The 228,216-nt window shown below is 67.4% G+C and carries 218 protein-coding genes, 1 tRNA gene, 1 other RNA gene and 4 pseudogenes (1 of these 224 running past the window's edge); 75 read left to right on the top strand and 149 right to left on the bottom strand.

Going from position 1 to position 228,216, the window contains the following annotated elements:
- The first annotated feature begins 252 nt into the window (after positions 1-252).
- Positions 253-972, top strand: coding sequence for a phosphatase PAP2 family protein (locus PW843_13525; GenBank protein ID MDE1147617.1), 720 nt, complete (start codon positions 253-255; stop codon positions 970-972).
- Complete coding sequence (locus PW843_13520; GenBank protein MDE1147616.1) at positions 969-2,240, top strand: FAD-binding oxidoreductase; 1,272 nt, start codon at positions 969-971, stop codon at positions 2,238-2,240. Before PW843_13525 ends, PW843_13520 begins: the two co-directional genes overlap by 4 nt.
- Positions 2,241-2,366: 126 nt before the next feature.
- Here PW843_13520 and PW843_13515 read toward each other — a convergent pair whose 3' ends face one another.
- Complete coding sequence (locus PW843_13515; GenBank protein MDE1147615.1) at positions 2,367-3,170, bottom strand: BglII/BstYI family type II restriction endonuclease; 804 nt, start codon at positions 3,168-3,170, stop codon at positions 2,367-2,369.
- Between the two features lie 1,119 nt (positions 3,171-4,289).
- Here PW843_13515 and PW843_13510 point away from each other — a divergent pair.
- Together PW843_13510 and PW843_13505 are read left to right on the top strand one after the other, a co-directional pair.
- Entirely contained in the window at positions 4,290-6,194 is a 1,905-nt protein-coding gene (locus PW843_13510; GenBank protein MDE1147614.1) for a nucleoside-diphosphate sugar epimerase/dehydratase, read from the top strand.
- Between the two features lie 235 nt (positions 6,195-6,429).
- Positions 6,430-7,485 (top strand): MBL fold metallo-hydrolase, encoded by a 1,056-nt coding sequence (locus tag PW843_13505; GenBank protein ID MDE1147613.1) that lies wholly within the window; start codon positions 6,430-6,432, stop codon positions 7,483-7,485.
- Between the two features lie 34 nt (positions 7,486-7,519).
- On the opposite strand, the gene PW843_13500 is transcribed toward PW843_13505, so the two are convergent.
- The 4 genes from PW843_13500 to PW843_13485 all read right to left on the bottom strand — a co-directional run bounded on the left by PW843_13500 (position 7,520) and on the right by PW843_13485 (position 11,560).
- Positions 7,520-8,023 carry a hypothetical protein gene (locus PW843_13500; protein ID MDE1147612.1) on the bottom strand — a complete coding sequence of 168 codons (504 nt, stop codon included), beginning with the start codon at positions 8,021-8,023 and terminating at the stop codon, positions 7,520-7,522.
- 35 nt (positions 8,024-8,058) lie between these two features.
- Positions 8,059-9,237, bottom strand: a complete 1,179-nt coding sequence (locus tag PW843_13495) for a M20 family metallopeptidase (GenBank protein MDE1147611.1) — start codon at positions 9,235-9,237, stop codon at positions 8,059-8,061.
- 284 nt (positions 9,238-9,521) lie between these two features.
- On the bottom strand, positions 9,522-10,847 hold the full coding sequence (locus PW843_13490) for an ATP-binding protein (protein MDE1147610.1): 1,326 nt from the start codon (positions 10,845-10,847) through the stop codon (positions 9,522-9,524).
- Complete coding sequence (locus tag PW843_13485; GenBank protein MDE1147609.1) at positions 10,844-11,560, bottom strand: response regulator; 717 nt, start codon at positions 11,558-11,560, stop codon at positions 10,844-10,846. Before PW843_13485 ends, PW843_13490 begins: the two co-directional genes overlap by 4 nt.
- Before the next feature lie 308 nt (positions 11,561-11,868).
- On the opposite strand from PW843_13485, the gene PW843_13480 reads away from it, so the two are divergent.
- Both PW843_13480 and PW843_13475 read left to right on the top strand, forming a co-directional pair.
- Positions 11,869-12,138: a hypothetical protein gene (locus PW843_13480; protein MDE1147608.1), complete on the top strand. Its 270-nt coding sequence runs from the start codon at positions 11,869-11,871 to the stop codon at positions 12,136-12,138.
- 207 nt (positions 12,139-12,345) lie between these two features.
- Positions 12,346-13,878, top strand: coding sequence for a PLP-dependent aminotransferase family protein (locus tag PW843_13475; GenBank protein MDE1147607.1), 1,533 nt, complete (start codon positions 12,346-12,348; stop codon positions 13,876-13,878).
- Between the two features lie 34 nt (positions 13,879-13,912).
- Here the strand turns inward: PW843_13475 and PW843_13470 are convergent, their stop codons facing one another.
- Entirely contained in the window at positions 13,913-14,083 is a 171-nt protein-coding gene (locus PW843_13470; GenBank protein MDE1147606.1) for a hypothetical protein, read from the bottom strand.
- Positions 14,084-14,250: 167 nt separating this feature from the next.
- Between PW843_13470 and hemA the strand changes: the two genes are divergently transcribed.
- Both hemA and PW843_13460 read left to right on the top strand, forming a co-directional pair.
- Entirely contained in the window at positions 14,251-15,468 is a 1,218-nt protein-coding gene (gene hemA, locus PW843_13465) for a 5-aminolevulinate synthase (protein MDE1147605.1), read from the top strand.
- A gap of 115 nt (positions 15,469-15,583) precedes the next feature.
- On the top strand, positions 15,584-16,354 hold the full coding sequence (locus tag PW843_13460; protein MDE1147604.1) for an Hpt domain-containing protein: 771 nt from the start codon (positions 15,584-15,586) through the stop codon (positions 16,352-16,354).
- Positions 16,355-16,470: 116 nt separating this feature from the next.
- Here PW843_13460 and PW843_13455 read toward each other — a convergent pair whose 3' ends face one another.
- From PW843_13455 to fusA (PW843_13440), 4 genes are all read right to left on the bottom strand, one after another.
- Complete coding sequence (locus PW843_13455) at positions 16,471-16,659, bottom strand: hypothetical protein (GenBank protein MDE1147603.1); 189 nt, start codon at positions 16,657-16,659, stop codon at positions 16,471-16,473.
- A gap of 40 nt (positions 16,660-16,699) precedes the next feature.
- Entirely contained in the window at positions 16,700-17,251 is a 552-nt protein-coding gene (locus tag PW843_13450; GenBank protein MDE1147602.1) for a gamma carbonic anhydrase family protein, read from the bottom strand.
- Positions 17,252-17,332: 81 nt separating this feature from the next.
- Positions 17,333-18,376 carry an N-acetyl-gamma-glutamyl-phosphate reductase gene (argC, locus tag PW843_13445; protein MDE1147601.1) on the bottom strand — a complete coding sequence of 348 codons (1,044 nt, stop codon included), beginning with the start codon at positions 18,374-18,376 and terminating at the stop codon, positions 17,333-17,335.
- Positions 18,377-18,619: 243 nt separating this feature from the next.
- Entirely contained in the window at positions 18,620-20,761 is a 2,142-nt protein-coding gene (gene fusA / locus PW843_13440) for an elongation factor G (protein ID MDE1147600.1), read from the bottom strand.
- A gap of 499 nt (positions 20,762-21,260) precedes the next feature.
- Between fusA (PW843_13440) and PW843_13435 the strand changes: the two genes are divergently transcribed.
- From PW843_13435 to PW843_13425, 3 genes are all read left to right on the top strand, one after another.
- Entirely contained in the window at positions 21,261-23,390 is a 2,130-nt protein-coding gene (locus tag PW843_13435) for a CHASE3 domain-containing protein (protein ID MDE1147599.1), read from the top strand.
- A gap of 157 nt (positions 23,391-23,547) precedes the next feature.
- Positions 23,548-23,934 (top strand): response regulator, encoded by a 387-nt coding sequence (locus tag PW843_13430; GenBank protein MDE1147598.1) that lies wholly within the window; start codon positions 23,548-23,550, stop codon positions 23,932-23,934.
- A gap of 5 nt (positions 23,935-23,939) precedes the next feature.
- Positions 23,940-25,607 carry a diguanylate cyclase gene (locus PW843_13425; protein MDE1147597.1) on the top strand — a complete coding sequence of 556 codons (1,668 nt, stop codon included), beginning with the start codon at positions 23,940-23,942 and terminating at the stop codon, positions 25,605-25,607.
- A 162-nt stretch (positions 25,608-25,769) separates the two neighbouring features.
- On the opposite strand, the gene PW843_13420 is transcribed toward PW843_13425, so the two are convergent.
- Both PW843_13420 and surE read right to left on the bottom strand, forming a co-directional pair.
- Entirely contained in the window at positions 25,770-25,964 is a 195-nt protein-coding gene (locus tag PW843_13420; GenBank protein MDE1147596.1) for a hypothetical protein, read from the bottom strand.
- Positions 25,965-26,054: 90 nt separating this feature from the next.
- Positions 26,055-26,822, bottom strand: a complete 768-nt coding sequence (surE, locus tag PW843_13415) for a 5'/3'-nucleotidase SurE (protein MDE1147595.1) — start codon at positions 26,820-26,822, stop codon at positions 26,055-26,057.
- A gap of 128 nt (positions 26,823-26,950) precedes the next feature.
- Between surE and PW843_13410 the strand changes: the two genes are divergently transcribed.
- Positions 26,951-27,289: a DUF1491 family protein gene (locus tag PW843_13410; GenBank protein ID MDE1147594.1), complete on the top strand. Its 339-nt coding sequence runs from the start codon at positions 26,951-26,953 to the stop codon at positions 27,287-27,289.
- A gap of 127 nt (positions 27,290-27,416) precedes the next feature.
- Here PW843_13410 and PW843_13405 read toward each other — a convergent pair whose 3' ends face one another.
- Entirely contained in the window at positions 27,417-30,557 is a 3,141-nt protein-coding gene (locus PW843_13405; protein MDE1147593.1) for an efflux RND transporter permease subunit, read from the bottom strand.
- The gene (locus PW843_13400; protein ID MDE1147592.1) at positions 30,554-31,777 is read right to left on the bottom strand and encodes an efflux RND transporter periplasmic adaptor subunit; all 1,224 of its coding nucleotides are present in this window, start codon (positions 31,775-31,777) and stop codon (positions 30,554-30,556) included. The genes PW843_13405 and PW843_13400 overlap by 4 nt, the downstream gene beginning before the upstream one ends.
- A gap of 490 nt (positions 31,778-32,267) precedes the next feature.
- Here PW843_13400 and PW843_13395 point away from each other — a divergent pair, with 490 nt between their 5' ends.
- From PW843_13395 to PW843_13385, 3 genes are all read left to right on the top strand, one after another.
- Positions 32,268-32,567: a hypothetical protein gene (locus tag PW843_13395; protein ID MDE1147591.1), complete on the top strand. Its 300-nt coding sequence runs from the start codon at positions 32,268-32,270 to the stop codon at positions 32,565-32,567.
- A complete protein-coding gene (locus PW843_13390; protein ID MDE1147590.1) occupies positions 32,521-34,515 on the top strand; it encodes a TonB-dependent receptor in 1,995 nt (664 codons plus the stop codon). Before PW843_13395 ends, PW843_13390 begins: the two co-directional genes overlap by 47 nt.
- A 360-nt stretch (positions 34,516-34,875) precedes the next feature.
- Entirely contained in the window at positions 34,876-35,307 is a 432-nt protein-coding gene (locus tag PW843_13385; protein ID MDE1147589.1) for an MAPEG family protein, read from the top strand.
- On the opposite strand, the gene PW843_13380 is transcribed toward PW843_13385, so the two are convergent.
- Both PW843_13380 and PW843_13375 read right to left on the bottom strand, forming a co-directional pair.
- On the bottom strand, positions 35,304-35,960 hold the full coding sequence (locus tag PW843_13380) for an SdpI family protein (GenBank protein MDE1147588.1): 657 nt from the start codon (positions 35,958-35,960) through the stop codon (positions 35,304-35,306). The genes PW843_13385 and PW843_13380 overlap by 4 nt on opposite strands.
- Before the next feature lie 4 nt (positions 35,961-35,964).
- Positions 35,965-36,270 (bottom strand): autorepressor SdpR family transcription factor, encoded by a 306-nt coding sequence (locus PW843_13375; GenBank protein ID MDE1147587.1) that lies wholly within the window; start codon positions 36,268-36,270, stop codon positions 35,965-35,967.
- A gap of 289 nt (positions 36,271-36,559) precedes the next feature.
- Here PW843_13375 and fliF point away from each other — a divergent pair, with 289 nt between their 5' ends.
- The 10 genes from fliF (at position 36,560) to PW843_13325 (ending at position 49,924) form a co-directional block, all read left to right on the top strand.
- On the top strand, positions 36,560-38,224 hold the full coding sequence (gene fliF / locus PW843_13370; GenBank protein MDE1147586.1) for a flagellar basal-body MS-ring/collar protein FliF: 1,665 nt from the start codon (positions 36,560-36,562) through the stop codon (positions 38,222-38,224).
- A 16-nt stretch (positions 38,225-38,240) separates the two neighbouring features.
- Positions 38,241-38,951, top strand: a complete 711-nt coding sequence (locus PW843_13365; protein MDE1147585.1) for a FliH/SctL family protein — start codon at positions 38,241-38,243, stop codon at positions 38,949-38,951.
- Between the two features lie 140 nt (positions 38,952-39,091).
- The gene (gene fliN / locus PW843_13360; protein ID MDE1147584.1) at positions 39,092-39,391 is read left to right on the top strand and encodes a flagellar motor switch protein FliN; all 300 of its coding nucleotides are present in this window, start codon (positions 39,092-39,094) and stop codon (positions 39,389-39,391) included.
- Positions 39,392-39,413: 22 nt separating this feature from the next.
- Positions 39,414-40,364 (top strand): MotA/TolQ/ExbB proton channel family protein, encoded by a 951-nt coding sequence (locus PW843_13355; protein MDE1147583.1) that lies wholly within the window; start codon positions 39,414-39,416, stop codon positions 40,362-40,364.
- A gap of 57 nt (positions 40,365-40,421) precedes the next feature.
- Positions 40,422-41,837, top strand: coding sequence for a sigma-54 dependent transcriptional regulator (locus tag PW843_13350; GenBank protein ID MDE1147582.1), 1,416 nt, complete (start codon positions 40,422-40,424; stop codon positions 41,835-41,837).
- A 44-nt stretch (positions 41,838-41,881) separates the two neighbouring features.
- Entirely contained in the window at positions 41,882-44,029 is a 2,148-nt protein-coding gene (gene flhA / locus PW843_13345; protein MDE1147581.1) for a flagellar biosynthesis protein FlhA, read from the top strand.
- Positions 44,030-44,442: 413 nt separating this feature from the next.
- Positions 44,443-45,435 carry a GTPase gene (locus tag PW843_13340; GenBank protein ID MDE1147580.1) on the top strand — a complete coding sequence of 331 codons (993 nt, stop codon included), beginning with the start codon at positions 44,443-44,445 and terminating at the stop codon, positions 45,433-45,435.
- Positions 45,432-46,244 carry a MinD/ParA family protein gene (locus PW843_13335; GenBank protein ID MDE1147579.1) on the top strand — a complete coding sequence of 271 codons (813 nt, stop codon included), beginning with the start codon at positions 45,432-45,434 and terminating at the stop codon, positions 46,242-46,244. The genes PW843_13340 and PW843_13335 overlap by 4 nt, the downstream gene beginning before the upstream one ends.
- Positions 46,245-46,276: 32 nt before the next feature.
- Entirely contained in the window at positions 46,277-49,030 is a 2,754-nt protein-coding gene (locus tag PW843_13330; protein MDE1147578.1) for a hypothetical protein, read from the top strand.
- A 66-nt stretch (positions 49,031-49,096) separates the two neighbouring features.
- Positions 49,097-49,924 (top strand): aldo/keto reductase, encoded by an 828-nt coding sequence (locus tag PW843_13325; GenBank protein ID MDE1147577.1) that lies wholly within the window; start codon positions 49,097-49,099, stop codon positions 49,922-49,924.
- Here the strand turns inward: PW843_13325 and PW843_13320 are convergent.
- The 4 genes from PW843_13320 to fliI form a co-directional block, all read right to left on the bottom strand.
- On the bottom strand, positions 49,921-50,310 hold the full coding sequence (locus PW843_13320; GenBank protein MDE1147576.1) for a hypothetical protein: 390 nt from the start codon (positions 50,308-50,310) through the stop codon (positions 49,921-49,923). The two genes, PW843_13325 and PW843_13320, sit on opposite strands and share 4 nt — an antisense overlap.
- Before the next feature lie 101 nt (positions 50,311-50,411).
- Complete coding sequence (locus PW843_13315) at positions 50,412-50,597, bottom strand: hypothetical protein (GenBank protein MDE1147575.1); 186 nt, start codon at positions 50,595-50,597, stop codon at positions 50,412-50,414.
- Positions 50,598-50,832: 235 nt separating this feature from the next.
- Complete coding sequence (locus PW843_13310; GenBank protein ID MDE1147574.1) at positions 50,833-51,267, bottom strand: flagellar FliJ family protein; 435 nt, start codon at positions 51,265-51,267, stop codon at positions 50,833-50,835.
- Between the two features lie 11 nt (positions 51,268-51,278).
- On the bottom strand, positions 51,279-52,625 hold the full coding sequence (fliI, locus tag PW843_13305; GenBank protein MDE1147573.1) for a flagellar protein export ATPase FliI: 1,347 nt from the start codon (positions 52,623-52,625) through the stop codon (positions 51,279-51,281).
- A gap of 209 nt (positions 52,626-52,834) precedes the next feature.
- Between fliI and PW843_13300 the strand changes: the two genes are divergently transcribed.
- The gene (locus PW843_13300) at positions 52,835-53,536 is read left to right on the top strand and encodes a response regulator transcription factor (GenBank protein MDE1147572.1); all 702 of its coding nucleotides are present in this window, start codon (positions 52,835-52,837) and stop codon (positions 53,534-53,536) included.
- A 66-nt stretch (positions 53,537-53,602) separates the two neighbouring features.
- Here the strand turns inward: PW843_13300 and PW843_13295 are convergent, their stop codons facing one another.
- Positions 53,603-53,932, bottom strand: a complete 330-nt coding sequence (locus PW843_13295; GenBank protein MDE1147571.1) for an acylphosphatase — start codon at positions 53,930-53,932, stop codon at positions 53,603-53,605.
- 205 nt (positions 53,933-54,137) lie between these two features.
- On the opposite strand from PW843_13295, the gene lepB reads away from it, so the two are divergent.
- From lepB to PW843_13280, 3 genes are all read left to right on the top strand, one after another.
- Positions 54,138-54,884 carry a signal peptidase I gene (lepB, locus tag PW843_13290; protein MDE1147570.1) on the top strand — a complete coding sequence of 249 codons (747 nt, stop codon included), beginning with the start codon at positions 54,138-54,140 and terminating at the stop codon, positions 54,882-54,884.
- Between the two features lie 3 nt (positions 54,885-54,887).
- Positions 54,888-56,267 carry a tetratricopeptide repeat protein gene (locus tag PW843_13285; protein ID MDE1147569.1) on the top strand — a complete coding sequence of 460 codons (1,380 nt, stop codon included), beginning with the start codon at positions 54,888-54,890 and terminating at the stop codon, positions 56,265-56,267.
- 82 nt (positions 56,268-56,349) lie between these two features.
- A complete protein-coding gene (locus PW843_13280; protein MDE1147568.1) occupies positions 56,350-57,876 on the top strand; it encodes an FAD-binding oxidoreductase in 1,527 nt (508 codons plus the stop codon).
- 6 nt (positions 57,877-57,882) lie between these two features.
- On the opposite strand, the gene PW843_13275 is transcribed toward PW843_13280, so the two are convergent.
- The 6 genes from PW843_13275 to PW843_13250 all read right to left on the bottom strand — a co-directional run bounded on the left by PW843_13275 (position 57,883) and on the right by PW843_13250 (position 61,999).
- Complete coding sequence (locus tag PW843_13275) at positions 57,883-58,182, bottom strand: SCP2 sterol-binding domain-containing protein (GenBank protein MDE1147567.1); 300 nt, start codon at positions 58,180-58,182, stop codon at positions 57,883-57,885.
- A 101-nt stretch (positions 58,183-58,283) separates the two neighbouring features.
- The gene (locus PW843_13270) at positions 58,284-58,982 is read right to left on the bottom strand and encodes an ATPase (protein ID MDE1147566.1); all 699 of its coding nucleotides are present in this window, start codon (positions 58,980-58,982) and stop codon (positions 58,284-58,286) included.
- A 14-nt stretch (positions 58,983-58,996) separates the two neighbouring features.
- Complete coding sequence (locus PW843_13265) at positions 58,997-59,671, bottom strand: HAD-IA family hydrolase (GenBank protein ID MDE1147565.1); 675 nt, start codon at positions 59,669-59,671, stop codon at positions 58,997-58,999.
- Between the two features lie 11 nt (positions 59,672-59,682).
- Positions 59,683-60,696, bottom strand: a complete 1,014-nt coding sequence (locus PW843_13260; protein ID MDE1147564.1) for an RluA family pseudouridine synthase — start codon at positions 60,694-60,696, stop codon at positions 59,683-59,685.
- A complete protein-coding gene (crcB, locus tag PW843_13255; GenBank protein MDE1147563.1) occupies positions 60,693-61,073 on the bottom strand; it encodes a fluoride efflux transporter CrcB in 381 nt (126 codons plus the stop codon). The genes PW843_13260 and crcB overlap by 4 nt, the downstream gene beginning before the upstream one ends.
- Positions 61,070-61,999 (bottom strand): hypothetical protein, encoded by a 930-nt coding sequence (locus tag PW843_13250; GenBank protein ID MDE1147562.1) that lies wholly within the window; start codon positions 61,997-61,999, stop codon positions 61,070-61,072. The genes crcB and PW843_13250 overlap by 4 nt, the downstream gene beginning before the upstream one ends.
- 177 nt (positions 62,000-62,176) lie before the next feature.
- On the opposite strand from PW843_13250, the gene PW843_13245 reads away from it, so the two are divergent.
- Entirely contained in the window at positions 62,177-62,686 is a 510-nt protein-coding gene (locus tag PW843_13245) for a hypothetical protein (protein MDE1147561.1), read from the top strand.
- An 18-nt stretch (positions 62,687-62,704) separates the two neighbouring features.
- Here PW843_13245 and PW843_13240 read toward each other — a convergent pair whose 3' ends face one another.
- Positions 62,705-63,238, bottom strand: a complete 534-nt coding sequence (locus PW843_13240; protein ID MDE1147560.1) for a heme-degrading domain-containing protein — start codon at positions 63,236-63,238, stop codon at positions 62,705-62,707.
- Between the two features lie 36 nt (positions 63,239-63,274).
- Entirely contained in the window at positions 63,275-63,553 is a 279-nt protein-coding gene (locus tag PW843_13235) for a type II toxin-antitoxin system ParD family antitoxin (GenBank protein ID MDE1147559.1), read from the bottom strand.
- Between the two features lie 194 nt (positions 63,554-63,747).
- Between PW843_13235 and PW843_13230 the strand changes: the two genes are divergently transcribed.
- Complete coding sequence (locus PW843_13230) at positions 63,748-65,538, top strand: tetratricopeptide repeat protein (protein MDE1147558.1); 1,791 nt, start codon at positions 63,748-63,750, stop codon at positions 65,536-65,538.
- A 148-nt stretch (positions 65,539-65,686) separates the two neighbouring features.
- Positions 65,687-67,813, top strand: a complete 2,127-nt coding sequence (locus PW843_13225; protein ID MDE1147557.1) for an FUSC family protein — start codon at positions 65,687-65,689, stop codon at positions 67,811-67,813.
- On the opposite strand, the gene PW843_13220 is transcribed toward PW843_13225, so the two are convergent.
- Positions 67,810-69,141 carry a replication-associated recombination protein A gene (locus tag PW843_13220; GenBank protein MDE1147556.1) on the bottom strand — a complete coding sequence of 444 codons (1,332 nt, stop codon included), beginning with the start codon at positions 69,139-69,141 and terminating at the stop codon, positions 67,810-67,812. The two genes, PW843_13225 and PW843_13220, sit on opposite strands and share 4 nt — an antisense overlap.
- Positions 69,142-69,347: 206 nt before the next feature.
- Here PW843_13220 and PW843_13215 point away from each other — a divergent pair, with 206 nt between their 5' ends.
- Positions 69,348-70,043 (top strand): TlpA disulfide reductase family protein, encoded by a 696-nt coding sequence (locus tag PW843_13215; GenBank protein ID MDE1147555.1) that lies wholly within the window; start codon positions 69,348-69,350, stop codon positions 70,041-70,043.
- A gap of 11 nt (positions 70,044-70,054) precedes the next feature.
- Here PW843_13215 and PW843_13210 read toward each other — a convergent pair whose 3' ends face one another.
- From PW843_13210 to rpsL, 34 genes and pseudogenes are all read right to left on the bottom strand, one after another.
- The gene (locus tag PW843_13210; protein MDE1147554.1) at positions 70,055-71,482 is read right to left on the bottom strand and encodes a DegQ family serine endoprotease; all 1,428 of its coding nucleotides are present in this window, start codon (positions 71,480-71,482) and stop codon (positions 70,055-70,057) included.
- Between the two features lie 58 nt (positions 71,483-71,540).
- The gene (locus PW843_13205) at positions 71,541-71,786 is read right to left on the bottom strand and encodes a hypothetical protein (protein ID MDE1147553.1); all 246 of its coding nucleotides are present in this window, start codon (positions 71,784-71,786) and stop codon (positions 71,541-71,543) included.
- A gap of 161 nt (positions 71,787-71,947) precedes the next feature.
- Positions 71,948-73,420 carry a hypothetical protein gene (locus tag PW843_13200; protein MDE1147552.1) on the bottom strand — a complete coding sequence of 491 codons (1,473 nt, stop codon included), beginning with the start codon at positions 73,418-73,420 and terminating at the stop codon, positions 71,948-71,950.
- Between the two features lie 282 nt (positions 73,421-73,702).
- Positions 73,703-74,125 (bottom strand): 50S ribosomal protein L17, encoded by a 423-nt coding sequence (gene rplQ / locus PW843_13195; protein MDE1147551.1) that lies wholly within the window; start codon positions 74,123-74,125, stop codon positions 73,703-73,705.
- 162 nt (positions 74,126-74,287) lie between these two features.
- Positions 74,288-75,304 (bottom strand): DNA-directed RNA polymerase subunit alpha, encoded by a 1,017-nt coding sequence (locus PW843_13190; protein MDE1147550.1) that lies wholly within the window; start codon positions 75,302-75,304, stop codon positions 74,288-74,290.
- A 233-nt stretch (positions 75,305-75,537) separates the two neighbouring features.
- Positions 75,538-75,936, bottom strand: coding sequence for a 30S ribosomal protein S11 (gene rpsK, locus PW843_13185; protein ID MDE1147549.1), 399 nt, complete (start codon positions 75,934-75,936; stop codon positions 75,538-75,540).
- 19 nt (positions 75,937-75,955) lie between these two features.
- Positions 75,956-76,324, bottom strand: a complete 369-nt coding sequence (gene rpsM / locus PW843_13180) for a 30S ribosomal protein S13 (protein MDE1147548.1) — start codon at positions 76,322-76,324, stop codon at positions 75,956-75,958.
- 412 nt (positions 76,325-76,736) lie between these two features.
- Entirely contained in the window at positions 76,737-77,384 is a 648-nt protein-coding gene (locus tag PW843_13175; GenBank protein ID MDE1147547.1) for an adenylate kinase, read from the bottom strand.
- Complete coding sequence (gene secY, locus PW843_13170) at positions 77,381-78,712, bottom strand: preprotein translocase subunit SecY (GenBank protein MDE1147546.1); 1,332 nt, start codon at positions 78,710-78,712, stop codon at positions 77,381-77,383. Before secY ends, PW843_13175 begins: the two co-directional genes overlap by 4 nt.
- A gap of 180 nt (positions 78,713-78,892) precedes the next feature.
- A complete protein-coding gene (gene rplO / locus PW843_13165; GenBank protein MDE1147545.1) occupies positions 78,893-79,369 on the bottom strand; it encodes a 50S ribosomal protein L15 in 477 nt (158 codons plus the stop codon).
- A gap of 33 nt (positions 79,370-79,402) precedes the next feature.
- A complete protein-coding gene (gene rpmD / locus PW843_13160) occupies positions 79,403-79,594 on the bottom strand; it encodes a 50S ribosomal protein L30 (protein ID MDE1147544.1) in 192 nt (63 codons plus the stop codon).
- Complete coding sequence (gene rpsE / locus PW843_13155) at positions 79,594-80,196, bottom strand: 30S ribosomal protein S5 (protein MDE1147543.1); 603 nt, start codon at positions 80,194-80,196, stop codon at positions 79,594-79,596. The genes rpmD and rpsE overlap by 1 nt, the downstream gene beginning before the upstream one ends.
- Before the next feature lie 12 nt (positions 80,197-80,208).
- Positions 80,209-80,571 carry a 50S ribosomal protein L18 gene (gene rplR, locus PW843_13150; protein MDE1147542.1) on the bottom strand — a complete coding sequence of 121 codons (363 nt, stop codon included), beginning with the start codon at positions 80,569-80,571 and terminating at the stop codon, positions 80,209-80,211.
- An 11-nt stretch (positions 80,572-80,582) separates the two neighbouring features.
- Complete coding sequence (gene rplF / locus PW843_13145; protein MDE1147541.1) at positions 80,583-81,116, bottom strand: 50S ribosomal protein L6; 534 nt, start codon at positions 81,114-81,116, stop codon at positions 80,583-80,585.
- Between the two features lie 12 nt (positions 81,117-81,128).
- A complete protein-coding gene (rpsH, locus tag PW843_13140; GenBank protein MDE1147540.1) occupies positions 81,129-81,527 on the bottom strand; it encodes a 30S ribosomal protein S8 in 399 nt (132 codons plus the stop codon).
- Positions 81,528-81,543: 16 nt separating this feature from the next.
- Positions 81,544-81,849: a 30S ribosomal protein S14 gene (rpsN, locus tag PW843_13135; protein MDE1147539.1), complete on the bottom strand. Its 306-nt coding sequence runs from the start codon at positions 81,847-81,849 to the stop codon at positions 81,544-81,546.
- Between the two features lie 16 nt (positions 81,850-81,865).
- Positions 81,866-82,408 (bottom strand): 50S ribosomal protein L5, encoded by a 543-nt coding sequence (gene rplE / locus PW843_13130; protein ID MDE1147538.1) that lies wholly within the window; start codon positions 82,406-82,408, stop codon positions 81,866-81,868.
- An 8-nt stretch (positions 82,409-82,416) separates the two neighbouring features.
- Complete coding sequence (gene rplX / locus PW843_13125) at positions 82,417-82,731, bottom strand: 50S ribosomal protein L24 (GenBank protein ID MDE1147537.1); 315 nt, start codon at positions 82,729-82,731, stop codon at positions 82,417-82,419.
- On the bottom strand, positions 82,732-83,100 hold the full coding sequence (gene rplN / locus PW843_13120; GenBank protein MDE1147536.1) for a 50S ribosomal protein L14: 369 nt from the start codon (positions 83,098-83,100) through the stop codon (positions 82,732-82,734).
- 25 nt (positions 83,101-83,125) lie between these two features.
- Positions 83,126-83,383 (bottom strand): 30S ribosomal protein S17, encoded by a 258-nt coding sequence (rpsQ, locus tag PW843_13115; protein ID MDE1147535.1) that lies wholly within the window; start codon positions 83,381-83,383, stop codon positions 83,126-83,128.
- 14 nt (positions 83,384-83,397) lie between these two features.
- Positions 83,398-83,604 (bottom strand): 50S ribosomal protein L29, encoded by a 207-nt coding sequence (rpmC, locus tag PW843_13110; GenBank protein MDE1147534.1) that lies wholly within the window; start codon positions 83,602-83,604, stop codon positions 83,398-83,400.
- Positions 83,601-84,026, bottom strand: coding sequence for a 50S ribosomal protein L16 (gene rplP, locus PW843_13105; protein ID MDE1147533.1), 426 nt, complete (start codon positions 84,024-84,026; stop codon positions 83,601-83,603). The genes rpmC and rplP overlap by 4 nt, the downstream gene beginning before the upstream one ends.
- A 30-nt stretch (positions 84,027-84,056) precedes the next feature.
- The gene (rpsC, locus tag PW843_13100; GenBank protein MDE1147532.1) at positions 84,057-84,737 is read right to left on the bottom strand and encodes a 30S ribosomal protein S3; all 681 of its coding nucleotides are present in this window, start codon (positions 84,735-84,737) and stop codon (positions 84,057-84,059) included.
- 1 nt (position 84,738) lies between these two features.
- A complete protein-coding gene (rplV, locus tag PW843_13095; GenBank protein MDE1147531.1) occupies positions 84,739-85,134 on the bottom strand; it encodes a 50S ribosomal protein L22 in 396 nt (131 codons plus the stop codon).
- Position 85,135: 1 nt separating this feature from the next.
- Positions 85,136-85,414, bottom strand: coding sequence for a 30S ribosomal protein S19 (gene rpsS, locus PW843_13090; protein MDE1147530.1), 279 nt, complete (start codon positions 85,412-85,414; stop codon positions 85,136-85,138).
- Between the two features lie 12 nt (positions 85,415-85,426).
- Positions 85,427-86,255 (bottom strand): annotated as a pseudogene (gene rplB / locus PW843_13085) (50S ribosomal protein L2).
- An 11-nt stretch (positions 86,256-86,266) separates the two neighbouring features.
- Positions 86,267-86,584: a 50S ribosomal protein L23 gene (locus PW843_13080; GenBank protein MDE1147529.1), complete on the bottom strand. Its 318-nt coding sequence runs from the start codon at positions 86,582-86,584 to the stop codon at positions 86,267-86,269.
- On the bottom strand, positions 86,581-87,201 hold the full coding sequence (gene rplD / locus PW843_13075; GenBank protein MDE1147528.1) for a 50S ribosomal protein L4: 621 nt from the start codon (positions 87,199-87,201) through the stop codon (positions 86,581-86,583). Before rplD ends, PW843_13080 begins: the two co-directional genes overlap by 4 nt.
- A gap of 5 nt (positions 87,202-87,206) precedes the next feature.
- On the bottom strand, positions 87,207-87,914 hold the full coding sequence (rplC, locus tag PW843_13070) for a 50S ribosomal protein L3 (GenBank protein MDE1147527.1): 708 nt from the start codon (positions 87,912-87,914) through the stop codon (positions 87,207-87,209).
- A gap of 58 nt (positions 87,915-87,972) precedes the next feature.
- Entirely contained in the window at positions 87,973-88,281 is a 309-nt protein-coding gene (gene rpsJ / locus PW843_13065) for a 30S ribosomal protein S10 (GenBank protein ID MDE1147526.1), read from the bottom strand.
- A gap of 76 nt (positions 88,282-88,357) precedes the next feature.
- Positions 88,358-89,548: an elongation factor Tu gene (tuf, locus tag PW843_13060; protein ID MDE1147525.1), complete on the bottom strand. Its 1,191-nt coding sequence runs from the start codon at positions 89,546-89,548 to the stop codon at positions 88,358-88,360.
- Positions 89,549-89,580: 32 nt separating this feature from the next.
- Complete coding sequence (gene fusA / locus PW843_13055; GenBank protein MDE1147524.1) at positions 89,581-91,650, bottom strand: elongation factor G; 2,070 nt, start codon at positions 91,648-91,650, stop codon at positions 89,581-89,583.
- A gap of 30 nt (positions 91,651-91,680) precedes the next feature.
- A complete protein-coding gene (rpsG, locus tag PW843_13050; protein ID MDE1147523.1) occupies positions 91,681-92,151 on the bottom strand; it encodes a 30S ribosomal protein S7 in 471 nt (156 codons plus the stop codon).
- Positions 92,152-92,162: 11 nt separating this feature from the next.
- On the bottom strand, positions 92,163-92,534 hold the full coding sequence (rpsL, locus tag PW843_13045) for a 30S ribosomal protein S12 (GenBank protein ID MDE1147522.1): 372 nt from the start codon (positions 92,532-92,534) through the stop codon (positions 92,163-92,165).
- 527 nt (positions 92,535-93,061) lie between these two features.
- Between rpsL and rimO the strand changes: the two genes are divergently transcribed.
- The 5 genes from rimO (at position 93,062) to PW843_13020 (ending at position 99,928) form a co-directional block, all read left to right on the top strand.
- On the top strand, positions 93,062-94,414 hold the full coding sequence (gene rimO, locus PW843_13040; protein MDE1147521.1) for a 30S ribosomal protein S12 methylthiotransferase RimO: 1,353 nt from the start codon (positions 93,062-93,064) through the stop codon (positions 94,412-94,414).
- A gap of 495 nt (positions 94,415-94,909) precedes the next feature.
- Positions 94,910-95,746 carry a hypothetical protein gene (locus PW843_13035; GenBank protein ID MDE1147520.1) on the top strand — a complete coding sequence of 279 codons (837 nt, stop codon included), beginning with the start codon at positions 94,910-94,912 and terminating at the stop codon, positions 95,744-95,746.
- A complete protein-coding gene (locus tag PW843_13030; protein ID MDE1147519.1) occupies positions 95,661-96,455 on the top strand; it encodes a M28 family peptidase in 795 nt (264 codons plus the stop codon). The genes PW843_13035 and PW843_13030 overlap by 86 nt, the downstream gene beginning before the upstream one ends.
- Positions 96,456-96,534: 79 nt before the next feature.
- Positions 96,535-98,211: a M28 family peptidase gene (locus PW843_13025; protein ID MDE1147518.1), complete on the top strand. Its 1,677-nt coding sequence runs from the start codon at positions 96,535-96,537 to the stop codon at positions 98,209-98,211.
- Positions 98,212-98,278: 67 nt separating this feature from the next.
- Entirely contained in the window at positions 98,279-99,928 is a 1,650-nt protein-coding gene (locus PW843_13020; protein MDE1147517.1) for a M28 family metallopeptidase, read from the top strand.
- A 10-nt stretch (positions 99,929-99,938) separates the two neighbouring features.
- Here the strand turns inward: PW843_13020 and PW843_13015 are convergent, their stop codons facing one another.
- From PW843_13015 to PW843_12990, 6 genes are all read right to left on the bottom strand, one after another.
- Positions 99,939-100,940, bottom strand: coding sequence for an LLM class flavin-dependent oxidoreductase (locus tag PW843_13015; protein ID MDE1147516.1), 1,002 nt, complete (start codon positions 100,938-100,940; stop codon positions 99,939-99,941).
- 89 nt (positions 100,941-101,029) lie between these two features.
- A complete protein-coding gene (locus PW843_13010) occupies positions 101,030-102,505 on the bottom strand; it encodes a DUF2142 domain-containing protein (protein MDE1147515.1) in 1,476 nt (491 codons plus the stop codon).
- Positions 102,506-102,551: 46 nt separating this feature from the next.
- The gene (locus PW843_13005) at positions 102,552-104,063 is read right to left on the bottom strand and encodes a DUF2142 domain-containing protein (protein ID MDE1147514.1); all 1,512 of its coding nucleotides are present in this window, start codon (positions 104,061-104,063) and stop codon (positions 102,552-102,554) included.
- A 112-nt stretch (positions 104,064-104,175) separates the two neighbouring features.
- Positions 104,176-105,045 carry a hypothetical protein gene (locus tag PW843_13000; protein MDE1147513.1) on the bottom strand — a complete coding sequence of 290 codons (870 nt, stop codon included), beginning with the start codon at positions 105,043-105,045 and terminating at the stop codon, positions 104,176-104,178.
- Positions 105,046-105,196: 151 nt separating this feature from the next.
- Positions 105,197-105,967, bottom strand: a complete 771-nt coding sequence (locus tag PW843_12995; protein ID MDE1147512.1) for a methyltransferase — start codon at positions 105,965-105,967, stop codon at positions 105,197-105,199.
- 130 nt (positions 105,968-106,097) lie between these two features.
- On the bottom strand, positions 106,098-107,321 hold the full coding sequence (locus PW843_12990; protein MDE1147511.1) for an MFS transporter: 1,224 nt from the start codon (positions 107,319-107,321) through the stop codon (positions 106,098-106,100).
- Positions 107,322-107,417: 96 nt separating this feature from the next.
- Between PW843_12990 and PW843_12985 the strand changes: the two genes are divergently transcribed.
- The gene (locus tag PW843_12985) at positions 107,418-108,338 is read left to right on the top strand and encodes a LysR family transcriptional regulator (protein MDE1147510.1); all 921 of its coding nucleotides are present in this window, start codon (positions 107,418-107,420) and stop codon (positions 108,336-108,338) included.
- Positions 108,339-108,341: 3 nt separating this feature from the next.
- Here PW843_12985 and PW843_12980 read toward each other — a convergent pair whose 3' ends face one another.
- Positions 108,342-109,538, bottom strand: a complete 1,197-nt coding sequence (locus tag PW843_12980; GenBank protein MDE1147509.1) for an FAD-dependent oxidoreductase — start codon at positions 109,536-109,538, stop codon at positions 108,342-108,344.
- A 167-nt stretch (positions 109,539-109,705) separates the two neighbouring features.
- On the opposite strand from PW843_12980, the gene PW843_12975 reads away from it, so the two are divergent.
- Entirely contained in the window at positions 109,706-110,407 is a 702-nt protein-coding gene (locus tag PW843_12975; GenBank protein ID MDE1147508.1) for a hypothetical protein, read from the top strand.
- Positions 110,408-110,416: 9 nt separating this feature from the next.
- On the opposite strand, the gene mdcH is transcribed toward PW843_12975, so the two are convergent.
- From mdcH to mdcA, 8 genes are all read right to left on the bottom strand, one after another.
- Positions 110,417-111,346: a malonate decarboxylase subunit epsilon gene (mdcH, locus tag PW843_12970; protein ID MDE1147507.1), complete on the bottom strand. Its 930-nt coding sequence runs from the start codon at positions 111,344-111,346 to the stop codon at positions 110,417-110,419.
- On the bottom strand, positions 111,343-111,987 hold the full coding sequence (locus tag PW843_12965) for a malonate decarboxylase holo-ACP synthase (GenBank protein MDE1147506.1): 645 nt from the start codon (positions 111,985-111,987) through the stop codon (positions 111,343-111,345). Before PW843_12965 ends, mdcH begins: the two co-directional genes overlap by 4 nt.
- 124 nt (positions 111,988-112,111) lie before the next feature.
- Positions 112,112-113,056, bottom strand: coding sequence for an AEC family transporter (locus PW843_12960; GenBank protein MDE1147505.1), 945 nt, complete (start codon positions 113,054-113,056; stop codon positions 112,112-112,114).
- A 204-nt stretch (positions 113,057-113,260) separates the two neighbouring features.
- Entirely contained in the window at positions 113,261-114,088 is an 828-nt protein-coding gene (mdcE, locus tag PW843_12955; GenBank protein ID MDE1147504.1) for a biotin-independent malonate decarboxylase subunit gamma, read from the bottom strand.
- The gene (locus PW843_12950; GenBank protein ID MDE1147503.1) at positions 114,085-114,969 is read right to left on the bottom strand and encodes a biotin-independent malonate decarboxylase subunit beta; all 885 of its coding nucleotides are present in this window, start codon (positions 114,967-114,969) and stop codon (positions 114,085-114,087) included. Before PW843_12950 ends, mdcE begins: the two co-directional genes overlap by 4 nt.
- Positions 114,966-115,262 carry a malonate decarboxylase subunit delta gene (locus PW843_12945; protein MDE1147502.1) on the bottom strand — a complete coding sequence of 99 codons (297 nt, stop codon included), beginning with the start codon at positions 115,260-115,262 and terminating at the stop codon, positions 114,966-114,968. Before PW843_12945 ends, PW843_12950 begins: the two co-directional genes overlap by 4 nt.
- Positions 115,259-116,137: a triphosphoribosyl-dephospho-CoA synthase gene (locus PW843_12940; protein ID MDE1147501.1), complete on the bottom strand. Its 879-nt coding sequence runs from the start codon at positions 116,135-116,137 to the stop codon at positions 115,259-115,261. Before PW843_12940 ends, PW843_12945 begins: the two co-directional genes overlap by 4 nt.
- 12 nt (positions 116,138-116,149) lie before the next feature.
- Positions 116,150-117,805, bottom strand: a complete 1,656-nt coding sequence (gene mdcA / locus PW843_12935; GenBank protein ID MDE1147500.1) for a malonate decarboxylase subunit alpha — start codon at positions 117,803-117,805, stop codon at positions 116,150-116,152.
- A gap of 333 nt (positions 117,806-118,138) precedes the next feature.
- Between mdcA and PW843_12930 the strand changes: the two genes are divergently transcribed.
- Positions 118,139-118,837, top strand: coding sequence for a GntR family transcriptional regulator (locus PW843_12930; GenBank protein ID MDE1147499.1), 699 nt, complete (start codon positions 118,139-118,141; stop codon positions 118,835-118,837).
- A 17-nt stretch (positions 118,838-118,854) separates the two neighbouring features.
- On the opposite strand, the gene PW843_12925 is transcribed toward PW843_12930, so the two are convergent.
- Positions 118,855-118,930: transfer RNA gene (locus PW843_12925), tRNA-Ile, on the bottom strand.
- Between the two features lie 556 nt (positions 118,931-119,486).
- Here PW843_12925 and PW843_12920 point away from each other — a divergent pair.
- Positions 119,487-121,157 carry an MFS transporter gene (locus PW843_12920; GenBank protein ID MDE1147498.1) on the top strand — a complete coding sequence of 557 codons (1,671 nt, stop codon included), beginning with the start codon at positions 119,487-119,489 and terminating at the stop codon, positions 121,155-121,157.
- 114 nt (positions 121,158-121,271) lie between these two features.
- On the opposite strand, the gene ltrA is transcribed toward PW843_12920, so the two are convergent.
- The 3 genes from ltrA to def all read right to left on the bottom strand — a co-directional run bounded on the left by ltrA (position 121,272) and on the right by def (position 124,593).
- Complete coding sequence (gene ltrA / locus PW843_12915; protein ID MDE1147497.1) at positions 121,272-122,522, bottom strand: group II intron reverse transcriptase/maturase; 1,251 nt, start codon at positions 122,520-122,522, stop codon at positions 121,272-121,274.
- A 679-nt stretch (positions 122,523-123,201) separates the two neighbouring features.
- On the bottom strand, positions 123,202-123,948 hold the full coding sequence (locus PW843_12910; GenBank protein MDE1147496.1) for a COQ9 family protein: 747 nt from the start codon (positions 123,946-123,948) through the stop codon (positions 123,202-123,204).
- Between the two features lie 105 nt (positions 123,949-124,053).
- Positions 124,054-124,593, bottom strand: a complete 540-nt coding sequence (def, locus tag PW843_12905) for a peptide deformylase (protein MDE1147495.1) — start codon at positions 124,591-124,593, stop codon at positions 124,054-124,056.
- A 312-nt stretch (positions 124,594-124,905) separates the two neighbouring features.
- On the opposite strand from def, the gene rpsU reads away from it, so the two are divergent.
- Entirely contained in the window at positions 124,906-125,109 is a 204-nt protein-coding gene (gene rpsU, locus PW843_12900; GenBank protein ID MDE1147494.1) for a 30S ribosomal protein S21, read from the top strand.
- Between the two features lie 309 nt (positions 125,110-125,418).
- Here the strand turns inward: rpsU and PW843_12895 are convergent, their stop codons facing one another.
- The 4 genes from PW843_12895 to PW843_12880 all read right to left on the bottom strand — a co-directional run bounded on the left by PW843_12895 (position 125,419) and on the right by PW843_12880 (position 129,523).
- Complete coding sequence (locus PW843_12895; protein ID MDE1147493.1) at positions 125,419-126,825, bottom strand: IS1182 family transposase; 1,407 nt, start codon at positions 126,823-126,825, stop codon at positions 125,419-125,421.
- A gap of 177 nt (positions 126,826-127,002) precedes the next feature.
- The gene (locus PW843_12890; protein ID MDE1147492.1) at positions 127,003-128,712 is read right to left on the bottom strand and encodes a HAMP domain-containing methyl-accepting chemotaxis protein; all 1,710 of its coding nucleotides are present in this window, start codon (positions 128,710-128,712) and stop codon (positions 127,003-127,005) included.
- Between the two features lie 190 nt (positions 128,713-128,902).
- Positions 128,903-129,163, bottom strand: a complete 261-nt coding sequence (locus tag PW843_12885; protein MDE1147491.1) for an HNH endonuclease signature motif containing protein — start codon at positions 129,161-129,163, stop codon at positions 128,903-128,905.
- Between the two features lie 159 nt (positions 129,164-129,322).
- Positions 129,323-129,523, bottom strand: a complete 201-nt coding sequence (locus tag PW843_12880; GenBank protein ID MDE1147490.1) for a hypothetical protein — start codon at positions 129,521-129,523, stop codon at positions 129,323-129,325.
- Positions 129,524-130,010: 487 nt separating this feature from the next.
- On the opposite strand from PW843_12880, the gene PW843_12875 reads away from it, so the two are divergent.
- The 3 genes from PW843_12875 to PW843_12865 are packed head-to-tail and all read left to right on the top strand — an operon-like array spanning position 130,011 to position 133,067.
- Positions 130,011-131,207 (top strand): Re/Si-specific NAD(P)(+) transhydrogenase subunit alpha, encoded by a 1,197-nt coding sequence (locus tag PW843_12875; protein MDE1147489.1) that lies wholly within the window; start codon positions 130,011-130,013, stop codon positions 131,205-131,207.
- A gap of 6 nt (positions 131,208-131,213) precedes the next feature.
- The gene (locus PW843_12870) at positions 131,214-131,642 is read left to right on the top strand and encodes an NAD(P) transhydrogenase subunit alpha (GenBank protein ID MDE1147488.1); all 429 of its coding nucleotides are present in this window, start codon (positions 131,214-131,216) and stop codon (positions 131,640-131,642) included.
- 15 nt (positions 131,643-131,657) lie between these two features.
- Positions 131,658-133,067, top strand: coding sequence for an NAD(P)(+) transhydrogenase (Re/Si-specific) subunit beta (locus PW843_12865; GenBank protein MDE1147487.1), 1,410 nt, complete (start codon positions 131,658-131,660; stop codon positions 133,065-133,067).
- A gap of 78 nt (positions 133,068-133,145) precedes the next feature.
- Here PW843_12865 and PW843_12860 read toward each other — a convergent pair whose 3' ends face one another.
- Together PW843_12860 and PW843_12855 are read right to left on the bottom strand one after the other, a co-directional pair.
- Complete coding sequence (locus tag PW843_12860; protein MDE1147486.1) at positions 133,146-134,045, bottom strand: TonB-dependent receptor; 900 nt, start codon at positions 134,043-134,045, stop codon at positions 133,146-133,148.
- Between the two features lie 28 nt (positions 134,046-134,073).
- Positions 134,074-134,580 (bottom strand): hypothetical protein, encoded by a 507-nt coding sequence (locus PW843_12855; GenBank protein MDE1147485.1) that lies wholly within the window; start codon positions 134,578-134,580, stop codon positions 134,074-134,076.
- 79 nt (positions 134,581-134,659) lie between these two features.
- On the opposite strand from PW843_12855, the gene PW843_12850 reads away from it, so the two are divergent.
- Complete coding sequence (locus PW843_12850) at positions 134,660-136,066, top strand: IS1182 family transposase (GenBank protein MDE1147484.1); 1,407 nt, start codon at positions 134,660-134,662, stop codon at positions 136,064-136,066.
- Positions 136,067-136,095: 29 nt separating this feature from the next.
- Here the strand turns inward: PW843_12850 and PW843_12845 are convergent, their stop codons facing one another.
- The 6 genes from PW843_12845 to PW843_12820 form a co-directional block, all read right to left on the bottom strand.
- A complete protein-coding gene (locus PW843_12845; protein ID MDE1147483.1) occupies positions 136,096-136,788 on the bottom strand; it encodes a TonB-dependent receptor plug domain-containing protein in 693 nt (230 codons plus the stop codon).
- Between the two features lie 528 nt (positions 136,789-137,316).
- On the bottom strand, positions 137,317-139,359 hold the full coding sequence (locus PW843_12840) for an aminopeptidase P family protein (protein ID MDE1147482.1): 2,043 nt from the start codon (positions 139,357-139,359) through the stop codon (positions 137,317-137,319).
- Positions 139,360-139,746: 387 nt separating this feature from the next.
- Positions 139,747-140,616 carry a 50S ribosomal protein L11 methyltransferase gene (locus PW843_12835; GenBank protein ID MDE1147481.1) on the bottom strand — a complete coding sequence of 290 codons (870 nt, stop codon included), beginning with the start codon at positions 140,614-140,616 and terminating at the stop codon, positions 139,747-139,749.
- A 146-nt stretch (positions 140,617-140,762) separates the two neighbouring features.
- Complete coding sequence (gene pepF / locus PW843_12830; protein MDE1147480.1) at positions 140,763-142,655, bottom strand: oligoendopeptidase F; 1,893 nt, start codon at positions 142,653-142,655, stop codon at positions 140,763-140,765.
- Between the two features lie 121 nt (positions 142,656-142,776).
- Positions 142,777-143,904, bottom strand: coding sequence for a 2OG-Fe(II) oxygenase (locus PW843_12825; protein MDE1147479.1), 1,128 nt, complete (start codon positions 143,902-143,904; stop codon positions 142,777-142,779).
- 80 nt (positions 143,905-143,984) lie between these two features.
- Positions 143,985-144,662, bottom strand: a complete 678-nt coding sequence (locus PW843_12820) for a helix-turn-helix domain containing protein (protein MDE1147478.1) — start codon at positions 144,660-144,662, stop codon at positions 143,985-143,987.
- Positions 144,663-144,791: 129 nt separating this feature from the next.
- On the opposite strand from PW843_12820, the gene PW843_12815 reads away from it, so the two are divergent.
- Together PW843_12815 and PW843_12810 are read left to right on the top strand one after the other, a co-directional pair.
- A complete protein-coding gene (locus PW843_12815; GenBank protein ID MDE1147477.1) occupies positions 144,792-145,865 on the top strand; it encodes an AbrB family transcriptional regulator in 1,074 nt (357 codons plus the stop codon).
- A complete protein-coding gene (locus PW843_12810) occupies positions 145,862-146,506 on the top strand; it encodes a YbhB/YbcL family Raf kinase inhibitor-like protein (GenBank protein ID MDE1147476.1) in 645 nt (214 codons plus the stop codon). The genes PW843_12815 and PW843_12810 overlap by 4 nt, the downstream gene beginning before the upstream one ends.
- On the opposite strand, the pseudogene PW843_12805 reads toward PW843_12810, so the two are convergent.
- Positions 146,503-148,900, bottom strand: a pseudogene (locus PW843_12805) (UvrD-helicase domain-containing protein). The gene PW843_12810 and the pseudogene PW843_12805 sit on opposite strands and share 4 nt — an antisense overlap.
- Positions 148,901-149,115: 215 nt before the next feature.
- Between PW843_12805 and PW843_12800 the strand changes: the two are divergent.
- Positions 149,116-149,454 carry a hypothetical protein gene (locus PW843_12800; protein MDE1147475.1) on the top strand — a complete coding sequence of 113 codons (339 nt, stop codon included), beginning with the start codon at positions 149,116-149,118 and terminating at the stop codon, positions 149,452-149,454.
- Positions 149,455-149,596: 142 nt separating this feature from the next.
- On the opposite strand, the gene PW843_12795 is transcribed toward PW843_12800, so the two are convergent.
- The 6 genes and pseudogenes from PW843_12795 to PW843_12770 form a co-directional block, all read right to left on the bottom strand.
- A complete protein-coding gene (locus PW843_12795; GenBank protein ID MDE1147474.1) occupies positions 149,597-150,634 on the bottom strand; it encodes a GGDEF domain-containing protein in 1,038 nt (345 codons plus the stop codon).
- 330 nt (positions 150,635-150,964) lie between these two features.
- Positions 150,965-151,147 (bottom strand): annotated as a pseudogene (locus PW843_12790) (methyl-accepting chemotaxis protein).
- Positions 151,148-151,488: 341 nt separating this feature from the next.
- Complete coding sequence (gene serA / locus PW843_12785) at positions 151,489-153,072, bottom strand: phosphoglycerate dehydrogenase (protein ID MDE1147473.1); 1,584 nt, start codon at positions 153,070-153,072, stop codon at positions 151,489-151,491.
- 116 nt (positions 153,073-153,188) lie between these two features.
- Entirely contained in the window at positions 153,189-154,358 is a 1,170-nt protein-coding gene (locus PW843_12780; GenBank protein ID MDE1147472.1) for a phosphoserine transaminase, read from the bottom strand.
- A 285-nt stretch (positions 154,359-154,643) separates the two neighbouring features.
- Entirely contained in the window at positions 154,644-156,371 is a 1,728-nt protein-coding gene (locus PW843_12775) for a hypothetical protein (protein ID MDE1147471.1), read from the bottom strand.
- Between the two features lie 339 nt (positions 156,372-156,710).
- Positions 156,711-157,526 (bottom strand): PhzF family phenazine biosynthesis protein, encoded by an 816-nt coding sequence (locus tag PW843_12770; protein ID MDE1147470.1) that lies wholly within the window; start codon positions 157,524-157,526, stop codon positions 156,711-156,713.
- 98 nt (positions 157,527-157,624) lie between these two features.
- Between PW843_12770 and PW843_12765 the strand changes: the two genes are divergently transcribed.
- Entirely contained in the window at positions 157,625-159,034 is a 1,410-nt protein-coding gene (locus PW843_12765; protein ID MDE1147469.1) for a PLP-dependent aminotransferase family protein, read from the top strand.
- A 263-nt stretch (positions 159,035-159,297) separates the two neighbouring features.
- On the opposite strand, the gene thiD is transcribed toward PW843_12765, so the two are convergent.
- From thiD to PW843_12655, 22 genes are all read right to left on the bottom strand, one after another.
- Positions 159,298-160,095, bottom strand: coding sequence for a bifunctional hydroxymethylpyrimidine kinase/phosphomethylpyrimidine kinase (gene thiD / locus PW843_12760; protein MDE1147468.1), 798 nt, complete (start codon positions 160,093-160,095; stop codon positions 159,298-159,300).
- A 4-nt stretch (positions 160,096-160,099) separates the two neighbouring features.
- On the bottom strand, positions 160,100-161,479 hold the full coding sequence (gene glmM, locus PW843_12755) for a phosphoglucosamine mutase (protein MDE1147467.1): 1,380 nt from the start codon (positions 161,477-161,479) through the stop codon (positions 160,100-160,102).
- A gap of 60 nt (positions 161,480-161,539) precedes the next feature.
- Positions 161,540-162,673, bottom strand: a complete 1,134-nt coding sequence (folP, locus tag PW843_12750) for a dihydropteroate synthase (GenBank protein MDE1147466.1) — start codon at positions 162,671-162,673, stop codon at positions 161,540-161,542.
- A 164-nt stretch (positions 162,674-162,837) separates the two neighbouring features.
- Positions 162,838-164,778, bottom strand: a complete 1,941-nt coding sequence (gene ftsH / locus PW843_12745) for an ATP-dependent zinc metalloprotease FtsH (protein MDE1147465.1) — start codon at positions 164,776-164,778, stop codon at positions 162,838-162,840.
- A gap of 120 nt (positions 164,779-164,898) precedes the next feature.
- On the bottom strand, positions 164,899-166,317 hold the full coding sequence (tilS, locus tag PW843_12740; protein ID MDE1147464.1) for a tRNA lysidine(34) synthetase TilS: 1,419 nt from the start codon (positions 166,315-166,317) through the stop codon (positions 164,899-164,901).
- Between the two features lie 17 nt (positions 166,318-166,334).
- Positions 166,335-166,994 (bottom strand): tol-pal system protein YbgF, encoded by a 660-nt coding sequence (gene ybgF / locus PW843_12735; GenBank protein MDE1147463.1) that lies wholly within the window; start codon positions 166,992-166,994, stop codon positions 166,335-166,337.
- Between the two features lie 4 nt (positions 166,995-166,998).
- On the bottom strand, positions 166,999-167,355 hold the full coding sequence (locus PW843_12730) for a hypothetical protein (protein MDE1147462.1): 357 nt from the start codon (positions 167,353-167,355) through the stop codon (positions 166,999-167,001).
- A 245-nt stretch (positions 167,356-167,600) separates the two neighbouring features.
- Positions 167,601-168,104, bottom strand: coding sequence for a peptidoglycan-associated lipoprotein Pal (pal, locus tag PW843_12725; protein ID MDE1147461.1), 504 nt, complete (start codon positions 168,102-168,104; stop codon positions 167,601-167,603).
- A 174-nt stretch (positions 168,105-168,278) separates the two neighbouring features.
- The gene (gene tolB / locus PW843_12720; GenBank protein MDE1147460.1) at positions 168,279-169,613 is read right to left on the bottom strand and encodes a Tol-Pal system beta propeller repeat protein TolB; all 1,335 of its coding nucleotides are present in this window, start codon (positions 169,611-169,613) and stop codon (positions 168,279-168,281) included.
- A complete protein-coding gene (locus PW843_12715; GenBank protein ID MDE1147459.1) occupies positions 169,613-170,581 on the bottom strand; it encodes a hypothetical protein in 969 nt (322 codons plus the stop codon). Before PW843_12715 ends, tolB begins: the two co-directional genes overlap by 1 nt.
- Before the next feature lie 18 nt (positions 170,582-170,599).
- A complete protein-coding gene (gene tolR, locus PW843_12710; protein MDE1147458.1) occupies positions 170,600-171,049 on the bottom strand; it encodes a protein TolR in 450 nt (149 codons plus the stop codon).
- A gap of 1 nt (position 171,050) precedes the next feature.
- Positions 171,051-171,779, bottom strand: coding sequence for a protein TolQ (gene tolQ / locus PW843_12705; protein ID MDE1147457.1), 729 nt, complete (start codon positions 171,777-171,779; stop codon positions 171,051-171,053).
- A gap of 8 nt (positions 171,780-171,787) precedes the next feature.
- Positions 171,788-172,366, bottom strand: coding sequence for a YbgC/FadM family acyl-CoA thioesterase (locus tag PW843_12700; protein ID MDE1147456.1), 579 nt, complete (start codon positions 172,364-172,366; stop codon positions 171,788-171,790).
- Complete coding sequence (gene ruvB, locus PW843_12695) at positions 172,359-173,435, bottom strand: Holliday junction branch migration DNA helicase RuvB (protein ID MDE1147455.1); 1,077 nt, start codon at positions 173,433-173,435, stop codon at positions 172,359-172,361. The genes PW843_12700 and ruvB overlap by 8 nt, the downstream gene beginning before the upstream one ends.
- Positions 173,432-174,055, bottom strand: a complete 624-nt coding sequence (gene ruvA / locus PW843_12690) for a Holliday junction branch migration protein RuvA (GenBank protein ID MDE1147454.1) — start codon at positions 174,053-174,055, stop codon at positions 173,432-173,434. The genes ruvB and ruvA overlap by 4 nt, the downstream gene beginning before the upstream one ends.
- Positions 174,052-174,576, bottom strand: a complete 525-nt coding sequence (gene ruvC / locus PW843_12685; GenBank protein MDE1147453.1) for a crossover junction endodeoxyribonuclease RuvC — start codon at positions 174,574-174,576, stop codon at positions 174,052-174,054. The genes ruvA and ruvC overlap by 4 nt, the downstream gene beginning before the upstream one ends.
- A gap of 57 nt (positions 174,577-174,633) precedes the next feature.
- On the bottom strand, positions 174,634-175,386 hold the full coding sequence (locus PW843_12680) for a YebC/PmpR family DNA-binding transcriptional regulator (GenBank protein MDE1147452.1): 753 nt from the start codon (positions 175,384-175,386) through the stop codon (positions 174,634-174,636).
- A 384-nt stretch (positions 175,387-175,770) separates the two neighbouring features.
- A complete protein-coding gene (locus PW843_12675; protein MDE1147451.1) occupies positions 175,771-176,601 on the bottom strand; it encodes a TIGR00282 family metallophosphoesterase in 831 nt (276 codons plus the stop codon).
- 24 nt (positions 176,602-176,625) lie between these two features.
- Positions 176,626-177,318: a 5-formyltetrahydrofolate cyclo-ligase gene (locus tag PW843_12670; GenBank protein ID MDE1147450.1), complete on the bottom strand. Its 693-nt coding sequence runs from the start codon at positions 177,316-177,318 to the stop codon at positions 176,626-176,628.
- A 122-nt stretch (positions 177,319-177,440) separates the two neighbouring features.
- Positions 177,441-177,598, bottom strand: a non-coding RNA gene (gene ssrS / locus PW843_12665) — 6S RNA.
- A gap of 14 nt (positions 177,599-177,612) precedes the next feature.
- On the bottom strand, positions 177,613-177,960 hold the full coding sequence (locus PW843_12660; protein MDE1147449.1) for a cell division protein ZapA: 348 nt from the start codon (positions 177,958-177,960) through the stop codon (positions 177,613-177,615).
- 6 nt (positions 177,961-177,966) lie between these two features.
- Complete coding sequence (locus tag PW843_12655; protein ID MDE1147448.1) at positions 177,967-178,227, bottom strand: hypothetical protein; 261 nt, start codon at positions 178,225-178,227, stop codon at positions 177,967-177,969.
- Between the two features lie 455 nt (positions 178,228-178,682).
- Between PW843_12655 and tkt the strand changes: the two genes are divergently transcribed.
- The 6 genes from tkt to thiE all read left to right on the top strand — a co-directional run bounded on the left by tkt (position 178,683) and on the right by thiE (position 187,475).
- On the top strand, positions 178,683-180,698 hold the full coding sequence (gene tkt / locus PW843_12650; GenBank protein MDE1147447.1) for a transketolase: 2,016 nt from the start codon (positions 178,683-178,685) through the stop codon (positions 180,696-180,698).
- 198 nt (positions 180,699-180,896) lie between these two features.
- On the top strand, positions 180,897-181,904 hold the full coding sequence (gene gap, locus PW843_12645; GenBank protein MDE1147446.1) for a type I glyceraldehyde-3-phosphate dehydrogenase: 1,008 nt from the start codon (positions 180,897-180,899) through the stop codon (positions 181,902-181,904).
- A gap of 74 nt (positions 181,905-181,978) precedes the next feature.
- On the top strand, positions 181,979-182,422 hold the full coding sequence (locus PW843_12640) for a hypothetical protein (protein ID MDE1147445.1): 444 nt from the start codon (positions 181,979-181,981) through the stop codon (positions 182,420-182,422).
- Positions 182,423-182,591: 169 nt separating this feature from the next.
- On the top strand, positions 182,592-185,729 hold the full coding sequence (locus PW843_12635) for a diguanylate cyclase (GenBank protein ID MDE1147444.1): 3,138 nt from the start codon (positions 182,592-182,594) through the stop codon (positions 185,727-185,729).
- A 182-nt stretch (positions 185,730-185,911) separates the two neighbouring features.
- Positions 185,912-186,841: a class I fructose-bisphosphate aldolase gene (locus PW843_12630; protein MDE1147443.1), complete on the top strand. Its 930-nt coding sequence runs from the start codon at positions 185,912-185,914 to the stop codon at positions 186,839-186,841.
- Positions 186,842-186,845: 4 nt separating this feature from the next.
- Entirely contained in the window at positions 186,846-187,475 is a 630-nt protein-coding gene (gene thiE / locus PW843_12625; GenBank protein ID MDE1147442.1) for a thiamine phosphate synthase, read from the top strand.
- A 3-nt stretch (positions 187,476-187,478) separates the two neighbouring features.
- Here thiE and PW843_12620 read toward each other — a convergent pair whose 3' ends face one another.
- From PW843_12620 to epmA, 3 genes and pseudogenes are all read right to left on the bottom strand, one after another.
- Positions 187,479-187,868, bottom strand: coding sequence for a type II toxin-antitoxin system VapC family toxin (locus tag PW843_12620; GenBank protein MDE1147441.1), 390 nt, complete (start codon positions 187,866-187,868; stop codon positions 187,479-187,481).
- Positions 187,865-188,257 carry a ribbon-helix-helix domain-containing protein gene (locus tag PW843_12615; protein MDE1147440.1) on the bottom strand — a complete coding sequence of 131 codons (393 nt, stop codon included), beginning with the start codon at positions 188,255-188,257 and terminating at the stop codon, positions 187,865-187,867. Before PW843_12615 ends, PW843_12620 begins: the two co-directional genes overlap by 4 nt.
- 368 nt (positions 188,258-188,625) lie before the next feature.
- A pseudogene (epmA, locus tag PW843_12610) lies at positions 188,626-189,682 on the bottom strand (EF-P lysine aminoacylase EpmA).
- A gap of 133 nt (positions 189,683-189,815) precedes the next feature.
- Here epmA and PW843_12605 point away from each other — a divergent pair.
- Entirely contained in the window at positions 189,816-190,856 is a 1,041-nt protein-coding gene (locus PW843_12605; GenBank protein MDE1147439.1) for a GNAT family N-acetyltransferase, read from the top strand.
- Between the two features lie 131 nt (positions 190,857-190,987).
- Here PW843_12605 and PW843_12600 read toward each other — a convergent pair whose 3' ends face one another.
- The 3 genes from PW843_12600 to PW843_12590 are packed head-to-tail and all read right to left on the bottom strand — an operon-like array spanning position 190,988 to position 193,936.
- Positions 190,988-192,016 (bottom strand): peptidoglycan -binding protein, encoded by a 1,029-nt coding sequence (locus PW843_12600; protein MDE1147438.1) that lies wholly within the window; start codon positions 192,014-192,016, stop codon positions 190,988-190,990.
- A 3-nt stretch (positions 192,017-192,019) separates the two neighbouring features.
- Complete coding sequence (locus PW843_12595) at positions 192,020-193,186, bottom strand: flagellar motor protein MotA (protein MDE1147437.1); 1,167 nt, start codon at positions 193,184-193,186, stop codon at positions 192,020-192,022.
- 48 nt (positions 193,187-193,234) lie between these two features.
- Positions 193,235-193,936, bottom strand: coding sequence for an OmpA family protein (locus tag PW843_12590; protein ID MDE1147436.1), 702 nt, complete (start codon positions 193,934-193,936; stop codon positions 193,235-193,237).
- 211 nt (positions 193,937-194,147) lie between these two features.
- Between PW843_12590 and PW843_12585 the strand changes: the two genes are divergently transcribed.
- Complete coding sequence (locus PW843_12585) at positions 194,148-194,660, top strand: glutathione peroxidase (GenBank protein MDE1147435.1); 513 nt, start codon at positions 194,148-194,150, stop codon at positions 194,658-194,660.
- Between the two features lie 168 nt (positions 194,661-194,828).
- On the opposite strand, the gene PW843_12580 is transcribed toward PW843_12585, so the two are convergent.
- The gene (locus PW843_12580) at positions 194,829-195,629 is read right to left on the bottom strand and encodes a MipA/OmpV family protein (GenBank protein ID MDE1147434.1); all 801 of its coding nucleotides are present in this window, start codon (positions 195,627-195,629) and stop codon (positions 194,829-194,831) included.
- Positions 195,630-195,880: 251 nt separating this feature from the next.
- On the opposite strand from PW843_12580, the gene PW843_12575 reads away from it, so the two are divergent.
- Positions 195,881-196,603: a response regulator gene (locus tag PW843_12575; GenBank protein MDE1147433.1), complete on the top strand. Its 723-nt coding sequence runs from the start codon at positions 195,881-195,883 to the stop codon at positions 196,601-196,603.
- On the top strand, positions 196,600-197,958 hold the full coding sequence (locus PW843_12570; GenBank protein MDE1147432.1) for an ATP-binding protein: 1,359 nt from the start codon (positions 196,600-196,602) through the stop codon (positions 197,956-197,958). The genes PW843_12575 and PW843_12570 overlap by 4 nt, the downstream gene beginning before the upstream one ends.
- A 65-nt stretch (positions 197,959-198,023) precedes the next feature.
- Here the strand turns inward: PW843_12570 and PW843_12565 are convergent, their stop codons facing one another.
- From PW843_12565 to ggt, 5 genes are all read right to left on the bottom strand, one after another.
- Complete coding sequence (locus PW843_12565; protein ID MDE1147431.1) at positions 198,024-198,839, bottom strand: inositol monophosphatase family protein; 816 nt, start codon at positions 198,837-198,839, stop codon at positions 198,024-198,026.
- A 142-nt stretch (positions 198,840-198,981) separates the two neighbouring features.
- Entirely contained in the window at positions 198,982-199,548 is a 567-nt protein-coding gene (gene efp / locus PW843_12560; GenBank protein ID MDE1147430.1) for an elongation factor P, read from the bottom strand.
- A 231-nt stretch (positions 199,549-199,779) separates the two neighbouring features.
- Positions 199,780-199,992 (bottom strand): hypothetical protein, encoded by a 213-nt coding sequence (locus tag PW843_12555; protein MDE1147429.1) that lies wholly within the window; start codon positions 199,990-199,992, stop codon positions 199,780-199,782.
- A 113-nt stretch (positions 199,993-200,105) separates the two neighbouring features.
- Entirely contained in the window at positions 200,106-200,426 is a 321-nt protein-coding gene (locus PW843_12550; GenBank protein MDE1147428.1) for a hypothetical protein, read from the bottom strand.
- 191 nt (positions 200,427-200,617) lie between these two features.
- Positions 200,618-202,372, bottom strand: coding sequence for a gamma-glutamyltransferase (gene ggt / locus PW843_12545; GenBank protein MDE1147427.1), 1,755 nt, complete (start codon positions 202,370-202,372; stop codon positions 200,618-200,620).
- Positions 202,373-202,513: 141 nt separating this feature from the next.
- Here ggt and PW843_12540 point away from each other — a divergent pair, with 141 nt between their 5' ends.
- The 6 genes from PW843_12540 (at position 202,514) to PW843_12515 (ending at position 208,051) form a co-directional block, all read left to right on the top strand.
- Complete coding sequence (locus tag PW843_12540) at positions 202,514-203,098, top strand: XRE family transcriptional regulator (GenBank protein ID MDE1147426.1); 585 nt, start codon at positions 202,514-202,516, stop codon at positions 203,096-203,098.
- 6 nt (positions 203,099-203,104) lie between these two features.
- Positions 203,105-204,154 carry a GNAT family N-acetyltransferase gene (locus PW843_12535; protein ID MDE1147425.1) on the top strand — a complete coding sequence of 350 codons (1,050 nt, stop codon included), beginning with the start codon at positions 203,105-203,107 and terminating at the stop codon, positions 204,152-204,154.
- 94 nt (positions 204,155-204,248) lie between these two features.
- Positions 204,249-205,181: a branched-chain amino acid ABC transporter permease LivH gene (locus PW843_12530; GenBank protein ID MDE1147424.1), complete on the top strand. Its 933-nt coding sequence runs from the start codon at positions 204,249-204,251 to the stop codon at positions 205,179-205,181.
- 10 nt (positions 205,182-205,191) lie between these two features.
- Entirely contained in the window at positions 205,192-206,487 is a 1,296-nt protein-coding gene (livM, locus tag PW843_12525) for a high-affinity branched-chain amino acid ABC transporter permease LivM (GenBank protein ID MDE1147423.1), read from the top strand.
- A complete protein-coding gene (livG, locus tag PW843_12520) occupies positions 206,487-207,323 on the top strand; it encodes a high-affinity branched-chain amino acid ABC transporter ATP-binding protein LivG (GenBank protein ID MDE1147422.1) in 837 nt (278 codons plus the stop codon). The genes livM and livG overlap by 1 nt, the downstream gene beginning before the upstream one ends.
- 14 nt (positions 207,324-207,337) lie before the next feature.
- Positions 207,338-208,051, top strand: a complete 714-nt coding sequence (locus PW843_12515; protein ID MDE1147421.1) for an ABC transporter ATP-binding protein — start codon at positions 207,338-207,340, stop codon at positions 208,049-208,051.
- Positions 208,052-208,053: 2 nt separating this feature from the next.
- On the opposite strand, the gene PW843_12510 is transcribed toward PW843_12515, so the two are convergent.
- From PW843_12510 to bdcA, 6 genes are all read right to left on the bottom strand, one after another.
- Positions 208,054-208,407 carry a helix-turn-helix domain-containing protein gene (locus tag PW843_12510; GenBank protein ID MDE1147420.1) on the bottom strand — a complete coding sequence of 118 codons (354 nt, stop codon included), beginning with the start codon at positions 208,405-208,407 and terminating at the stop codon, positions 208,054-208,056.
- Complete coding sequence (locus PW843_12505) at positions 208,373-208,645, bottom strand: BrnT family toxin (protein ID MDE1147419.1); 273 nt, start codon at positions 208,643-208,645, stop codon at positions 208,373-208,375. Before PW843_12505 ends, PW843_12510 begins: the two co-directional genes overlap by 35 nt.
- A 78-nt stretch (positions 208,646-208,723) precedes the next feature.
- Positions 208,724-209,581 (bottom strand): NAD(P)-dependent oxidoreductase, encoded by an 858-nt coding sequence (locus PW843_12500; protein MDE1147418.1) that lies wholly within the window; start codon positions 209,579-209,581, stop codon positions 208,724-208,726.
- On the bottom strand, positions 209,581-210,609 hold the full coding sequence (locus PW843_12495; protein MDE1147417.1) for an alpha/beta hydrolase: 1,029 nt from the start codon (positions 210,607-210,609) through the stop codon (positions 209,581-209,583). The genes PW843_12500 and PW843_12495 overlap by 1 nt, the downstream gene beginning before the upstream one ends.
- Positions 210,606-210,923, bottom strand: a complete 318-nt coding sequence (locus PW843_12490; GenBank protein ID MDE1147416.1) for an EthD family reductase — start codon at positions 210,921-210,923, stop codon at positions 210,606-210,608. The genes PW843_12495 and PW843_12490 overlap by 4 nt, the downstream gene beginning before the upstream one ends.
- A 16-nt stretch (positions 210,924-210,939) precedes the next feature.
- Entirely contained in the window at positions 210,940-211,653 is a 714-nt protein-coding gene (bdcA, locus tag PW843_12485; protein ID MDE1147415.1) for an SDR family oxidoreductase, read from the bottom strand.
- A 74-nt stretch (positions 211,654-211,727) separates the two neighbouring features.
- Between bdcA and PW843_12480 the strand changes: the two genes are divergently transcribed.
- Positions 211,728-212,330, top strand: a complete 603-nt coding sequence (locus PW843_12480; GenBank protein MDE1147414.1) for a TetR/AcrR family transcriptional regulator — start codon at positions 211,728-211,730, stop codon at positions 212,328-212,330.
- A gap of 141 nt (positions 212,331-212,471) precedes the next feature.
- On the opposite strand, the gene PW843_12475 is transcribed toward PW843_12480, so the two are convergent.
- Positions 212,472-214,277 carry an ABC transporter transmembrane domain-containing protein gene (locus PW843_12475; GenBank protein MDE1147413.1) on the bottom strand — a complete coding sequence of 602 codons (1,806 nt, stop codon included), beginning with the start codon at positions 214,275-214,277 and terminating at the stop codon, positions 212,472-212,474.
- A 274-nt stretch (positions 214,278-214,551) separates the two neighbouring features.
- Between PW843_12475 and rpmE the strand changes: the two genes are divergently transcribed.
- Positions 214,552-214,773, top strand: coding sequence for a 50S ribosomal protein L31 (gene rpmE / locus PW843_12470; GenBank protein MDE1147412.1), 222 nt, complete (start codon positions 214,552-214,554; stop codon positions 214,771-214,773).
- Positions 214,774-215,041: 268 nt separating this feature from the next.
- Here the strand turns inward: rpmE and PW843_12465 are convergent, their stop codons facing one another.
- Entirely contained in the window at positions 215,042-215,443 is a 402-nt protein-coding gene (locus PW843_12465) for a DUF1465 family protein (protein ID MDE1147411.1), read from the bottom strand.
- A 376-nt stretch (positions 215,444-215,819) separates the two neighbouring features.
- Here PW843_12465 and PW843_12460 point away from each other — a divergent pair, with 376 nt between their 5' ends.
- Positions 215,820-216,299, top strand: a complete 480-nt coding sequence (locus PW843_12460; protein ID MDE1147410.1) for an Hsp20 family protein — start codon at positions 215,820-215,822, stop codon at positions 216,297-216,299.
- A gap of 271 nt (positions 216,300-216,570) precedes the next feature.
- Here the strand turns inward: PW843_12460 and PW843_12455 are convergent, their stop codons facing one another.
- Together PW843_12455 and PW843_12450 are read right to left on the bottom strand one after the other, a co-directional pair.
- Positions 216,571-218,508 (bottom strand): propionyl-CoA synthetase, encoded by a 1,938-nt coding sequence (locus PW843_12455; protein ID MDE1147409.1) that lies wholly within the window; start codon positions 218,506-218,508, stop codon positions 216,571-216,573.
- 340 nt (positions 218,509-218,848) lie between these two features.
- On the bottom strand, positions 218,849-219,895 hold the full coding sequence (locus PW843_12450) for a patatin-like phospholipase family protein (GenBank protein ID MDE1147408.1): 1,047 nt from the start codon (positions 219,893-219,895) through the stop codon (positions 218,849-218,851).
- Between the two features lie 334 nt (positions 219,896-220,229).
- Here PW843_12450 and PW843_12445 point away from each other — a divergent pair, with 334 nt between their 5' ends.
- Positions 220,230-220,418 carry a DUF4169 family protein gene (locus PW843_12445; protein ID MDE1147407.1) on the top strand — a complete coding sequence of 63 codons (189 nt, stop codon included), beginning with the start codon at positions 220,230-220,232 and terminating at the stop codon, positions 220,416-220,418.
- Between the two features lie 182 nt (positions 220,419-220,600).
- Here the strand turns inward: PW843_12445 and PW843_12440 are convergent, their stop codons facing one another.
- The 3 genes from PW843_12440 to PW843_12430 all read right to left on the bottom strand — a co-directional run bounded on the left by PW843_12440 (position 220,601) and on the right by PW843_12430 (position 222,509).
- Positions 220,601-221,680 carry a 5-(carboxyamino)imidazole ribonucleotide synthase gene (locus tag PW843_12440; protein ID MDE1147406.1) on the bottom strand — a complete coding sequence of 360 codons (1,080 nt, stop codon included), beginning with the start codon at positions 221,678-221,680 and terminating at the stop codon, positions 220,601-220,603.
- Entirely contained in the window at positions 221,677-222,141 is a 465-nt protein-coding gene (gene purE, locus PW843_12435) for a 5-(carboxyamino)imidazole ribonucleotide mutase (GenBank protein ID MDE1147405.1), read from the bottom strand. Before purE ends, PW843_12440 begins: the two co-directional genes overlap by 4 nt.
- Positions 222,142-222,308: 167 nt before the next feature.
- Positions 222,309-222,509, bottom strand: a complete 201-nt coding sequence (locus PW843_12430; protein MDE1147404.1) for a DUF465 domain-containing protein — start codon at positions 222,507-222,509, stop codon at positions 222,309-222,311.
- A 169-nt stretch (positions 222,510-222,678) separates the two neighbouring features.
- Here PW843_12430 and PW843_12425 point away from each other — a divergent pair, with 169 nt between their 5' ends.
- The 4 genes from PW843_12425 to PW843_12410 all read left to right on the top strand — a co-directional run.
- Entirely contained in the window at positions 222,679-223,773 is a 1,095-nt protein-coding gene (locus PW843_12425) for an ATP-dependent 6-phosphofructokinase (GenBank protein ID MDE1147403.1), read from the top strand.
- On the top strand, positions 223,751-224,233 hold the full coding sequence (locus tag PW843_12420; protein MDE1147402.1) for a TIGR02444 family protein: 483 nt from the start codon (positions 223,751-223,753) through the stop codon (positions 224,231-224,233). The genes PW843_12425 and PW843_12420 overlap by 23 nt, the downstream gene beginning before the upstream one ends.
- A gap of 174 nt (positions 224,234-224,407) precedes the next feature.
- Positions 224,408-226,492: a M13 family metallopeptidase gene (locus tag PW843_12415; protein MDE1147401.1), complete on the top strand. Its 2,085-nt coding sequence runs from the start codon at positions 224,408-224,410 to the stop codon at positions 226,490-226,492.
- A 192-nt stretch (positions 226,493-226,684) separates the two neighbouring features.
- Positions 226,685-228,216 carry the 5' portion of a M13 family metallopeptidase gene (locus tag PW843_12410; GenBank protein ID MDE1147400.1) on the top strand. The gene runs 511 nt beyond the window's last position, so 1,532 of the gene's 2,043 nt are visible here — the first part of the coding sequence; it begins with the start codon at positions 226,685-226,687; its stop codon lies beyond the right edge, outside the window.

Raw genomic sequence — 228,216 nt, 5'->3', positions numbered from 1 at the left:
CGCAGTTGGGAAACACACGGCGGCGGGGCTTAAGGTCCGATAAACGGACGGAAATCCAAGGGACCGTCCCATCATAAAGGGGCGGCATTGGGGCGGGCCAGGGCCCAAACCCGGGCGGAGCGCTAGCGCTTGCGGCCTAGGCCCCGCCAGGCATCCACCCCCTCAAAAGGTGAGGCGAAGGGTGCCAGCGGGATGACACCGCGCCAGCCCGGTGCTATCTGCGGACGGGTCACCTGCATTGGAACGCCCCTCATGATCCCCCCGACCCGTGCCCCCCTCTGGCGCGCCCTCACCTGGCTGGCGGCCGGCGGCCTTTTGGCCCTGCTGGCCTGGATGGTGGTGTCGCCCGGCCTGGACCTGGCCATATCCGGCTGGTTCTGGACGGCGGCGAACGGGTTCGCCTGGCGCGCCGATCCCGTCGCCAACGTCCTGCACGAGGCGGTGCAGGTGGGGGCGCGGGTGATGGCCGGGGCGCTGGTGCTGGGCACGGCCTGGACCGCCTGGCGCCATCGCCCGCTGTTCGGGGCCGACGCCCGCGCCTGGACCTTCCTGCTGCTGTCGCTGGCCATCGGCCCCGGCCTGATCGGCAACAGCATCCTGAAGGACCATTGGCATCGCGCCCGGCCCGTCCAGGTGGTGGCGTTTGGCGGCACGGCACCCTACACCCCGCCCCTGCTGCCGGCGCCCAAGGCCAACTGCGGCCGCAACTGCTCCTTCGTGGCGGGGGATCCGGTGCTGGCCTTCTTCCTGCACAGCTTCGCCTATACCGGCCGGCGCCGGCGCACCCTGTTCTGGGGTGGGTTGGCCGTGGGGGCCGGCGTGGGACTGTTGCGCATCGGCATGGGCGGGCACTTCTTCAGCGACGTGATGTACGCCGGCGTCCTGGCGGTGCTGACCAGCGCCGTGCTGCATGCGGCGCTCTACGGGCGCCAGGCGACGGCGGCGCTGTGGCGCGAATGGCTGCCTGGATGACGGGCTTCCCGGACAGCTGGTACGTCCAATCATCCCCGCCCGGCCCCCCGGCCCCGACGCTGCGGGGCGACATCCGTTGCGACGTCTGCGTCGTCGGTGCCGGTTATACCGGCCTGTCCACCGCCCTGACCTTGGCGGAGCGCGGCTACGGCGTGGTCGTTCTGGAAGCGGAACGGGTGGGCTGGGGCGCGTCGGGCCGCAATGGCGGCCAGATGATCAGCGGCTTCAACAAGTCGGTCGGCACCATCGCCCGGCTGGTGGGACGCGACGACGCCCGCCGCCTGTGGCACCTGGCGGAAGAGGCCAAGGCCCTGCTGGTGGACCGGGTACAGCGGCACGCCATCGCCTGCGACCTGCGCTGGGGCTATATCAACGCCACCGCCAAGCCCCGTCACCGTGCCGGCCTGCAGGCCCAGATCGACGAGGCGCGCGCCGTCGGCTACGACCGGATGCGCCTGGTGGAGGGGGCCGCCCTGCGCGCCCTGGTGGCCAGCCCACGCTATGACAGCGGGGTGGAGGATAGCGGCAGCGGCCATCTGCACCCGCTGGCCTATGCCCAGGGGCTGGCGCGCGCGGCCGGGGGCGCTGGCGCCCGCCTGTTCGAGGGCACGCCGGCGCTTGGCATCACCACCGGCGCCACCCCGACGGTGATGACCCCGCACGGCACGGTGCGGGCGAACTTCCTGGTGCTGGCCGGCAACGCCTACCTGGGCGAAGGCTTGGCGCCCCCGCTTGCCCGCACGCTGGTGCCATTGATCACCTATATGCTGGCGACCGAACCGCTGGGCCCGGCGCAAGCCGAGGCGCTGCTGCCCGGCGACCACGCGGTGTCCGACACCAATTACGGCCTGAACTATTTCCGCCGCACCGGCGACCACCGCCTGCTGTTCGGTGGCGGCGCCAGCTTCACCGGCCGGCCGTCGCCGCATGCCCGGGCCAAGCTGGCCGGCGCCATGCATCACTGTTTCCCCCAGTTGGGGAAGGTAGGGATCAGCCATTTCTGGCAGGGCACGGTGGGCATGACGGTCAACCGCCTGCCCCAGGTGGGACGGCTGTCGCCCACCACATATTTCGCGCAAGGCTACAGCGGCCACGGCGTGGCCCTGACCGGCATCTGCGGACGGGTGGTGGCGGAGGCCGTCATGGGCCAGGCGGAACGCTACGACGTCTTCAACCGGATCCCGCGCGACACGTTCGTCGGCCCGCCCTGGCGCGTGCCGGCCCTGGTGCTGGCCAGCCTCTGGTACCGCCTGCGCGACCTGCTTTGACATAAGCGCGACGGAAGCTGAATAGCCCGCGACCGCGAGCGCCGGAGTTTTGCGGGGAGCCGCAGGCGGACTGCAAAACGAGGATGAGGCAAGGCCACGGACGTGGCCGCCCGCCACCTGAGGGCATTAAAAGAAAGGCAGCTCCGCCTCGATTGGCTCCGGTATCGGCGCCTTGGGCATTTCCGACAGTGGGACGTCGAAGGTGACGACGTCGGCCGGAATGCCGATCAGCAGCAGCGGGCACGGGTTGCCCACGCCCCGGTGCACCCGGTCCTCCAGCTTGCGCCAATGGGTGGTGGCCGCCCCGTACTTGTCCTGGCAGAAGGACGCGGCCCAGGCCTCCGCGAAGGACGGCGCGCCACCGGCCAGGCGGCGGCTGACGTCGTCCTGCTGGCGGGTGGTGGGCCGCAGGCCCAGGGCCTGGATGTCGGCATCGGAGGCCAGCCCGCGGCTGTGGGCGAAGCGGCGCACCATGGGCACCATCTCGTCCTGCAGGCTGCGCCCGCGCGTGACGATGACGCCGACGGAAATGACGCCCTCCGCATGCAGGCGCTTGAAGTTCTCAAGGTCGCGATCGAAGAACGGGTCCTTGTTGTTCCATTCGATCTCCAGCGCGATCACGCCCACGCCGGGGACGTCACGCACGTGGTCGACCTCATGGCTGATGGACTCGCGGCGCTTGCCGTTCACCCGCTTCTCGATGGTGAAATGCGCCTTGGCCCAGCCATGATCCGACAGGGCGTGACGCAGGCGCTGCGTGATCTTGGCCTCCCCCCCGCCCGACCCGACGATTTCCGCAATGGGAATCGCCAGGGCACCGATGACCATGTCCAGTTCGGCGATGGCATCGGGGAAATCCACCCCCAGGATGGCCCGCGCATGGGAATGGAATTCCACCTGGAAACCGCGTTCTAGCAGGGTCGGGAACATGACGGATAACGCCGTTAGGTGTGACTTGGGGGAACGGCGCTTGGCACCGCCCCGCCGGGGAGGGCAGACCCTAACCGATCCGGTGCCCATGGCGATACCGGATCAACCGCCACGGCCCCTTCACCGGCCCTATCCCTAAAGATCGTGTCCTTTTTTCCAGGGAATCTGACCGGGAGACGCGTGGCACACGCCTGGGCAAGGCGCGCATACAGGACCAGGAGATGCCCAACCGCCGCCTTTTCCCAATCCGCGTTCAAGCCCAAACCGCGTTCAGGGACGAATCGGCCGCCCCGAGCGGGTTCCCAAGAAAGGTCATTGATGGTGCCAACGTATATGTCGTCCACAAGATGAACCACCTGGGCCCATCAGGGTTATCAACAATTATGCAAGTAAATGCCGCCGTAAACGCGGCACGGCGGAGATCGGCGCGTGACAGTATTCGCGAGAAATGGACATGCAAATCCAAGATGATAGAGAAAAGCCGCCGATCCTGGCCAATCCTTGGAGCCCATGTCTCGGAGCGACTTGCCACGCCCCAGGACATGGGTGCGCATGCGCAGTACAAACGTGACAAACCAGCCGGTCCCGCGGCCTTGCGATCAAAGGCGGCCAAGGTCGCCGGTGCAGGACGGCGAGCGTCTTCAAAGCCTTGCCGACGCGCCCCGCTCATACCAGCCGAGCGGCCCGCAATCCCAGGTATCCCTTCCCTTCTAGCCGGAAAGGACTACCCTCCCGGCGGTGTCGCTACCAAGATTCCCAATAGGTTCATGGCGTTGATCCGACTATCCTGGACAAGTCCCACGGTCCGACACGCGCGGCCCCAGAACGTCGCCGGCGCGCGACGGACGGCGCATTGAAAAGAAGCGCGACTAACGGGGTAGGCATAGGCCAACTCAACTCTTTTTCGCACTTGCAGCAGAGTATCGGATGGTGTCAGGATCGCGTCAGGAGCCTAGAATTACCATGGCGTCATCCGCGAAATTCAGCGGCTGAAAGCTGGAATGTTAATTGAATATAAACAATCAACCGCAGGCTGGAGCCATGCGTAAGATAAAAGAATCACTCGACCTGCCGCTTTTTTTCGATCGGCGGTTCCTTGCATATTTTCATGACATTTTAGTGGCCGGCGTTTCGTTCATCGTCTCGCTGTATCTGCGTGTCGGTGACGGTATCTCTCATTATATCCAGGCGATGGTGCCGGGGGTGGTCGTCTTCACGGTCATCGCCGCCGTCGCTTATCGCGTTTTCGGAATGAACTCCGGGGTCTGGCGTTACGCCTCGCTGCGCGACCTCATGGCCATCGCGCGGGCCGTCACCACCACCATCCTGGTCTTCCTGCTGCTGATGTTCCTGGTGACGCGGCTGGAGGCCCTGCCCCGCTCCGTCCCGCTGATCAACTGGTTCGTGCTGGTGGTCCTGCTGGGGGGGCCGCGTTTGCTGTACCGCCTGGCCAAGGACCGTCGCCTGGCCGGCATCCTGGAAAGCAACGCCCGCGACCGCATCCCCGTGCTGCTGGTCGGCGCCGGGGACGAAGCGGAGATTTTCATCCGCGCCATGGCCACAGACCGTGACGCCGCCTATCGCGTCGTCGGCATCCTGGATGACAAGGGCGGTCGCATCGGCCGCGAGATCCATGGCGTGAAGGTGCTGGGCCGCCTGGCCGAGCTGTCGTCCGTGGTGGGCGAACTGGCCGCCGGCGGCCAATGCCCCCGCCGCCTGATCCTGACCCGCCCCCGCGCCCGCCTATCCGGCACCCGCCTGGGCGCCCTGGTGGAAAAGTGCGAGGCCCTGAACCTGGTCCTGGCCCGCCTGCCCGACCTGACGGACTTCCGCGACGCAGTGAGCGACGGCCCCATGACCGTGCGCCCCATCGTCATTGAGGATCTGCTGGGCCGCCCGCAGGTGGCGCTGGACAAGCGCGCCATCGACGGCCTGGTGGCCGGCCGCACCGTGCTGGTCACCGGTGCCGGCGGGACCATCGGTTCAGAACTGACCCGCCAGATCGCGCAGTTGAAGCCGCGCCGCCTGATCCTGCTGGATCACGGGGAATTCAACCTGTACTCCATCGAGATGGAGATGCGGGAGAATTGCCCGGACCTGGATTGCCGCGCCGTGCTGGCCAATGTGCGCGACCGCAACCGCATCCTGGAAATCTTCCGCGAGGAAACGCCGGAACTGGTGTTCCACGCCGCCGCGCTGAAGCATGTTCCCATGGTGGAACTGAACCCGGTGGAAGGCGTGCTGACCAACGTGCTGGGCACCCGCAACGTGGCCGACGCCGCCATAGCCGCCGGTTCCGCCGCCATGGTGCTGATCTCCACCGACAAGGCGGTCCGTTCCACCAACGTGATGGGCGCCACCAAGCGCATCGCCGAATGTTACTGCCAGGCCCTGGACATCGTCGCCTCCAGCGGTGCCAAGGGTTGGCAGACCCGGTTCATGACCGTGCGCTTCGGCAACGTGTTGGGCTCCACCGGTTCGGTGGTGCCGCTGTTCAGCCGCCAGCTACGCGCCGGCGGCCCGCTGACGGTCACCCACCCGGAGGTGTGCCGTTATTTCATGACGGTGCGCGAGGCGGTGGAACTGGTGCTGCAGGCCTCCGCCTACGGCATGAACGCCGGCCTGGACGACCGTGGCCGCATCTTCGTGCTGGACATGGGCCAGCCGGTGAAGATCGTGGACCTGGCGCGGCAGATGATCCGTCTGGCCGGCCTGCGCCCCGACAAGGACATCAAGATCACCTTCACCGGCCTGCGCCCCGGCGAGAAGCTGTACGAAGAGATGTTCGCCGCCGCCGAGCCGCCGGAACAGACGGCCGCCGAGGGTGTGCTGGTCGCCTCACCGCGTGCCGTCGATCTGGCCATCCTGCGCCGGTCGCTGGATGAACTGGACGCCGTGTGCACCACGGGCGACGCCAGCCGCCTGCAGGCGCTGCTTCACCATATCGTCCCCGATTATCGCCAGTTGGACCCGGTGCCGGTCCCCTCCCCGGCGGAGGAAGGCCCCTTGCCCCATCAGGCGTGACATTCCACGCGCAGAGACGCCAAGCCCGGAGCCCGATGGTTCCGGGCTTTTTCTTTGGAATTCGACCCCGGCGCACCGGTTGGGGTGGATGCGCCTCTGATCACCGTATCTGACCCTAACCGCCACGATTGGACGCATTCCCCTGGGCTGGCGAAACGCTACCCTGTGTCCAAACAGCGGTTGCATATCAGCGACGGACAGGGGCGGCACGCCACCGGACAGGGAGATTGGCTCAGTGATCACAAACGCCTGGAAACGAACGCGCCCGGCCCTGGCCCTGCTGGCCAGCCTGATACCGGCGCTGGCCCTGGCCCAGTCGGCGGCGCCGGCGAACCAGCCCCCGGGCGGCCAGACCACCCAAGGCATGCCCGACGGCGTTCCGGCCAGCCGCATCGTCCTGCTGGGCACGGCGGCGGGCCCCATTCCCCGCCCTGACCGGGCACAGCCGGCGAACCTGCTGCAGGTCGGGGCCAAGACCTATGTCATCGACGTCGGCGACAATGCCGCCCAGCAGATGACCCGGGCGGGCGCGATGGTGGCGCATGTCACCGCCGTGTTCCTGACCCACCTGCACTATGACCATACGCTGGGCCTGGGCGCCCTGATGGCGTTCGGATGGATGAACGGGCGCAACGCCGCGCTGCCGATCTGGGGCCCGCCGGGCACCATCGAACTGGTCAGCCGCACCGCCGCCGCCCTGGACATCTCCGCCAATATCTTCAAGCCTGAGTTGCCGCCACGGCCGGCGCTGGCCTCCCTCTACCCCGCACACGACATCACCCTGGACGGCGACACACCGGTGGAGGTCTACCGCGACGACCAGGTGCGGGTCACGGCCGTGCCCAACACGCATTACGCCACCATGGACCTGCCCGGCCGCTCCTACGGCACCGACCAGTCCTACGCCTACCGCTTCGACACACCGCAGGGATCGGTGGTCTTCACCGGCGACACGGGGCCGTCGGATGCGGTGACCGAACTGGCGAAGGGCGCCGACGTGCTGGTAACGGAAATCATGGATTTGGCCAGCGTGTCCGCCGCCATCACCCAGAGGCTGGGCGCCCGGCAGCTGGACGGCATGCTGAACCACATGCGCAAGGAACATCTGACGGCGGAGGATGTGGGCCGGATGGCCCAGAAAGCGGGCGTGAAGAAGGTGATCCTGACCCATTTCAGCGTGGGCGACGCTTTCCAGCCGGCTGACTTCATCCCCCAGGTCAGGCAGTACTACCCGATGGGCGACATCGTGGCCGGCACCGACCTGGGCGCCTATCCCTTGAGGGGCGACTGAACGGGCAGGACGCGTCACGCGCTCAGGACAAGCTTCAGGGCACCTTGGCGAACCGCACCGGCGCGTCCGTCCAATCGACCAGCACGATGGCATAGGGGCTGGTCAGGCTGCCGTTCGGCATATGGGCCGCCTGGTCGAATTCGCGGAATTCCACCACCAGCAGGTCGCGCATGCCGTCGCGATGCTCCACCCGGGTATTGACGATCTCCACGCCGGCGCCTGAGGAATTGCGGGAACCGGAAAAAACACCCAGCGCCATCAGACGGTCCGGCAGGGTGCCAGGCTCGCGCGTGCCCACCAGATCCCACAGCGATTGCCATTCAGAGGCATTGCGGGCCACCAGGTATGTCGTGCTTTGCGCCCGGCTGAGCGTCCCACGCCATTCCCCCCGGCCGACCAGGCTGGGCGAGGCGGCGGCCGGCACGGAATTGTCGTCCGGCGGCGGATCACCGCCCAGCCAGGCCATGCTGCTGGAGCAGCCGGTGAGCAACAGCGCGGCGGCGACGGCCCCCGCCCGCATCCATGGCGACAGCGTCATGGCCGCCCTCGCCCGTCCAGAGAACCCGGCCCCGGTCATGCCACACGGGGCAGAACGGTTTCGACAAGCGTGGCCCAATAGCTGGCACCCAAGGGCAGAACCTCATCATTGAAGTCGTATCGGGGATTGTGCAGCGTACAGCCCAGGGCGCTGCCGCCCTGGCCCAGCCAGACATAACTGCCCGGCCGAACGTTCAGCATGTAGGAGAAATCCTCTGCCCCCATGCTGGGCCCCAAATCTTCCAGGACGTTATCGGCCCCCACCACCTTGGCCGCCACCTTGGCGGCGATGGCCGAGGGGTCGGCATGATTGATGGTGGGCGGATAGCCGACATAATAGGTCAACGCCCCCTTGGCACCGAACGCCGGCGGCAAGGTGGCGACCAGGTTGCGCAGGCCGTCCTCCAACTGCTGGCGGATTTCAGGGGTCAGCGACCGGATCGTACCGGCCAACTTCACCTCGTTGGGGATGATGTTGTAGGCCGTGCCGGCGTGGATGCGGGTGAAGCTGACGACGCCGCATTCGACCGGGGAGATGTTGCGGCTGACCAGGGTTTGCGCCGCCAATATCAGCTGCGACGCCACCACCACGGGGTCCACCGCCAGATGGGGCTGCGCCGCATGGCCGCCGCGCCCCTGGATGGTGATCTCGAACCGGTCGGCGCCGGCCATCACCGGGCCGCTGCGCACGCCCATCTTGCCGGGCGGCAGTTCCGGCCAGTTGTGCATGCCAAAGACGCTGTCGCAGGGGAAGCGATCGAACAGCCCCTCCTCCACCATGCGCTTGCCGCCACCGGCCCCTTCTTCCGCCGGCTGGAAGATGAAGTTCACCGTGCCGGAGAAGTTACGCGTTTCCGCCAGATAGCGGGCCGCCCCCAGCAGCATGGTGGTATGGCCGTCATGGCCGCAGCCGTGCATCTTGCCCGCCACCTTGGAGGCATGGGCGAAGGTATTCTCCTCCTGCATGGGCAGGGCGTCCATGTCGGCGCGCAAGCCGATGGTCTTGCCGGTGGCCCGGCCCTCGCCCTGCAGCACGCCCACCAGGCCGGTGCCGGCCAGGCCGCGATGCACCTCGATCCCGAATTCACTCAGCTTCGCAGCCACGAAGTCAGAGGTCTGCACCTCCTCGAACGCCACTTCGGGGTTCTCGTGGATGTGGTGCCGCCAGGCCGTCATGTCGGCGTGGAAATCGGCGATGCGGTTCTGGATGGCCATAACGGGATCTCGGGGAAACGGGTGCGCAGCAACGGGTGCACGAATGGGGCTTGGGAAAACGGTCCGGGCCGGCGATGCCCCACCCTTGAGGCGCCGGTCCCGGATCGCAATTGACTGGAACATCATAGCCATGGGCCGGGGACGACTGCCAGTGCGTTCACCCGATCCATTGACCCGAATAAGGATATGGTCGCGGAACCGGTTCGTGGCCAGCCCTCTCCACAGGTGTACCTCGGCCGCGGATCGCCTGGGCTTGGCGGCCCGCGCGGCGCGCCAATTGCGGCCTAAGGGCGCACGATATCCAACGGCAGGTGCATGATGACGCGCAATCCCCCCTCGACCCGGTTTTCCAGTTGGATCTCGCCGCCATGGGCACGGATCACGTCGTTGGTGACCGACAGGCCCAAGCCTGTGCCACCGGTATCGCGCGAGCGCGACGCCTCCAGCCGGTAAAAGGGGCGGAAGACGTTCTCCCATTCGATTTCCGGGATGCCGGGCCCCTGGTCGGTGACGGTGATGGCCACCGTTTCACCCTGGATCGCCACCGTCACCTCGGCGGTGGCGCCATACTTCAGGGCGTTCTCCATCACGTTGGTGAAGGCGCGCTTCAACGCCGTGCGCCGCCCCACCACGCGGACGGGCCCCGATGCCGGGCTGAAGCCCACCGGCTTGCCGGCATCGCGGTAATCCTCCGCCGCGCGGGCCAGCAGCAGGTTCAGGTCCAGCGGCTCCAAGGTTTCCTGCGCCGCCTCGTCCCGGGCGAAGGCCAGGGTGGCGCCGATCATGGATTCCATCTCCCCCAGATCTTCCAGCATCTTCTCGCGCACGCCGTCGTCGTCCACGAATTCGGCGCGCAGGCGCATGCGGGTCAAGGGCGTGCGCAGATCGTGCGACACCGCCGCCAGCATGCGGGTGCGGTCCTCCACGAAGGCGCGCAGGCGGCGTTGCATCTTGTTGAAGGCGGCCGCGGCCAGCCGCACCTCGCGCGGGCCCGACTCATCCAGCGAGGGGGCGTTCATGTCCACGCCCAGCCGGTCGGCGGCGGCGGCGAAACGGCGAAGCGGCCGGGTGGTGAAACCCAGCACCCAGGCGGACAGCAGGATGGCAACGGCGGCACTGCCGGCCAATGAGGCCAGGAAGCCCGGTTCGGACAGGGCGTCGGCCCCCGCCATGGGGATGTGCACGTTCAGCCAGCTGCCGTCGGCCAGCTGATGGCTGGCCATGACGTACTTGGGTTCCGGCGGCGGCGTGGTGATGGTGCCGAACGGCGGCAGGGAGATCATATCGGTGTGGTGGTTGCTCAAGACCGCCGCCGCCGGCGGCTTCTCATAGACATCCAGCGACACGTCCTGGGTGGTGCCGGCGACATTGACCTTGAAGTTGCCGTCCCGCAAACCGGTCAACATCTTGTCGCGAACATCCGTCGGCTGGTGGTCCAGCACGCCGGCGATGCTGGCGAGGCAACCGGCCAGTTGCCCGCTCTGCGCCGCGGCCACCGCCTCCGCCCGATCGGTGCGGTAGAGCCCCAGCGCGATGGCCTGGCTCAACAGGATGCCCCCCACCAGAACCGCGAAGATGGAATAGGACATGCGGTCCGTGACTGCCCTCATGGCGTGGCCACCTCGGCGGAGAAGATGTAACCGCCGGAGCGCACCGTCTTGATGATGGCGGGATCGGCGGGATCGACCTCGATCTTGCGGCGCAGGCGGCTGATCTGCACGTCGATGGACCGATCAAAGGGGCCGGCGGCGCGGCCGCGGGTGATTTCCAGGAGATCATCACGCGACAGCACACGGCGGGGCCGCTGCACCAGGGCCAGCAGCAGCTCATACTCCCCGGCGGTCAGCGCGATTTCCTCCCCCGACGCGGCACTCAGGCGCCGCTGGGCCGGGTCCAGCATGTATCCGGCGAAGCTGAAGGCGCCGGCGGCCGGTGCCGCCCCGTTGGTCGATCCTTGCGACCGGCGCAGCACGGCCTTGATGCGGGCCACCAGTTCACGGGGGTTGAAGGGCTTGGGCAGGTAATCGTCGGCCCCGATCTCCAGCCCCAGGATGCGGTCCGCATCCTCGCCCATCGCCGACAGCATGACGACCGGCGGGCCGGATTCCGCCCGGATGGCGCGGCACAGGGCCAGGCCGTCCTCACCCGGCAGCATCAGGTCCAGGACGATCAAATCGATGTTCCGGTCGGCCAGGAACTTGCGCATCTCCTGCCCGTCGCGGGCGGCGGTCACGCGATAGCCGTGGCGCGTCAAGTAACGGGTCAGAAGATCGCGGATTTCACGGTCGTCGTCGACCACCAGCAAATGAATGTTCTCAGACATCGTCAGTCCCATGTGCGGGCCCGCCAGGCACCGGCACCCCTGTTGAAATCCAGAAAGCCCCGAACCCGGCACGGACAACTGTACCGGCATTCCACGGCGCGTCCGACGCCGATGTTGTAACGACACTGTAAATGCCCGCAAGGGCGGTTACGCACTGTTTCATTCGATGGGCTTCAACGACATCACCTCGAAACAGGCGAATGGTGGGATGGGATGGCCAAAGAACAACGGACAAACACCAGGGCCCCCCAGAACACACGGGGACAAATCACAGGCCCAGGTCCGGCCCCACCCCGAGGAGAACCACCATGAACCGCTTCACCAGCCATTTCGCCGCCTTCGCGACCGCCGCCGTGCTGGCCGGTGCCGCCGCCCCGGCCTTCGCCGACGAGGTCAGCAGCGCCGACGCCCGCAAGGCCGTGCAGGCCTATCTGCAGGACCATGACAAGGCCAATCTGCGCGTCGGCAGCGCCACCCGCAAGGATGAGTATTACACGGTGGACGTCGCCACCGCCGAGGGCATCCACCTGAAGCCGTTCCGCGTCGATGCCGCCACCGGCAAGGTCCTGGACCGCTGAACCGCCGCCGCTGATCCCCCTTCGCGGCCGCCCCAAAGCGGCCGCCTGCCCCGCGAGACCGGTGGTGGTGGCGCCCCTTCCCCGCCGCCGGTTTGAAACGGGATGGCCCGATGGTCGTGTGGCCATCCCTTCGCACCCGGCGGACGGCCCGCAACGCCGTCCGCCGGTTCCCTCCCACGCCTCCCCCACCCCAACCGGAGACGCCCCATGAAAAGCCGACGCGGGCCCCTGCTCACGCTGACGGACGGTGGTGAGGGCGGCTCCCTGCAACAACGCCTGTTCGACCGCCTGCGCCATGCCATCGCCACCGGTGTGGTGGCGCCGGGCGAACGCCTGCCCTCCACCCGCACCCTGGCCCGCGACATGGGCCTGTCGCGCAACACCGCCGTCGCCGCCATCGAGCGCCTGACGGCCGAGGGCTATCTGGAATCCCGCGTCGGGTCGGGCACCTTCGTGGTGGAGAACCTGCCACCCGACTACGCCCCGGCCGAGGCGCGCGCGCCGGCGCCGCGTCCCCGGGCCCAGGGCGGCGCCGACCCGGCGTCGAACGCGTCCGGCCCCGCCGGTCCCACCCTGCCGTTCCGCCCCGGCATCGCCGCCGGCGACCAACTGGATATCGAGGCCTGGCGCCGCGTGCTCAGCCGATCCTGGCGCAGCCTGTCGGCCCGCGCCCTGGAACGGGACTGCGCGCCCGGCTGGCGCCCCCTGCGCGTGGCGTTGGCCGGCTTCCTGGAGGCCAGCCGCGGCCTACGCTGCCACCCCGACCAGATCCTGATCCTGCCCGGCCGCGCCGCCGCCCTGGATCTGGCCGTGGGTCTGGCGGCCGGTCCCGGCGACCGGGTATGGACGGAAGACCCCGGCTGTCCCCTGACCCAGGCCCTGGTCCGCCGGCTGGGCATGGCGCCCGTGCCGGTGCCGGCCGACGCCGACGGCCTGGACCCCAGGATGGGCCAGGCCCTGGCCCCGGACGCGCGCCTGGCCATCGTCACCGCCAATTGCCAGATCCCCCTGGGCACGGTCATGAGCCTGGAACGCCGGCAGGCCCTGCTGGACTGGGCCGCCCGCGCCGACGCCCGCATCATCGAGGATGACGGCGACGGCGGCTTCACCTATGAGACGCGCCCGCCCGCCACGCTGATGAGCCTGGACGGTCCCACGGCCCAGCGCCGCGGCAGCCGCGTCCTGCATATCGGCGGGTTCGAGCGCATCCTCTATCCCGGCCTGCGCATCGCCTATCTGGTGGTGCCGGAAGACCTGCTGGACCGGGCGCTGGAGATGCGCGCCCTGTTCGAGCTGCATGCCCCGGTGGTGGAACAGAGCGCCCTGGCCGAATTCATCGACGAGGGCCACCTGGCCTCGCACCTGCGCCGGTCCCGTCTGACCTATCAGGAACGGCGGGAGACGCTGATCGACGCCGCCAAGCGGCTGTGGAGCGGCGCGCTGACCCTGAGCCCCGGTGCGGCCGGCCTGCAGATGGCGGCGCGGCTGGCCGACGGGCTGGCGCTGAAGACCGCCCCCGGCCTATCGCCGGACATGGCGCTGCGCCAGGCCGCCCGCGCCCGGTCCATCGACGTGACGCCGCTCAGCGGCTTCCACGCGCACGCCGGCCATGGCGCCCAAATGGGCGTCCCCCAAGGCCTGGTGCTGGGGTACGCGGCCTTCACCCCGCCGCTGATCCTGCGGGCGGCCCAGCGCCTGGCCGAAACCCTGGACGCCCACGCGCGCGGCTACGCCTGCTGACGACAGCCGGCGCCGCATGGCCGGACCGTCCCGGTTACGGCGAAATATCGTTGCGGAACATGTTCCGGCGCGCCGCAATTCGACCAAAGACGGGGGCCTTGGGCAATTTGTCCAGTGCTTCTGGGCTTTCCACCCCGGGGGTTTCGGGGTTAAGGTCCATTTGCCCGCCGAATTGATCGATATCAAAGCTGATGGCACGTTCCACTGGCATGGTTCATCTGCTCGGTCGCGGCCCGTCGGCACTTGCCAGCGGGGGCTCGGCTGCCCACTATGAGCACGGAGCCCACGGTGGGTGGTGGTTGTGTCGACCGGTAGCTTGCCGCCGGTCCTTCTATGGCTAGAGGACCGCTCCACGAAGGAGCCATCGGACAGATGGATTACGAAGCCTTTTTCCGCTCCCAGATCGATGGCCTTCGCCGAGAGGGCCGCTATCGCGTGTTCGCGGATCTGGAACGCCGCGTGGGTGAGTTTCCGATCGCCTCCTACTATCCTTCCCCGGATGAGCCGCCGCGCGACGTGACCGTGTGGTGCAGCAACGACTATCTGGGCCAGGGGCAGAACCCGGTGGTGCTGGACGCGATGCGTGAGGCGCTGGCCAAGTCCGGCGCCGGTGCCGGCGGCACCCGCAACATCTCCGGCACCAACCACTATCACGTCCTGCTGGAACGTGAGCTGGCCGACCTACACCACAAGGAAGCGGCCCTGCTGTTCACCTCGGGCTACATCTCGAACGAGGCGTCGCTGTCGACGCTGCCGAAGCTGCTGCCCAACTGCGTGGTGTTCTCCGACTCGCTGAACCATGCCTCGATGATCGAGGGCATCCGTCACAGCGGCGCCGAAAAGCACATCTTTCGCCACAACGATCCGGAACATCTGGACCAGTTGCTGAGCCGCTATCCCGCCAACCGGCCCAAGCTGGTGGCGTTCGAGAGCGTCTATTCCATGGACGGCGACATCGCCCCCATCGATGAGATCTGCGACGTGGCCGACAAGCACGGCGCCATGACCTACCTGGACGAGGTGCACGCCGTCGGCATGTACGGCGCCCGCGGCGCCGGCGTGGCGGAGCGTGACGGCGTGCTGGATCGCCTGACCGTCATTGAGGGCACGCTGGGCAAGGCCTTCGGCCTGATGGGCGGCTACATCACCGGTTCGGCCGCCTTGGTCGACTGCGTGCGCAGCTTTGCCTCCAGCTTCATCTTCACCACCTCCATCGCCCCGGTCATCGCCGCCGGTGCCGCCGCCTCGGTACGCTACCTGAAGGAGCATAACGAGCTGCGGGTGTTGCACCAGGAGCGGGCGGCCACCCTGAAGCGCCTGCTGACGGAAGCCGGCCTGCCGGTCATGCCGTCAGTCAGCCACATCGTGCCCGTGCTGGTGGGCGATCCCCGCCTGTGCAAGCAGGCCAGCGATGATTTGCTGACCAAGCACGACATTTATGTCCAGCCCATCAACTACCCCACCGTCCCCCGCGGGACGGAGCGGCTGCGCATCACCCCCACGCCTTTCCATGGCGACGACCACATGGAACGGCTGGTGGACGCGCTGCTGGACGTGTGGAGCCGGCTGGAACTGCGGAAGGCCGCCTGACGGCAATTTCCTTTGTTGTTCAACCGATACCAATGCACCAACGCGCAGGACGGTCCCCGTCTTGCGCGTTCGCGTATCGGCGGGCTAGATGCCGATAGGGACGCTGAGGAACACGATGGTTGAACAGACTGATTTCGACGACCTTATCGAACAGCTCAAGGTCGAATTCCGCGACGACGTTCATGATCGCCTGGGCGCCCTGTACGAAACGCTGAAGGCCGTCTCCCTGGGACGCACGCCCACCAGCGACGGCCTGCTGGCCATCCGGCGCGACGCCCACAGCCTGCGCGGCTCCGGCACCTCCTTCGGCTTTCCCCTGGTCAGCCTGATCGCCCAGCGTCTGGAAGCCTATCTGAACGGCCTGAAGGACCTCAGCGAGCATCAGGTCGTCGATCTGCACACCTTCGCCGACCGCATCGCCGAGGCGGCCGACCGCGACGACACGCCGGACCTAGCGGCCACCAACGCCGTCATCCGCGCCCTGCCCTCGCGTTACGAATTCGACATCGCCGACATCGAAATCCACGACGTCGACATCATGCTGGTCAGCCCGAACAAGATCGTGGCGCGGCGGGTGGCGGCGGAACTGGCGGCCTGCGGCTTCAAGGTCAACGCCCTGACCGATCCCATCGAGGCCCTGGCCCTGGCCGTGCGCGTGCCGCCCGACATGATCATCGCGTCGGCCGTCATGGACGGGTTGGGCGGCGTCGACCTGATCCGCGCGCTCCGCGCCATCTCCCTGACCGAGGCGGTGCCCATGGCGCTGCTGACCAGCCTGGACGCCGCCAGCCTGAAGGGCATTCCGCCCGAGGTCGCGATGATCCACCTCGGCCCCGACTTCGGCAACGATATCGCCGCCGCCATCACCCGGTTCAATCTGGGGTAAGACCCCAAGCTGTAAGGCCCGGTCAGCGGGCTTTACGGCTGTTCCTGCGCCCCATGCCAAACGCGCAGAATGTAAACGTCGGAATCAGCGGCGATTTCATACACGCCAAATGACGCTCACAGATTCCGCGCCTTTGGCGGCGGTGCGTCAAATCGGCCTTCCGCCAATTCGAGCAGCCATTCCCGCATTTCCGAATGGGGAACGCCCCGCTTGTTCTGCCGCGCCTTTTCCACGGCAGCCGTGAGCGCCACCAATTCAGCGGCGGCTTCATCTTCAAGGCCGGGCGTGGGAAGGGTTTTGCTCATGTCAGAAGGGTGGCACCGTCCATCGGGATTGTCGAGCCCCTCACCCCATCTCACTCATATACTGCCGCGACAGGCGGACGTAGTGCGGCACGGTCAGGGGCAGCGTGGCCTTGTCCTGGTCGGTCAGGGGGCGCAGCAGGCGGGCGGGGCTGCCGCCCCACAGTTCGCCGGCCTTCACCCGCTTGCCGGGCGTGACCAGGGCGCCGGCGGCCACCATGGCGCCGCTTTCCACCACGGCGCCGTCCATGACGCAGGCCTTCATGCCAATGAAGGCGCCGTCCTCGATGACGCAGCCATGCAGCAGGGCCATGTGCCCCACCGTCACATCATCGCCGATGACCGTGGTGAAGCGCAGGTGGGTGCAGTGGACGGTGGTGCCATCCTGGATGTTGGTGCGTTTGCCGATGCGGATCTGGTTCACGTCGCCACGGACGGTGACGTTGAACCACAGGCTGGCCTCCTCCCCGATCTCCACGTCGCCGATGACCACGGCGTTGGCCAGGAAGGCGCTGTCATGGATGCGGGGCAGCACGCCCTTGTAGGGCAGCACGGTGGGCCGGACGGTGGTGAGGGCTTGTTTCACATCGGTCATCGTCGCCTCCGGTTTTTATGCTTCAAAGAAAAAGGCCCGGGTGTCGCGGCCCGGGCCTTTGAACATCGGACCCCGTACTGATTACGGGAACATGGGCGCCTGTTCCAGCCCGCGCTGCTCGGGATAACCCATCATCAGGTTCATGTTCTGGACGGCCTGGCCCGAGGCGCCCTTCACCAGGTTGTCGATGACCGACAGCAGGATGGCGCGGCCGGGCACCCGGTCGGCGAAGACGCCGATCAGGCAATGGTTGCTGCCCCGCACGTGGCGGGTCTGCGGCGCCTGGCCGGCGGGCAGGACACGCACGAAGGTCTCGCCCTGGTAAGCGGCAACCAGGGCGGCACGCAGGTCGTCGGCGGTCACGCCGGGCGCCAGCTTCACATAGATGCTGGACAGGATGCCCCGGCTCATGGGCATCAGGTGGGGGGTGAAGTTCACCACCACCGGCTTGCCCGCCGCCTCGCTCACCCCCTGCTCGATCTCCGGGGCGTGGCGATGGCTGGCGACGCCATAGGCATGGATGCCTTCCGCCACTTCGCCATAGAGGTTGGCCTGCTTGGCATCGCGGCCGGCGCCGGAAACCCCGGACTTGGCGTCGATGATGATGTCGTCAGCCAGGATCAGGCCCTGGCGCAGCAGTGGCAGCAGCGGCAGCTGCGAGGCCGTGGGATAGCAGCCGGGGTTGGCCACCAGGCGGGCACCCTTCACCGCCTCACGGTTGGCCTCCACCAGGCCGTAGACGGCCTCGGCCTGCAAATCCACCGCCTGGTGGGCATGGCCGTACCAGGTGGCATAGGTCTCGACATCGTGCAGGCGGAAGTCCGCCGACAAATCCACCACCTTCAGCCGCCGGGGCAGGCCGGCGATCACTTCCTGCGTCGTGCCATGCGGCAGGGCGCAGAAGACGAAGTCCACGCCGTCCCAGTCCACCTGGTCGATCTTCACCAGGTCCGGCAGATCGTAGCCGCCCAGATGCGGGAAGACCTCGCCCAGTGGCTTGCCGGCCTGTCGCTCCGCCGTCAGGGCCACCAGGCGCACGTCCGCATGACGGACCAGCAGGCGGACCAGTTCCGCGCCGGTATAGCCGGAAGCACCGAGGATGGCGACGCGCAAGGCGGTGGACATGGGATGGATACTCCTTCCGAGGCTACGATGCGAAAAACCGCCAACCGTTGACGGGGCAGATAATCAATCGCGGGCGATAGTGCAACCGGTGGACGCCGGAGGCCAAGGACACCTCGTCCCCCCTGCCATGCGATAATGCGCATGCGCGCCCGATGGCAGCCGTAACGAAAGCCACATACGGAAACGGCCGCCCCAAGAAGGGGCGGCCGCAACCTTGTACTCAAATGTCCGGGAAACCGGGACTTAGGCGGCCTTGCCGCTCTTCGCCACGATTTCGTCGGCCACGTTCTTCGGCACCGGCTCGTAGTGCGAGAACTCCATGGTGTAGGAGCCACGACCCGAGGTCATGCCGCGCAGCTGACCGATGTAACCGAACATTTCGGACAGCGGCACGTGGGATTCCACGGCGATGTTGTGGCCACGCTCAAGCTGGCCCAGCACCGTGCCACGGCGACGGTTGATGTCGCCGATCACGTCGCCCAGGTAGTCGTCGGGAACCACCACTTCGACCTTCATCACCGGCTCCAGCAGGATCGGACCGGCGGTCCGGATGCCTTCGCGGAAGCAGGCCTTGGCGGCGATTTCGAACGTCAGGGCGTTCGAGTCCACTTCGTGGTACTTGCCGTCCAGCAGGGTGGCTTCGAAATCGACCGTCGGGTAGCCGGCGAGGACGCCGTCTTCCTTCTGGACGGTCAGGCCCTTGTCCACCGACGGGACGTATTCGCGCGGCACGGTGCCGCCGACGACCTTATCGGTGAACTTGAAGCCCTCACCGCGCGCCTTCGGCTCGAAGCGGATCTTCACTTCGGCGAACTGGCCCGAACCACCGGTCTGCTTCTTGTGGGTATAGGTGTATTCGACGGTCTTGGTGATCGTCTCACGATAGGCGACCTGCGGCCGGCCCATCACACCTTCCACGCCGAACTCGGTGCGCATACGGTCGAGCGTCACTTCCAAGTGCAGCTCGCCCATGCCGCGCAGCAGGGTCTGGCCGGTGTCGCGGTCCGTTTCCAGACGCAGCGACGGATCCGCGCGGACCATCTTGCCCAGGGCGGCGCCGAACTTGTCCTGGTCGATACGGTTCTTCGGCTCCACCGACACGCTGATGACGGGGTCGGGGAAACGCATGCGCTCCAGCACCACCGGGGCGCTGGCGTCGCACAGGGTGTCACCGGTATCCGTCTCGGCCAGCGAGACGAAGGCCACGATGTCGCCAGCGCGCGCTTCTTCCAGGTCGTTGGCTTCCTTGGCGAACATTTCCACGATACGGCCGATGCGCTCACGCTTGCCGCGGGTGGTGTTCAGCAGGGACGTGCCCTTGGACACAACGCCGGAGTAGACGCGCACGAAGGTCAGCGCGCCGTACTTGTCGTTGATGACCTTGAAGGCCAGGCCGGAGAAGGGCTCGTCGTCCGACGACTTGCGCTCGCCGTTCGGGTTGCCGTCCGGATCCACGGTCTTGATGGCCTCGACTTCCGTCGGGGACGGCAGGTACCAGATCACCGCGTCCAGCAGCTGCTGCACGCCCTTGTTCTTGTACGAGGAACCGCACAGGACGGGGGTGAAGACGCCGCTCAGGGTGCCCTTGCGCAGGCATTCCTTCAGCACGTCGACCGCCGGCTCCTCGCCGCTGTCCAGGTACTGCTCCATGGCCGCGTCGTCCAGCATCAAGCAGGTGTCGATCAGCTCGGCGCGGTACTCGGCGACCTTGCCCAGCAGTTCGCGGTCATAGGCGTTGGTGATCTTCAGCTTGTCGGCCAGGTCGTCGGTGACGTCCCAGATTTCCCACTGGCTGTCCTTTTCCTCGGAGAACCAGACGTAGGCCTTCATCTCCACGAGGTCGATCATGCCGCGGAAGTTGTCTTCCGAGCCTAGCGGCAGCTGGATGATGGCCGGGGTGGCACCCAGGCGCTTGCGGATCATGTCCACGCAGCGGCCGAAGCTGGCGCCCGAACGGTCCATCTTGTTGACGTAGCACATGCGCGGAACGTTGTAGTTGTCCGCCAGACGCCAGTTGGTCTCGGTCTGCGGTTCCACACCGGCCACGCCGTCGAACACCACCACGGCACCGTCGAGCACGCGCAGGGAGCGGTTCACCTCAATGGTGAAGTCCACGTGGCCTGGGGTGTCGATCAGGTTGATCTTCTTGTTCTTCCAGAAGCAGGACACGGCAGCGGACTGAATGGTGATGCCGCGCTTCTGTTCCTGTTCCAGATAGTCGGTCGTCGTCGACGACTTCAGATCCTTGGTGTCATGGATGTCGACGATCGTGTGCTTGCGACCCGTATAGTACAGGATGCGCTCGGTGGTCGTCGTCTTGCCGGCATCGACGTGGGCGATGATGCCGATGTTGCGAATATCGTCCAGCGGTGTGCTGCGGGGCATTAGGGGGCTCCGTCGTCCAACGTCCGGTGCAATGATATGAAGCCGGCGCGGGGGAAGTTCAAAAACGAGCGCGGGCCCCAAAAGGACCCGCACGAAAAAATCCGGGGGGTCGACGGCACGCCGCATTACCTCCCGGGCGGGCGGATATCTAGCGCGTTCCGCCGCCTTTTCCAAGGGCCTCATGCGGCATGTCCCCCCTGACCAGGGGCGATTAACGCGCATGGCAGCCGTACAACCGGGGGCATAGCGCTAAAGTTGCCCGCCAAGGGGCTTTTTCTCACCAAATGCCCCCTTGGCGATTGACGTGAATGGGCGCGGAATCGAGCCTGGATAAGTGGACATCCCTATCCAAAAGGGTTGCCCCGATAGGCAAATATTAACGTTCTGGGGTTAAACTCCTCTCCCAGTCGCCCCCCGGCCGCCCTTGCCCGCCGACGGGGCACCGGGCGGCGATGGAATTAAGACGGCGACCAACACGGCGACACGGCAAGACGGACGGATGACTCAAGATCCCACCACCTGGGTGCGCGAGGAAACGCATCAAAGTCCGTCCCACCCGGCGCCCCACCCGGGTGCACCCTTCCCCGACGCGGCAAGCAACATCCCCATTCCGCCGGACGAGTCCGGCCCGGAGACCGGCCGCCGCGGCCTATCGATTCCCAACCGCCTGTTCCTGGCCTTCGCCACCCTGTTCGTCCTGGTCGCCGCCGTTTCCCTGTGGGGCCTGCGCAAGATTGACGTCATCGTCACCACCACCGGTGCCAGCCAGCAGGCCCTGACCATCATCCAGGCGGCGGAGGCGGTGCGCGCCGCCATGATCGACCAGGAAACGGGCCTGCGCGGCTATATCGTCGCGGGCGACCCCACCTTCCTGGAACCATTGCGGCAGGGATCGCAGGCGGTGGAGAACCGCCTGGCCCGGCTGGAGGCCCTGACCCAGGGCGACAGTGACCAGCAACGGCGCATGGACGAACTGCGCGCCGAGGTCCGCGATTGGCAGAACGGCTACGCCACCCCCACCCTGGCCTTGGCCAGCGCCCCCACGACCCGCGTGACAGCCCGCGACCCCACCCGCGCCCTGAACGGCAAACGCGCCATGGACGCGGTGCGCGCCACCCTGGACGTGATCACCACCGCCCAGAAGACGGCGCTGGATGACGCCCTGATTCGCCAGCGCGACGCGCAAGCCGACGGCCTGTGGGGCATCCTGGCCGGCGGCGGGCTGGTGCTGGCCGCCGCCCTGGGTATCTGGCTGCTGCTGTCGCGCAGCCTGGTGCTGCCCATCGTCGCCCTGACGCGATCGCTGCGGCGCCTGGCGCGGGGACATACCGACGTGGCCATCGCCGGCGCCGGCCGGCGGGATGAACTGGGCACCATGGCGCGCGCCCTGCAGGCGCTGAAGGAACAGGGACAGGAGCGGGAACGCCGGCGGGAGGAGCGCCAGGCCCTGGAACGACGCATGCTGTCCACCGTGCATGAAAGCCGGGAGCGGCTGGACGTCATCCTGAACAGCCTGGCAGACGGCGTCCTGACCATCACCGACAGCGGCGTCATCCTGTCCGCCAACCGCGCCGCCGCCGAGATGCTGGGCCGGGACGTGCGCCAGCTGCTGGGCACCGATGTTGACCTTTTCCTGACCCTGCCCGGCCTGAAGACCGGCGCGGCAGCCGAAGACGGGCGGGAAATGCCGGTGGCGGACGGCGACGCACCGCAAGAGGCCGTGGAAATCATCCCCGGCCGCGCGGCCGGTGCCCTGTGGCTGCCCCTGGCGCTGGAGGGCAACGGCCCGCGTGAGGTCGAGGTGCGCGGCGAGGAGCGGCGCTTCCCGGCGGAGCTGACGGTCACCGTCAGCCAGACGGAGGAACGGCCGCTCTATACACTGGTGCTGCGCGACATCACCCACCGCAAGGAGGTAGAGCGCATGAAGGATGCCTTCATCTCCACCGTCAGCCATGAATTGCGCACGCCGCTGACCTCCATCCACGGCTCCATCCGCCTGGCGCTGGGCCTGCCTGACGCCCTGCCGACGCAGACGCAGAACCTGCTGCGCATCGCCGACCGCAACGCCGAGCGGCTGATCGCCATCGTCAACGACCTGCTGGACATCGAACGCATCGAATCCGGCACCCTGGACCTGAAGTCGGAAAAGCTGGACCTGTCGGAACTGGCGGCGGAGGCGGTGGAAAATCTGCGTCCCCTGGCGGAGGAGCGCACGGTCACCCTGCGCTACAGCGACGGCGGCCCGCTGCCGGTGGTGGGCGACCCGCGCCGCCTGCGCCAGGTGCTGGGCAACCTGATTTCCAACGCCATCAAATATTCCAACCTGGGCGGCATCGTCACCGTCATGGGCGGGGCGGCGGAGGGGCGCATCCGCCTGTCGGTGCACGACACCGGCCCCGGCGTGCCCGACTGGTTCCGGCCGCGCCTGTTCCAGAAGTTCGCCCAGGCCGATTCATCCGACAGCCGGCAGAAGGGCGGCAATGGCCTGGGGCTGTCGATCGTCAAGGCCATCGTGGAACGCCACGGCGGTCATGTCACCCTGAACAGCCACCCCGGCGACACCGAATTCGTCCTCACCCTGCCGCCCGCCCGATCCGAGCCCGGATTCGCGGCCGGACTACCGCACTGACGCTAAAGAATAGCTTCCCTCCCCGTCCGGCGCGGCAGGCGGGACTCCATTTGCGTGGGTTGTATGGGGCAGCTACCCTAGCGACTTCTAGGACCGCCTGGGGAAAGCGGCCCACCCCCGTGGGGATGGCCGTTTTCCGCAAAGAACGCGAGGCAGTATGGCCGAGGCACTGAACCGTATCCTCTACGTCGATGACGAGCCCGATATCCGCGCCATCGTCGAACTCAGCCTGAAACATGTCGGCGGGTTCGACATCCAGATGGCCGAGTCCGGTGCCCGCGCGCTGGAGATATTGGACGGCTGGACACCGCAGTTGATCCTGCTGGACGCCATGATGCCGGAGATGGACGGCCCCAGCACCCTGGCCGCCATCCGCGGACGCCCCAGCCTGGCCGGCGTCCCCATCGCCTTCATGACCGCCAAGGTCCAGCCGTCGGAGGTGGAACGGTTCAAGGCGCTGGGCGCCATCGGCGTGATCGCCAAGCCCTTCGACCCCATGGCCCTGCCCACCACCGTCCGCGACCTGTGGGGCAGCGTCGGGTAGACGACATGAACAGCGACGCGCCCTCCCCCTCCAATATCGCGGCGTCCGGCCTGGGTTCCTCCACCCTGCCAGCAGAGCTGGCGGCGCGGGTCCAGAAGATCCGGGAGGACTTCATGTCCAGCCTGCCGGACCGGCTGGAGCAGATCCGGCAGGCGGCGACGGCCCTGGTGACCCAGAGCGGCAGTGAGGCGGAGGCGGTCAGGGGCGACCTGGCGCGCTACACCCATTCGCTGGCGGGATCGGGCGCCACCTTCGGCCTGCCCGACCTGACCATCGCCGCCCGCACGCTGGAGGGCGTGATCAAGCGGCCGGGGGATGTGCAGGCGACCTCGCTGTGGAACGCCATCGCGGCCTTGGGCCACGCCATGGCGCCGGCGGCATCCGGAACCACGCCGGATCCCGCCTTCGAAGAACAGGGACAGGCGCACGACGGCCCGTCACGGCCCGTCTATCTGCTGCATCATGACGGCACGGACGTGCGGGAACTGACGGAGCTTCTGGCGACCTACAGTTATGAACTGACCGCCTTTACCGATGAGGCCGCCCTGACGGCGGCCGTCGCCCAGTCGAAACCGGCGGCGATCCTTCTGGATATCAGCACGGAAACGCTGCGGCCCGCGCAGATGGATGCCACCGACAGCCGGGGGCGCAAGATACCGGTCATCGCACTGTCGTCGGCCACCGGTTTCGCGGCGCGCCTGGCCGCCGCCCGGGCCGGGTGCGACGCCTATGTGGTGCGGCCGCTGGACACCCACGTGCTGATCGACCAGTTGGACCGCCTGACGGAACGGGATCCGGACCAGCCCCTGCGCGTGGTGATCGTGGAGGATGACGCCACGCTGGGCCGGTATTACGAGATGGCGCTGCAATCGGCCGGCATGCAGACCAGCCTGGTGACCGATCCCTTGCAGACGGTGGAGGCGCTGTACGACAACAACGCCGACCTGATGGTCACCGACCTGATCATGCCCCAATGCACTGGGTTCGAGCTGGCCTCCGTCCTGCGCCAGTACGACGCCTTCCTGGCCCTGCCCATCGTCTTCCTGACGGCGGACCAGGATACCGAGACCCACCGGTCGGCGATCCGCACCGGCATCGACGCCTATTTGACCAAGCCGGTGGATCTGGGCGACCTGACGGAAACGGTCCGTGCCCGCGCGCGGCGCGCGCGGCAGCTCAAGGCCTTGATGGTGCGCGACGGCCTGACCGGCGCCTTCAACAACCCCATGATCATGGATTTGCTGGCGACCGAGGTGGCGCGGTCACAGCGCGACGGCAACGACCTGGCCTTCGCCATGCTGGACATCGACCATTTCAAGGCGGTGAATGATCGCTACGGCCACAGCGCCGGCGACCGGGTGATCAAGGCCCTGGCCCGGCTGCTGCAACAGCGCATGCGGCGCGGCGACATGGTCGGCCGTTATGGCGGTGAGGAATTCGCCATCATCATGCCGCAGACCTCGGCCGACGACGCGGCCGAACGGCTGGAGGTGCTGCGCCAGCAGTTCAGCGAGATCCGCCACATCCACGGCAACACGGAATTCCAGGTCACCTTCTCCGCCGGCATCATGAGCCTGGCGCCCGGCCTGGACGCCAAGACCATCAGCATGGCGGCGGACGCCGCCCTCTACCGCGCCAAGGAAGCCGGCCGCAACCGCATTGAGCTGGGTTGATTTTTTTGGCCCTCAGACGGCGGGCGGGCGCATCCGCGCCCTTGCCTTCCTCGATTTCCAGTCCGCTGACGCTCCCCGGAAATCTCCGGCGGACGCAGTCGCGTCCTACATGGGCATAAGGCTGGACCTCATGCCCATGGTACCGAGCCATCGGGTGGTGGATCAGCGGACCGGTGCCGTGACCACCTTGGCGGTCGTGCCCACCGCCGTGCCGGCGACATCCGCGGCACCACCCACGACACTGCCGGCCGCACCGACCACCGAACAACCGGCCAGCGCGCCCAGCACCAGGCCGGCGGTCAGCACGATCTTGCCCACCCGGCAGACATTGCCCACGGAAAACGACGTCCCCATCATCGCGAAACCCTTTTGCCGTCTAGCATCAAGGCCGGCACCCGGCCCTTTCGGGTTTATACGAAAGCAAGGGCCGGGCCAGTGCGATCTCGGTCAGGCTATGCCGTCGGTAGCGGTCAGGTCGAACCCCACCGGCGTGATGGAAACCAGGCCATGCTTCAGGGCGCCGGCATCGGTGTCCGGCCCCAGGATGGGCATGTGCCGACGGAACGCCATCCAGTAATACTCGCCGCCGCGCAGGTCGGACCTGGCCTCGACATCGATGCGGTCCAGGGTGCCCCGGCTTTGCGTCGTCACCACGATGTCGCCCACGTCGGCCGCGTCCAGGCCGGGGAAGTTGATGTTCAGCACGGCGTTGGCCGCCACGCGCAGGCCCAGCGCATGGTCCAGAACCCGGGGCAGCAGCGTCCGCGCCGTGTCCCAGCGCACATGCGTCCGGTCAGTGAACTGCTGGCTGAAGGCGATGGCCGGCACGCCCAGCAGCCGGGCGGTCAGGGCCGCCGCCACCGTGCCCGAGTACGGCACCTCATCACCAACGTTGGCGCCGCGGTTGATGCCGGACAGCACCAGGTCCGGCGGATTGTCGCGCAGCACGTGGCGGAGGCCGAAGATGGCGCAATCGCTGGGCGTGCCGGTGACGGCGAAGTGCCGTTCCCCCCGCTGTTCCGCCCGCAAGGGGGTGGTCAGGGTGACGGCGCGGGACATGCCGCTCTGATCCTTTTCCGGTGCCACCACCCAGACCTCGTCCGCGACCTCCGCCACCACCTCAGCCAGCAGGGCCAGGCCGGGGGCATTGATGCCGTCGTCGTTGGTCAGTAGGACGCGGCCCAGGCGGCGGGTGGGCGGGGTGGAAAGCGGCATGAAGCTGGCCTCGCGGATGGTTGGACCCTATAGATACCAACCGAACATCCATGGGGTGGGCCCCTGCTGGCAAGCCGCAAGGACGCCGCCCTGCCCTGTCTTCGCCCCTCATTCAGGAATCCAGGCCCATGGCCGACGACCGGCTGTCCACCGCCCTCTGGGTGCAACTGCACCTGCGCCGCTGTGCCGCCGACAGCATCCCCGTCTACGTCCTGCGCAAGGGCGAGGCGGAAAGCGGCCTGATCCTGCTGAAGGTCGTCATCCCCTTCCAGGGTGCCAAGGTCTACACCCAAAGCCGCGACATGAACGGCAATCTCGGCTGGTTCCCCGGCCTGAACGGCGACCAGGTGCCGGAGTCGGAGGCCGACGCCTTCATCGAGCGCGCCACCCGCCGCGACCCCGACCTGTGGGTGATCGAGGTGGAGAGTCGCGACGGGTCGCATCCCTTTGAGGGAAAGGTGATTTGACGGAGCGAAGTGACTAGGACGCGACGGCGTCCGCCGGAGATTTCCGGGAAGCGTCAGCGGACTGGAATGCGAGGAAGCCAAGGCTGCGGACGCAGCCGCCGGCGCTTGAGGAACACATGAAAAGCCCTCACTCCGCCGCGTCCGCCCGGCCATCGGTGTTGGCGGGCGGCTGCAAGTGGAGGCCGCGCCGCGCCTTATGATGGTGCAGCTGGCGGTCGATCCAGCGGCTGAACCCTTCCATGTAGAGGTACAGCACCGGGGTGATGTAGAGGGTCAGCAGCTGTGACACCACCAGGCCGCCGACCACGGCCACGCCCAGGGGCTGGCGCAGTTCGGCGCTGGCGCCGGACGCCAGGGCGATGGGCAGGGTGCCCATCAGGGCGGCCATGGTGGTCATCATGATGGGGCGGAAGCGCAGCAGGCAGGCGCGGTAGATGGCGTCGTGCGGTGTTGCCCCCTCGCGCCGGGCCTCCAGCGCGAAGTCGATCATCATGATGGCGTTCTTCTTCACGATGCCGATCAGCATCAGCACGCCGATGATGGCGATGACGCTGAGGTCGAAGCCGAACAGCATGAGGGAGCCCACCGCCCCCACCGCCGCCGACGGCAGGCCGGACAGGATGGTCAGCGGGTGGATGAAGCTTTCGTACAGCACGCCCAGCACGATGTAGATCACCACCACCGCCGCCAGCAGCAGCATGCCCTGGTTGGCCAGCGCCTGCTGGAACACCTGGGCAGTGCCCTGGAAGCTGCCGGAGATGCTGTCGGGCATGCCGATGTCGCGCTGCACGCCCTCGATGGCCTTGACCGCCGCCCCCAGCGACACGCCGGGCGCCAGGTTGAAGGACAGGGTGACGGCCGGCAACTGGCCCTGGTGGTTCACGCTGATGGGGCCGGAGGTGCGGTCGATGCGGGCGACGGAGCCCAGGGGGATCAGCCGGCCGCTGTCGGCGCGGATGTAGATGCGGTTCAGCACGTCGGCCGACTTCTGCGCCTCCGGCGACAGTTCCAGGATCACCTCATAATCGTTGGTCGGCGTGTATATGGTGGAGATCTGGCGGGTGCCGAAGGCGCTGTAGAGGCTGGAGCGCAGGTTTTCCGCCGTGATGCCCAGCAGGGAGGCCTTGTCCAGATCCACATGGATGGAGGCGTTCTGGCCGGACAGCTGCAAATCGCTGCTCACGTCCTGAAGCTCCGGCATCTGCGCCATCTTCTGCATCAGCCGGTCCGACCAGCGGTACAGGGTCGGCTGGTCCAGGCCCAGCAGCGTGTACTGGTAGAGGCTTTTGGAGGACCGGCCGGAGACGTTCAGGTTCTGCACCGGCTGGAAAAAGACGTTGAGGCCGGCGATGCCGGCCACGTCCTGCCGCAGGCTTTGCAGCACCGCCTCCATGTTCGGGCGGTGGGCGCGGTCCTTCAGCGAGATGAAGATGCGGCCGGCGTTGGTGACGTTGCCGTTGCCGCCGACCGAGGAGATGTGGGTTTCAACATAGGGGTTCTTGGCCACGGCCGCGGCCGCCTGCTGCTGCAAGGCGATCATGGCGTCGAAGGAGATGTCCTGGCGCCCCTCGGTCTGGGCGAAGACCTGGCCGTTGTCCTCCGTCGGGAAGAAACCCTTCTGCACCTGTTGGAACAGCACGACGGTGCCGACCAGGGTGGCGAAGAACACGCCCACCACCACGCGGCGGTGCGCCAGGCACCACACCAGCGTGCGGTCATAGCCGCGCAGCCAGGCATCGAACGCCGCCTCGGTCACGCGCTCGAACCGGTTGGGCGGCTTGTCATGGGCGTCATGCCGGATGAAGCGGCTGCACAGCATGGGCGTCAGGGTCAGCGAGGTGATGGCCGAGGCCGCGATGGCCAGGGTCACCGTCACCGCGAACTCATGGAACAGGCGCCCGACCACGCCGCCCATCATGAAGATGGGGATGAACACCGCCACCAGCGACAGGGTGATGGAGACGATGGTGAATCCGATCTCGCGGCTGCCTTTCAGCGCCGCCTCGAACGGGCTCATCCCCTCCTCAATGTAGCGGACGATGTTTTCCAGCATGACGATGGCATCGTCCACCACCAGGCCCACCGACAGGGTCAATGCCAGCAGCGAGATGTTATCGATGGAAAAGCCGAAGGCCTTCATGGCGCCGGCGGCCCCGATGAGGGAGATGGGCACGGCGATACCGGGAATGATGGTGGCGCTGACCTTGCGCAGGAACAGGAAGATGACCATCACCACCAGGCCGATGGTCAGCAGCAGGGTGAACTGCACATCCTCCACCGCCGAGCGGATGGAGATGGAACGGTCGATCAGCACGTTGATGTCGATGGACGGCGGCAGCGTGGCCTTGAAGGTGGGGATCACCCGCTTCACCGCGTCCACCACCGCCACCGTGTTGGCGTCAGGCTGGCGCTGAACGGCCAGCACGATGGTGCGGTTGCCGTTGAACCAGCTGGCGGTCTTGTCGTTCTCCACCCCGTCGATGACGCTGGCGATGTCGCCCAGACGCACCGGGGCGCCGTTGCGCTGGGCGATCACCATCTGGGCGAAGCCGTGGGCGTCGAACAGCTGGGTGTTGGTCTCCAGGATCAACTGCTGGGCGGAACCGGAGACCACGCCCACCGGCGTGCTGGAATTGGCGGCGGCGATGGCGTTCATCACCTCATCCACGCCCAGGCCGCGCGCCGTCAGCGCCTCCGGGTTCAGGCGGATGCGCACGGCGTATTTCTGCGCCCCCCAGACCTGCACCTGCGCCACGCCGCTGAGGGTGGAGAGGGCGGGGCTCAGCAGCGTCTCGGCGTATTCGTCCACCTGGCTCAGCGGCAGGGTGGAGCTGCTGAGCGCCAGCAGCAGCACCGGCTGGTCGGCCGGGTTGACCTTGCGATAGCTGGGCGGGGTCGTCATCTCGATGGGCAGGCGGCGCTGCACCCGCGACAAGGCGGCCTGCACGTCCAAGGCGGCGCTGTCGATGTCGCGGTCCAGTTCGAACTGGATGTTGACCGTGGTGCTGCCCTGCACGCTGCTGGAGGTGATACTGTCGATGCCGGCGATGGTGGAGAATTCACGCTCCAGCTGGATGGCGACGGATGAGGCCATGGTGTCCGGGCTGGCGCCGGGCAGGCTGGCGTTCACGCTGATGACGGGGAAGTCCACGCGGGGCAATGCCGCCACCGGCAGGTACCTGTAGGCCAGGATGCCGCCAAAGATCAGGGCCGCCGTCAGCAGGACGGTCATCACCGGCCGGCGGATGCAAAGCTCGGAAATGGTCACGTCCGCGCCTTTCCGTTGGCCTGGATCGCCCCCACGGTACCGCCGGGCGCCGCACCGTCGGCCTCCACCCCGCCCTGGCTGCCGCCGCTAGCCGGCTGCTCAATGATCTTGGCGCCGGGGACCAGGCGCAACTGGCCCTCAATCACCACCCGCTCACCGGCACTGACGCCGCCGGATATCACCGCCCCCTGCTCGGCGAAGCGCGCGACGGTCACGGGGCGCATGTCCACCGTGTCGTCCACCTTGACGATGAAGACATAGGCGCCGGCCTGGCCGCGCTGCACCGCCACCGCCGGCACGGACAGCACGTCGGCCTCGGCGCCCAGGTTCAGGCTGACGTCCACGAACTGGCCGGGCCACAGGGCGCGGTCCTTGTTGTCGTACAGGGCCTTCAGCTGGATGGTGCCGGACTGCTGGTCCACCGTGTTGTCGATGAAGACCAGGCGGCCGGTGGCGCTGACCAGGCCATCCGTCGTCTTGGCGTTGACCAGGGGCGGATGGGCGGCGCGCAGGGCGTGGCGCACCGCCGTCACGTTGCGTTCCGGCACCGTGAAGGCGACATTGATGGGCGCCACCTGCACCAGGGTGGTCAGGGTCGACCCGCTGTCGCTGCCCTTCACCAGGTTGCCGGGGCGCAGCAGGATGCTGCCCACCACGCCATCGATGGGGGACCGGATCTCGGTGAAGGCCAGGGTCAGCTTCGCCTGGTCCACCATCGCCTGGTCGGCCAGCACCGTGGCCTCCTGCGCCTTGGCGGTGGCGGCCATCTGCTCATTCTGCTGCAGCGAGACGGCACCGCGCGCGAACAGGCCGGCGTGGCGCTGGGCGTCGGACCGCGCCTGGCCCAGTTGCGCCTGGTCGCGGGCCAGCGTCGCCTCGGCCTGCGCCAGCGCCGCCTTGGCCGGGCGCTGGTCCAGCAGGAACAGCAGGTCGCCGGCGTGGACCTCCTGCCCCTCGTTCACCTTGGCTTCCATCAGCTGGCTGTCGATGCGGGCGCGCACCTGCACGGTGGAGATGGGCTGCACCGTGCCCACGGCCGTCACGTCGATGGGTACCGCCCCCCGGAACACCCGCGCCGTCACCACCGGCACGGGGCCATCGCCGGCGGCGCGCTTGGCGGTGCCTGCGTCGGCCACGGCCTTCCCTCCCCAGGCGTGGTAACCGCCATAGACGGCGGCGAGGACCAGGGCCAGCGCGGCGACGGCCGTGCGACGTTTCATCGGGAAATCTCCGGCAACGGGCAAAGAATGGCCAATGGTGCGACAGTCGCACACGCGCAAACGATTACAGGGGATGCAACCCATCCCCGGATCGTCCCCTGGGCAGCGGCTTGCGCCCCCGGGCCTGTCCGACCAACATTTGCCATGCGCGATCCAACCCCATGCCCGCGATTTCAGTCCCTCGAGGCCGGCCCCTGCCAGCCGGGGCGCGGGCCCCATTTTTTGCAGTCTTATAAGATATACGCCGGGGCCCGGCATTATCCTTAAAGTTAGAGGCCGCCGCCAAGTTACAAAGATGCAATGAGCGCCTGGAGCACCCGTGACGGCGGCACCATCGCCTGATACCGCGACATCATGACATCTTTAATCGCGAGCATACCCCCCATTTGCGGACAGCGCGCGTTCCGCCCTTCGCACTTCTGCGTGGATGGGTTACACCGGCGCCGTTTTCCACATCTCTGTTTCAAGACTTAAGGAGGCTTCTGAAACGATGCGTCGTCTGTTGCTGCTGTCCACCGTCCTGGCGGGTTCGCCCGCGCTCCTGGCTTCGGCCGCCCTGGCTGCAGACACGTCCGTTTCCTATACCGCCGACCATAGCGGTGATCGAAATACCAGCGATCCACATACCACCGGCGGGCAGCCCCCCGCCGCTGATGATGCCCAGTCGCCGCTGGACCAGATCATCGTGACCGCCACCCGCCGGGCCGAGACCTTGCGGGATGTGCCGGCCAGCGTGTCCACACGTGACGCGCGCGGATTTCGAGCAGAAAGGCGTGCTGTTCATCGGTGACGAGCTGACCGACCTGCCGGGCGTGCTGGTGTCCAAGAACGACATGGGCACCTACACCTCCATCAGCATGCGCGGCGTGCCCAACAAGATCCACAACGACACCCTGGTGGCGATGATGGACGGCGTGCCCTTCATCACCGGCGATGGCGAGGTTGACCTGGAACAGCTGCCGTTCAGCGCGGTGGGCCGGGTGGACGTGGTGCGCGGGCCGATGTCGGCCATGTACGGCCGCGGCGCCATCAGCGGCACCATCAACTACCTGACCCGCGACGTGACGGCCGAACCGCTGCGCGAAGTGACGCTGGAGGGCGGCAGCTACGGCTTCCTGCACGTCGACGCCCTGGCGCAGACCAAGACGGTCGAGGGCGGCGCCCTGCTGATCGACGTGGGCAATGAGAACGGCGACGGCTGGCGCGACCGCACCGGCCGGCATGAGAACAACCTGTTCCTGAAGCACGTCCTGGACATGGGGGCGGCCGGCACCCTGACCGTCACCGCCACCTGGGTGGACACCCGCCAGGCCTTGGCCGGCGAACTGCCGGTGGACAGCCGGGGCGAACTGATCGACCTGCCGGGCGGCCGCAAGGCCAATTGGAACGAGGACAACGCCGGCTTTGACAAGCGTATGGCGACGGCCACCGCCACGTACCAGGTGGAACTGGACGACGGCCTGGTCTCCACCACCAAGCTGCATGTGCGCCAGGCACTGACCTCGGCCTCGCAAGGGTCGGCCACCGAATACGTGCCGGGTTCCGGCAGCGTCACCTTCGACGGCTTCCGCGTGGACGGCAACACCGTCACCCTTTACGGCGACCAGCAATTGTCGTGGACGCGCGGCCCCTGGCAGATCCTGGGCGGCTTCAGCGTCGAACAGGTGCGTGCCCACCATACCGAACATTGGACCGGCCAGTTCGACGACACCTACTTCTACGGCCAGCAGCGCAGCATCGCCACCGGCGAGAACATCGACACCGATGACTGGATCAGCGACACCGACATGAACGCCTACGGGCGGGATCGGGCGTTCGCCGGCTTCTTCCAGGTGGACCGCACCATCGGCCCGGTGACCCTGGACGTGGGCGGGCGCTACGACCATTTCGAGCGCCACGTCTATTTCGGCCCGTCCACCAGCGGCGGCGAACCCGTCGCCCCAACCGACGCCGACGACAGCAACGGCAACTTCAGCCCCAAGGCGTCCGCCACCTGGAAGATCAACCCGCAGGTCAGCGCCTATGTGGCGTATGGCCAGGGCTTCTCTTCCGGCTTCGGTCCGCTGTGGTCGTTCCGCAGCCGTGAGAAAGGCCTGGATCCTGAGTTGGCCAATAACGTCGAGGTCGGTCTGAAGGGCGACGCCCTCGATGGCCTGCTGTCGGGCAGCGTCACCCTGTACCGGCTGGAACGCAGCAACCTGCTGCAGGTGCTAGAGGTCAACGGCGTGCCGCAGACCGTTAACACCGGCAAGGAACTGTCGCAGGGAGTGGAACTGGCGGGCACCGCCCGGCTGGACGCGCTGGTCCCCCACCTGTCCGCCGATGTGTCGTATTCCTATACCGAGGCCTACTGGCTGAACGACAAGTTCGTCGAATCCGACACCCTGATCGCGCGCGACTTCACGGGCAAGCGTGTCCAGGGCGTGCCCCGCCATACCGGCAGCATCGCCCTGAACCAGGGCATCCCCGCCTGGGGCCTGTCCGCCAAGGTGTGGGTGGAGATGTTCGGCGACTACGCCTACGACAACCAGAACAGCCGCATCAGCGGCGGTTACGCCCTGTGGAACACCACCTGGACGTGGACGCCGCCGGGCCAGGACACGGTGGATGTGGGCCTGACGGTGCGCAACCTGTTCGACCGCGACGTCAACCTGATCGAGGCCGACGACAACGGCCCGCTGGGCGCCTTCCCCCAGCCGCCGCGCACCTTCCTGGCGACGGTCAAGGTTCGGTTCTGACCATCTGAAGCATCAATGCGTTGAAGGGGGCGCTGTCCGGGAAACTGGGCGGCGCCCTTTGTTCTTTGGCTGAAGCATTTAGCCTGGTTCCGGAAGGACTTTCCCCGCACCCACGCGCGCCGCGCTGTCCCGCAAATCCTGAAGGACATCAGCAAGCGGTACGCCTTCGCCGCGCGCGACCTCATCCTCGCTTAGCGCAAGGTCGCGTTCCCAGTCGGCGGAGGTCGAATTGGGCTGTGTGCTCATGAGAGAAAGGTAAGTCCGGGGCGGGCGAAAATCCAGCCTGCTCGCAAAGGCCCTACCCCCGCGCGCGCAATGCCTTAAGTTGTTGGTAACGCCCCACCCCAACCAGGACGCGCCATGACAAGCAGCATCGCCCTTTATTTCCCCATGCTGGCCCTGTTCCTGTTCACCCTGGTGGTGGGCATCCGGCTGCTGGCCTTGCGCACGGGCGCGGTGCGGCGGGGCAATGTGCGCCTGTCTTACTTCCGCAACTTCAACACCGGCAACCAGCCGGACAGCCTGGCCACGGGCCAGCGGGCCTTCAACAACCTGTTCGAGGCGCCGACCCTGTTCTACGTCGTCTGTCTGGCCCTGATGGTCTGGCGCCAGGGCGACCATCTCTACCTGCTGTTGGCCTGGTTGTATGTGGTGGCGCGGGTGGTCCAGGGCGGCATCCACCTGACCTACAATAATGTCCTGCACCGTTCACTGGCCTACATGGCGTCGATGGTCATCCTGGTGATCCTATGGGTGCGCCTGGGCATCACGCTGGCTTCCGTGCCCGGCTAACGGCCGGGCCGGACGCGCCAGTACAGATAGGAGCGAACAACCGTCAGCAAGGCCGTCGGCAGCAGTACCATCGCGATCAGGCCAGGCCCCCGTGGATGACCCGGCGGCAGCCACAGCGCCAGCGCCGCCAGCACCAGGCCGGCGGCCACGAACACCCAGCCGCCGAAGCGATGCGTCTGGTCCCACACCCAGTCGTCGGCCAGGGTCCAGGGCGTGCGAATGCCCATAAGGCGGTTGGGTCGCACCTTGCCCATGACATTGCCCACCACCACCAGGAAGACCCCCAGGCCCAGCGCGCGGACACGGCCGAGATCCACCGGGTGGCCCATGGCATTGGACACCATGGCGGCATGCGCCACGCCTTGCAGCGCCACCATCGACACCAGCGCCGTGCCCCAGGCGGCGGTTGACCGAGCCAGGCTCTTAGCCCCCGGCAGGACGCGGCCCAGCAGCGGCAGGCCGATGGCCAGCACCGCCGCCGTCAGCGGCAGGACGGCCAATGCCCAGGGGGCGGTGGCATACCGGTCGGGCTGGCCGGCGGTGCCGTAATGGATAGGCAGGCGCGCGTCCCAGCCGACATGCATCAGGGTCAGGATGCTGAAACCAGCCATGACGGCGATGATCAGGGCCATGACCACGGCATAGGGGCGCATTCGCTCAATTCTCCCCTTCGATAACCCGCTTCATGGGCGCTCCGTCCGTCTGGCCGATCCCCATGCTGTCCATCAGGCCGGACAGCGCTTCTTCCAGCACCGACAGCTTCAGGCGGTAAAGGATGGTGGTGCCCTGGCGTTCCTGGTCCACCAGGTCGGCCTCACGCAGCACGGCGAAGTGACCGGACAGGGTGGGTTTGGCCAGGTCGAAATGGCGGGCGATGTCGCCGGCCGACAGCGGGCCGCCCCGCAGCAGTTGAAGGATACGGCGGCGGCTGGGATCGGCGAGGGCTTTGAAGACGCGATTCATGGGAACGCTATTTAGCTAAATAGCGAAATAGAGTCAAGCCGGCTCCGGCGCCCTCTCGAGCCAAGCATTGCATTTTGCAGTTTTCGCGTCCGGGGTAGCCCTTGTTGAATGCAACACCCGGCTTCATGGCAAAATGCGTGATGCAAAAGACACACTTTGAAGGGTGTAGGAAATTTTTGCCCAGCACCCCCTGTTTCATTCCCTGAACGTTCCCAGAATCCTCGCAAACTTGGAGTCCGCAGTATAGACTCCCTTGTGATTTGTCGGTGACCGCGTGCGGGAGCGGACCTTGGAAAATTTGCTGCAGACCCTGCGCAATCTGGGACCGGTGAGGCTCGGCGCCATTGGCGGCGTGGCCCTGTTGATCATTGCCCTGTTCGGCTTCCTGGTTTTCAACGGGTCGTCGCCCAACATGGCCCTGCTGTACAGCGACCTGTCGCCGGCCGATGGCGGCGCCATCGTGCAGCAGTTGGACCAGATTCAGCCCAAGGTGCCCTACCAGGTCAGCGCCGACAGCACCCGCATCGAGGTGCCGGCCGACCAGGTGGGCCGCCTGCGCATGGTCATGGCCCAGCAGGGCCTGCCCAGCGGCGGCAGCGTCGGTTACGAGATCTTCAACCAGTCGGAAAGCCTGGGCACCACCAGCTTCATGCAGTCGGTGCAGCAGCTGCGCGCCCTGGAAGGCGAACTGACCCGCACCGTCAACACCCTGGCGCCGGTGCAGCAGTCGCGCATCCATCTGGTGCTGCCTAAGCGGGAGCTGTTCAGCCGCGACACGCAGAAGGCCACGGCCAGCGTCGTCCTGCGTCTGCGCCCCGGCCAGCAGCTGAAGAAGGAACAGGTCGCCAGCATCCAGCACCTGATCGCGGCGTCCGTGCCCGGATTGCAGCCCGACATGGTGTCGGTGGTGGACGACAAGGGCAATCTGCTGGCGCGCGGCATGGGCGACGACAGCAAGGAAGCGATGATGGCGACGGCGGAGGAAAAACGCCTCGCCTACCAGCAGCGTCTGACCGACAAGATCGAGGAGATCCTGGGCCGCACCGTGGGCACGGGCAAGGTGCGGGCCGAGGTGACGGTCGATATGGATTTCGACCGCATCACCACCAATAGCGAAATCTACGACCCCGACAGCCAGGTGGTCCGTTCCACCGAGACCAACAACGAGAATTCGGAAGACGTGAACCGGGAAGGCCAGGACCCGGTGACGGTGGCCAACAACCTGCCCAGCGCGGATGCGGAAAAGGCCAGCAACGGCGCCTCCACCTCCAAGACCACCAAGGCCAACGAGCGCATCAATTACGAGATCAGCAAGACGGTGAAGGTGCAGGAACGCGAGGCCGGACAGGTCCGCCGCCTGTCGGTCGCCGTGCTGGTCGATGGCAACTACACCCCCGACGACAAGGGCGTGCCCCAATACCAACCGCGCACGGATGAGGAGCTGCAGAAGCTGGCCTCGCTGGTGCGCTCGTCCATCGGGTACGACGGGTCACGCGGCGACACGGTCGATGTCGTCAGCATGAAGTTCGCCACCAACGAAGGCGACCTGGACAACATCAAGGAAGAGACGCTGTTCGGCCTGCCCAAGGCCGACGTCTTCCGCATCGCCGAGACGCTGGTGCTGGCCATCGTCGCCATCCTGGTCATCCTGCTGGTCATCCGGCCGCTGGTGGCGCGCGCCCTGGACCGCACGCCGCAGCTGGAGGATGAGCCCGACCTGCTGTCCGACGGCAGCGGCGTGCCCCAGCTGGCCGGCCCCGGCGGCGGCGCGCTGGCCCGCGAACTGGCGTTGGAGGCCGCACAGGCCAACGAGGAGCTGGAACAGATGATCGACATCAACCGCGTCGACGGCCGCGTGCGCGCGTCGTCGCTGCGCAAGGTGGGTGAGATCGTCGAGAAGCATCCGGAAGAGGCGGTGTCCATCATCCGCAACTGGCTGTACCAGGAAAATTGAGCGCGGACGTGAGCTTATGACCAACATCCGCAGGTTCCTGTTCGACAACTCCTTCGACCCGGAAGGCCGCCGGGTCGAGGTGGCCGTGCCCGAGGCCGTGGCCGAACCCGAGCGGCCGCCGGAACCGCCGCCCCCGCCCCCACCGCCGCCCGAACCCACCTTCACCCTGGCCGAGTTGCAGCAGCAGGTGAAGATCGCGCGCGAGGGCGCCTACGCCCAGGGCCATGCCGAGGGCGTGGCCGCCGGGACGGACCAGACGCAAAAGGCCCTGACCGAGGTGTTGGCCAAGGCGCAGGCGGGCATCGCCCAGTTGCTGGACGCCCACATGAAGGCGCGGATTCAGCGATCGGTCGATACCACCCGGCTGTCGCTGGCCATCGTGCGCAAGCTGTTCCCCACCCTGGCCAAGCGCCACGGCCTGGGGGAGGTGGAGGGCACGGTCTCATCCTTCCTGGCCGAACTGGCGGATGAGCCGCGCCTGCTGGTGCGGGTGCATGAAAGCTACCTGGCGCCGATCAAAGAGAAGATCGAGGAAATGGCCGCGCGCCAGGGCTTCGGCGGATCCGTGGCGGTGGTGGCCGACCCCAAGGCCGGGGAGCTGGACTGCCGGGCCGACTGGGGCGACGGCGGGGCCGAACGCGACATCTCCGCCATCTGGGCGGAAATTGATCGCATCGCCGGTCACCTGACCGAACCGCTGGAGGATGGGCGCGCGGCGGCGGAATGATCCGGCGCAGGGTGCCCACCTGAGGCTTCGTGGTAAACGGCCGCCCCATCCATGCCGGCCAATGTGTTATGTGACGATGAGGATCGGCGCCGGCGGCGCCCCCGGTTCGGGAAAGCACCGGGTCTTGAAACGAGGGAACGATGAGTCTGGACGATTTCGATCAAGGGGGGATGGATGCCGATGGCGCCCCCATCGTCAAGGATCTGGAAGCCGTCTACGACATCCCGGTGCAGATTTCCGCCGTGCTGGGCAAGTGCACCATGCAGGTGAGCCAGTTGCTGAAGCTGGGCCGCGGCGCCGTGGTGGAACTGGACCGCAAGGTGGGCGAGGCCATCGACATCTACGTCAACAACCGCCTGGTGGCGCGTGGCGAAGTGGTGGTGGTGGAAGATCGCCTGGGCGTGACCATGACGGAAATCATCAAGTCCGAACGCAGCTGAGAGCTTGAGGAAGCAAGGTACCTTGAACACCCGTCCCCCTTCCCCGACCCTGCGCGCCGCCGGCGGCACCGCGACCGGCACCGCCCGGTCCGCGCCCGTGCCCGGCCAGGCGCCGGAGGTGGCGAACGAGGTGAGCAGTCCTGCGGGCGATCCCCTTAAGGCCAAGCCGGCGCCGCTGCCGGAACCGGTGCGGGTGCGCCACGGGCTGGACCTCACCACCGTGCTGGGCCTGGCGGCCGGCTTCGCCCTGGTATTATCGGCGCTGGCCTTCGGCGGCCATGCCCGCGCCTTCATCAACGCGCCATCGCTGATGATCGTGGTGGGCGGCACCATCGCCGTCACCGTCGTGTCGTTCGCGCGTGAGGATCTGGGCGCCTGCCGCCGCATGCTGGTGCGCGCGCTGACCCGGCCGGTGGCCGATATCGCCGACGTCTCGGGTTATGTGCTGCAGATGGCGGAGGCGGCGCGGCGCAACGGGCCGCTGACCTTGCAGCCGCTGCTGAAGGACAAGGGGGTGGAGCCCTTGCAGGCCCGCGCCATCGACCTGGTGGTGGACGGCATGGCGGCGGAGGATGTGGAGCGCATCCTGCGCACGGAGATCGAGGCGCAGCAGGCCCGGTCGCGCCACGCCGCCGCCGTGCTGCGCCGCGCGTCGGAGGTCGCACCCGCCATGGGCCTGATCGGCACGCTGGTGGGCCTAGTGCAGATGCTGGGCAACCTTCAGGATCCGGCCGCCATCGGCCCGGCCATGGCCATCGCCCTGCTGACCACCTTTTACGGCGCGCTGTTCGGCAACATGGCGCTGGCGCCGCTGGCGGGGAAACTGGAACGCAACACCGACGCCCAGGTCATCGTGGACACGCTGTTCATGCTGGGCGCCGTCTCCATCGCACGGCAGGAAAACCCGCGACGGCTGGAGATGATGATGAATACGGTCCTGCCGCCGGAACTGCGGCTGAACCATTATGAATGAGACCAGGGCACGTCATCCTAAAGTTGGGACGCGCCTGATTTCGAGGGGTTTTGAGCGATGCGGTTGCTGATCGTAGGGACGCTGGAAGGCTACATCACGGCGGCGGGCAAGATCGCGCTCCAGAAAGGCGCCAAGGTCGCCCATACCGACAGCATCAGCGGCGCCATGACGGCACTGCGCGGCGGCCAGGGCGCTGACCTGGTGATGATCGACGTCAAGCTGGATGTCGGCATGTTGATCGACGCGCTTAAGGCCGAACGCATCACCGTGCCGGTGGTGGCCTGCGGTGTCGCGACCGACGCGCAAGCCGCGGTGAAGGCCATCCGCGCCGGCGCCAAGGAATACATCCCCCTGCCCCCCGATGCGCAGCTGATCGCCGCCGTGCTGGAGGCGGTGGCGGAGGAAAGCCACGCCATCGTCAGCCGCGATCCGTCCATGGGCAGCGTGCTGCGCCTGGCCGACCAGATCGCGCCCAGCGACGCCTCCGTCCTCATCACCGGCGAATCCGGCACCGGCAAGGAGCTGATGGCCCGCTACATCCACCGCAAGAGCCGCCGGGCCAATGCGGTGTTCGTCTCGGTCAACTGCGCCGCCATTCCGGAAAACCTGCTGGAATCCGAGTTGTTCGGCCATGAGAAGGGCGCCTTCACCGGCGCCGTGGCACGGCGCGTCGGCAAGTTTGAGGAAGCCAACGGCGGCACCCTGCTGCTGGACGAAATCTCGGAAATGGACATCCGCCTGCAAGCCAAGCTGCTGCGCGCCATCCAGGAGCGGGAGATCGACCGGGTGGGCGGGACCCAGCCGGTGAAGGTGGACATCCGCGTGCTGGCGACCAGCAACCGCTTCCTGGAGGAAGAGGTGCGGGCCGGCCGCTTCCGCGAGGATTTGTACTTCCGCCTGAACGTGGTGAACCTGCCCCTGCCGCCCCTGCGCGAACGGCCGGCCGACATCGCCATCCTGTGCCAGCATTTCGCCGCCAAGTACTCCGAGGCCAACGGCCTACCGCAGCGTACGGTGAACGCGGAGGCGCTGACCCTGCTGCAGGGCCACCGCTGGCGCGGCAACGTGCGTGAGCTGGAAAACACCATGCATCGTGCCGTGCTGCTGTCGCGCGGCACGGAGATCGGCACCGACGCCATCCTGCTGACCGGCGCGGAACCGGCGGCCCCCACTCCGGGTTACAGCACCGTGGCCCCGGTCGCCGCCCGCGCCACCGCTGCGGCCCAGCCGGCCGTACCGGCGGGCGAAGCCAGCGCCTCCGGCACGGCCGGCCTGGTGGGGCGCAGCATGGCGGACGTGGAACGCGACCTGATCATCGACACCCTCAGCCACACCCTGGGCAACCGGACGCATGCCGCCAATATCCTGGGCATCTCCATCCGCACCCTGCGCAACAAGCTGAAGCAGTACAGCGACGAAGGCGTCGCCGTGCCGCCGCCGGCCGGCGGCGAGCTTGACCGCGCGGCGATGTAAAGAGAAGCCGGGTAGGGGCTTATACCTGACCGGAAACGAGGATCATGGCTGACCAGACCGCAGCGCCCGGCACATCCAGCAATCCGCTTCTGACGTTGTTCGGCAACGCGCGGACGGCGGGTCCTGCGTTGCTGAAGCGGACGGAGATCCTGTTCGCGCTGGGCATCGTGACCATCCTGGTCATGCTGGTCATCCCGCTGCCCACCTTCCTGCTGGATTTCGGCCTCGCCGTCTCCTTCACCTTTTCCGTCCTGATCCTGATGACGGTGCTCAGCATCCAGAAGCCGCTGGAGATGAGTTCCTTCCCCACCATCCTGCTGGTGTCCACCATGTTGCGCCTGGCGCTGAACATGGCGTCCACCCGGCTGATCCTGGGACATGGGCATGAAGGGACCCAGGCCGCCGGCCACGTCATCCAGGCGTTCGGCGGCTTCATCATGGGCGGCAACTTCATCATCGGCGTGACGGTGTTCGCCATCCTGGTGATGGTGAACTTCACCGTCATCACCAAGGGTTCCGGCCGTATCGCCGAAGTGGCGGCGCGCTTCACCCTGGACGGCATGCCCGGCAAGCAGATGGCGATCGACGCCGACCTGTCCGCCGGCCTGATTGATGAGGCGGAAGCCAAGCGTCGCCGCAAGGATCTGGAGGACGAAAGCCAGTTCTTCGGCGCCATGGACGGCGCATCCAAGTTCGTGCGTGGCGACGCCGTCGCCGGCATGGTCATCACCTTCATCAACGTCGTCGTCGGCATGATCATCGGCATCGGCCAGAAGAACATGACGTTCCTGAAGGCCGGTTCGACCTATACCCAGCTGACCATCGGCGACGGCCTGGTCAGCCAGATCCCGGCGCTGATCGTCTCCCTGGCCGCCGGCCTGATGGTGTCGAAGTCGGGCCAGAGCGGGTCGGCCGACAAGGCGCTGTTCGGGCAGTTGAGCTTCTACCCGTCGGCCATGGGCCTCAGCGCCTTCCTGCTGTGCGCGCTGGCCCTGTTGCCGGGCCTGCCCTTCCTGCCCTTCATCTCGCTGGCCGTGGCGCTGTTCGCCGGCGCCTATTACCTGCCCCGCCTGCGCAAGGCCAAGGCGGACGACATGGAAAAGGCGGAGGCCATGACCACGCCGGGCGCGCCCGGCGGCCCGCCGGCGCCCGCCCCGGAGGAGCCCATCTCCACCGCCCTGGCCATCGACCTCATCCGCCTGGAACTGGGCTACGGCCTGCTGTCGCTGATCAATACCGACGCCGGCCACCGCCTGACCGACCAGATCAAGGGCCTGCGCCGCCAGCTGGCCAGCGAGATCGGCATCATCATGCCGGCCGTGCGCATCCAGGACAATTTGCAGCTGCCGCCCAACAGCTACGTCATCCGCATCAAGGAGATCGAGGCCGGCCGCGGCGACGTGCGCCCCAACATGCTGTTGTGCATGGATCCGCGCGGCGAGCCCATCCACCTGCCCGGCGAGATGACGACGGAGCCCACCTTCGGCCTGCCCGCCATGTGGATCGAGCCGGCCTACCGGGAAGAGGCACTGTTCAAGGGCTTCACCGTGGTCGACCCGCCCACCGTGCTGACCACCCACCTGACCGAGGTGGTGCGCGACAACATGGCGGACCTGCTGTCCTACGCCGAAACCCAGAAGCTGCTGGATGAGATGAGCAAGGACCAGCAGAAGCTGGTGGCCGACGTCATCCCCGGCCAGATCGGCGTGGGCGCCCTGCAACGCGTGCTGCAAAGCCTGCTGGGGGAACGCATCTCCGTGCGCGACCTGTCCGCCATCCTGGAAGGTGTGTCGGAGGCGACGGGCTACACCCGCAACATCACCCAGATCACCGAGCATGTGCGCGCCCGCCTGGCCCGCCAGATCTCCGACAGCCACACCAACGACCAGGGCTACATCCCCCTCATCACCCTGTCGCCGGAGTGGGAGCAGGCGTTCGGCGAATCCATCGTGGGCGAAGGCGACGAGCGCAATCTGGCCATGGCGCCATCAAGGCTGCAGCAGTTCATCACCGCCGTGCGCCAGGTCTATGACCGCCAGGCCATGATGGGGGAATCGCCCGTGCTGCTGACCAGCCCCGGCGTACGACCCTTCGTGCGGTCGATCATCGAGCGCTTCCGCCCCGCCACCGCCGTCATGTCGCAGAACGAGATCCACCCCAAGGCCAAGATCAAGACGCTGGGGCAGGTGTAAGGGGGGGCAGGTGTAAGCCGGCGCGCCCCGCCGCACGGGGGAAAAAGGCGGCCGGCGATCCGTCATGGCTAACGCAAAATTAAGCATAAGCGGTGTAAAAGCCACGGGTGCCCGGAACCGTCACCCGAAGACCCTTATGTCTGATGCAACGGTTCCGATAAAATGCCATCCTTGGGACCTTGACGCATTTGCCATTTTGGCGGCAGACAAGCATGAACATCGCCGCATTGGTTAACGCGCAGGCACGCTGAGTTGGATCAGGGCAGTCGAAACCCGATCCTTATAGTATTCAGGATGGTGATGTTTTCAGGATGCCGCGACGGTGGGTGCAACCGTGGCGGCGACGGTGCCGGACCCGCGGGGGCGGGTCTCGCGGGAGGTGGAGTGGGTATGGCCCATCGGGCAGGACAATCATGCGGCTGAAGTCCTTTCACGCGCCCACCATGGGCGAGGCCATGCGCCTCGTGCGGGAGGTGCTGGGAGATGACGCGATCATCGTCGCCACGCGCGAGGAAGAGGGTGTGGGTGTCCGGGTGACCGCGGCGGTGGAGGAATCCATCCCCGGGCCCGGCATGCCCGGCCTCAATGACCGCTATCCCGACCCGCTGGCCCCCGACCCCGCCGACCAGGTGACGGACATCCTGTTCCGCCACGGCCTACCCGCCGACCTGAACCAGCGGCTGATGGACAGCATCGCCGATTTCGACGCCAAGGACGCCCAGACCCTGCTGGCCGCCGCCCTTGAGGCCGTCTTCGATTTCCAGCCCCTGCCGGAGGGGCGCTTCCCCCGGCCGCTGATGCTGGTGGGCCCGCCGGGTGCGGGCAAGACGCTGACGGTGGCCAAGCTGTGCGCCCGCGCCGCCTTGAAAGGCCGGCCGGTGGGCGTGATCTCCACCGACACCGTGCGCGCCGGCGGCATCGACCAGTTGGCCGCCTTCACCCGCGTGCTGAAGCTGCGCCTGATGACGGTGGAGGATCCGCTGGCCCTGGCCGATGCGCTGGACGTGCACCGCGGGGCGGAACAGGTGCTGGTCGACAGTGCCGGCCGCAACCCCTACAGCCAGGCCGATCTGAACGACCTGCGCGACTTCCTGGTGGCCGCCGACATCGAACCCGTGCTGGTCCTGCCCGCCGGCATGGACCCGGTGGAAGCGGCGGAAATGGCCCGCGCCTTCCGCGCGCTGGGTGTGCGCCGCCTGCTGACCACCCGCCTGGACATGGCCCGCCGCCTGGGCAGCATGCTGACCGCCGCGCACGAGGCCGGATTGGCCCTGTGCGACGCCAGCGCCAGCCCACGCGCCGCCGAAGGCCTGACCGCCTTGTCACCCCTATCGCTCGCCCGCCTGATGATGCCCGGCACCGAGACCACCGAACGCCGCGCCAAGCAAACGGGGACCCACGCATGAACGACCTTCTCTCCCCGACCGGTTCCCCCAACGCGGCCACCGCCGACAACGTCACCCCCCTGCGCCGCCAGAACGTCATCGCGGTGGCCAGCGGCAAGGGTGGCGTGGGCAAGACCTTCTTCTCCGTCACCCTGGCACACGCCCTGGCGCGCACCGGCAAGCGCACGCTGCTGTTCGACGGCGATCTGGGCCTGGCCAACGTGGACATCCAGCTGGGCCTGATGCCCAAGCGCGACCTGGGCCAGGTGATCGACGGCATGGTGACCCTGCAAGGGGCGGCCCAACGCTTCCCCGAGGGCGGGTTCGACATCATCGCCGGCCGTTCCGGCACCGGCACACTGGCCAACCTGCCCCCGGCACGGCTGACCCAGCTGCGCACCGAGCTGTCGGACGTGGCCCGCAACTATGACTGGGTGGTCATCGACCTGGGTGCCGGCGTGGACCGCATGGTCCGCACCTTCTCCGGCCCCGCCGGCACCACCCTGGTGGTGACGACGGACGAGCCGACCTCCATCACCGACGCCTACGCCTTCCTGAAGCTCAGCTACCAGGCCAACCCCATGGCCGACCTGCGGGTGGTCATCAATATGGCCGACAGCAAGGCGCTGGGTGAAAAGACGTATGAGAAGCTGCTGACCGTCTGCCAGCGCTATCTGAAAATGTCGCCCAAGCTGGGCGGCATCGTCCGGCGCGACGCCAAGGTGCGCGAGGCCATCCGCAACCAGTCGCCCCTGTTCGTGCGTTTCCCCACGTCTGACGCCGCGCACGACATCGAAAACGTGGCCAACCGGCTGAACCTGGGGGGCTGATCCGGCGTGGCGGAGGGGATGGGTCGCTATCCATGAGCAACATCCCCGCCCCGTCCGTGCCGACCGGGAACGCCGCCCAGGCGGGGGCGGGCGCCGGGGCGTCCGTTGTCGGCCAGGTGACGGTGCTGCAACTGCCCGACAAGCTGGCCGGCCTGACGCGAGCCTTGGCCGTCAGCGGCATGGTGACGGACCAGCAGGGCAACCAGGCCACCGTGCGCACCGCCGCCGGCGACGTGCAGGTGCGCACGGAGCAGGCGCTGCCCACCGACCGGCCGCTGACCCTGCAAATCCCGGCGCAGACGACGGGTGCCGCCACCACCGCCACGGTGCTGGCGCAGGCGGCGGCCACCCAGACGCCAGCCACCAGCGGCAATACTCAGCAGACGGCAGCCACCGCCCAGGCGCAACCCCAAACCCAGGTTCCGGCCCAGGCGACCGTGCCGCAGCCGGCGGCCAGCCTGCCGACGCTGCAAGTGGGCACCACGCTGGCCGCCGTGATGCTGAGCCCACCGCCGGCCAGCACCAGCCAAAGCGCGCCGACAACCGCCGCCACCGCCAATCCATCGACGATCAGTCAAGGCTTGGGCCTGGGTCTTATCGTCGGCGCCCAGGGCGACACCGGCGACCAACCCGACCTGACCGACGACACGCCGCGGCAATCCAACAGCCAGACACCGACGCCGCCCGCCAATTCCAGCGCCAGTTCCGGCGCATCCACCAGCCAAGGCGGCGCCCCCCCCGCGGCAGGGCTACCGGCCCTCACAAGTGATGTGCTGGCCAACGCCACGGACGGCCTGACGCCCAGCCCGGCAGACGACAACCCACCGTCGCTGGCCGACCTGTTGCCCGACCTGTTGCCCAGCGGCGGGCAGGCAGCCACCGGGACCAAGCCCGGCCTGGGCGTGCCCGCCAACTTCGGGCCCTCTACGCCCACGCCGGCCCCGACGAACTCTTCGCCCACCAGCACGCTGCCGCCGGCGTCCCCGCCCATGGTGACACCGGACGACCTGGCGTCCGCCGCGCCATCAACCTCTCCACAAGCCGCACCGACCACCACATCCCCGGCGGCGACGGCGCAAACGCCGCCCCAAGTCCCGGCACCGCCCATTGGCCGCGCCGCGGCGCTGTTGGCGGCGCTGGGTGATCCAGGCCTGCTGCCCGACCTGGCGGCCAAATCCGCCGCCGCCAACGCCGCCACGGCCGGCACGCCGTCCAGCGCATCCGGCCTGGTCCGGCCGGTGGTGGATGAGACGCCCTTCGTCCCGGGCAGCCTGTTCCTGAACGCCCGCCCCGGCTTCGTGCGAACCGGCCTGCCCTCCGGCACCACCGCCCCTTTTTCCCCCGTTCCGGCAAGCGGCACGCCGTCCCCAGCCACCATGACGCCCGCCGGACCGGGTGCCACAACCCCAGGCACGGTTCCCGCCATGCCATCGATGGGGGCGCCCAACCCGACACCGGGGGCGTTCCCGATCAACGCGTCCCCGCCTGGCGCTTCACCGCCCGCTTCGCCGCCCTTGGCCATGCCCACCGGCCAAGGCGGTCCGTCGCCGGCCATGGGTGGCGGCACGCCGCTTTCAGGGGCGGCACCCGATCCGTCCTCCCCCCAGGGCGCCAACGTGCCCCGGGGGCTCGGCATGACGCCGGCCGTCAGCATGTTGCCCGGCGCCCTGGCGCCCCAGGCGGCGGCACTCACGGACGCCACCGGCCCGACCGCGACGGCGGCACCCGCCGCCGGTGCCTACACCTCCCCCCTGCACGCGCCGGCCAATCCCAGCCCAGGCCAGACCCTCAGCTTCACCCTGGTCTCCATCCAGCGGCCGGATGCGGCCGTGCCGACCCCGGAGATGGCGACCGACCCGGCCCAGCCGGACACCGCCCTGCCGCCCATCCTGGCACCCAAGGACCAGCCCCCCGCCCTGGCCACCATCAAGGGCACCGTGGTCGCCCTGACCCGATCAGGCCAGCCGGTGGTGGAGACGCCCCGGGGGACCTTCCTGCTGCAGGCCCGCACCGACCTGCCCGTCGGCACCAAGGTGGAACTGGCCCCCGCCGCCGCCCCGGCGCAGGATCTGGATGCCGTGCCGCCCGCCGTCGATCCGCTGCGCGGCCGCGACTGGCCGGCGCTGCGCGAGGCCCTGGCCGTCATCGCCGCCAGCAACCCCGCCCTGGCCCACCAGCTGATCGACAGCGTGCTGCCCCGCCCCACGCCGCAGTTGACCAAGACGCTGGTGGTGTTCCTGGCGGCCTTGCGTGGTGGCGACGCCAGCGGCTGGCTGGGGGGCGAGGCCATGTCCACCCTGAGCAAGGCCGGACGCGGCCGCCTGTCCGCCCGGCTGACGGACGACTTCAACAGCATCGCCGCCCAGGCGGCGGAGCCCAGCAAGGAGGGATGGCGCACCTACGCCGTGCCCTTCGGGGATGAGGTGGGGCGCCTGCAGGTCCATGTCCGCGCCGTGAACGACGAGGATGAGGATGAAGAGGCCGCCGTCAGCGGCCCCCGGCCGCCCAAGGTCCTGCGCCGTTTCCTGATCGACCTGCAACTGTCCCAGCTAGGCGCCATGCAGCTGGACGGCCTGATCTGGACGGGCCGGTTCGACATGGTGATCCGCACCCGCAAGCTGCTGCCCAGCGATCTGACGCGGGAACTGCACAGCATCTACAGCAACAGCCTGATGGCTGTGGGTTATAGCGGCACCCTGGCGTTCCAGACGGGCGCCCACGGCTGGGTCGAGCATGCCCAGCAGCAGGCGTCCGGCGGCGGCGTCATGCCGGCGACCCGTATCTAAGGGCCCTTGCCCCTCAGACCAGGCGAACCATCTTGGTTAAGATTTCCAGCCAGGCCGGATCCGCGCATGACCGAGCAACCCACCCTGATCCTGAACGACGGCCATGCCATGCCCCAGCTGGGCCTGGGCGTCTGGCCCATGCCGGATGCCCAATGCACCCCGGCCGTGGCCATCGCGCTGGAGGCGGGCTATCGCCTGGTGGACACGGCCGCCATCTACCGCAATGAACCGGGTGTGGGCGCCGGCCTGCGGCGCACAGCCATCCCCCGCGGCAAAATCTTCATCACCACCAAGCTGTGGAACGACGGCCACGGGACGGCGCGGCCGGCGGCGGCGTTGGACGAAAGCCTGGGCCGGCTGGGCCTGGATGCCGTGGACCTCTACCTCATCCACTGGCCCACCCCGGCCATGAACCGCTATGTGGAAACCTGGCGGGCGCTGATCGGCCTGCGTGACGGCGGCAAGGCGCGGTCCATCGGCGTGTCCAACTTCACGCCCCTTCAGCTGACCCGCCTGATGGACGAAACGGGCGTGGTCCCGGCGGTGAACCAGGTGGAACTGCACCCCCGCTTCCAACAGCGCGAACTACGCGCCTTCCACGCCGACCACGGCATCGCCACCCAGTGCTGGAGCCCCCTGGGCCAGGGCCGTTTGCTGGACGATCCGGTGTTGCGCGACATCGCCCACAAGCACGAACGCACGCCGGCGCAGATCGCACTGCGCTGGCACCTGGATTTGGGCCTCAGCCCCATCCCCAAATCGGCCACCGCCCACCGCATCCGCGAGAACATCGCGATTTTCGACTTCCGCCTTGATGAGGCCGACCACGCCCGCATCGCCGGCCTGGACGATCCCAGGGGCCGCCTGGGGCCCCACCCCGACGATTTCAATTAGTTACTGGCGAACGGCAGTTCCGGACCCGACAGGTAGACCGAGGTGGTGGCGGAGGTATGCACCCGGGCCTGGCCCGACCGGTCGAGCACCCAATTATAGGTCTCACCCTTGGTCGTGGTCAGGGTGCCCTTGGCGAAACAGCTGGTCTGCCCGACGTCCTGACGCCAGGCCTGCACGCCAACCTCATTCGCCTGACGGAACCAGTGGAGCAGCGCCTCACCGGAAAGGCGGAAGTGGGCGCATTTCTCCGGTGTCTCGGCACCGCCCGACTGGCCACCCCACAGGCCGTCCTTCTCGACATGCACGCCGCGCACGGTGAAGGACGTGGGCTTGGCCTCCGCCCCGGCGCACGCCAACACCACCAGAATCCCACACACCCATTTCATCACGCCACCCTCCGGCCACCAACCCGCTGTCCTTCTTGTCACGGGTTTCGCGCCGGAAGTCGTCCCCCTTTCGCCCGGCGTGACGCTGGGCCGCAAGGTTGTCACCGGGCATCAAAGGGCAGTTCGGCCCCCGAGAGATAGGCCGAGACCTCACCCGAAACATGGACCTGCCCCCGGCCCGACCGATCCAGGTCCCAGGTGTAGGTCTTTCCATCCGCCGTGGTCAGCGTGCCCTTGGCGAAGCACTGGGTCCAATCCAGTTCCTCCCGCCAGGCATGCTCGGTCACTTCCTTCGCCTTGGCGAACCAGCGCGTGGCCGCCCTGTCGGTCAGGTGGAAGCGGGCGCAGGTCTCGCGCGTCTCGTCCCCATCCGACTTTTCCTACCAGATGCCGGCCTGATCGACATGCACGCTCCTGATGGCGAAGGAGACGGGTTTGACACGGACACAGGCCGGGGCGGCCGCGCACGACAGCAGTATCAGAAGGGTCGGAAACCTCACCATTACGCGGACTCCGTCCGGTTCACTCCTCGCCGAAATCGCCCTCGTGCTGGCGCGTGTGGCGCTGGGCGGCGATCTCATCCAGCATCAGGGCCTCCTTGCGGGCGAACTCGGCCTTCTCCTGGCGGATGCGTTCCTCCTCCGCCAGCTCGAAGCGCTTCAGTTCCTGGAAGGCGGTGGCCAGTTCCTCCTCCGCCTCCACGATCAGGGCATGCAACTGGTGCTTGGCCTGTTCCAGGGCATTGCGCTGGATCTTGGCCTGCTTCAGGTAGGCGGCGATGGTGAAGGACAGGTCCAGCGAGGTGCCGGACAGCTTGCGCTCGACCTCCACCTGTTCCTCGAACTGGCGGCGGCGTTCCGTCAGTTCCTCCTCCCGCTCACGCAACTGCGTCAGGCGGCGGCGCTTTTCGTCCACCTCGTTCTTGTGCAGCCGGATCAGGGTCTTCAGGCTTTTCATCGCCCGCTACCTCAGCCGATGGGCCAACTGGCGCCGTTCAGGATGGCCTGCAATTGCGCGTAGCCGGTGGCAAGGTCGCTGCGTTCGTGCCGGCCTTGGCGCAAGAAACCCTCGATATGCGGGTTCAGTTCGATGGCGCGGTCCACCATGGGGTCGCTGCCCTTGCGGTAGGCGCCCAGGCGGATCATCTCCTCCATATCCGCGTAGGAGGACATGAAGCGCCGCGCGGCGGTGACCAGCTGGTTCTCCTCCTCCGTGTTGCAGTCGGGCATGGTGCGCGACACGCTGCGCAGGATGTTGATGGCGGGAAAACGCCCGCGCTCCCCGATGCGGCGTTCCATGACGATGTGGCCGTCCAGGATGCCGCGCACGGCGTCGGCGATGGGCTCGTTATGGTCGTCGCCGTCGACCAGCACGGTGAACAGGCCGGTGATGGTACCGTCGCCCGCGCCCGGCCCCGCGCGTTCCAGCAGGCGGGGCAGTTCGGCGAACACGGTGGGCGGATAGCCCTTGGTGGTCGGCGGCTCCCCCGCCGACAGGCCGATCTCGCGCTGGGCCATGGCGAAGCGGGTGACACTGTCCATCATGCACAGCACGTCCTGGCCCTGGTCGCGGAAATGCTCCGCCACCGCGAAGGTCATATAGGCCGCTTGGCGGCGCATCAGCGGCGGCTCGTCACTGGTGGCCACCACCACCACGCTGCGGGCCAGGCCTTCCTCGCCCAGGTCGTCCTCGATGAACTCCTGCACCTCGCGCCCGCGTTCGCCGATCAGCCCGATGACGGTGACGCCGGCGGCAGTGTAGCGCGCCAGCATGGACATCAGCACCGACTTGCCGACGCCGGAACCGGCGAAGATGCCCATGCGCTGCCCGCGGCAGCAGGACAGGAAGGTGTTCATGGCGCGGACGCCCAGGTCGATCTTCTCCCCCACCCGCTTGCGCGTGCTGGCCTGGGGCGGGGCGGCCTTGATGGGATTGCCCAGCGGCCCCATGGGCAGAGGGCCCTTACCGTCCAGCGGTTCGCCCAGGGCGTTGATCACCCGACCCAGCCAGGCCGGCGTGGGATGGATTTCCGGCTGGCCTTCCGCCACCTCCGCCCGGCAGCCCAGGCCGATATCCTCCAGCGTGCCGAAGGGCAGCAGCAGGGCCTTGCCATTGCGGAAGCCCACCACCTCGCACGGCACGGCGCGCCCCCCGCGCGAGATGACGCGGCAGCGCCCGCCGATGGACAGGCGGCGCTCCACCCCGCCGACCTCCACCAGCATGCCCAGCACAGATGACACACGCCCAAAGATCTTGAAGGGGGTGATCGCGTCGATCTCGGGGATCAGAACGCTGGGATCGTGCAACAGGACCATGGGCGACACCCTTAACATCCACCAAAATCAAGCCGTTACGGCCCCGGAACGCTTATCACGGCGCACACGCCGGAAGGTCGCGCCCACAACGGGTGGGCTAGCTAAAGGATAGCCTTACCCGCGTAGCATAATGCCGCAGCATCTGTTAACCTAGTCGGCAGTTAATGTCCCGCGCCCTTGAGACTACACCTCTTTCAAGGAAGACGCCCATGAGAGTGCTGGTCGTAGAAGACGATCCCTCAATGGCCAAGAGCATCCAACTGATGCTCAAGTCCGAAGGTTTTATCGTGGACATCACCGATCTCGGCGAAGATGGGCTGGAGATCGGGAAGCTCTATGATTACGACATCATCATCCTGGACCTGATGCTGCCCGACATCGACGGGTATGAGGTCCTGCGCCGCCTGCGGTCCGCCCGCGTGGCTACCCCCATCCTGATCCTGTCGGGTCTGACGGAACTGGACGCCAAGCTGAAGGGCCTGGGCTTCGGGGCCGACGACTATCTGACCAAGCCCTTCGACAAGCGCGAACTGCTGGCCCGCATGCAGGCCATCGTCCGCCGCAGCAAGGGTCATTCCGACAGCGTCATCCGCACCGGCCCGCTGACCGTGAACCTGGACACCCGTTCGGTGGAGGTCGGCGGCCAGCCCCTGCACCTGACGGGCAAGGAATACGGCATCCTGGAACTGCTCTCGCTGCGCAAGGGCACCACCCTGACGAAGGAGATGTTCCTGAACCATCTCTACGGCGGGATGGATGAGCCGGAACTGAAGATCATCGACGTCTTCGTCTGCAAGCTGCGCAAGAAGCTGGCGCAGGCCACGGACGGCAGCAACTACATCGAAACCGTCTGGGGCCGCGGCTACGTGCTGCGCGATCCCAACGAAGCCCGGCAACAGGCGGCGGTCTGAGTTTTTCTTGTTCCGCACACGTCGGCACCTTCCTCAACGGCACGGGCTTTCCCGTGCCGTTGGTCTTTATACGGTCGGCAGCTTGTGGAATCCGGTAGCGCCGGGGTCGGCAACCGGCTTCGCGTCCACGTCCGTCACCACCGCGTGCGGTGGCCCGCGCCGGCAGCGGGTGACCATGTCCGCCACCGCGTGCGGCGTGCCGGCGAACACCGCCTCCACCGTACCGTCGTTGCGGTTGCGCACCCAGCCGTCCAGCCCCAGGCCCAGCGCCTGGTCCACCGTCCAGTTGCGATAGAACACACCCTGCACCCGGCCATGCAGGGTGACGTGCGTCGCGATGCGGCTGGCACCGTCGGGATGGATGGGCCTGGATTCAGGGATGGTGGGGTCAGGCATGGCGGCAAGGCTCCGGATCGGTCAGCGCCGCAACGGTATAGCGGCACCTCGGCCTAGCGCCAACGCCGCCGCGGGGCCGACGGTTCCGGCACATGATCGCCAACGGTATCATGGACAAGGATGGGGTCGCTGGCCCATCATCCACGCTGTGGTTGCCGGCCGCTGGATCGTGGCAACCGATGGATGGCCTTTGGGGAGAAAACGCATGCGGCGCGCACTGGAATGGGGACGGTTCCTGCTGATCTGGGCGGTCTGCGTGCTGTCTTTCCGAAGCCTGGCCTTCGCCAATTACTACGTCCCATCGGAAAGCATGCTGCCCACCCTGGCGGTGGGGGATCATTTCTTCGCCGCCAAATACGCCTATGGCTACAGCCGCCACTCAACGGACATCGCGCTGCCCGCCGGCCTCGTTCCCAATGGCCGCGTGCTGGGCTCCCTGCCCCGGCGGGGCGATATCGTCGTGCTGAAGCCCGAGGGCACCCGTGACGCACTGGTCAAGCGCGTCATCGGCCTGCCGGGCGACACGGTGCAACTGGTCCATGGCCGCCTGGTGCTGAACGGGGCGCTGGTGGCCCGCCATGAAACCGGCGCCTATGATTACCGGGACGACCAGGGCCGGGTGATGCACGTCACCGAATATGTCGAGGAACTGCCGGCCGATGACGGCACGCTGGCATCCCACGCCGTCCTACAGCGCGACCGTGAAGTGCCGGCCGACAATACCGGTGTCTATACCGTGCCCGCCGGCGCCGTCTTCCTGATGGGCGACAACCGCGACAACAGCCAGGATAGCCGCTTCCCCTATCCCGACCTGGGCTTCGTGCCCCTGGACCGGGTGGTGGGACGGGCGGAGTTCACAGCCTATACCAATCACTTCTGCAAGGCGGGCGATGGCCTGGCCTGCCCCGGCGGTGATTGGACCCATCGTTTCGGCCACAGCCTGACGCCCTGATCCATGGCCAAGCCCCCGCCGAAATCCGCCGCCAAGCCCGCCACGCCCGCAGCCCCCGCCATCTCGGCGCAAGAGTTGTTCGCCATCGGCGTGGACCACCAGAACAACGGCCGCTGGGCGGAGGCGGAGACCGTCTACCGCGATGTGGCGCGCCAGATGCCGCGCGCCTCGGCCGTGCATTGGAACCTGGGCACGGTGCGCAAGCATCTGGGCCTATGGAAAGAGGCGCTGGACGCCTTCCGCAAGGCCGTCAGCCTGGACCCCACCTGGCGCGGCCGCGACTTCAACATCGGCCTGTGCCACCAGAAGCTGGGCCATGCCAACGAGGCGGCGGAAAGTTTCGCCCGCGCCGTGGCGGCGGAACCGGACGACGCCATCAACCGCTTCAACCTGGCGGCATCCCTGCGTGACCTGGGCCGCCTGGCGGAGGCCGCGGTCCATGCCGAAGCCGCCCTGGATCTGAGGCCGGACTTCATCGAGGCGGAACTACAGCTGAACAAGCTGCGCACGGCGCTGACACCGCGCTGGCATGTTCCCATGATGAACGACGCGGCGCGCAACCGTGCCTATGAGGCGGCCATCCGCGCCGCCGTGCGACCCGGCGATTTGGTGCTGGAGATCGGCACCGGGTCCGGCATCCTGGCCATGATGGCCGCCCGCGCCGGGGCGGCCCATGTCTATACCTGCGAAGCGAACCCCGCCGTCGCCGAGGTGGCGCGCGGCATCATCGCCGCCAACGGCTATGCCGACCGCGTCACCGTCATCGCCAAGCCATCGACGGCCCTGGCCGCGGGCGTGGACCTGCCCCGCCCGGCCGACCTGCTGCTGTCGGAGATCCTGTCCAGCGACCTGCTGTCGGAGCGGGTGCTGCCAACGGTGCGCGATGCCAAGGACCGCCTGCTGGCAACCGATGCCCGCATGATCCCCCAGGCGGGCGGCGTGCGCGCCCTGCTGGCCGACAGCCCGGTGCTGGAACGCACCTTCTTCGTGGATGAGGCCGCCGGTTTCGACCTGTCGGACTTCAACCGGCTGGCACCACGCGCCGTCCGGCTGGAGCGCGTGGTGGATTTCACCGCCCTGTCCGAGCCCTTCCAGGCCGTGGCGGTCGATTTAACCGATCCCCAGCCCGGCCGGCCCTGGCGGGGCGGCCTGTCCCTGCCCGTCATCCGCGACGGCCGCGCCGTGGGCCTGCTGCAATGGATATGGCTGAAGCTGTGGGATGGGGTGGAGTTCGAGAACAGCCCCCTGACGCCAACCGACGCCTCGGGCTGGCAGGTGGGGCTGTACCTGCCGCGCCGGCCCATGGAACTGATGGCGGGCGATACGGTGGACGTCCAGGCCTTCCACGACGGGCACAATGTCTGGCTCAGCCTGAAGCGATAGGAATGGAAGGGCAAAGCCCCTTGCGCGACATATACAAATAGGAGAATAACTAGCCGCACTATACACATATGGAGTGTGGCAAATGGTGTTCGAAACAGCGACGGCCCGGCGGTCGATCCTGAAGGGGCTGGGCGCCCTGGTGGTGGGGGCCAGCCTGCCGGCCAAGGCGCAGCAGCTGTTGGCCGACCCGGGCGTGGAACTGCATCCGCTGCCCCGCGTGCTGAGCAAAGGGGCGTGGTCCGACCTGGCGCGGGCGCTGACGGGCGACCTGGTGCTGCCCAACGACGCCTATTTCGGCAATTACTCCCAGGTCAACAATCTGTCCTACTCCCAGCGCCCGGCCGCCATCGCACGCTGCCAAAACGACGCCGACGTCAGCGCCTGTCTGAAATGGGCACAGAACACCAACACCCCCTTCGCCGTTCGCTCCGGCGGCCATAACTACGCCGGCTTCTCCACCACCTCGGGCCTGCTGATCGACATGTCGCCCATGGCCAAGATCAAGGTGGATGGCGACCGCGTCATCATCCAGGGCGGCACCATCAACGTGGCGGTCTATCGGGCGCTTGAACGCATGGGCCGCACCATCACCCACGGCCGATGTGAAGGCGTGGGCGCCGCCGGCTTCCTGCTGGGCGGCGGCGTCGGCTTCAACATGCGACGCTACGGCATCGGGTCGGACCTGCTGCGCTCCACCGACCTGGTGCTGGCCGGTGGCGAGAAGGTGACCGCCAGCGCCACCACCAATCCCAAGCTGCTGTGGGCCTGCCAGGGCGGCGGCGGCGGCAATTTCGGTGTCAACACCAGCTTCACGCTCCAGACCTACGACGTGAAGTCCGTCACGGTGTTCATCCTGACCTGGAGCAAGAACCAGGAACGGGTGCTGTACGAACTGCTGCATCGCCTGCAGGAGGCCCCCACCAGCTTCGGCTGCAAGATAAACGTCACCCCGCCCACGCCGGAGCAACGGGCCCAGGGCAACGACCTGGTCGTTTCCGTCATGGGGCAAATTCATACGGGAACGAAGGGAACACCATCCCTGAAGGAACTGTTCGGCAACCTGCTGGAGCAGGCGGACCATCCCCGCCAGATCGAAACCGACCTGCCCTACTGGGAAGGGCAGGACTTCCTCTCCGAAGAGGCTTTCCCCTATTTTTACCGGGAGCAATCGGTCTTCCTGAAGACGGCGGACCTGACGGAAAAGGCGGTCGCGGACATGATGGCCGCCGCCCGGGCCATGCCGGGCACCAGCATGCCGTCGTCCTTCAAGTTCTTCCAAGTCGGCGGGGAAGTGAACAAGGTGAAGCCCACGGACACGGCCTTCGTCCACCGTGGCTTCGATTGGCTGTTTTCCAGCGAGGTCAACTGGTGGGAACTCAGGGACCCGCCCAGCCTGGTGTCGGACAACCTGGTCTGGCAGCAGCAGTTCTATGACAGTGTGCGCCGCCTGACGCCCATGGGCGGCGCCTACCAGAACTTCCCCGACCCGGCGCTGAAGGATTGGCAGAGCGCCTATTACGCCGAGAACTACGGCGACCTGCAAAAGGTGAAGAGGGATGTCGACCCCGGCGGGCTGTTCAAATTCGCCCAGGCGATCAAGCCGGCGTAGACCCGCTCAGTCATCCAGCATGGAGGCGAGCCTCATCGCGACGCCCATGTCACCCTGGACCTTCAGCTTGCCGAAGGTGAAGGCCAGGGTGGGGCTGAGCTTTCCTTCGCTGAGCTTCACGAAATCGGCCAGCGAGATTTTCAGCGTGGTGTTCACGTCCACCGGATCGCGCGACACGGTGGGCACCTTGGTCGCGTCCAGGAACAAGGCGCCATCGCCGCCGAAGTCGAACTTCACCTTGGCCCCCAGGCCGGTGAATTGGGACAGCGAGGCGCGCATCTTGGCTTCAAGCTGGTCGAAGGTCATGGGGGCAAGGGTCCTTATATGCAGGGCGGCGGAATCATTTCGCACCTGCATATAAGGGCGGTTCGTTTCCCCATTTCCAACCTTTTCCGTCACGCGGACGGTTAGGCCTTGATCAAGTCCAGGTAACGTAAACTGGCAACCAGGTCGGCCTTCAACCCGTCCCGCCGTTCCCGCGCCTCATCATCCTCGCCCCACTGCTCGATTTGGAACGACTCGTCGAGTTCGGCCAGGTCGAAGATCTGGGTGGCGTCTATGCGGCCCTCGAACGCGGCCAGGCCCAGCACCAGAGAACCGGTCAGCGACACCAGGTTCTGGACGCCGGTCAGTTGCCAGGCGTCCAGTTCCTCCAGCGCACGCTTCAGGGCGTTCAGCGCCGCCGGGTCCTGGGCGCGGTGCATGATGCCGGCGGTCACCTGCAGCAGCGCGTCGTAGCGCAGGGCCGCCCAATCCAGCAGCGGCTGCCAGCCCTTGGCCTGCCGCTCCACCAGGGCCGCCGGCTGGTCGGCGCGGTAACACAGCAGGTCGGTCCCGCCGTAAGCCGCCGTGCCGTCCAGGATGGTGGCCCGCTGTGGCCCCACCCGGTCGACGCAGGTGGAGGCCAATTGCATCATGGGCATGGTATCGGGCTTCACCGTCTCACCCTGGGCATCCCATTCGGCGGCGATGGCCTGGGCCAGCCCCTCGGTCGGCAGCACCAGGTCGGCCTTGGCCGGCGACCTCAGGATGCGGGCATCCAGTTGAACCTGCCAGCCGCCGTTTTCCGCCGGCACCACGGCCACCGTCTTGTAGATGCGCTTCATCGTCATTTTCCGTCTTAGGCAGGCACCAGGGCGGCCACCGCCGCCGGCACCTCGGCGTAATCATGGACCACGCGGGCGGCACCCGCCGCCAGCAGGTCCACCGGCGCGTGATAGCCCCAGGCCACGCCCAGGGCGCGGGTGCGGGCGTTGCGCGCCATCAGCATATCGTACGTGGTGTCGCCGATGACCACGGTGGTGCAGGGTTCCGCCCCCGCCTCGAAGATCGCGCGCAACGCCATGTCCGGCGCCGGCTTGCCGGGCGGCAGGTCGCTGGTCTGCAGGGTCACGAAGCGGTCGCTCAGGCCGTGATGCTCCAGCGTCGCCAGCAGGCCGCGGCGGGACTTGCCGGTGGCGACACCCAGCACGAAGCCCGCGGCATTCAGCGCATCGAGGGCCTGGACCAGGCCAGGGTACAGCGGCTCCGCCACGGCTCCGCGCGTGCGGTTCTCGAAGAAGGCGTCGCGGTAGGCGGCGGCGATCCCGTCCAGCACGTCCGGATCGACGCCCTCAGGCAGCAGGCCCCGGACAGCGGCGTCCAGCGACAGGCCCACCTGGCGCCGCACCGCCTCATCGGGCGGCGGCGCCAGGCCTTGAGCGCGGAATCCGGCGGCCATGGCGGCGATGATGGCATGCTGGCTGTCCACCAACGTGCCGTCACAATCGAACAGGGCCAGGCGGTTGGCGGCCACGATGCCCGCCTTTACGAATAGCTGGCGAACGGGTCGCCGTCTTTCATATCGAAACCGAAATATTCCCAGGTTTTCTGCATGTGCGGCGGCAGGGGGGCCGTCACGTCGATGGCTTTGCCGCCACGCGGGTTGGGAATGATGATGCGGCGGGCATGCAGGTGCAGCTGCCGGGCCAGTTCCGCACCGCCGGCCAGGAAGGCCTCCTGCCCCGCATACTTGCCGTCGCCCAGGATGGGCGTGCCGATGGCGATCATATGGGCGCGCAGCTGGTGGGTGCGGCCGGTCAGCGGCCACAGGGCGACGAAGGCGGCGTGGCGATGCGCATTCTCCACCACCTGGTACAGGGTGACGGCGCGCGCCCCCTCTTCCTCATCCACCGCCATGCGTTCGCCGCGCGTGCCGGCCTCTTTCGCCAGGGCGGCGTCGATCTTGCCCTGGTGCTGCTTGGGCACGCCGACGGTGACGGTCCAATAGTATTTACGGGCGTCCTTGCCCCGGAAGGACGCGGCCAGGCGCGTGGCGGCGAAGCTGGTGCGGGCCAGCACCAGGCAGCCGCTGGTGTCCTTGTCCAGGCGGTGGACCAGCTTGGGCCGTTCCTTGCCGTCGAACATCAGCACGTCCAGCATGGCGTCCAGGTGCTTGTTCTGGCCGGTGCCGCCCTGCACCGCCAGGCCGGCGGCCTTGTTCAGCACGATGACGTCGCTGTCGCGGTACAGCACCGCGTCGCGTAGCGCCTTCACCTCCTTGTCCGACAGGACGGGGCGCGGCTTGCGCGTCACGGCGTCCGGGTTCAGGGGGGCCAGTTCCGGCATGGGCGGAATGCGGACAGTCTGCCCGGCCGCCAGCCGGGTGGCACCCTTGGCGCGCCCGCCATCCACCCGCACCTGACCGGTGCGCAGCAGCTTTTCCACCTGGATATGACTCAGGAACGGGAAATGCCGCTTGAACCAGCGGTCCAGACGCATCTCCGCCTCATCGGCGGTCACCGATCGCATCTCGACCTTGCGGCCACCCTCTTCACTCATGACACCACCACACGTACCAGGGCCATGCCCAGAAACAGACTGCCGACGCCGACCACCAGCGTCGCCGCAAAATACACCAACGCCGGGGCGAAATCCCCACGCTCAACCAAGGTCCCCACGTCCAGCGAGAACGAGGAAAAGGTGGTGAACCCACCCAGCACCCCCACCGTCAGGAAGGTGCGGAACTCCGGCGACGGGCTCCACGCCTTGGCCGCTGCCTCCACCAGGATACCCATGACCAGCGATCCGGCCACGTTCACGAACAAGGTGCCCCAGGGGAAACCGTTGCCCAGCCAGCGGGCCAGCCAGACCTGCGACAGATACCGCATGACGGAGCCCAGGGCCCCACCCACCGCCACCGCGACGATCTGGTTCATGCGCCCTCCTCCGCGGTACCGGTGACACCGAAAATCCAGCCCTCGCGCCGGGCGGTGCCCGGGTCCAGCCCGATGGGCGCCCACACCGCGTCGCGTTCAGCCAGCCGCATCATGCCGGCGGCGGCGATCATCGCATCCCCGGCGTGGTCGTCAAAGGCCGGCGGCAGGTCCGGCGCCGCATGGCAGCCAAACCACGCCAAGGCCGCGTCCAGCATCACCCGATCGCGAATCTTGGCCAAGCCCACCGCCCGGCGGCGGAACAGGGTGGGAAATATCTCCGCCACCGCCGACCGGCCGTCCATTTGCGCACCCTCCGCCGGCCAGACGGCCAACGCATCGCCCAAGCGCCCCTTCAGATAGCGCAAGGACCGCATGCCCGCCAGCGACGCCTTGCCCACCTGCTTGGACGCCGCCGCCAGGTTGAAGACGGAAACGGGATGGCCCGCACCGGTGCGGGCGGAGACCAGCTCCACCAGCCGGCGCTTGCCGCCGCCCTCCTCATCCGTCCAGTGCGCCGGCCGCTTGCCCGCCAGCCAGAAGCTGGGCCCTAGGCGCGGGTCGGCCAGCGCTGGCGTGCCGCAGAAATCCTCCGCCCCCGGGCCGTCGCCGGCGGCCTGGTCCACCAAATCCCACAGGGCGAACACATCGCCCACGCCCGGAACGCGGCCATCCAGATAGCCCAAGCCAGGCACGAAGGGCAGGGAAAAACCGCAGTCGATTCCGATCAGTACGGTGCGGCCGGCGGCATGGGCGGCCCTGACCCGACCGGCCACCCAATCCATGGCCTGGCGCCGCGTCCAATGCCGGCCCGGCGGCGGGACCAGATGGATGCGGCCATCCGACGGCACACCATGGGCGATGGCGATTCCCCGGGCGGGCAAGGCGCCCGTCCAGTCGATGCCGACATAGTCGTCAAATGCCGCCATGCGTCCCCTTTGCCCCCGCCTGGAAATCGGTCCTAGACCCTTGGATACAATGACGCCCGTCACGCGCGGTACCACATGACGGTAGGGTTTTCGATTTCAACCACCCCATCCCCGCACTGTCTGCAACGGACGCGCGCAGGTATCGCGGGCAGGCAACAGTTGGCAGGAGCCCGCCACGTGTTAAGCTATATAACCGTCGCTGCGGAGATTTTTCCCGTGTTCGCCCGTATCTCCCCCTATCGCGTTCGTTCGTCCTCGGCTCTCCTGGGCCGGGCGGCGCTCGCCCTGACGGTCCTGGCCGCTCCGCTGGCGTTGGCGCCCGCGGCCTTCGCCCAGGCCAATGCCCAGCCTGGCGCGGCCGACGCCGCCAAGCCCGCTGCGGACAAGCCCGGCTTTGACAAGAACGGCCTGCCCACCACGGTGGTGAAGGCCCAGGTGGCGCCACCGCAGGATCCGGACGCCATCGCCCCGCCGCGCACCGAAGGCCCGGTGGACGAAATCATCGTGACGGCACCGCAGTTCGGCAACCGGGATGAGGTCGAAGCCTTCCATCGGGAAGAGTTCGATCGCCTGGACAAGATCTACGGCAAGCACGAGGAAAAGCGCAGCCGGGGCGACACCCTGACCAAGTCGCCGGAAAGCAACACGGGCACCACCCGTGACGGGCCCATAACCCTGGACCGCTAAGCGCTTAACGACAAAACCTCACGTCAACGCGATATCGCTGATGTCGTGCCCCAGCGTGTGGGCAAGTTCGGCCATGGCCAGGGTGTGGTCGTCGCGTTGCGGCAGGCCGGAAACGGTCAGCGCCCCGACGCAGCCCGTACCCGCCACCGTCAGCGGCACACTGCCGCCATGGGTAGCGTAGTCGCGCAGGGCCAGGCCGCTCTTGGCCTCCAGCGTCGTGCCCTTCTGCGTCAGTTCCAGCCCCACGGCATAGGAACTGCGGCCAAAGCGCAGCGCGACGTTGCGCTTGCGCCGCACCCAGTCGTCATGGTCGGCGGTGGCGCCATCCGACGCCCAGCGGAACAGCTGCCGCTGATGCAGGGAGATATCCACCACCAGCACCGTCTGTCGGCTCAGCGCCCACTCCCGCAAGCGGACGCCCAGCGCCCAGGCCTGCTCCGTCCCGAACCGGTCGAACACCAGGCGCTGTTCCTGGGCGGCGATGCGGCGCAAATCCTCATCAAACGACGGCGCGGCCGCGGTCATGGCGACGGTGGAATAGGGCTGGGTCACGGGCAGGAAACCTTGGGGTATCACGCGAAGAGGGGGTCAGACCGTGCTTTTCAGCCGCTGCACCTGATGGGCGCGAATGGCGTCGAAGGGGTCCTTGGCCGGAAGAATCGGGGACGGCATGTCCATCGCGGCGTCGCTCCCGGCCTGACACCCTGCCTGCCGCCACCGGTCCACGCTTCCGCGATCCTTCAGGGCGGCAAGGCCGGCCCGCAGCACATCGGCGACGGAAGCGTAAGCGCCTGCCGCCACCAGGGAATCGGCGTAGGCCGCCCATTCCGGCGACAGGGTGACCGAGCGTTTCACGATGTCGGGCATGTCGATGCGCTCCCCTAGAACGTCCAGGCCGCAGGATAGCCCAGGCGGAAGCGGGCAGACAACGCTATCCCGCTCCCCCAAGGCCGCCCTCACCGCCGCCGCCTATCCCACAGCGTCAGCCCACCGGGGTGGCCTATCCTTTGGTGGCAGGGTATTACTGGCCCATGGAGCAAGAGCGCACCCGGTCCCGGAGCATGCGTACCGTCGGTGAGGTTCTGGCGGTGGCGCTGGACCATCACCGGGCGGGCCGGCTGGCCGATGCCAGCGCGCTTTATTCCTCGCTGCTGGCGCAGGAGCCGGACCAGCCCGACGCCCTGCATCTGCTGGGTGTGGCCACCGCCCAGGCCGGCCGTGCCGCGGAGGCGGAACCGCTGATCGCGCGGGCCATCGCCCTGCACCCCGGCGTCGCCGATTATCACGCCAACCACGCCCAGGTGCTGGACACGCTGGGCCGGTCGGACGCGGCCTTGACCGCCTACACCCAGGCCCTGCGGCTCAACGCCGGCCACCCCGACGCGCTGCGCAACATGGCCCGCCTGCTGGCGCGGCTGGAGCGGGTGACGGCGGCGGCCGACGCCCTGCGCGCCCTGGTGGAACGCACCCCCGAGGATTTGCCCACGGTGGCGGAGCTGGCCCGCCTGTGCGAGCGGCTGGGCCGCCCGGCGGAGGCGGAGGGCTGGTACCGCCATATTCTGGACCGCGATCCCTTCAACACCCTGGCGCTGAACAACCTGGGCGAACTGCGCCGCCGCGCCGGCGACCCGGCCGCCGCCGTGGGTTTCCTGACCCGCGCCGTGGCCGCCGCCCCTGACGCCCCCCTGCCCCGCTGCGCCTTGGCCAACACCCTGACCAGCCTGTTCCGCTTCGAGGAGGCGGAGGAGCAGTTGCGTGAGGCGACGCGGCGCCGGCCCAACGCCATGCTGCCCCACCGGGATCTCGGCGTGCTGCTGCGCCTGCAAGGCCGCACGGCGGAGGCGCTGGACGCCTTTCGTCAGGCCGTGGCGCTGGTGCCGACCGAGCCCGCCGCCAATTTCGGTGCCGCCCTCTGCCTGCTGCGCCTGGGCCGTTATCGCGAGGGGTTCGACCAGTATCATTGGCGCTGGCCGTCGGCGGCCCGGCCGGCCAAGCACCAGGGACTGCCCGCCTGGCATCACGGCAACCCGGCGGGCCTGCGCCTGCTGGTGTGGCACGAGCAAGGGGTGGGCGACACGCTGATGTGCCTGCGCTTCCTGCCGCTGCTGGCCGCCGCCGGCGCCAAGCTGACCATCGAGGTGCCGGCCAGCCTGGCCCCCCTGGTGGCGGCCCAGGGCTATGGCGCCGTGGTGGTGGACGCGCAGACGCCGGCCCCCGGCTCAACCGCCGCCCCATCGCCGTGGGATGCCCAGGCGCCCATGATGGAACTGCCCGCCCGCTTCTGCCCCGACCCCGGCACCCTGCGCTGGTCCGGCCCCTATCTCAAGGTGGACCCCGGCCGCCGCACCCGCTGGACACAGATGCTGGGGCCCAAGCGGGCCTTGCGCGTCGGCCTGTTCTGGCAGGGCAATCCGGATTTCCCGGATGACCACTGGCGGTCCCCCGGCCTTATCCCCCTGCTGCCCCTGCTGGACGTGCCGGGGGTGGAATTCCTGTCCTTGCAGATGGGCCCGGCCAAGTCGGCCCTCACCGATCCGCGCATCCCCCCCGGCCGCATCCGCGACGCCGCCGCGTCCATCCGCGACTGGGCCGACACCGCGGCCCTGATCGCCGACCTGGATCTGGTCATCGGTTCCGACAGCGCCTGCATCCACCTGGCCGGCGCACTGGGCGTCCCCGCCTTCCTGCTGCTGTCCCCCACCACCGACTGGCGCTGGCACGACAGCGGCGACACCAGCCTGTGGTATCCGAGCCTGCGCCTGTTCCGGCAAAAGCGCCTGGGCGACTGGTCACACGCGGTGGCGGCGATGAAGACGGCGCTGGCGGAGCGGGTGGGGCAACGGAGCAACTGAGGGAACCCAGCCCCCGCCAAGGCCCTTTAGATCAAGGCCCCGCGCCGCATCGCCCGCCATGCTGCGTTGCACCCAATATGCTGCATCTGCGAACAAACTTGCGCTATCGTTGCGGTCCCTGATCCATTGGCCTAGCGTTCCACACTCCATGACCCTGCACCACGCGGTCCCCACCGATCGTTCCTCCCCCTTGGGGCGCCTGGCGCGCTGGCTGCAGGCGCGCTCGTTCGCGCTGTCGCCGGAGCAGATCGGCATCACGGAAGGGCTGCGCGCCGCCACGGCGGTGGCCTTGATGGTGGCGCTGGCGCTGTATTTGGACCAGCCCATCCTGTCCTGGGCGGCCTTCGCCGCCTTCTGGGCCTGCCTGGCCGATCCAGGCGGGCCGGTGGGCATCCGCCTGCGCGCCATGGGCGGTTTCGCCCTGGTGGGCACGGTGATGGCCGGGCTGATCAGCGTGGCCGCCACCCTGGGGCCCGTGTGGGCCGCCCCCGTCCTGCTGGCGGCCATCTTCCTGTGCTGCCTCAGCCGGGCTTATGGGCCGGCGGCCACCCAGGTGGGGGTGTTGGCCTGCTGCGTCGCCGTGGTGGCGGTGGGGTATCCCAGCACGCCGCTGGCCGCCTTGCGCCTGTCCGCCGTCTTCCTGCTGGGCAGCGGCTGGGCGGTGATCCTGTGTTTGGCGGTCTGGCGCATCCACCCCTACGCCCCCGCCCGCCGCGCCGTGGCCGCCATCTATTCCGAACTGGGCGACATGACGGCCGAGTTGCTGGCCCTGCACAGCAGCGGCGCCACCCAGGACGCCCGCTGGAAGGCCCATGCCGCCGAGCACCGCCGCGCCGTGCGCGAGATCATCGAGCGGGCGCGCGCCGCCGTCGGCCGCTTTTCCGCCGGGCGCGGCGCCGGCCGCGACGTGCGCCGCAGCCTGCTGGCCGCCATAGAAGCCGGGGAGCGCATCTTCGCCGGCCTGATCGCCCTGGGCTACGATCTGGAACCCCACGCCACCGGCACGCCCAGCGACGCCGACACCCTACCCCTGCGCCAGCTGCGCGCCGCCCTGACACGCACCGCCCGCCAGGTGATGCGGACGGAGCCCGACCAGGCCCTGGTCGCCTATGAGGCGGAGGTGCTGGACCGTGTCGCCCGTCCGGCACACGATCTGGTCGCCCGGGTCGCCCAGGTCTGCGCCCGCGCCCTGACCGACCTGACCCATGCCTGGGACCCCATTCCCGCCGAGGCCTCCGCCAATGGCGACGTGGGCCCACAGGAAGAGCCCCCCCGCCGCACGTCCATCGTCCGGGCGTTGCGCCGGGCCATCCACCCCCGTTCCCCCATCGCGCGCCATGCCCTGCGCGTGGCCCTGGTGGTGACGGCGACCTATATCGTCACCGCCTATCTGGACGTCCACTACGCCTATTGGGCCACCATGGCCTCGGTGGTGGTGATGCAGCCGCAGGCGGCCACCACCTGGCCGCGCACGCTGGAGCGCGTGCTAGGCAGCGTCGCCGGCGGTGTCGCCGCCGCCTTCCTGGCCGTGGCCCTGCCCACGCCCTTGTCCCTGTTGTTCGCCATCTTCCCGCTGGCGGCCGCCACCATCGCCCTGCGTTCCGTCAACTACAGCCTGTTCACGCTTTTCCTGACGCCACTGTTCGTGCTGGTGGCCGACCTGCTGCACCCCGGCGCCGGGACGGCCCTGGCGGCAGCCCCAGGGGGCGAGACCATCGCCCTGACCCGCGCCTTCAACAACGTGCTGGGCAGCATCCTGGGCCTGGCCGGCTGCCTGGTGCTGTGGCCGGAGCGTGAGCCCAAGAGCTTTTCCCACCGCCTGGCTGACGCGGTGGAGGCCAACATGCGGTATGCCACCCTGGTGGTGCGCGCCGGCGACACGCCCTACGCCACCATCGACGCCGCCCGCCGCGCCGCCGGCCTGGCCAGCACGGCGGCGGAGGTGACGCGCCAGCGTATGGTGCTGGAAGGCCGCCGACGCAAGGCGCACCTGGATGAGGCCGCCGCCCTGCTGGAAACCCTGCGCCGCCTGGCCGGTGCCGCCACCGTCGCCTGGATGGATGAGCGCACCGACCCCGGCCCGCCGGACGCCCGCCGCATCGGCTATTGCGAGGCCGCCACCACGCGCCTGGGCGCCCTGGTGCGCGGCGTGCCGACGGAAGACAGCGCGCTGGCCCGCGAAGGCGAACCGCCGGACGACATCGCCCGCGCCGTCACCCAGGTGGTGGAGGCCGCCAAGACCTACGCCCGGGCGATGGAGAACAAGGCGGCTTAACCCTCGCCGCCGTCCTCGGCCCGCTGCCGGCGCAGCTTGGCCCAATAATCCTGGCGCTTCTTGATCTCGCGTTCGAAGCCGCGTTCCACCGGCTGATAGAACTCCCGCCGGGCCATGCCGTCGGGGAAATAGTTCTGGCCGGAGAAGCCGTCGGCCGTGTCGTGGTCGTAGTTGTAGCCCTTGCCGTAGCCCAGATCCTTCATCAGGCGGGTGGGCGCGTTCAGGATATGCATGGGCGGCATCAGGCTGCCCGTCTCCTGCGCCGCGCGCCGGGCCTGCTTGATGGCCATGTAGGCGGCGTTCGACTTTGGCGCCGTGCCCAGGTAAATGACGCATTGGGCGATCGCCAGTTCCCCCTCCGGGCTGCCCAGCCGCTCGTACGCATCCCAGGCGGCCATGGCGATGGTCAAAGCCTGGGGATCGGCCATGCCGATATCCTCGCTGGCAAAGCGCAGCAGCCGGCGGGCGATGTAGCGCGGGTCCTCCCCCCCCTCCAGCATGCGGGAATACCAGTAGAGGGCGGCATTGGTGTCCGACCCGCGCAGCGACTTGTGCAGCGCGCTGATGAGGTTGTAGTGCCCCTCCTGCGCCTTGTCGTACAGGGGCATGCGCCGCTGCACCGCCACGGTCAGCCCGTTAGTGTCCAACGGCGCCTCCCCCTTGGGCACGACGGCGAAGATTTCCTCCACCAAATTCAGGAAATAGCGGCCGTCGCCATCGGCCAGGGCCTTCAACGCCGCGCGCGCGTCGTCATCCACCGGCAGCGGCCGGCCCATCTCCGCCTCCGCGCGGCCGATCAGCTTTTCCAGCGCCTCCTCGCCCAGGCGATTGAGGACGAAGACCTGGGCCCGGGACAATAAGGCGGCGTTCAGTTCGAACGATGGGTTCTCGGTCGTGGCGCCCACCAGGGTGACGGTACCGTCCTCGACATAGGGCAGGAATCCGTCCTGCTGCGACCGGTTGAAGCGGTGGATTTCATCAATGAACAGCAGGGTGCCTTGGCCCGCCTGGCGCCGCTGCTTGGCCGCCTCGAACACCTTGCGCAAATCCGCGACACCGGAGAACACGGCCGACAGCGGTTCGAACGCCAGGGTGGTGGCCTGGGCCAGCAGGCGGGCGATGGTGGTCTTCCCGCAGCCCGGCGGGCCCCACAGCACCATGGAACTGAGGCGATGGGCCGCCACCATGCGGCCGATGGGCCCCTTGGGGCCCAGCAGATGTTCCTGGCCCACCACTTGGTCAAGTGCCGTCGGGCGCAGCCGGTCGGCCAAGGGCCGCGGCGCCTCCGCCTCGAACAGGGAACCCGATCCGCCTTTGCCTGCCGCCATCACGCCGCCAGTCCTGAAAATCCACGCTTGCCGGAACGCGGGGCCGGTACGGCCGGTTCCGTCCGCCACCATGCCAGACACGACGCCGTTCTGGCATCGTTCTTTTCGGGCGGCACCTTCCCACAACCCCAGCGCGGCCGTTGCCCCGGGTTCTTCCCGCCGCTATCGTTGAACGACCGCCCCGCCTTCCTGAGGACCACCACCCTATGATCGGCCGCCTGTCCCTTGCCGCCCTGCTGCTGGGCCTGTCCCTGCATGCGCCCATCGCGCGCGCCGAAACCAACGACGCCGACAAGCCCGCGGCCGCCGCCCCCCTCGACGCACACGATTCCAAACGCACGAAAGAGGAACTGGTCCGCCACTTCCTGGCGCTGCGCGTCGCCGAGTTGCGCGACACCCACAACGACACCTTCAAGCTGGACAGCTTGAAGGGCAAGGTGGTGTGGATCAACCAGTGGGCCAACTGGTGCGGCCCCTGTAAGCTGGAACTGGAGGCCATGCGCCAGGTCCAGGCCCGGGTGGGCGCGGACAAGCTGGCCATCGTCCTGGTCTCCACCCGCGACGACTGGTCCAAGGACCAGGACTATCTGGAAGACCACCACATCCCCTGGCAGGCGGTGGTGCTGCGCGAGGGGCGTTATCCCGACCCGGTTGCCCTGGCCTTCACCCTCACCCGCTTTGACAAGCAGGGGCGCGGCATCCGCTATTTCCCCTTCAGCAGCTTCCTGGACGCCGCCGGTGATCCAGCCGCCGTGCTGAAGGACGCGCTGACGGTGGATGAGAACGGCGCCATCACGGACCAGGCCAAGTTCGATGGCCTGGTCGCCATGCTGGAGGAATGGACGAGCCATAAGGGAACCGCCAAGGACGCGCCTCCCCTCAAGGAAACGGCGCCCGGCTGACCTTCCCGGCGTCAGCCACCGACGCTGAGGGTCAGCACCTGTTCGCCCCGGCGCACCGCCAGATCCCAACGGCGGGCCTGGCCGGCGATCAGGCGCTTCAGGTCGGCCACGCGGGCGATGGGCTGGCCGTTGACCTTCACCACCACGTCACCGGGCTGGAAGCCGAGGGCCTGGGCGGTGGTGCCCGGCTGGACCTTCAGCACGATGACGCCGTCGGAATTGCCGTTGTAGCCGACCTCTTCCGCCAAGGCGGGGTTGATGTTGGCCACGGTGGCGCCGGCGAAGGGTTCGCGACCATCCAACGTGGCCTCATCCCGGGGCGGATCCTCCGGCGGACCGATCAGCTTCACCGGCAGCTTGGTCTCCGCCCCCTTGCGGATGATGCTGAGCGTGGCGGTGCCACCCACCGGCAGGGTGGCGATGCGATAGCGCAAGCTGTCCGGATCATCGACCATATGGCCGTTCACGGCCGTCACCACGTCGCCCACCTTCACGCCGGCCTGTTCCAGCGGGCCCTTGGGGTTCAACTGGTTGATCAGCACACCCTGGGGCCGTGACAGGCCCAGGTTGGCGGCCAGATCCGACGTCACCGCCTGACCGCTGGCCCCCATCCAGGGGCGCACCAGCTTGCCGCCCGACTCCACGGCCGTGACGACGGAGCGCACCATGTCCGCCGGGATGGCGAAACCGATGCCGACGGAGCCGCCGCTGCGCGAATAGATGGCCGAGTTGATGCCGGCCAGCTTGCCGTCCATGGTGATCAGCGCGCCGCCGGAATTGCCGGGGTTGATGGCGGCGTCGGTCTGGATGAAGAAGTTGAAGTCCGACACCCCCACGCCGGTGCGGGCAAGCGCCGAGACGATGCCGCTGGTCACCGTCTGTCCCACGCCGAAGGGGTTGCCGACGGCCAGGACCAGGTCGCCCACCTGCACGTCGTCGCTGTCGCCGATCTCCAGGGTCGACAGCTTCTCGCCCTTGGTGTCGATGCGCAGCACGGCCAGGTCCACGCGTTCATCCGCCGTCAGCACCTTGGCGGGGAATTCGCGGCGGTCGGCCAGTACCACGGTGATCTGGTCGGCGTCCTTGATGACATGGTCGTTGGTGACGATCAGGCCGTCGGGCCGGACGATGACGCCGGACCCCAGCGAGGATTCCACCCGTTCCTTCGGCACGCCACGGAAGGCGTCGCCGAAGAACTGGCGGAAGAACGGATCCTCCATGAAGGGGTTGGCGCGTTGCTTGACCACCCGGCGGCTATAGATGTTGACCACGGCCGGTGCGGCGCGCTTCACCAGCGGCGCGTAGCTGAGGGTGATCTGTTCACGGCTCTGCGGCACCTGTGGTGTCTGCGCCGCGGCATAGCCGCCGCCCGCAGGCGACGCCAGGGCGGCGGCCAGGGCCACCAGGGGGACGCAACGGCGAAGGAAAGTCGACAACATCTCAGGCATCACGCTCTGCCAACTGGTCAAGACGAAGGATGAGACGATGAAATAGGGATCAACCCGGATCGCCGCAACGGTTCAGGCAGGACTTAAGGTCGCGTTGGCAGGCACCGTTGTTCAGTTCCGGCGTATGGTCCATCTGGCCGGCCCGGGTGTCGCCGCACACCGCATCCTCACGGTTGCAGCGCGCCACGCAGGCCGCGTGGGTGTCCAGCTTGCCCTCGCGCTGCGACGGTAACCCCATGCAGCCGGTCAGTCCCACCATCAGCAGCACGCCGGCCGCCAGCTTCATCCCCGCCACTTTAATCCCCGAAGTGCGCACGAAATTCCTCCTGTCCGTCATGACCGGCGCGCCTGCCGCCCGGTGATGGACGGGCGGCAGGATGCGCGATTTCGCCCCCGCACGTCGAGGGCTGAAAGCAACGCCATCCCGATGCCCATCCGCCGACTTACACGGCTCCGTCAGTGCGTCGTGGTCGCGCCCAAGCCCAATGCGTCGACCAAGGCCGACGGATCGGGTGCGGTGCCGCTGAACAGGGGCGCCAGGGCGACCGGCGATGTCGGGTTCGCGGTGATGACCAGCGTGCCGGGGGCCCGCACCGTCTCCACCAACGCCTTGACCAGCGCCGCCCCCCGGGGCGATGCGCTGAGCGCCAGGCCGCCGACCTGGATGGCCATCACGGCCTGGTCGCGCATGGCATCCGGCGTCTTGCCCTGCTGACTGCCGGCGAACCGCAGGGATCGCTCCACCAGCGAACGGTCGACATACCGCAGTTGCGCCTTGTCCAACTGGGCATTCTGAAACAGGGTTTTCAGATCCTGATTAGGTTCCGTGCCATGCACTTGGCCATCCAGCTCCACCTCACCCAGCTCATCGACGGTCAGGGTGCTGCGCTCCAGCGTGACGGCACTGTCCTTGAAGTCCCACTTGTAATGCAGGGCCAGCCCCAGGGTCATCTTGGTCACGCCCATGGCCTTGGCCATGGCAAGGCCGCGTGGATCGGGCAACATCGCCGCCGCATCTACTTGAAAGCCCTTCAGGACCACACCACCGGCACCGATATGGCCACCGGCCACCACCATTGGGTCCAGGGTGAAACTATCCAGGCGGAAATCCGTACCCTTGGGCAACTGGCCGGAGAAATCCGACATGGCCAAGGCGCCCACAGACACACCATCAAACAGCGATCCGCTCAGCGGTTCGCCACGCAGCAAGGCTCGAGCGGGTGCTGCCAAGTCGACGCCATCCCAACTTATCCGGGCCAATTTCACGACCCGTCCCTGCTGCGTCTGCGTCAGGTTGGAAAGGTCAGCCACGCCCAGCCTGCCGGCTTGGATACCCTTCAAGGAGCGACGGTCATAATGAACCAAAACAGGTGTTCCGGCGGCACTAGCAACCCCCATGCCCTTCACGGTGACATCCGTCTCGGCGAGGTCGCCGATATCAACCGCCATCAAACCGGTGGCAACGGCCTGCGCCAGAATTTGGCCCGCCACTTCCACGTCCTGCGGCCGCGTGGCTCCGCCACCTCGTTCGACAAGAGCGATGAAATCAGTATAAGCGGCGCGGGCTTGATCCAATCCGGGCGTGCCGGGCTGATGCAGTGCCCAGGGACGGAACCGGATATCGCCGACATCCACAAAGCCAAATGCCTCTTCCGCCGTGTCGAAAGCGATCTTGCCATCATGGATACGAATGTGATCGGCAACAGGCAAAGTCTGCCGTTCTTCCGCCCCGGTATCGCCCGCCCGCAAACCGGTTGATAACGTGTCCAGCGACAGCCCTTGGACATCGACCATCCTGGCAGTGCCCTGGAATGTGGCGCCGGCGACGGAGAGGTCACCCACATGCAGGGTACGCGACAACGGCGAAAAGGTTATCGTCCCATGGGTGATCTTCACCCCGTCCGGCGCCTGGGCCAGGATGGCGTCCAATTCGCCGGCGATCCGCCGCCCCATGTAATAGCCGGCCCCCCAATAGGCGGCACCAGCCACGACGGCCACACCCGCAGCTATGCCCAGCACCTTTCCAACCCGCATCGACAGCCCCTACCCCGATATATGGTTCCAACCGGGGCATGGTTGCAAAAGCCCGCGACACCCGCCAGCACAGAAAAAGCCTGGGACGATTCCCGCCATGATGGGGACGGTGCCAAAAAGAAAAAGGGGCGGCCCCTGGCTGGGACCGCCCCTCTTCACTTTTCCGGAAAGTGCAGCTTAGGCCGCGTCTTCCTCGGTCTCAACCACCTGGACCGGACCGCTGTCCTGGCCCTTGGCGGAAACATCGCGGTCCACCAGCTCGATGACGGCCATGGCGGCCATGTCACCGTAGCGGAAGCCGGCCTTCAGGACACGGGTGTAACCACCCTGACGGTCCTTGTAACGCTCGGCGATGGTGGTGAACAGCTTGTCCACCATGACGTTGTCGCGCAGTTCGGCGAACGCCAGGCGGCGGTTGGCGAGGCCACCCTTCTTGCCCAGCGTGATCAGCTTCTCAACGATCGGCCGCAGGTCCTTGGCCTTCGGCAGGGTCGTCTTGATCTGCTCATGCTTGATCAGGGCATTGGCCATGTTGGAGAACATGGCCAGACGGTGGGTAGAGGTCTTGCTGAACTTACGTCCGGAAACGCCGTGACGCATGGTGCTTCTCCTTCATGTCCAGGTGTCGGATGCCGACACCGATGACGAACCCCGGAACGCCCGCCCTTGGCCTCGAGAGGCGCTGGGCGGTACGGCGGGGGTGGGCCCTATGCCCTGATTCCACGGCCGATTAAGCGGCCGTGGAGAACCTCAAAACCGAAATCAGTACGGCTCTTCCAGACGCTTGGCCAGGTCCTCGATGTTCTCGGGCGGCCAGTTCGGGATTTCCATGCCGAGGTGCAGGCCCATCTGGGACAGCACTTCCTTGATTTCGTTCAGCGACTTGCGGCCGAAGTTCGGGGTGCGGAGCATTTCCGCTTCCGTCTTCTGCACCAGGTCGCCGATGTAGACGATGTTGTCGTTCTTCAGGCAGTTGGCCGACCGGACCGACAGTTCCAGCTCGTCCACCTTGCGCAGCAGGTTCTTGTTGAACGGCACCTCATCGGACTTCTCCGACGCGGTGACGGCCTGCGGCTCTTCGAAGTTGATGAACAGCTGCAGCTGGTCCTGCAGGATGCGGGCGGCGATGGCCACGGCATCCTCAGGCGTCACCGCGCCGTTGGTCTCCATCGACAGCGATAGCTTGTCGTAGTCGGTGCGCTGGCCCAGACGGGTGTTCTCCACCTTGTACGCCACCTTGCGGATGGGGCTGTACAGGGCGTCGATCGGGATCAGGCCGATGGGCGCGTCTTCCGGACGGTTCTGGCTGGCGGGGACGTAGCCCTTGCCCTTCTCGACCGTCAGTTCCATGTTCAGGCGGGCGCCGGAGTCCAGGGTGCAGATCACCAGGTCCGGGTCCATCACTTCGATGTCGCCCGTCACCTCGATCATGCCGGCGGTGACTTCCTTGGGGCCTTCGGCGCGCAGGCGCAGCCGCTTCGGGCCCTCGCCCTCCATCTTCAGACCCATGTTCTTGATGTTCAGAACAATGTCGGTCACGTCCTCGCGGACGCCGGGGATGGAGGAGAATTCGTGCAGGACGCCATCGATCTGGATGGCGGTGACCGCCGCCCCCTGCAGGGACGACAGCAGGACGCGGCGCAGGGCGTTGCCCAGGGTCAGGCCAAAGCCGCGCTCCAACGGGCCGGCGACGATGGTGGCCTCACGGCGCACATCGGCCCCGACATTGACGTCGAGCTTGCTGGGCTTTTCCAGGGTCTGCCAGTTCTTCTGAATCACGGGTAGCTGCCTCTAATGCCATCGGGAGGACACGACACCCGGTTTCACCGCTGTCCGGTGCGGCACGAGGGCGCCGGCCATAAAGACCGACGCCCCCGAACCTGACCCGGACCACCTCCCCTATGCGTGAACGACCGCGATGGCATGCGGACGCCCGTCCCGGGGTGGCGGGGAAACGCGGAAGCGTTTGGGCCGGGGTGCCCCGCGAGGGCCACCCCGTCTTTAAAGCGAAATCAGACGCGACGCTTCTTCGGCGGGCGAACGCCGTTGTGCGGGATCGGCGTCACGTCGCGGATGGACGTGATCTGGAAACCGACCGACTGCAGCGCGCGCAAGGCGGATTCACGACCCGAACCCGGACCCTTCACTTCGACTTCCAGGGTGCGCATGCCGTGTTCCTGGGCCTTGCGGCCCGCGTCTTCGGCAGCCATCTGGGCGGCGTAGGGGGTGGACTTGCGCGAACCCTTGAAGCCCATCGTGCCCGACGACGACCAGGCGATGGTGTTACCCTGCGCGTCGGTGATGGTGATCATGGTGTTGTTGAACGAGGCGTTCACATGCGCCACGCCCGAGGTGATGTTCTTGCGCTCACGGCGACGAAGCCGGGAAGCAGAAGCATTGGGCTTTGCCATTTCTTATCAGTCCTTCAGCTTACTTCTTCTTACCGGCGATCGGCTTGGCCGGGCCCTTGCGGGTGCGCGCATTGGTGTGCGTGCGCTGACCGCGGACCGGCAGGCCGCGACGGTGACGCAGGCCGCGGTAGCAAGCCATGTCCATGAGCCGCTTGATGTTCATGGCGACGGAGCGACGCAGATCGCCTTCGACCGAATAGTCGCTGTCGATGACTTCGCGGATACGCAGGACTTCGTCGTCGGTCAGCTGGTGCACCCGGCGTTCCACCGGAATGCCGACCTTGCCGCAGATCTCCTTAGCCTTAAGGGGACCGATGCCGTGAATGTACTGAAGGGCGATCTCCACCCGCTTCGCGGTGGGAATATTAACGCCAGCGATACGCGCCACGCGCTTTCTCCATCGTTACTGCCCGCCCCGGCTTGGATGCCGTGGCGATGCGATCTTCGTCCACACCCCGCCTGACATGCCGCTTCCCGTGGCGGGGATGCGCGGCGGCCTTCGGGGCATCTCATCCGAAGAAGTCCCAGGGTTTTCTCCTGAGATCTCCAAATGCACATACAAACCAGCCCACGTCCCGGCACCCGAAGATGCGGACCGCAAGCCGATTGACCCGAACCCGAACAGGCGAACCCATTTCGGATTGGATGCGGGAGTATACGCAGGCGCGGACAGAAGTCAACCGCGCCCACCTTCCCGCCCCGCAGCCCTCCCCCGCACGGATGCGGAGGCCGGGAACGCGAAAGGGCCGTGCCCGCCTACAGCGGACCACGGCCCCATTTCCGCTCGGCGGCCCGACGGATCAGGCCCCGATGATGGTTTCCAGCTGGCCGGTGACCTCGTCGATCTCCGCCATGCCGTCCACCTGCTTCAGCACGCCCTTCGCCTGGTAGTAAGGCAGGATGGGCGCCGTCAGCGCATGGTATTCCGCCAGACGCTTGGTGAAGGTCTCGGCGTTGTCGTCGGCCCGGCGCTTGAACTCAGTCGAACCGCAGATGTCGCAGACGCCGGCCACCTTGGGCTGGTGAAAGCTGTCGTGATAACCGGTGCCGCACTTGGCACAGGTGTAGCGACCGGTCACACGGGTCACCAGGGCGGCATCGTCCACCACCATCTCGATGATGTGGTCCAGCTTCAGATGCTTCTCATCCAGCATCCGGTCCAAGGCCTCGGCCTGCGGAACCGTGCGCGGGAAACCATCCAGAATGAAGCCCTTGGCGCAGTCCGGCTGGGTGATGCGCTCGGCGATCATCTCCACCATGATCGCATCGGGCATCAGCTTGCCGGCGGCCATGATTTCCTTCGCCTGCTGACCCAGCGGGCTGCCGCTGTCCTTCAGCGCACGCAACATGTCGCCCGTCGACAACTGCACCAACCCGAACTTCCGCTCAAGCCGCTGCGCCTGCGTCCCCTTACCGGCGCCCGGCGGCCCCAGAAGAATCAGGTTCATCCACGCCTCCCCCTCAGCTTTGCCTTCTTGATGAGGCCTTCATATTGATGTGCCAGCAGATGCGAATGGATCTGCGCGACCGTGTCCATGGTCACCGTTACCACAATCAGCAGGCTGGTGCCGCCAAAATAGAAAGGAATAGCGTTCTTCGCCATCAACAGTTCGGGCAATAGACAAACGACCACGAGGTAGCCGGCGCCCAGCACCGTCAAACGGGTGAGAACAAAATCCAGATAGTCGGCGGTGTTCTTGCCCGGGCGGATGCCAGGGATGAAGCCACCATATTTCTTCAGATTTTCGGCCGTTTCCGTGGGGTTGAACACCACGGCGGTATAGAAGAAGCTGAAGAAGATGATCAGCGCCATGTACAGCGCGATGTACAGCGGCTGGCCATGGTTGATGTAACGACCGATGGTCTGCAGGAACTGCGGGCCGTTGCCGCCGGAGAAACCGGTGACGGTGGCGGGCAGCAGCAGCAGCGAACTGGCGAAGATCGGCGGAATGACGCCCGAGGTGTTCAGCTTCAAGGGCAGGTGCGAGGCTTCGCCGCCGTAGACCTTGTTGCCGACCTGGCGCTTCGGGTACTGCACGATCAGGCGGCGCTGCGCGCGTTCCATGAAGACGATGAAGAAGATCACGCCGACGGCGATCAGCAGCAGCAGGATGATCAGCCCCATGCCGATGGCGCCGGTGCGACCCAGTTCCAGCAGCTGCATCAGCGCCTTGGGCAGTGCGGCGACGATGCCGGTGAAGATGATCAGCGAGGTGCCGTTGCCCACGCCCCGGGCGGTGATCTGCTCACCCAGCCACATCAGGAACATGGTGCCGCCGACCATGGTGACCACGGTGCTGACGATGAAGAAGGGGCCGGGTTCCAGCACGCTGCCGCGGGCACCTTCCAGCGCCACCGCCAGGCCGTAGGACTGGACGATGGCCAGGATGACGGTGCCGTAGCGGGTGTACTGATTGATCCGCTTACGTCCCGCCTCGCCTTCCTTCTTCATGGCTTCGAGGCTGGGGATCACCGCCGTCAGCAGCTGCACGATGATGCTGGCGGAGATGTAGGGCATGATGTTGAGCGCGAAGATGCTCATGCGCTCAATGGCGCCACCCGCGAACATGTTGAACATGCCCAGGATGCCGCCGCTGGCCTGCTTGAAGACGTCGGCGAAAGCCTGGACGTTGATCCCGGGCAGCGGAATGTAGGTGCCCAGGCGAAAAACGATGAGCGCTCCAAGGGTGAACCAGAGCCGCTTCTTCAGTTCCGTGGCCTTGGCGAAGGAGCCGAAATTAAGATTGGCGGCGAGCTGCTCGGCGGCTGAAGCCATGGAATCCGTTCCTATCGAGGCGCCCCTAAACGGCGCGGCACAGACGGTTCAAAAGGACAAAAGAAAAGGGACCGTCGCCGGTCCCCTTGATGGGTCCCACCCCAGATGGGGAGACCTGCGGCAGAAAGAAAGACGGCCGGCGCTCGCTTTTCACATCGAGCGCCGGCCGGACTTCCTTGATCACTCAGCGGCCGCTTCGACCACGGGCAGCTTGACCGAGCCACCGGCGGCTTCCACAGCGGCGACAGCCGCGGCGGAGGCGCCGGCGACGTCGAACGCCACCTTCGCGGAGATGCTGCCCTTGGCCAGCAGACGCACACCGTCACGGGTGGCGCGCACCAGGCCGGCACCCACCAGGATCTCGGCGGTGATCACGTCGGAAGCGTTCAGACGGCCCTCATCAATGGCCTTCTGCACCGTACCGACGTTCACCACCGCGTAATCGGTGCCGAACAGATTGTTGAAACCACGCTTCGGCAGACGGCGATGCAAGGGCATCTGACCGCCTTCGAAGCCGTTGATCGACACGCCGGAACGCGAGGTCTGACCCTTCACGCCACGGCCGCCGGTCTTGCCCTTGCCGGAGCCGATGCCCCGACCGACCCGGGTGCGCACCTTGCGGGCGCCCGGATTGTCGCGAATTTCCGTAAGCTTCATGACTTTATCCCTTCAAGCCGTATCGGGAAGGCCTCAGGAGGCCTTCTCGACGCGCACGAGGTGCTGCACCTTGGCGATCATACCGCGGACCGAAGGGGTGTCCTCCAGCTCGCTGGTACGGTGCAGCTTGTTGAGACCAAGACCCACCAGCGTCGCCCGCTGGTCCTTCTGGCGGCCGATCGGGCTGCCGATCTGGGTCACGATGACAGTGCTCTTCTCGCTCATCACGCGCTCTCCTTCACCTCGGCGCCGGCCTCGCGGCGGCCCAGGATGTCGCTGACGCGACGGCCACGACGGGCCGCGACGGCGCGCGGGCTGACGCACTGGGACAGGGCGTCGAAGGTCGCCTTGATCATGTTGTGCGGGTTCGAGGTGCCGACCGACTTGGTCACGACGTCCTGGACGCCGAGAGCCTCGAAGATCGCGCGCATCGGACCACCGGCGATGATGCCGGTACCGGCGTCGGCGGTGCGGAGCACCACCTTACCGGCGCCGAAGTGACCATGGACGTCATGATGCAGCGTCCGGCCCTCACGGAGCGGAACACGGATCATGGAGCGCTTGGCCTGGTCGGTGGCCTTGCGGATGGCTTCCGGCACTTCACGGGCCTTGCCCGAACCAACGCCGACGCGACCCTTGGCGTCACCCACCACGACCAGGGCGGCGAAGCCGAAACGACGGCCACCCTTCACCACCTTGGCGACACGGTTAATACCAACGAGCTTTTCTACCAGCTCGCTTTCCTCGCGGTCCCGGGGAGTACGATCCCGGTCCCCGCCACGCTCGCGACCGCCGCTGTTGCCGCCGTCCCTCTCGTTACGTGCCATAATCGCTACCCCTTAGAACTGCAGGCCGGCTTCGCGCGCGGCGTCGGCCAGGGCCTTGACCCGGCCATGGAACAGGTACGAACCGCGATCGAACACCACTTCCGTGATGCCAGCTTCCTTGGCCCGCTCGGCGATCAGCTTGCCCACAGCCTTGGCGGCGTCGATATCGGCGCCGGTCTTCAGCTGTTCGCGGATCGTCTTGTCGATCGACGAAGCGGCGGCCTTGGTCAGGCCGGCCACGTCGTCGATGACCTGGGCGTAGATGTGCTGGCTGGAACGGAACACGGACAGGCGCGGACGCCCCTGGCCCAACTTCCGGACTCGTGTGCGCACCCGCTGCTTGCGGCGCGCGCTCAGAACTTTTGCATTGCTCATGATCGTGCGCCTTACTTCTTCTTGCCTTCTTTACGGATGATGATCTCATCCGCGTACTTGACACCCTTGCCCTTGTAGGGCTCCGGCGGGCGGTACGCGCGGATCTCAGCCGCAACCTGGCCAATCTTCTGCTTGTCGAAGCCGGTGATCGTGATGGAAGTGGGCTTATCGCACTTCATCGAGATGCCGGTCGGGATCGGGTAGCGGATGTCGTGGCTGAAGCCCAGGTTCAGGAGCAGTTCCTGACCCTGGACAGCGGCCTTGTAACCCACGCCGGTGATCTCGAGGTTCTTGGTGAAACCCGTGTCGACACCCTTGACCATGTTGGCCAGCAGCGTGCGGGAGGTGGCCCAGTTCACGCGGGCCTTGCGGCTTTCCGTGCGGGGCTTCACCACCAGAACGCCGCTTTCCAGCACGGCGGAAATGTCGTCAACCAAGGTCAAGCTGAGCTGGCCCAGCTTGCCCTTCACGGTGACATCCTGACCGGAGACCTGAACGGTCACACCGGCCGGAACGGGCACCGGATGCTTGCCGATACGAGACATGTGGCCAGCTCCTTAGAACACTTTGCAGAGGACCTCACCGCCAACATTGGCGGCTCGGGCCTCGCTGTCCGACATAACGCCACGCGGCGTCGACAAGATCGAGATGCCCAGGCCATTGAAGACCCGCGGCAGATCGGCGATCTTGGAGTAGATGCGGCGGCCGGGCTTGGACACGCGCTGGACCTGCTTAATGACAGGCTCGCCTTCGTGATACTTCAGCTCGATGCGCACGTTGTGAACGCCGGGACGAACGGTGTCCAGGCTGTAGCCACGGATATAGCCCTCGCGCTTCAGCACCTCCAAAACGTTGGTGCGCAGCTTCGAGGCCGGGCTGATGACGGACTGCATACGGGCCCGCTGTCCATTACGGATGCGGGTCAGCATATCGCCCAAGGGATCGCTCAACGCCATTTCCCAAGACCTCCGATTACCAGCTGGACTTCGTCATGCCCGGGATCTGGCCGGTCGAGGCCAGGTCGCGCAGGGCAATACGAGACAGCTTAAACTTGCGGTAAAAAGCACGCGGACGACCGCTCAACTCGCACCGGTTCCGGATACGGGTCGGGCTGGAGTTACGCGGTAGTTCGGCGAGCTTGAGGCGGGCGGCGAACCGCTCCTCCGGCGGCAGGGTGCGATCGGAAGCAATCGCCTTGAGCGCGTTGCGCTTGCCAGCATACTGCTTGGCAAGGCGCTCACGACGCTTGTTCTTTTGAACAGAACTGGTCTTGGCCATGGGATGCTCCTGCCGCTCAGTTCGCGAACGGCATCTGGAAGCCCTTCAGGAGAGCCTTGGCTTCCTTGTCGGTCTTCGCCGTGGTGACGATGATGATGTCCATCCCCCGGATTTCATCGACGCGGTCGTAGTCGATTTCCGGGAAAATGATCTGTTCCTTGAGGCCCATGGCGTAGTTGCCGCGGCCGTCGAAGCTCGTGCCCGACACGCCGCGGAAGTCGCGGACGCGCGGCAGGGCAATCGTGATCAGACGGTCGAGGAACTCGTACATGCGCTCACGGCGCAGGGTCACCTTGCAACCAATGGCCATGCCTTCACGCAGCTTGAACTGCGCAATGGACTTGCGGGCGCGGGTCACCACCGGCTTCTGACCGGACAGAGCGGTCAGATCGCTGACGGCGGCGTTGATCTTCTTCCCATCGGAGGTGGCTTCGCCAACACCCATGTTGATGATGATCTTTTCGATCCGCGGGATCTCCAGGTCGTTGGCGTAGCTGAATTCGGTCTTCAGCGTGGCGCGGACGACGGAGTCATAATGTTCTTTGAGCCTGGCAGCCATAACGCCCCTCACAGGTCGATGACTTCACCGGACGCCTTGGCAAAACGGACCTTGCGGCCGTCTTCCAGGATCCGGTAGCCGACGCGGGTCGGCTTGTTGGTCTTGGGGTCGACGTGAGCGACGTTGGAGACGTCGATGAACGCCTCCAGCTCAACGATGCCACCCTGCGTGGTCGGAGTCGGACGCTGGTGCTTCTTGACCAGGTTCACGCCGCGCACCTTGACGCGGTTCTCCTTCGGCAGAACGGCGATCACCTCGCCCTGCTTGCCCTTGTCCTTGCCGGCGATGATGATGACCTTGTCGGCCTTCTTAATCTTCGACATTTACAGGACCTCCGGCGCCAGGGAGATGATCTTCATGAACTTCTTGGCGCGCAGCTCACGCGTAACCGGCCCGAAGATACGGGTCCCGATCGGCTCACCCTGCTTGTTGATGAGCACGGCCGCGTTGCGGTCAAAGCGGATGGCGGAACCGTCGGTACGACGGATTTCCTTCGCGGTGCGAACGATGACCGCGCGATGCACGTCACCCTTCTTCACACGACCCCGCGGAATGGCCTCTTTGACCGAGACGACGATAACGTCGCCAACGGCCGCGACCTTCCGCATGGAGCCGCCCAGCACCTTGATGCACTGCACCCGGCGCGCGCCGCTGTTGTCAGCGACCTCCAGGTTGGTTTGCATCTGGATCATGGTTTGGCTTCCTTAAGCAAAACAGTTAGACGGCGGCGCCCGACGGGGCGGCGCTTTCCACGACGACGGCCCACCGCTTCCGCTTGGAAATCGGACGGCATTCCTCGATGGTGACCGTGTCGCCAGCCTTATAAGCGTTCTGCTCATCATGAGCAGCATACTTCTTCGACTGCTTAATAAACTTCTTGTACACGGGGTGCATAACACGACGCTCGACCAGTACGATGACGGTCTTGTCGCCCTTGTCACTCACCACCGTGCCCTGCAAAACACGCCGGGGCATTACGCTTCCCCCTGTCAGGACGCGGGCGCAGCGGTTTCCCGCTGGCCCAGGATGGTCTTGATCCGTGCGATGTCGCGCCGAACCTGGCCGACACGCGCGGTATTCTCCAGCTGCCCGGAGGCGCGCTGGAAGCGCAAATTGAACTGCTCTTTCTTCAACTGCAAGAGCTGGTCCTGCAACTCATCCACGCTTTTCGTGCGCAGGTCTACGGCTTTGGTCATGCCTCAGCTCCCTCACCCAGGCGGGTGATGAATCGGGTCTTGATCGGCAGCTTGGCAGCCGCCAGCTCGAACGCGCGCTTGGCGAGGTCCGCCGGCACGCCGTCCAGCTCGAACATGATGCGGCCGGGGGCCACGCGGGCCGCCCAGAACTCGGGCGAACCCTTACCGGAGCCCATGCGGACTTCGGCAGGCTTGCTCGACACCGGCACGTCCGGGAATATCCGGATCCAGACCCGGCCCTGACGCTTCATGTGACGGGTGATCGCGCGGCGGGCCGCTTCGATCTGGCGCGCGGTGATGCGCGCCGGCTCCACCGCCTTCAGACCGAAGGCGCCGAAGTTCAACTGGGTGCCGCCCTTGGAGGCGCCGTGGATGCGCCCCTTGTGCTGCTTGCGGTACTTAGTACGTTTCGGACTCAGCATGGCAATTGCCCTCTAGTATCCGTTCACCACTCAGCGCGCCGCGACGGGCTGCTGATCGGCGCGCTTGTCCTGGGCGAACGGATCGTGCGCCAGAATTTCGCCCTTAAACACCCACACCTTGACACCGCAGGTGCCGTAGGTGGTCTTAGCCGTGGCCGTGCCGTAGTCGATCTCGGCGCGCAGCGTGTGCAGCGGCACGCGACCTTCGCGGTACCACTCCATACGAGCGATTTCGGCGCCGCCCAGACGGCCGCCGCAGTTGATGCGGATGCCCTGGGCGCCGAGGCGCATGGCCGACTGCACGGCGCGCTTCATGGCGCGACGGAAGGCGACACGGCGCTCCAGCTGGCTGGCGATGTTCTCCGCGATCAGCCGGGCGTCGAGTTCCGGCTTGCGGATCTCGACGATGTTCAGGCTGACCTCGGAACCGGTCATCCGGCTCAGGTCCAGGCGCAGCTTCTCGATGTCCGCACCCTTCTTGCCGATCACCACACCCGGACGGGCCGTGTGGATGGTGACGCGGGCCTTCTTGGCCGGACGCTCGATGATGATGCGGGACGCACCGGCCGCAGCCAGCTTGCCCTGCAGGTGCTTGCGCAGGCGCAGGTCCTGGTGCAGCAGCGTGGCGTAGTCGCGGTTGGCGAACCAGCGGCTGTCCCAGGTCCGGTTGATACCGACGCGGAGCCCGATGGGATTGACTTTCTGACCCATGTTACGCGGTCTCCCCCGTGGCTTCCTCGGCGCGTTCACGCACGACCACGGTCAAGTTGCTGTAAGACTTCTCGACACGGGCACCGCGACCGCGGGCCCGGGCATGGAAGCGCTTCATCACCAGGGCGCGGCCGACCGTCGCATAAGCGACGACCAGACGATCAACGTCCAGCTGATGATTGTTCTCGGCGTTGGCGATGGCCGACTGCAGCACCTTCTTCACTTCGCCGGCGATACGGCGCTTGGAGAAGGTCAGCATGGCCAGGGCCTGGCCGGCTTCCTTGCCGCGGATCATCTGGGCGACGAGGTTCAGCTTGCGGGCACTGGATTTGATCATCCGGCCGTGCGCCGCAGCCTCGTTGTCGGCGAAGGGCCGTTCAGATTGAGGCTTGCTCATGTTACTTCCTCTTCGCCTTCTTGTCGGCCGCATGGCCGTAGAAAGTCCGCGTCGGGGAGAACTCACCGAACTTGTGGCCGATCATGTTCTCGGTCACGAGTACCGGCAGGAACTTATGGCCGTTGTACACGCCAAAGGTCAAACCGACGAACTGGGGCAGGATCGTGGAACGGCGCGACCAGATCTTGATGATCTCGTTGCGGCCGGACGCGCGCGCCTTCTCTGCCTTCTTCAAAAGGTAGCCGTCGATAAACGGCCCCTTCCAGACGGAACGGGTCACGGGTCCTACTCCTTACTTAGAGCGACGACGGCGGATAATCAGGCCGTTCGTCTTCTTGTTGCTACGCGTCTTCTTGCCCTTGGTCGGCTTGCCCCACGGGGTAACCCGGATGACGGCCACCGGAGGTGCGGCCTTCACCACCACCATGCGGATGGTCGATCGGGTTCATGGCGACGCCACGGACGGACGGACGACGACCCAGCCAACGGTTGCGACCGGCCTTGCCGATCACGGTGTTGGCCTGATCCGGGTTGGACACGGCACCGATGGTGGCCATGCACTCGCCCCGGACCATGCGCAGCTCACCCGAGGGCAGCTTCAGCTGGGCGTAGCCCTGGTCGCGGCCAACCAACTGCAGGAACGTACCGGCGGAGCGGGCGATCTGCCCACCCTTGCCCGCGCGCAGTTCCACATTGTGGACCAGCGTGCCGACCGGGATGTTCTTCAGCGGCATGGCGTTGCCGGGCTTCACGTCGACCTTCTCGCCAGCGACGATGACGTCACCGGCCTTCAGGCGCTGCGGAGCCAGGATATAGGCCAGGTGGCCGTCCTGGTAGCGAACCAGGGCGATGAACGCCGTACGGTTCGGATCGTATTCCAGGCGCTCGACCGTCGCGGGGACGTCGAACTTGCGGCGCTTGAAATCGATCAGACGGTAGGTGCGCTTGTGGCCACCACCCATGCGACGCGCGGTGATGCGACCGGTGTTGTTACGACCGCCGGAGCCGGACAGGCCCTCGGTCAGACGCTTTACCGGCTTGCCCTTATACAGCTCCGAGCGGTCGACCAGCACCAGCTGGCGGAGGCTCGGGGTAATCGGGCGGTAAGTCTTAAGTGCCATCGTTAATGCCCTCACACGCCCGTGGTGACGTCGATCGTGTGCCCTTCGGCGAGGGTCACGATGGCCTTCTTGAAGTCAGACCGGCGCGCCACGATACCCCGGAAGCGCTTGGTCTTGCCCTTCGAGACGATCGTGTTTACGGCCGTCACCTTGACCTTGAACAGACCTTCAACGGCCGCCTTGATCTCGGGCTTCGTCGCATCCAGGGGCACCCGGAAGGTGACCTGGTTGTGCTCGGAACCCAGGGTGGCTTTTTCCGTGATGACGGGCGCGACGATCAGATCGTACATGCGCTCGGCGCTCACAAACGGCTTCGCGTTCTTGCTCATTTCAGGCGAGCCTCCAACTGCTCGACCGCGTTGCGGGTCAACACCAGGGTGTCGCGCCGCAGGATGTCGTACACGTTGGCGCCCTGCTCCGGCAGCACGTCCACATGCGGGATGTTGCCGGCGGCCCGGACGAAGTTCTCATCCAGGTTGGCGCCGTCGATGATCAAGACCGAGTTCAGGCCCAGGGCACCGAACTGGGCGACCAGCGCCTTGGTCTTGTGGGACTCGGCACGGGCGTCGTCGAGGATGATCAGCTTGCCTTCGGCGGCCTTGACCGACAGCGCGGTCTTCAGGGCCAGCTTGCGGACCTTCTTCGTCAGATCGTGCTCATGGCTGCGCACCACCGGACCGAAGATCACCGCGCCGCCGCGGAACTGCGGCGACCGCAGGGAGCCCTGACGGGCACGGCCGGTGCCCTTCTGCTTCCACGGCTTCTTGGTCGTGCCGGAGATCTCGGAGATCCCCTTGGTCTTGTGCGAACCCTGGCGACGCTTGGCCAGCTGCCAGTTCACCATGCGGGCCAGCAGATCGGCGCGGGCCGGCAGGCCGAACACGGCGTCGTCGAGTTCGATCTCGCCGACTTGCTCGTTCTTCAGATTCTTAACGGTCGTCTTCATGATGCTCAGCCCTCCTGCGCGGCAGGAGCGTCCTGCGTCGGCGCACGGAAGGCGGCCGGGAAGGGAACACCCTCCGGCAGCTTCTTCTTCACGGCGTCCTTGACCAGGATGTAACCGCCCTCGGAGCCGGGGACGGCGCCGCGGACGAGGATCAGGCCGCGCTCGACATCGACCGAGACGACCTTCAGGTTCTGGGTGGTGACCTGCTCAACGCCCAGGTGACCCGCCATCTTCTTGTTCTTGAAGGTGCGGCCCGGATCCTGACGCTGACCGGTCGAACCGTGCGAACGGTGCGACACGGACACGCCGTGCGTGGCGCGAAGGCCGCCGAAGTTCCAGCGCTTCATGCCACCGGCGAAGCCCTTACCGATGGTCGTCCCGGTGACGTCCACGAACTGGCCCGCGACGAAGTGATCGACGGTGATCTCGGCACCGACATCGACCAGGGCATCCGGGGTGACCCGGAATTCCACGGTCTTCTTCTTCGGCTCCACCTTCGCCTTGGCGTAGTGGCCGCGTTCAGCCTTCGTGACGTTCTTCACCTTGGCCTTGCCCACACCGACTTCCAGGGCGGTGTAACCGTCCCGTTCCTCGGTCTTGTGGGAGACGACCTGGCAATTGTCGACTTTCAGCACAGTCACCGGCACGTGCTCGCCCTCATCTGTGAAGATGCGGGTCATGCCGAGCTTCTGCGCGATCAAACCGGATCGCATTTTAGTCTCTTCTCCTAACAGGGGACATCCTCAGGGGGAGAGGTCCCACCACTCTTACTTACAGCTTAATCTCGACGTCGACGCCGGCGGCCAGGTCGAGCTTCATCAGCGCGTCCACGGTCTGCGGCGTCGGATCGACGATGTCCAGCAGGCGCTTGTGGGTGCGAATCTCGAACTGCTCACGCGACTTCTTGTCGATGTGCGGGCTGCGGTTCACCGTGAACTTCTCGACCTGGGTCGGAAGGGGGATCGGACCGCGCACCCGGGCACCCGTCCGCTTGGCGGTATTCACGATCTCGCTGGTCGACTGGTCGAGCACGCGGTGATCGAATGCCTTCAGGCGGATCCGGATATTCTGGCTTTCCATCGTCCTAAACCTTGGTTGGAAGCGGTGCCGAATAGCATCGGCACCGCACACCGTCAATCAAAACAGGTAGTACTTATCAGGCAATGATCTTGGCGACCACGCCGGCGCCGACGGTGCGGCCGCCTTCACGGATGGCGAAGCGCAGGCCTTCGTCCATGGCGATCGGGGCGATCAGCTCCACGGTCACCTGCACGTTGTCGCCCGGCATCACCATCTCGGTGCCTTCCGGCAGCGAGACCATGCCCGTCACGTCCGTGGTGCGGAAGTAGAACTGGGGACGGTAGTTGGTGAAGAACGGGGTGTGACGGCCGCCTTCTTCCTTCGTCAGGATGTAGGCTTCGGCCACGAACTTGGTGTGCGGGGTGATCGAGCCGGGCTTCGCCAGGACCTGGCCACGCTCGACGTCTTCACGCTTCGTGCCGCGCAGCAGCGCGCCGATGTTGTCGCCAGCCTGACCCTGGTCCAGCAGCTTGCGGAACATCTCAACGCCGGTGACGGTCGTCTTCACCGTGGCCTTCAGGCCGACGATCTCGATTTCCTCACCCACCTTCACGATGCCGCGCTCGACACGGCCGGTCACCACGGTGCCGCGGCCGGAGATCGAGAACACGTCTTCGATCGGCATCAGGAAGGGCTTGTCAACCGGACGCTCCGGCTGCGGGATGTAGGCGTCGACCGCCTTCATCAGCTCCAGGATGGCATCCTTGCCGATCTCGGGGCTGCGGTCTTCCAGGGCGCACAGGGCGGAGCCCTTCACGATCGGAATGTCGTCGCCAGGGAAGTCGTAGCTGCTCAGCAGCTCGCGCACTTCCAGCTCCACCAGCTCCAGCAGCTCGGGGTCGTCGACCATGTCGACCTTGTTCATGAACACGACCAGGGCGGGCACGCCGACCTGACGGGCCAGCAGGATGTGCTCGCGGGTCTGCGGCATCGGGCCGTCAGCGGCCGACACCACCAGGATCGCGCCGTCCATCTGCGCGGCGCCGGTGATCATGTTCTTCACATAGTCAGCGTGGCCGGGGCAGTCGACGTGCGCATAGTGACGGTTGGCCGTCTCGTACTCGACGTGGGCGGTCGAGATCGTGATGCCACGAGCCTTCTCTTCCGGGGCCTTGTCGATCTGGTCGTACGCGGTGAACGTCGCGCCACCGCTCTCAGCCAGCACCTTCGTGATGGCAGCGGTCAGCGACGTCTTGCCATGGTCGACGTGACCGATGGTGCCGATGTTGCAATGCGGCTTGTTGCGCTCGAATTTCGCCTTCGCCATGGTTACTCTTCCTTCTCTCGACTTCTGCCAGATCAGGCCATCTTGGCGCGGACGACATCCGCGATGGCAGCCGGCACCGGCTCATAATGGTCAAACTGCATCGAGTACTGCGCACGGCCCTGGCTCATGGAGCGCAGGTTGTTCACATACCCAAACATATTGGCCAGCGGCACCTTGGCGTTGATGACACGCGCGTTGCCCCGCTGGTCCATTCCCGTAACCTGTCCCCGGCGGCTGTTCAGGTCGCCGATGACGTCACCCATGTAGTCGTCGGGGGTGATCACCTCCACCACCATCACCGGCTCCAGCAGGACGGGCTTGGCCAAGGCCATGCCCTCCTTGAAAGCGGCGCGAGCGGCGAACTCGAACACCTCGACGGAGCTGTCGACGTCGTGAAAAGCGCCGTCGACCAGCCCTACCGTACAATCGATCACCGGGAACCCGGCGATCACCCCGCTGTCCTTGGCGGCATCGACGCCACCCTGGACACCATGGGCAAATTCCTTGGGCACCTTCGTGCCCGACCTGTTCTCGAACCGGAACCCGGAACCGGGCTGCGACGGTTCGAAGACCAGCTTCACGCGGGCGAACTGCCCGATGCCGCCGATCTGCCGCTTCAGCGTATGGTCGACCTCGGCCTTGTGGGCCACGGTCTCGCGATACGCCACCTGCGGCGACCCGACATCGGCCTCGACCCGATATTCCCGCCGCATGCGATCGACGATGATCTCCAGGTGCAGCTCACCCATGCCACCGATCACGGTTTGACCCGTTTCGGCGTCCCGGCCGATGCGGAAGGACGGATCCTCCGCGGCCAGGCGCTGCAACGCCATCGCCATCCGGTCGTGATCGGCCTGCGTCTTAGGCTCCACCACCACCTCGATCACCGGCTCCGGGAAATCCATGCGTTCCAGCACCAGGGGTGCCGAGGGATCGCACAGGGTGTCGCCCGTCGTCGTATTCTTCAGACCCGCCAGGGCGACGATGTCGCCCGCGCAGGCCGCCTCGATCTCTTCGCGGGTGTTGGCGTGCATCAGCAGCATGCGGCTGACGCTCTCCTTCTCACCCTTGCCCGCGTTCATCACGCGGTCACCGACTGCGACCCGCCCGGAATAAATCCGGATGAAGGTCAGCGAGCCGACGAACGGATCGTTCATCACCTTGAACGCCAAAGCCGCGAAGGGCGCCGCGTCATCCCTCTGCCGGCTGGCCGGTTCCCCGTCCAGCGAAACGCCGGCGACATCAGCGATGTCGAGCGGCGACGGCAGAAAATCGACAACGGCGTCCAGCATCGGCTGCACGCCCTTGTTCTTGAAGGCTGAACCGCACAGCACCGGAACCAGGCGCAGCGCGATCGTCCCCTTCCGGATCAGCGCCTTAAGCGCTGCCTCGTCGGGCTCATCACCCTCAAGGTAGCGCTCAGTAGCAGCCTCATCCATTTCGACCGCCTGTTCCACCAAGCGGGCCCGGTAAGAGGCCACCTGGTCGACCATGTCGGCCGGCACATCAGTCTCGAAGAACTCTGCACCCAGAGTTTCTTCTTTCCAGACGATGGACTTGTTCCTCACCAGGTCGACGACGCCGGAAAATCCAGCTTCGGTCTTGATGGGAAGCTGCAGGACCGCCGTGTTGGCGCCCAGCCGCTCCCGGATCATCTCGACGGTGCCGTAGAAGTCGGCACCGACCCGGTCCATTTTGTTCACGAAACACATGCGCGGCACGCGGTACTTGTCCGCCTGCCGCCACACGGTTTCCGACTGCGGCTCAACCCCTGCAACCGCATCAAACAACGCCACCGCACCATCCAGCACCCGCAGGGAACGCTCGACCTCGATCGTGAAGTCGACATGCCCTGGCGTGTCGATGATGTTCACCCGGTGGTCACGCCAGAAACAGGTCGTGGCCGCCGAGGTGATGGTGATGCCGCGCTCCTGCTCCTGCTCCATCCAATCCATCGCGGCGGTGCCCTCGTGGACCTCGCCCATGCGATAGGATTTTCCGGTGTAGTACAGGATCCGCTCGGTCGCCGTCGTCTTGCCGGCATCGATGTGGGCACAGATGCCGATATTCCGGTAACGATCAAGAGGATGGGAGCGCGCCATGATTCCTTAAGGCCTAAGCCAAAGCCGCACTTACCACCGGTAATGCGAGAAGGCCTTGTTGGCCTCCGCCATACGGTGGGTATCTTCACGCTTCTTCACCGCAACGCCACGCTGGTTGGCGGCGTCCAGCAGCTCACCCGACAGACGCTCCGTCATGGTGTTCTCGGAACGGCCGCGGGCGGCGGTGATCAGCCAACGGATGGCCAGGGCCTGGGCGCGATCGGTACGCACTTCCACCGGCACCTGGTAGGTCGCACCGCCGACGCGGCGGGAACGCACTTCCAGGTAGGGGCGGACGTTGTTCAGGGCATCGTGGAACAGCTGAATGGGATCAGCCTTCACCTTGCCCTCGATACGCTCCAGAGCGCCGTACACGATCTGCTCAGCGACGGACTTCTTCCCGTCATACATCAGGCAGTTCATAAACTTCGTCAGCACGGTATCGCCGTACTTGGCATCCGGCAGGACTTCACGCTTCTCGGCGCGACGACGACGGGACATAGACTAACTCCTCACTTCGGACGCTTGGCGCCGTACTTGGACCGACGCTGGCGACGGTCCTTCACGCCCTGGGTATCCAACGAACCGCGGATGATGTGGTAGCGCACGCCGGGAAGATCCTTCACACGGCCGCCGCGGATCATCACCACGGAGTGTTCCTGCAGGTTGTGACCCTCGCCGGGGATGTAGCTGATGACCTCGTGGCCGTTGGTCAGCCGCACGCGGGCGACCTTACGCAGCGCCGAGTTCGGCTTCTTCGGGGTGGTCGTGTAGACGCGCGTGCAGACACCGCGCTTCTGGGGGCATTCCTGCAACGCCGGGACCTTGTCCCGCTCCGGCACGCCCTCACGGGACTTGCGGATCAACTGGTTGATCGTCGGCATCTACCGCTCTCGGTTCACAGTTCCAACAACAAGGCACCCAAAACGCATGCCCCGAACGACGAAAGTCCCGTCACGAAGCTCTAAACGGCTCCGCGCGGGCCTTGCAAACGCCGTCCGAACAAGGACTCGGGTGCGGCTATACAGAATTTCGAGGGGGTCTTTTTGAGAGACAGCGTCTAGCCCGCAAGGGCGGCCTACAGCCTGCCCCTCGAAAAATGTGGGCGGACTATATGGACAGGGGCACCTGCCGTCAAGCGCCGCGCGTAGAAAAATCCAGGGTAAGCCGTGCGTTTGAGTCAGGGGCCGATCCCACATTTGCGGCCCCCTTCCCCACCCCCTGCCCACCATGGGGGATGGGCAAAGCCCCCCGGGATCGCTATATACGCGGGCTTGCGAGGGCGGGAGCGCCATGGGCGCCACCGCTCACCTTATAGTATAGTGTCGCGCCCCCGGGCGAGCCCCCAATGCCGCCGCATCGGCACCGGGCGCCACGGGCCGGCGCCCCTTTGGATTCCCGAGCGCCGCCCATGACCAAGTCCAGCCTCACCACCGCCACCACGTCCAGCGCCGCCCCCAAGGTCGGCATCGTCAGCCTGGGTTGCCCCAAGGCCCTGGTGGACAGCGAACGCATCCTGACCAAGCTGCGCGCGGAAGGGTATGAGGTGTCGCCCAGCTATGACGACGCCGACGTCGTGCTGGTCAACACCTGCGGCTTCCTGGACAGCGCCAAGCAGGAAAGCCTGGACGCCATCGGCGAGGCCATGCGTGAGAACGGCCGCGTCATCGTCACCGGCTGCATGGGCGTGGAGGAAGGCCGCATCCGCGAGCTGTACCCCAACGTGCTGGCCGTCACCGGCCCCCACCAGTACGAACAGGTGGTGTCGGCGGTGCATGACCACCTGCCCCCGGCGCACAACCCCTACACCGACCTGGTGCCCCCCGAGGGCCTGCGCCTGACGCCGCGCCACTACGCCTACCTGAAGATTTCCGAGGGCTGCAACCATCGCTGCAGCTTCTGCATCATCCCCTCGCTGCGCGGCGACCTGGCCAGCCGTCCGGCCGGCAACGTCCTGCGCGAGGCCGAGCGCCTGGTGAAGGCCGGCGTGCGCGAGCTGATGGTGATCTCGCAGGACACCAGCGCCTACGGCCTGGACCTGCGCCACGCCGAAAGCGATTTCCAGGGCCGCAAGGTCCGCGCCCACATGACCGACCTGGCCCGCGAGCTGGGCGGCTTGGGCGCCTGGGTGCGCCTGCACTATGTCTATCCCTACCCGCACGTGGACGAGGTCATCCCGCTGATGGCGGAAGGCCTGATCCTGCCCTACCTGGACATCCCCTTCCAGCACGCCAGCCCTAACGTGCTGAAGGCCATGAAGCGCCCCGGCAACCAGGAAAAGGTGCTGAACCGAATCCACCAGTGGCGCGACATCTGCCCCGACCTGACCATCCGCTCCACCTTCATCGTCGGCTTCCCCGGCGAGACGGAGCAGGACTTCCAGTTCCTGCTGGATTGGCTGACCGAAGCCAAGATCGACCGGCTGGGCTGCTTCAAGTATGAGGCGGTGGACGGCGCCCCCGCCAACGCCATCCCCGGCGCCGTGCCGGAAGAGGTGAAGGAAGAACGCTGGAACCGCCTGATGGCCCATCAGCAGGCCATCAGCGAGGAGCGCATGCAGGCCAAGGTCGGCCGCACCATCGACGTCATCATCGACGAGGTGGATGAGGAAGGCGCCATCGGCCGGTCGGCGGCCGACGCGCCGGAGATCGACGGCAGCGTCTTCCTGAACGGCGACACCAGCGTGGCCGTGGGCGACATCGTCCAGGTGACGGTGGAGCATGCCGAGGAATACGACCTCTGGGGCACCCGGGTGGAGTCTTAACCCGTTCCTCAAGCGCCGGCAGGCCCGTCCGGGCCTTTGGCTATCCTCCCTTTCCGGTCCACTACGTTCCCCACAAAGGTCCGGCGGCCGCGGTCGCGGCCTAGCGGCGCGCGTTTCGACTCGCGCCCCGTTTGTTTGGCGCACGGGCCGCCTTCACGCATGTCCTTTGAGTCGCCCCAACCGTCACGCGCGTAAGTCCCCGTGTTTCGGGGATATTTGACGCTTTCGATCTTTTTGACGGTATCCAATATCCCGATTTTGTCACAATCCGGTCCTTCCGGTATTGGAATCGGTATCAATACCCCCGTATGGTGGGTTGTCGGCGACGGCGCGGGGGCGGCGACCGACGACCAGAATGACCAGTATGGGGACCAGCATCCTATGGGAGCCAGACTACGCACGGGGACGGCGCTGATCGCGATCGTTCTCGGGGCCGCCGCCGCGGGCCAGGCGAAAGACGCCGCCCCGGTGACGGCGGACGCGCTGTCCGCGCACGTGAAAATCCTCGCCTCCGACGATTTCCAGGGCCGCAAGCCGGGCACCGTGGGTGAGGAAAAGACCGTCGCCTACATCCAGGCCCAGTTCAAAAAGGCCGGCCTGAAGCCCGCCGTGAATGGCGGCTATCTGCAGGATGTGCCGATGACGGAGATCACCAGCAAGGCCGATGGCCCCCTGGTGTTCACGGCGACGGGCAAGGACGGCGCCACCAAGGCCCTGCCCTATGAATACTTCACCCAGATGATGATCTGGACCCGGCAGCGCACCGCGCATGCCGAGGTCAAGGACAGCGACCTGGTGTTCGTCGGCTATGGCATCACCGCCCCCGAGTTCGGCTGGGACGACTATGCCGGCGTGGACGTGAAGGGCAAGACGGTCGTCATCCTGGTCAACGATCCCGGATTCGCCACCGGCGACCCCGCCCTGTTCGGTGGTGGCGCCATGACCTGGTACGGCCGCTGGCCCTACAAGTACGAGGAAGCCGCGCGCCACGGGGCCGCCGCCGCCATCATCGTGCATGAGACGCGCGCCGCCGGTTACCCCTGGGGCGTGGTCGCCAACAGCAACGGCGTGCCCAAGCTGACCCTGATGCCGGCCGACGGCGGCCTGTGGCAGCCGCAGCGCCGTGGAAGGCTGGGTCCAACTGGACGTGGCCAAGGAGCTGTTCGCGGCATCCGGCCTGGACTACGGCACCTTGAAGGACAGCGCCGCCCGGCGCGGCTTCAAGGCCGTGCCCATGAACGCCAAGATGTCCGTCGGCATCACGCCCACGGAACGCGACGTCATCTCGCACAACGTCGTCGGCGTCGTGCCGGGCGCCAAGCATCCGGATGAGGTGGTGCTGGTGGGCGCGCATTGGGATCACCTGGGCGTCGGCCCGGCGGTCAACGGCGACACCATCTATAACGGCGCCCTGGACAATGCCACCGGCATCGCCGGCCTGATCGAGATGGCCAAGCGCTACACCCATGGGCCCAAGCCCGACCGCAGCGTCCTGTTCATCGCCTACACGGCGGAGGAACAGGGCCTGCTGGGGTCGGAATACTACGCCCAGCATCCGCTGTACCCGGCGGGCAAGACGGTGGCCGGCTTCAACATGGACGGCCTGGGCGTGATGGGCCCGGTGCGCGATGTCGTGCTGGTTGGCGGCAAGAAGTCCGACCTGGAAGATCGCCTGAAGGCCTGGACCGACGCCCACCAGATGGCGCTGAACCCGGAGCCCTTCCCCGAGCGCGGCTACTACTACCGGTCCGACCACTTCAACCTGGCCAAGGTCGGCATCCCGGTGATCGATGCCGGCATGGGCATCGACAGCGTCGAGCATGGCGCCGAGTGGGGCAAGGCGAAGGAAGAAGAGTACACCCGCCTGCACTACCACCAGCCGTCCGACGAATGGTCGCCGGCCATGGACCTGCGCGGCGGGGCCATCGAGGTCAACATGTGGTACGACATCAGCCACGACCTGGCCTTCGGCGACGTTTGGCCCAAATGGTATGACAAGGCCGAGTTCAAGGCCGCCCGGGACAAGTCCCAGGGCAAGTGAGCAGGATGGCCGCAGGCGCCCGCCTTTGGGCGGTATCTCCTGCGGCCATTTTCTTTAAACAAGAAGGAACGCAGCACTGATGCGAACCCAGATTACCCGGGCGTCCCTGCTGAAAGGCACGGCCGCACTGGCGCTGGTAGCGGCCTTGGCCGCGCCCGCCGGTATCGCCACGGCGGCGACCAAGGACGTGGCCCCGGTGACGGCCCAGGCGCTATCCGACCACATCAAGATCCTGGCGTCTGACGAGTTCCAGGGCCGCAAGCCCGGCACGGAAGGCGAGACCAAGTCGGTCGCCTACATTGAGGCGCAGTTCAAAAAGGCCGGCCTGAAGCCCGCCGTCGACGGCAGCTATCTCCAGAACGTGCCGCTGACGGAGATTTCCAGCAAGGCCGATGGCCCCATGATCGTCTCCGGCCCCAAGGCCCAGGCGCTGTCACTGGAATACTTCAGCGACATGATGATCTGGACCCGCCAGAAGATCCCGCACGTGTCGGTCAAGGACAGCGACATGGTGTTCGTGGGCTACGGCATCACGGCGCCGGAGTTCGGCTGGGACGACTACGCCGGCGTGGACGTGCGCGGCAAGACCGTCGTCATCCTGGTCAACGACCCCGGCTACGCCACCGGCGACGCCACCCTGTTCGGCGGCGGCGCCATGACCTGGTACGGCCGCTGGGTCTACAAGTACGAGGAGGCCGCCCGCCACGGGGCCGCCGCCGCCATCATCGTGCATGAGACCCGTGCCGCCGGTTACCCCTGGGGCGTGGTCGCCAACGGCGGCAGCATTCCGAAGCTGACCCTGATGCCGGAGGACGGCGGACTGAAGAGCCGCAGTGCCGTCGAAGGCTGGGTGCAGCTGGACAAGGCCAAGGAGATGTTCCAGGAGGCCGGCCTGGACTACAACACCCTGAAGGACAGCGCCGCCCGGCGCGGCTTCAAGGCGGTGCCGCTGCCCCTGAAGATGTCCGTCGGCATCACGCCCACGGAACGCGAGATCATCTCCCACAACGTCATCGGCACCATTCCGGGCACCAAGCACCCGGATGAGATGGTGCTGATCGGCGCGCACTGGGACCATCTGGGCATCGGCCCCGCCATCAACGGCGAGACCATCTACCACGGCGCCATGGACAACGCGTCGGGCGTCGGCGGCCTGATCGAATTGGCCAAGCGCTACGAGAAGGGCCCCAAGCCCGAGCGCACGCTGATGTTCATCGCCTACACGGCGGAAGAAGCCGGCCTGCTGGGGTCGGAATACTACGCCCAGCATCCGCTGTTCGCCCCGGCCAAGACGGTCGCCGGCTTCAACATGGACATGCTGAGCAGCGGCGGCCTGACCCACGACATCGTGCTGGTGGGCGGCAAGAAGTCCGACCTGGAAGACCGGCTGAAGACCTGGACCGACGCCCACATGATGGCGCTGAACCAGGAGCCCTTCCCCGAGCGCGGCTATTACTACCGGTCCGATCACTTCAGCCTCGCCAAGGTCGGCATCCCGGTGATCTACGCCCATGCCGGCATCGACAGCATCGAGCACGGGGCCGAGTGGGGCAAGCAGCACGAGGACAACTTCACCCGCACCCAGTACCACCAGCCGGCCGACAAATGGTCGCCCGACCTGGACCTGTCCGGCGGGGCCATGGAGGTCAACATGATCTATGACCTCAGCCACCCGCTGGCCTTCGGCACCGACTGGCCGAAATGGTACGACAAGGCCGAGTTCAAGGCCGCGCGGGACAAGTCCCAGGGCAAGTAAGAACAGGTGATGGGCCGCATTTCCGGAAGGGGATGCGGCCCTCGCTTTTTCAGGAATGGGGGAGCAGATGGCACGCAACATTCTGGGCGCGACGCTGGTGGTGTCGCTGTTGGCGACGACGGCGCTGGCGGCGCCCAAGGACAGCCCGCCGGTGACGGCCACGGCGCTGTCGGCACATGTGAAGATCCTGGCGTCGGACGACTTCCAGGGCCGCAAGCCGGGGACGGAAGGCGAGAACAAGGCCGTCGCCTATATCGAGGACCAGTTCCAGAAGATCGGCCTGAAGCCGGTGGCCGGCCGTTACCTCCAGGACGTGCCGATGACAGAGATCACCAGCAAAGTCGATGGCCCGCTGGCGGTGGCGATCACGGCCAAGGACGGCGGCGTGCAGTCGCACACCTACGACTACTACAGCCAGATGATGCTGTGGACCCGCCAGCGCACCGACCACGCGGCGGTGACCGACAGCGAGGTGGTGTTCGTCGGCTATGGCATCACAGCGCCGGAATTCGGCTGGGACGACTATGCCGGCGTGGACGTGAAGGGCAAGACCGTCCTGATCCTGGTCAACGATCCCGGATTCGCCACCGGCGACCCCAAGCTGTTCGGCGGCGGCGCCATGACCTGGTACGGCCGCTGGCCCTATAAATATGAGGAGGCCGCCCGCCACGGTGCGGCCGCCGCCATCATCGTGCATGAGACCCGTGCGGCCGGTTACCCCTGGGGCGTGGTCGCCAGCAGCAACGCCATCCCGAAGCTGACCCTGATGCCGGCCGACGGCGGCCTGGGCAGCCGCAGCGCCATCGAGGGCTGGGTGCAGCTGGACGTGGCGAAGGAGATGTTCCAGGCGGCCGGCCTGGACTATGGCGCGATCAAGGACAGCGCCGCCCGGCGCGGCTTCAAGGCCATGCCCCTGCCCGTGAAGGTCAGCGTCGGCATCACCCCGGCGGAGCGGGACATCGTGTCCCACAACGTGGTCGGCCTGATTCCCGGCACCAAGCACCCGGATGAGGTGGTGATGGTGGGCGCGCATTGGGACCATCTGGGCATCGGCCCGGCGGTCAACGGCGACACCATCTACAACGGCGCGCTGGACAACGCGTCGGGCATCGCCGGCCTGATCGAGATGGCCAAGCGCTACGCCAAGGCGCCGAAGCCGGAGCGGTCCGTCCTGTTCATCGCCTACACGGCGGAGGAACAGGGCCTGCTGGGATCGGAATACTATTCCCAGCACCCGTTGTTCGCCCCGGGCAAGACGGTGGCCGGCTTCAACATGGACGGCCTGGGGGTGCTGGGCCCCGTGCGCGACGTGGTGCTGGTGGGCGGCGGCAAGTCGGACCTGGAGGACAGCTTGCGCGACTGGGCCAAGACCCACAGCAAGGTGGTGAACGGGGAGCCGTTCCCCGAGCGCGGTTCCTACTACCGGTCCGACCATTTCAGCCTGGCCAAGATCGGCATCCCCGTCGTCTATGCCAAGAGCGGCATCGACAGCGTGGCCAACGGCGCCGACTGGGGCCGCGCCAAGCAGGACGAGTTCACCCGCCTGCACTACCACCAGCCCTCCGACGAGTGGTCGGCGGACATGGACTTCACCGGCGGTGCCGCCGACGTGAACATGCTCTACGACCTCAGCCGCGGCCTGGCGACCAGCGACGCCTGGCCCAAATGGTACGAGAAGGCGGAGTTCCGCGCGGTACGGGAACAGTCGCAGAAGTAATGGGGAACCGTCAGGCGCCGGGCGTCAGCCCGGCGACCTCGGCGGTGATCTGGAAGGAATGCAGGCGGGCGGCCTGGTCATGGATGGCGGCGGTCACCATGATCTCATCCGCCTGGGTCTGTTCCGCTATGGCGGCCAGGCCACGACGCACCGTTTCGGGCGAGCCAACGACGGAATAGCGCAAGGCCCGATCAGCCCAGGCGCGTTCCTCCATGCTCCACTGCACACCCGGCTGCGGCGGACGCAGGGGGCCGGGGTTGCCGCGGGCCAGCGCCACGAAACGATCCTGGAGGGAGGTGAACAGCACCTCCGCCTCATCATCCGTGTCGGCGGCGAAGACGTTCACACCCACCATGGCATGGGGCTTGGGGTTGGCGGCGTTGGGCTTGTAGTACTGGCGGTAGACGTGCAGCGCCTCCATCAGCTGGTCGGGCGCGAAATGGCTGGCGAAGGCGTAGGGCAGGCCCAGTTCCGCCGCCAGTCGGGCACCGAAGGTGCTGGAACCCAGGATCCAGAGGGGCACGTCCAGGCCGGCGCCGGGCACGGCGCGCACCGCCTGCCCCGGCTGGGCCGGGCGGAAATAGGCCTGAAGCTCCTGCACATCGCGGGGGAAGTTGTCGCCATTGTCCGTGCGGTCGCGGCGCAGGGCCCAGGCGGTGCGCTGGTCGCTGCCGGGCGCCCGGCCCAGGCCCAAATCGATACGGCCGGGGAACAGCGATTCCAGGGTGCCGAACTGTTCCGCGATCACCAGTGGCGCGTGGTTGGGCAGCATGATGCCGCCGGCCCCCACCCGGATGCGCCTGGTGCCGCCAGCGACGTGGGCGATGACCACGGCCGTGGCGGCACTGGCGATGCCCGTCATGTTGTGATGCTCGGCCAGCCAGAAGCGGCGATACCCCAGCGCCTCGGCATGCTGGGCCAGGGTCAGGCTGTTGGCCAGCGCCTGGGCGGGCGTGCCGCCCTCGACAATCGGGGCCAGGTCCAGGACGGAAAGGGGAATGGAAAGCGACACGGGGGGACCGGCCTTTCTTGGCTGACGCACGCACGGAATTGCTGTTCGTTAACTAAGCACGCCCCCTCGGCATTGCGAGGTGAGACCGGTCACACCCCCAGATACGTCCGGCGCAGGACAAGGATGCCGTGGATGAGGACCAGCCCCATGCCACCGCAGGCCACCCCGGCCAACACCCGCCGGGCGCGCCCGAACCCCTGCCGGCGCAACGGCGGCAGGGCCAGGCCGCCGGCGCAGATCAGCGGCATGAAATAACGCCCCTGCAGCCCCTCCACCGCCGGGGCGCCCACGGGTGTCCATGTCAGGTACTGGGCCAGGGCCAGGGCCGCCGTCAGCGCCAGCACGACCAGCCAGACCAGGCACGCCGGCCATGGCGCCGGCCCCGTCGGCCGCAGCAAGGCCGCCAGCCCGGCGCAGCACAGGCAACCCCACCCCACGATGTAGGCCCAGGGCGCCAGGCCGATCCGCAGCCAGCCCAGGACACCGATGACATGGGCCGCGGAGATGTAAGCCGCCCGCCAGGAATTCAGGGCGATCAGGGGAACGCGCCAGGGCTGGGCCAGCAGCAAGCGCGCCTGGGCGGACGCATCGACGGCGGGGTCCACCGCGACCTTGACCCCGAACAGGTGCCCCCAGGCCATCCAGGACAGGCAAAGCAGGACCGCCAGTCCCGCCGCCGCCAGCGGCATGGCCAAGCGACGGAACAGCGACGCGAAGCGACCCGGCCGTGGATCGACCAGCAGCAGGGCCAGCAGCACGTAGGGCGGCCGCGCCAGGCTGAGCAGCAGCACGCATAACAAGGCGACCAACACCGTCCCCACGCCCGCCGGCACCCCATCCGACCACAGGCGGGACAGCAGGGCGGCATAAAGCGCCGCCACCGCGATGACCAGCCCATCCTGCGACACCGACACCGCCAGGAACAGGAACATGGGCGTCAGCAACAGCGTCATGAGCAGGACTCGCCCCCACCGAGCCAGACCGATGGCGGCGGCGGCCACCAGGATGCTGGCCAGGGCGCCCGCCAACCGGGCGGCGCGGTATGAGGTTTCCACCGGCAGGTCCAGCGCCCGCGCCACGGCCAAGGTGGCTGCTTGGGGAAGGTAAAGGAACGGCCCGTACTGCCCGGTGTTAGGAAAGGGCATCACCGCATCGCGATGGGACCAGCGCACCGCGGCGCCGGCGGCGGCCATGGCCGGGGGAACCGGACTGGGTTGGGTGAAATGGCTCTCGTAGGCACGCAGGAAGGCGACGACACCTTCGTCAACCTCTCCCTGGATGCCGTCGTCCACCCGCCGGCCCCCAATGTGCCCGGCAACGATGGAGGCTGCCCGCAACAAATGGCTGCCTTCATCCGGCGCGGCGAAGGGCGGCACGATGCGCGCCATCACCACCACCGCCGTCAGCGCCACCAGCAGATAGAGCGCCACCGCCAGCCAGCCGCGCCGGGGAAACGCCCAATCGCCGAAACGGCGCATGGATGGCTTGTGGGGAAAGATGCCTTCCCAGCGCAGCCCCTGTTCCACCCGTCCCCCACAGTAACGCCCCCGAACAATGCGCAACATATGCAATCAACGACAGGGCATTGCAACGACGGGGTCGGATCGCGCCTCAGACGCCCAGATACGCATGCCGCACCTGCACCAAGCCATGCGCCAGGACCTGCAGCATATAGGCGCAAGCGACTACGGCCAGGGCCGTGCGCACCCAGTCCAGCCCGTGGTCCACCTTCCCAATCCCCCACCATGGCTGACTGCGCAGGGAAGCCGGAACCAAGGACCGGAGCGACGGCAGCGCCAAGGCCCCAAGGCAGATCAACGGGATGAAATAACGGCCCTGCATACCCACGGCAGCGGCGGCCCCCACCGGGGTCCAGGTCGCGTAAAGGGCGATGACGATGCCGCACATCACCGCCAGCAACACCGCCCAGGCGAGCAGTGCGGAGGCAAGGGCCGGTCCGGAGCGCTGCAGCAAGGTAGCGACAATGGCCGCCTTCACGGCGGACCACCCCATCATATAGGCCCACGGCTGCAGCCCGATGCTGAGCCAGCCCAGCACGCCGATGATCTGGACGTCTGTATCAGAGATGCCGGGCCAGCTGGCGGCGATGACCAACGGAATGCGCCAGGGATGGGTCAGCAGCGGCGCCAGCTGCGCGCCGGCGTTGATGCTTGGATCATGTGTGACCATGGTTCCAGGAATATGCGCCAGCAGCGCCCAGGCGACGACACCAACAACGGCGACGGCCGGTGCCAGCAAAGGGGTGGCGAGCCCCGCCAGGAACCCGCGCCGCCGCGCCAGGGCGCCGATGCCCGGGCCATCGGGATGAACCAGCAGGAACGACAGCAGCACATACGGCATCCGCGCCAGGCTGAGCAGCAGCACGCAGGCCAGCGCCGCCAGGAAGGTCCGGTTCGCGGTCAGCCATCCTTCATCCCGATCCGTGGGCGCCGCCCGCGACCACAGCCGTGTCAGCAGCGCGCCATACAGCGCCGCCATGGCGATGACCAGGCCGTCCTGCGATACCGAGACCGTCAGGAACAGGAACATGGGTGTCAGCAGCATGACGGTCATCAGCGGCCTGCCCCAGCGGGTCAGGGCAATGGCGGCAGCGGCCACGAGGATGCTGCTCAAGGCCGACGCCAACCGGGCAACGCGGTACGACTCCTCAAACGACAGGTCGATCCGCCGCCCCAAGCCAAGGGCCACCGCCTGGGGCAAGTAGAAAAAGGGGCCGTACTGGGCGGAATTGGAAAAGGGGAACAGCACCTCGGCGTTCGCCCAGCGCACCGCAGCACCGGCGGCGGCCATGTCGGGGGAAACCGGCGCGGCCTTGCCGATATGGGCGCTGTAGGCCTGCCAATAAGAGATGACCGCGTTATCGATCCGCCCCCCCAGGTCGTGATCGATGCGGACGGGCCGAACGTGGCCTTCCGAGATCATGACGGTCCGCAGCAAATGGCTGACCTCGTCCGGTGTCTCCAGCGGCGGAACGGCATAAGCCAGGATCAGGACGGACGCCAACGCCACCAGGAGGTAAAGCGCCGCCACCATCAATCCGCGGCGCGGCAGAACCAGTCCCAATACCCGGCACATGGCCTCGTGCCGGGTGTCCTTCCCCATAAGGATCGCCCCGCTCAATGAATCCCGTCCCAACACGCCCCCAACACCAAACACCCAGCGCGCCCATCATATGCAATTACGGAAGGGTCAATGCAATCATCCTCCTCGCGGGTCATGGGGCCTCAAGCGCCCGCACCGCCACCTTGAAAGCCGCCAGTTCCAGGGCGTCCAGGTCGCCGTCCCACAGGGATTGCGCCAGGTGGCCGTCCGTGTTGACCAGGCGGTCGGAGCCGACGACCACGCTGGCGGCCTTCAGGCCCATGAGATGGGCCAGGGTGAAGAACGGCCCCTCCTCCATCTCCACGAAGGTGGGTTTGTCGGGCCCCCGGATGGCCAGCAGGTCGCGCAGGATGCTGCCCGGCTGGAAATAATAGATGGGCATGGTGTAGCCGACGCCCCGGGCGCTGGGCACGCCGGACCCGGCCGCCACCGCCCGCAGGCGCGCCGTCAGGTCGGCGTCGGGCCGCGCCACCTGTTCCTTGGCATCCGGCGCCAGCAGGAAGGCGCCGCCATCGCGGTACGACCCGTCGGAAACGATGATCTGGCCGTAGGGCACCTCGGGCGACAGCAGGCCGGCGGTGCCGACATGGATGATCCGGCGGGCCCCCATGGCCTGAAGCTCCGCCACCTGGGTGGTGATGCCGCCCGCCCCCGGCAACCCGCGCACCACGGCGAACGGCGCCGTCCCCGGCTTGCGCACGATCCAGACGTCGGACGGGTCGGTGAAACCGTAGGACAGCTGGGTGTACTGGCCGGCGAAACCCGACGCGTCCAAATAGGCCGCCACGTCCACCCGGTGCAGCACGATGGCGTCGGTGGGGAAGTCGTCCAGTTCGCCATGGACGAAGCGGTTCTTCTTCAGCCACGCGACCTCATCCTGCGGGGTGTTCAGCCGCTCCCCATGGCCATGATGGGCGTAACCGTCCAGCACCGAATAGGGCACATCAGCCGCCCGTGCCGTTCCCATCACCAGGAGCAGCATCCCCAAAACCGCCGTGCGCGCCAACCGCCCCGTCATCCCCATCGCCCCGTCCCCCGTTTTCTTGAACTCTGGAGGAAAGTGTCCGCAAAAACAAAGGGCTGCGCAATGGTCCATTGACCATGGCGCAGCCCTTTCGAAACATGGGTACTGCTTACTTCGGCTTGCGGAACTTGAAGATGAACTGGTCGGTGTGGCCGCGCAGGCTGGGGTCGAAGACCTTCAGGGTGTGGTTGTCGGACGGGTTGCGCAAGGACGTGTCCTCGCCCTCCAGCACGAAGCCGGCGGCCAGCACCTCCTTCTTCACCGTTTCCGGATCGATGCGGTGCAGGGTGTCGGTGTCGCGCAAGGCCGAACCGGCCTCCGCCGCGTGGTCCAGCACGATGTAGACGCCGCCGGGCTTGAGCGCGTCGAAGATAGCCTTGTTCACCTTGGCCACGTCCGCCGGGCCCAGGAAGGCGTCGTGCAGGTCGTGATAGTTCTGGGAGGTCCAGACCACATCCACCTTTTCTGGGATGACGGGCGAGTCGACCGGCTGGATCAGCGGCACGATGTTGCCGTAGCTCTTGTCTTCGGCCAGGGCCTTCTGGCCATCCACCGCCTTGGGCGACCTGGTGGCGATCTCACCCGGCAGCACGTTGTAGACGCGACCCTTGGGGCCCACCGCCTTGGCGAACAGGCGGGTGAAATAGCCGCTGCCACCAATGAAATCCACCACCTTGTCGCCCGGCTTCACCCCGGCGAAAGCCAGCATGTCGGCGGGCTTGCGGTCGGCGTCGCGGTCACGGTCGGCCTGGGGACGGTGGGTGTCCTCAACCGCCGCGGTGATGGCCGCCGACGGCGCGGGTGCGGCATGGGCGGCCAGCGCCAGGCTGGACGTGGCCAGCCCGAAGGCCAGCACGAAGACGGATGCGCGCGACATCATGGGTTCCCCTCTCTCCCTGCGGGATTTTAGCCGGGCCGTCCTGAGCAGGCGCCCCACTGGCAGGTAGAAGGTGCGGAGTGCCGGGCGGAAATCAATCCCACCGTCCGGAAAATTCAGTGGAATCCCATTCTCAACCCGCATTTGGGCAGACGGTGGCCAAGCCGGTGATCGCCCGCGTCCGCCGGCGGCGCGTCAGTGCCAGCAGCCCCAAGGCCACCGCCATGAACCCGGCGGAGGCCAGCGGCAGCACACCCACGCCCGTCAGGGGATAAAGCGTGCCGCCGGTGAAGGAACCCACGGCCATGCCGGCATAGATGGCCGAGGCGTTCAGCGCCAGCACCAGGCCACGCATGTCGGGCGCCAGTTCCACCATGCGGCGCTGCTGCGCCGGCATGAACAGATCGTTGGCCAGGGCCCAGGCCACCAGCCCGGCCACGGCCGCCCACAGGCGCGGCGGTGCCCCGGCCAGACCCAGGAAGGTGGCGGCCAGCACGGCCAGGGCCACGGCCACCGACCGGTCGGCCGACCACAAATCCGCCAGCCAGCGGGCCAGGTAATTGCCGCCCAGTCCCGCCACACCCAGCGCCATCAGCGCCAGGGAGGTCTGGTCGGCATCGGCACCGAAACGGTCGCGCAGCAGCGGGGTGACCAGGGTGTATGTCGTGAACAGGCCCGCCATCTCCGCGACCATGATCAGGATGCCCCCGCCCACCCCGGGGTGCCGCAGCACGGCCAGCAACTGGCGCGGACGCACCGCATGCCCCCGGCCCCGGTCGCGGATGCCCCAGGCCAGCGCCAGCGCCACGGCCCAGGTCCACACGCCGATGCCCAGGAACAGCGGGCGCCAGCCGATACGGTCGGCCACCCAGGCAGACAAGGGCACGCCGATCACCGACGCCATGGTCATGCCGCTGAAAACGATGGCCAGCGCCCGCCCCTGGAACCGCGTCGGCACCAACGTGCTGCCCAGGGCGGAGACCACCGGGCTGACGGCGCAGCCGCCCAGCGCCCCCAACAGGCGCGCCGCCAGCAATGTGGGATAGCTGTCGGCCATCGCCGACAATCCGGCCGCGGCCCCCAGCACCGTCAGGCCGGCCAGCAGCAGGGTGCGGCGCGGCAGATGACCCGCCACCATCTGCACCACCGGCGCACCGATGGCGAAGGCGACAGCAAAGGCGGACATCAGCAGGGCCACCGCGCCGCGCGTCAGGTTCATCGACGTGGCGATGGCCGGCAGCGCCCCCACCACCGCCAGCGACCCGGTGCCCATGGTGAAATAGGCCAGGCTGAGCAGGCGCAAGGGCCAAACCGGGATGGCCGGGCCAGCGGAACCGGGATCGGGCGGCGGTGCCATGGCGAACCTCACATGAGCGGAACGGTGGATGCCCTGGTTTGATAGCCCCACCCGAGGCTATAATTGAAATCGATCATTTGTATCGGACGTATAAACATGATCGATTTGCGTGGCATCGACCTGAACCTGCTGGCCTCGCTGGACGCGTTGCTGGAGACGGCGAACGTCACCCGCGCCGCCGCCCGGCTGGGCATCAGCCAACCGGCGCTGTCGGCGCAATTGGCCCGCCTGCGCGATCTGTTCCACGACCCCCTGCTGGTGCCGTCGGAGACCGGACGCGGCATGGTCGCCACCGCCCGCGCGCTGGAGATGCAGGGGCCGTTGCGCGCCGCCCTATGCACCCTGGAACGGGTGGTGCGGCAGCAACCGGTGTTTGACCCCATGACGGCGGTGCGCGACTACGCCATCGCCGCCAGCGACAACGGCACGGTGGTAGTGGGCCTGGCCCTGATGGAACGGTTGCGCGCCGTGGCGGGTCCCGGGATCCGCCTGTCGTTCCACACCCCCGACCGGATCCATATCCAAGGGCAGATGGAACGGGGGGAGGTCGACCTGATCATCGGGTCGCCCAGTACCATCCTGCCCACCATGATCGCCCGCCGGCTGGGGACGGAGCATTACCGCGTGGCCCAGCGCAAGGGCCACCCGCGCGGCATCGGGCCGCTGGATCTGGACACCTACTGCGCCCTGGAACACATCCTGGTGTCGACCAGCGGCGGCAGCTTCCACGGTTTCGTGGATGAGGATCTGGAGAGGCTGGGCCGCCGGCGCCGGGTGGCGCTGTCCATCCACCAGTTCATGCTGGCGGTGCCCATCCTGCTGGCCACGGACTATGTCTGCGTGCTGCCGGCGCGGCTGGTCCGCCGCTATGCCGACGTGCTGGACCTGTTCGACCTGCCCCTGCCGGCGACCCACAGCTACGATTTCTACGCCGCCTGGCATCCCCGCCACCAGGCCGACCCGGGGCATGAATGGCTGCGCGGCCAGATCATGATGCTGGATGAGGGGCCGGGCTGACGCTCAGCCGAAGGTGGGTGGCGGGAACAGGCTGGCGATGGTGCGTATCGAGTCCTCCGCCACCGCGCGGTCCGGTTCCAGCGTGTCGTCGTTGTAGCCGTAATAATCGTCCGGCCCCACCGCCTGGAAAACGAAGCCGTCACGGCGCGGCACGAAGGACACCCCGTTGTAGAACAGGCCGTAGCGCACCTCATCCTGCGGGATGACACGGGCCAGCTGACCGCGCACGGGGATGACGGACTCATCGCCCATCAGGGCGCGGGCGCCATAGCCGGTGCAGTTGACCAAGGTCTTCTGCGGCAGGCTGGCGAAGTCGGCCGGCGTGTGGAACTCCCGCACCTCGATGCGGCCGCCGTCAGCCAGGAAATCCGACAGCAGCAGGTGGCTATAAGGTGCCACGTTGAACACCATGTTGGCGCTGCGCCGGACATAGCGCTGGCCGAAGGGGTGTTGTCCCACCGGGATCTCCACGGCATGGGGCTGCTGCTCCGGCGTCAGTTCATGGCGCAGATCGTCGGCGAAGGGCGGGCGGCTATCCGTAACCGCCTCATGCCGGTCGCGGTTGGCTTGGTCGGCGACGAAGTAGTTGTCCACCCATTCGATGGGGTTGGCCGGCAGGCCCAGCAGGGTCTGGTAGGTCTGGAAGGAAGTGCGGCACATCCGCGTCCACAGCGCCTTGAACTCCGGCGTCGCGTACTGTTCCAGGCAGATGCGGGAATCGGGCGTCCACGACCCGGTGGCGAAGGTGGAGCGGGTGTTGGGCGGCAAATCCTTGGCGTAGATGGTGACCTTGGCGCCAGCACGTTGCAGCAGGATGGCAGTGGTCAGGCCGATGGCGCCACAGCCGATGACCGCGATGTCCCGCTCCCCCGTCCGCATCGCCATGTCGGTGGCGATGGTGCCGGAGCCCCAGGACAGCGACCAGCCGCTACCGCCGTGGCCGTACTGGTGCACCACCAGCTTCTGGCCGATACGCTCCACCTCCAGCCGCGGGCCCTGGGCACGGAAGGGCCGGGTACAGACGGTGATGCGGGTGATGCGGTCCACGCTGGCACGGATGGGCGGCAGGACCAGGCCCGGCGCGGTTCCCGGCAAACGCCCACCGCCGTTGACGGCACAGCCGGCCAGCGCGAAGGCGGCACCCGCCCCGGCCAGCAGATCGCGCCGCCCCATCACACCCACGCGCCGGCTATCCCGCATCGTCCCATCCCCATCATTGGTTGCCGGTCGCACGATAAGATAAAAAATTGTGCCGTGAAACCAAGAGACTGACCGGATCATCACACCTATGGCGGGAATGGTCGCATTAAGGCAATTTGTGAAGCGCGATCCCACCAAGGGGCCGCAACGGGATGGGGAAGATGGGAATGGGCCTGACTGTCGCAACGGCCGCGCTGGCCGTTTCCTTGAGCGCGCCGTTGCAGGAGGAACTTGATGACTTTGCGGCGCACGCCGATGCCACCCAGTACAGGCAGGTGGCCGACGCCATCACGGGATCACCCGCCCTGACCGCCGAATTGAACGCCCTGGCGGAAGCCGGCACCCTGAAGGGGTTCGAGATCGACGCCACCGGCAAGCCCAACCCCTTCGCCGCCATGGCCCGCGACGGCAAGATCATCTTCATGCCGGTCTTCCTGGTGAACGTGGCCCAGGCCCAGCCCTTCGACGCGCGCCAGACCGATTCTATTCCGCCCAACACCATGACCTTCGTGCTGGGACACCTGGCGGCACACATCAGGACGCCCAGCCCCATGCCCAACGGCCCGACCGCCAACGATCTGAAGACCTTCATCCAGATGAAGATGGTGGACGAGGCGACAGCGGACATCGCGGGCTGGAACGACATGGTGGACGCGGCCCAGGTCGCCAACGGCGGCAAACCGCTGACCGTGCAGCAAGGGGCCTATCTGTTGACGAGCCTGCGGTATCGGGCCGTCTTCTTCAATGCCCTGCGAGAAACGGACGACAAGCTGTCGATCGCCAATGCCGGCTACATAGAGCCGACACCGGAGAACATCGCCGCCTTGGGCAACGCCCTGAAGAAGACCAACCTGTTCGATTTCGACTGACGCCGCCGCTCACCCCTCACGGGCGGCGCGGGCGGCCAGGTAGACCAAGGTGTCCAAGGGCGTGCGGCTGGAACAGCGGGCGTCAGCGTCGGGGAAGGCGTCGCCGGCCAGACCGGTCAGGGTGGTGCCGGGCGGCATCTCGATGAAGAAACGCTCACCCAATTCGAACAGCAGGGTCGTGCTGTCGTGCCATAGCACGGGATTGCAGACATTGGTGGCCAGTTCCTCCACCACCGCCGCCGCATCGCGCAGGATGCGGGCACGGCGGTTGCCAACATAGGTCAGGCGCGGCGCCTGAATGGGAATGCTCTCCAACGCCGCCGCCAGCTTGGTGGAAACATCCGCCAGCAAGGGGCAGTGCGACGGCACGCTGACGGCCAGGCGCTGGGCCCGGCGCGCGCCGGCCTCTTGCGCCGATGTCACCAGGCGTTCCAGCGCCGCCACGGCGCCGGTCACCACGATCTCCGTCGGGGCGTTGAAGTTGGCCAGGTACAGCGGCTCCTCCGCCGTCGCCTGTGCCTCGGCCAACTGCGCCAGCCGGCGCTGGTTGAAGCCGCCGAAGGCCGCCATGCCGTAGCCGGTGGGATAAGCCTGTTCCATCAGGGAGGCGCGCAGGCGTACCAGCGGCACGGCGTCGGTGAAGTCCAAGGCGCCGGCGATAACGGCGGCGGTGAAGGACCCGACCGACAATCCCGCGACAGAATCAGGCCGCACGTCGCGGGTGATCAGCGCCCGGCTCATGGCGACACCAGCCACCAGGGCCGTCAGTTGCACGGCGACGGTGGATTCCAGGTGCTCCGCCGTATCGAGGTCCAACACGTCGTGGCCCAGCGCGCGGCTGGCCTCCGCCAAGGTCGCCGCCACCTCCGGCGTGTCGGGCAGTTCATGCATGAAGCCGGGGGTTTGCGCCCCCTGCCCGGGGCAGAGAAAAGTGGTCATGCGCCTAACTCCTCGTCTTTGGCCCAGGGATCCGCCACCAGCCGGGGGCCGTGAGGTCCACGGGCGGCGACGGGGCCGGGCGCGCGCGCATATTCCGCCAGGGCGATGGCCCCGGCCGGGGTTTCCAGCACGACGTCGCAGCGGACGGCCAAGACGGCCAGCGCCTGAACCAGATCGACCGCCAGCGCCCGTTCCAGCAATTTTGGGGCCCGCACCATGGCGTCCAGGTCGCTGGCGGCCGTGGCCGTGGGCCTACCGCTGGCAAGCTCGAAACCCGTGCTGCCGGTGGGGCCACCCACCAGGCCCCGCGCCGCCAGCGCCGCCATCAAGTCCGGGATGGCGGCCAGGGCCGGTACTACCGCCGCCCTTGCCGGGGGCAGCATGGCCAAACGCTCCACCACCGCCTCCGGCCGCCAGCATTCCGCCACGGCCTTGATGGGAAGGCGGGCACCCCAGCGCTGATGACGCTCCCGTCCCCGCACGCCCACCGCAACTTGGCCGGTGGGCGCCATCGCCCGCCGGACCACCACCCAGGGAGCGGTGGCCAAGCTGTCCGCCACCCAATCCGGGGCGGGCGTGTCACCCTCAAGATCATTGAGGGTCTCAAGCTTCAGCAGATCGTGCGGCAGGAAGAAGGACATTGGCATCAAACCCAAGATAGGCCGCGACTGCGGCCGCCGCGGGTTTCTGGGAAACGAAGTGTACTGGAAACCGAGGAAGCCAAGCCGGCGGATGCCGGCGCCCGGCGCTTGAGGGCACTCTTCATCAGTGCGGCGCCACCAGGGCGATGGCCACCGCCAGGGTCACTATACTGGCCAGCGAGGACGCCACCAGGGTGGAACCGGCCACCGCCGGCCGGGCGCCATAACCGGCACCGAACACCAGGCCGAAGAAGCCGGCCGGGATGGCGATCAGCAGCACGACCTCACCAGCCAGCGGCTGCGGCACGTCCAGCAGGCGCACCACCAGGGCGGCCAGCAGGGGCTGAAGCACGTTCTTCAGCAGCACGCCGACCACGACGTTGCCGTTGATGCGGATGGGCTGGGCCGACAGGATCAGGCCGGTCAGGAACAGGCCGGCGCCGGCAGTGGCCGCACCGATCAGGCTCAGGGACTTGTCCACCAGCGGCGGCATCTCCACCCCCGCCAGCGCCAGGATCACACCCAGCATGGGGGCGATGAAGATGGGTTTGCTGACCGACTTGCGCAGCGCGCCCAGGAACTGGCCGAAGCCGCCGCCCGCCCCCTCCGGCTGCTTGGACAGTTCCAGCAGGGTCAGGGTCAGGGGCGAGATGGTGACGGAGCCGGTGGCAATGGCGATGGCCACCGGCAGGGCGGCTTGGGCGCCATAGATGCCCGACAGCAGCGGCAGGCCGATGGAGGCGAAGTTGGGGAAGGACACGGTCAGCATCTGCACCGCGCCATCCGCCCGGCTGAGCTTGAACGCCTTGTACTGCAGGACGGCCATGACGCCGAACACGACCAGCAGCGAGATGGCCAGCACGGCCATCAGCGGGGCGTTCTGGATGATGACGTCGCGGTGCGTGCGGGCGATGGCCGTGAACAGGGCGGCCGGCAAGGTGAACATCATCAGGAACATGTTCAACGACTTGATATTGCCGTTGTCCACGATGCCGCGCTTGCCGGCGAAATAGCCCAGCAGCATGACAAAGAATACCGGTACCAAGGCGGACGCGATCATCATGTACATGGTCAGATCATCCCTACTGCGTGGCTTCGCCGGCCAACCGGCGAAGACCTGATTGTTATTGTTCGCTTTTCTTATTCCGATTGGGTGAGTTCACCCGTTCCGGGAACGCGGATCGCCATCCCGGACCATCATGTCAAGTTCACTTGTCTGTGAAGACCGCCCGCGCCGATGTCACGCGGCACGGGCGGTGTTTCACAAGGGACCTCAGACCGTCTGGTCCCACTGCTGGGCCAGGCGGCGGCGCACCTCGATCGAAGCGGCGCGCAACTGCCTGGCCGCCGGCGAGGTGAGGCGGTTGGCGAGATCCCGGCGGCCGCTGCTGCGGATGTCGGCCACGGCCTCCACCAGCACCTTGGTCACCTTGGCCACATCGTCGGCCGCGGGCGCCCCCGCGTTGACGCCGTCGATCAGGGCGTGCAGCAACCCCAGCTTGGCGTAGTTCTTGATGTCGTAGGACATGGGCGGGATCTTGTCGCCCAGGGCGTCCAGCTCACTCACCGGGCGGCGGGTGATGCGGGCGGCGGCCTGCTTGCCCATGGCATGGACCAGCACGCCGGTATCGTCCAGCGCCACCAGGCGGTTGGCCTGGTAGCCGTGGGCCAGGAAGGCGCCCGACATGGCCTTGCCCACCAGCAGGGCCACCACCGGGTGCCCGGCCAGGCGCGCCTCGGCATAGGCATCGGCCGCAGCGGCACAGGCGAGATGGATGCCCAGCATCTCCTCCCGCCGGCCATAGGCCTGGCTGGTCACGTCCACCACGGCCACGATGGGACGGCGGGCGCCATCCGTGTCGGCGGCGATGGTGTCGCGCACCAGCTTGGCCAATGCCCAGCCCTGCTCCAGCCCCACCTCACCCGTGCGGGCACGGGGGAAGCGGCTGTCGGCATCGGGCACCACGGCGATGAAACGCGCGGTGTCGGCGCCCAGCGTGGCATCGGCGTAGAGGACGGAATTCTTGCCCGAGGCGGCCTTGGCTTCAGCGCCCGTCAGGGCGGCCAGCCAGGTGCGCCCACGGCTTTCGGTGACGCTCATTTGCTTGCTCCTTCCGTCTTCCAGGCGGCGCGCAGGGCCACCGGGTCGGGCTTGGCGGCGGTGTCGTAGGCCGCCAGCCGTTCCAGGAACGTGTCCACCCGGGTGCTGCGCGGCTGGGCCGGCACGCCCGCCTTGAAGGCGGCGCGCACCGCCGCCGCAATGGCGTCGGCGTCATCATCCACCAGCGTGTCCACCAGGCCGGTGGCGTAGCGCTGTTCGCCGCCGATCAGGCTCCAGATCAGGCGCTTGTCCGACGCGTCCAGTTCCTGGATGCCGGCCTCCTGCTCAATCACCTCGGGGCCGTTCATGCCCAGGCGGGCCTGGGGTGTCACGATCAGGTGACTGCACAGGGTGGCGGCCAGCGACATGCCGCCGAAACAGCCGACCATGCCGGCCACCACGCCCACCACCGGGGTGTGGGGGCGCAGGGCCACGATGGCGGCGTGGATCTCGGCGATCACCGCCAGACCCAGGTTGGCCTCCTGCAGGCGCACGCCGCCGGTCTCGAACAGGATGACGGGGCGGGTGGGCACACCCTTCTCATGGTCGGCCAGGGTCAGTTCCAGGGCGCCGGCGATCTTGGCGCCCGCGACCTCGCCCATGCTGCCACCCTGGAAGGCGCTTTCGATGGCGGCGACCACGGCCGGCTGGCCGTCGATGGTGCCGCGCGTCAGCACCACGCCGTCATCCGCCTGGGCGACGATGCCCTGCTGCGGCAGCCAGGGGGATTTCAGCCGGTCGAACGGGCCCAGGATCACCCGGGCGCTGCCGGCATCCAGCAGGGCCACGGCGCGGTCGGCCGCACCCAGTTCGATGAAGCTCTTGCGGGCCAGGAACGTTTCCCATTCCTGCGGGGTATGCACGTGCGTCGGGCCGCTCATTTGCTGACCTCCACGGCTTGCTCCAGGCGCAACGCCACCATGCCGGGCGTGGCGCCGAAGTCGTTGATCTCAATGGCGGCGGCGCGGTCGAACCGGGTGAAGAAGCGGTCGATGACGCTTTTCCAGATTTGGCCGTAGCCGTTGACGCTGGTGTTCACCACCACGTGGGCCTGGCCGTCCGCCGACGGCTCCATCAGGACCTCCAGGTCCCCCGACCCGACCACACCCACATGCACCCGCTTGGTCAGCGCTGCCGTGGCCTGCGGATAATCGTACTTCAGGACTTCCATCATTGGTCTCCGTCAAAAGCGGGGGCGGCGTCTGTGAGGGCCCGATCCAGGAACAGGGCCGCCGCCAGCATGTCGGCCGCCCCGCCGGGGGAGGCGTTCAGCGCCATCAGCATATCGTGCAGGGCACCCAGGGCCGCCCAGCCGGCCGTCGTGGCGCTGCCGCCGGCCGCCAGCACGTCGCCGGCACCGGCTTGCGCCGCGTGCAGGGCGGGCAGGCCGCCCCGGTGCAGCAGGCAGGTGTCGTCCATCACCGCCACGACCGCCATCAGCGCGTCCAGGCGGGCATGGGTTTCGGAAAGGCCAGCGGCCCGCGCTTGGCGCAACACCGGCAGGGCCACGCGCACGGCGTGGGGGAAACCGGCCTTGGCTTCCCCCCTGGCGCCGGGGACGCCGAACCGGGCGGCGGCGCTTTGCCCGTGCGACGGGGCGGCGGGGATGAAGCGGTCGGGGAACTCGACGATGCGGGCGGCCCGCATGCCAATTTCCTCGGCACTCGCCGCCGGTCCTTGCGCCACACCGGCGATCAGCAGGCCCAAGGCCCAGATGGCACCCCGGTGGGCATTGCTGCCGCCGGTGGCCGCCATCATGGCGGGCTCACCCGCCCGGCCGATGGCCGCCAGTTCCTCGCGCAGGGTGCGGGAGGCCGGCTGGCCGGTCGCGGCGCGCGCCATGGCCAGGAAGGTGGGACGCAAGGCATCGGCGGACCGGCGCATGGCGACCAGGCTGAGGTCGGGGTGGACACCGTTGCCGCGCCCGTCCACCAGGGCGGGCTTGGGCGTCAGTTCCGCCTCTTCGACCAGGGCCCAGACCGCCAGGTCGGCCAGGTGTTCGGCCTGGCCATCCGGTTGTCGCGCCCTCAAAGGCAAGGGGTTCAACATGGGATCACCCCCTTACCAGCTGCGGAACTGCGGCGGCGGGCTGTAGAGGCCGCCGGACCAAGCCACGATGTCGTCGATGCTGCGCGCGGCCAGCAGGGAACGGTTGGCCTGGTTGCGGCTGACGCCCAGATCCTCCGGCAGGGCCACGATGCCACGGGCCCGCAGGTCGGCGGTCTGCGCCGGCTTGGCGCGGCGGCCGATGTCGGTGGCGCCGGCGATGGCGGCGATGGCGGCGCGCCGCTCCTCCCCATCCACCTTGTAGAGGTAGGCGATGCCCTCCTCCGTCACCACGTGGGTGACATCGTCGCCGTAGATCATGACCGGGGCGATGGCCATGCCGCTTTTCTTGCCGACCTCGACCGCGTCCAGGCTGTCGACGAAGGCCGGCTCACCACCCGCCTTGAAGGTCTCCAGCGTCTGCACCACCAGCTTCTTGCCGCGGGTGACGGGCTTCTGCTCCGTGATCAGGCTCAACCAGGCGGCACTGCTGTGGCGGCGGCCGTGGGGGTCGTGGCCCATGTTGGGGGCGCCGCCGAAGCCGGCCAGGCGGCCCAGCGTGACGGTGGAGGAGTTGCCCTCCTGGTCCATCTGCAGGGTGGAACCGATGAACAGATCCACGCCGTACTGGCCGGCCAACTGGCAGAAGACGCGGTTGGAGCGCAGGCTGCCGTCATGGCCGACGAAGAACACGTCGGACCGGGCGCGGATGTATTCCTCCATCCCCACCTCGCTGCCGAAGCAGTGGACGCTGTCCACCCAGCCGCTTTCGATGGCGGGGATCAGCGTGGGATGGGGGTTGAGCGTCCAGTTGCGGCAGATCTTGCCCTTCAGGCCCAGCGACTCACCGTAGGTGGGCAGCAACAACTCGACGGCCGCGGTGTCGAAGCCGATGCCGTGGTTGAGCGCCGTCACCTCGTGGCGTTCATAGATGCCGCGGATGATCATCATGCCCATCAGCACCTGCAACTCGCCGATATGGCGCGGGTCGCGGGTGAACAGCGGCTCCACCGCGAAGGGCTTGTCCGCCTCCACCACGAAATCCACCCAGGAACCGGGGATGTCCACGCGCGGCAGCTCATCCACGATCTCGTTCACCTGGCAGATGACGATGCCGTGGCGGAAGGCCGTGGCCTCCACGATGGCGGGCGTGTCCTCGGTGTTCGGGCCGGTGTAGATGTTGCCGTGCCGGTCGGCCTGGACGCCGCAGACCAGCGCCACCTGGGGCGTCAGGTCCACGAACATGCGGGCGTACAGCTCGACATAGGTGTAGATGGCGCCGATCTCCAGCTTGCCGTCTTCCAGCAGCTGCGCCACGCGCAGGCTCTGCGGGCCGGCGAAGGAGAAGTCCACCTTGCGGGCGATGCCACGCTCGAACAAATCCAGGTGTTCGCGCCGGCTGAGGGTGGAGATCAGCAGGTGGATGTCGTGCAGGCGCTTGGGATCAGCCTGCACCAGGGAACGGGACAGGAAGTCCGCCTGCTTCTGGTTGTTACCCTCCAGCGCCACGCGGTCGCCCGGCTTTATCAGGGTTTCCAGGGCGGCGACGATCTGGCGCCCGTCCAGCACCTTGCCGCTGGCGTACTGCCCCACGGCCGATAGTCGGCGCTTCTTCTCGTCCCGCTTGGTGTTCCACTGGCGCACGGCGTGCGCGGCAGCCTCTTGGCTCATGTCAGCATCCTCGGGTTCGGCCAGGCTACGCACTGGCCTGAAGAACGGGCGGGCATGGGCCCTGGCGTCAGGAACCGGGCCCCTCACTCCGCCCTTTGAACACCGTCGCCCCCTCCCGGGGCGGCGTTTTGAAACTTTTTGCCTGTCACAACGGGGCCGGCGCTGCCTCCCCAGATGGGCTTACGCCCAATGTGTATTCAAGATGCGCTGTTATGTATACACGACAGCAAACCGTGTTCCTTGACATAACGCAAGGGGGCACGAATCTTGAGGTAGCCCCACCCCACCCGCATTGGTTTAATGGGCAGGGGCCGCACGAACACGGAAAGTGGCATGGACACGGTGCAAGAGGATGAGGCCGGGGCGGGCACGCGCCGGCGCTCGGCGGTCATTCATGAGACCCTGGAGGAGGAGATCGCCACCGGCGTGATCATGCCCGGGTCCCACCTGGATGAGACCGAACTGGCGGCCCGCTTCGGCGCCTCGCGCACCCCGGTGCGCGAGGCCCTGCAACAGCTGGCGGCGGCGGGAATGGTGGAGATTCGGCCCCGGCGCGGCGCCATCGTGCCGCAGCCCGATCCCCATGTGATCCTTGAGATGTTCGAGACAATGGCGGAGATGGAGGGCGTGTGCGCCGCCCTGGCCGCCCGCCGCCTGACGGCGGAGGACAAGGCGGCCCTGACCACCGCCCACAGCCTGTGCTGCGGCGAGAAGGCGGCCGACCCGGACGAGTACTACCGGCGCAACGAATCCTTCCACCTGGCGCTCTACCGCGCCAGCCACAACCGCTTCCTGGAAGAGCAGACCACCGCCCTGCTACGCCGCCTGCGCCCCTACCGCCGGCTGCAACTGCGCCTGCCCAACCGCGTCAAGTCGTCACGCGCCGAACACGGCGCCCTGCTGGAGGCGATCTTCGCCCACGAAGGCGAGCGCGCGGCCGCCATCGCCCGCGACCACGTCCAGGTGCAAAGCCACGGCTTCGGCGATTTCCTGGCCCTGCTGCGGGACACGACGGGGGCGGGAAGGCGCTGAGCGGATAATATGGGGAATGGTGGGCCCGGCAGGACTCGAACCTGCAACCAGACCGTTATGAGCGGCCGGCTCTAACCGTTGAGCTACAGGCCCACGCGGGCGGCACTTTGCCCAGTGCCGCCGCCGGTTGCAACAGGCTTCATCAAATTTTTACGACATGCGCGCCCGGGCCGGACGGCGATGGGCTATCCCCCTGATTCCATGGGCGTTGGCGCTATAATGCTATGTTGTCACCTCAAGACTGAGGTGCTACCTTTGCAGGGCTTAGGGAATACGCATCCCCTTCTGTCCAGGCGGCAAATCGCCGCGTCGGGCAGGGAATGGATGGGCACCTGAAGCGAAGCGGGGGCGGCACAGCGCCACCCGCGTGAGGCTCCGGCCAACGGGGCCCGCCAAGCGGTTGAGTGTCTGGCCCCGGGGTTGGTTTCCCCGTGGTCATGGGTACGGACGCGTAAGGGGGGCCAGCCGACAGCACGATTCCACGCCATAGCGCCATAGCCGTGAGAGCCCTGCCGGGGGAACGACCGTTCCCAGCGGCCGGTCGATGGGATGATGGCGCCGCCCCAACGAGGGCCCCGGTCCGTGGTTCGTGCCCGCCGGCGATTTTAAAATACGCAATGAGCGAAGACATCCATGGGAGGAAGTCACGATGGCGAACATCGCCAGCAGCAGTGCCAGTGGGGCCTCGACCCGCATGACCAAGGAGGAGCGCAAGGTCATCTTCGCCTCGTCCCTGGGCACGGTGTTCGAGTGGTATGATTTCTATCTGTACGGTTCCCTTGCCGCCATCATCAGCGCCCGCTTCTTCTCCGGGCTGCCGACGCAGGGCGCCAAGGACGTGTTCACGCTGCTGGGCTTCGCCGCCGGCTTCTTCGTCCGCCCCTTTGGCGCCCTGATCTTCGGCCGGTTGGGCGACCTGGTGGGCCGCAAGTACACCTTCCTGGTCACCATCGTCATCATGGGCGGTTCGACGGCCCTGATCGGCTTCCTGCCCAGCTATGAAGCGGTGGGCGTGCTGTCGCCCATCCTGCTGATCAGCTTGCGCCTGCTGCAGGGCCTGGCCCTGGGCGGCGAATATGGCGGTGCCGCCACCTACGTGGCCGAACACGCCCCCCACGGCAAGCGCGGCGCCTACACCGCCTGGATCCAGATCACCGCCACCGGCGGCCTGTTCTTGTCGCTGCTGGTCATCCTGGCCTGCCGCACCAGCCTGGACAAGGCGGACTATGAGTCCTGGGGCTGGCGCATCCCCTTCCTGATGTCGCTGCTGCTGCTGGCCGTTTCCCTGTGGATCCGCCTGCAATTGGACGAATCGCCGCTGTTCAAGAAGATGAAGGAGGAGGGCAAGACATCCAAGTCCCCCATCCTGGAAAGCTTCGGCAACCTCTATAACCTGAAGTTCGTGCTGCTGGCCCTGTTCGGCGTCGTCGCCGGCCAGGCGGTGGTCTGGTACTGCGGCCAGTTCTATGCCCAGATCTTCCTGAAGAGCACACTGAAGATCGACCCCAACACCGCCGACACGCTGGCCGCCATCGCCCTGCTGTTCGCGACCCCCTTCTTCGTCGTCTTCGGGGCGCTGTCCGACCGCATCGGCCGCAAGAAGGTGATCCTGGCCGGCCTGGCCCTGGCCATCATCACCTACTTCCCCATCTTCCGGGGCATCACCCATTTCGGCAACCCGGCACTGGAAGCCGCCATGGCCGCCAGCCCGGCCACGGTGACGGCCGACCCGGCGGAATGCACCTGGCAGCTGAACGTCACCGGCACCTCCAAGTTCACGTCCAGCTGCGACGTGGCCAAGGCGGCGCTGGTGGGCAAGAGCGTGCCCTACACCGCGGTCGATGGCACCCCGGGCGCCCCCGCCGAGATCAAGATCGGCGACACGACCATCGCCGCCTATGACGGCCTGGCACCCGACGCCAAGGACAAGAAGGCCGCCTTCGACAAGGCGGTGGCGGACGCCGTGAAGGCTGCGGGCTATCCCGCCAAGGCCGACGACGCCGCCATCAACAAGCCGATGCTAACCCTGCTGCTGTGGGTGCTGGTCATCTATGTCACCCTGGTCTACGGCCCCATCGCCGCCATGCTGGTGGAGATGTTCCCGTCGCGCATCCGCTACACGTCCATGTCCTTGCCCTACCACATCGGCAACGGCTGGTTCGGCGGCTTCCTGCCCGCCATCTCGCTGGCCATCGTGGTCACCACCGGCCAGATGTACGCCGGCCTGTGGTACCCGATCATCATCGCCGCCATCACCCTGGTGATCGGCACGCTGTTCGTGAAGGAAACCAAGGACGTGGAAGTCAGCCACGACAAGTAGGCCGCTTCCCCGCGAAGGAATCGGCAATCGGGATAGGGGGCGATCCTTGAGGACCGCTCCCCTCCCACACCACCCGGCATGCGGGTCCGCACCGGGCGGTTCGAGGAGTTGAGGTCAAGAGAGACGGGGCATTCCCAGGGCGTCCGCCCATTGCAGGGAGAGGACGGCATTGAGGGCCATCCCGCTGTTGCGCCACCAGCGGCGGCTATTGGCCGCCACCTGATGGAGCACCTTGGGTTTGGCCCCGAGTGCTTTCAGTTCCCTGTAGATGGTCGTGCCCCGTTTCCAATGCTTGAGCTGGATGGCCCGCAGCCGATGGCGCATCCACTTGTCCAGGTCGTTCCAGACCCGGGGTGTCTGCGCCAGGCGGAAGTAGGCCTTCCATCCCAGAACATAGGAACGCAGGCGCATCACCACCTCCTGCACACTGTTCCCGCCGGAACGGCGGGTCAGCTGCCGGATGCGATGCTTGAAGGTCGCCAGCGGCTTGTCGGCAACCCGCCGCTTGATGACGCCACCGGGCGCCACCCAGAAGCCGTAGCCCAGGAACTTGCGGCCGAACACGCTGGTCACCGCGCTCTTGGTCTCGTTGACCGAGAGACGCAGTCGGCCGTAGAGCCGCCGCAACAGCGCCATCACCCGTTCACCCGCCTTCCGGCTGCGAACGTAAACGTTCGCATCGTCAGCGTAGCGCACGAAGCGATGACCCCGGCGCTCCAGTTCCCGGTCCACCTCGTCGAGCAAGACGTTGGCCAGCAGCGGCGACAGCGGGCCGCCCTGCGGCGTCCCCCTCTCCCGTGCCTGGACCACGCCCCCCACCATGATCCCGCTGTCCAGGTACGACCGGATCAGCCGGACGATGCCGGCATCCCCAATGCGCTTCCAGAGACGGTCGATCAGGATGTCGTGGTTCACCCGGTCGAAGAACTTCTCCAGGTCCACGTCAACCACAACCCGCCGGCCCGACTGGACGTACGACTGTGCCTTCAGCACCGCGTCGTGCGCCCCTCGCCCCGGACGGAAGCCGTAGCTGTACTCGCTGAAGCTCGGATCAAGGAGCGGCTGCAACACCTGCAGCAGCGCCTGCTGGATCAGGCGATCCGTCACCGTCGGGATGCCGAGTTCACGCTCGCCACCGTCCGGCTTCGGGATCGCCACCCGTCGTACCGGCCAAGGCCGGTACGTCCCCGACAACACCTGGCTCCGGATCGCGGGCCACACCGTGCGCAGATGGGCCGCCGTCTGGTCAATGTCCAGACCGTCAACCCCCGCCGCGCCCTTGTTGGACCGCACCCGTCGCCAAGCCCGTTGCAGGTTCTCTCGCGTCAGGGCCGCCAGCAGCAGCCCTGACCCCGTGTTTTCCATTTCCGGGCGCGGGCGCAAGGCTTCGTCGCTGCCGGGCCCGGGCAAGGCTTCACCTCGCCCCCCTCCCGACCGCCCCGCTTGCGCGGACATCTGACGCTCTGCCTTCCGCATCGCCACGGTGGATCAACACTCCTCCTCGTTCGGTCCTTCGGCACCAGTTGAACCGGCCCCTACTATGACCTCTGCTGACTTCCCGCTCCGGCTCGACACCGTCACCCTTTCAGGCATAAGGCGGGATCTCCCCAGGTAAGAGCGCGCTCCTTCACCACACAACCGCCGGATCTACGGCGCCGACCCTTGATCACGAGAGCTTCGCGGTTCATGGCCCGCTCGCCCTGCTCGGCACCGCCTTCTATCCGGTTCTTGTTCATCGGCTCGTGGTTTCGCTCCACGCTTCCTCCCCACGATCAGTCGCCCTCTCGCAGTTGCGTTTCGCTTCGTTCACCGTGATCAGCTTACGGAGGGACTTCCACCCTCAAGAACGCGCCCATGCTGGGCGCACCATGGAAAGGGCCCGGACGGTGATGTCCGGGCCCTTCTTTTTTCCTGCCCTCAGATGCCGGGCGGCCACATCCGTGGCCTTGGCTGATCCTCGGTTTCCAGTCCGCTAACGCTCCCCGGAAACCTGCGGCGGCTGCGGTCGCAGCCTATAGAAAGAGAGCTGCGTCCCCGCTCAGGCTTAAGCCCTTTGCCGCAGATGGCGCGCGAAGCGGAAGGGCGACGGGACGATGCCGCCCAGGCTTTTCAACGCGGACAGCTTAGGCAGCGACAGGCTGGACAGCCCCTTGCCCAGGGCCAGCACGTTGCCGATCCGCCGGTCCAGGAAGGCCCAGCTGTCGGCGTGATCCTCCGACCGGTCGCCCAGCCAGTACAGCACGGTGGCCGTCTGCACGCCGGCCAGCAGCGCCCGCTTGGTGTAATAGTTGAAGTCCACCGAGGTGTCGCCGGCGGCGTACCACACGGCATCGACCGTGCGGTATAGCAGGCGGGCGGCCAGGGCGGCGTGGGTGGGCATGGCCAGGAAAGAGCTGGCGCGCTGCACCGCCTCCGCCCACGGCGCCAGGATCTCCAGCCGGGTGCGCACAGCCAGCGCCACCCGCGCCCGCACCTTCAAGGATGAGAGGTCCTGGCCGGCCAGGCGGGCCAGCATGGCGCGGTCGGCCCAATCGCTGAACTGCGCCACCAGGTCGGCGACGCCGCCGGGGAAAAGGGCAGCGATCTGGGCCGGCGGCACCTCCGCATCCCTCGCACCCTGGCGCAGGGCCGCGTCCGACCAGCCATCGAACGCCACGTTGGGCAGCACGGCCAGCAACACCCGGTCACGCAGCGCCTGCCGTTCATCGGGCGGCGCCCCGGCCGAAGCGGCAGCGGGCTCGACGACAGACTCAGTCGAATGATCAACGGGCGGATGATCGGCGGGGACCATGGGCTGGCTTTCCCTGAAGGAAGACGGACGAGGGCCGGCGGACCGGCAGCGCTGGAGCACAGTATAGGCCCGCCCCGCGGGCAGATGCCACCGCCCCGGATAAGATCAGCCCGGCAGGCGGGGCACCGAATCGGTGCCGAAATATTTCAATTCCTCGGCGAAGCTGAGGAAACGCATGTCGTCCATCCGGTCCAGATACAGCACGCCGTCCAGGTGATCGCACTCATGCTGCACCACCCGGGCGTGGAAGCCGCTGGCCTCCCGCTCCACCACCGTGCCATCCAGCGCCAGGCCGCGATAGCGGATGCGGTTGTGGCGGGGCACGGCGCCGCGCAGGCCGGGGATGGACAGGCATCCCTCCCAGCCGAACTGCATCTCATCCGACAGCGGCTCGATCACCGGATTGATCAGGACCTGTGAGTCCACGTTTTCGCCGGCGGCGCGGTCGGCCGGCACGCGAAAGACGATGACCCGCCAGCCGATATGCACCTGGGGGGCGGCCAGGCCCACGCCCGAGGCATCAATCATGGTTTCGATCATGTCCTGGGCCAACTGGCGCACCACGGCGGGAATCGGTTCCTCCACCGCCACGGCGGGGCGTCGCAACACCGGGTGGCCCATGCGGGCTATCTTCAGGATGGCCAAACTTCCCCCTTCGCGCTGTCGCTTTATATATGGGACATCGGCCGCGCCGGAACGGGCGTCCCCCTGCATGGGATATAGGCGGCGAGCGGCCAGTTTCCAGCGGCCGCCGCCCCCTGTCATCCCCGGTGGCCTGGGGCCCCGTCGCCCCCCCGCCCGCCTGGCGCATGGGAGCCCCGCGTCCCCTCGGCCGGAAGGGCTTCACAGGGTGGGGGGGCTGTGTTATACCACCGGCCTCCGATCGGGCTGCCTGCGCGACCGTGCGTCTTGGCTTTACCCGTTTACTTATTTCTCTGTTTGGAGTGGTGACGTCCCGTGCAAGTGCTGGTTCGTGACAACAACGTCGATCAGGCCCTCCGCGCTCTCAAGAAGAAGATGCAGCGCGAAGGCATTTTCCGCGAGATGAAGCTGCGTCGCAACTACGAGAAGCCCTCGGAAAAGCGCGCCCGCGAAAAGGCCGAGGCTATCCGCCGCGCCCGCAAGCTGCTGCGCAAGCGTCTGGAGCGCGAGGGCTACTAAGCCTCTCACGCGCTGTTAGACGCACGGACGAAGCCGCCCCTGAAGCTCAGCGGGCGGCTTTTGTCATGCCTGCAATTTGGCGGGCAGCCCCGCCGGACAAGCGCGCGCTGATACGCGCGGCATTTGAACGTGACCGCTCAAATGCCGCCCCTCAAGCGCCGGGCGCGACCATCCGGTCGCTTGGCTTCCTCAGTTTCTGGTCCACTTCGTTCCCCAGAAACTTCCGGCGGACGCGGTCGCGTCCTACAGCGGCACGAGTCACTCGTGCCGGGGCTGTTGAAGAAGCCCGATGGAGCCGCGATCTGAGGATCAAGCAGGCCAAGGCGGTTGGTTTTGAGGTCGCATTGTCGGGCTGGCGGTCGGAGACAGGCCGGCCCGGATGCTTGAGAGGGCCAGAATAAGGGCTGCCGCCAGCCGCTTGAGGTTGACGGCGGCAGCGGCGAGATAGGCTTGTATCTGCATGTTGGCGAGCCCGCGTCGGACGGCGCGTCTCATGCCGTGCCAGGATTTGGCCTCGCCATGATAGCCTTCGACGCGGATGCGGTGGCTGCGGTAGAGGGCTCGTTCGCGGTCGGCCCATCGGGCGTATTTTCGCCGTGCCCGGAGTAGGGCGTCGTGATTTTTGTGCAGTAGGATGGCGCGGCGTTTCATGTTTTCGCTGAAACACCCCGTCCGCCGCCGGCAGGCTTGGCAATCGGAAGGCCGGGCCCTGTAGTGCTGGAAACTATCGCTGTCCGGCTTGCCGTGCGGGCGAAGCAACTTGCCGGCGGGGCAGCGGACCACTCGGTTCCTGGCGTCCAGTTTGAAGCGCCGAACCGGGATGACGCCCTTCTTCGGCGGCCGTTCGGGCTTGGCTGGAATGACCCCTTCGATACCCAGCGCCTCCAGAACCGCGAAGATGTAGGTGGTGGCGTAACTGGCGTCCATGGTGGATGCCTGAATGGCGACACCGGTTGTCGCTGTGATGGCATCAAGTTGGGCCTCGACTGCCTTGGTATCGTGGACGGCACCCGTGGTGATCACCACGTCCAGGACGACACCCCGTTCGGCATCAACGGCGGTATGGTGCTTGTAGGCGGGCTCGCTGCGACGGCCGGTCTTGTTGGTGGCCAGGGTCGCATCGGGATCGCTGGTGCAGACATACTCCGTCTTCGTTTTCTTTGTGGCGGGAGGGCCTGCGCCTGGACCGTCCGCTTCCTCGGGATGATTAGCGGTCTCCACGGCATCAACGTGACGGCGAGCGATGGCCTCCCAACTCACATTCGCGCGGATCAACGAACTGTCGATGTGAACAACCTCACCCTTGGCGATCTTGGCTGCGATACACGCCTGAACCGTACGGGTGAAAATCTTGCGAAACCGCTCGCCGCCCCAGCGCTGACGAATGCGGGTCAGGCTGGAATGGTCGGGAACCGCCTCGTGCAGGCCATAGCCGATGAACCATCGGATCGCCAGATTGACCTGCGCCTCACGCACCAGGCGCCGGTCATGCACGATCCCCAGCAGCATTCCCGCCAACATCAGCCGGACCGCAACCTCCGGCGCAATGCCAGGGCGTCCCGCTGTCGCGCTGTAGAGGTCGCCAACCTCTCCTTCAAGCCAGCCAAGGTCGAGGACTTTGTCCACCCGGACCAGGACGTGCTCTTCAGGCAGCAAATCCCTCAGTGACCCTGCAACAAAAAGCTCAGGCTGACGGCGATCCTTCTGGCCCAACATGGCGATGCCTCCCTCAACACCACCAGAGAATCAGCCATTCACGACTTTTTCAACAGCACCGTGCCGCTGGTATGATTCTCAAAGCCCACATGCGAACGGCCCGGACTCGATGTCCGGGCCGTTCGCGTTTGGGATCAAGCAAAAGGGCGGACCGGCAACCGGCCCGCCCTTCCCCGGTCAGGCGGCGCTGAGCGCGGTGGTGAAGGCCCCCACCGCCTGCTTCAGGGCATCCGAATCGTGCGCCAGCAAGGCGGCGGAGCTTTGCACCTGGCCGGCGGCGGTGCCCGTACTGGACGCGGCCTCCGTCACCCCGCCGATGTTGGAGGTGACGGTCTCCGTCCCCCGCGCCGCCTCCTGCACGTTGCGGGCGATCTCATGGGTGGAGGCCTCCTGCTCCTCCACCGCCGCGGCGATGGCGGCGGCGATGCCGTTGATCTCCTCGATCCGGTTGGCGATGGCCTGGATGGCGGCCACGGCGGCGGTTGCGGCATCGCGGATGTCGGTCACCTGGGCGCCGATGTCGTCGGTCGCCTTCGCCGTCTGCGAGGCCAGGCTTTTCACCTCGCTGGCCACCACGGCGAATCCCTTGCCGGCCTCACCCGCCCGCGCCGCCTCGATGGTGGCGTTCAGGGCCAGCAGATTGGTCTGCCCGGCGATGTCGGCGATCAAGGTCACCACCTGCCCGATACGGTCGGCGCCCGACGACAGGGTCTGGACCACGCGGTCGGTGTTGCGCGCCTCGGCCACCGCCTCGCCCACCGTTTCCATGGTACAGCCCATCTGGCGCCCGATCTCCTGGATCGAGGCGGACAGTTCCTCGGCCGCGGCGGCCACCGTCTGCACATTGGCGGAGGTCTGCTCGGCGGCGGACGACACGGTCATGGACTGGCGGCTGGTCGCCTCCGCATTCTCCGACATGGCCTGGGCGGTGGCGTCCATCTCAGTGGCGGCGGCGGACAGGCTGCCGGCCAGTTCGGCGATCCGCGCCTCAAATTCCCGCGTGATGGCGGCCGCGCGTTCCGCCCGGCGGGCCTTGTCAGCCTGATCCGCCCGCTGCGCGTCCTCAAGTTCGCGCGCATGGATCAGGCCGGCCTTCATCTCGGTGAAGGCCTGGGCCATCTGGCCGACCTCGTCCCGGCGATCGGCGCCCGGCACGTCGATGCCGTAATCGCCCCGCCCCAGGGCCGTCAGTCCGCCGGCGACCCGGGCCAGCGGCCGGCCGATGCCCGTCACCGCCACATAGGTGGACAGGCCGAAGGCGGCGGCGATACCGGCGACGATGACGGCGAAGGTCAACAGGATGGTCTGGGACGTCGCCGCCTGGTTGCGGTCCCGCGTCTGCTCGGCCTGGGCCAGCATCTCGTCCACCATCTTGGTCTGCCGGTCGGACAGGGCCGCCAGCGCCGGCTCACACTTCTTCTGCACCATCGTCTGGTAGATACGGGCGTTCTCCACCGCGTCCGTGGCCTTCACGGCCGCCGCGATGGCGCCCCCGCAATCCCCGGCCGGCGCCATGGCCGCCTCCATGACGGCAAGCTGGGCATCGAACTCGGCCGCGTGGCCCGGCACGGCGGCCCTGGCATCCGCCATGAAGGTCCGATAGCTGCCCAGGGCCTTGTCAAACCCCTGCCGCACACGGGCGTTGTCGGCATCCGTGGTCACGGCCAACCCTTCGAAGACATAACGCCCCATCTGGGCCAGCGTCCGGTTTCCCCGGGCCAGCAGCGCCCCGGCCTTGGATGGACCGTCCACCAACGCCGCATAGCTGTCACCGATGGCGGACATCCGTTCACTGGAGAACGCAGTGGCCAGCAGGGCCACGACACCCACCAGACCCGACATGGTCAGGATCTTGAACGTGATCTTCAGATTGGCGAAGGCCTTCAACGAAACTCTCCCATCATGAAAGGCGGGCAAAGGGGCCGCCGCCACGGGCGCGGCGCGGTCGATACACCCGTTCTAAATAGTCCATTCGGCCTATTTATCCGATATATCCTTCGGACACGGCTGCGCCGCGATTGCAGCGCAGGTCTCGCCTGGCGGGCAGCCGTCCGATCCATGGGCGTGGGGATGCCGCTCAGCGCCGCCGGGGTTCCGTGCGGCTGACGAATTCGGGTGGCTTGCCGGCCACCCAGCGGAGGAAGGCGGCGATGGCGGGATGGGCGCGCAGGGCCTCGACCGTGGCGTAGCCCACGGCCAGTTCCCGTTCCGACAGTTCAGCGTGGATTTTGCGGTGGCAAACGCGGTGCAGCGGCACCGTCACGCGGCCGCCGGCGCTGCGGGGAATCAGATGGTGCTGTTCCACCGAGGGGCCCGCCACCAGGGGCCGGCCGCACAAGGCGCAAATGCCGCTTTCTTCGTGGCGACCGGGGGGAAGCGGCCCATTGTCCGACAATGCGGACTCAGGGCGGCCCCGATGGCGTCTGGATGCCTTACCCATACCGTCCCGGCCCCCACCCCCGTCTTTACGGGCGCGCGCCGGAACGGGAAACCGTTCTTAGTGGCGGCGGGCGCCGTCCTCACCGAACACCACGACGGGATAGCCGTTGTAGTTCTCGGGCGCGCCGTGGTCCGGCGCCGTCACGCGCAGATAGATCAGCCCTTCACCGATGCCGACGCCGACGACGGGACGCCCGGCCGCCGTCAGTTCCTTGAAAAGGGCGCGACCGGCCGCGGCCAGCGCATGGGAATCGGTCATGGTATATTCTCTCGTCCACATCGGGCGGTCCCCATCTCGTGCTTGCCGTCACCGGCACCATTGAAGGCTAGATGACGGTTGAACGCAGAAATGCGAAACACCGGGCGCAGTTTAACTACAGGCCGGGGTGGACGCGCCACCCCCCATTGGTCCTTAGGCCATCCCGCATACCGGACGGCGCCCTTTTCCCCGCCCCCACCGCGCTGGTCGAACGCATGGCTGGCGCTTTATGGTAACCGGTGGACAATACCACTTACGCCTGTGCATCTTGCGGTCGCCGAATGGGGAGACGGCCGATTAATCACTTTTGCTGCCGAGCGTTGCGTCCAGCGTGACGGTTCCATGTGTGGACACCGCCGCTTCTTCACAAAGATTACCGGATCGGTCATGGTTAACCCCGCGTCACCCGCCCCGCGCGGCCACAACAATTCGCGGTTAAATTGAATCGGGCTGGCGGCAGCGCCAGCGATCTTGGGGAGCGTAACCAATGAAAATCGGCGTACCCAAAGAACGTCGACCGGGGGAGTTGCGCGTCGCCGCATCGCCCGAAACGGTACGGAAATTCATCGCCCTGGGCTTCGATGTCACCGTGGAGACCGGCGCCGGCGCCGGGGCCTCCATCCCGGATGAGGCCTTCAGCGCCGCCGGCGCCACCATCGCCCCGGACGAGGCCGCCGCCCTGGCCGACGCCGACGTGGTGCTGAAGGTGCAGCGTCCGGAGCCGGAGGAACTGGCGCTGATCAAGCGCGGCGCCAAGCTGGCCGCCATCCTCAGCCCCTATGGCGACGCCGAGCGGGTGAAAAGCTATGCCGACGCCGGCATCGACGCCTTCGCCATGGAATTCATTCCCCGCATCACCCGGGCGCAGAGCATGGACGTGCTGTCCAGCCAGGCCAACCTGGCGGGTTATCGCGCCGTACTGGACGCCGCCTATGAATTCGGACGCGCCTTCCCCATGATGATGACGGCCGCCGGCACCGTACCGCCGGCCCGCGCCTTCATCATGGGCGTGGGCGTGGCCGGCCTGCAGGCCATCGCCACCGCCCGCCGCCTGGGCGCCATCGTCTCCGCCACCGACGTGCGCCCGGCCACCAAGGAACAGGTGCAGTCGCTGGGCGCCACCTTCGTGGCGGTGGAGGATGAGGAGTTCCAGCAGGCGCAGACCGCCGGCGGCTACGCCAAGGAGATGAGTGCGGAGTACCGCGCCAAGCAGGCGGCCCTGGTGGCGGAGACCATCAAGAAGCAGGACATCGTCATCACCACGGCGCTGATCCCCGGCCGCAAGGCCCCGGTGCTGGTGACGGACGACATGCTGCGCACCATGAAGCCCGGTGCGGTCCTCATCGACCTGGCGGTGGAACAGGGCGGCAATGTCGAGGGCAGCGAGCCCGGTAAGATCGTCGAGAAGTACGGCCTGAAGATCGTGGGCCATCTCAACGTGCCCAGCCGCATCGCCGTGGACAGCAGCGCCTTGTACGCCAAGAACCTGCTGAACTTCATCACGCCGCTGGTGGACAAGGAAACCAAGGCCCTGGCCATCGACTGGAACGATGACATCATCAAAGGTGCGGCACTGACCCGCGACGGCGCGGTGGTCCACCCCACCTTCGCCGCAGCCCCCGCCCCGGCCCCGGTGTCCACCCCGGAACCGGCCCCCGTGGCCGCCCCTGAGAAAGCGGAGTAAGCCTCCATGGATGCGCAAAACTACGCCAAGGGCGCGGCCGACCTCGCCACCAACGCCCAGAAGCTGGCGGAACAGGCGGCCACCGTCGCCAACCAGGCGACCCAGATCGCCATGGACCAGGCCCAGCAGGGCACGCCCTTCATCGTCACCGGCCTGACCGTCTTCGTGCTGGCCGTGTTCGTCGGCTATTACGTGGTCTGGCGGGTCACGCCGGCCCTGCACAGCCCGCTGATGAGCGTCACCAACGCCGTGTCGTCGGTCATCATCGTCGGCGCGCTGATCGCCACCGGCGCCCACCATTTCGGCTTCTCCATGGTGATGGGCTTCCTGGCCGTCATCCTGGCGTCGGTGAACATCTTCGGCGGCTTCATGGTCACGCAGCGCATGCTGTCCATGTACAAGAAAAAGGCGCCTGCCCAAGGCGCCAAGAAGTAAGGGGGCCGGACCATCATGCTGATCGCGACTTCGCTCGCCTACCTCGCGGCCGCCGTGTGTTTCATCATGGCGCTGCGCGGCCTTTCCAGCCCTGAAACGGCCCGGACCGGCAACACCTATGGCATCGCCGGCATGGCCATCGCCATCATCACCAGCCTGTTCGTGCTGCCCCAGTTCTCCTTCCTGGCGGCGGTCCTCATCATCGTCGGCATCGCCATCGGCGGTACGGCGGGCGCCTACATCGCCCGCACCATCAAGATGACCTCGCTGCCCCAGCTGGTGGCGGCCTTCCACAGCCTGGTGGGCCTGGCCGCCGTGTTCATCGCCGCCGCCGCCTTCTACGCGCCGGAGGAATACCGCATCGGCACCGACGGCGACATCCACGTCGGATCGCTGGTGGAGATGAGCCTGGGCATCGCCATCGGCGCCATCACCTTCACCGGATCGCTGGTCGCCTTCCTGAAGCTGGACGGGCGCATGACCGGCAAGCCGCTGGTCTTCCCCATGCAGCATCCGCTGAACGCCGCCCTGGCGGCGGCCCTGGTGCTGCTGATCATCCTGCTGTGCGCGACACAGGCCGCCTTCTTCTTCTGGCTGATCATCCTGGTGTCCCTGGCCCTGGGCTTCCTGCTGATCCTGCCCATCGGCGGGGCCGACATGCCCGTGGTCGTGTCCATGCTGAACAGCTATTCCGGCTGGGCGGCCTGCGGCATCGGCTTCACCCTGCAGAACCCCTTGCTGATCATCACCGGCGCGCTGGTCGGCTCCTCCGGCGCCATCCTCAGCTACATCATGTGCAAGGGGATGAACCGGTCGATCTTCAACGTCATCCTGGGCGGCTTCGGCGGTGACGCGGCGGCGGCGGGCGCGTCCGGCCCGGCGGTCGATCGCAGCTTCAAGTCGGGTTCGGCCGATGACGCCGCCTTCATCATGAAGAACGCGTCCAGCGTCATCATCGTACCCGGCTACGGCATGGCGGTGGCCCAGGCCCAGCACGCGCTGCGGGAAATGGCAGACATCCTGAAAAAGGAAGGCGTCTCGGTCAAATACGCCATCCATCCGGTGGCCGGCCGCATGCCCGGCCACATGAACGTCCTGCTGGCCGAGGCCAACGTGCCGTATGACGAGGTGTTCGAGCTGGACGAGATCAACCGCGACTTCGCCCAGGCGGACGTCGCCTACGTCATCGGCGCCAACGACGTGACCAACCCGGCCGCCAAGACCGATCCCAGCAGCCCGATCTATGGCATGCCCATCCTGGACGTGGAAAAGGCCAAGACCGTGCTGTTCATCAAGCGGTCCATGGGGGCGGGCTACGCCGGCGTGGAAAATGAACTGTTCTTCCGCCCCAACACCATGATGCTGCTGGGCGACGCCAAGAAGGTCACCGAAGAGATCGTGAAGGCGATGGCCGGCGGGCATTGAGCCTTTCGTCACCACCCGACAATGAAAGGGCCCGGTGGAGCGATCCGCCGGGCCCTTTTCCTTGGGGCGGTTCCGGGGTCAGCCGCCGAGGTTGAACCGGACGCTGCCGAAAACGGTGAACGGATCGCCAACGAAGGCGCCGACGCCGTTGGCGGCCACATAGTAGGTGGTGTCGGACAGGTTCTTGGCGCCCACGGTCACCGTCCACCGTCCCTGGGTGTAGGAGATGTCGGCGTCGGCGGTGACATAGCTGGGAATGGCCGTGGTGTTCAGCAGATTGCCGTACATCTTGTCGCGGTAGTTCAGCCCGGCGCCGATACGAAAGCCCTCAACACCCGCGACGGCGAAATCGTAGCTGGTCCACAGGTGCGCCATGGTGGCCGGCACGCCTTGCGACCAATTGCCGGTGGCCGCGGGGTTGGACGGGTTCGCCGTCAGCGTGGCGTGCTGCAGCGTGGCGTTGGCGGTGATGCGCCACCGCGGCGTGGGCCGGGCGTCCACATCGATCTCCCCGCCATAGGTGCGCTGGGCGTTGAACACCGGCACGTCGCCGACCAGGGCGAAGACGTTGTTGCGGGTCACCGCGAAACCGGCGGCAGTGACGGTCAACCGGTCGTCAAAGGCGTTGGCCTTGACCCCGCCCTCGTACTGCAAGGCGGATTCCGGTGCCGCCAGGCCGTTCTGCGTGGCTTCGGAGGAGAAGTTCACCAGATGGCTGCGGGCCACCCCGAAAAAGGGGGAGACGGCGGGCGTCAGCTTATACAGCACACCCGCGTTCCAGCTGATGGGCGCGTCGTTCCTGCCCACCGCGGCATTGGACAGAAAGGGCTGGCCGGTGGGCTGCAGGCGGCCCGGGACGAAGATTTCCGGCAACAGGCTGGTGTCCCACCAATCCTGCCGCGCGCCCACGCGCACCTTCAGCCGGTCGGTCAGGTCGATCTGATCGGTGGCATAGGCGCCGACGTAAGTGGCCCCCAGATTATCGATGAAACCGGAATGACTGGCATCACGCTTGAACGCCAGGGGGGGTGGACGGCGTTTCCAGGATCACCGGGTCGAAGACGTTGACGATGGCCGGCAAGTCGGCGGTGGCGCGGTTGGCGTGCAGATCCTGGTGCTCGACCGACAGGCCGGTCAACAGGGTGTGGCCGATGCCACCGGTATGGAAGGTCCAGACCGGCTCCAACTCATAGGTGTAGTCGTTCAGGGCGTCGTGCTGCCGGCGCAATTGCCGCCCGCTGAGGCTGCCGTTGGCGCTGACCCCGCCGCCATCGCCGTTGCGCAGGATGTCGAGATCACGGTTCATGAACGAGAAGTGGTTGTTCACCGTCAGGATGGGAGACACCATCCAGGCATCAGACGCGGTGATACGCAGCAGCGTCTGCTCCGCGTGGCCGAAGGGCGTGGAATAGTGGGTGTCGCGCGACACGCCGGTGATGGGCGCGCCGTTGACATAAACCAGGCCCGTGGGATCGGGCGTGGCCTGGATGTGGCGGGCGTCGACCGCCAGCACCACCTCATGCCCGCCACCCGGGGCTGTTGAAAAAGTCGTGAATGGCTGATTCTCTGGTGGTGTTGAGGGAGGCATCGCCATGTTGGGCCAGAAGGATCGCCGTCAGCCTGAGCTTTTTGTTGCAGGGTCACTGAGGGATTTGCTGCCTGAAGAGCACGTCCTGGTCCGGGTGGACAAAGTCCTCGACCTTGGCTGGCTTGAAGGAGAGGTTGGCGACCTCTACAGCGCGACAGCGGGACGCCCTGGCATTGCGCCGGAGGTTGCGGTCCGGCTGATGTTGGCGGGAATGCTGCTGGGGATCGTGCATGACCGGCGCCTGGTGCGTGAGGCGCAGGTCAATCTGGCGATCCGATGGTTCATCGGCTATGGCCTGCACGAGGCGGTTCCCGACCATTCCAGCCTGACCCGCATTCGTCAGCGCTGGGGCGGCGAGCGGTTCCGCAAGATTTTCACCCGTACGGTTCAGGCGTGTATCGCAGCCAAGATCGCCAAGGGTGAGGTTGTTCACATCGACAGTTCGTTGATCCGCGCGAATGTGAGTTGGGAGGCCATCGCTCGCCGTCACGTTGATGCCGTGGAGACCGCTAATCATCCCGAGGAAGCGGACGGTCCAGGCGCAGGCCCTCCCGCCACAAAGAAAACGAAGACGGAGTATGTCTGCACCAGCGATCCCGATGCGACCCTGGCCACCAACAAGACCGGCCGTCGCAGCGAGCCCGCCTACAAGCACCATACCGCCGTTGATGCCGAACGGGGTGTCGTCCTGGACGTGGCGATCACCACGGGTGCCGTCCACGATACCAAGGCAGTCGAGGCCCAACTTGATGCCATCACAGCGACAACCGGTGTCGCCATTCAGGCATCCACCATGGACGCCAGTTACGCCACCACCTACATCTTCGCGGTTCTGGAGGCGCTGGGTATCGAAGGGGTCATTCCAGCCAAGCCCGAACGGCCGCCGAAGAAGGGCGTCATCCCGGTTCGGCGCTTCAAACTGGACGCCAGGAACCGAGTGGTCCGCTGCCCCGCCGGCAAGTTGCTTCGCCCGCACGGCAAGCCGGACAGCGATAGTTTCCAGCACTACAGGGCCCGGCCTTCCGATTGCCAAGCCTGCCGGCGGCGGACGGGGTGTTTCAGCGAAAACATGAAACGCCGCGCCATCCTACTGCACAAAAATCACGACGCCCTACTCCGGGCACGGCGAAAATACGCCCGATGGGCCGACCGCGAACGAGCCCTCTACCGCAGCCACCGCATCCGCGTCGAAGGCTATCATGGCGAGGCCAAATCCTGGCACGGCATGAGACGCGCCGTCCGACGCGGGCTCGCCAACATGCAGATACAAGCCTATCTCGCCGCTGCCGCCGTCAACCTCAAGCGGCTGGCGGCAGCCCTTATTCTGGCCCTCTCAAGCATCCGGGCCGGCCTGTCTCCGACCGCCAGCCCGACAATGCGACCTCAAAACCAACCGCCTTGGCCTGCTTGATCCTCAGATCGCGGCTCCATCGGGCTTCTTCAACAGCCCCCACCCGACCAACTGATCTCCGGCCGGACTTCCTCATCATCACTGCCCAAGCCACGGAAGCCGTCACCATGCTGGACCAGGGTGTCCACACGATAAGCCAGGCCGGGCAGTTCCGTGGGACCGGTGACAAAGGCGTTGGCGGTGACGCTGCCGAAGGAGGCGCCCTGCACACCGCCACCGAAATCAAAGGTGCCGGAGGGCAGATAGTGCACGATGTTGATGGTGCCGCCGGGCGGGCCGCTGCCGAACAAGGCGGAGCCGGGCCCCTTCATGATCTCCACCTGCGCCACCCCGTTCAGCGAATGCGGGATGCCGTTGCGCTGGTCGCCATCGGAAAAGCCGTCGTTATAGAGGCGCGCGTCCAGCCCCCGTACCAGGAAGCGGTCGCCGAAGCCGAAGCCGTCGGCGCCGCCCTGGCCGATGCCGCTGGCGTTGCGGATGGCGTCCTTGACCGAGACGCCACCCTGCTCGTCCACCAAGTCGCGCGTCACCACCTGCACGCTATTGGGCAGATCCTCCAGCTTGGTGCCGGTCTTGCCCACGGCGGGACGTTGCGGGTCAAGGCGACGCCCCTCCACCGTGACCTCCGCCAGCGCCGGGTCGGACGCCACCGTGGCGGCGCCCCCATCGGGGTTCCCCTCCCCCGGCCCCGCCGCCCAACCGGCCGCCGGCAACACAACCATCACGCCGCACAACAGCGCGGCCCGCCAGGAAACGGCCCTGGCCCGGCCGACCCCACCCACAAAATTGCGCATAGAACCCAACTCCCAAGCCATATGACACCGTCATGGCGGAGTACTCACCCCTGCCATCCTCAATAGACAACAAATCCATGCGGCGTCTTCGCGGACATTATGGCAATGATAATGAAGATGCAAGTCATTATCATATGGAGCATAGAAGCTTAATTGGCTCATTTTTATTTATAATCTTACGACATTTACTATAACGAACACCAATAACCCGGCGCGACAACTGCGGCCAGGCACCCGGCGCCCGGGGCGCAAGGAAGTTCATGTCCCAAGGACGGATGGAAGGCGGTGTTTATTCCCTACCGGCACAAAAACGGCGGGTCGCGACAAGGCGCGAAACGGGACGGGGCGCGATCAACGCGACCGGAAAAGAAAAGGCCCCGGTGGACGCACATCGTCGTCCACCGGGGCCTTCGTGCAGGCTTCTATTCTTTCAAAACGCCCAGACAGGCAAAACGCCTAGACGGGGGCCGTCGCCGTGGCCAACCAAGCCGCCGCATCCGCGTCCAGGTGCGGCGTGACCGAGGCGCGCACCCGGGCGTGATAGGCGTTCAGCCAGTCCTTCTCCGCATCCGTCAGCAGCGAGGGCTCGATCAGGGCGCGGTCGATGGGCGCCAGGGTCAGGGTCTCGAAGCTCAGCATCGGCACCTCGCCGCCGGCCAAATCAGCCGGCGGGTTGACCAGCACCAGGTTCTCGATGCGGATACCGTAAGCGCCGGTGCGGTAGTAGCCGGGCTCGTTCGACACGATCATGCCGGGCACCAGGGCCACCGCGTTGGGCGCCTTGGCGATGCGGGCCGATTCCTCATGCACCGACAGGAAGCTGCCGACACCGTGCCCGGTGCCGTGGTCGTAGTCCAGGCCCTGCGCCCACAGGAACTGGCGGGCCAGGATGTCGATCTGCGAGCCCGTCGTGCCCTTGGGGAAGCGCAGGGTGGCCAGGGCGATGTGCCCCTTCAGCACCAGGGTGAAGTGGCGCCTGGCCTCATCCGGCGGGGTGCCGACGGCCACCGTGCGGGTGATGTCGGTGGTGCCGTCCAGGTACTGCCCGCCGCTGTCGATCAGGTAGACGCTGTCCTTTTCCAGCACCCGGTTGGTCTCGGGACTGGCGCGGTAATGGACGATGGCGCCGTTGGGACCGGCGCCGGAGATGCTGTCGAAGCTGGTGCCCCGGAACATCGCCTGTTCCTGGCGGAAGGCGAACAGCCGGTCCGACGCCTCGATCTCGCTCAGGGTGCCAGCGGCGGCGGCCCCGCTCAGCCAGTGCAGGAAGCGGGTGACGGCGACGCCGTCGCGGGCATGCGCCGCCCGGCTGCCGGCGATTTCCGTCGGATTCTTGGCGGCCTTGCGGAAGACGACGGGGTCGCGGTCCTTCACCACCTTGGCACCCGCCTGGGTCAGCCGGTCGAACACCCAGGACGCCGTCCAGATGGGGTCGACCCGTACCTTGCCACCGGTGGCGCCCAGGGCCTCCAGCGCGCCGCGCAATTCCTCCGGCTTGCGGACGGAGACCTGGTTGCCCAGATGGACCTCCAGCCCCGGCACCAGCTTGCGCTGGTCGATGAACAGGTCGACGTCGCCGTCGTTGGTCAACAGGGCGTAAGAAAGCGGCAGGGGCGTGTTGGGCACGTCGCCGCCGCGAATGTTCAGCAGCCAGGCGATGCCGTCCGGTTGGGTCAGCACCGCCGCCAGCTCGCCATTGCGCTTCAGTTCAGCCGCGATCTCCGACCGCTTGTCGGCGGAGGACTGGCCGGCGTTGGCCAGCAACTGCGCCACCACAGGCCCCAGCGGGGCGGCCGGCCGGTCGTGCCACACCGCGTCCAGCGGGTTGGTGTCCATCGCCACCAGTTCAGCCCCGGCGCGGCCCAATGCGGCGCGCATGCGGTCGATCCAGCCGACGGTGTGCAGCCACGGGTCGTAACCGATGCGCCCGCCCTTGGCGACGGCGCTGGCGATCCAATCGCCATGGAAGGTTTCGATCAGGTGGTGGCGCTCATACAGGGCGGCCGACACCTGGGCCTCCGCCTGAAGCGTATAACGGCCGTCGATGAACAAGGCCGCGCGATCGCGCAGCACCACCGCCACGCCGGCCGATCCGGTGAAGCCGGTGATCCAGGCCAGGCGTTCGGAACGGGCCGGCACGTATTCGCCCTGGAACTCATCGGCGCGCGGAATGACGAAGCCGTCCAGGTTCATGCGCACCAGTTCGGCGCGCAAGGCGGCCACGCGGGCGGCGATGTCGCCGGCCTCCGGCGGGGGCGGGGCGGCGATCAGGGACTTCAGCGCCGTCAGCTGTGCCGCCAGTTCCTCCGGCAGGTCTGGGCCGAACAGGGTCAGGAAATGGGCGGGATCGACATCGTCCGGGGCGGCGCGCACGCCGCGCAGCAGATCCCGCACCCCGGCAACGTCACGGTCGATGCCGGCGGCCTTCAACAGGCGGGCCAGTTCGGCATCCCCACGATAAATCTGGGCCGGGGTCTGGGTATGATGGGTGCTGTCCACGGGAAAACGCCTCTTTCCAACGATGCTTATTCTCGGGGGCGGCCGGTGGGCCCGCGCGGGGCCACAATGCCTGGCCTGGCGGCGCGCACAAGTCCGCCCCTTCCAGCCAGTGTAGGCCAGGTTTTTGATGGCATCAAATTTTTGGTGGATCGGCGTTCACAGGCCGGATAAGCGTCGCGGCGGGGACCAACGCGGGGAGAAGACCCCCGCCGCGACACCGGCGTCGGTCGCCCGATGCCCGTGTGCGCGGACGCCATCCCATGAAGGGCCGGCAATCCACGCAGGCCCTTTTGATACGCCGCCGCCTGTGGGGCTGTCTGCCGGCGTTACCGTCGTGTTACATGAATTTACAGGCGGGAAAAGGAGCCCCCTTTCCTGCTTAGGACATCAGCCCTTCATGACAAGCGTGTTCCACTCACCGATCTTGTAGCGGCGGACCAGCTTCAGGCCCTGGCGGCGGTGGGCGGCGATCACCAGCTTTTCCTGACGGGCCAGCAGGCCGGACAGGACGGCGATGCCGCCGGGCCGCAGGTTCTGGCGCAGGCGCGGCGCCATGCGGGCCAGCGGCCGCGCCAGGATGTTGGCGACGATCAGGTCATAGGGGCCCTGCTTGGCCACGATGGGGGTGCGGTAGCCGTCGCCATGGCGGCAGGTGACCAGCTTGTTCACCTTGTTCAGGCGCGCGTTCTCGCCCGCGATCATGATGGACAGGGCATCGATGTCCACCGCCGCCACCGGCGCCCGCCACAGCTTGGCGATGGCGAAGGCCAGGATGCCGGAGCCGCAGCCCATGTCCAGCGCCCGGGTGACGGGCATGGACTTACGCAGGTCGCTCAGGGCCCGTAGGCAGCCCTGGGTGGTGGCGTGCTCACCGGAACCGAAGGCCATCGCGGCCTCGATCAGCAAACCGATGCAGCCGGCCGGCACCGGCTTCTTGTGGTGGCTGCCGTGAACGAAGAAACGGCCGGCGCGGATGGGCGGGAAGCTGAGATAGGTCTGGGTCACCCAATCGATGGGGGCCAGCGGCTCCACCTCGATGGTGGGCTGGCCCACGCCCAGCGCCATGGCGAGAACGGTGACGCGGGCCACCAGGCGGGACTGGTCGGGCTCACCGTGGCTGGTGCCCTCGATCAGCCAGTTGCCGCCCTCTTCCAACTCGAAGGTGGAAACGGCATCGACATGCGCCTCCAGCACCTGGGCGAAGGCCTGCACCACGTCCTCATGCACCGTCAGTGCGACCCGCCACATGCCCGACATCACCCAACTCCCAAGAAAGCGCTCATGACAAAAGGTTCCGGCGGATGCCCGCCGGAACCTGCTGTTCCTCTATAGACTCGCTGGAATTCGCTGTGAAGGGCCATACATATCCCGGCCCGACAGCCGGGATATGTTCCGAACGCGTCTCAGTTGTCTTTCTGATCCAGCAACTGTTCCATCTCGGTGATGACGGTGTCCATGCGCCGCACCAGCGCCTGGTAGGGGGCGGGCGAGGTCATGTCCAGGCCGGCCTTCTTCAGCACGTTCACGGGATAATCCGAACCACCGGCCTTCAGCACCGACAGATAATTGTCGCGCGCGGCCGTGCCGCCGTCGCGCAGCTTCTCCGTGAAGTAGGCGGAGGCGGAGATGGAGGTCGCGTACTGGTAGACGTAGAACGGCCGGTAGAAGTGGGGGATGTAGGCCCATTCCGCCGCGTACACCGGATCGATCTGCATCACGCCCTGGTCGGCGCCGTGGTACTTGCGCAGCAGGCCCAGATAGATCTCCGTCATGCGCTTGCCCGACATGGGCTCACCCTTTTCCACCGCGTCGTGCACCTGCAGTTCGAATTCGGCGAACATGGTCTGGCGGAAGAAGGTGCCGCGGATGGTCTCCAGCTCATTGCCCAGGTACAGCAGCTTCTCCTGCCTGGTCTTGGCGTGAGCCAGCATGTAGTCGGACAGGATGAACTCGTTCGCCGTGGACGCGATCTCCGCCATGAACAGGGAGTATCCCGCCAGTTCATAGGGCTGGGTACGGTTGGCCAGGGTGGTGTGCATGGCGTGGCCCCATTCATGGGCCAGGGTGGACACGGATTCGTAATTGTCCTGATAGTTCAGGAAGACCACCGGGTGCAGGCCGTAGACGCCGGTCTGATAGGCGCCGGACTGCTTGCCCTCCTGCGGATAGGCGTGCATCCAGCGGTGGCTGAAGCCATCGGCCAGCGCCTTCTCATAATCGTCGCCCAGGGCGGGCTGCACAGCGGCCAGCACCAGCTTCTCGCCCTCGGCGATGGGGAACTTGGCGTCCGACGACACCAGCGGCGGGTAGATGTCGTAATAGTGCAGGTCGGGCAGGTTCAGCATGCGCTGCCGCAGCTTGAAGTAACGGTGCAGCGTCGGCAGGCCCTTGTTGGCCTCCGCCACCAGGGTCCGGTAGACGCCCTCGGGGATGTCATTGCTGGACAGCGACGCCGCCACCGCCGACGGATAGTGGCGCAGCTTGGACTGGATGACGTCGGCCTGCACCGTGTTGCCCAGGGTGGAGCCCATGGTGTTGTTGTACTGGCCGAACTTGGTCCAGAAGGCGTCGAACACCGCCTTGCGCACGGCGCGGTCCGGATCCTCGCGGTACTTCTGGTAATTGGCCTGGGTGATCTTCACCGACTGGCCGTTGGGCAGGGTGATGGTGGGCCAATCGATGTCGGCGTTGGACAGCAGGTTATAGGTGTTGCCGCTGCCGCCCAGCGCCGGGCTCAACGCCGCCAGCACGCCCTCGGCCTCGCCGCCCAGGGTATGCGGCTTCAGGCGCAGGGCGTCATGCAGGGCGAAGCCGTACTTGGCCAGCTTGGGCTCCGCCTTCAGGAAACCATCGACCTTGGCCGCACCCAGGGCCTGGATTTCCGGCGACAGCCAGGCGGTGGCGGCCGACACTTCGCCCGACAGATCCTGGGCCAGGCCGTCGCGTTCCTGCGCCGGCGCGTCGCGGGTGTCGGTGGAGGCGATGGTGCTGGCGTAGGTCCCCACCTGTTCCAGATCATGATAGACGGCGTAGATGCCCTCCAGCGCCGTCAGCATGGCGGCCGGGCTCTTGCCCAGCGTGCCCTTGTACTTTTCCAGCCCGGGCAGGGCGGCCTTGATCCTGGCCCGCGCCGCGTCCCAATCCGCCGGCGTCTTGTAATAGTCCGTCATGTCCCACAGGTACTTGGCATCGACCTTGGGATCGTCCTCCGCGCGCGCCGGCACGGTCAGCGCCATCAGCGAAACAGCGGACGCGGCCGCCAGCACGGCGCGACGTAGTGTGTTCTTGCCCGACATGAAGCGTAAGCCCCCTTGATTGGTGGGCGGGGCGGCCGACAGCGGCCCCCCGCAGCTTGGCCGCATTTATATCAGGGACTTGGGGGACTTGGCGCCCCGCGCTTTGTAACGCCGGTGTTTCTTAAAGCCCGCCGCCACCCGTGCCCGAGTGGGTCGCATCACGACGGGGCATCGTTTCCAGATAGGCCAGGCGCTGCTTTTCCCCCGCCTCGTCATACAGGAAGGGTAGATAGGCGTAGCGCTGGCCCCGCGTCACCGGTGTCGCCTCATGCAGCAGGCCGCAGGCGAAGACCACGGCGCCGCCGGTGGGCGCGCGGTAGGTACGGGGGCCGAATTCGGGGAAACGCAGGTCGCCGCCCTCATAATCCTCGGCATTCAAATTCACGGTGACGGCGAAGCGGCGATGGGCCGTGCCACCGGCCGTGTTGTCGCGGTGGGGCTTGAAATGCCCTCCTTCCTCCGCGTCGTAACAGGCGACGATGTGCCGTTCCAGACGGGTGGCGTCGAAGGCCAGGGCGCGGCGGACCTGGGGCACCAGGCGTCGGCCGATACGATCCGCCGCCGCCAGGCACAGCGCCTGATCCTGCAAGATGTAGTCGCGGCGGCGCTTGCGGCTGTAGTCGTAGACGCCGACCATCTTGCCGTCGACCTCATCCATCACGCCGGAATCCAGGCCGCCGTGAAAGCGATGCAGGGCCACCAGCAGGCGGCAGAAATCCGGCTCGAACACGCGGGGCACGATCAGCACCGGCGCCTGAATCTCCATCCCGGCGTGCAGGTCGGACGGCGGCAAGCCGGCCACCACGGCCATGATGCGGTCCGTCTCCGCCACCGGCCCCGCCGTCAGCACCCGCAAGGTGGGATCCAGCAGCAACCAGAAGGCGGTATGGGCCTCTTCCCCACCCGCCGCACCGTAAAGGCGGCTGACCGCGCGATCAGGATCCAGAAAATGGCGGATGCCCGGCACTTGCGTCGGAATGCGGCCGGCGGGCGCATCCTCCGCATCCGTCGTCACCCCGAAAAAGCTAACCCGATCATCGTCGAACAGGGCGCGATGCCGCGCCACGGCGGCCAGCATGGCCGCCCCGTCCCCATCGGCGGCGGAACGGAAGAAACCCAGCAGCAGGTGGCGGCCGGCGAAACTGTCCAGGGTCAGCTTGGGGTTTTCCGCGGTGCGGCCGGTGAACCCGGGTGCAGCTTCGCCGCACACAAACCGTTCCCAAGGTGTCGGCGTCGACAAACCGTCCATCAATCCCATCCTGAAGTCAGATGGGGATCATAACGACATGCGCGCGCAACACCATGGCGCGCTATGCCGCAAGGGCTAGGTCATTCGGCCGAGGCCGGATCGTGCAAGGCGGCGGCCAGATAGGCCCGCAGAACCACCCGCACCTCCCCCAGCAGGGCGTCCGCCTCATCCGTTTCCATCAGTTCGGGCACCGTCTTCATCAGGAACAGCACCATCAGCGCCAGCACCGACGCCCGATCGGGCGGCAACGCCGGTGCCCAGGCGATCAACAGCCGGGCGATGCGGGTGGACACCTCGCTCCGCATGTAGCCGCGCTTGGCGGCGGCATCCGGCCGGCTGTCCATCAGCACCTTGACCACGGCCCGTTCGCCGCGCAGCCCCAGCATCAAATCCACCAAGGCGTCGGCCCGGGCGGTGGCCGTCGCCAGGCTGGCGGCCCGGACCACCAGCCCATCCAGGGCCGCCCCGGTGCGCTGGCCGTACCGCAGCAGCACAGCCTCCGCCATGGCGTCCTTGGACGGGAAAAAGCGGTAAAGCGACCCGATGGCGGTGCCGGACCGGGCGGCGATCTCCGTCATCGTCGTGGCGTCGTAGCCCTTCTCCGCGAACACTTGCGTGGCGGCGTCCATCAGGGCCGCCACCGTCTGCCGGCCGCGCGCGCGCTTCGGTGCCGCCCCTTTGGCCGGGCCGGCGTCCTGCGATGGTGCCGGGGGCGACGGCAGGGCCGCTGTGGCCGCCGTTGACTTTTGCGAGGCCATCCTCAACTATCCGTTATGCGAGTCCACCCTCGCATAACACAGCGCCCCGCCAACGTCACGCCCGGACCGCCGCCCTTGCCCAGAGATCCCCTGCCCGCCCCCGGTGACCGGCCCCGGTCGCTGACGACGCTGAGCCACCATCCCGTGCCGCTGCAATGGGGCCTGCTGCTGGGTTTGTCGGTGGTGTTCGTGGGGGTGCTGGAACTGGTCGGGCTGCCGGCGGCATTGCTGCTGGGGCCCATGGCGGCGGCCATCCTGCTGGCGGCGTTCGAGGGCACGGTGCGGGTGCCGCGCCCGCCCTTCCTGCTGGCGCAGGGGGTGGTGGGCTGCATGATCGCGCGCGCGCTGACGCCGGACATGGCGCGGGAGATGGTGGCCCATTGGCCCATCTTCCTGGGCGGCGTGCTGTGGGTGCTGCTGGCCAGCACCGGCCTGGGCTGGTGGCTGGCCAAGCGCCAGGTCCTGCCCGGCACCGCCGCCATCTGGGGCTCTTCCCCCGGGGCGGCCACCGTCATGGTGCTGATGGCGGAAAGCTACGGCGCCGACATCCGCCTGGTCGCCTTCATGCAATATCTGCGGGTGGTGATGGTGGCGGTGGTCGCCTCCATCGTGGCGCGGCTGTGGGGCGTGCCCAGCGGTGTCGTCCTGCCCAAGGTGGATTGGTTCCCGGCCTTGGCCGGGGGACCGTTCACCGCCACCCTGGCCCTGGTGGTGGGGGGTGTCGTCATCGCCCGATTGCTGCGCCTGGGCGTCGGCCCGCTGCTGATCCCCATGGTGCTGGCCATCGCCGCCCGTGACACCGGCCTGTTCACGCCCACCCTGCCGCCCTGGCTGCTGGCCGCCAGCTATGCCCTGGTGGGGTGGAGCGTGGGTTTGCGGTTCACCCGGCCCATCCTGGTCCACACCCTGCGCGCCCTGCCCCGGGTGGCGGCGTCCACCCTGGCGCTGATCCTGCTGTGCGGCCTCAGCGCCTTTGTGCTCACGCGCGTGGCCCATCTCGACCCGCTGACGGCCTATCTGGCCACCAGCCCGGGTGGCGCCGATTCCGTCGCCATCATCGCGGCCAGCACGCCGGTGGACGTGTCCTTCGTCATGGCCATGCAGACCGCGCGCTTCCTGCTGGTGCTGGCCACCGGCGCACGCCTGTCCCGTTTCGTCGCCAAACGCCTGGGCGCCACGCCCGCTATGGGAGGAACCGCATGAGGACCACCCTGGACATCGGCCTGAACGACCCCTTGCAATTGCGCATCGCCGCCTCCGCTCCGCGGGAACGCCCGGCCGGCCACTGGCTGGGCCGGATGCTGCGGGGCTTCCGCGCCGGCGACGCCCGGCTGGTCATCAACCACCCGTTGGTGAAGGACGCGCCGGCCAGCCTGCGCCTCACCAGCCCGGCCTTCGCCGACGGCGGCGCCATTCCCCGGCGCCATGCCGGCAGCGGCGTGGGCGACAACCTGTCGCCTGCGCTCAGCTGGACGGGCGTCCCTGCCGGCACCGGGGCACTGGCCTTGGTGATGCAGGATCCGGACGCGCCCCTGCCCCGGCCGGTGCTGCACCTGCTGGCCACCAGCATCGCGCCGGGCCGCAAGGGCGTGGATGAAGGGGCGCTGTGCCCCCAGGTGGGCAACGGCCTGACCCTGGGCCGGGGCCTGTTCGGCCGGATCGGTTACGCCGGCCCCCGGCCGGTGCGCGGCCATGGGACCCACCGCTACGTCTTCCAGCTGCTGGCCCTGGAACACCCGCTGGCCCTGCCGGACACCCCAAGCTTGCGCGACCTGCTGGCGGCGCTGACACCCCAGACCGTGCTGGCCTGGGGGACGCTGATAGGGACGTACGAGCGGGTTTAACCTGCCTGCTCCGCCGGCACCACGAAGCTGTCCATCACCTTCTTCGTGCCGGAATGCTCGAAGAAGATCTCCAGCTTGTCGTTTTCGACATGCTTGACGATGCCGTAGCCGAATTTCTGGTGGAAGACGCGGGCGCCGGGGCGGAAGGGCGCGTTGGGCCGGGCGCGGGGGGTGACGTCGACGGCCGTGCCTTCGATCAGGCGGCCGGTGCGGTTGCCCACGGGGGCCTGGCGGCCCATGCGGTTGAAGCTTTCATTGAAGCTGTCGGACGGGCCACCGCTATAGCCGCCATCGCCGTAACCGCCCCGCATGCCCTGGCCCCAATGGCCGGAGGTCAGGCCGGGGTCGTTCTCCACCGCGATATGGTCGTCCGGCAGTTCGCCGATGAAGCGCGACGGCAGGCTGGTGGACCAGGTGCCGTGGATGCGGCGGTTGGCGGCGTGGCTGATCAGCACGCGCTTGCGGCCACGGGTGATGCCGACATAGGCCAGGCGGCGTTCCTCCTCCAGCCCGGCGATGGCCGTTCTCATCCAGGGTGCGCTGGCTGGGGAACACGCCCTCCTCCCACCCTGGCAGGAAGACGACGTCGAACTCCAGGCCCTTGGCGCCGTGCAGGGTCATCAGCGACACCTGGGCGGAGCCCACGGTCTCCGCATTCTCCATCACCAGGCTGACATGCTCCAGGAAGCCCAGCAGGTTCTCGAACTCGCCCATGGCGTTGACGAGTTCCTTCAGGTTTTCCAGGCGGCCCGGCGCCTCCGGCGTCTTGTCCTCCTGCCACATGCGGGTATAGCCGCTTTCATCCAGGATGGATTGGGCCAGGTCGGTGTGGCGCACGGTATCGATCTGGCTGCGCCAGCGGGCGAAATCCTGCACCAGGGCGCGCAAGGTGGCGCGCACCTTGGGCTTCAGCTCATCCGTCTCGGTCAGGCGCAACGTCGCCTCCAGCAACGGCACGCCCAGCACCCGGCTGGTCTGGTACAGCTGCTGGATGGTGGCGGGGCCGATGCCGCGCTTGGGCGTGTTGATGATGCGCTCGAACGCCAGATCGTCCGCCGGCTGGGCCACCACCCGCAGGTAGGCCATGGCGTCGCGAATCTCCAGCCGCTCATAGAAGCGCTGACCGCCGACCACGCGATAGGGCAGGCCCAGGGTGATGAAGCGCTCCTCGAACTCACGCGTCTGGAAACCGGCGCGCACCAGCACCGCCATGTGGTCCAGGCCGGTGCCCTTGCGTTGCAGCGCCTCGACCTCATCGCCCACCCAGCGGGCCTCGGCCTCCGCATCCCACAGGCCGCGCAGCACCACCTTCTCGCCGCCCTCGGCCTCGGTCCACAGGGTCTTGCCCAGGCGGCCCTGGTTGTGGGCGATGACACCGGCCGCCGCCCCCAGGATGTGGCCGGTGGAGCGATAGTTCTGTTCCAGGCGGATGACCTTGGCGCCGGGGAAGTCCTGCTCGAACCGCAGGATGTTGCCCACCTCCGCCCCGCGCCAGCCATAGATCGACTGGTCGTCGTCGCCGACGCAACAGATGTTCTGATGCCCCTGAGCCAACAGGCGCAGCCACAGGTACTGCGCCACGTTGGTGTCCTGGTATTCGTCCACCAGGATGTAGCGGAAGCGCCGCTGGTAATCGGCCAGCACGTCGGCGTGGGCCTGGAACAGGGTGATGTTGTGCATCAGCAGGTCGCCGAAGTCGCAGGCGTTCAGGGTGCGCAGGCGCTCCTGGTATTGGCGGTAAAGGGTCAGCACCTTGCCGCCCGCAGCCTCCCCCGCGTCCTCGGGCCGCAGGCGGTCCGGCGGCAGGGCGCGGTCCTTCCAGCGCTCGATCACCGACAGCAGCACGCGGGCCGGCCATTTCTTGCCGTCCACCCCCTCCGCCTCCATCAGCTGCTTCAGCAGGCGCAGCTGGTCGTCGGTGTCCAGGATGGTGAAGCTGGACGTCAGGCCCACCAGTTCGGCATGGCGGCGCAGGATGCGGGCGGCCAGCGCATGGAAGGTGCCCATCCACCAGCCTTCGGTGTCGCCGCCGATCAGCGCGCCGACACGGTCGCGCATCTCGCGCGCCGCCTTGTTGGTGAAGGTGACCGCCAGGATGTTCCAGGGGCTGACCCGCCGGGTCATCAGCAGGTGCGCCAGACGCGTGGTCAGCGCCCGGGTCTTGCCGGTGCCGGCACCGGCCAGCACCAGGACGGGACCGTCCAAGGCCTCCACCGCCTCACGCTGTGCCGGATTCAGGGCGTCGAGATAGGCGGGGGACCAGCCGGCCGGAAGCGGCGGCGGGGGAGCCGGCGCCGGGCGCGCGGCGGCAATGGGCGGCGCCTTTTCCGGCTCGGCCTTGGAGTCGGGCTTGGGCGGGGCGGGCGGGTCCAGGCGGGAGAACAAGTCGGTCATGAGGGGAACATATACAGCACAAGTCCGCGGCCGTCAGCCCCGCCATCCGGCCCATTCCGAACGGGCGCGGCACGCAAGAAGGTGAAACCACCTATCCCGTTGCACTGGTGGTTCATATGATGGAAAGATGAACCCGACATGTTGATGCCCCCCGACCGAAAGACCCGACCTCGGGAACCATCGGCGGGGTGGGGAGCGAACCGATGAACCTGCGCTTGAACGATACGAAGACGCTGCAAGCGATCGGCATCCTGGCGGACGTGCTGGACGACCTGTCCGGACCGGAACGCCTGGAATGCCTGATGGCGGCCAACGCCTTGCGCCAGGTTCTGGAAACCCGCTCGGAAAACGCCCTGGTTTTCGCGCGTGAGGCCTTCGAATCGCTGGAGCCGGACGTGCGCCGCCAAATCCAGACCGACGCCACCGACGCCGCCATCAAGGTGGTGGCCACCACCCGCGCCCAGGGCGGCTTGCGCGCCCCCCGCAAATCCAGCGGCAGCGCTTTCCTGGACGCCATCAATGGCGGCAACATGAAGACGGAACGTAAGTGGTAATGGGGGTTAGCCGTCGTTTTCCCTCAGGCGCCGGGCGCCCGCATCCGCGGGCTTGGCTTGTCCTCGCTTTCCAGTCCGCCTACGGCTCCCCGGAAAACTGCGGCGGCCCCGTCGGGGCCTAATTCAGTCAGCACTCAAATACCTAAGTCAGAGCGGGCTCCGCCGCCGCCCCGGCGCTGCCCACATGGGCGCGCACCTGGTTGCGCCCCTCATGCTTGGCCCTGTACAGCGCCTCATCCGCGCGCTGGATAAGGCGGACCAGTGATTCGCCCGGCTCGTACCGGGCCACCCCCACCGACAGGGTGATGTTGCCGATGGCCGTGCCGGTGGTGCGCTTGACGATGCGCCGGTTAGCGATGGTGACACGCGTGCGCTCGGCGAAGACCAGCGCCTCCTCCAGCCCGGTATCGGGCAGGATGATGGCGAATTCCTCACCCCCGAAGCGGGCGGCGGTATCGCGGCCCCGCACCGTGTCCTTCAGGGTGCGGGCCACCAGCTTCAGCACCTGGTCACCCACCACGTGCCCATGCTCGTCATTGAATTTCTTGAAGAAATCGATGTCGATCATGGCCAGGCACATCGGCTGGCCATGTTCCATGGCATTGGCCGCCGCCTCACGCAGGGCCTGGTCGAACTGCTTGCGGTTGGCGAGTTCCGTCAGCGCGTCGGTCATGGCCTCACGCCGCACCGTGTCCAGGTCACGGCGCATGGTCTCAATCTCGCGCGTGCTGTTGCTCAACTGCGTTTGCAGGAACTGGTTGCGCGCCGCCACGCGTCGCGCGTGCTCCGTCATGGCGGTGACCACGCCGCGCAGCTGTTCCAGGGTACCGGCCAGGCCGACCTGGCCCTGGAAGGCGTTCAGCGCCGCGCCGAAACGATCAGCGTCGCCGCCGGCCGTGACCACGGTGGTGGCGACACCGGCCAGCGCCTCGGTCAGCTTGGCGCCGATCTGCTGGATGGCCGCCAACTCGTCATCGACGGCGAAGAACTTGTGGTACAGCTCGGCGCAACGCTCCTCCGTGAAGGGCAGGCCGTTGCTGGCGATGATGTCCACCGCCCGCACCAGGTCAGGATAACGCCCGCTGACATAGGCGTACCAGACGGTGAAGTTGTGGGGATGCGGCGCGACCTGCTCCGCCGCCATGCGGTCCATCGCCCGCGCGGCGAGATGGCCGGCCATCTCGGGTCCCTCAGCGAACAGCACGCACCCTCCCACACCCTGGGCCATGGGGACAGCCTTCCGGACCGGCGTGTCCGCCGACCGGGCGCCCCTGTCGATAGCAAGACTAAGTCAGAAAGCGATGCGCGCGGAACCGTCGTGGAACCCGGACCGGCCCTGCCTATCCGAAATTTCTGGTTGCGCGACTTCCGGGTCAAAAGAACAGGCCCGCGCCGATGGGCATACCCCGGCGCGGGCCCCTTGCGACCGGCGGCGGCGTCAGGTGTGCTGCGTCGCCTTGCCAACCAGGTGGTGCAGGTGCTGGGTACGCTTGGTCAGGCTCTGCGTCACCGAGGAGATTTCGGCGGTGGCGGCGGCGGTCTGGCCCGACAGGTTCTTCACTTCACCGGCGACGACGGCGAAGCCCTTGCCGGCCTCACCCGCGCGGGCGGCTTCGATGGTGGCGTTCAGGGCCAGCAGGTTGGTCTGCTTGGCGATGGCGTCAATCTGCTGAGCGACGGTGCCGACCTTCTCGACCTCGGTGCGCAGGAGCTCCAGCTCCTGGATGATTTCCTGGAGGGCGGCGGACAACTCGGTCTTCAACGGGGAGGAGGTGGAGCTCATCGATGGCACCTGACGGTTGAATGGTGTCGCTGGATCAGCGGCCCGGGCGTCCCCTGCCGGGACGGCCCAGCCGGCGCCCCTTAATACCACATAAGGACAGGCGGGTTTACGCCCAAATTCAGGTCTTGCGATCCGACGTTGTTTTATTTGGTTCGCTCTCGCAACGATCAAGCGTGCCAGCCGTGCGCCATGCAAAAGGCCGCCCCGGATTCCTCCGGGACGGCCCTTGGCATTCAAACAAACCGCAACGATCAGGCGGAGAAGCGCAGCGCCTTGGCGCGGACCACGCTGGGCAGGCCCTGGATGCGTTCCAGCAGGCCCTCGCCCACCTCCAGGTCCACGGACACCAGCGCGATGGCGTTGGCGCCGGCCTCGGTGCGACCCAGGTGGAAGGTGGCGATGTTCACGCCGGCATCGCCCAGGGTGGTGCCCAGCTTGCCGATGAAGCCGGGCTTGTCCTCGTTGCGGATGAACAGCATGTGCTGGCTCAGTTCCGCTTCGATCGGCACTTCCTCGATCTGGACGATACGGGGCTTCTCACCGCCGAACAGGGTGCCGGCCACGGTGCGGGTGGCCCGCTCCGTCTGCACCACGACGCGGATCAGGGTCTGGTAGTCGGCGGCATCGTCGCGCTTGGTCTCCGCCACCTTGATGTCCCGCTCGCGGGCGATGACGGGGGCGTTGACCATGTTGACCGAGGCCAGCAGGGGCGACAGCAGACCCATCAGGACAATGGCGGTCAGCGGACGGGTGTTCAGGTCGGCGACCTGGCCCTCATACTCCACCGTCACGGACTTCAGGCCCGTCTCGGTGATCTGGCCGGCGAAGCCGCCCAGCTGTTCGGCCAGCTTCATGTAGGGCTTCAGCTTGGGCGCGTCTTCGGCCGAGACCGACGGCATGTTCAGGGCATTGACCACGGCGCCGGTGACCAGGAAGTCGGACATCTGCTCGGCCACCTGCAGGGCCACGTTCTCCTGCGCTTCCGTGGTGGAGGCGCCCAGGTGCGGGGTGCAGATGACCTTCTCGTTACCGAACAGGATGCTTTCCTTAGCCGGCTCTTCCGCGAACACGTCCAGGGCGGCACCGGCGACATGGCCGCTGTCCAGGGCCGCCTTCAGGTCGGCCTCGACGATCAGGCCGCCGCGGGCGCAGTTGATGATGCGCACGCCTGGCTTGGTCTTGGCCAGCGCCTTGGCGTCCAGCACGTTGCGGGTGGCGTCGGTCAGCGGCGTGTGCAGAGTGATGAAGTCGGCGCGGCGCAGCAGCTCGTCCAGTTCCACCTTCTCCACGCCCAGATCCTGGGCGCGTTCGGCCGAGAGGAAGGGATCGAAGGCGACGACGCGCATCTTCAGGCCCAAGGCGCGGTCGGCGACGATGGAACCGATGTTGCCGCAGCCGATGACGCCCAGGACCTTGCCGTACAGCTCCACACCCATGAAGCGGTTCTTTTCCCACTTGCCGGCGTGGGTGGAGGTGTTGGCGGCCGGGATTTCACGGGCCAGCGCGAACATCATGGCGATGGCGTGTTCGGCGGTGGTGATGGAGTTGCCGAAGGGGGTGTTCATGACCACCACGCCGCTGGCGGTGGCGGCGGGCACGTCCACGTTGTCGACGCCGATGCCGGCGCGGCCGACCACCTTCAGGTTGGTGGCGACCGCCAGCACTTCCTTGGTGACCTTGGTGGACGAGCGGATGGCCAAGCCATCGTACTTGCCGATGATGGCCTTCAGCTCATCCGGCTTCAGGCCGGTGATCACATCGACCTCGACGCCGCGTTCCTTGAAGATTTCGACGGCGCGGGGGCTCAGGCTGTCCGAAATGAGAACCTTGGGCATGGCTCTGGATCCTTTGAAAGGATGGGCCGGCGCCGCCCGTCCGGATGGTTTCCGGGTAGGGGGCGGCGCCAGGCCGTATGTCAGGAATAGGCGTAACTAAGACGCGAAGCCGTGGATCAGGCGACCAGTTCGGCCGCGACCGTGGCGTAGGCCCAGTCGATCCAGGGCAGCAGCGCCTGGATGTCGGACCGCTCGATCGTGGCGCCGCCCCAGATACGCAGGCCCGGGGGGGCGTCGCGGTAGGCGCCGGCGTCCAGCGCCACGCCTTCCTTTTCCAGCAGGGAAGCGACCTTCTTGGCCACTTCCGCCTGCACTTCCGGCGTCTGGGTCGCCAACTTGGGATCGGCGAACTTCAGGCAGATGGAGGTGCAGGACCGGGTGGCGGGCACGTCGGCCAGGAAGGCCGCGGTGGTGCCGGCATCCGCCCAGTCGGCCACGGCCGCCAGGTTGGCCTCGGACCGTTCGATCAGGCCCTTCAGGCCGCCCACGGATTCGGCCCAGCGCAGGCCGTCCAGGGCGTCCTCGACCGCCAGCATCGACGGGGTGTTGATGGTCTCACCCTTGAAGATGCCTTCGACGATCTTGCCGTCCTTGGTCATGCGGAAAATCTTGGGCAGCGGCCAGGCCGGCTTGTAGCTTTCCAGGCGGGCGACGGCGCGGGGGCTGAGCACCAGCATGCCGTGCGCGGCCTCACCGCCCAGCACCTTCTGCCAGGACCAGGTGACCACATCCAGCTTGTCCCACGGCAGGTCCATGGCGAACGCAGCGGAGGTGGCGTCGCAGATGGTCAGGCCTTCGCGATCATCCGCGATCCAGTCACCGTTGGGCACGCGCACACCGGAGGTGGTGCCGTTCCAGGTGAAGACCACGTCGTTCTTGAAATCGACCTGCGCCAGGTCCGGCAGCTTGCCGTAGCCGGCGGTGAAGGTGCGGGCGTCGGCCAGCTTCAGCTGCTTCACGACGTCGGTCACCCAATCCTTGCCGAAGCTTTCCCAGGCGACCATGTCGACACCGCGGGCGCCCAGCAGCGACCACAGGGCCATTTCAACGGCACCGGTGTCGGAAGCGGGGACGATGCCGATGCGGTAGTCGGCCGGGATGTTCAGAAGGGCGCGGCTGCGATCAATGACCTCTTGCAGCTTGGCCTTGCCGGGCTTGGACCGGTGCGAGCGGCCCACCAGGGCGCCCTTCAAGGCATCCAGCGTCCATCCGGGACGCTTGGCGCAGGGACCAGAAGAAAAATTAGGATTCGACGGCCGGCTCTCGGGCTTCGGCGGTACGGTCATGATGCTATTCCTTGCAGAATAGTTGCGCCCCGTTGGGGGGGCGTGTCCCGCCGCCGAACTTATGGGCCTCACGCAAGAACGTCAATCATGTCGATGCGGGCGCGATACATTGCTGCCATGTCGGAATGCCGTACGTAACATCCTTACGGATAGGCGCCCGGCCTTGGCGACGCCATAGGCCGCGACCGCGGCCGCCGCAGGTTTCAGGGGAGCGTCAGCGGACTGGAAACCGAGGAAGCCAAGTGGCCGGATGGCCACGCCCGGCGCCTGAGGGAACCCAAAACGTCAGGCCGCCGCGTTGGGTATCAGGGCCGCCGGCACCAGCTTGCTGTCGGCCAGCGCCTGGCACAGGCGGAAGTAGCTGTCCCGCCGTTCCGCCGAACTTTCAAAGCGTTCCAGGTAGTTGAGGATGAATTCCGGCCGGCGCAGGGCGGTGGCCAGCGTCTCACCCGCGAAGGCACGGGCGCGGCCGCCTTCCGGCAGGTTGCCGCAGGTGGTGATGATGGCCAGCATGCGGTCGGCGAACCCCATGGCCTGGTTGCCGACGATCTCCGTCCGCACCGTCTCGAACAGGGCGCTGTCCAGGATGTCCAGCATGTCGCGCTTGGCCGCCTCCGGCACGCCGGCGTTCTGGATGCGGTCGGACAGTTCGCTCAAAGGCCGGATGATGTCCATGCGCCGCCCCTGGCAGCCCATGTCCCAGACGATGTCGTCGGGCACGATCAGGGACCGCAGGTAAGGCGCCAGCCGGGCCTTGGCATGGCGGCCGGGCGCCATGTTCACCAGGCCCAGCACCAGGTTGATCTTGGCGTAGATGCCGCGCGCCTGTCCCATCAGGTCGGACATGGCCTCGGGCTGGATCAGCTTGTCGGCCCGGATGGCGATGGCCTCCTGGATCTCCTCATCATTCACCAGGGTCGGGGCGGTGACCTTGAGATGATCCAGGATGCGGACCAGGGCCCGCATCTCATCCTGGATGTTGCGCTCGCCATAAAACGGCAGGCGGGCGTGCAGGTGGCGCAACAGGCCCAGGCGCAATTCCGCCAGCGTGCGCGGCAGCACGCCCTGGGCCAGCAGCTCCGACAGGGTGACCAGGCCCGGCGGCTGCCCGCCGCCGTCGACCTTGCCCAGCTTGCCTACGTAAAGGTTGATGGCGTTCAGCACCAGTTCGATGCGGTCCGCCTCCTTCCCCACCAATTCCTTCAGAGCCAGGGAAGAGGCCAGGATTTCCGCCGCCACGCTGTCGATGATGCGCATCTCGCGCACCGTCAGGTCGGGGCTGAACAGGCGGAACAGACGGTCCAGCTTTTCCGTCCAGGTCTTGGACCCGGCCAGATACGCGGCGGTGGCCCGATAAAGCCCGGGAATGGGATCGCCGGCGGCGGCCAGCTTTTCCGACAGCGCCTTCAGGCCGCCCGGCGCCAGCGGCGGCACAGGCGTGGCCTTGGCCCGGGTGAGCAGACGGTTCAGCCCGTCCTCCACCATGGCCATCAGTTCCTTCATGCGCGACACGGCCGTCTGCTGGCTGCCGCGCACCTGCTGGCTGGCCAGGCGCTGCAAGGCGCCCTGGACCACGGTGCCGGCGTTGTCCAGCGCCCGGGCCGGCACTTCGTAATTCAGGACCTCAAGCGGGGTCAGGCGATTCTCATCCAGGTAGCGGCTGAACAGGCCGCGGATGACCTGGCGCTGGACATCGCCGGTGAAATCGTCCGACCGTTCGCACCAGGAGGCATCGCGGCCGGGGTTGGCGATCTGCAACGGATCGGTTTCGGCGACGCCGGGGCGCAGACGCTTGCGCACCGTGATGTGGCTTTTGAAATCGTGGTCCCGGTAATCGCGGCGGCGAACGATGCGCACGCCGTCCACCTCCTGCCGGTCCACCAGCATGGCCGCCGCCGGTTCCACCTGGCGCAGGTCAGGGCTTTCCTTGACCAGAAGCCACTGGTCGTTGTGCAGGCTGTGCAGTTCGAAAGCGGTTTCAACCGTTCCGACAAGTTGCTTCTGCCTATCCACGGGGACCCTGGCTCCGAAAAAATAGAGGGGCATTGCCGTATAGTGAATACGGCATGAACGCCCGCTTTTATGTGTATGCCGGCATCATCACGCATCCCCTCGCGCCGGTAAACGACAATGTCCGCAACCACCCCTTCCGGAACCGGCATGGCGGACCGTTCAGGTGGGGGCAAGGGCGGCGGCAGCTACCTGCAAAGGGGCTTCGCGGAACCGGAAAGGATAAGGGGAGGACGGGGACAGACCGGCCGCCGCCATACCCCTTCCGCTCCGCGATAAGCCCCGCATCCTCACCAAACGGATAGGTTCAGGTCAATCCGCTGAAAGGCATAGACGGTGGCGTCAGACGGTGATGTGCCCCTCCAGGTACAGCACGGCGTGGCCACCGATATGCACGCGGTCGCCATCCAGGCGGCAGGCCAGGGCGCCGCCACGCGCCGACACCTGGCGCGCCGTCAGCCGGTCGATGCCCAGGCGCCCCGCCCAATAGGGAATCAGGGTGCAGTGGGCGGAGCCGGTCACCGGATCCTCCGGAACGCCTTCGGCCGGCGCGAAGAAGCGTGAGACGAAATCCACGCCCGGCTCATCCCCGGGCGCCGTGGCGATGACGGCGAAACGGTCGATGCCCGCCAACCCCGCCATGTCGGGCGCCAGGGCCCGCACCGTGGCCGCGTCCTCATACACCACCAGATAGTCGCGGGACGCCAGGATGGCCGTCGGTCGCGGCCCGCCCAACGCCGTCACCAGGCCGGCATGCACGGTGTCCGGCGCCTGCGGCGGCCGGGCGGGGAAATCCAGGACCAGGCGCTCCGCCCCCTCGGTCTCCCGCGTCACGGTCAGCAGGCCGGCTTTCTGCGTGCGGAACACCACCCGCGCCGTCCCCGGATGCAGGACGTTCATCATCAGGTGGGCGGTGGCCAGGGTGGCGTGACCGCAGAGGTCCACCTCAACCAGGGGCGTGAACCAGCGCAGGCCCCAGGCACCGTCATCGCCCGGCCCCGGCGGCACGAAAAAGGCGGTTTCCGACAGGTTGTTCTCCGCCGCGATGGCCTGCAGCGTCGCGTCCGGCAGCCAGGCGTCCAGCGGCACCACGGCGGCGGGGTTGCCGCCGAAGACGCGGTCGGTGAAGGCATCGATCTGATAGATCGGCAGGCGCATGGCGGCTCTCCTTTTTGTCATGACACGAGATGGGCGACAATCGATACACTTGTCGAATATGGCGCCCGATTACGCCGATCAATGATCATATTGTCATCATGACAATAGATGCCCCAGAGGCCAGCATCGCCATGTGGTTGCCCGATATCGCCACCCGTCCCGGCCCCCGCTATCGCGCCATCGCCGCAGCATTGCATGACGACATCGGCAGCGGCACCCTGCCCGCCGGCGCCAAGCTGCCCACCCACCGGGACCTGGCCTGGCGCCTGGGCGTCACCGTCGGCACCGTCACCCGCGCCTATGCCGAGGCCGAACGCCAGGGCCTGATCGGGGGGGAGGTCGGGCGCGGCACCTTCGTGCGCGACCTGCGGCCGGCGGAAACGGCGCCGGAGCCCCTGGGCGAGACGCCAATCATCGACCTGTCGGTCAACGCCCTGGCGCAACGCCCCAATGAGGATCGCCTGCGCCAGGCCCTGGTGCAACTGGCCGGCCGCAACGACCTGTCGGCGCTGATGAATTATCCGCCCGTCAACGGCACCCATCGTCACCGCCAGGCGGGTGCGGCCTGGATCAGCCAGACCACCGGCATGATGGTGGATACCGACCGGCTGCTGCCCACGGCGGGCGGCCAGAACGCCATGCACCTGGCCCTGGCCGCCGTCACCCGCCCCGGCGACAGCCTGCTGGTGGAGCGCCTGTCCTACCCGTCGGTGAAGCCCCTGGCGGCCCTGCTGGACCTACGGCTGGTGCCGGTGGCCATGGACGGCGAAGGCCTGATGCCGGACGCGCTGGAACAGGCGGCCCGTGCCCACGGCGCCCACGCCCTCTACTGCATGCCCCGGCTGCACAACCCCACCACCGTCAGCCAGGGCCCGGGCCGGCGCCGGGCGGTGATGGATGTCTGCCGTCGCGCCGGCATCCTGGTGGTGGAGGACGACGTCTATGGCTTCCTGGCGACGGAGGATGGGTTCGCACCGCTGGCAGCCCTGGATCCCGACCGGGTGCTATACCTGACCAGCCTGTCGAAAAGCCTGATGCCGGGCCTGCGGACCGGCTTCCTGCTGTGCCCCGCCCCCCTGATGGACCGGGTGCGCACCTTGCTGCGCGCCACGCTGCTGGGCGTCAACCCGCTGGGCGTGGAGTTGGCGGCGGAATTCGTGTTGTCGGGTGCCGCCGAGGAGGCCTGCGCCCAGCGCCGCACCCTGGTGGCCGAGCGCCAGGCCCTGGCGCGCCGCGTGCTGACCGCCGCCGGTTCCGATCCCGCCTGCCCGCACCTGTGGCTACCCTTGCCGGAGCCGTGGCGGCGGGAGGATTTTACCCGCGCCCTGCTGGGCCGGGGCGTGCGTGTCACCCCCGCCGATGCCTTCGCCGTGGCGCGCGGCGACACGCCCCACGCCGTGCGGATCTGCATCGGCGGGCAGGAGCGGCCGGAGGTGCTGGAACAAGGCTTGCGGGTCATCGCCAACCTGCTGGCGGAGCCTGGAGCGATGGGCGAGGCTCTGGTTTGAGTTCCTCAGGCGCCGGCAGGGCCGTCCGGCCCTTTGGCTATCCTCGGTTTCCAGCCCACTCCGTTCCCCACAAAACTGCGGCGGACGCCGTCGCGTCCTACGGCATGAGTTCGGCCCATGCCGGGTATTCGGAGTTCCTCAGGCGCCGGCAGCCGCATCCGCGGCTTTGGCTATCCTCGTTTTGCAGTCCGCTGACGCTCCCCACAAAACTGCGGCGGACGCCGTCGCGTCCTACGGCATGAGCTTCGGCTCATGCCGATGGTTTAGGGAAACGGCCTGACCGTGTGGGCGTGGTTCAGAGGCCCGTGGCCGTGGCCATAACCGGGGGCGGTACGGATGGCCTCCTGAACATAGGCATGCGCCCGGGCCACCGCGGCGGGAACGTCCAGCCCCTGGGCCAGGCCGCAGGCGATGGCCGAGGCCAGGGTGCAGCCGGTGCCGTGGGTGTGCACGCTGTCAAAACGCGGCGCGCTGTAAGTGTGTTCCCCACCCGGGGTCACCAGCAGGTCGGTCACCACCGGGCCGGCGCGATGGCCGCCCTTCACCAGGACGGCGTGGGCGCCGAAGTCCAGCAGACGGTCGGCGGCCCGGCGCATGTCGTCCAGGCTGTGGATTTCCAGGCCGGTCAGGGCCGTGGCCTCCACCGTGTTGGGGGTCAGCAGGGTGGTGATGGGCAGCAGTCGCTCAATGGCGACCGACAAGGCCCGGTCCTCCAGCAGGCGTTGCCCGCCCTTGGCGGCCATGACCGGGTCGACCACCAGGGCCGGCACCCCCACCTCGCTCAGGACATCGGCCACCGTCTCGATGATCTCGGCCGACGCCAGCATGCCGGTCTTGACCGCGTCGGCGCCGATGTCGGCCAGGCACAGGCGCATCTGCAGGGCGATGAAGTCCGGTGGTACCGGCATCACCGCTTGGACGCCGTGGGTGTCCTGCGCCGTCAGCGCGGCCACCGCCGTCATGGCGTAGCCGTCCAGCGCCGTCACCGTCTTGATGTCCGCCTGGATGCCGGCGCCACCGCCACTGTCGGACCCGGCGACGATCAGGACGCGGCCGCGCATGGCCTTATTCCGCGACCTTGGCGGCCGGTGCCGGGGCAACGTCCTTGATGGCGGCCACGATGTCGTCCACCACCGCCGTCACCAGGCCCTGGTCATCGCCCTCCGCCATGACGCGGATCAGCGGCTCAGTGCCCGACTTGCGGATCAGCACGCGGCCGGTGGCGCCCAGTCGGGCCTCACCCTCGCGGATGGCGTCCTTCACGCTGCCGGCGGCCAGGGGGGTGGCACCGCCCGCCGGATCGAAGCGCACGTTCTTCAGCACCTGGGGCAGCGCCTGGAAGACCCGCAGGACCTCCGACGCCGGCCGGCCCGATTGCTGGATGACGGCCAGGACCTGCAAGGCGGCCACCAGGCCATCGCCGGTGGTGCCATGGTCGGACAGCACGATGTGGCCGGACTGCTCCCCCCCGACGTTGTAGCCATGCTCGCGCATATGCTCCACGACGTAGCGGTCGCCCACCGGCGTGCGGGCCAGACCGAGGCCCCGGTCCTTCAGGTACAGTTCCAGGCCCAAATTGGACATGACGGTGGCCACCACCCCGCCGCCACGCAGGGTGCCGGCGTCGGCGTTGGCATTGCCGATCAGGGCCATGACCTGGTCGCCATCGATCTGGGCGCCGGTCTCATCCGCCAGGATCAGGCGGTCAGCGTCACCGTCCAGCGCGATACCCAGATGGGCGCCGTGGGCCACCACGGCGTCGCGCATGGCCTTGGGCGCGGTGGCGCCGCAATCCTTGTTGATGTTGAAGCCGTCGGGCGCCACCGCCACCGGGATGACATCGGCCCCCAGTTCCCACAGCACCTTGGGTGCCACCTTGTAGGCCGCACCATGGGCGCAATCGACCACGATCCTCAGCCCATCCAGGCGCAGGCCGCGCGGGAAGGTGGCCTTGGCCTGTTCGATATAACGGCCGATGGCGTCGTCCAGGCGCTGGGCCCGGCCCAGATCCTTGGCGCTGGCGAGGTCGGCGCTGAAGCTTTCCGCCATGCGCGCCTCGATGGCGGCCTCCACCTCATCCGACAGCTTGTAGCCGTCCGGCCCGAACAGCTTGATGCCATTGTCGTAATAGGGGTTGTGCGAGGCGGAGACCATCACCCCCATGTCGGCGCGCAGGGACCGGGTCAGCATGGCCACCGCCGGCGTGGGCATGGGGCCCACCAGGGTGACGTCCATGCCCATGGAGATGAAGCCGGCGGTCAGCGCCGGTTCCAGCATGTACCCCGACAGGCGCGTGTCCTTGCCGATGACCACCAGATGGCGATGGTTGCCGCGGCGGAACTGCAAGGCGGCGGCCATCGCCACCTTCAAGGCCGTTTCCGCCGTCATGGGCTCGGTATTGGCCGTGCCGCGAATGCCGTCGGTACCGAAGAGTTTACGCGCCATCGTCTTCCACGCCGTTCCAAGTTCGAAATCAACAACCACAGGCGGTAGCCCGCCCTCGCCTCATATGTGCGGGGCCTGGCGGCCGTGCAAGCCCAGCCACAGGGCCCGCGCCTGCACCGTCTCCGCCACATCGTGCACCCGCAGGATGTGCGTGCCCCGGTCGAAACAGGCAAGGCCGGCGGCCAGCGATCCGGCCAGCCTGTCCTTCGGCGCCTCCCCCCGCGACAGGGCCGCGATGAAACGCTTGCGCGACAGGCCCACCAGCAGGGCGCAGCCGGTGCCATGATACAGCGCCGCGTGGCGCAGAATGTCCAGATTATGCTCCACCGTCTTGCCGAAGCCGATGCCGGGATCAACGGCGATGCGGTCGCGCGGAATGCCGCCGGCGACACAGGCCGCCACCCGCGCCAGCAGGTAGTCCATCACGTCCAGGGCGGCGTCGGCGTAGCTGGGGGCGTCCTGCATGGTGCGGGGATCGTCGCCCCGCATATGCATCAGCACCACCGGGCACCCACGCGCCGCCACCAGGGCCAGGCTGTCGGGATCGCCCTCCAACGCCGTGATGTCGTTGACGATGGCGGCCCCCGCATCCAGCGCCGCCGCCATGACCAGGGCGTGGCGGGTGTCGATGGAGATGACCGCCCCATCACCCGCCAGCGCGCGGATGACCGGCACCACCCGCGCCGCCTCCTCCGCCGGGGAAACCGGAGCGGCACCGGGGCGGGTGCTTTCACCGCCGATGTCCAGGATGTCGGCCCCGGCCGCCAGCAGGGCGCGGCCATGGGCGATGGCGGCATCGGTGCCCGCGAACTCGCCACCATCGGAAAAGCTGTCGGGCGTGACGTTGACGATGCCCATGACCAGCGGGCGGGCGAGGTCCAGGCCGGCGAAGGGTGGACGCGGCGTCGACAGGGCGGTGAGACGCTCATTCAAGGCCTCCGCCACCCCCACCACCGCGGCCCAGGCGCCGAGGTCGTACGGGTCCATCACCTTGCGGGCGATGACGTCGGGCCGGCGCACCGCCACCTCCACCTGGGTGTAGGCCAGGGCTGTGCCCGCCAGGGGCACACCGTCAGCCGCCTGCGGACCGGACAACAGCCCCATCGGCGTCAGGTGGACATCCGCGGGCGCGATGGGCCCGGCGGGGACCCAGGGGTCGAGATGAACGGAGGGCCGGGGGGTGGAAGGAAGCATGGGCGGGCTGTCCTGGAAGTCACGACAGCGGTGATCCTAGACGCCCCCTCTCCACCCCGTCACCCACCATGGCGGCAGGCCAGCAGCGGCGCCGGCGCAAAACAAAACCCCCGGGGCCTTGGGGGCCGCCGGGGGTTTCGTTCAATCGCCTGGGAATAAGGTCTTCAGGTACCGGGCTGGGGTTCCGGGCCGAAGGGGCCGGGCTCCGCACTGGTGGTGCCGCTGGTGGTGGGCACGGAGGTGCGGCGGCCGACACCACGCGGCGGCACCTTCGGCGGCTCGGTCGATTCCGGCCGGATGATGCTTTCACCCCGCAGCAGGGCGCGAACCTCGTCACCCGACAGCGTCTCATACTCCAGCAGGGCATTGGCCAGGTTGTGCAAATCGTCGATGTGCTCCGTCAGGACGCGGCGGGCATGGCCTTCCGCTTCCTCGATGATGCGACGGATTTCCTCATCGATCAGCTGCGACGTCGCCTCGGAGATGTTCTGCTGCTGGGTCACGGAATGACCCAGGAACACTTCCTGCTCATTGGCGTTGTAGCGCACGCGGCCCAGGCGCGGGCTCATGCCGAACTCCGTCACCATGCGGCGGGCCATGTTGGTCGCCTGCTGGATGTCGTTGCCGGCGCCGGTGGTCACCTGCTCCGCCCCGAAGATCTCCTCTTCCGCCACGCGGCCACCGAACATCATGGCCAGCTTGGATTCCAGCTCGATCTTGGAATAGGCGTACTTGTCGCGTTCCGGCAGGCTCATGGTCACGCCCAGGGCGCGGCCGCGCGGGATGATGGTGACCTTGTGCAGGGGATCGCTCTCCGGCATGAACAGGCCGACCAGGGCGTGACCGGCCTCATGATAGGCGGTCAGGCTCTTTTCCTTGTCGGTCATGACCATGGAGCGGCGCTCCGCCCCCATCATGACCTTGTCCTTCGCGGCCTCGAACTCACCCATGCCGACGACACGGCGGCCACCACGGGCGGCCAGCAGGGCGGCCTCGTTCACCAGGTTGGACAGGTCGGCGCCGGAGAAGCCGGGCGTGCCGCGGGCGATGGTGCGGGCGTCCACATCGGGGGCCAGCGGCACCTTGCGCATGTGGACCTTCAGGATCTTCTCGCGACCGCCGACGTCGGGGTTGGGCACCACGACCTGACGGTCGAAGCGGCCGGGACGCAGCAGGGCCGGGTCCAGCACGTCGGGACGGTTGGTGGCGGCGATGAGGATGACGCCCTCATTCGCCTCGAACCCGTCCATCTCGACCAGCAGCTGGTTCAGGGTCTGCTCACGCTCGTCGTTGCCGCCGCCCAGGCCGGCGCCACGATGGCGGCCGACGGCGTCGATCTCGTCGATGAAGATGATGCAGGGGGCGTTCTTCTTGCCCTGCTCGAACATGTCGCGGACGCGGGAGGCACCCACGCCGACGAACATTTCCACGAAGTCGGAACCGGAGATGGTGAAGAACGGGACGTTGGCCTCACCGGCCACGGCGCGGGCCGTCAGCGTCTTGCCGGTACCCGGCGGGCCCACCAGCAGCACGCCCTTCGGGATCTTGCCGCCCAGGCGCTGGAACTTCTGCGGGTCCTTCAGGAACTCCACGATCTCTTCCAGTTCCTGCTTGGCCTCATCGATGCCGGCGACGTCGTCGAAGGTGACGCGCCCGACCTTCTCGGTCAGCAGGCGGGCGCGGCTCTTGCCGAAGCCCATGGCCTTGCCGCCGCCGGACTGCATCTGCCGCATGAAGAAGATCCACACGCCGATCAGCACCAGCATGGGCAGCCAGGACAGCACGTAGCTCAGCAGCGAGGGGACGTTGCTGTCGTCCGGCACGGCGGTGATCTTGACGTTCTTGTCGGTCAGACGGCTCACCAGGTTGCTTTCCGGCGGCACGTAGGTCGAGAAGGTGCGGTTGTCACGATAATGGCCGGTGACCTGCGGCCCCTTGATCTGCACGTCGGCGACGGTGCCGCGCTCAACCTCATCCAGCAGTTCGCTGAAGGGGATGCTGGCCTGCGTCGTCCGATTGGTGGAAGTCTGAAAAAGGTTGAACAGAACGAACAGCAAGACGCCGATAAATGCCCACAGCGCCAGATTCTTACCGAAATTGTTCACGTCTCTCAGCCTTTCCTCGACCAACCGCGTCCTGCCACCCGGCCGGAAAGGCCGGTTTCGATGGCGGGGGCCGCAGCCCACCCGGCCGTCTTTACCTCAAGACAACCGGGACCGTCCTCATTAGATAATGACGCGGGCGTCCGAGACAACTGCCATCACGTCTATCATGGCACCTCCAACCGGCAAAAACGGGGGAGGTGCCACCGCCAGCGACGGACGGAAGGCCAGGCGGGGCAAGCTGTCCGCCCGATACCCCCCCTGCCCCATGGCCTCATCCAAAAGGTTAGGCGGACCTACCTGCCATCCCAAATGTGGTACCGCCACCAGCCCTTCCCGCCACCAGAACGCGGGCAGAGTCGGCCACACCGGCCGGGGCACGCGGCCGAGGTCGACCGGAGTCGCCGCCGCCAACAGGCGACGCGCCATGGCAGTGCCCAGGGCCCCCAGGGTCCAACCCTCGCCCGGTGCGGAACCCACAAGCTGGAAGCGGCCGTCCCAGCGCACGCCTTCCGACGTCAGCGGCACCGGCGGCGCCATGCGTCCCGCCTGGCGCAACAACAGCAGGCGGCGGGCGCCACCCCCGCCGGCCAGGCGCCGCGCCTGGCAGCCGCCCAGGTTCAGGGAAGCGGCCGTCCGGTCTTCCCCGTCCCACAGCCCAGGGATAGCCGCCAGCAAGCGGCCCGTCGCCACCGGCGCGGGCGGATAGGCCTGCCCGCCCAGGGCGGCGGCCACCCCCGCCAGCAGGCGCAGGGCCACCGGCAGCGGCAGCGCCAACAGCGGCGGAACATCGACCACGGCGTAGCCTTCCGGCGCCAGCAGCACATGGGACGCCACGGCCGCCGCCACCGCGCCCTCCAGCTCCGTGCGCGCCACCGCCGCGCCGCGCGCCTGTCCCAGCAGGTCATCGACGGCCAGGGGTGCCGCCGCAGTGCGCAGGCGGCCCCGGGCATAACGTTGCATCAGGTTGGACGGATCATCGATCCAGGTCTGGCCGGCGGCAACGCAGGTGGCGCCCAGGTCGGCGCGGCTGACGGGCAGCAGGGGCCGCAGCAGGCGAACGTCGGCCAGGGCGCGGGCCGGCGCCATGCCGGCCAGCCCCTCCGCCCCGCTGCCGCCGGCCTGGCGCAGGGCCACGGTCTCGGCCTGGTCCTCGCGGTGATGGGCCAGGCACAGATGCAGGATGCCCCGCGTCCGGCAGGCCTGGGCCAGCAGGTCATACCGCGCCTGCCGCGCCGCCGCCTGCAGGCCGTTGGCGGGCTTGGGCGCGGTCCAGGTCAGGATGGTGTGGGAGATGCCGCGGGCGGCCAGCCAGTGGCCGACCTGGGCCGCCTCCGCCGCTGACTCCGGCCGCAGGGCATGATCGACGGTCAGGGCCTCCACCCGGCCGCCGCGCGCCCTGGCCCAGCGGTCGGCCAGCAGGGCCAGGGCCATGCTGTCGCGGCCGCCGGAGACCCCCACGGCCAGGACGGGTGTGGTGCCGAACGGCCCCAGCGGGGCCATCAGGCGGTCGAACAGGGCCTCGTCGATGGGTTCTCCCACCGACTCGGGCCCCGCCGTCACTTGCAGGCCAGGCGGTTGCTTTGCTCCTCGCCCCGCCGCTTCACGGTGGGGGAGGCGTCCTTGTCCGACGCCAGCTGCTTCAGCACCACGCAGGCGCTGGGCTTGTCGCCCAGCGAATCCAGCGACAGCGCCAGCTTCAGCAGGTAGTCGGCCCCCTTGGTGCTCTTGGGATACTTCTTGTAGCCGTCGCCGAAGGCCACCGCAGCGGCCTTGAAGTTGCCGCGGATGTAGAAGGTCTCGCCCAGCCAGTACTGGGCATTGGCCGCCAGCGGGTTGTCGGGGTTCTGCTTCAGGAACTGGGTGAACGCCTTTTCCGCCCCTGGCGCGTCGCCCTGGCGCAGCAGGTTGAAGGCGAAATCGTACTGTTCCTGCGCCGGGCCGGCGGGCAGCGTGCCGCCGCTGTCGGCCGGCGCCGTGGCCGGCGGGGGAGTCGCGGGACCCTTGGCAGCACTGTCCGTCACCGGCGGCAGCGGCTTGGCACCGCCCTTGAGGTCGGACGGCGGGGCGCCGGCATCGCCGGAACCGCCATTGCCGCCACCGTTCATGGACGCGCCCAGGCCGATGCCGGCCTTGTCCTCCAGCTTCTGCAGGCGCAGGTCGATGTCGGTGGACAGCTTGTCCAGCCGTTCCCGCATCTGGCTGACCTGGTAGGCCAACTCCTCATACTTGCCGGTCTGCTGCTGCGTCTGAGGTTTCCATCTGCAGCTTCAGGACCTCAAGCTCGCCCGCGGCGGCGGACCCAGCACCCGGGGCGCCCGGCACGCCGGACACCGGGCCCGAGGGCCGGGCGCCATTGCGATAGACGTCGCGCGACAGGGTCTGCACATCGGTCTCCAGCCGCGACAGGCGGTTCAGCAGATCCTGCATGTCCCGGCTCTGCGCCCATGCCGGCACCGGCGCCAGCATCGGGGCGGCGATCACGGCGACCATGCCGGCCAGGGCCATCCAGCGGCCCGAACCGGCGCGCTGTGACAAAACGGTGAGACGGGAGCGGAGGGACGTCAGCGACGGCGTCATGGGGCGGTTCCAGGAGCTGGGACGGTGCGGAGGGGACGGTCTGGCGAATCTTGTCAAACGGCGGCACGCACCGCCAGCGCGACGTTAGCGCAGGCACGGGCGCCAGCGGAAGGGCGCTTGGCGCATGACCCTACGTCGGAAGAAGTATTATTCTGTTCGAAAGTAATATTGGCCAAGAAAAAGGGCGCCGCCCGACCCATGGGTCGAACGGCGCCCTCTTAACCGGCTACCCTAGATCGGGCAGATCAGTTGATGACCGTCACGCCGCGACGGTTCTGCGCCCAGGCGGCCTCGTTGGAACCGAGGACGGCGGGACGCTCCTTGCCGTAGCTGATCACCTGCACGCGGGCCAGGTCGACACCCAGGGCGGTCAGGTAGTTCTTCACGGCGTTGGCGCGACGCTCGCCCAGCGCCAGGTTGTACTCGCGGGTGCCGCGCTCGTCAGCATGGCCTTCCACGGTGATCGTCACCTGGCCGTACTTCTTCAGCCAGGCGGCCTGCTTGTCCAGGGTCGCGGTGGCTTCCGGGGTCAGGTCGAACTTGTCGTAACCGAAGAACACGCGGTCACCGACGTTGACCACGAAGTCTTCCTTGGAACCCGGGACCGGGCCGGTCGGCTTGGCCGGGACCGACGGCGGGGTGGTCTGGGTGGTGCTGGCGGTCTGGGCAGCTTCCTTGTGCTCCGGAGTGGAGGAGCAGGCGGCCACCAGGGCCAGAGCAGCACACAGGCTCAGGTATTTCATGCGCATAATTTGAGACCCCCTACGGACAACTTTTAAGTGGGATTGATATTATCGCGACCGCGATCTCGATTGAAGTGAGGTGGCGGCGGCAGCTGTCAAGCCACCACCGCCACTTATTCCCGTCTCTGTAGACCGACAAGTCTTACGTCGTTCTTGCGCTGCGAAAATACTGTGCCGTCCTCAGGGAATCAAGGGCGACCAAGCGGGGTCGGACGCGTCGGTCGGTGTCAGCATCTGCCGTTCGTTGGCCCCGGTGAGGTCGATGGAGTAGAGACGGACCTGCCGCTGACGTCCGCCCTCACCCACCGGCTTCTCCTTGAAATACATCAGGACACGGCCGTTGGGCGCCCAGGTTGGGCCCTCAACCAAGTAACCGGTGGTCAATTCCTTTTCACCGGAACCATCGGGGCGGATCACACCGATCGAAAACCTCCCGCCACTGAACCGTGTGAAGGCGATGAGGTCGCCACGGGGGGACCACACCGGCGTGCCATACTTTCCGGCACCGAAAGTAATGCGCTGCACATTCGTCCCGTCAGCATTCATCGTATAGATCTGCTGACTGCCACCTCTATCAGACTCGAAAGTAATTTTACTTCCGTCCGGTGAAAAAGAGGGGGCGGTGTCAATGGCCGGATTGTCGGTCAGGCGAGTCTGACGGCGGGTGCGCAGGTCCAACAGGTAGATATCGGTGTTGCCGTTCTGGGCCAAACTCAGGATGACCTTGTTGCCATCCGGGGAGAACCGGGGGGCGAAAGTCATGCCCGGGAAGTCGCCCAGAACCTCCTGGCGGCCGGTGTCCACGTTGAAGATGTAAACCCTAGGCCTGTTGTTGAAGTAACTCAGGTATGTAATTTCCTGAGCCGTCGGCGAGAAGCGCGGGGTCAGCACCAGCACCCGGCCATCGGTCAAATAGAGGTTGTTTTCGCCATCCTGGTCCATAATGGCCAAACGCTTCTGTCGCGAGGTGGCCGGACCCGATTCGGCGATGTAGACGATGCGGGTGTCGAAGTACCCGTCCTCACCGGTGATTCGCTTATAAATCGCGTCGGCGATGATGTGGGAGATGCGGCGCCAGCCGTCGGGCTGGGTGAAATAGGCCAGGCCGGTCAGCTGCTGTTGCGACAGCACGTCGAACAGGCGGAATTCCACCTTCAGGCGACCGTCGGGCTGGACGGCGGCGGTGCCGCTGACCAGCGCCTGGGCGTTGATGACCTTCCAGTCGCCGTAACGCGGCAGGCCGGCGGCCAGCTGGTCCGGCGTCTGGATGAAGGCGCGGTGGTCGATGGGCCGGAACAGGCCGGACCGTTCCAGGTCGGCCTCGATCACCGTGGCGATCTTCAGGCCCACGGGATCGCCATAGAACTGGGTCACGGCGATGGGCAAGGGTTCGACATTGCCCTTGGTGATATCGAGATGCAGCTCGGCCTTGGCCGGAACCGCGACCGCCAGGAACAGCACGGCAGCCAGGGCGATGGCGCGTCTTATAGCGGTGAGCGTCTGTCGCGTGGTCATCAGAACATGTCCTTCGGGCTGAACGTGAACACGATGGACCCGGCCCCGCCGTACTTATCCTTGGGCAGGCGCAAGGTCGAACATTGATCCTTCTGCAGCGCGCGGAGGGTGCTTTCCACGAAACTGCGGTAGGTCGGATTGGAGAGCGAGCCGTTGCCGGACAGGAAGTCCACCTTGGTGACGTGCATCGAGGTGTCGAAGGACACGCGGATATCGGCACTCATGGTGTTCACGTCCTTGCCTCCGGCCGGTACGGCCCAGCAACCCGCCAATTGCGAGCGCAACGCATCCTGCTCTGACACCGAAAGATGGTCGGATTGAGGCTGAGCGGCCGAAGTCTGCTGTGTCTTCGGTGTGTCCTTGGCCGGCGTATCCTTCGCCGTGTCCTTGGGCTTGTCTTCCTTCAGCTTATCCACGTTCTTCAGGATGCTGTCGAGCGAGGGCGTATCCTTCTTCGGCTCGGGCTTCGGCTGCTCTTTCGGCTTCGGCGGCTCGGGCTTGGGATCGGGCTTCGGCACGGCCTGCGGCTGTTCCAGCTCGGTCGTCTTCTGCTCCTCCACCTTCGGCACCTCCATCTTCTTGATGGGCAGGGCTTCGGGCTCGGGCGGCGGAGGCGGCGGCGCCGGCTTGGGCGGCTCGGGCTTCGGCGGTTCCGGTGTCGGGGGTGGCGGCGTCGGATCAGGCAGCGGCGGCGTGGGATCGGCCTTGGCCTGGTCGGGCGGCGGGGGCGGCTGGTCGGGGGTGGTGGGGGCCGGATCCGGCTGCGGCTCAGGCGCCTTGGGCGCCGGCGGCTGGGGCTTGTCCGGTGGCTTGGTCGCCGCGTTCGTCAGTTCGCTGATGTCCACGACCTCGACCGCCACCGGCTCCGCCATCACCATCGGATCCGGCTTCAGCAGGGGCAGCCCTAGAATCGCCAGCAACAGCAGCGCGACGTGCAGGACGATTGAAAAGATGACGGCCGGACGCATGGGGCTGGTCGGTCTTTCCTATCGACGGGCAGGGTGGTCGGGCACTTCCGAGATCAGCGCCACCTTCTTGTAGCCGGCGCTGCTGATCGCACCCATGACCTCGATGATGCGGCCGTAGGCCAGCGTCTTGTCGCCGCGCACAAAGATGCGGGCGTCGGCGTTGTTCTGGCTGATGGCCTGCAAGCGCGGGATCAGGTCGTTCAGGTCCGTCTGGGTCTCGTTCAGATAGACGTCGCCGTTGCCGCGGATGGACACCACCAGCGGCTCATCCTGCCCGGGCAGGGCGGCCGCATTGCTCTTGGGCAGGTCGACGGGCACGCCGACGGTCAGCAGCGGGGCCGTGACCATGAAGATGATCAGCAGCACCAGCATCACGTCGACCATGGGGGTGACGTTGATGTCGGCCATGGGGCGCGCGCGGCGGCGCCCCCGGCCGGTGGATTGCTTTCCGGAAAGTGCGGCGCCCATGTCAGCCCCGCTCTTCCAGGTGGCGTTGCAGGATGGAGCTGAACTCCGTCACGAAGCTGTCCAGCCGGTCGCCGAAACGCGCGATGTCGGAGGAGAACTTGTTGTAGGCCACGCTGGCCGGGATGGCGGCCACCAGGCCCAGCGCCGTGGCGAACAGCGCCTCGGCGATGGAGGGGGCGACGACGGCCAAGCTGGTGTTGCCGGCGGCGGCGATGCTGGTGAAGCTGTGCATGATGCCCCAGACGGTGCCCAGCAGGCCGACGAACGGCGCGTTGGAGCCGACGGTGGCCAGCACGGTGATGTAGCGTTCGGTCTGCGCCATCTCACGGCTGACGGTCACGGACATCACCCGCTCGATGCGCTGGGCCAGGTTGGCCCGCATCGCGCCGGACGAGGTCAGGCCGCGTTCGTTGGCGTGGCGCCATTCGCGCATACCGGCGGCGAAGGTGGCGGACAGCGGGTCGCTGGGGGCCTTGCCCACATCGTCGAACAGCTGGTCCAGCGACCCGCCGGACCAGAACTGCTCCTCAAAGTCGGCGGCGGCAGCCTTCATGCGGCGCAGCTTGATCGACTTGTCGAAGATGATTGCCCACACCCAGACGGAGGCCGCCAGCAGCCCCAGCATGATGGCCTTGACCAGCCAGTTGGCGGTCATGAACAGGCTGAGGGCGGACATGTCCTGCACCGGGTCGGCGCCCAAGGCCACGAAACTCATGATCTGATGCTGCATCGCCACTCTCACTCTTCTGACGGGCGGCCCGTCGCCGCGCCATCACCCTTCGTATTGATCTTGTCGCCGGCCCCACCACCCACGCCCAAACGGGCGAAAGCGGCGGCAACCGGCGCCGGCACCCGCACCGCGCGCCCCTGGGCGTTGATGCAGGCCAGTTTCAACGTCAGCCGGACCAGGATCCGGTCGGTCACGGCGGCCCCATCGATGTTCACGTCAGCAGCCGGGGCGGCCGGCACGATCCCATCACTTTGTGGCCGGTATATGGTCTGTTCCGCCAAAACGGTGGCGCCGCTGACGGCGGTGATGCGGCTGCGCACCTCCAGCGTCTCTTCCAGCCGGGCGGGCGCGACAAAATCGGCGGTGCAGCGGCGCACGGCGAAGGCGGCGCCGGAGGCGGCCACCTGCTCGGCATGCGGCACGCCCAGCAGGCGCAGCATCTCCGTCCGCGCGCGCTCGGCGAAACGCAGGTAATTGGCGTGATAGACGATGCCGCCGGCGTCGGTGTCCTCGTAATAGACCCGCACCGGGAAGACGTGGACGTTCCCCTGCATGCGGCCGGACAGGGCGAGAGCGGCATCAGACATCGACACCCTCCCCGTCCTCGGCCTCGACCGGGCCCAGCAGGTCCATCTGGCGCACCGGGCTGCTGACCGGTGCGGGCAGGCCCAGGTAACGATAGCCGCTGTCGGTCAGCATGCGGCCACGCGGCGTGCGCTGCAGCAACCCCTGCTGAATCAGGTAGGGCTCGATCACCTCTTCCAGCACGTCGCGCTGTTCCGACAGGGCGGCGGCCAGCGTCTCCACGCCGGCCGGGCCGCCGCCGTAATTGTTGGCGAGACAGTTGAGGTAGCGCCGGTCCATGGCGTCGAAGCCCAGGCGATCCACCTCCAGCCGGGTCAGGGCGATATCGGCGGCGCGCGCGTCGATCTCTGTGGCCCCGGCCACGGCGGCGAAGTCGCGTACCCGGCGCAGCAGGCGGCCGGCCACACGCGGCGTGCCGCGCGAACGGCGCGCGATCTCCAGCGCCCCTTCCGACAGCAGCGGCATGTCCAGCAGGCGCGCCGCCCGGCTGACGATCAGCTGCAACTCCTCCGGCTCATAGAACTGCATGCGCAGCGGAATGCCGAATCGCTCCCGCAAGGGCCGGGTGATCAGGCCCGACCGGGTGGTGGCGCCCACCAGGGTGAAGGGCGGCAGGTCGATGCGGACGGAGCGCGCGGCCGGCCCCTCACCGATGATCAGGTCCAGCTGGAAATCCTCCATCGCGGGATAGAGGATTTCCTCCACCGCCGGCGACAGGCGGTGGATTTCGTCGATGAACAGCACGTCATGCGGCTGAAGGTTGGTCAGCAGGGCCGCCAGGTCGCCGGCCTTGGCGATGACCGGGCCGGAGGTGGCGCGGAAACCCGCCCCCAATTCCTTGGCCACGATCTGGGCCAGCGTGGTCTTGCCCAGGCCGGGGGGGCCGAACAGCAGCACATGGTCCAGCGCCTCACCCCGCGACCGCGCCGCCTGGATGAAGATGGACAGGTTCTCACGCACCTGTTTCTGGCCCGTGAAGTCGGCCAGCGACAGCGGCCGCAGCGACACGTCGGGGCTGTCGCCCGGCGCGCGCTCGCGGCTGACCAGCCGGTCGGAATCGGCAGCATTCATGCGCTCAATTCCTTAAGGCCCGCGCGAATCAGGTCGGACACGCTGGCGTCAGGCCCTAAGCGGGCGGCACAGGTGGTGACGGCGGCGAAGGCCTCCAGCCGCTTGTAGCCCAGATTGACCAGGGCGGAGACGGCGTCAGCCGCGGCACCGCCCGGGGCGGGAACGGCGGCGTCCGTCTTGCCGGCCGGCGTGCCGGCGGCGGTGGGCGCCAGCGCCAGGGCCGGCACCTTGTCCTTCAATTCGCTGACCATGCGGGTGGCCAGCTTCGGCCCCACGCCATCGGCCTGGGTCAGGACCGTCTTGTCCTGGGCCATCAGCGCCTGGGCGATCTGTTCCGGCGACAGCACCGACAGCACGGCCAGCGCCACGCGGGCGCCCACCCCCTGCACGGTGGTCAGCAGCCGGAACCAGTCGCGCTCCGCCACGTCGGCGAAGGCGAACAGCTGCATCTTGTCTTCCGACACCCACATCTCGGTCAGGACCGACACCGCCTCGCCCACCGCGCCCAGGCGGCGCAGGGTGCGGGACGAGGCGGAGACCAGATAGCCCACCCCGGCGACATCGATGATGGCCCAGTCCAGGCCCGTGCTGTCCAGCAGCCCTTTGAGTTTGGCGATCATCTCGCGGCCCCCGCCATGATGCCGCCCACCAGGCGCCGGGTCTGGCTGTGATGGGCATGGCAGATGGCCACGGCCAGGGCGTCGGCGGCGTCAGCCTTGGACAGCTGGAAGCCGGGCAACAGCATCCGCACCATGGCCTGCACCTGCGTCTTGTCGGCGTGGCCCGCCCCCACCACCGATTTCTTCACCAGGTTGGGCGGGTATTCCGACACGGGCAGGCCCTGGCGCGCCGGGGCCAGCAGGGCGATGCCCCGCGCCTGCCCCAGCTTCAGGGTGGAAACGGGGTTCTTGTTGACGAACGTCTCCTCCACCGCCGCCTCATCGGGCGTCCAGGCGCGGATGATGTCCTCCAGCCCCTCGTAAAGGGTAACCAGGCGGCGGGCCAGATCATCGCGGTCGTTGGAATGCACGACCCCGTCGGCGACATGCGTCAAGCGGTTGCCGGAAACGTCGATGACGCCCCAGCCCATGTTGCGCAGCCCCGGATCCAGGCCCAGCACGCGGATCGTCCGATCCCCCATCGCCGCCGTTCCCCTTTTCCCGCTGACCGTCCCCAAATGGAAACGGGCCGGGCGGCCTTAGCCGCCCAGCTTCTCCATCAACTCCGGCGACAGCTCGAAGTTGCCGACGACATTCTGCACGTCATCGCTGTCGTCCAGCATGTCCAACAGCTTCAGCAGGCTCTGGGCCGCGTCTTCCGCCGGCGCCACGGTGTTCAGCGGCTGCCAGGTCAGCTTGGCGCCTTCCGGCGCGCCGAACTTGGCTTCCAGCGCGTCGCGCACCTCACCCAGGCTGTCCACGCCGGTGACGATGGCATGGCCGTCGTCATCGCTGCTGACATCATCGGCGCCGGCCTCGATCGCGGCTTCCAGCACCGTGTCGGCATCCGCGACGGACGCGGGATAGGTGATCAGGCCGATGCGGCTGAACATGAAGCTGACCGAATTGGTCTCGCCCATCGTGCCGCCGTGCTTGGAGAAGGCGGAACGCACTTCCGACGCGGTGCGGTTGCGGTTGTCGGTCAGCGCCTCGACGATCAGGGCGACGCCACCGGGGCCGTAACCCTCGTACCGCACCTCATCATAGTTGGTGTCGTCACCACCGCCGGGCGTGCCCTGCTTGATGGCGCGGTCGATGCGGTCGCGCGGCATGTTCTGCACGCGGGCGGCCTGGATGGCGGCGCGCAGGCGCGGGTTGTGGCCCGGATCGGGCAGGCCCGCCTTGGCGGCAACGGTGATTTCGCGCGCGAGCTTGTTGAACAGCTTGGACCGCTTGACGTCCTGGGCGCCCTTGCGGTGCATGATGTTCTTGAACTGGGAATGTCCGGCCATGGGACCCTGAGCTCTATATAGGGGTTGAGCGGAGTTTATTCGGGCGCTTGTACCACATCTTGTGGCACCAGGCACGTCCATGCACACCCCCCATGGCGATGCTTGCCACAGGTTTGTCACGGGGACGCGCTTTCCGTCCGGGTTACGGCGGCTTTATGGCGGAATTCCGGCAAAGGCGCCAAGGCGGTTTATGCAGGGCACATTGGATTTATGTGTTCCCTCAGGCGCCGGATTCTCGTTTTCCCTCAAGCGCCCGGGCGCGGCCATCCGGCCGCTTGGGCTTCCTCGCCTTTCAGTCCACTCCGTTCCCCGAAAGGCTCCGGCGGCCCCGGTCGGGGCCTAGGCGGCATGAGTCGATGCCTCATGCCGCTGATTTTGCGGCCCTTAGCCGACCGTCGGCAGCGCCTGGGACAGGCGGCCGCCGACGCGGACGGCTTCGGCGCGGACGGCCAGGCCGGTGCGGTCGTCGGTCTCGACGAAGGTGCCGCAGACGCTGACGGTGGCGTCGTTCTCCGCCGGGGTCAGGCGGTCGGTCGGCAGCTTGCGCGTCATGCGCAGCACCGCCGCCTCCTTCTTCATGCCGATGACGCTGTCATAGTCGCCGCACATGCCGGCGTCGGTCTGATAGGCGGTGCGACCGTTCAGGATCTGGGTGTCGGCGGTGGGGGTATGGGTGTGGGTGCCCACCACCAGGGTCACGCGGCCGTCGCAGAGATGGCCCATGGCCATCTTCTCCGACGAGGCCTCGCCATGCACGTCGATGACGATGGCATCGGCCGATCCCGGCCCCAGGCGGTAGGTGCGCAGCACCTTCTCCACCGCCGCGAAGGGGTCGTCCAGCGCGTCCATGAACAGGCGGGCCATGACGTTGACCACCAGCACCTTGCGGCGGCCATCGCGGGTGGGCAGGAGGGAGGCGCCGCGGCCGGGCGTGCCCTCGGGATAGTTCAGCGGGCGCAGCACGTTGGGCAGGCGGTCGATCTGGCTGACCAGTTCCTTCTGGTCCCAGACATGGTTGCCGGTGGTCAGGCAATCCACGCCGGCGGCGAAGAACTCGGCCGATATCTTCTCGGTGATGCCGAAGCCGCCGGCCGCGTTCTCGCCGTTGACGATGACGAAGTCCAGCTTCAGCGCCCGGCGCAGTTCCGGCAGATGGCGCAGCACGCCGTCGCGACCGCTACGGCCAACCACATCACCCAGGAACAACAGACGCATAACCCATACCTCAGATGAAAGACTTCAGCGCGCGGGGCGCGGGCCGGCGCGAACGGCGTAGCGTTCGGTCACGATCCAATCCAGCCCCTGGTCATGCGCGTCGCAGGGCACCTTGTCCAGTTCCTGTTCGGCAAAGGCGATGCCCACCGCCTGGATGGCGCGGCTGCGGCGCAGGCCGTCCAGCGTGCGGTCGTAGAAACCGGCGCCATACCCCAGCCGGCCGCCGGCGCGGTCGAAGGCCAGCAGCGGCAGCAGGATGACATCGGGAATCACAGCCCCGCCGCTGGGCGTAGCCTCCGCCGTCGGGGCGGGCACGCCCATGATGTCGGGCGCCAGCAGCGTGCCGGGGTGCCAGCGGCGGAACAGCAGCGGCCGCCCCTTGGCCTCGCACACCGGCAGGGCGACGGTCACCCCCATGGCGGCCAGGCGATGCATCAGGGGCCGGGGGTCGATCTCGTCCCCGACCGGCCAATAGCCGGCGATGGTGACGCCGACCGGCACCAGCCCGTCCGTTATCTTGGGGGAAATTTCCAGGAAGTTGTCGGCCAGCGCCTTGGCCGCCGCCGTGCGGTCCACGTCCAGCGCCGCCCGCCCCCGCCGTGCCGCCAGTCGCACCGCCTTCTTGGCGGCGCGCAGGGCCTCAACCGCGTCCGGCGCTTCCAGAGGGGCCCCGGGGTTCAGCGGGGCGGCCGAGGAAGTGGACGATGGCGACGTCAAATGGGCGCACCCTTCGGATCAATGGACACAAGGAACCGGGCCCGAAGCGGCCCGCAACGCCTCATATGGACCGGGGCACCGCTTGGGCAAGAGACCCTGGACGGGGAATGAATTAAGGTCTGGAAGGGGCCACATCAGCCGTTGGCCATGTGTATCCTCCATGGCCTGCCAGGCAGGTGGGAGCCATATGTTCGACACCACGGCGTCGACAGGGACAGCCCCCGAGAGGATGGGTATCGGCCCTGGGGATAAAGCGACCTGACGAACCGCGCAGCCACCTTCCAGGTCTCTAACTTAGGTGCGATCGAGCCGCGCCGCAATGTCTTCGATGCGTTTTGCCAAACTATCCACCGCGGCGGCCACGCTTTCGTCCTCCGCCCGGGGGGCGGGGGCCTCGGCGGCCGGGGCCGACACGGGCCGGCGGGGTCCGCCCAGTTCGGCGCGCAGGTCGAAGATCTCATCAGCCAGCATGAGGGCGGTCAGCACCAGCAGCTGAGTCTCGCTGCCGCCGGAGGCATCGTGCGCCACCTCGCGCAGGCGGGCATCGACGTAGGAGCCAAGCTCGCGCAGGCGATGCTCCTGCCCGTCGTCGCAGGCCAGGGCATAGGGGCGTCCATTCAGGATGATGTCCACGCGGGCCATCTTTGATCAGTCCTCCAGCACCGCACGCAGCTGTCCGATGGTTCGGTCCAGCCGTTCCGACAAGGCTGCGGTGGCCGCCTTGGCCCCTTGCTCCCGCCCTTCCGCCGCCGCCAGCGCCCGTTCCAGCTGGGCGATCCGCACCCGGGCCGCCTCATCGGCGTCCGCGACGGCCACCACCACTGGCTGCGTCACACGCCGTTCCAGCGCCCCGTCCAGGATCAGGACGGCGGCATCCAGACGATCCAGCGCGGTCTTCAGTCGGTCCATGGGACGGAACGGGCCCAATTGGGAAAGGGAATGTCGATCAGATAGGAAATAAGATGGAGAAGGTGCGGCGTCGAATAAAGAAAGAAAGGGGCGCCCGCCAGCAAAAAAACCGCAGCCACAGACGATTAGGACGCGTTCCGGCATCACGGCGGCGGCTGGCGGAAATGATCACCGGGCCGGGCCGCCGAAACCGGGGCAGATCGCACCCTTTAACGCTGGCCGCGCTTGCAGATTTGGGGGGGCACCGGAGCTTGACGGCAGGATCGGTGGCGGTCATGGTGCCGCCGCCCCTGGCGCCCGGTATCCGCGCGGCCCGGCGCCCGGAAAACGGGCGGTGCGGCGGCGCAATCATCGGGAGGATGGGGGCCCGAATCCGCCAAGAATTCAGGGCATCCCTGCCGGATGCCCCACGGACCAGCACCAGCGCGTCCGTCTCACGAAAGGCCCAATGCCCCATGTCGTCGCAGCCCGCAACCGGTGATGTCGTGGGGGGCGTTCCCCACAAGGATCTCGCCACCGCCATCCGCGTCCTGGCCATGGACGCCGTGGAAGCGGCCAAGTCCGGCCATCCCGGCATGCCCATGGGCATGGCTGATGTCGCCACCGTGCTGTTCACGCAGTTCCTGAAGTTCGATCCCAAGCGCCCCGATTGGGCCGACCGCGACCGCTTCGTGCTGTCGGCCGGCCACGGCTCCATGCTGATCTACGCGCTGCTGTACCTGACCGGGTACGAAGACATCGACCTGGACCAGATCAAGAAGTTCCGCCAGCTGGGCGCCCGCACCGCCGGCCACCCGGAATACGGCATGGCCCGCGGCATCGAGATGACCACCGGCCCGCTGGGCCAGGGCATCGCCACCGCCGTCGGCATGGCCCTGGCGGAACGTCACCTGAACGCCCGCTTCGGCGACGCCCTGGTCGACCACCACACCTACGTCATCGCCGGCGACGGCTGCCTGCAGGAAGGTGTCAGCCATGAGGCCGCCGCCCTGGCCGGCCATTTGGGCCTGGATCGCCTGATCCTGCTGTGGGACGACAACAACATCAGCATCGACGGCCCCACCAACCTGTCCTTCACCGAGGACGTGAAGGGCCGCTTCACGGCCTATGGCTGGGACGTGCAGGCCGTGGACGGCCATGATCCGGTCGCCGTCGCCGCCGCCATCGCCCACGCCAAAACCACCAGCACCCCGTCGCTGATCGCCTGCCGCACCACCATCGGCCTGGGCGCGCCGACCAAGGCCGGCAAGAACTCCTGCCACGGCTCGCCCCTGGGTGCCGCCGAGATCGCCGGCGCCCGCGCCGCCTATGGCTGGGAGCATGGGCCCTTCGAGATCCCGGCCGGCATCCTGGACGCCTGGCGCCAGTATGGCGCCCGGGGTGCGGCCGACGCCGCCGCCTGGGACCAGCGCCTGACCGCCGCCGACAACACCCTGGCCGCCGCCTTCAAGGCCGGCCAGTCGGGTGACGTCTCGGCCGCGTTCGACGCCGCCATCAGCGCCGTCAAGCGCGCCACCAGCGAGGGCCGCCCCAGCGTGGCCACCCGCCAGGCCTCCGGCAACGTGCTGGACGCCATCTTCGACGTGGTGCCGGAACTGATCAGCGGCTCCGCCGACCTGACAGGGTCCAACAACACCCGCACCAAGGGTGTCGTCAGCCTGCAGCGTGACAAGTACGACGGCCGTTACATCCACTACGGCGTGCGTGAGCACGGCATGGCCGCCGCCATGAACGGCATGGCCCTGCACGGCGGCCTGATCCCGCTGAGCGGCACCTTCCTGGCCTTCGCCGACTACAGCCGCCCGGCCATCCGCCTGGGCGCCCTGATGAAGCAGCGCGTGGTGCATGTCATGACCCATGACAGCATCGGCCTGGGCGAGGACGGCCCCACCCACCAGCCGGTGGAGCATATGGCGGCCCTGCGCGCCATCCCCAACCTGCTGGTCTTCCGCCCCGCCGACCAGGTGGAGACGGCGGAGTGCTGGCAGCTGGCGCTGAAGAGCAAGGACCGGCCCTCCGTCCTGGCGCTGACCCGCCAGAACCTGGCCACCCTGCGTACCGAGCACAATGAGGAAAACCTGACCTCCAAGGGTGCCTACATCCTGCGCGAGGCCGAGGGCGGTGCCGCCAAGGTGGTCCTACTGGCCACCGGTTCGGAGGTGGAGATCGCCGTGCAGGCCCGCGACGTGCTGCAGGCCGAGGGTGTCCCCACCCGCGTGGTGTCCATGCCCAGCTGGGAACTTTTCGTCGAGCAGGACGAGGCCTATCGGGCCAGCGTGCTGGGCGGCGACGACCTGGTGCGTGTCGGCGTGGAAGCCATGGTCCGCTTCGGCTGGGACCGCTGGATCGGCCCCAAGGGCGGCTTCATCGGCATGCCGGGCTTCGGCGAGTCGGGCCCGTACAAGGAGCTGTACGCCCATTTCGGCATCACCGTCGAAGGCGTAGTCGCGGCCGCCAAGGCCCGCCTGTAATCACAACCAGGGCGGGACTCCGGGCAAATCCGGGGTCCCCGCTTTGACACAGGGCTGGGGATGGGATGTCCCACTATGGTAGGCCTGCCATGCAAGCCCCATAACGCCTAAAACGATGGCGTGACGTTTACCATCTTCAAGGTTTCAGCGAAGGCCCGCCCGACCATAGGGCGGCTAAACGAAGTCGGAGGAAGACACATGGCTGTTCGTGTTGCCATCAACGGGTTCGGGCGCATCGGCCGCCTGGTGCTGCGCGCCATTTACGAAAGCGGTCGCAACGATGTCGAGGTGGTCGCCATCAACGACCTGGCCGACGCCAAGACCAACGCCCACCTGCTGAAGTATGACAGCGTGCACGGCCGTTTCCCCGGCACGGTCGAGGTGGTGGACGGCAACCTGGTGGTCAACGGCCATACGGTGAAGGTGGTCCAGGAACGCGACCCGGCCAAGCTGCCGTGGGGCGACCTGGACATCGACGTCGCCATGGAATGCTCCGGCATCTTCACCTCGCGCGACGCCGCCTCCAAGCACCTGACCGCCGGCGCCAAGAAGGTGTTGATCTCCGCCCCCGGGACGGATGAGGACCTGACGGTCGTCTATGGTGTGAACCACGACAAGCTGACGCCGGAACACAAGATCGTCTCCAACGCCAGTTGCACCACCAACTGCCTGGCCCCGGTGGCCTTCGTGCTGAACAATGCCATCGGCATCGAGCACGGCTTCATGACCACCATCCACAGCTACACCGGCGACCAGAACACGGTCGATACGATGCACAAGGACCTGCACCGCGCCCGCGCTGCCGCCCTGAACATCATCCCGACCTCCACCGGTGCCGCCAAGGCCGTGGGCAAGGTCCTGCCGGAACTGAAGGGCAAGCTGGACGGCACCTCGCTGCGCGTTCCCACCCCCAACGTCTCGGTCGTGGACTTCAAGTTCGTAGCCAAGAAGGCGACCTCGGTCGAGGAAGTCACCGCCGCCATCACGGCCGCCGCCGAGGGCCCGCTGAAGGGCATCCTGGGTGCCTATGCCGAGCCGCTGGTGTCCACCGACTTCAACCACGATGCCCACTCGTCCATCTTCGCGCTGAACGAGACCAAGGTCATCGACGGCACCTTCGTGCGCATCATGACTTGGTACGATAACGAGTGGGGCTTCTCCAACCGCATGAGCGACACCGCCGTCGCCATGCACAAGGTGGGCTGAGCCCTTCCGGTTCCGTGACCGATGATGAAGGCGCTCCGGTTCTGCCGGGGCGCCTTTTTCTTTATGCTGAAGCCATGACCGCCCCTATCCGCATCCTGTGCCTGGACGATGCCCGCGCCGCGCTGACGGCGGCGGATGGTGCGCCCGTTCGCCTGGTCAGCGCGCCCGATGCCGCAGGGTCCCTGGGCGTGGGCGGTTGGCGCGCCCTGTTGGACCAGCTGGCCGCCGAGTTTCCGGGTGCGCCCATGACGGCGGTGCTGGATTGCGGCGACGCCGCCGGCCATGCCCTGGCAGCACTGGCGCTGGGCATCCTCGATATCAGCTTCGACGGGAACGATGGCGCGGCCGCCCGGCTGGCGGATATCGCCCAGGCCCAGGGCGCCCGCCTGCACCGGCTGGGCGGTGTTGAGGCCCTGGACCTGCGCGGCCGTCGCGACCCCGTGGCCGCCTGCCGCGCCTGGCTGGCCGGGCATGGTCCGGATCGCAATCAGGGATTTCGCAATACTGGGACGTATTAACGCATTCGGAAGACATTTTACTTAAATATGTATGCGATCAAGACCTTCGCCCACCAAGACATACCCAGTCATTGGCATGCGATTTCATCCCTGAACAGCCTACCCAGGACGGTGGGCCCCGTGTACATCTAGCGTCCCGATGGACGAATTCAGGTTTTTGGGAGCCGTCGTGCGGCAATTACGACAAATCCTGACGATCTTGGCGGCAACGCCGCTGATCCTCTATGGCGCCGGCACCGCGGCGGCGGACACCCCGGCCGGGGCCGGCGGCTGGAACCGTTTGCGCGCCACCGTCTTCACCAACCTGGACCGCGACGCCGGGTTGCCCCATCCCATTTCCATGGCGCTGGCCCAGGACAGCGACGGCTTCATCTGGGTCGGAACCCAGGGCGGCCTGTCGCGCTATGACGGCTATCGCTTCCGCACCTTCATGCACCAGGACGGCGTGGCCGGCAGCCTGCCGGGCAACGTCATCACCGGCCTGGTGGCGGCCCCCGGCGGCCGGATGTGGGTGGGAACGGCCACCGGCAACGTGGCGCGCTACGACCCCGCCACCGGCCTGTTCCAGGACTTCCCCGAGGCGCCGGGCACACCCGCGCGCGGTGGCGTGGTCAGCCTGATCGGCGATGGCGACGGCGGCGTCTGGCTGGGCACCAACGCCGGGCTGGAGCATGTCGACGGGACCACGGGCGCGGTGGAACCGCAGGCCGGCGCCCCCGCCGGCCGCATCCGCGCCCTGCTGCGCACCCGCGACGGTAGCCTGTGGGTCAGCACCGTCACCGGCCTGGTCCGCCGGCCGGCCGGGGCCACGGACTTCAGCCCCGTCGCCCTGCTGGACGGGCACGGCCAGCCGGTGGCGGACGAGGTGGTGGCCCTGACCCAGGACAGCGCCGGCCGCGTCTGGTTCGCCACCGTGCGCTCCGGCCTGGGGCGGGTGACACCGGCAGGCGATATCAACGCCCCGGAGGTGCAATGGGGCCCCGCCCACCTACTGCCCGAGGCCAGCCCGCAGGTGCTGGGCGGGCCGCTGGTGTTCTGCCTGACCGAGGGCAAGCCGGGCGGAATCTGGGCGGGCCGCATCGCCGGCGGCATCGCCATCATCGACGCCGATACCGGCACCGTGCGCACGCTGCGCCACAACCCGCTGACACCCAGCAGCCTGGCTGATGAGAGCGTGCGCGCCTTGATGCGCGACCGCGACGGCACCCTGTGGGCCGCCACCAACCTGGGCGTCAGCCGCGCCGACCTGAGCGACGACGCCATCGCCACCATCCTGCCCGACCCCGCGGCCGTGGGCGTGCCCGGCCTGGTGCCGGCACCGGGCGCGCCGGGCACCGACACCGCCGCTGGCCTGCCCGACGCCAATGTCCTGGCCATCACCGCCACGCCGGACGGCCGGGCATGGCTGGGGCTGAAGAACCATGGCGCCGCCGTGCTGGACACCACCGCCGGCACCATCACCCCCCTGCCCGGCGCCACCACCCTGCCCCCGGGTGGCGTCATCAGCGTGACGCCCACACCGGACGGCGCCATGTGGCTGGCGGCCGGGGCCGGCCGGGCCCTGTTCCGCTACGACCCCCGGTCCGGCACGCTGGAGCAGCGCCCCTTCCCCGGCAACAGCGTCAGCCCCATCCTCTACGGCCTGTGGCACGCCGGCGCGCTGTGGTTCGGCGCCGGGCCGCTGGTGCGCTACGACCCGGCGACGGGCAAGGCAACGGTGTACAGCCACGGCGCCGACCCGGCCTCCCTGGTCGATGACAGTGTCGATCTGATGCTGCCGGACGGTAATGGCCTATGGGTGGGCACGCGCCACGGCCTGGACCACCTGGACCTGGCCAGCGGCACCTTCAGGCACCATGTCCATGATCCGACCGAGCCGAAGTCCCTGCCGGCGGACATGGTCAGCACCTTGCTGCGCGACCGCCGGGGCCGCCTGTGGGTGGGCACGCTGGGCGGCGGCATCGGGGTGCTGGATCCCGCAGTGGATCAGAACGCCTTCCGGCGGCTGAGCATGGCCAACGGCCTGCCCAACGACAACATCGGCACCTTGCTGCAGGACGGCACCGGCCGCATCTGGGCCAGCACCGCCGACGGCCTGGCCGTCATCGATCCCGAAACCTTCGACATCCGTGCCCTGGGCCGGGCGGACGGCGTCGCCATTCCAGCCTATTGGGTCCATTCCGGTGCGGTCCTGCCGGATGGCAGCCTGATCTTCGGCGGCGGCGGTGGTGCCACCATCGTGCACCCCGACCGCTGGAAGGGTGACGCCCCACCGCCGCGCGTGGTGGTCAGCGCTGTGCGCGTCGCGGGCAAGATCGTGCCGGTCGGCACCATGGCGGCCCCGGCACCCGTACAGCTGAACCCCGGCGACCGCAGCGTCGAGGTGGTGTTCGCCGCCCTGGACTACGCGGCACCAGATGAGGCGCGCTACGCCTATCAGCTGCGCGGCTTCGATGAGAACTGGACGACGGCCGACGCCACGCAGCGCGTGGCCGCCTACACCAACCTGCCGCCCGGCCGCTACACCCTGCTGATCAAGGCCGCCAACCGGGCGGATGCCTGGTCGGCACCGCTGGAACTGCCCATCGAGGTGCGTCCGGCCTGGTGGCAAACCCTGTGGGCCCGCTTCGCCGCCGTGGTGCTGGCGCTGGCCGGGGTGATCGGCCTGGTCCAGGCCCGCACCGCCTATCTCAGCCACCGCCGCGCCGTGCTGGAACAGCAGGTGGCCCGCCAGACTCGCGACCTGCTGACCGCCAATGAGCGGCTGAAGGAACTGGCCAACCGCGACCCGCTGACGGAAATCCACAATCGCCGCCACTTCATGGAACTGTCGGAGGCGGTGCTGGCCCAGAGCCGGCTGACCGGCGCGCCGTCGGCCCTGCTGATGATGGACATCGACCATTTCAAGCAGGTGAACGACAGCCTGGGCCACAGCGCGGGGGATGAGGTGCTGGTGGCGGTGGTCGGGCGCATCCGCGTCCTGCTGCGCAAGACCGACATCTTCGCCCGCCTGGGCGGTGAGGAACTGGCCCTGTTCATGCCCAACACGGATGAGGGCGACGCCGCCGCCGTGGCCGAGCGCCTGCGCCAGGCGGTGGGCGGATCCCCCTATGCCGTGGATGGCGCCGGCATCGTGGCGGTGACGGTCAGCATCGGCGTCGCCATCGCCACCCCGCCCGTCTCCACGGTGGCGCCCACCACGCTCGCCACCGCCAACGCCATCAAGGACCTGCTGGACCGGGCCGACCGCGGCCTCTACGCCGCCAAGCGGGCCGGCCGCGACCAAGTTGCCGTCCACCCGGGTTAGCGGCGAGGGGGGCGCCCCCGGCCCCAGGAAGATCACTAGTCGCCCGGCGCGTTTTCGCGGAAATCTGCCATGATCTTGCCTCGACCTCGGGGCAGATTGCCATCGACCGGATGCTGGGATATCAAGCCGGCATAAGGACAATAAACACAAACACTCAAAACAAACTCGGGGATACCGTAACCATGAAGTTAACCCGCCGCGTGAAGGAAATCCTTTCCTGGTACGAGAGCGACAATCCCGGCACCAAGGCCAACCTGGCCCGCATCCTGATGGAAGGCCGCCTGGGCGGCACCGGCAAGGTGGTGATCCTGCCGGTCGACCAGGGCTTTGAGCACGGCCCCGCGCGCAGCTTCGCGCCCAACCCGCCGGCCTACGACCCGCACTATCATTTCCAGCTGGCCATCGACGCCGGCCTGAACGCCTACGCCGCCCCCCTGGGCATGCTGGAGCAGGGTGCGGCCACCTTCGCGGGCGCCATCCCCACCATCCTGAAGATGAACAGCTCCAACAGCCTGTCGCGCGGCGGCGATGCGCCGGACCAGGCGGTGACCGCCACGGTGGCCGACGCCCTGCGCCTGGGCTGCTCCGCCATCGGCTTCACCATCTACCCCGGTTCCGACGCGCAGTTCGACCAGTTCGAGGAATTCCGCGAACTGTCGGCCGAGGCCAAGGCCTGCGGCTTGGCGACCGTGCTGTGGTCCTACCCGCGCGGTGGCGACCTGGACAAGGACGCCGAGCTGGCGATCGACATCAGCACCTATGCCGCCCACATGGCGGCCTTGCTGGGCGCCCACATCATCAAGGTGAAGCTGGCGACCGACCATTTGGGCAACAAGGACAGCAAGAAGGTCTACGAGTCCAAGAACATCGCCCGTTCCACCCAGGCCGAACGCGTGGCCGACGTCATGCGCTCCGCCTTCAACGGCAAGCGCATCGTGGTCTTCTCCGGCGGTGCCGCCAAGGGTGAGGACGCCGTGTACGACGACGCCCGCGCCATCCGCGACGGCGGCGGCAATGGTTCCATCATCGGCCGCAACAGCTTCCAGCGGTCCCGCGAGGACGCGCTGGCGCTGCTGGACCGGATCGTCCGCATCTATCAGGGCAAGGAATAAGTTTTTGAAGGCAGATTGCCGTCTGTACCTGGTGACGCCGCCGGCCCTGGAGCCGGCGGCGTTCGCCGTTCAACTGGCCGCCGCCCTGGACGGGGGCGATGTCGCCTGCGTGCAACTGCGGCTGAAGGACGTGGATGACGACACCGTGCGCCGCGCCGTGGACGTGCTGCGCCCCATCGCGCAAGCACGCGAGGTCGCCTTCATCCTGAACGACCATCCCCGCCTGGCGCGGGAGACGGGTTGCGACGGCGTGCATGTCGGCCAGAGCGACACCCCCTATCGCGACGCGCGCAAGATTATGGGCGCCGATGCCATCGTGGGCGTGACCTGCCATGACAGCCGCCACCTGGCCATGGTGGCCGGTGAGGAGGGTGCGGACTACGTCGCCTTCGGCGCCTTCTTCCCCACCGGCACCAAGCAGGTGGAGCACCACGCGACGCCGGACGTGCTGACCTGGTGGCAGGAGATGATGGAAATCCCCTGCGTCGCCATCGGCGGCATCACGCCGGAAAACTGCGGCGACCTGGTCCGCGCCGGCGCCGACTTCCTGGCCGTGGTCTCATCCGTGTGGAACCACCCGCAGGGCCCGGGTGCCGCCGTGCAGGCCTTCAACAAGGCGATCGCGGAGGCGTAATACCTACAGAGCGGCGATGATGTCGGTAGCGGCGAAGTCATCGCCAAGGAACAGCAGGGGCAGATTGCGTTCCCACGCCAAGGCGTAGGCATAGCAATCGCCCATGTTCAGTCCGGCTGGATGCACGCCCTTGCCCCAACGGTCATAAGCATCGGCTGCCAGCCGCGCCATCTCAGGCGTAACCGCAATTTCTGTAGCGGCCCAGCCCTGTAGCAACTCTTCAATGCGGACACCCAAGCCCCGCCGACGGCCGACGATCAGCGTCTCCACCAGGGTTCCGACACTGACCAGAATCTCATCGGCACGTTTAAGGCATGCCAGACACTCTGCCGCCCGCTTCTCGGGAATGGCGATTTCAATAATCGCCGAGGTGTCCACAACGATGGAACTCACCCCGGCAAGCCATCGTCGCCGTAAAGGAAATCCTGGCTTCGCGCGGCATCCATGCCTGGAACCGGATCTGCCTTCGCCTTCTCATAAAAAGCCTGGAGGAAAGCGTTGCGCTGTTCCTTGGTCGGACGCTTGTCGGAATCCACAGCCTCGGCACTTGATCGGCGCCGCGCTTCACTCAGAACCTCGCGAAGGACTTCGTTTCGCTTCTCCTTCGCCGCCAGGCGATCAGCTTCCGTCTGTTCGGCAGTAGCACCTTCTTGCGCCACGTAGTTGGCGATAGCGTCCACCACCAGCGCCGCCCTGTCCCGTTGGGTAGCGGCGGCAAGCCGATCCAGGCTTTCCGTGATCTCGGAAGGCAATTCAACTGTCAGCGTCGCAGTCCGGGCCATAATGCTCTCCCGCCTGGTTGATGGAGGTCAGCATACCATGACATCGCCTCAGCCGTCCCACGCACGCCTTGGCAACCGGTCTCGGACTTAAAGAGCAAGTTGATCAGACAATAAATGGCCCCGTTATCGCCGCCACCGCTCCACGGCGGCGATGGTCGCTTCCAACCGAGCCATTGCCTGGGCGTGAGGAACGACGCGTCCCGCAGCCATATCAATGAGACCCTGCTGGATACCTTCAACATCCGATACCGACATCGGCTGTTCGGCCGATTGCGCTTGGGCAACAGGTTTTACGGCGTCCACGTCGGCTCACTCCGTAACTTCGAACGATTGAGCTTAAAACAGGCCGGTGCCCAAGTCGAATCGCCTCACGGCACCACTACCGGCGCCCACAGCACGTCGTCGATGGCGGCGGCGTTGGTGGCCAGCATGACCAGGCGGTCGAAGCCCAGCGCGATGCCGGCGCAGTCGGGCAAGCCGAATTCCAATGCTGCCAGGAAATCGGCGTCGATGGGGTAGCGTTCGCCGTAGAGCGCCTGCTTCAAATCCATATCGGCTTCGAAACGGGCCTTCTGCACGGCCGCATCCGTCAGCTCACCAAAGGCGTTGGCCAGTTCCACGCCGCAGGCGTACAGCTCAAACCGCTCCGCCACGCGGGGGTCCTCCGGCTTGGGCCGCGACAGGGCGGCCATGGAGACGGGATAGTCGGTCAGGAAGGTGGGACGGCCCATGCCGAGGTGCGGCTCGATCCGGTCCAGGCTGATGCGGAAGGAACAGATCCTCCCAGGTGTCGCCAGCGTGGGCGTGGATGCCCACCGCCGCCGCCGCCTTGGCCAGCAGGGCCACGTCGGGCCGGGCCGGGTCGGGTGCCGTCGCCAGCAGGTCGATGCCGACATGGCGCTGGAACGCCTGCTGCACCGTCAGCACCTCCCATTCCGCATGAGGGCCGCAGGTGAGGTCGCCCCGGCGCAGCGTGTCCACGCCGGCGGCGGCACACAGGGCGCGGGTCAGGCCGATGCAATCGTCCATCAGGTCGCGGTAGCCGGCCCCCACCCGGTACCATTCCAGCATGGAGAATTCCGGGCTATGGGTGGGGGAGCGCTCACCGTTGCGGTAGACATGCGCCAGTTGGAAGATGCGCGGCAGGCCGGCCACCAGCAGCTTCTTCATGGTGAATTCCGGGCTGGTGTGCAGCCGCAGGGTCAGCCGGTCGTCGGGATGGCTGCCCACCAGGTCGGTGGCGAAGGCCATCAGGTGCGGCTCCAGGCCGGGGGACACCTGCAGGGCCGGCGTTTCCACCTCCAGGAAGTCGCGATCCTCGAACCAGCGGCGCATGGCCCGGGTCATGCGGCCCCGCGCATCCAGGTTGGCGCGGCGCTGGGCCAGGCGGTCGGGGTGCCACCAGGGCATGGTTGGGGTCTTCATGGCGGCGGCCCTTCCGGGAGAAAGCGTGATGGCGGGGTCGACAAGGCGGGGCCCATGCGGGCACCATCGCCTCGCTTGTCGCTCAAGGGCGGCATACCGCCCCGCCCCGCCGCTGTCGAGTCCCCGCATAACCGTGGCCAAATCGCACCCCGCCCCCCGGCCGCGCCAAAAGGCACCGCCGGCCGTCCCCGCCGACGCCGCCACCGCGACGAAACCCAAGGCCGGCGCGCCACCCGCCATCGCCATCCGCTGGGAGGGCGCGCGCATCAGCGAATGGAACGCCCTGCTGAAACGCGTGCCGCGCAGCAGCCTGACCCAGTGTTTCGGGTATGCCGCCGCCATGGCGACGGTAGAGGGCTGGAAACCCAGGCTGGGCATCATCGAGCGGGAGGGCCAGCCCATCGGCCTGGTGCTGGTGCTGGAAAAGCGCATGGCCCGCATGGTCAAGGTGGCCAAGATCCACCGCGGCCCCCTGCTGGTGCCCGAGGCGCAGGACTGGACCACCGTGGGCGTGGTCTACCGCCTGCTGCGCCAGGCCTATCCCACGGGCCTGCGCTCCTGGCCCAGCGTCATCGCCGAACTGCCGGCCGGGCCCCTGACGGACACCGCCCTGCGCTGGGCCGGCTGGCGCCACCAGCCCGGCCCCGGCTATCGCACCATCTGGCTGGACCTGACGCCGGATGAGGCCAGCTTGCGCGCCAAGCTGGACCCCAAATGGCGCAACAAGCTGCGCCAGGGCGAACGGGCCGGCCTGGTGGTGGAGGTGGACCGCGACGGCGACACCCTGCCCTGGCTGCTGGAACACCATGAGGCCGACCGCAAAGAACGGCGTTACCGCGCGGCGGGGTCCAAACTGCTGACCCGCCTGCGCACCGCCCTGCACAAGGACGGCGACGTCCTGGTCCTGCGCGCCATGCTGGATGGCGTGGGCGTGGCCGGCATCCTGGTCTTCGGCCACGGCGTGGCGGCGACCTACCAGGTGGGGTGGAGCGGACCGGAAGGCCGCCGCACCCGCGCCCACCATCTGCTACTGTGGCGGGCCTGCCTGGAACTGAAGGCCCAGGGTCGCGTCGCCTTCGATCTTGGCGGCCTGACGCCCGACGTGGAAGGCATCAACACCTTCAAGCGCGGTTTGGGCGGTGAGGAGGTTGAACTGGCGGGCGTGTTTAACTAGTTTTTGTGCCCTCAAACGGCGGGCGCCGCCATCCGGCGGCTTGCCTCATCCTCGATTTCCAGTCCGCCTGCGGCTCCCCAGAAATCTCCGGCGCCCGCGGTCGCGGGCTACAGCGGCGTGGCCGCCGCCGGTTACCGCTGGTCCAGCTTCAGTTCGATGCGGCGGTTGCGGGCGCGCACGTCGGGGGCGTCGCCGGGCTCCAGCGGCTGGAACTCACCGAATCCGGTGGAGGCCAGGCGTTCCGGCGGCACGCCCTGCTGGATCAGGAACTTCACCACCGCCGTGGCGCGGGCGGACGACAGTTCCCAGTTGCTGGCGAAGGCGGGGGTGCGGATGGGCACGTTGTCGGTGTGGCCATCCACCCGCAGGATCCAGTTCAGATCCTTGGGGAACTTCTTCGACACATCCATCAGGGTCTTGCCCAGGCTGGCCAACTGCTTGCGGCCCCGATCGCCCAATTCGGCGCTGCCGCTGTCGAACAGCACCTCCGACTGGAAGACGAAGCGGTCGCCGACGATGCGGATGTCCGGCCGGTCGCCCAGCACCTCGCGCAGCTTGCCAAAGAATTCGGAACGATAGCGGGCCAGTTCCGCCACCTTGCCGGCCAGCGCGGCGTTCAGCCGCTTGCCCAGATCGACGATCTGGACCTGCTGTTCCTTGTCCTTCTGTTCCGACGCCGCCAGGGCGGCGTTCAGCTGCGCCAGTTGCTGGCGCAGGGCCGCCAGCTGCTGGTTCAGCAGGTCGACCTGGGCCTTGGCCTCCGCACTGGCGTTCTTTTCGGTATCCAGTTCCGCCTGCTTGGCGGTGGCGGCATCCGTCAGGGCCTGCACCTGGGCCGACAGATCGTCCCGCTCGGCCTGAAGCTGGGTGTTCTTGGCCAGGGATGCCTGCAGCTGTTCGTTCAGCGCGGCCATGTCGGTGGTCAGCTTTTCCTTGTCCGCCTGCTCCATCGCCAGCTGGTCGGCCAGCAGGGCGATTCGGCTGTTCAGACGGGCCAGCGCCTCGTCCTTGCCGTGCAGCAGGGACGACAGCGCGAACTGCGACAGCACGAACACCATCAGCAGGAAGACGATGACCATGACCAGGGACGACAGCGCGTCCACCCAGCCGGGCCAGATGTCCAATTGGCGGCGTGAGGCCCGCCGGCCGATGCCCGCCATGGCCTAGCGCTCCGCCCCTTCGCCCAGCGCCGCGATGGTGCGGGTCAGGATCTTGATCTCGGTGCGGATTTCCTGGGTGGACTGGACGCGGCCGGTGGCCGTCTCCTCCACCAGGCGGGCCAGGTGCAGGTCCAAGTTCCGCAGGTGGGCGCGGCTGGCGTCATCCAGGCCACTGTTGGCGCCGCCCTGCCCCAGCGCATCGGCCAGGCGTTGCAGCACCGGCCGCATCTCCATCTGGCCTTCCGCCAGGCGCAGCATCAGCTGCTGTTCCGCCTTCATCTGGTCCGACAGGGCAGACAGGCGTTCCACCAGCGCCATCAGATGGCTGTTGGCGCTGCGCCGGCCATCCTCCCCCTGCGCCATGGTGTATTGCAGCTTCTCCATGTTCTCGGCGGTGGTTTCCAGCAGGGCCTGGATGTAGGCCGGCACCGGCTGGTCACCCGCCTCCACCAGGCCCCCGCCGCCCAGGCGGGTAGACCCGGCCAGCCAATCCTCCAGATCCATGTAGAAGCGGTTCTGCGCCTGGCCCGCCTGCAATTCCAGGAAACCCAGCACCAGGGACCCAGCCAGGCCGAACAGGCTGGCGCTGAACGCCGTACCCATGCCCGCCAGCGGGGCGGCCAGCCCATCCTGCAAATGGGCGAAGATGGCCACCGCGTCGCCGTCGCCCACCTTCAGGCCGGATATGACGCCGCCGATGGTGGAGACGGTCTGCAACAGGCCCCAGAAGGTGCCCAGCAGGCCCAGGAAGATCATCAGGCCGATGAGATAGCGGCTGATCTCCCGGCTTTCGTCCAGGCGGGCGCTCACGCCGTCCAGCAGGGACCGGGTGGCGATGGCCGACAGGGTCAGGCGGCTGCCGTTGACGCCGCCGGTCCCGCCCCGGCCCCGGTCGCCCAGCATGTGGGCCATGGGCGCCAGCAGGCGCGGCTGGGTGGAGGTGACGGTGCCGCTGCGGAAATTCTCCAGCCACTCCACCTCCGGCCGCAGCATCAGCGCCTGGCGGAAGATGTAGAGGATGCCGATGGCCAGCGCGCCCAGGATCAGACCGTTCAGGGCCGGGTTGGCCATGAAGAAATGTTCGACCTGCGCGTACAGCCCCGCCGCGACGGCGACGACGGCCGCCAGGAACACACACATGCGGAAAAGATAGGGGGTGGGCCGCGACACGGGGTCTGTTCCTTTATTGTTGGGGACGGGTCGGTAGAACGTCAAACGTCAGCGGATGAACGCCAGTTCGACCTTGTCGAACGCCTCCGCCGGCAGGGTGGAGCCTTTGTTGGCGCCGCGAACCGCCACCTTGTCGTTGTCGTCGCCCGCGATGGACCCCATGGCGATCAGCACCAGCCGCTCCTTCGCCACGCCCAGCGCCATCAGGCGGTTGCGCACGGCGTTGGCGCGGAACAGCGACAGCCGCCGGGCGGCGGCCTCCCGGTCCGGCGACGGCAGCGGGGCGAAGCCGCGTATCTCCAGCCGGTGGGTCGGGTCCTGGCCTAAACGCCCGGCGATGCCCACCAGGGCCGCCTCCTGCGCCTTGTCCAGGGTGGATGAACCGGCGGCGAAGGGCACGGTCATGTGGTCGTCCGGTGCCACCGGCGTGGCCTTGTCCACATTGGTGACGCCGTGGGGCCGGATCTCCGTGACCGGTGCCGGCGTCGAGCCCTCAGGCTCCTTGGCGTGATTCGGGGTAGGCGTCGCCTCGGGTTTCAGCAGGCTCTTGGGCGTGTCGGGCACCACCACCGTCTTAGGGATGGGTGCGGCCGGCGCGCGCTTCACGATCGGCACGCCCACGTCACCCGAGGTCGGGGGCGTCGTCGCCTGGCCGCTGGACGGGTCGGATTGGGCGAAGGCGGACGCCGCCAGCAGGCTGACGGACAGGGCGACCACGGCGGGCAGTATAGCCTTCTGGGGAGAAACCATCTGGGGGCGGCGCATGCGGCAGGGGGCTTTCGACAACAGGACTAAACCTTGGAAATGTGGCCGATCCTTGTTCGGCGCAACCCTTTTACCACCGGTTTGCGGCGCCCGCCCGCCTGATATGCCCATCGGTTCGAGATGCTTGCCAAGCGGCTTAGTTTAGAATAATTCTAAATTAGAAGTTAACACTGAACCGATCCCGAGGAGCCTCCCCATGCTGCCCCAGCCGCAAACCGCCACCATCGGCGCCACCGCCCACCATTTCAGTTTCCGCCGCCTGGGTGGCGGCCAGCCTGTGCCGCTGGCGGCCTATGCCGGCCAGCCGGTGCTGGTGGTCAACACCGCCAGCAACTGCCGCTTCACCAACCAGTATGAGGATTTGCAGGCCCTGCATGCCAAGTACGGCCCGCGTGGCCTGGTGGTGGTGGGCGTGCCGTCCAATGATTTCGGCAAGCAGGAACCGGGCAGCGCGTCGGAGATCGGCGCCTTCTGCCAGCGCAACTACGGCGTGGAGTTCACCATGGCCGACAAGGAAGTGGTGGTGGGCGCCGACGCCCATCCCTTCTTCAGCTGGCTGGTGGACATGGCGGGCGAGGACGCGGCCCCGCGCTGGAACTTCCACAAGTACCTGATCGGCAAGGACGGCGCCCTGCTGCGCTACTGGTCCTCGGTATTCCGCCCCTCCAACGAGGCCGTCGTTCAGGCGGTGGAGGCCGCGCTGGCTTAAGGCCGAACCGCCCTGGGGTAGCCGTCAAACCAGCGGCGTGAGGTATTGCCTCACGCCGCTGTAGGCTGCGACCGCAGCCGCCGGAGACTTCCGGGGAGCCGTAGGCGGACTGGCAGTCGAGGACAAGGCAAGGCCCCGGATGGGGCCGCCCGCCGCCTGAGGGCAGTATTAAAAGTGATACCCGACGCCGGCCATGAACACGGCATTGGTGGCGGAATAGGTCAGCGGGCTGTCAGCGGCGCTGCCCAGCAGCTTCTTCACCGACACGTCCGTCATGGCGAACCAATGCTCGGTGATGCGATAGCGCAGATTGGCGCCGACGGTGACGTCCTTGAAACCCGCATCCGCCGTGTAGGACGTGAAGATGGAGCGCGCGGCCTGCGTCGGCGTCACACCGAAAAAGGTTTCCATGTAGTTGTCGTTGGCCCAGGTGGCGCCGACATGCGGCGTCAGGATGATGCCGTCGGCCAGCCGCAGGGGCAGGCCCACGCCGACATTGGCCACCACGCCGTCATTCTGGCTGCCGTTGAACTTGGTGGCGGAGGCGTTGAAGCTCAGCCGGCCCAACTGGTAGGAACCGAACACCTTGACGCCGGTGGAGAGGTCGATATTGCCCAGGCCCTTCAGCCGGTCGTCACCCTGGTTGAAAAAATTCTTGCTGTCGTCGCGGCCGGGATCGAAGGCCAGGGCCACGCCGACCTTCAAGGCACCCTGGTGCCAATAGGCGGCGATGCCCTGCTGCCCCATTTCCACCATGTCGTTCCACTTGATGTCGATCAGGGGGATGGGGCTGACGGTATAATGGTCGCTGCCCTCATAGGTGGGGCGCGCCATGGCGCCGGCGCCGACGGTGAAGTCCCAGGTGCTGCGGGGCTGCGCGCCCGGCTGCTCTTGGGCGAAGGCGGGGGTGGCGGCCAGCACGGCGGCGAGGATGCCGTATCGGGTCATGGGACGGAAAACGGTACGCATAGGCGGGGCGCCTTTCATGTTGACTGAATTCACCGCCCAGCGGCTGGCGGCCGATGTCACCCCTCACGCCCGACCCATGAGGGGCGCCCAACCCCGGCCGCCCGGTCGCTGGAACGGTGCGGACCCTAAACGCTGATTTTTGTTGGGTGATGTCCGCTTTGCGACCGGCGCGGCACAATGTTTCCGGCCTGAAATAATCCGCCGGGACATCGGACACGAAGGGGCCGGCCCCCCGTGCTACCATCCGCCCCATGATGCCGATGCCCACCCTGCTGCTCGTCGATGATGACGAGGACATCCTGTCCCTGCTGACCCTGTTCTTCCGCAAGCACGGCTATACCGTGGTGGTGGCGGAAGACGGGCCCGGCATGGATGCGGCGCTGGCGGCGGGCCCGGTGGATCTGGTCATCCTGGATGTCATGCTGCGGGGCGAGGACGGGTTCAGCCTGTGCCGCCGGCTGCGCGCCGCCTCGCGCATCCCGGTCATCATGCTGACCGCCATGGCCGACCATACCGACCGCGTCGTGGGGCTGGAGATCGGCGCCGACGACTATTTGACCAAGCCGTTCGACGCGCGCGAACTGCTGGCCCGGGTCAAGGCCGTGCTGCGCCGTACGGCCGAGGCGGCGGCCACGCGCGGCACGGCGGAGACGCGGCCCCACCTCAGCTTCGCCGACTGGCGCCTGGACGTCGCACGGCGGGAACTGCGGTCGGCCGACGGCACGCTGGTGCTGCTGTCAGGTGGGGAGTTCGACCTGCTCCTGGCCTTCGTGGAACATCCCCAGCGGGTGCTGACCCGCGACCAGTTGCTGGATCTGGCGCGCGGCCTGTCGCACGCGGCGTATGACCGCAGCATCGACGTGCAGGTCAGCCGCCTGCGCCACAAGCTGGAGGATGATCCCAAGAGCCCTGCCCTGATCCGCACGGTGCGCAACGGCGGCTATATCTTCACGGCCATGGTGAAGGGCCAATGAGGGCCCTGCCGTTCTGGCCGCAGGACACCATCGCCCGGCGGTTCGCCGTGACCATCATGGCCGCCGCCACGGTCGCCGCGGTCCTGAGCGCCCTGGTGGTCAGCTTCGCCGGCACCTGGCTGCAATCCCCCGCCAATGACGCCGGGCTGTTCCAGGCCGTCACCAGCATCAGCCACGTCATCGACGCCGCCCCGCCGGAGGTGCGTCCCAGCCTGACTCGCGCCGCCTCCACCAAGATATACCGCATCGAATGGTATGATGCCGCCAGCCCCCTGGCCGTGGCGCTGAATCGCGACCCACGGCCGGATGGCATGTTCCCCCTGCCCAGCCCGTGGCTGGAGGAATTGAACGAACCGGCGGTGGTCTTCATGGGCACGGCGGCCGGCGCCGCCCCCCTGCATCTGCGCCACGACTTCGCGACATATCCCGACGCCCGCTTCCTGGCCGTGCCCATGAAGGACGGAAGCTGGCTGGTGTACAGCGCCCTGGACCGCTCCCGCGATTTCGCACGCGCCCTGCGCATCGGCATCGCCCTGCTGCTGCTGCTGCTGTCGGCCGCCGCCGTGTCGCTGATCGCGGCCCGCCAGCTGTCCCGCCCCATCGAGCGCATCGCCACGGCGGCCCGCCAGTTCGGCACCAACCCCCAGGCCCCGCCGATCGATGAGGCGGGCCCGCGCGAACTGCGGGGCGTCATCCGCGCCTTCAACGCCATGCAGGGACAGATCCAGAAGTTCGTCAGCTATCGCACCGCCATGCTGGCCGCCATCTCCCACGATTTGCGCACGCCCTTGACCCGCATGCGCCTGCGCGGCGAGTTCGTGGAGGACCCGGTGCAGCAGGCCCGCCTGTTCCGCGATGTGGACGAGATGCAGGCCATGGTGGACGGCGCCCTGGCCTTCTTCCGCGACGATGGGGATGAGGAGGCGGTGACCGCCTTCGACCTGGCCGGCCTGCTGACCACCATCATCGACGAATATGCCGACCAGGGCGTGGCCGTGGCCTATGACGGCCCCGCGCACGCCGTCTATCGCGGCCGCCCCTTCGCCCTGAAGCGCGCCGTCACCAACCTGGTGGAAAACGCCGTGAAGCACGCCACACCACCGGCGGTGAGCCTAGTGACGATGGCCGACGCCAGCCTGATCACCATCCGCGACCAGGGGCCGGGCATCCCGGAGGGTGAACTGGACCAGGTGTTCAGCCCCTTCTACCGGCTGGACCGGTCCCGCAACCGCATGACCGGCGGCGTCGGCCTGGGCCTGACGGCGGCGCTGGCCATCGTGCGCGGCCATGGCGGCGACATCGCCCTGGTGAACCAGCCAGGGGGTGGCCTTGAGGTGCGCGTGACCCTGCCCTGAAACGCCAAACGGCCCGGAGGTCATCCGGGCCGTTGGTGCAAACTCAATCGGAAAGAAGCAGCGGCTCAGCCGGCGGCCTTCTTCTTGGCGCCAGCGTTGCGCAGCAGGGTGCCCAGCGGCAGGTGCAGGTGGGAGTTGGCGGCCAGCACGCTGGCGCCGCTCTGCGGGTTGCGCCCGCCGCCGATCTCGGTGGCGAAGCCGCCGGCCTCGGTCACCATCAGCACGCCCGCCGCCACGTCCCAGGGCTTCAGGCCGGTCTCGAAGAAACCGTCGTAGCGGCCGGCGGCAACATAGGCCAGATCCAGGGCGGCGGCGCCGAAACGGCGGATGCCGGCGACCTCGGTCATGATGGCCTGCAGCTGCGGCATGTAGGCGGCCGGGTCGCCATGGCCCTTGAAGGGGATGCCGGTGGCGATCAGGGAGTCGGGCAGGTTGCGCCGGGCCGACACGCGCAGGCGGGTGTGGTTCAGGAAGGCGCCCGCCCCCTTTTCCGCCCAGAACATCTCGTCATGCACCGGCTCATACACCACGCCGGCGACGATCTCGCCTTCCTTTTCCAGGGCGATGGTGATGGCCCAGTGCGGCAGGCCGTGCAGGAAGTTGGTGGTGCCGTCCAGCGGATCGACGATCCAGCGGTAGGCCGGGTCGCTGCCGGCGATGCTGCCCGACTCTTCCATCAGGAAACCGTAGCTGGGCCGGGCCTTGCTCAGTTCCTCGCGGATGATGGTTTCCGACTTGCGGTCGGCGGCGGACACGAAATCGGCCGGGCCCTTGCGGGACACCTGCAACTGCTCCACCTCGCCAAAGTCGCGCACCAGGGCGCGGCCCGCCTTCTCGGCGGCTTTGGTCATGACGTTGAGAAGGGCGGAACGGGCGGCCATGGGGTGTCCCCTTTAAATCTTTACCAGCGGGCGCATCCCCGGGGGAGCGCCCTACCATAAAAGCCGAGAGCGAATTCCACCGGAAGGCGGAATTCGCTCTGGCAACGAGCCTGCCGCGGTTGAGGCGGCGGCGGGAAGGCGCTTAGTCCTTCGCGCGTTCCATGTATTCACCCTCGGCGGTGTTCACCACCACGCGGGTGCCGGCTTCGATATGCGGCGGCACCAGGATGCGCACGCCGTTCTCCAGCAGGGCCGGCTTGTAGGAGGAAGAGGCCGTCTGGCCCTTCACCACCGGGTCGGCCTCGGTGATGCGCAGGGTCACGGTCTGCGGCAGTTCCACGGACAGCGGCGCGCTCTCGAAGGTCTGCACCGTCACCTCCATGCCGTCGGTCAGGAACACCTTGCCCTCACCGATGATGTCGCCGGTGATGGAGACCTGCTCGAAGGTTTCCTTGTCCATGAAGGTGTAGAGGTCGCCGTCGGCGAACAGGAAGGTCATCTCATGCTCGTCCAGGCGGGCACGTTCCACGCTTTCCTGGGTACGGAAGCGCTCGATCGTCTTGGTGCCCGTGCGCACGTCCTTCATCTCGATCTGGATGAAGGCGCCGCCCTTGCCGGGCTGCACGATCTGCGTCTTCACGACCACCCACAGCTTGCCGTTATTCTCCATAACGTGGCCGGGGCGCATGGTGTTGGCGTTAACCTTCATGGTGCTTCAACTTTAACCTGGGTGTTTGCGAGCGGCGCGGACCCTAGCAGCTTGTTCGCAGCCGGACAAGATCGGCCGGAATTCCTGCCACGCATGCCCCGTCGGCGTCGGCCCCAACCATCCTGTCCTCTTCCCCAGCAAGAAAAACCCGGCTGGTTGGGGCCAGCCGGGTTTGAAGGTCGGGATGGGAAACAAGGGAACGGGAGATGCACTAAAAAAACGACAGACAGATCAGGGCTTGGTGACAGCGCCCACCACGGCGCCGGCGGCCGCACCGACCGCGGCACCGGCCAGAACCGGGCCGCCGACGATGGCGGTGACGACGGCACCACCCGCAGCGCCGATGGCGCCACCGGACAGGGTGCGCTGTTCCCGAGCCGTCAGGCCGGAACAACCGGCAAGCAGGGACCCGGCCAGAACAACGATGACAGCTTTCTTCAACATGATGGCCTCACTGTTCCTTCCAGTCGGGCCGCCTGAAAGTGGCGGGCCCTGGCGGGACGGCACCGGGCAGGGTGCCGTCCCAGCCGGACTTGAGGTGCCGGCTTAAGGCGGGGTTAGCGGATGGGGATGACCACGTTCAGGCCCGGGGCGCCGTAATAGACCGGCGGCGGGGGCGGGGGAGCGTAGTAGGCCGGCGGGTAATAGGCGCGCGGGCCGTAGTAGTAGGGCGGCGGGGCGACATAGACCCGCGGACCACCGTAGTAGTCACGGCCACGCCAGCCATGGTCACGACCGTGATCGTAATGACGGTAGTAGCCGTCGGCCTTAGCCGGGGTCGAGGTCACGGCGGCCGTCGCGGCGATCCCGACCACGGCCAGGGCGGCAACCGCGGCAAAGCGCTTCACCTTCGCCAGACGCAGGAAATCGCTCTTCATGATCTTACCTCCAAAAACGTGGGAGGCCGGTGGTGCCGGAAACAACCGGCGGCGGGCTTCCCATGCCTTGAACAATGGAGGTGGATGTTGACGATTTAAGGGCGATGTTTGCCTTAATGCGACCTTATTTAGGAAACGCCCCGGAGCGGTGCTCCGTCCGGGGCGCTTTGAACTAAATCAAGCTCTTAACCTCATTTCACCACCTGCCCCACCCCGCGCCCGCGCGGGTCGGAGGCGGTCTCCAGCTCCGTGCCGTTGATGTGGATGGCCTCCACATCACCCATGTTCCAGCCCTGGTTCTGCAGCACATAACCCATGGCCTTCAGCTTGTCGGCCTCCGGTCCCACCAGGGGGGCGTAGTTGTCGTAGAAGATGGTGTCCTTGGGCAACAGCTGGTGATGCACCCGCTGGGCCGACACCGCGTCCTGCAACGACATGTGGAAGTCGTAGACGTTGTTGATGACCTGGAAGACGCTGGTGAAGATGCGCGACCCGCCGGGCGTGCCCAGCACCAGGCTGACCTTGCCGTCCTGGGTCACGATGGTGGGGCTCATGGATGACAGCATGCGCTTGCCGGGCTCGATGGCGTTGGCGTCCTTGCCCACCACGCCGAAGCCGTTGGGCACGCCGGGCTTGGCGCTGAAATCGTCCATCTCGTCATTCATCAGGAAGCCGGCGCCGGCCACCACCTCACCGTTCCCGAATTCGAAATTCAGGGTGAAGGTGTTGGAAACGGCGTTGCCCCATTTGTCGACCACGGAGAAATGGGTGGTCTGGTTGGGCTCCAGCCCCGCCTTCACGTCCGGGGTGGGGGAGATGGCGTCGGGGTTAACCTCCGCCGCGCGCCGGGCCAGGTAGTCGTCACTGATCAGCCGGTCCACCGGCACCTTGAAGAAGTCGGGGTCGCCCAGATACTCCGCCCGGTCGGCGAACACGCGCTTCTCGATCTCCGCCATCAGGTGGATGTACTTGGCGGAGTTCAGCGGCACGTCCTTGAAATCGGCGGCGCGCAGTTCCTTCATCTTCAGCAGCTGGGCCAGCGCCTCCCCGCCCGAGCTGGGCGGCGGGGCGGTGTAGACGACGTTGCCCTGCCAGGTGAACTGGATGGGGTCGCGCCACTTGGCCTTGTAGTCGGCCAAATCCTCCGCCGTGATCAGGCCGCCGTCCTTCTGCATCTGGGCGACCAGCAGGCCGGCGGTCTTGCCCGTGTAGAACTCCTTCGGCCCGTCCTGGGCGATGCGCTTCAGCGTCTCCGCCAATTCCGGCTGGGTGAAGATCTGGCCCGCCTGCATCTTCCCGAAATACTGGGCGAAGTTGGTGACGGCGAACTGCTCCATCATGTCGGTGCGGTAGGCGATGATCTTGTCGGACGGCAGGAAGCCCTTTTCCGCCAGGTCGATGGCCGGCTGCATCACCTGCGCCCAGGTGAGCTTGCCGAAACGGTGGTGCGCCTCCCACAATCCCATCACCGTGCCCGGCACGCCGGCGGCCTTGGCGCCCACCAGACTGAGCTTGGGGATCACGTCGCCCTTGTCGTCCAGGTACATGGTGCGGGTCGCGGCCTTGGGCGCCACCTCGCGGTAGTCGACGAAGTAGGCCTTGCCATCGACATACAGGGTCATGAAGCCGCCGCCGCCGATGTTGCCGGCCTCGGGATACGTCACCGCCAGGGCGAAGGCGGTGGCCACGGCCGCGTCCACCGCGTTGCCGCCGGCCTTCAGGATTTCAGCGCCGGCGTTGGTGGCGGACCCGTCGGCCGAGGCGACGGCGCCGCCCGACAGCAGAGCCACGGGTGCTGTCGCCGTCTTGGCCTCCGGCGCCTTGTCGCCGCCCTTGGGGCCGCAAGCCGCAAGCGCCAGGCCCAGCACCAGGGCCGCGCCCGCGTTCACCACCCAGCGCCGCGTCACGCCGCCCATCATCCGCCGATCCGACTGCCTGGCCGCCATTCAACTAACCCTCTTTTCCTGTGGCTCATGTCCGGTGGGCGCCAGCATGCCCAGGATCGCGCGGAAAGATAAGGCGTTTTCGCATCATGAGTGATTCAAGGGTCACTTGACCAAATCTCATATCTGGGAAATATTCCCATTATGGAACAGGCCGCCCCCGCCCCCGCCCCGGATCCCTTCGACCAGCGCCTGGCCGCCCGCCTGGGCAGCCTGCGCCTGGAACGGGGCTGGACCCTGGAGATATTGGCGGAGCGTAGCGGCATCAGCCGCGCCACCCTGTCCCGCCTGGAACGGGGGGAAACCAGCCCGACCGCCACCTTGCTGGGCCGCCTGTGCACCGCCTATGAGCGGCCGATGTCCCGCCTGCTGGCGGAGGTCGAGGCCGATCCGCAGCAGTTCATTCCGCCCGCCGCGCAGCCGGTCTGGACCGACCCTGAGACCGGCTTCCGCCGCCGCGGCGTCTCACTACCCGCCAGCGGCTATATGACCGAGATGGTGGAGGGCACCCTGCCCGCCGGCGCCGTCATCACTTACCAGGCGCCGCCGGTGGCGGGGTTGGAACATCATCTGTGGATGTTGGCCGGCCGCCTGGACCTGGCGCTGGACGGCACCACCCACGCGCTGTCGGCCGGCGATTGCCTGCGCTACCGCCTGGCGGGGGGCAGCCGCTTCCACTGCCCCGGACCCGAGGCCGCCCGCTACGTCATCGCCATCACCCGCCCCTGAGCCCCCATGACCGTCACCATCCAAGAGATCACCGCCGCCGCGTTGGACCGCCATTGCGATGGCCTGGCCGCCATCCTGCACGCTTGCGTCCTGGGCGGGGCCAGCGTCGGTTTCCTGACGCCCTTCATGATCGAGGAGGCCGCCGCCTTCTTCCAGGGACTACGCCCCGGCCTGGAAAGCGGGGCGCGGCGCCTGATGGGCGCGTGGGAGGGGGGACGGCTGGTGGGCACGGTGCAATTGCTGTTGGCCAACCCCGCCAACGGATCGCACCGGGCGGAGGTCGCCAAGATGCTGGTCCACCCCGACGCCCGCCAGCGCGGCATCGGACGCGCCCTGATGACCGCCGCCGAGACCCTGGCCCGGCGGGAGGGACGCACCCTGCTGCTGCTGGACACCGGCAGCGTGGAGGGCCGCGCGCTCTATCGTTCCGTGGGTTTCGAGATCGTCGGCGAGGTGCCGGAATACGCCCGCCACACCGGCGGCAGCCTGCTGACCACCACCTTCATGATGAAACTGCTGGCACCCGGGACGACGGCACCTGAACCGCCCGCCGACGTGACGGTGACAGCGGCCACGCCCACGCACCCCGAAGCCGTGCGCCTGATGGACATCCTGTCCGACATGCTGGGCGCCCGCTACGGCAGTGATGGCCGCGCTGGCTTCGCCGATTGGACGCCGGAAGGGTCGGTCTTCGCGCTGGCCTGGCGTGATGGCCGCGTGGTGGGCTGCGGCGCCATCCGGCCGCTGCCGGACCTGCCCGGCACGGCGGAGGTCAAACGCATGTACGCCGAACCCGGCAGCGGGGCCGGCGGGGCCGTGCTGCGCTTCCTGGAGAAGCGGGCGCGGGTCCTGGACTATGGCACCCTGGTGCTGGAAACGCGCTGGGCCAATACCCGTGCCGTGGCCTTCTACCAGCGCCATGGGTATGCGAGGTGCGGGAGAATTACGGGCCGTACGGCGGCCATTCCCGGTCGGCCTGCCTGGAGAAAGTACTGGCCTGAACCGGTAAATCCGATGTGTCCCTTGGTGAAAAATGTCGTGAAGACTGGATTTTAGGCCACCCCGCCTTGCCGCCGCCCGGGATGTATGGGTAAGGTCGCCGCTGGCCCCACGGGGGATTGGGGCATCAGACGGGGGCGGTTAAGGCGCAATGGGTTTCACGCTGGCTATCGGCACGTTTCTTCAGCATCTGATCAACGGCCTGACCCTGGGTGCCATCTACGGACTGATCGCCATCGGCTACACCATGGTGTACGGCATCATCCGCATGATCAATTTCGCCCATGGCGAGATTTACATGATCGGCGCCTTCATCGCCGTCACCACCTTCACCATCCTGCTGGGAATGGGCGTCACCTCGGTGGCGCTGGCCCTGGTCATCGTGCTGGCGGTGTCGTGCAGTTTCACCGCCGTCTACGGCTGGTCGATCGAGCGGGTGGCCTATCGCCCCCTGCGCCAGGCGCCCAAGCTGGCGCCCTTCATCTCCGCCATCGGCATGTCCATCGCCCTGCAGAACTTCGTCATGCTGACGCAGGGCGCGCGTTCCAAATCGCTGCCCCCGGTCATGACGGGCGGCATCACCCTGTGGCATGACGGCGACTTCAACCTGGGCATCACCAACATCCAGCTGTTCATCATCCTGCTGACGGTGGCGCTGATGGCCGGGTTCACGCTGGTGATCAACCGCACCGCGCTGGGCCGCGCCCAGCGGGCGTGTGAGCAGGACCGCACCATGGCGGCCTTGCTGGGCATCAATGTCGACCGCACCATCTCCCTCACCTTCGTGCTGGGGGCCGCACTGGCGGCGGTGGCCGGCGTGATGGTCACGCTCTATTACGGCGTCATCGATTTCTACATCGGCTTCCTGGCCGGTATGAAGGCCTTCACCGCCGCCGTGCTGGGCGGCATCGGCAGCCTGCCGGGCGCCATGCTGGGGGGATTGCTGATCGGCCTGATCGAGGCGTTCTTTTCGGGATACGTCTCCAGCGCCTACAAGGACGTGGCGGCGTTTTCCATCCTGATCCTGGTGCTGGTGGTCCGCCCTTCGGGCCTGCTGGGCCGCCCCGACATCGAGAAGGTGTGAGGGCATCGCCATGACCATCCCCACCCACGCCATCCCCCTGACCCAGCGCCTGCGCGAATGCGGCATCGCCGCCCTGATCGCCATGGCGCTGGCGGTACCCTTCCTGGGCCTGCGCACCATCAACCTGGACCAGGGCCTGGTGGTGGACACCCGCCTGTCCTATGTGCCGCTGGCGGGCCTGATCGTCTTCATCGGCCGCCTGGCTGCAGGATTGCTGGCGGCCCCGTTGCGCCACGCGCTGGCCCCGGTGGCCGCTTGGCGCCCGCCGGCCGGCGCGCAACGGTTCCGGCCCTATGGCGGCCCCCTGCTGGTGCTGGCCGCCGCCATCCTGCCCTTCCTGCCCTTCGCCAACCGCTACATCATCGACCTGGGCACCAACGCCATGATCTACGTGCTGCTGGCCACGGGACTCAGCATCACGGTCGGCCTGGCGGGTTTGCTGGATCTGGGATTCGCCGCCTTCTACGCCATCGGCGCCTATACCTGCGCCCTGACCACGACGCAGCTGCATTGGGGTTTCTGGCCGGCGCTGCTGGCCGGCGGGGTGGCGTCCAGCCTGTTCGCCGCCCTGCTGTCCCTGCCCATCCTGCGGCTGCGCGGCGACTACCTGGCCATCGTCACCCTGGGCTTTGGTGAGATCACCCGCATCGTCATCCTGAACTGGCAGGGCCTGACCGGCGGGCCCAACGGCGTGTCCGGCATCGCCCGGCCCACCCTGTTCGGCCTGACCTTCGACCGCCGCGCGCCGGACGGCGGCCACACGTTCAGTGAGGTGACGGGCATCGCCTACGCCCCGGAACAGCGGCTGATCTTCCTCTACCTCGTCATCCTGGCGCTGACGGCCCTGGCGGCCTATGGCGTGGCGCGCCTGCGCCGCCTGCCCATCGGCCGCGCGTGGGAGGCGCTGCGCGAAGATGAGATCGCCTGCCGATCGCTGGGCATCAACCCCACCATGGTGAAGGTCTCGGCCTACGCCACCGGCGCCCTGATGGGCGGCCTGGCCGGCTGCTGCTTCGCGGCGCGCCAGGGCTTCGTCAGTCCCGAAAGCTTCGGCTTCATGGAATCGGCCACCATCCTGGCCATCGTCGTGCTGGGCGGCATGGGCAGCCAGGCGGGCGTGATCATCGCCGCCTTGTTCATCGTCGTGCTGCCCGAACTGGCGCGCGGCTTCGCCGACTACCGCATGCTGGCCTTCGGCGTGGCCATGATCCTGATCATGATCTGGCGGCCCGGCGGCCTGATATCCGGCCGCAGCCCCACCATCCGGTTGTCATCGCGCAAAAAGCCCGTGGCGGAGGTCGCGTGATGACCGGGACCGAACCTTTATTGGACGTCCAGGGCCTGACCATGCGTTTCGGCGGCCTGCTGGCCGTGGACCATGTCGACCTGACGGCCCAGGCCAACCAGATCACAGCATTGATCGGCCCCAATGGGGCGGGCAAGACCACCATCTTCAACTGCCTGACCGGTTTCTACAAACCGACATCCGGCCGCCTGCTGTTGCGCCATCCCCGGCGCGGGGGCGTGGAGTTGCAGAAGCTGAAGGGTTATGGCGTGGCACGGGCCGGCGTGGTCCGCACCTTCCAGAACATCCGCCTGTTCCCCAGCATGACCGTGCTGGAAAACCTGCTGGTGGCGCAGCATCGCGTGCTGATGCGCAAGTCCGTCCTGTCCATCGCCGGATTGCTGAACCTCAAGGGCTGGCGCGCGGCGGAGGAACAGGCGGTGGAGACGGCGCACGACTGGCTGCGCCGGCTGGACCTGCTGGCCGTGGCGGATGAGGAGGCGGGCACCCTGTCCTACGGCATGCAGCGCCGGGTGGAGATCGCCCGCGCCATGAGCACCAACCCCCTGCTGCTGTGCCTGGATGAGCCGGCCGCCGGCCTGAACCCGCGTGAGACGCGGGCCCTGGCCGATCTGCTGGCCGGCATCCGCGCCGAACACGGCATCGGCATCCTGCTGATCGAACATGACATGGGCCTGGTCATGGACATTTCCGACCGCATCTTCGTCGTCGACCACGGTGCGCGCATCGCCGCCGGCACCCCGGCCGAGATCCGCAGCGACGACCGGGTGATCAAGGCCTATCTGGGCGAACCCGACAGCGACGATGTGCCGGCCGCCGGCGCGGGGGCGGTGTGATGACCGGCGCCCCCATCCTGCAACTGTCCGACGTGCACGCCAGCTACGGCCCCGTGCACGCGCTCCGCGGTGTCAACGTCACGGTGAACGAGGGGGAGATCGTCACCCTGATCGGCGCCAACGGGGCCGGCAAGTCCACCCTGCTGATGACCATCTGCGGCCAGCCGGTGGCGCGTCAGGGCCAAATCCTGTTCGACGGCCGCAACCTGGTGGGGGCGGCCCCGCACCAGATCGCCGCATCCGGCATCGCCCAGGTGCCGGAGGGTCGGCGCATCTTCCCGCGCATGACGGTGCTGGAAAACCTGCAACTGGGCGCCACCCTGGCCGACCCCAAACACTTCGCCGAGGATCTGGCCACCGCCTACCGGCTGTTCCCCATCCTGGAAAAGCGCCAGGCCCAGCGCGCCGGCACCCTGTCGGGCGGGGAGCAGCAGATGCTGGCCATCTCCCGCGCGCTGATGAGCCGGCCGCGCGTGCTGCTGCTGGACGAACCCTCCCTGGGCCTGGCCCCGCTGATCATCCGCCAGATCTTCCAGGTGATCGAACAGCTGAACCGCGAGCGCGGCATGACCATCCTGCTGGTGGAACAGAACGCCTACCACGCCCTCAAGCTGGCCCACCGCGCCTACGTCCTGGCCCAGGGCGAGGTGGTGCTGACGGGTTCAGGCCGTGAGCTGCTGGCGAATGAGCAGGTGCGCGCGGCTTACCTTGAGGGCGGGGCGCATTAAGCTCAGGCGGTCCGCTTGAGTGCTTCCTGGACGAAGTCGGGATTCTTGGCGATCACCCGCAGATAGGCTTTCGCCGTGGCATCCGGTTCCTTCCGGCCCTGCTCCCAGTCGCGCAGCGTGCCGATGGGCACCTGGAAGCGCGCGGCGAACTCCTCCTGCGTCAGCCCCAGCGCCCGGCGCATCGTCCGCACCTGCGGCACCCGGCGCATGCGGGACATGTCCTCGGGCGTCAACGGACGGGCGTCCGGGTCGCTCAGCGCCGCCTGGTGACGCTCCTCCTCCGACATCGCGTCGAAGCGCGCGAAAGGGGCAGCGTCGGGGTCAGGCGTTTTCGCCGTGGTATCGTCGGCGCTCATGGGGCTCGGCTCCTCTGGCGGAGATAATGCGGATATTGTCATTCCGCAGCGTATAGACGACGCAAAACAGGCGGCCTTCCGCCATACCGATGATGATGAAGCGCTCTTCACCATAGTCTTCACGTTCATCAGTCCATTCAAGCGCGAATGGATCGTTGAAGACGGCCTGGGCCTCCTCAAATCGCACGCCATGCTTGGCGAAATTGATGGCGGCCTTTTGCTCGTCCCACTGATACATGGCGCCCCCTGCAAGACAGAACAAGACTACGGCTAAGCCGTAGTTTGGTCAAGCCCGCAGCAATCCCGATCAGTGGGATCAGCGCGCACCCAGCGTGAAGTCCGCCATCGCCGACCAGTCACGGTCGCCCATGCCGGCCTCGCTCGCCGCTTGCATCTGGGCGCGCACGGCGTCCAGCATCGGTAGTGCCTTGCCTGACGCCTCACCGGCGGCGGTAGCCAGGCGCAGGTCTTTCAGGCCCAGGGCCAGGCGGAACCCAGCCTCGTAATCGCCGGCCAGGATCTTGCCGCCGTAGTTCTCATAGGCGCGGCAGCCGAATAGCGTGGTGGTCATCAGGTCGATGAACGCCGCCGGTTCCACCCCCTGCGCGCGGGTGATCGCCACCCCTTCCGCCAGCGCCTCGATGGCCATGGCGATCATCATGTTGCCGGCCACCTTGGCGGCGTTGGCCTGGGCCGGGTTTTCGCCCATGACGAAGACGCGCTGGCCCAGGATGTCCAGGACGGGGCGGACCTTGGCGATGGCGTTCGCGTCGCCCGCCACCATGAAGTTCAGCTTGGCGGCGGCCGCCACTTCCGGCCGGCCGAAGACGGGGGCGGAGAGGTAGGCGATGCCCCGGTCGGCATGCCAGGCCGCCAGTTCATCGGCGAAGGCCACGGAGATGGTGGCCGACACGATGTGAACCACGCTGGGGCGTGCCTGGCCCAACGCACCGCCGTCCAGCACCACCGCGCGGATGGCCGCATCATCCGACAGCATGGTGAAGACGATGTCCGCGTCGAACGCCGCCGCCGGGGTGGCGGCGATGGTCATGCCCGGCACCGCGTCGGGGGCCACGGGGCTGCGGTTCCAGGCGCAGACGGCATGGCCCGCCGCCGCCAGGTTGCGCGCCATCGCCGTCCCCATGCGGCCCAGACCGATGAAGCCGATATCCATCAGACCCCTCCTTCCCTGTCCGCCGGGTCGGACGCGTGCCGGCCCAGCCAGGCCAGCACCGGCGCCAGCGCCGCGTCGGAGTTCCTCTCATAGATCAGGCCGTGGCCGTTGCCGTGCACACCATGATCGGGCAGGTGCATCAGTTGGGCGGAGGCACCGGCGGCGTTCAGGAAATCGGCCGTCGGCGGGCTGGCCGCGGCGAAGGCCGATGCCCCGGCCGTGACGATCAGGATGGGCAGGCCCGCCAGCGCCGGCAGGCGCAGTTGGCCGGGGGCGACGTCGCGCACCTGCGCCGGGTCCGTCACCGGTGGTTCGAACCGCAAGGGGGCCGCCGCCGGCCCCCAGCTCATGGGGCCGATGTTGGGGATGTCGGCGAAGGGCGGGCCCATCGGCTCCACCGCCACGATGGCGACGACCAGGCCCGGGCGCCGGTCGGCGATCAACCAGCCGGCGGGGCCGGAGGCGGAATGGGTCAGCAGGATGGCCGGCCCGACGCGGTCCAGCAGGGCCGCCGTGCGGTCCGCGTCCAGGGTCTGCGACAGTTCCAGATCGGCCGGCAGCGGGCCGTAACCGGCGATGAATTCATCCATCGCGGCCTCGTCATCCGGCGCAAACGGCCATTGCGTGTGCGCCTCGGCGGCCCCCGCCGGGAAATAGATCTGGCGGCCCCCTTCGTAGGAGAAGGGCGGGCCCATGGCGCCCAAGGTCGCGGTATGAAAGGGGGCGCGGCCGTGGCCCGGCCGGTCGACCACCAGCACGGCGTAGCCGGCCTCCACCAGGCGCTGGGCCCAGCCGGGCCGCCCGTCCGGCGTCTCGAACCACTCCGTGCCCTGGAAGCCGCCGCCATGCATGAGGATGACAGGCCAGGGCTGGGTGACCTGCTCCGGTGCCTCCCACTCCACGAACATGGGACCGCGCTGATAGGTGCGCCCGTCCAGTTGGACGCGATCGCCGGCGATCCAGAAATGGCCCCGGCGGACGGTGCGGGGCGCCACATCGCGCCAGAACGGCATCGTCGTCCCGCTCATAACGCCACCGCCCGCACGCGGCTGGGCGTCAGGTCGGTGAAACGGGCCACATCCGCCATCACCTCGGGCACCTCCGGTGAGGCGAAGGCGGCGGCCACCGCCGCCGCGTCCCGGAAACGGCATTCGCAGATGGCGAGGGTACCCGCCGCATCCACCGCCGGATAGAAGGCGGCCACGCTGGTCAGGCCGTATTGCGCCCACGCCCGCAACACCAGCGGCAGGTGGTGGTCGACATAATAGGCGCGGTCGAACCGCGCGTCCGGCGTGCCGGTGTAGGTGACGTAGATGACCACGCCGCTTTCGTCATCGCTCATTTGGGAACTCCCTTATTCAGGCGCCGAAGCCGCCATCGATGGTGTGCAGGGCGCCGGTGATGCCGCCGGCGTCGGCCCCCGCCAGGAAGGCGGCCAGGCCCGCGACCTCCCCGGCCGTGCCATGGCGCTTGATGGCCATGACGCCGTGCATCTGGCCGGCCAGCGGCCCATCGGCCGGGTTCATGTCGGTGTCGGTGGGGCCCGGCTGGATCACGTTCACGGTGATGCCCAGGGGCCCGAAATCACGGGCCAGACCACGCGCCAGGCCCTGGAGCGCCGACTTGGTCATGGCGTAGGCGGCGAGGCCCGCGAACGGCACGCGGTCGCCGTTGACGGAGCCGACGAACAGGATACGGCCGCCCTGGGGCATGGTGCGGGCCGCCGCCACGGCGGCGTGATAGGCCGCACGCACGTTGACGTCGATCATGCGATCGACCGCGTCCGCATCCAGTTCCAATGGATCGCCCGCGACAAACAGGCCAGCGTTGAAGACGAAGATGTCGATGGGGCCGGCGGCGGCGATGGCCCCCTGCATGGCGGCCCGGTCGGCGGCATCGACGCACAGGGCCGTGGCGCCGGTTTCAGCCGCCACCGTCCCGGCGGCATCCGTCGAGCCGGCATAGGTGAACAGCACGTCGGCCCCCTCCCCCGCGAACCGGGCCACGATGGCGGCGCCGATCCCCCGGCTGCCGCCGATGACCATGACCTTCTTGCCCTGGAAAACCCTCATATCCATCACCCTTGCGACTTATTGAGTGATCGCTATATAAATCGCCAAGACGACGGGCCGCAAGGATTTTTATAGTGAGCGCTAATTTATTATCCGCCGACGCGCCCCAGGGCCGGGGCCGTCCCCGCACCTTTGATCCGGAGGGCGCGCTGGCCATCGGACAGGCGCTGTTCCATGCCCATGGTTATGAGGGGGTGGGCCTGGCGGCATTGACCCAGGCGCTGGGCATCAAGCCGCCCAGCTTCTACGCGGCGTTCGGCAGCAAGGCGGCCTTCTTCGGTCGGGTGCTGGAGCGGTACGCGGCCGCCACCCTGCCGCTGGATGAGATCCTCCAGCCCGGCCGGCCGCCGATAGAGGCCCTGGCGACCCTGCTGGACCAGGCGGCGCGGACCTACGCGGCCGATCCCGCCCGGCCCGGCTGCCTGGTGCTGGAGGCGGTGCGCGGCACCGGCGACGCGGAAAGCCTGGCGCTGGCGCGGCAGACGGCCGGGCGCAAGCGGGCCGCCATCCGCGCCTTCATCGGCCGGACGCACCCTGAGACCGCCGACACGGCCACCGACATGGTGGTGACCACCATGTCCGGCCTGTCAGCCGGCGCGCGCGAAGGCTGGAATGTGGAGCGGCTGGTCGCCGTGGCGCGGGTCACGACGGCAGGGCTGGGCACGCTGCTGGGCTGAACCCCTACTATACCCCTCAAGCGCCGGGCAGGCGCATCCGCGCCCTTGGCTTCCTCAGTTTCCGGTCCACTGCGTTCCCCGGAAACTTCCGGCGGACGCCGTCGCGTCCTACAGCGGCACGAGTCACTCGTGCCGCTGGTATTATTCCGCCGCGTCGCCGATCCCCTTGGCGGCGTCGAACTGCAGGGCGGCCAGACGGGCGTAGAGGCCGCCCTGGCGGATCAGGTCCTCATGCCGGCCGCTGGCGACGATCTGGCCCTTTTCCAGGACGATGATGCGGTCGGCGTTCAGCACGGTGGCCAGGCGGTGGGCGATGATCAGGGTGGTGCGGTCCTTCATCAGGGTTTCCAGCGCCTGCTGCACCGCCCGTTCGCTCTGCGCGTCCAGGGCGGAGGTCGCCTCATCCAGCAGCAAGATCTTCGGGTTGCGCAGGATGGCGCGGGCGATGGCGATGCGCTGGCGCTGGCCGCCGGACAAGCGCACGCCCTTCTCCCCCAGATAGGTGTCCAGGCCCTCGGGCAGGGCCTCCAGGAAGTCCAGCGCATGGGCGGCGTGGGCGGCGGCGCGCACTTCCTCGTCACTGGCCTCGGGCCGGCCGTAGCGGATGTTCTCCCGCGCATTCGTGGAGAAGATCACCGCCTCCTGCGGGACGATGCCCAGGCGGGCGCGCACCGCCGCCGGGTCGGCCGCGCGCACGTCCACACCGTCCACCAGCACGCGGCCGCCCTGGGGATCGTAGAAACGCAGCAGCAGCTGGAACAGGGTGGTCTTGCCAGCACCGCTGGGGCCGACGATGGCCACGGTCTCACCCGGCGCCACCGTCAGGTCCAGCCCTTCCAGGGCGGCGTAGTCGGGGCGGGCCGGGTAATGGAAACGCACCCCCTCGAACGCCACGGTACCCAGGGGCGTGGCCGGCAGGGGAACCGGGTTGGCCGGGGCCACGACATCGGAGCGGGTTTCCAGCAGGTCCACCAGCCGTTCCATGGCGCCGGCGGCGCGCTGCAACTCCCCCGTCACTTCCGAGATGGCGCCGACCGATCCCGCCACCATGACGGAATAGAAGATGAAGGCCGACAACTGGCCGGCGGAGATGCGGCCGGCCAGCACGTCGTGGCCGCCGATCCACAGGATGACGCCGATGGCGCCCATCACCAGCGAGATGATGATCATGGCCATCAGGGCCCGCACGCGGATGCGGCGCACGGCGGTGCCGAAGGCATCCTCCACCCGCTGGCCGAACTGTGCCCGTTCCAGCGCCTCATGCCCGAAGGCCTGGACGATGCGGATGCCGCCCAGCGTCTCATCCACCTGGGCGCCGACGTCGGCCACGCGGTCCTGGCTGGCCTTGCTGAGCTTGCGCAAGGACCGGCCCAGCACGACGATGGGCAGCACCACCAGCGGCACGACGATCAGCACCAGGGCCGTCAGCTTGGCGCTGGTGACGGCCAGCATGATCAGGCCGCCCAGCAGCATGAGCGTGTTGCGCAGCGCGATGGAGACGGTCGATCCCACCACCGTCTGCAACAGGGTGGTGTCGGTGGTCAGGCGGGACAGCACCTCACCCGTGCGGGTCGATTCGAAAAATGCCGGGGAAAGGGTCAACAAATGGTCGAAAACCGCACGCCTGATATCGGCCACCACCCGTTCGCCCACCCAGGAGACCAGGGAAAATCGCACATAGGTCGATCCGGCCAGCACCAGGATGACACCCAGCATGACCAGCAGCGCATGGTCCAGCAGGCCGGGGTTGCTGGTGACGAAACCCTGGTCCACCACGGCCTGCAGGCCCCGGCCCATGCCGATGGTGGTGGCCGCCGCCAGCATCAGCGCCACGCCGGCGCCCACGGAATGCCAGATGTACGGCTTGACGAAAGGCACCAGGAAAGACAACGGCCGCAATGACTTACGGGCAGGGCTTGTGGCTTCGGTCGTACGGGCGTCGGTCACCGGCGAAGGTCCCAATCTTGGTTATGGCCTTGACAAGGCCTGGCTTGGCGGCGCCCCCTTGCTTGCGGATCAAGGGGTTTCCCCGCGCGCGCCATGGGCTTAGGTAATGCGTCCCGGGCCCCAGGGCAACCGCGACCGGCCGCAAACCCGCAGCCATGCGACTTTATGGTTGCAGCGCGCCGCAAACGCACGAGATCGGCTGTTGATAAGAGCGCCGGTTTTGGCTATAAGCGCGGCTTCCAATTTTGAGATTTGTTTTGGGACTTGGGCGATCATGAAAGCTGACATCCACCCGGACTACCATGAGATCAACGTCGTGATGACCGACGGGACCTCGTTCAAGACCCGGAGCACCATGGGCAAGGCCGGCGACACGCTGCGCCTGGACATCGATCCGAAGTCTCACCCGGCCTGGACCGGTGTGCAGAAGCTGATCGACACCGGCGGCCAGATCGCGAAGTTCAACCGCCGCTTCTCGGGCCTGGGCCTGAAGTAAGAAGCCGCGGCGCGACTTCTCGCGACGCTGTACGAGCTTTCAGAAAAGGGCGTCCCACATTCGGGGCGCTCTTTTTTGCTGCCTGCACGTTCGCGTATTCCCTCAGTCGTTCCCCGGAAAGTTCCGGCGGCCGCAGTCGCGGCCTAGGAAATATGCGCTTGTACCGTTGAAGGCCGGCGACTGCCGGCCCCGCAGCGAGCACCGTAGGGCGGAGCGAGGATAGCCAAGGGCCCGGATGGGCCCGCCGGCGCCTGAGGGAACAGCGTAACTAAGCCACGCTGCGCCGGTACTGGTCTTCCAGGCGCTCGGCCCGCATGTAGAGGCTGTGGCTGCGTTGCAGCAGGGAGCGCAGGCCCCCGGGCAGTTCCATGTTTTCCGGGCCGGAGGGGTCGCTGCACACCACGCCGCCCGACAGGGCGAACTGTTCCGACAGCACCTGGTCCGCCGTCAGCTCATGCGCGTACAGGGCCTTCAGGGCCAGCAGCCATGCCATGACCTGGGTCAGGCGGCTGGTGACGCGCAGGGATTCGTAGCTGATCTGAAGCCGCACCTGGGGCGGCAGGCCCCGCTGGTCCTTGGCTTCCTGGAAGGCCACATAGTTCCTGGCCTCCACCAGAAGGGCCATCGTCTCTTCGTACGTCCGGTCGAAAAAGGCATTGGACTCGATCAACGACGTACCTTTCACAAGGGGCCCCGAGGGGCAGCTTATGGGTGGCTCACCTGGCCACCGTTCTGAACTTTAAGGGCGAAATGCGCCCGCCCGCAACCCGCGCGACCACGGGTCACCTTCTGGGCGGGGGATGCGACGCGTCAGGTTGCCACGAAAGGCTTAAGGCTTCGGAAACATGTCCTCGCCTTTCGGTGGACAGTCCTTCCCCCGATTTTTCCGGATCCGAGCCCCTATTGAAATCCGGGGCCGGGCGTCACACCTCCAAGGGCGTCGGCGGGAATGCCCAATACGGGGTTCCCGGCCGACATGAGCCCCACCCGATGGACGGCCCTTCCGGCGCCCGGGGAACGGGGTTATCGCTCAACGGAGGATCATCATGCGCAGTCACGACCTTTCCCCCCTGTTTCGTTCCACCGTCGGCTTCGACCGCCTGACCCGCCTGATGGAGTCGGCGCTGAAAACCGAGGACCAGGGCAACGCCTATCCCCCGTACAACATCGAGAAGCGGGGTGAGGACAATTACCGCATCACCATGGCGGTCGCGGGCTTCGGCCAGGAAGAGATCGACATCGTCGCGCAGGAGAACGCGCTGACGGTCATCGGCAAGTCCCGCAAGGATGAGCCGGCGGAACAGCAGACCCAGTTCCTGCACCGTGGCATCGCGGGCCGGGCGTTCGAGCGCCGCTTCCAGCTGGCCGACCACATCCATGTGACCGGCGCGTCGCTGGAGAACGGCCTGCTGCACATCGACCTGGTGCGTGAGGTCCCGGAGACGCTGAAGCCCCGCCACATCCCCATCGCCAACCTGAGCCAGGCGGCGACCCAGCTGTCCACCGGCCAGGCGGCCGCAGCTTAACACGGACTGCACGGGTGTCCCGGGCGGCGGGGGACCGCTCGGGGACGTCCACCTGAGCCACAAACGGAAAGGGCCGCAGCTTTGCGCTGCGGCCCTTTCACATTCCCAGCGGCGCCGGTTTTCCGGCTGCCTGATTTTGCCCGCCCGTTCAACCCGTACCAAACTTCGAGACGGACGGTATGCAGGCTACGCGGACCAGTCAACCCACTTTGGCAAGAAGCCGCACAGATCGGTCAAGGCACCGTCACAATTTTGCCACATGAGGGGTACCTCAAACGGCGGGACTGAGCTTATCAAGCCGTTGATCCAATGAGACTTTCTGCCCGTATCCGACATCGGCCAGGGCTGTTTCAATTTCGCCCAGAATAACCGGGTCGTCGATGGTGGCCGGCATCTTCCACGGTTCGCTGTCCGCGATCTTCTGCATGGTTGCCCGCAGTATTTTGCCGGAGCGTGTCTTGGGCAGGCGATCCACAACCACCGCCTGGCGGAAGGCGGCCACCGGCCCGATGGTCTCGCGCACCCGCCGCACCACCTCCGCCACGATATCGGCATGCGGCCGGTCGACCCCCGCCTTCAGCACCAGGAAACCCAGGGGCAATTGCCCTTTCAGCGCGTCATGCACGCCGATGACGGCGCATTCCGCCACGTCTGGGTGATCGGCCAGCACCTCTTCCATGGCGCCGGTGGACAGTCGATGGCCGGCCACGTTGATGATGTCGTCAGTGCGGGCCATGATGAACAGATAGCCGTCCTCATCCATGTAGCCGGCGTCCGACGTCTGGTAGAAGCCCGGGAAGTCGGACAGATAGCTGCGGATGAAGCGTTCCTGCGCGTTCCACAGCGTCGGCAAGGCGCCGGGCGGCAGGGGCAGGCGCACGGCCACCGCGCCCAAGGTGCCGGGCGCCACCTCATGCCCGCGCACATCCAGCACCCGCACGTCCCACCCCGGCAGCGGCCGGCAGACCGAGCCATGCTTGACCGGCAGCAGTTCCAGGCCGGCCGGGTTGCCCGCCACCGGCCAGCCGGTTTCCGTCTGCCACCAATTGTCGATCACCGGCACCTTCAGGTGCGATTCGGCCCAGCGCAAGGTGTCGCCGTCCGACCGTTCACCGGCCAGGAACAGCAGGCGGAAATGGCTGAGGTCGTGATGCTTGACCAGCAGCCCCTCCGGATCCTCGCGCTTGATGGCGCGGATGGCGGTGGGGGCGACGAACAGCATGCTCACCTTGTGCTGCGCGACCACCCGCCAGAAGGCGCCGGCGTCGGGCGTGCCGACGGGCTTGCCCTCGTACAGCACGGTGGTGGCGCCATGCAGCAGCGGGGCATAAACGATGTAGCTGTGCCCCACCACCCAGCCCACGTCGCTGGCGGCCCAGAACACCTCCCCCGGTTTCAGCCCGTAGAAATGCTCCATGGTCCATTTCAGCGCCACGGCGTGGCCGCCATTGTCGCGCACCACGCCCTTGGGCTGGCCCGTGGTGCCGGAGGTGTAGAGGATGTACAGCGGGTCGGTGGCCGCCACCGGCACGCAGTCATGCGGCGTGGCCGTCTCCACCGCCGACCAGTCGACATCGCGGCCGGGCCGCATGGCCGCCACCGTCTGCGGCCGTTGCACGATGATGCAGCGGTCGGGCTTGTGGCCGGCCATCTCAATGGCCGCGTCCAACAGGGGTTTGTAGGGAATGACGCGGGCCCCCTCGATTCCGCAGGAGGCGGAGATGACCACCTTGGGCCGGGCATCGTCCAGGCGGGTGGCCAGTTCATGCGGTGCGAAGCCGCCGAACACCACGGAATGGATGGCGCCCAGCCGGGCACAGGCCAGCATGGCCACCACCGCCTCGGCCACCATGGGCATGTAGAGGATGACGCGGTCGCCCTTCCCCACCCCCTGGTCCGCCAGCAGGCCGGCGCACCGCGCCGTCAGGTCCAGAAGCTCGCGGTAGGTGTAGCTGCGCACCGTGCCGGTGATGGGCCGGTCATGGATCAAGGCCACCTGGTCACCCCGGCCGGCCGCCACATGGCGGTCCAGCGCGTTCCAGCAGGTGTTCAGCGTACCGCCGGTGAACCAGCGGAACAGCGGCGCCGCGCGGTCGTCCAGCACATGTTCCCACGGCTCGATCCAATCGATGGCCCGCGCCGCCTCCCCCCAAAACCCTTCCGGGTCGTCCAGCGAGCGGTGATAGGATTCCGCGTAACGTCCGTTCATCGCATACCCCCCCTTGGGGCCCCATGGCGGGCCCCTTTATTCTTGGCACGTGGAATAATGGCGCATGCCGTCGGTGGGTGAACATGCGCCAGATCAACCGCCTGTCCCCATCCTACCGACTCGGGCGGGGGGACCAAGTGACAAGCGTGTAACCCCACCTAAAGAGCGGGGTGACAGCGCCCGGGGGACGTACGGTGTCGCCACATCGGCGATAGGCCCGGTCATGGCGGGCAAAATCGGGCTCAACCATATGGTTCATTCAACGAACCATCCGTGATGCAAGCACCCCGCCAATAGGGTAGAGCAGCGGCGCGGGGTTCCGCTGCGCGCATAAGGCCACTCAGATGATCGCGCGCTCCGCCGCGAAGCTGCTTTCGCGCCCCACCTGATGATAGCAGCGGTCCAGCCATTCGCTGGCGGCCGCGCGCCCCAGGTCGCGCAGATCGGTCAGGAAGCCCCAGTCGGCGTTCAGCTTGCTGGAAACGCCCAGGGCCGCCATCTCCGCCCCCGGTTCCACCAGGTGCAGGAAGACGGGCCGCACCCCACCCTCCGCCGGGTCGATGCCGTGGGTGGCGCACAGGCGGTTCACCAGTTCCAGCGACTTCAGTTCCCGCAGCAGGGTGGCGTTGAAGCCGATCTCGCTCATGCGGTCGACGATGGCGCTGGGGGCCGTGGGCACGGCCGGGCGCTGCAACGGCGTCACCTGCACCACCAGGATGTCGGCGGCGGCACAGTCATGCAGCAGGGGATAGAGGGTAGGGTTGCCCATGTAGCCGCCATCCCAGTACGGCTCCCCCTCAATCTCCACCGCCTGGAACAGGATGGGCACGCAGGCCGAGGCCAACAGCGCGTCCAGCGACAGGTCGCGGCCCTTGAAGACACGCAACTGGCCGCGGTTGACGTTGGTGGCGCTGACGAACAGGCGAATGGTGTCCGAGCGGCGCAGGGCCTCGAAATCGATCAGGCCGTCCAGCACGTCGCGCATGGGGTTGAGGCCCAGCGGGTTGAACTGGTAGGGCGACATCATGCGGACCATCAGGTCCAGCCCGGCATAGACCGGGGAATGGTCCAGGTTGCGCCGCGCGCCGCCGCCGGTCATCCAATCCAGCCAGGTGGGCTGCAAGGGGCCGTTGGCCGAGCTTTTGGCCATGCGCCGCCACAGGCGGTGCAGCAGGCCCCGCGCCTCCTCCGCCCCGCCGGTCAGCAGGCCATAGGCCAGCAGAGCGCCGTTGACGGCGCCGGCGCTGGTGCCGCTGATGCCCTCGACATCCAGGCGGCCGTCCTCAAGCAGGCGGTCGAGCACGCCCCAGGTGAAGGCGCCGTGCGATCCGCCGCCCTGCAAGGCCAGGTTGACGGTGCGGCGGGCGGGTATTTCAGGAACAGGCACGACCTCGGCCTGGGTTTGGGCCCGGGACACCGCTGTCACACGCCGCCGCTTGGGCGCACCACCCGCAGAACCGTCCATCCCGCCTGAACCCTCAAAAGAAAATCATCCCGCCGGCAGAGGCGAAACACAGAATTCGCCGTTCCACCGACGCCGTCATGGTTAACAACCACCGGCATTCGGGCGCGCCATTTCATACCCCGTTACGGGTAGTGGGACAAACCCGACTTGAACAATGCTGATCCTGGGTTAAGGTTAGGTTAGGGACTTGGGGAAAAAGGTATCCCTGTAGGATGCCGACGCCCGGGTGCCGCGAACGACTGAAGGGAAAACGGCCGTGGGCGACGTAGTCAACCTGAACCGGTTCCGCAAGCAGAAGGCCAAGGAAGAGCGGGAGGCCAAGGCGGCCGAGAACCGCGTGGTCCATGGCCGCACCAAGGCCGAGCGCACGGCCGACCAGACACGCCAGGACCGCCAGACGGCGGACATCGATGGCAAGCGGCTGGAGCCCGACGCCGAGGAATAGGCGCCGACACAGGCCCGCCCAAACCATCGCCCCGGAGCGAAGCGACAAGGCCACGACCGTGGCCGCCGGACCTTTCTGGGAAACGTAGTGAACCCGGAAAGGGGGGATAGCCAAGCCGGCGGATGCCGGCGCCCGGCGCCTGAGGGCGCACCAAACAGCCGCCCACCCCGCCCGCGTCAACGTCAACGCGGGCGATTGACATGTCCCATCTTGCGGCCCGGACGGGCCTCCGCCTTGCCGTAGAGGTGCAGGCGGGCGCCAGGTTCGGCCAGCAGATCCGGCCATTGGTCGACGTCATCGCCGATCAGGTTCTTCATCATGCACGGGGCGATGATGTCGGTGCTGCCCAACGGCAGGCCGCAGACCGCGCGCACGAACTGTTCGAACTGGCTGGTGGCACAGAAATCCATGGTCCAGTGACCGGAATTGTGGGGCCGGGGCGCCACCTCGTTCACCAGCACCTGGCCATCGGGCGTCACGAACATCTCCACCGCCAGCAGGCCCACCACGCCCAACGCTTCCGTCAGGGTGCGGGCGATGCGGGTGGCCGCCGTCACGACGGCGGCGTCCACGGCGGCCGGCACCAGGGTTTCGTCCAGGATGCCCTTGGCGTGGCGGTTTTCCACCGGCGGGAACGCGGTCATGACACCGTCGGCGCGGCGCGCCACGATCACCGACACCTCACAGGCGAAGGTGACGAAACCTTCCAGCACGGCATCGGTGGTGGCCAGTTCGGCCCAGGCCTGCGCCGGATCGGTGTCGGCGTTCAGGCGCACCTGGCCCTTGCCGTCATACCCCAGGCGGGTGGATTTCAGGATGGAGGGCGTGCCCAGGTCGGCGATGGCGGCGCGCAGGGACGCCACGTCATTTACCGCCCGGAAGGGGGCGGTGCCGATGCCCAGCCGGTTGGCGAAGGTCTTTTCCGCCAGCCGGTCCTGCGCCACGGCCAACACGCCCGATCCCGGGAAGGTGGGCACGCGGGCGGCCAGGAAATCGATGGTGGTCGTGGGAATGTTCTCCCACTCCAGCGTCACCACGTCGACCGACCGGGCGAAGGCCTCAAGGGCCGCCCAGTCGTCGAAGGCGGCCAGGGTCTCGGCGGCGGCCACCTGGGCGCAGGGGCTGTCCCGGTCCGGCCCGAAGGTGTGGGTGCGATAGCCCAGGTTAGCGGCGGCCAGCGCCGTCATGCGACCCAGTTGGCCGTTGCCCAGCATGCCGATGGTCGAGCCCGGGGGCACCACCTTGAACGCGGTGTTGGTCATGCCTCGTCCTGGGGTTCCAGGGCCACGCGGGCCGTCTGGGCGGCGCGCCAGGCGTCCAGCGCGTCGGCCAGGCGCTTGTCGTTCAGGGCCAGGACGGCGGCGGCCAGCAGGGCGGCGTTGATGGCGCCGGCCTTGCCGATGGCCAGCGTGCCCACCGGGATGCCGCCCGGCATCTGCGCGATGGACAGCAGGCTATCCATACCCTTCAGCGCGTGGCTTTCAACCGGCACGCCGAACACCGGCAACGGCGTCATGGCGGCCGCCATTCCCGGCAGGTGGGCGGCCCCGCCGGCACCGGCGATGATGACCTTCAGGCCACGGTCGCGGGCATTGGTGGCGTAGTCGACCAGGCGATGGGGGGTGCGGTGGGCGGAGACGATGCGCGTCTCGAACGGGACGCCCAATTCCTCAAGCACGGCGGCACCGTGGCGCATGGTCGCCCAGTCGGACTGGCTGCCCATGATGATGCCGACCAGCGGCGCGCTTTCAGGGTTCTGGCTCACCGGTTCTCGCTCCCCCCGGGATAAAAGGAAGCGGCGGATTATAGGAATCGCCGGGCCGCGCGCAAGTGCGACCGCCGCATGCCCGCCCAGCCCCGGCAGGGGGCAGGCACGGGTTCAAGAAGTCATCAGGCGATGATGTCGGGCAGCAGCTGGCTTTCCAGGCGCGCGATCAAATCCTTCAGCAGCAGCTTGCGCTTCTTCAAGCGCTGGATCTGCAGCTGATCGACCGGGAACTGGTCGGTCAGGCGGGTGATCACGTCATCCAGGTCACGATGCTCCACCCGAAGCGTGGCCAGCTTCTCCTTCAGGGTGTGTTGCTCAGTCATCCGTGCCTTTTAGTGTTCACCAGTCTCGATCGTCGGCGATCTATACCAGAAATCCACGGCGGAGGGTGCTGCCTTTCGGCAGATCTTTCGGCGATTGCGGGCAGGGCGGGTTTTCCTCAAACTCAGACCTCAGGGCCCATGAGATGGACCCAAAGCGGGGAGCCTGGGGATGAGCAGCGGCAAGCGTATCGGCATCCTGACCAGCGGCGGCGACTGTGCCGGCCTGAACGCCGCCCTGCGCGCCGTCACCACCCGCGCCGTCACCACCTATAACTGGCAGGTGCTGGGCATTGAGGAAGGCACCCACGGCCTGCTGGACCGGCCGGTGCGCCACCGGGTGCTGCTGCCGTCACAATTGGACGGCAACGTCCTGCGCCAGGGCGGCACCATCCTGGGCACCACCAACAAGGGCGACCCCTTCGCCTATCCCATGCCGGACGGCAGCAAGAAGAACCGGGCGGAAGAGATCATCGCCGGCTATCGCGAGCTGGGGCTGGACGCGCTGATCGGCATCGGCGGCGACGGCAGCCTGGCCATCCTGCGGCGCCTGGCGCAGGAGGGTGGCCTGAACCTGGTGGGCATTCCCAAGACCATCGACAACGATCTGGGCCTGACCGAGGTGTCGGTAGGCTATGACACCGCCGTGGCCGTGGCGACGGAGGCGCTGGACCGCCTGCAGCCCACCGCCGCCAGCCACGCCCGCGTCATGGTGCTGGAGGTCATGGGCCGCGACGCCGGCCACATCGCGCTGGCGGCCGGTGTCGCCGGCGGGGCCGACGTCATCCTGCTGCCGGAGATTCCCTGGACGGTGGAGGGCATGGCCAACCGCATCCGCCAGATCCGCGCCCAGGGTCGCAACTTCGCCCTGGTGGTGGTGTCGGAGGCGGTGAGCATGACCGGCGGCGGCAAGGCGCGGCAGGAGTTCGCCGACGGCCAGAAACGCTATGGCGGCATCGGCAACTACGTCGGCCACCTGATCGCGGAGGCGACGGGGGCGGAAACGCGCGTCACCGTATTGGGCCATGTGCAGCGCGGCGGGTCGCCCAACGCGCGCGACCGGCTGATCGCCTCGGCCTTCGGCGTGCACGCGGTGGATTTGATCGCCGCCGGCAAGTTCGACCGCATGGTGGCCTGGTCCAACCGCAAGGTCATCGATGTCCCCATCGCTGACGCCATCCAGGGCTATGCCGCGGTGGAGGTGGACGGAACGCTGGTGCGCACGGCGCGGGGCTTGGGCATCTATGTCGGCGAACCCGCGGCCTGACGGCGGCCTGTGGCCCCACGCGCTGGCTCTGTACGCCCGGCCGGGGGTGGCACCCCTGTGCCTGGAGGCGCAGGACACCCTGGGCGCCGATGTGCCCCTGCTGCTGTGGGCCGCCTGGGCGGCATCGCGGGGATACCGTCTGACCAATGGCGACATGACCCGGGCCGAGGCGTTGGCCACCGCCTGGCGGGCGCCGGTGATCCAGCCCCTGCGCCGGGCGCGGCGCGCGCTGAAGGACATGACCAGCCTGGGGGACGCCGGGGCGGGCACCCTGTACCAGGCCGTCAAGCAGGCGGAGCTGGAGGCCGAGCGCCAGTACATGGCGGCCCTGGAACACCTGGCGGAGGACTGGCCACACCCGGGCCGGGCCAACAACGACGCCCTGCGCGACAATCTGGCGCGGCTTTTGCCGCCCACGGCGCGCGCCGTTACAGAGCGGTTACATAAGGCGCTTTCCTGACATCCCGGCCCCTATGATAGGGTCGCCCATCAAATCTTTCGTCCCCGCTTCATTTTGAGGGGTGACGACCTTTTTGACCAACCGGGGGACCGGCGCGGCATTCCGTGGGCAGCGGGCGGCCGGACAACGCAGGGCATCCGGAGACGAACGACAACAACAGACGATGGTCCGCCAATGTCCGGGGTACGCAGCCTAACCGCATCGGCCGCACTGGCCACCTTGATCGCCGCCGGCCTGGCCGGCTGCCAATCCACCGACACCAAGGCCCCCGCCCCGCCGCCAGCACCCGTGGCGGCCGGTCCCGCCAGCGGCCCCGCGGCCCCCGGCCTGCCGGTGGTGGATAACGACATCAGCCCGTGCGAGAACTTCTTCCTGCACGCGTGCAGCGTCTGGAACAAGGCCAACCCCATCCCCGCCGACCAGTCGCGCTGGGGCACGTTCAACAAGCTGGCCGACGACAACCTGGCCCTGCTGCATGATGAACTGGACAAGCTGGCGGCCCACCCCACGCCGGAAAGCGCCCGGGTGGCGGATTTCTACGCCGCCTGCATGGACGAGGCCGGCATCGAATCGCGCGGCCTGGCGCCGCTGCAACCGCTGCTGGGCCGCATCACCGGCCTGAAAAGCAAGAAGGGCCTGACCGCCCTGCTGATCGACCTGCACATCGCGGGCGTCAACGCCTTCCACCGCGTGGGCCAGCAGCAGGACTACAAGGACGCGACCCAGGTCATCGCCGGCGTCTACCAGGGCGGCATGGGCCTGCCGGACAAGACCTACTATTTCAAGGACGATGAGAAGTCCAAGCAGCAGCGCGCGGCCTACGTCGCCCACATCCAGAAGATGATGGAACTGGCGGGCGTGCCGGCCGCGACCGCCGCCGCCAAGGCGGCGACTGTGATGCGCATCGAGACGCAGCTGGCCGACGCCTCGCTGGACCGCACGGCGATGCGCGAGCCTGAGAACCGCTACCACATCAAGACTTTCGCGGAGTTGCAGGCGCTGGACCCGGCGGTGAACTGGACGACCTACGTCCATGCCGCCGGCATCAAGCCGCCGGCCACCCTGAACGTCAGCAACCCCGACTTCATGAAGCGGGAAAGCCAGCTGATCCAGACCCTGAGCCTGGACGACATCAAGACCTACCTGACCTGGCGCACGCTGTCGGCCTACGCCACCTGGCTGCCCGACGCCTTCGTGCAGGAGAACTTCAACTTCTTTGATCGCACCATGCGCGGCGCCAAGGAGATGAAGCCGCGGTGGAAGCGCTGTGTCGCCGCCACCGACGTGGCCCTGGGCGAGGATCTGGGCAAGTACTTCGTGGCCCGCGCCTTCGGGCCGGAGAAGAAGGCCCGCATGCAGCAGCTGGTGGCCGACATCCGCAAGTCGCTGGATGAGACCTTCCCCACCCTGACGTGGATGAGTGCGGAGACCCAGGCCAAGGCCCACGCCAAGCTGGCGGCCTTCACGTCCAAGATCGGCTACCCCGACAAGTGGCGCGATTACAGCGCGCTGAAGGTCGAGCGCGGCGACGCCCTGGGTAACGCCCTGCGGGCCGAAGGGTTCGAGTTCCACTACGATCTGGGCAAGATCGGCAAGCCGGTGGACAAGGGTGAGTGGGGCATGACCCCACCGACGGTGAACGCCTATTACTCGTCCACCCACAACGACATCAACTTCCCGGCCGGCATCCTGCAGCCGCCCTTCTTCAATGACGCGGCCGACGACGCGGTGAACTACGGCGCCATCGGCGTGGTCATCGGGCATGAGATCAGCCACGGCTTCGACGACCAGGGCCGCAAGTTCGACGGCGACGGCAATCTGAAGGATTGGTGGACGGTCGAGGACGCGGAGAAGTTCAAGACCCGCGCCCAGTGCCTGGTGGACCAGTACAGCAACAACGTCGCCGACGGCGACGTGAAGGAGAACGGCAAGCTGAAGCTGGGCGAGAACACCGCCGACAACGGCGGCATCCGTGTCGCCTATCGTGCGCTGATGGAACGCCTGACGGCCCAGGGCAAGAGGGATGAGAAGGTCGGCGGGCTGTCGCCGGCCCAGCGCTTCTTCTACGGCTTCGCCCAGGTATGGTGCGGCGAGGCGCGGCCGGAATACCGGCGCCTGCAGGCCCAGACCGATCCGCATTCCCTGGGTGAGTACCGGGTCAACGACACACTGTCGAACATGACGGAGTTCGCGGAGGCGTTCCACTGCAAGCCCACTGACAAGATGGTGGCGGGCGATAAGGCCTGCCGCGTCTGGTAAGGCGGAGAGCACTGACGGGGGCGCCGGAATGAAACCGGCGCCCCTTCTCATTTCAAGAAAGGTTGAGAATATCGCCGATTTAGGGGATAACCCCTTAAGCGCGTATATCTTATTATAAACACAAGTTAGGGTTAGGCCACGTGCCGATGAAGCCGGCGGAACCCTAAAGTCGCAAGGTGGAGATAAGGCCTCATGAGCAAGTTGACCACGGGCATCCTGAACCGGGCGGCGCCGATCGCGCTGGCCACGGCGCTGCTGGCCCTGCCGCAAATCGCCCAGGCGGAAACGGCGAAGCCCGCGGCCGAGCCCCTGCCCCAGGTGGACGAGTCGGTCGACCCTTGCCAGAACTTCTACATGTACGCCTGCGGGCCGTGGAAGAAGGCCAACCCCATCCCGGCCGACCAGTCGCGCTGGGGCAGCTTCAACGCCCTGCATGAGCGCAACCAGACCATCCTGAAGACGGCGCTGGAGGATGTGATCGCCCATCCCAACGCCGACAACCAGCGCGTGGGCAACTATTACGCCGCCTGCATGGATGAGAGGGCGGCCGACGCCAAGGGGGCCGCCCCCATCCAGCCGCTGCTGGACCAGGTGAAGGCGCTCACGTCCAAGGACCAGTTGCCGGCGCTGACGGCGGCGCTGCACGCCGACGGCGTGGACGTGTTCTTCGGTTTTGGCGCCCAGACGGATTTCGAGGATGCGCGCCAGGACATCGCCGTCGTCGCCCAGGGCGGTGTCGCCATGTCGAATCGCGATTACTACATCCGTGAAGGCGCGAAATTCGACGACATTCGCCAGGCCTACGTGGCGCACGTGTCGCACACCTTCCAGTTGCTGGGCGATGCCCCGGCGGTGGCCGACGCCAAAGCCAAGGTGGTGATGGGCCTCGAGACGGCATTGGCCAAAGCCTCGCTCAGCCTGGCCGACCTCAACGACCCGCAGCAGACCAACCACAAGGAAAAGGTGGGCACGCTGTCCACCCTGGTTCCCGGCTTCGACTGGGCCGCCTATTTCACGGCGACCAAGGCCCCCGCCTTCGCCACCCTAAACGTGCAGGAGCCGGACTTCTTCAAGGCCCTGCAAGGGGTGCTGGCTGGCGCGTCGCTGGACGATGTGAAGACCTACCTGTCGTGGGCGGTGGCGCACACCTATTCGTCCCGCCTGTCGCAGGCCTTCGTCGACGAACGCTTCAACTTCTTCAGCAAGAAACTGCGCGGCACGGAGCAGAACCTGCCGCGCTGGAAGCGCTGCGTCGCCGATGCCGACAACGCCCTGGGCGAGGATCTGGGCAAGTACTATGTGAAGGCCGCCTTCGGACCCGAACAGAAGAAGAAGATGCTGGCCATGGTCAAGAACCTGAAGGCGGCATATTCGGTCGATATCGACCAGCTGGACTGGATGAGTGCCGAGACCAAGAAGCGCGCGCATGAGAAGCTGGATACGATCTTCGACAAGATCGGCTATCCCGACAAATGGCGCGACTATTCCAAGCTGGTGGTGACGAAGGACGATCTGGTGGGCAACGCCCAGCGCGCCAACACGTTCGAGACAGCGCGCCAGTTGGCCAAGATCGGCAAGCCGCACGACCGGACGGAATGGCTGATGAGCCCGCCGACCGTGAACGCCTATTACGACCCGACCGAGAACGACATCAACTTCCCGGCCGGCATCCTGCAGCCGCCCTTCTATTTCGCGGGTGCCGACGACGCCATCAACTACGGCGC

The organism is Azospirillaceae bacterium (assembly GCA_028283825.1).
Taxonomy (GTDB): Bacteria; Pseudomonadota; Alphaproteobacteria; order Azospirillales; family Azospirillaceae; genus Nitrospirillum.
The sequence above is the reverse complement of the archived record's forward strand: the minus strand, read 5'-3'. Positions and strand labels throughout refer to the sequence as shown.

Excerpts from the sequence above, each read along its gene's own strand:
- PW843_13380 (MDE1147588.1), bottom strand. The coding sequence starts at position 35,960 with ATGCGCCCCTATGCCGTGGTCATGGCCCTGATCATCGCCGTCATGGCT.
- PW843_12655 (MDE1147448.1), bottom strand. The coding sequence starts at position 178,227 with ATGGACCGACTGAAGACCGCGCTGGATCGTCTGGATGCCGCCGTCCTG.
- PW843_12985 (MDE1147510.1), top strand. The coding sequence starts at position 107,418 with ATGATCGATTTGCGTGGCATCGACCTGAACCTGCTGGCCTCGCTGGAC.
- surE (MDE1147595.1), bottom strand. The coding sequence starts at position 26,822 with ATGCCGCTTTCCACCCCGCCCACCCGCCGCCTGGGCCGCGTCCTACTG.
- fliI (MDE1147573.1), bottom strand. The coding sequence starts at position 52,625 with ATGGTCCTGTTGCACGATCCCAGCGTTCTGATCCCCGAGATCGACGCG.
- PW843_12505 (MDE1147419.1), bottom strand. The coding sequence starts at position 208,645 with ATGTATCAGTGGGACGAGCAAAAGGCCGCCATCAATTTCGCCAAGCAT.
- PW843_13010 (MDE1147515.1), bottom strand. The coding sequence starts at position 102,505 with ATGTTGCGCATTGTTCGGGGGCGTTACTGTGGGGGACGGGTGGAACAG.
- PW843_13385 (MDE1147589.1), top strand. The coding sequence starts at position 34,876 with ATGACAAGCAGCATCGCCCTTTATTTCCCCATGCTGGCCCTGTTCCTG.
- rplR (MDE1147542.1), bottom strand. The coding sequence starts at position 80,571 with ATGAGCAATGCAAAAGTTCTGAGCGCGCGCCGCAAGCAGCGGGTGCGC.
- PW843_12945 (MDE1147502.1), bottom strand. The coding sequence starts at position 115,262 with ATGATGGAAGTCCTGAAGTACGATTATCCGCAGGCCACGGCAGCGCTG.
- PW843_13280 (MDE1147568.1), top strand. The coding sequence starts at position 56,350 with ATGGTGTTCGAAACAGCGACGGCCCGGCGGTCGATCCTGAAGGGGCTG.
- PW843_12575 (MDE1147433.1), top strand. The coding sequence starts at position 195,881 with ATGATGCCGATGCCCACCCTGCTGCTCGTCGATGATGACGAGGACATC.
- PW843_12540 (MDE1147426.1), top strand. The coding sequence starts at position 202,514 with ATGGAACAGGCCGCCCCCGCCCCCGCCCCGGATCCCTTCGACCAGCGC.
- PW843_12675 (MDE1147451.1), bottom strand. The coding sequence starts at position 176,601 with ATGCGTCTGTTGTTCCTGGGTGATGTGGTTGGCCGTAGCGGTCGCGAC.
- livG (MDE1147422.1), top strand. The coding sequence starts at position 206,487 with ATGACCGGGACCGAACCTTTATTGGACGTCCAGGGCCTGACCATGCGT.
- PW843_12975 (MDE1147508.1), top strand. The coding sequence starts at position 109,706 with ATGGGCCTGACTGTCGCAACGGCCGCGCTGGCCGTTTCCTTGAGCGCG.
- secY (MDE1147546.1), bottom strand. The coding sequence starts at position 78,712 with ATGGCTTCAGCCGCCGAGCAGCTCGCCGCCAATCTTAATTTCGGCTCC.
- PW843_12415 (MDE1147401.1), top strand. The coding sequence starts at position 224,408 with ATGTCCGGGGTACGCAGCCTAACCGCATCGGCCGCACTGGCCACCTTG.
- PW843_12980 (MDE1147509.1), bottom strand. The coding sequence starts at position 109,538 with ATGCGGGATAGCCGGCGCGTGGGTGTGATGGGGCGGCGCGATCTGCTG.
- PW843_12510 (MDE1147420.1), bottom strand. The coding sequence starts at position 208,407 with ATGAGCGCCGACGATACCACGGCGAAAACGCCTGACCCCGACGCTGCC.
- PW843_13300 (MDE1147572.1), top strand. The coding sequence starts at position 52,835 with ATGAGAGTGCTGGTCGTAGAAGACGATCCCTCAATGGCCAAGAGCATC.
- serA (MDE1147473.1), bottom strand. The coding sequence starts at position 153,072 with ATGCCCAAGGTTCTCATTTCGGACAGCCTGAGCCCCCGCGCCGTCGAA.
- rplF (MDE1147541.1), bottom strand. The coding sequence starts at position 81,116 with ATGTCTCGTATCGGCAAGCATCCGGTGCCCGTTCCGGCCGGTGTGACC.
- PW843_13000 (MDE1147513.1), bottom strand. The coding sequence starts at position 105,045 with ATGCTGCTCCTGGTGATGGGAACGGCACGGGCGGCTGATGTGCCCTAT.
- fusA (MDE1147600.1), bottom strand. The coding sequence starts at position 20,761 with ATGCCCCGCAGCACACCGCTGGACGATATTCGCAACATCGGCATCATC.
- PW843_13495 (MDE1147611.1), bottom strand. The coding sequence starts at position 9,237 with ATGGCCATCCAGAACCGCATCGCCGATTTCCACGCCGACATGACGGCC.
- PW843_12995 (MDE1147512.1), bottom strand. The coding sequence starts at position 105,967 with ATGATGTCGCGCGCATCCGTCTTCGTGCTGGCCTTCGGGCTGGCCACG.
- tkt (MDE1147447.1), top strand. The coding sequence starts at position 178,683 with ATGTCGTCGCAGCCCGCAACCGGTGATGTCGTGGGGGGCGTTCCCCAC.
- PW843_13480 (MDE1147608.1), top strand. The coding sequence starts at position 11,869 with ATGAACCGCTTCACCAGCCATTTCGCCGCCTTCGCGACCGCCGCCGTG.
- ltrA (MDE1147497.1), bottom strand. The coding sequence starts at position 122,522 with ATGGAAAACACGGGGTCAGGGCTGCTGCTGGCGGCCCTGACGCGAGAG.
- PW843_12630 (MDE1147443.1), top strand. The coding sequence starts at position 185,912 with ATGAAGTTAACCCGCCGCGTGAAGGAAATCCTTTCCTGGTACGAGAGC.
- PW843_13455 (MDE1147603.1), bottom strand. The coding sequence starts at position 16,659 with ATGAGCAAAACCCTTCCCACGCCCGGCCTTGAAGATGAAGCCGCCGCT.
- PW843_13460 (MDE1147604.1), top strand. The coding sequence starts at position 15,584 with ATGGTTGAACAGACTGATTTCGACGACCTTATCGAACAGCTCAAGGTC.
- PW843_12870 (MDE1147488.1), top strand. The coding sequence starts at position 131,214 with ATGGATGCGCAAAACTACGCCAAGGGCGCGGCCGACCTCGCCACCAAC.
- pal (MDE1147461.1), bottom strand. The coding sequence starts at position 168,104 with ATGCGCATGAAATACCTGAGCCTGTGTGCTGCTCTGGCCCTGGTGGCC.
- PW843_12615 (MDE1147440.1), bottom strand. The coding sequence starts at position 188,257 with ATGGCCCGGACTGCGACGCTGACAGTTGAATTGCCTTCCGAGATCACG.
- PW843_13475 (MDE1147607.1), top strand. The coding sequence starts at position 12,346 with ATGAAAAGCCGACGCGGGCCCCTGCTCACGCTGACGGACGGTGGTGAG.
- rpsK (MDE1147549.1), bottom strand. The coding sequence starts at position 75,936 with ATGGCAAAGCCCAATGCTTCTGCTTCCCGGCTTCGTCGCCGTGAGCGC.
- PW843_13005 (MDE1147514.1), bottom strand. The coding sequence starts at position 104,063 with ATGGGGAAGGACACCCGGCACGAGGCCATGTGCCGGGTATTGGGACTG.
- PW843_13500 (MDE1147612.1), bottom strand. The coding sequence starts at position 8,023 with ATGACGCTGTCGCCATGGATGCGGGCGGGGGCCGTCGCCGCCGCGCTG.
- PW843_13080 (MDE1147529.1), bottom strand. The coding sequence starts at position 86,584 with ATGAGCAAGAACGCGAAGCCGTTTGTGAGCGCCGAGCGCATGTACGAT.
- rplD (MDE1147528.1), bottom strand. The coding sequence starts at position 87,201 with ATGAAGACGACCGTTAAGAATCTGAAGAACGAGCAAGTCGGCGAGATC.
- tolR (MDE1147458.1), bottom strand. The coding sequence starts at position 171,049 with ATGGGCGCCGCACTTTCCGGAAAGCAATCCACCGGCCGGGGGCGCCGC.
- PW843_12820 (MDE1147478.1), bottom strand. The coding sequence starts at position 144,662 with ATGGCCTCGCAAAAGTCAACGGCGGCCACAGCGGCCCTGCCGTCGCCC.
- rpsJ (MDE1147526.1), bottom strand. The coding sequence starts at position 88,281 with ATGGAAAGCCAGAATATCCGGATCCGCCTGAAGGCATTCGATCACCGC.
- PW843_12965 (MDE1147506.1), bottom strand. The coding sequence starts at position 111,987 with ATGTCCTTCTTCCTGCCGCACGATCTGCTGAAGCTTGAGACCCTCAAT.
- mdcE (MDE1147504.1), bottom strand. The coding sequence starts at position 114,088 with ATGAGCGTCACCGAAAGCCGTGGGCGCACCTGGCTGGCCGCCCTGACG.
- PW843_12495 (MDE1147417.1), bottom strand. The coding sequence starts at position 210,609 with ATGAGCGGGACGACGATGCCGTTCTGGCGCGATGTGGCGCCCCGCACC.
- pepF (MDE1147480.1), bottom strand. The coding sequence starts at position 142,655 with ATGTCGGGCAAGAACACACTACGTCGCGCCGTGCTGGCGGCCGCGTCC.
- PW843_12850 (MDE1147484.1), top strand. The coding sequence starts at position 134,660 with ATGTTGGGCCAGAAGGATCGCCGTCAGCCTGAGCTTTTTGTTGCAGGG.
- flhA (MDE1147581.1), top strand. The coding sequence starts at position 41,882 with ATGGCTGACCAGACCGCAGCGCCCGGCACATCCAGCAATCCGCTTCTG.
- ruvB (MDE1147455.1), bottom strand. The coding sequence starts at position 173,435 with ATGAATGCTGCCGATTCCGACCGGCTGGTCAGCCGCGAGCGCGCGCCG.
- PW843_13295 (MDE1147571.1), bottom strand. The coding sequence starts at position 53,932 with ATGCCTGACCCCACCATCCCTGAATCCAGGCCCATCCATCCCGACGGT.
- PW843_13210 (MDE1147554.1), bottom strand. The coding sequence starts at position 71,482 with ATGTTGTCGACTTTCCTTCGCCGTTGCGTCCCCCTGGTGGCCCTGGCC.
- crcB (MDE1147563.1), bottom strand. The coding sequence starts at position 61,073 with ATGAACCAGATCGTCGCGGTGGCGGTGGGTGGGGCCCTGGGCTCCGTC.
- rplP (MDE1147533.1), bottom strand. The coding sequence starts at position 84,026 with ATGCTGAGTCCGAAACGTACTAAGTACCGCAAGCAGCACAAGGGGCGC.
- PW843_13215 (MDE1147555.1), top strand. The coding sequence starts at position 69,348 with ATGATCGGCCGCCTGTCCCTTGCCGCCCTGCTGCTGGGCCTGTCCCTG.
- PW843_12500 (MDE1147418.1), bottom strand. The coding sequence starts at position 209,581 with ATGGATATCGGCTTCATCGGTCTGGGCCGCATGGGGACGGCGATGGCG.
- PW843_12715 (MDE1147459.1), bottom strand. The coding sequence starts at position 170,581 with ATGCGTCCGGCCGTCATCTTTTCAATCGTCCTGCACGTCGCGCTGCTG.
- rpsG (MDE1147523.1), bottom strand. The coding sequence starts at position 92,151 with ATGTCCCGTCGTCGTCGCGCCGAGAAGCGTGAAGTCCTGCCGGATGCC.
- PW843_13025 (MDE1147518.1), top strand. The coding sequence starts at position 96,535 with ATGCGAACCCAGATTACCCGGGCGTCCCTGCTGAAAGGCACGGCCGCA.
- hemA (MDE1147605.1), top strand. The coding sequence starts at position 14,251 with ATGGATTACGAAGCCTTTTTCCGCTCCCAGATCGATGGCCTTCGCCGA.
- PW843_13400 (MDE1147592.1), bottom strand. The coding sequence starts at position 31,777 with ATGAAACGTCGCACGGCCGTCGCCGCGCTGGCCCTGGTCCTCGCCGCC.
- PW843_13410 (MDE1147594.1), top strand. The coding sequence starts at position 26,951 with ATGGCCGACGACCGGCTGTCCACCGCCCTCTGGGTGCAACTGCACCTG.
- PW843_12580 (MDE1147434.1), bottom strand. The coding sequence starts at position 195,629 with ATGCGTACCGTTTTCCGTCCCATGACCCGATACGGCATCCTCGCCGCC.
- PW843_13250 (MDE1147562.1), bottom strand. The coding sequence starts at position 61,999 with ATGGCGGCATTTGACGACTATGTCGGCATCGACTGGACGGGCGCCTTG.
- PW843_13230 (MDE1147558.1), top strand. The coding sequence starts at position 63,748 with ATGCGTACCGTCGGTGAGGTTCTGGCGGTGGCGCTGGACCATCACCGG.
- PW843_12990 (MDE1147511.1), bottom strand. The coding sequence starts at position 107,321 with ATGGCACCGCCGCCCGATCCCGGTTCCGCTGGCCCGGCCATCCCGGTT.
- PW843_12950 (MDE1147503.1), bottom strand. The coding sequence starts at position 114,969 with ATGAGCGGCCCGACGCACGTGCATACCCCGCAGGAATGGGAAACGTTC.
- glmM (MDE1147467.1), bottom strand. The coding sequence starts at position 161,479 with ATGGCGCGTAAACTCTTCGGTACCGACGGCATTCGCGGCACGGCCAAT.
- PW843_13515 (MDE1147615.1), bottom strand. The coding sequence starts at position 3,170 with ATGTTCCCGACCCTGCTAGAACGCGGTTTCCAGGTGGAATTCCATTCC.
- rplE (MDE1147538.1), bottom strand. The coding sequence starts at position 82,408 with ATGGCTGCCAGGCTCAAAGAACATTATGACTCCGTCGTCCGCGCCACG.
- PW843_13435 (MDE1147599.1), top strand. The coding sequence starts at position 21,261 with ATGACTCAAGATCCCACCACCTGGGTGCGCGAGGAAACGCATCAAAGT.
- PW843_12910 (MDE1147496.1), bottom strand. The coding sequence starts at position 123,948 with ATGGTCCCCGCCGATCATCCGCCCGTTGATCATTCGACTGAGTCTGTC.
- rpmC (MDE1147534.1), bottom strand. The coding sequence starts at position 83,604 with ATGACCAAAGCCGTAGACCTGCGCACGAAAAGCGTGGATGAGTTGCAG.
- PW843_12555 (MDE1147429.1), bottom strand. The coding sequence starts at position 199,992 with ATGTTGAAGAAAGCTGTCATCGTTGTTCTGGCCGGGTCCCTGCTTGCC.
- PW843_12455 (MDE1147409.1), bottom strand. The coding sequence starts at position 218,508 with ATGAACGGACGTTACGCGGAATCCTATCACCGCTCGCTGGACGACCCG.
- PW843_13175 (MDE1147547.1), bottom strand. The coding sequence starts at position 77,384 with ATGAACCTGATTCTTCTGGGGCCGCCGGGCGCCGGTAAGGGGACGCAG.
- PW843_12565 (MDE1147431.1), bottom strand. The coding sequence starts at position 198,839 with ATGGCCGCCCGTTCCGCCCTTCTCAACGTCATGACCAAAGCCGCCGAG.
- PW843_12845 (MDE1147483.1), bottom strand. The coding sequence starts at position 136,788 with ATGGTTGTGTTGCCGGCGGCCGGTTGGGCGGCGGGGCCGGGGGAGGGG.
- PW843_12780 (MDE1147472.1), bottom strand. The coding sequence starts at position 154,358 with ATGACCGTACCGCCGAAGCCCGAGAGCCGGCCGTCGAATCCTAATTTT.
- rpsC (MDE1147532.1), bottom strand. The coding sequence starts at position 84,737 with ATGGGTCAGAAAGTCAATCCCATCGGGCTCCGCGTCGGTATCAACCGG.
- PW843_13225 (MDE1147557.1), top strand. The coding sequence starts at position 65,687 with ATGACCCTGCACCACGCGGTCCCCACCGATCGTTCCTCCCCCTTGGGG.
- PW843_12530 (MDE1147424.1), top strand. The coding sequence starts at position 204,249 with ATGGGTTTCACGCTGGCTATCGGCACGTTTCTTCAGCATCTGATCAAC.
- PW843_13490 (MDE1147610.1), bottom strand. The coding sequence starts at position 10,847 with ATGAGGGCAGTCACGGACCGCATGTCCTATTCCATCTTCGCGGTTCTG.
- PW843_12835 (MDE1147481.1), bottom strand. The coding sequence starts at position 140,616 with ATGTCGGGCATGTGGCGGGTCGCACTGACGGTGCATGAGGACGTGGTG.
- PW843_12795 (MDE1147474.1), bottom strand. The coding sequence starts at position 150,634 with ATGGCCGGCCATCTCGCCGCGCGGGCGATGGACCGCATGGCGGCGGAG.
- PW843_13425 (MDE1147597.1), top strand. The coding sequence starts at position 23,940 with ATGAACAGCGACGCGCCCTCCCCCTCCAATATCGCGGCGTCCGGCCTG.
- tolB (MDE1147460.1), bottom strand. The coding sequence starts at position 169,613 with ATGACCACGCGACAGACGCTCACCGCTATAAGACGCGCCATCGCCCTG.
- ruvA (MDE1147454.1), bottom strand. The coding sequence starts at position 174,055 with ATGATCGCCAAACTCAAAGGGCTGCTGGACAGCACGGGCCTGGACTGG.
- PW843_13270 (MDE1147566.1), bottom strand. The coding sequence starts at position 58,982 with ATGAAGCGCATCTACAAGACGGTGGCCGTGGTGCCGGCGGAAAACGGC.
- rplQ (MDE1147551.1), bottom strand. The coding sequence starts at position 74,125 with ATGCGTCACGGCGTTTCCGGACGTAAGTTCAGCAAGACCTCTACCCAC.
- PW843_13375 (MDE1147587.1), bottom strand. The coding sequence starts at position 36,270 with ATGAATCGCGTCTTCAAAGCCCTCGCCGATCCCAGCCGCCGCCGTATC.
- PW843_12535 (MDE1147425.1), top strand. The coding sequence starts at position 203,105 with ATGACCGTCACCATCCAAGAGATCACCGCCGCCGCGTTGGACCGCCAT.
- PW843_13340 (MDE1147580.1), top strand. The coding sequence starts at position 44,443 with ATGCGGCTGAAGTCCTTTCACGCGCCCACCATGGGCGAGGCCATGCGC.
- fliN (MDE1147584.1), top strand. The coding sequence starts at position 39,092 with ATGAGTCTGGACGATTTCGATCAAGGGGGGATGGATGCCGATGGCGCC.
- folP (MDE1147466.1), bottom strand. The coding sequence starts at position 162,673 with ATGCTTCCTTCCACCCCCCGGCCCTCCGTTCATCTCGACCCCTGGGTC.
- PW843_12550 (MDE1147428.1), bottom strand. The coding sequence starts at position 200,426 with ATGAAGAGCGATTTCCTGCGTCTGGCGAAGGTGAAGCGCTTTGCCGCG.
- efp (MDE1147430.1), bottom strand. The coding sequence starts at position 199,548 with ATGAAGGTTAACGCCAACACCATGCGCCCCGGCCACGTTATGGAGAAT.
- PW843_13260 (MDE1147564.1), bottom strand. The coding sequence starts at position 60,696 with ATGAGTGAAGAGGGTGGCCGCAAGGTCGAGATGCGATCGGTGACCGCC.
- PW843_12460 (MDE1147410.1), top strand. The coding sequence starts at position 215,820 with ATGCGCAGTCACGACCTTTCCCCCCTGTTTCGTTCCACCGTCGGCTTC.
- PW843_12765 (MDE1147469.1), top strand. The coding sequence starts at position 157,625 with ATGACAATAGATGCCCCAGAGGCCAGCATCGCCATGTGGTTGCCCGAT.
- livM (MDE1147423.1), top strand. The coding sequence starts at position 205,192 with ATGACCATCCCCACCCACGCCATCCCCCTGACCCAGCGCCTGCGCGAA.
- PW843_12430 (MDE1147404.1), bottom strand. The coding sequence starts at position 222,509 with ATGACTGAGCAACACACCCTGAAGGAGAAGCTGGCCACGCTTCGGGTG.
- PW843_13365 (MDE1147585.1), top strand. The coding sequence starts at position 38,241 with ATGACCAACATCCGCAGGTTCCTGTTCGACAACTCCTTCGACCCGGAA.
- PW843_12680 (MDE1147452.1), bottom strand. The coding sequence starts at position 175,386 with ATGGCCGGACATTCCCAGTTCAAGAACATCATGCACCGCAAGGGCGCC.
- PW843_12420 (MDE1147402.1), top strand. The coding sequence starts at position 223,751 with ATGTCGGCGAACCCGCGGCCTGACGGCGGCCTGTGGCCCCACGCGCTG.
- purE (MDE1147405.1), bottom strand. The coding sequence starts at position 222,141 with ATGGGCAGCCAGTCCGACTGGGCGACCATGCGCCACGGTGCCGCCGTG.
- PW843_13330 (MDE1147578.1), top strand. The coding sequence starts at position 46,277 with ATGAGCAACATCCCCGCCCCGTCCGTGCCGACCGGGAACGCCGCCCAG.
- PW843_12895 (MDE1147493.1), bottom strand. The coding sequence starts at position 126,825 with ATGTTGGGCCAGAAGGATCGCCGTCAGCCTGAGCTTTTTGTTGCAGGG.
- tuf (MDE1147525.1), bottom strand. The coding sequence starts at position 89,548 with ATGGCGAAGGCGAAATTCGAGCGCAACAAGCCGCATTGCAACATCGGC.
- PW843_13220 (MDE1147556.1), bottom strand. The coding sequence starts at position 69,141 with ATGGCGGCAGGCAAAGGCGGATCGGGTTCCCTGTTCGAGGCGGAGGCG.
- mdcA (MDE1147500.1), bottom strand. The coding sequence starts at position 117,805 with ATGAGCCAAGAGGCTGCCGCGCACGCCGTGCGCCAGTGGAACACCAAG.
- PW843_13310 (MDE1147574.1), bottom strand. The coding sequence starts at position 51,267 with ATGAAAAGCCTGAAGACCCTGATCCGGCTGCACAAGAACGAGGTGGAC.
- mdcH (MDE1147507.1), bottom strand. The coding sequence starts at position 111,346 with ATGACCACTTTTCTCTGCCCCGGGCAGGGGGCGCAAACCCCCGGCTTC.
- ruvC (MDE1147453.1), bottom strand. The coding sequence starts at position 174,576 with ATGGGGGATCGGACGATCCGCGTGCTGGGCCTGGATCCGGGGCTGCGC.
- rpsQ (MDE1147535.1), bottom strand. The coding sequence starts at position 83,383 with ATGCCCCGGCGTGTTTTGCAGGGCACGGTGGTGAGTGACAAGGGCGAC.
- PW843_12585 (MDE1147435.1), top strand. The coding sequence starts at position 194,148 with ATGCTGCCCCAGCCGCAAACCGCCACCATCGGCGCCACCGCCCACCAT.
- bdcA (MDE1147415.1), bottom strand. The coding sequence starts at position 211,653 with ATGAGGGTTTTCCAGGGCAAGAAGGTCATGGTCATCGGCGGCAGCCGG.
- ggt (MDE1147427.1), bottom strand. The coding sequence starts at position 202,372 with ATGGCGGCCAGGCAGTCGGATCGGCGGATGATGGGCGGCGTGACGCGG.
- PW843_12660 (MDE1147449.1), bottom strand. The coding sequence starts at position 177,960 with ATGGCCCGCGTGGACATCATCCTGAATGGACGCCCCTATGCCCTGGCC.
- PW843_12440 (MDE1147406.1), bottom strand. The coding sequence starts at position 221,680 with ATGACCAACACCGCGTTCAAGGTGGTGCCCCCGGGCTCGACCATCGGC.
- PW843_12640 (MDE1147445.1), top strand. The coding sequence starts at position 181,979 with ATGACCGCCCCTATCCGCATCCTGTGCCTGGACGATGCCCGCGCCGCG.
- PW843_12960 (MDE1147505.1), bottom strand. The coding sequence starts at position 113,056 with ATGTACATGATGATCGCGTCCGCCTTGGTACCGGTATTCTTTGTCATG.
- rplO (MDE1147545.1), bottom strand. The coding sequence starts at position 79,369 with ATGAAGCTTACGGAAATTCGCGACAATCCGGGCGCCCGCAAGGTGCGC.
- PW843_12730 (MDE1147462.1), bottom strand. The coding sequence starts at position 167,355 with ATGACGCCGTCGCTGACGTCCCTCCGCTCCCGTCTCACCGTTTTGTCA.
- PW843_13420 (MDE1147596.1), bottom strand. The coding sequence starts at position 25,964 with ATGATGGGGACGTCGTTTTCCGTGGGCAATGTCTGCCGGGTGGGCAAG.
- PW843_13320 (MDE1147576.1), bottom strand. The coding sequence starts at position 50,310 with ATGAAATGGGTGTGTGGGATTCTGGTGGTGTTGGCGTGCGCCGGGGCG.
- PW843_12570 (MDE1147432.1), top strand. The coding sequence starts at position 196,600 with ATGAGGGCCCTGCCGTTCTGGCCGCAGGACACCATCGCCCGGCGGTTC.
- PW843_12930 (MDE1147499.1), top strand. The coding sequence starts at position 118,139 with ATGGACACGGTGCAAGAGGATGAGGCCGGGGCGGGCACGCGCCGGCGC.
- rpmE (MDE1147412.1), top strand. The coding sequence starts at position 214,552 with ATGAAAGCTGACATCCACCCGGACTACCATGAGATCAACGTCGTGATG.
- PW843_12940 (MDE1147501.1), bottom strand. The coding sequence starts at position 116,137 with ATGTTGAACCCCTTGCCTTTGAGGGCGCGACAACCGGATGGCCAGGCC.
- PW843_13285 (MDE1147569.1), top strand. The coding sequence starts at position 54,888 with ATGGCCAAGCCCCCGCCGAAATCCGCCGCCAAGCCCGCCACGCCCGCA.
- argC (MDE1147601.1), bottom strand. The coding sequence starts at position 18,376 with ATGTCCACCGCCTTGCGCGTCGCCATCCTCGGTGCTTCCGGCTATACC.
- rplV (MDE1147531.1), bottom strand. The coding sequence starts at position 85,134 with ATGAGCAAGCCTCAATCTGAACGGCCCTTCGCCGACAACGAGGCTGCG.
- PW843_12810 (MDE1147476.1), top strand. The coding sequence starts at position 145,862 with ATGAGGACCACCCTGGACATCGGCCTGAACGACCCCTTGCAATTGCGC.
- PW843_12600 (MDE1147438.1), bottom strand. The coding sequence starts at position 192,016 with ATGGCGGGCATCGGCCGGCGGGCCTCACGCCGCCAATTGGACATCTGG.
- rpsL (MDE1147522.1), bottom strand. The coding sequence starts at position 92,534 with ATGCCGACGATCAACCAGTTGATCCGCAAGTCCCGTGAGGGCGTGCCG.
- tolQ (MDE1147457.1), bottom strand. The coding sequence starts at position 171,779 with ATGCAGCATCAGATCATGAGTTTCGTGGCCTTGGGCGCCGACCCGGTG.
- PW843_12590 (MDE1147436.1), bottom strand. The coding sequence starts at position 193,936 with ATGGTTTCTCCCCAGAAGGCTATACTGCCCGCCGTGGTCGCCCTGTCC.
- PW843_12920 (MDE1147498.1), top strand. The coding sequence starts at position 119,487 with ATGGCGAACATCGCCAGCAGCAGTGCCAGTGGGGCCTCGACCCGCATG.
- PW843_13395 (MDE1147591.1), top strand. The coding sequence starts at position 32,268 with ATGCGTCGTCTGTTGCTGCTGTCCACCGTCCTGGCGGGTTCGCCCGCG.
- fusA (MDE1147524.1), bottom strand. The coding sequence starts at position 91,650 with ATGGCGCGCTCCCATCCTCTTGATCGTTACCGGAATATCGGCATCTGT.
- PW843_12490 (MDE1147416.1), bottom strand. The coding sequence starts at position 210,923 with ATGAGCGATGACGAAAGCGGCGTGGTCATCTACGTCACCTACACCGGC.
- PW843_12865 (MDE1147487.1), top strand. The coding sequence starts at position 131,658 with ATGCTGATCGCGACTTCGCTCGCCTACCTCGCGGCCGCCGTGTGTTTC.
- rpsE (MDE1147543.1), bottom strand. The coding sequence starts at position 80,196 with ATGGCACGTAACGAGAGGGACGGCGGCAACAGCGGCGGTCGCGAGCGT.
- PW843_13325 (MDE1147577.1), top strand. The coding sequence starts at position 49,097 with ATGACCGAGCAACCCACCCTGATCCTGAACGACGGCCATGCCATGCCC.
- PW843_12825 (MDE1147479.1), bottom strand. The coding sequence starts at position 143,904 with ATGGACGGTTTGTCGACGCCGACACCTTGGGAACGGTTTGTGTGCGGC.
- PW843_13485 (MDE1147609.1), bottom strand. The coding sequence starts at position 11,560 with ATGTCTGAGAACATTCATTTGCTGGTGGTCGACGACGACCGTGAAATC.
- thiD (MDE1147468.1), bottom strand. The coding sequence starts at position 160,095 with ATGCGCGGCCGCGTCCTGATCGTCGCCGGGTCCGACAGTGGCGGTGGC.
- PW843_13450 (MDE1147602.1), bottom strand. The coding sequence starts at position 17,251 with ATGACCGATGTGAAACAAGCCCTCACCACCGTCCGGCCCACCGTGCTG.
- rplN (MDE1147536.1), bottom strand. The coding sequence starts at position 83,100 with ATGATCCAGATGCAAACCAACCTGGAGGTCGCTGACAACAGCGGCGCG.
- rpsH (MDE1147540.1), bottom strand. The coding sequence starts at position 81,527 with ATGGCGTTGAGCGATCCCTTGGGCGATATGCTGACCCGCATCCGTAAT.
- PW843_13525 (MDE1147617.1), top strand. The coding sequence starts at position 253 with ATGATCCCCCCGACCCGTGCCCCCCTCTGGCGCGCCCTCACCTGGCTG.
- PW843_12425 (MDE1147403.1), top strand. The coding sequence starts at position 222,679 with ATGAGCAGCGGCAAGCGTATCGGCATCCTGACCAGCGGCGGCGACTGT.
- PW843_13030 (MDE1147519.1), top strand. The coding sequence starts at position 95,661 with ATGTCCGTCGGCATCACGCCCACGGAACGCGACGTCATCTCGCACAAC.
- rplC (MDE1147527.1), bottom strand. The coding sequence starts at position 87,914 with ATGCGATCCGGTTTGATCGCGCAGAAGCTCGGCATGACCCGCATCTTC.
- PW843_13430 (MDE1147598.1), top strand. The coding sequence starts at position 23,548 with ATGGCCGAGGCACTGAACCGTATCCTCTACGTCGATGACGAGCCCGAT.
- rpmD (MDE1147544.1), bottom strand. The coding sequence starts at position 79,594 with ATGAGCGAGAAGAGCACTGTCATCGTGACCCAGATCGGCAGCCCGATC.
- PW843_13520 (MDE1147616.1), top strand. The coding sequence starts at position 969 with ATGACGGGCTTCCCGGACAGCTGGTACGTCCAATCATCCCCGCCCGGC.
- rimO (MDE1147521.1), top strand. The coding sequence starts at position 93,062 with ATGACCAAGTCCAGCCTCACCACCGCCACCACGTCCAGCGCCGCCCCC.
- PW843_13350 (MDE1147582.1), top strand. The coding sequence starts at position 40,422 with ATGCGGTTGCTGATCGTAGGGACGCTGGAAGGCTACATCACGGCGGCG.
- lepB (MDE1147570.1), top strand. The coding sequence starts at position 54,138 with ATGCGGCGCGCACTGGAATGGGGACGGTTCCTGCTGATCTGGGCGGTC.
- rpsN (MDE1147539.1), bottom strand. The coding sequence starts at position 81,849 with ATGGCCAAGACCAGTTCTGTTCAAAAGAACAAGCGTCGTGAGCGCCTT.
- PW843_13275 (MDE1147567.1), bottom strand. The coding sequence starts at position 58,182 with ATGACCTTCGACCAGCTTGAAGCCAAGATGCGCGCCTCGCTGTCCCAA.
- PW843_13335 (MDE1147579.1), top strand. The coding sequence starts at position 45,432 with ATGAACGACCTTCTCTCCCCGACCGGTTCCCCCAACGCGGCCACCGCC.
- PW843_12770 (MDE1147470.1), bottom strand. The coding sequence starts at position 157,526 with ATGCGCCTGCCGATCTATCAGATCGATGCCTTCACCGACCGCGTCTTC.
- PW843_12880 (MDE1147490.1), bottom strand. The coding sequence starts at position 129,523 with ATGACCGATTCCCATGCGCTGGCCGCGGCCGGTCGCGCCCTTTTCAAG.
- rplX (MDE1147537.1), bottom strand. The coding sequence starts at position 82,731 with ATGTCGAAGATTAAGAAGGCCGACAAGGTCATCATCATCGCCGGCAAG.
- PW843_12875 (MDE1147489.1), top strand. The coding sequence starts at position 130,011 with ATGAAAATCGGCGTACCCAAAGAACGTCGACCGGGGGAGTTGCGCGTC.
- PW843_12700 (MDE1147456.1), bottom strand. The coding sequence starts at position 172,366 with ATGTCTGATGCCGCTCTCGCCCTGTCCGGCCGCATGCAGGGGAACGTC.
- PW843_13020 (MDE1147517.1), top strand. The coding sequence starts at position 98,279 with ATGGCACGCAACATTCTGGGCGCGACGCTGGTGGTGTCGCTGTTGGCG.
- PW843_13235 (MDE1147559.1), bottom strand. The coding sequence starts at position 63,553 with ATGCCCGACATCGTGAAACGCTCGGTCACCCTGTCGCCGGAATGGGCG.
- gap (MDE1147446.1), top strand. The coding sequence starts at position 180,897 with ATGGCTGTTCGTGTTGCCATCAACGGGTTCGGGCGCATCGGCCGCCTG.